At 55.8% G+C, this 182,569-nt stretch carries 189 protein-coding genes, 1 other RNA gene and 3 pseudogenes; 104 read left to right on the forward strand and 89 right to left on the reverse strand.

The features are described from left to right. Positions 1–881, forward strand: an 881-nt coding sequence (locus M3A44_14960; protein MEQ6342898.1) for an IS110 family transposase, incomplete at its 5' end; no start/stop codon positions are given. A 37-nt stretch (positions 882–918) separates the two neighbouring features. On the opposite strand, the gene M3A44_14965 is transcribed toward M3A44_14960, so the two are convergent. The 4 genes from M3A44_14965 to M3A44_14980 all read right to left on the reverse strand — a co-directional run bounded on the left by M3A44_14965 (position 919) and on the right by M3A44_14980 (position 3,306). Next, positions 919–1,146 carry a BrnA antitoxin family protein gene (locus M3A44_14965; GenBank protein ID MEQ6342899.1) on the reverse strand — a complete coding sequence of 76 codons (228 nt, stop codon included), beginning with the start codon at positions 1,144–1,146 and terminating at the stop codon, positions 919–921. Then, positions 1,143–1,430, reverse strand: a complete 288-nt coding sequence (locus M3A44_14970; protein ID MEQ6342900.1) for a BrnT family toxin — start codon at positions 1,428–1,430, stop codon at positions 1,143–1,145. The genes M3A44_14965 and M3A44_14970 overlap by 4 nt, the downstream gene beginning before the upstream one ends. 333 nt (positions 1,431–1,763) lie before the next feature. Next, positions 1,764–2,997 (reverse strand): IS3 family transposase gene (locus M3A44_14975; GenBank protein ID MEQ6342901.1). Its coding sequence is split into 2 segments (ribosomal slippage): positions 1,764–2,706 and positions 2,705–2,997, totalling 1,236 coding nucleotides; the frame shifts between segments, so codons are not numbered across the junction. 75 nt (positions 2,998–3,072) lie between these two features. Beyond that, positions 3,073–3,306 (reverse strand): hypothetical protein, encoded by a 234-nt coding sequence (locus tag M3A44_14980; GenBank protein MEQ6342902.1) that lies wholly within the window; start codon positions 3,304–3,306, stop codon positions 3,073–3,075. Positions 3,307–3,323: 17 nt separating this feature from the next. Between M3A44_14980 and M3A44_14985 the strand changes: the two genes are divergently transcribed. Beyond that, positions 3,324–4,061 (forward strand): transposase family protein, encoded by a 738-nt coding sequence (locus M3A44_14985; protein ID MEQ6342903.1) that lies wholly within the window; start codon positions 3,324–3,326, stop codon positions 4,059–4,061. Next, positions 4,042–4,611: a transposase gene (locus tag M3A44_14990; protein MEQ6342904.1), complete on the forward strand. Its 570-nt coding sequence runs from the start codon at positions 4,042–4,044 to the stop codon at positions 4,609–4,611. The genes M3A44_14985 and M3A44_14990 overlap by 20 nt, the downstream gene beginning before the upstream one ends. Positions 4,612–4,635: 24 nt before the next feature. Here the strand turns inward: M3A44_14990 and M3A44_14995 are convergent, their stop codons facing one another. Further along, positions 4,636–5,535 carry an ankyrin repeat domain-containing protein gene (locus M3A44_14995; GenBank protein ID MEQ6342905.1) on the reverse strand — a complete coding sequence of 300 codons (900 nt, stop codon included), beginning with the start codon at positions 5,533–5,535 and terminating at the stop codon, positions 4,636–4,638. Positions 5,536–5,779: 244 nt separating this feature from the next. On the opposite strand from M3A44_14995, the gene M3A44_15000 reads away from it, so the two are divergent. Beyond that, positions 5,780–7,231: an IS66 family transposase gene (locus tag M3A44_15000; GenBank protein ID MEQ6342906.1), complete on the forward strand. Its 1,452-nt coding sequence runs from the start codon at positions 5,780–5,782 to the stop codon at positions 7,229–7,231. On the opposite strand, the gene M3A44_15005 is transcribed toward M3A44_15000, so the two are convergent. Further along, complete coding sequence (locus tag M3A44_15005) at positions 7,209–7,853, reverse strand: hypothetical protein (protein ID MEQ6342907.1); 645 nt, start codon at positions 7,851–7,853, stop codon at positions 7,209–7,211. The two genes, M3A44_15000 and M3A44_15005, sit on opposite strands and share 23 nt — an antisense overlap. Before the next feature lie 70 nt (positions 7,854–7,923). Here M3A44_15005 and M3A44_15010 point away from each other — a divergent pair, with 70 nt between their 5' ends. Next, entirely contained in the window at positions 7,924–8,196 is a 273-nt protein-coding gene (locus M3A44_15010) for a hypothetical protein (protein MEQ6342908.1), read from the forward strand. Positions 8,197–8,568: 372 nt separating this feature from the next. Here M3A44_15010 and M3A44_15015 read toward each other — a convergent pair whose 3' ends face one another. The 6 genes from M3A44_15015 to M3A44_15040 form a co-directional block, all read right to left on the reverse strand. Then, entirely contained in the window at positions 8,569–8,871 is a 303-nt protein-coding gene (locus tag M3A44_15015; protein ID MEQ6342909.1) for a helix-turn-helix domain-containing protein, read from the reverse strand. Next, a complete protein-coding gene (locus tag M3A44_15020) occupies positions 8,864–9,178 on the reverse strand; it encodes a type II toxin-antitoxin system RelE/ParE family toxin (GenBank protein ID MEQ6342910.1) in 315 nt (104 codons plus the stop codon). Before M3A44_15020 ends, M3A44_15015 begins: the two co-directional genes overlap by 8 nt. Positions 9,179–9,351: 173 nt before the next feature. Continuing rightward, the gene (locus tag M3A44_15025; GenBank protein ID MEQ6342911.1) at positions 9,352–9,591 is read right to left on the reverse strand and encodes a putative addiction module antidote protein; all 240 of its coding nucleotides are present in this window, start codon (positions 9,589–9,591) and stop codon (positions 9,352–9,354) included. 65 nt (positions 9,592–9,656) lie between these two features. Beyond that, complete coding sequence (locus M3A44_15030; GenBank protein ID MEQ6342912.1) at positions 9,657–9,953, reverse strand: type II toxin-antitoxin system RelE/ParE family toxin; 297 nt, start codon at positions 9,951–9,953, stop codon at positions 9,657–9,659. A 135-nt stretch (positions 9,954–10,088) separates the two neighbouring features. After that, positions 10,089–10,709, reverse strand: a complete 621-nt coding sequence (locus M3A44_15035) for a hypothetical protein (protein ID MEQ6342913.1) — start codon at positions 10,707–10,709, stop codon at positions 10,089–10,091. A gap of 101 nt (positions 10,710–10,810) precedes the next feature. Continuing rightward, positions 10,811–11,140 (reverse strand): hypothetical protein, encoded by a 330-nt coding sequence (locus M3A44_15040; protein MEQ6342914.1) that lies wholly within the window; start codon positions 11,138–11,140, stop codon positions 10,811–10,813. Between the two features lie 408 nt (positions 11,141–11,548). On the opposite strand from M3A44_15040, the gene M3A44_15045 reads away from it, so the two are divergent. After that, positions 11,549–12,910 (forward strand): IS110 family transposase, encoded by a 1,362-nt coding sequence (locus tag M3A44_15045; protein ID MEQ6342915.1) that lies wholly within the window; start codon positions 11,549–11,551, stop codon positions 12,908–12,910. Between the two features lie 410 nt (positions 12,911–13,320). Here M3A44_15045 and M3A44_15050 read toward each other — a convergent pair whose 3' ends face one another. From M3A44_15050 to M3A44_15120, 15 genes and pseudogenes are all read right to left on the reverse strand, one after another. Then, positions 13,321–13,974, reverse strand: coding sequence for a hypothetical protein (locus M3A44_15050; GenBank protein MEQ6342916.1), 654 nt, complete (start codon positions 13,972–13,974; stop codon positions 13,321–13,323). A gap of 547 nt (positions 13,975–14,521) precedes the next feature. Continuing rightward, positions 14,522–15,556 carry a hypothetical protein gene (locus M3A44_15055; GenBank protein ID MEQ6342917.1) on the reverse strand — a complete coding sequence of 345 codons (1,035 nt, stop codon included), beginning with the start codon at positions 15,554–15,556 and terminating at the stop codon, positions 14,522–14,524. A 700-nt stretch (positions 15,557–16,256) separates the two neighbouring features. Then, positions 16,257–17,237, reverse strand: a pseudogene (locus tag M3A44_15060) (NAD(P)-dependent alcohol dehydrogenase). A 169-nt stretch (positions 17,238–17,406) separates the two neighbouring features. Then, positions 17,407–18,648, reverse strand: coding sequence for a hypothetical protein (locus M3A44_15065; protein MEQ6342918.1), 1,242 nt, complete (start codon positions 18,646–18,648; stop codon positions 17,407–17,409). 83 nt (positions 18,649–18,731) lie between these two features. Beyond that, positions 18,732–19,787, reverse strand: a complete 1,056-nt coding sequence (locus M3A44_15070; protein MEQ6342919.1) for a hypothetical protein — start codon at positions 19,785–19,787, stop codon at positions 18,732–18,734. 243 nt (positions 19,788–20,030) lie between these two features. Then, the gene (locus M3A44_15075; protein MEQ6342920.1) at positions 20,031–20,756 is read right to left on the reverse strand and encodes a hypothetical protein; all 726 of its coding nucleotides are present in this window, start codon (positions 20,754–20,756) and stop codon (positions 20,031–20,033) included. A 1,761-nt stretch (positions 20,757–22,517) separates the two neighbouring features. Further along, the gene (locus M3A44_15080; GenBank protein MEQ6342921.1) at positions 22,518–23,261 is read right to left on the reverse strand and encodes a hypothetical protein; all 744 of its coding nucleotides are present in this window, start codon (positions 23,259–23,261) and stop codon (positions 22,518–22,520) included. 149 nt (positions 23,262–23,410) lie between these two features. Beyond that, positions 23,411–24,319 (reverse strand): restriction endonuclease, encoded by a 909-nt coding sequence (locus M3A44_15085; GenBank protein ID MEQ6342922.1) that lies wholly within the window; start codon positions 24,317–24,319, stop codon positions 23,411–23,413. 277 nt (positions 24,320–24,596) lie between these two features. Then, a complete protein-coding gene (locus M3A44_15090) occupies positions 24,597–25,049 on the reverse strand; it encodes an AP2 domain-containing protein (protein ID MEQ6342923.1) in 453 nt (150 codons plus the stop codon). Positions 25,050–25,212: 163 nt separating this feature from the next. Then, entirely contained in the window at positions 25,213–25,872 is a 660-nt protein-coding gene (locus M3A44_15095; GenBank protein ID MEQ6342924.1) for a hypothetical protein, read from the reverse strand. A gap of 59 nt (positions 25,873–25,931) precedes the next feature. After that, entirely contained in the window at positions 25,932–26,510 is a 579-nt protein-coding gene (locus M3A44_15100; GenBank protein ID MEQ6342925.1) for a hypothetical protein, read from the reverse strand. A 121-nt stretch (positions 26,511–26,631) separates the two neighbouring features. Next, the gene (locus M3A44_15105; protein MEQ6342926.1) at positions 26,632–26,949 is read right to left on the reverse strand and encodes a HigA family addiction module antitoxin; all 318 of its coding nucleotides are present in this window, start codon (positions 26,947–26,949) and stop codon (positions 26,632–26,634) included. A gap of 11 nt (positions 26,950–26,960) precedes the next feature. After that, a complete protein-coding gene (locus M3A44_15110) occupies positions 26,961–27,254 on the reverse strand; it encodes a type II toxin-antitoxin system RelE/ParE family toxin (protein ID MEQ6342927.1) in 294 nt (97 codons plus the stop codon). A gap of 113 nt (positions 27,255–27,367) precedes the next feature. Further along, positions 27,368–27,775 carry a hypothetical protein gene (locus M3A44_15115; protein MEQ6342928.1) on the reverse strand — a complete coding sequence of 136 codons (408 nt, stop codon included), beginning with the start codon at positions 27,773–27,775 and terminating at the stop codon, positions 27,368–27,370. A gap of 84 nt (positions 27,776–27,859) precedes the next feature. After that, complete coding sequence (locus M3A44_15120) at positions 27,860–28,432, reverse strand: SEC-C metal-binding domain-containing protein (protein MEQ6342929.1); 573 nt, start codon at positions 28,430–28,432, stop codon at positions 27,860–27,862. A gap of 746 nt (positions 28,433–29,178) precedes the next feature. Here M3A44_15120 and M3A44_15125 point away from each other — a divergent pair. Beyond that, positions 29,179–29,451: a hypothetical protein gene (locus M3A44_15125; protein ID MEQ6342930.1), complete on the forward strand. Its 273-nt coding sequence runs from the start codon at positions 29,179–29,181 to the stop codon at positions 29,449–29,451. Positions 29,452–29,761: 310 nt separating this feature from the next. On the opposite strand, the gene M3A44_15130 is transcribed toward M3A44_15125, so the two are convergent. From M3A44_15130 to M3A44_15175, 10 genes are all read right to left on the reverse strand, one after another. Then, the gene (locus tag M3A44_15130; protein MEQ6342931.1) at positions 29,762–30,568 is read right to left on the reverse strand and encodes a serine protease; all 807 of its coding nucleotides are present in this window, start codon (positions 30,566–30,568) and stop codon (positions 29,762–29,764) included. A 973-nt stretch (positions 30,569–31,541) separates the two neighbouring features. Further along, on the reverse strand, positions 31,542–32,048 hold the full coding sequence (locus M3A44_15135) for a hypothetical protein (GenBank protein MEQ6342932.1): 507 nt from the start codon (positions 32,046–32,048) through the stop codon (positions 31,542–31,544). A gap of 91 nt (positions 32,049–32,139) precedes the next feature. Further along, positions 32,140–32,655, reverse strand: a complete 516-nt coding sequence (locus M3A44_15140) for a hypothetical protein (GenBank protein ID MEQ6342933.1) — start codon at positions 32,653–32,655, stop codon at positions 32,140–32,142. A gap of 1,346 nt (positions 32,656–34,001) precedes the next feature. Beyond that, positions 34,002–34,280 carry a hypothetical protein gene (locus tag M3A44_15145; protein ID MEQ6342934.1) on the reverse strand — a complete coding sequence of 93 codons (279 nt, stop codon included), beginning with the start codon at positions 34,278–34,280 and terminating at the stop codon, positions 34,002–34,004. Between the two features lie 133 nt (positions 34,281–34,413). Next, positions 34,414–34,722, reverse strand: coding sequence for a DUF1272 domain-containing protein (locus tag M3A44_15150; protein MEQ6342935.1), 309 nt, complete (start codon positions 34,720–34,722; stop codon positions 34,414–34,416). Between the two features lie 76 nt (positions 34,723–34,798). Continuing rightward, complete coding sequence (locus M3A44_15155) at positions 34,799–35,365, reverse strand: hypothetical protein (protein MEQ6342936.1); 567 nt, start codon at positions 35,363–35,365, stop codon at positions 34,799–34,801. A gap of 18 nt (positions 35,366–35,383) precedes the next feature. Further along, positions 35,384–35,830, reverse strand: coding sequence for a hypothetical protein (locus M3A44_15160; GenBank protein MEQ6342937.1), 447 nt, complete (start codon positions 35,828–35,830; stop codon positions 35,384–35,386). Positions 35,831–35,935: 105 nt separating this feature from the next. Beyond that, a complete protein-coding gene (locus M3A44_15165) occupies positions 35,936–36,478 on the reverse strand; it encodes a hypothetical protein (protein ID MEQ6342938.1) in 543 nt (180 codons plus the stop codon). An 84-nt stretch (positions 36,479–36,562) separates the two neighbouring features. Then, positions 36,563–36,973 (reverse strand): GFA family protein, encoded by a 411-nt coding sequence (locus M3A44_15170; protein ID MEQ6342939.1) that lies wholly within the window; start codon positions 36,971–36,973, stop codon positions 36,563–36,565. Positions 36,974–37,075: 102 nt separating this feature from the next. Beyond that, a complete protein-coding gene (locus M3A44_15175; GenBank protein ID MEQ6342940.1) occupies positions 37,076–37,945 on the reverse strand; it encodes a nucleotide-binding protein in 870 nt (289 codons plus the stop codon). A 209-nt stretch (positions 37,946–38,154) separates the two neighbouring features. Here M3A44_15175 and M3A44_15180 point away from each other — a divergent pair, with 209 nt between their 5' ends. The 7 genes from M3A44_15180 (at position 38,155) to M3A44_15210 (ending at position 44,358) form a co-directional block, all read left to right on the forward strand. Further along, a complete protein-coding gene (locus tag M3A44_15180) occupies positions 38,155–39,129 on the forward strand; it encodes an integron integrase (GenBank protein MEQ6342941.1) in 975 nt (324 codons plus the stop codon). 94 nt (positions 39,130–39,223) lie between these two features. After that, a complete protein-coding gene (gene recG, locus M3A44_15185; protein ID MEQ6342942.1) occupies positions 39,224–41,284 on the forward strand; it encodes an ATP-dependent DNA helicase RecG in 2,061 nt (686 codons plus the stop codon). Between the two features lie 185 nt (positions 41,285–41,469). Then, positions 41,470–41,673 carry a type II toxin-antitoxin system HicB family antitoxin gene (locus tag M3A44_15190; protein MEQ6342943.1) on the forward strand — a complete coding sequence of 68 codons (204 nt, stop codon included), beginning with the start codon at positions 41,470–41,472 and terminating at the stop codon, positions 41,671–41,673. Beyond that, positions 41,670–41,879 (forward strand): type II toxin-antitoxin system HicA family toxin, encoded by a 210-nt coding sequence (locus M3A44_15195; protein MEQ6342944.1) that lies wholly within the window; start codon positions 41,670–41,672, stop codon positions 41,877–41,879. The genes M3A44_15190 and M3A44_15195 overlap by 4 nt, the downstream gene beginning before the upstream one ends. A gap of 6 nt (positions 41,880–41,885) precedes the next feature. Then, complete coding sequence (locus M3A44_15200; GenBank protein ID MEQ6342945.1) at positions 41,886–42,476, forward strand: chorismate lyase; 591 nt, start codon at positions 41,886–41,888, stop codon at positions 42,474–42,476. After that, positions 42,466–43,332, forward strand: a complete 867-nt coding sequence (gene ubiA, locus M3A44_15205; protein MEQ6342946.1) for a 4-hydroxybenzoate octaprenyltransferase — start codon at positions 42,466–42,468, stop codon at positions 43,330–43,332. The genes M3A44_15200 and ubiA overlap by 11 nt, the downstream gene beginning before the upstream one ends. A gap of 33 nt (positions 43,333–43,365) precedes the next feature. Beyond that, on the forward strand, positions 43,366–44,358 hold the full coding sequence (locus M3A44_15210) for a KpsF/GutQ family sugar-phosphate isomerase (protein ID MEQ6342947.1): 993 nt from the start codon (positions 43,366–43,368) through the stop codon (positions 44,356–44,358). A gap of 160 nt (positions 44,359–44,518) precedes the next feature. Here M3A44_15210 and M3A44_15215 read toward each other — a convergent pair whose 3' ends face one another. Continuing rightward, a complete protein-coding gene (locus M3A44_15215) occupies positions 44,519–44,941 on the reverse strand; it encodes an HIT family protein (protein ID MEQ6342948.1) in 423 nt (140 codons plus the stop codon). Positions 44,942–45,094: 153 nt separating this feature from the next. Here M3A44_15215 and M3A44_15220 point away from each other — a divergent pair, with 153 nt between their 5' ends. The 3 genes from M3A44_15220 to M3A44_15230 all read left to right on the forward strand — a co-directional run bounded on the left by M3A44_15220 (position 45,095) and on the right by M3A44_15230 (position 48,202). Next, positions 45,095–47,077, forward strand: a complete 1,983-nt coding sequence (locus M3A44_15220) for a transglycosylase SLT domain-containing protein (GenBank protein MEQ6342949.1) — start codon at positions 45,095–45,097, stop codon at positions 47,075–47,077. Positions 47,078–47,141: 64 nt separating this feature from the next. After that, positions 47,142–47,624 (forward strand): peptidylprolyl isomerase, encoded by a 483-nt coding sequence (locus M3A44_15225; GenBank protein ID MEQ6342950.1) that lies wholly within the window; start codon positions 47,142–47,144, stop codon positions 47,622–47,624. Between the two features lie 200 nt (positions 47,625–47,824). Next, positions 47,825–48,202, forward strand: coding sequence for a DUF3135 domain-containing protein (locus M3A44_15230; GenBank protein MEQ6342951.1), 378 nt, complete (start codon positions 47,825–47,827; stop codon positions 48,200–48,202). A 180-nt stretch (positions 48,203–48,382) separates the two neighbouring features. Here M3A44_15230 and M3A44_15235 read toward each other — a convergent pair whose 3' ends face one another. Next, positions 48,383–48,691, reverse strand: coding sequence for a hypothetical protein (locus M3A44_15235; protein ID MEQ6342952.1), 309 nt, complete (start codon positions 48,689–48,691; stop codon positions 48,383–48,385). Between the two features lie 100 nt (positions 48,692–48,791). Beyond that, positions 48,792–49,277 carry a transposase gene (locus tag M3A44_15240; protein MEQ6342953.1) on the reverse strand — a complete coding sequence of 162 codons (486 nt, stop codon included), beginning with the start codon at positions 49,275–49,277 and terminating at the stop codon, positions 48,792–48,794. Between the two features lie 193 nt (positions 49,278–49,470). Between M3A44_15240 and M3A44_15245 the strand changes: the two genes are divergently transcribed. The 7 genes from M3A44_15245 (at position 49,471) to M3A44_15275 (ending at position 54,290) form a co-directional block, all read left to right on the forward strand. Further along, positions 49,471–49,569 (forward strand): DUF2147 domain-containing protein, encoded by a 99-nt coding sequence (locus M3A44_15245; GenBank protein ID MEQ6342954.1) that lies wholly within the window; start codon positions 49,471–49,473, stop codon positions 49,567–49,569. Positions 49,570–49,862: 293 nt separating this feature from the next. Beyond that, on the forward strand, positions 49,863–50,678 hold the full coding sequence (locus M3A44_15250; GenBank protein MEQ6342955.1) for an ABC transporter ATP-binding protein: 816 nt from the start codon (positions 49,863–49,865) through the stop codon (positions 50,676–50,678). Between the two features lie 38 nt (positions 50,679–50,716). Beyond that, complete coding sequence (gene mlaE, locus M3A44_15255) at positions 50,717–51,499, forward strand: lipid asymmetry maintenance ABC transporter permease subunit MlaE (protein ID MEQ6342956.1); 783 nt, start codon at positions 50,717–50,719, stop codon at positions 51,497–51,499. Between the two features lies 1 nt (position 51,500). Next, the gene (gene mlaD, locus M3A44_15260) at positions 51,501–51,995 is read left to right on the forward strand and encodes an outer membrane lipid asymmetry maintenance protein MlaD (protein MEQ6342957.1); all 495 of its coding nucleotides are present in this window, start codon (positions 51,501–51,503) and stop codon (positions 51,993–51,995) included. After that, positions 51,995–53,368 carry a TolC family protein gene (locus M3A44_15265; GenBank protein ID MEQ6342958.1) on the forward strand — a complete coding sequence of 458 codons (1,374 nt, stop codon included), beginning with the start codon at positions 51,995–51,997 and terminating at the stop codon, positions 53,366–53,368. The genes mlaD and M3A44_15265 overlap by 1 nt, the downstream gene beginning before the upstream one ends. Beyond that, on the forward strand, positions 53,365–53,994 hold the full coding sequence (locus M3A44_15270; protein ID MEQ6342959.1) for an ABC transporter substrate-binding protein: 630 nt from the start codon (positions 53,365–53,367) through the stop codon (positions 53,992–53,994). The genes M3A44_15265 and M3A44_15270 overlap by 4 nt, the downstream gene beginning before the upstream one ends. Continuing rightward, entirely contained in the window at positions 53,991–54,290 is a 300-nt protein-coding gene (locus M3A44_15275; GenBank protein ID MEQ6342960.1) for an STAS domain-containing protein, read from the forward strand. The genes M3A44_15270 and M3A44_15275 overlap by 4 nt, the downstream gene beginning before the upstream one ends. Before the next feature lie 73 nt (positions 54,291–54,363). On the opposite strand, the gene M3A44_15280 is transcribed toward M3A44_15275, so the two are convergent. Next, positions 54,364–55,530, reverse strand: coding sequence for an IS4 family transposase (locus M3A44_15280; GenBank protein ID MEQ6342961.1), 1,167 nt, complete (start codon positions 55,528–55,530; stop codon positions 54,364–54,366). 186 nt (positions 55,531–55,716) lie between these two features. On the opposite strand from M3A44_15280, the gene M3A44_15285 reads away from it, so the two are divergent. The 9 genes from M3A44_15285 (at position 55,717) to hisF (ending at position 63,608) form a co-directional block, all read left to right on the forward strand. Next, positions 55,717–55,962, forward strand: a complete 246-nt coding sequence (locus tag M3A44_15285; protein MEQ6342962.1) for a BolA/IbaG family iron-sulfur metabolism protein — start codon at positions 55,717–55,719, stop codon at positions 55,960–55,962. A gap of 78 nt (positions 55,963–56,040) precedes the next feature. After that, positions 56,041–57,300: a UDP-N-acetylglucosamine 1-carboxyvinyltransferase gene (murA, locus tag M3A44_15290; GenBank protein MEQ6342963.1), complete on the forward strand. Its 1,260-nt coding sequence runs from the start codon at positions 56,041–56,043 to the stop codon at positions 57,298–57,300. A 121-nt stretch (positions 57,301–57,421) separates the two neighbouring features. Then, positions 57,422–58,072 carry an ATP phosphoribosyltransferase gene (gene hisG, locus M3A44_15295; GenBank protein MEQ6342964.1) on the forward strand — a complete coding sequence of 217 codons (651 nt, stop codon included), beginning with the start codon at positions 57,422–57,424 and terminating at the stop codon, positions 58,070–58,072. A 3-nt stretch (positions 58,073–58,075) separates the two neighbouring features. Next, a complete protein-coding gene (hisD, locus tag M3A44_15300; GenBank protein MEQ6342965.1) occupies positions 58,076–59,380 on the forward strand; it encodes a histidinol dehydrogenase in 1,305 nt (434 codons plus the stop codon). Between the two features lie 44 nt (positions 59,381–59,424). Beyond that, a complete protein-coding gene (gene hisC, locus M3A44_15305) occupies positions 59,425–60,504 on the forward strand; it encodes a histidinol-phosphate transaminase (GenBank protein ID MEQ6342966.1) in 1,080 nt (359 codons plus the stop codon). An 83-nt stretch (positions 60,505–60,587) separates the two neighbouring features. Beyond that, positions 60,588–61,181: an imidazoleglycerol-phosphate dehydratase HisB gene (hisB, locus tag M3A44_15310; protein MEQ6342967.1), complete on the forward strand. Its 594-nt coding sequence runs from the start codon at positions 60,588–60,590 to the stop codon at positions 61,179–61,181. A gap of 175 nt (positions 61,182–61,356) precedes the next feature. Further along, a complete protein-coding gene (hisH, locus tag M3A44_15315; GenBank protein MEQ6342968.1) occupies positions 61,357–62,007 on the forward strand; it encodes an imidazole glycerol phosphate synthase subunit HisH in 651 nt (216 codons plus the stop codon). Positions 62,008–62,092: 85 nt separating this feature from the next. After that, positions 62,093–62,827: a 1-(5-phosphoribosyl)-5-[(5-phosphoribosylamino)methylideneamino]imidazole-4-carboxamide isomerase gene (hisA, locus tag M3A44_15320; GenBank protein MEQ6342969.1), complete on the forward strand. Its 735-nt coding sequence runs from the start codon at positions 62,093–62,095 to the stop codon at positions 62,825–62,827. A 1-nt stretch (position 62,828) separates the two neighbouring features. Beyond that, positions 62,829–63,608 (forward strand): imidazole glycerol phosphate synthase subunit HisF, encoded by a 780-nt coding sequence (gene hisF / locus M3A44_15325; protein ID MEQ6342970.1) that lies wholly within the window; start codon positions 62,829–62,831, stop codon positions 63,606–63,608. Positions 63,609–63,766: 158 nt separating this feature from the next. Here the strand turns inward: hisF and plsY are convergent, their stop codons facing one another. Continuing rightward, complete coding sequence (gene plsY / locus M3A44_15330; protein MEQ6342971.1) at positions 63,767–64,366, reverse strand: glycerol-3-phosphate 1-O-acyltransferase PlsY; 600 nt, start codon at positions 64,364–64,366, stop codon at positions 63,767–63,769. Positions 64,367–64,795: 429 nt separating this feature from the next. Here plsY and folB point away from each other — a divergent pair, with 429 nt between their 5' ends. From folB to M3A44_15345, 3 genes are read left to right on the forward strand one after another with little or no spacing between them, the layout of a single operon-like run. Next, the gene (folB, locus tag M3A44_15335; GenBank protein ID MEQ6342972.1) at positions 64,796–65,152 is read left to right on the forward strand and encodes a dihydroneopterin aldolase; all 357 of its coding nucleotides are present in this window, start codon (positions 64,796–64,798) and stop codon (positions 65,150–65,152) included. Between the two features lies 1 nt (position 65,153). Continuing rightward, positions 65,154–65,648, forward strand: coding sequence for a 2-amino-4-hydroxy-6-hydroxymethyldihydropteridine diphosphokinase (folK, locus tag M3A44_15340; GenBank protein ID MEQ6342973.1), 495 nt, complete (start codon positions 65,154–65,156; stop codon positions 65,646–65,648). Positions 65,649–65,689: 41 nt separating this feature from the next. Next, positions 65,690–66,280 carry a methyltransferase domain-containing protein gene (locus tag M3A44_15345; GenBank protein MEQ6342974.1) on the forward strand — a complete coding sequence of 197 codons (591 nt, stop codon included), beginning with the start codon at positions 65,690–65,692 and terminating at the stop codon, positions 66,278–66,280. 195 nt (positions 66,281–66,475) lie between these two features. Here the strand turns inward: M3A44_15345 and bioD are convergent, their stop codons facing one another. The 10 genes from bioD to bioB all read right to left on the reverse strand — a co-directional run bounded on the left by bioD (position 66,476) and on the right by bioB (position 73,510). Continuing rightward, a complete protein-coding gene (gene bioD, locus M3A44_15350) occupies positions 66,476–67,150 on the reverse strand; it encodes a dethiobiotin synthase (protein MEQ6342975.1) in 675 nt (224 codons plus the stop codon). Further along, the gene (bioC, locus tag M3A44_15355) at positions 67,150–68,055 is read right to left on the reverse strand and encodes a malonyl-ACP O-methyltransferase BioC (GenBank protein ID MEQ6342976.1); all 906 of its coding nucleotides are present in this window, start codon (positions 68,053–68,055) and stop codon (positions 67,150–67,152) included. Before bioC ends, bioD begins: the two co-directional genes overlap by 1 nt. Then, positions 68,039–68,815: a pimeloyl-ACP methyl ester esterase BioH gene (bioH, locus tag M3A44_15360; protein MEQ6342977.1), complete on the reverse strand. Its 777-nt coding sequence runs from the start codon at positions 68,813–68,815 to the stop codon at positions 68,039–68,041. The genes bioC and bioH overlap by 17 nt, the downstream gene beginning before the upstream one ends. Next, entirely contained in the window at positions 68,812–69,960 is a 1,149-nt protein-coding gene (gene bioF, locus M3A44_15365; protein MEQ6342978.1) for an 8-amino-7-oxononanoate synthase, read from the reverse strand. Before bioF ends, bioH begins: the two co-directional genes overlap by 4 nt. Positions 69,961–70,012: 52 nt before the next feature. Next, on the reverse strand, positions 70,013–70,822 hold the full coding sequence (locus M3A44_15370) for a PhzF family phenazine biosynthesis protein (protein MEQ6342979.1): 810 nt from the start codon (positions 70,820–70,822) through the stop codon (positions 70,013–70,015). Positions 70,823–70,848: 26 nt separating this feature from the next. Continuing rightward, positions 70,849–71,376 carry a GNAT family N-acetyltransferase gene (locus M3A44_15375; protein MEQ6342980.1) on the reverse strand — a complete coding sequence of 176 codons (528 nt, stop codon included), beginning with the start codon at positions 71,374–71,376 and terminating at the stop codon, positions 70,849–70,851. Between the two features lie 25 nt (positions 71,377–71,401). Beyond that, positions 71,402–71,719 carry a type II toxin-antitoxin system RelE/ParE family toxin gene (locus tag M3A44_15380; protein MEQ6342981.1) on the reverse strand — a complete coding sequence of 106 codons (318 nt, stop codon included), beginning with the start codon at positions 71,717–71,719 and terminating at the stop codon, positions 71,402–71,404. Then, entirely contained in the window at positions 71,704–71,892 is a 189-nt protein-coding gene (locus M3A44_15385) for a hypothetical protein (GenBank protein ID MEQ6342982.1), read from the reverse strand. Before M3A44_15385 ends, M3A44_15380 begins: the two co-directional genes overlap by 16 nt. 179 nt (positions 71,893–72,071) lie before the next feature. Beyond that, a complete protein-coding gene (locus M3A44_15390) occupies positions 72,072–72,419 on the reverse strand; it encodes a DNA-binding protein (protein MEQ6342983.1) in 348 nt (115 codons plus the stop codon). Between the two features lie 62 nt (positions 72,420–72,481). Continuing rightward, on the reverse strand, positions 72,482–73,510 hold the full coding sequence (gene bioB / locus M3A44_15395) for a biotin synthase BioB (GenBank protein MEQ6342984.1): 1,029 nt from the start codon (positions 73,508–73,510) through the stop codon (positions 72,482–72,484). 98 nt (positions 73,511–73,608) lie between these two features. Between bioB and M3A44_15400 the strand changes: the two genes are divergently transcribed. The 4 genes from M3A44_15400 to M3A44_15415 all read left to right on the forward strand — a co-directional run bounded on the left by M3A44_15400 (position 73,609) and on the right by M3A44_15415 (position 76,157). Further along, complete coding sequence (locus M3A44_15400; protein ID MEQ6342985.1) at positions 73,609–74,334, forward strand: ComF family protein; 726 nt, start codon at positions 73,609–73,611, stop codon at positions 74,332–74,334. Between the two features lie 69 nt (positions 74,335–74,403). Beyond that, complete coding sequence (locus tag M3A44_15405; protein ID MEQ6342986.1) at positions 74,404–74,967, forward strand: YfaZ family protein; 564 nt, start codon at positions 74,404–74,406, stop codon at positions 74,965–74,967. A 55-nt stretch (positions 74,968–75,022) separates the two neighbouring features. Continuing rightward, complete coding sequence (locus M3A44_15410) at positions 75,023–75,361, forward strand: hypothetical protein (GenBank protein ID MEQ6342987.1); 339 nt, start codon at positions 75,023–75,025, stop codon at positions 75,359–75,361. Positions 75,362–75,452: 91 nt separating this feature from the next. Beyond that, on the forward strand, positions 75,453–76,157 hold the full coding sequence (locus tag M3A44_15415) for a TIGR04219 family outer membrane beta-barrel protein (GenBank protein ID MEQ6342988.1): 705 nt from the start codon (positions 75,453–75,455) through the stop codon (positions 76,155–76,157). 59 nt (positions 76,158–76,216) lie between these two features. Here the strand turns inward: M3A44_15415 and M3A44_15420 are convergent, their stop codons facing one another. After that, positions 76,217–76,369, reverse strand: a complete 153-nt coding sequence (locus M3A44_15420; protein ID MEQ6342989.1) for a hypothetical protein — start codon at positions 76,367–76,369, stop codon at positions 76,217–76,219. A 183-nt stretch (positions 76,370–76,552) separates the two neighbouring features. Here M3A44_15420 and M3A44_15425 point away from each other — a divergent pair, with 183 nt between their 5' ends. Beyond that, positions 76,553–77,572: a Nudix family hydrolase gene (locus M3A44_15425; GenBank protein MEQ6342990.1), complete on the forward strand. Its 1,020-nt coding sequence runs from the start codon at positions 76,553–76,555 to the stop codon at positions 77,570–77,572. A 27-nt stretch (positions 77,573–77,599) separates the two neighbouring features. On the opposite strand, the gene M3A44_15430 is transcribed toward M3A44_15425, so the two are convergent. The 9 genes from M3A44_15430 to M3A44_15470 form a co-directional block, all read right to left on the reverse strand. Next, entirely contained in the window at positions 77,600–77,797 is a 198-nt protein-coding gene (locus tag M3A44_15430; GenBank protein ID MEQ6342991.1) for a DNA gyrase inhibitor YacG, read from the reverse strand. Further along, on the reverse strand, positions 77,794–78,561 hold the full coding sequence (zapD, locus tag M3A44_15435; GenBank protein MEQ6342992.1) for a cell division protein ZapD: 768 nt from the start codon (positions 78,559–78,561) through the stop codon (positions 77,794–77,796). Before zapD ends, M3A44_15430 begins: the two co-directional genes overlap by 4 nt. Positions 78,562–78,732: 171 nt before the next feature. Beyond that, positions 78,733–79,332, reverse strand: coding sequence for a dephospho-CoA kinase (coaE, locus tag M3A44_15440; GenBank protein ID MEQ6342993.1), 600 nt, complete (start codon positions 79,330–79,332; stop codon positions 78,733–78,735). A 35-nt stretch (positions 79,333–79,367) separates the two neighbouring features. Next, entirely contained in the window at positions 79,368–80,255 is an 888-nt protein-coding gene (locus M3A44_15445) for an A24 family peptidase (protein MEQ6342994.1), read from the reverse strand. A gap of 52 nt (positions 80,256–80,307) precedes the next feature. Further along, a complete protein-coding gene (locus tag M3A44_15450) occupies positions 80,308–81,540 on the reverse strand; it encodes a type II secretion system F family protein (protein ID MEQ6342995.1) in 1,233 nt (410 codons plus the stop codon). A gap of 5 nt (positions 81,541–81,545) precedes the next feature. Beyond that, complete coding sequence (pilB, locus tag M3A44_15455; GenBank protein MEQ6342996.1) at positions 81,546–83,270, reverse strand: type IV-A pilus assembly ATPase PilB; 1,725 nt, start codon at positions 83,268–83,270, stop codon at positions 81,546–81,548. A 211-nt stretch (positions 83,271–83,481) separates the two neighbouring features. Then, positions 83,482–83,910, reverse strand: a complete 429-nt coding sequence (locus tag M3A44_15460; GenBank protein ID MEQ6342997.1) for a prepilin-type N-terminal cleavage/methylation domain-containing protein — start codon at positions 83,908–83,910, stop codon at positions 83,482–83,484. A gap of 481 nt (positions 83,911–84,391) precedes the next feature. Further along, positions 84,392–86,995 (reverse strand): S8 family serine peptidase, encoded by a 2,604-nt coding sequence (locus tag M3A44_15465; protein MEQ6342998.1) that lies wholly within the window; start codon positions 86,993–86,995, stop codon positions 84,392–84,394. Further along, positions 86,967–87,992 (reverse strand): diguanylate cyclase, encoded by a 1,026-nt coding sequence (locus M3A44_15470; GenBank protein MEQ6342999.1) that lies wholly within the window; start codon positions 87,990–87,992, stop codon positions 86,967–86,969. Before M3A44_15470 ends, M3A44_15465 begins: the two co-directional genes overlap by 29 nt. Positions 87,993–88,180: 188 nt before the next feature. Here M3A44_15470 and rtcA point away from each other — a divergent pair, with 188 nt between their 5' ends. Further along, positions 88,181–89,218, forward strand: coding sequence for an RNA 3'-terminal phosphate cyclase (gene rtcA, locus M3A44_15475; GenBank protein MEQ6343000.1), 1,038 nt, complete (start codon positions 88,181–88,183; stop codon positions 89,216–89,218). 64 nt (positions 89,219–89,282) lie between these two features. On the opposite strand, the gene mazG is transcribed toward rtcA, so the two are convergent. Then, on the reverse strand, positions 89,283–90,080 hold the full coding sequence (gene mazG, locus M3A44_15480) for a nucleoside triphosphate pyrophosphohydrolase (protein MEQ6343001.1): 798 nt from the start codon (positions 90,078–90,080) through the stop codon (positions 89,283–89,285). Positions 90,081–90,160: 80 nt separating this feature from the next. On the opposite strand from mazG, the gene M3A44_15485 reads away from it, so the two are divergent. The 3 genes from M3A44_15485 (at position 90,161) to M3A44_15495 (ending at position 93,515) form a co-directional block, all read left to right on the forward strand. Further along, complete coding sequence (locus tag M3A44_15485) at positions 90,161–91,387, forward strand: efflux RND transporter periplasmic adaptor subunit (GenBank protein MEQ6343002.1); 1,227 nt, start codon at positions 90,161–90,163, stop codon at positions 91,385–91,387. A 206-nt stretch (positions 91,388–91,593) separates the two neighbouring features. Next, positions 91,594–92,307 (forward strand): ABC transporter ATP-binding protein, encoded by a 714-nt coding sequence (locus M3A44_15490; protein ID MEQ6343003.1) that lies wholly within the window; start codon positions 91,594–91,596, stop codon positions 92,305–92,307. A 5-nt stretch (positions 92,308–92,312) separates the two neighbouring features. Then, positions 92,313–93,515, forward strand: coding sequence for an ABC transporter permease (locus M3A44_15495; GenBank protein ID MEQ6343004.1), 1,203 nt, complete (start codon positions 92,313–92,315; stop codon positions 93,513–93,515). Positions 93,516–93,718: 203 nt separating this feature from the next. Here the strand turns inward: M3A44_15495 and M3A44_15500 are convergent, their stop codons facing one another. After that, positions 93,719–94,225 carry a GNAT family N-acetyltransferase gene (locus M3A44_15500; protein ID MEQ6343005.1) on the reverse strand — a complete coding sequence of 169 codons (507 nt, stop codon included), beginning with the start codon at positions 94,223–94,225 and terminating at the stop codon, positions 93,719–93,721. 162 nt (positions 94,226–94,387) lie between these two features. On the opposite strand from M3A44_15500, the gene M3A44_15505 reads away from it, so the two are divergent. Beyond that, positions 94,388–94,582: a (2Fe-2S)-binding protein gene (locus M3A44_15505; GenBank protein ID MEQ6343006.1), complete on the forward strand. Its 195-nt coding sequence runs from the start codon at positions 94,388–94,390 to the stop codon at positions 94,580–94,582. 344 nt (positions 94,583–94,926) lie between these two features. Here the strand turns inward: M3A44_15505 and M3A44_15510 are convergent, their stop codons facing one another. Continuing rightward, the gene (locus M3A44_15510; protein MEQ6343007.1) at positions 94,927–95,259 is read right to left on the reverse strand and encodes a hypothetical protein; all 333 of its coding nucleotides are present in this window, start codon (positions 95,257–95,259) and stop codon (positions 94,927–94,929) included. A 343-nt stretch (positions 95,260–95,602) separates the two neighbouring features. On the opposite strand from M3A44_15510, the gene M3A44_15515 reads away from it, so the two are divergent. Then, on the forward strand, positions 95,603–97,054 hold the full coding sequence (locus tag M3A44_15515) for an IS66 family transposase (protein ID MEQ6343008.1): 1,452 nt from the start codon (positions 95,603–95,605) through the stop codon (positions 97,052–97,054). Positions 97,055–97,243: 189 nt separating this feature from the next. On the opposite strand, the gene M3A44_15520 is transcribed toward M3A44_15515, so the two are convergent. Together M3A44_15520 and M3A44_15525 are read right to left on the reverse strand one after the other, a co-directional pair. Further along, positions 97,244–97,573, reverse strand: coding sequence for a hypothetical protein (locus M3A44_15520; protein MEQ6343009.1), 330 nt, complete (start codon positions 97,571–97,573; stop codon positions 97,244–97,246). Further along, on the reverse strand, positions 97,566–98,312 hold the full coding sequence (locus M3A44_15525; protein MEQ6343010.1) for a TIGR04255 family protein: 747 nt from the start codon (positions 98,310–98,312) through the stop codon (positions 97,566–97,568). The genes M3A44_15520 and M3A44_15525 overlap by 8 nt, the downstream gene beginning before the upstream one ends. Positions 98,313–98,835: 523 nt before the next feature. Here M3A44_15525 and M3A44_15530 point away from each other — a divergent pair. After that, positions 98,836–99,711 (forward strand): hypothetical protein, encoded by an 876-nt coding sequence (locus M3A44_15530; GenBank protein MEQ6343011.1) that lies wholly within the window; start codon positions 98,836–98,838, stop codon positions 99,709–99,711. Beyond that, positions 99,689–100,045, forward strand: coding sequence for a hypothetical protein (locus M3A44_15535; protein MEQ6343012.1), 357 nt, complete (start codon positions 99,689–99,691; stop codon positions 100,043–100,045). The genes M3A44_15530 and M3A44_15535 overlap by 23 nt, the downstream gene beginning before the upstream one ends. 503 nt (positions 100,046–100,548) lie before the next feature. Here M3A44_15535 and M3A44_15540 read toward each other — a convergent pair. The 5 genes from M3A44_15540 to lptE all read right to left on the reverse strand — a co-directional run bounded on the left by M3A44_15540 (position 100,549) and on the right by lptE (position 104,314). After that, positions 100,549–100,761: a hypothetical protein gene (locus M3A44_15540; protein MEQ6343013.1), complete on the reverse strand. Its 213-nt coding sequence runs from the start codon at positions 100,759–100,761 to the stop codon at positions 100,549–100,551. Beyond that, complete coding sequence (gene nadD / locus M3A44_15545) at positions 100,761–101,387, reverse strand: nicotinate-nucleotide adenylyltransferase (GenBank protein MEQ6343014.1); 627 nt, start codon at positions 101,385–101,387, stop codon at positions 100,761–100,763. Before nadD ends, M3A44_15540 begins: the two co-directional genes overlap by 1 nt. 78 nt (positions 101,388–101,465) lie before the next feature. Then, entirely contained in the window at positions 101,466–102,725 is a 1,260-nt protein-coding gene (locus M3A44_15550) for a glutamate-5-semialdehyde dehydrogenase (protein MEQ6343015.1), read from the reverse strand. A gap of 25 nt (positions 102,726–102,750) precedes the next feature. Next, positions 102,751–103,779 carry a DNA polymerase III subunit delta gene (gene holA / locus M3A44_15555; GenBank protein ID MEQ6343016.1) on the reverse strand — a complete coding sequence of 343 codons (1,029 nt, stop codon included), beginning with the start codon at positions 103,777–103,779 and terminating at the stop codon, positions 102,751–102,753. 25 nt (positions 103,780–103,804) lie between these two features. Then, a complete protein-coding gene (lptE, locus tag M3A44_15560) occupies positions 103,805–104,314 on the reverse strand; it encodes an LPS assembly lipoprotein LptE (GenBank protein ID MEQ6343017.1) in 510 nt (169 codons plus the stop codon). Between the two features lie 339 nt (positions 104,315–104,653). Between lptE and sufB the strand changes: the two genes are divergently transcribed. The 6 genes from sufB to M3A44_15590 are packed head-to-tail and all read left to right on the forward strand — an operon-like array spanning position 104,654 to position 110,593. Further along, positions 104,654–106,090 (forward strand): Fe-S cluster assembly protein SufB, encoded by a 1,437-nt coding sequence (gene sufB, locus M3A44_15565; GenBank protein ID MEQ6343018.1) that lies wholly within the window; start codon positions 104,654–104,656, stop codon positions 106,088–106,090. Then, positions 106,087–106,980: a Fe-S cluster assembly ATPase SufC gene (gene sufC, locus M3A44_15570; GenBank protein ID MEQ6343019.1), complete on the forward strand. Its 894-nt coding sequence runs from the start codon at positions 106,087–106,089 to the stop codon at positions 106,978–106,980. The genes sufB and sufC overlap by 4 nt, the downstream gene beginning before the upstream one ends. Before the next feature lie 8 nt (positions 106,981–106,988). After that, the gene (gene sufD / locus M3A44_15575) at positions 106,989–108,320 is read left to right on the forward strand and encodes a Fe-S cluster assembly protein SufD (protein MEQ6343020.1); all 1,332 of its coding nucleotides are present in this window, start codon (positions 106,989–106,991) and stop codon (positions 108,318–108,320) included. A gap of 41 nt (positions 108,321–108,361) precedes the next feature. Beyond that, positions 108,362–109,576 carry a cysteine desulfurase gene (locus M3A44_15580; protein ID MEQ6343021.1) on the forward strand — a complete coding sequence of 405 codons (1,215 nt, stop codon included), beginning with the start codon at positions 108,362–108,364 and terminating at the stop codon, positions 109,574–109,576. Next, on the forward strand, positions 109,576–110,031 hold the full coding sequence (locus M3A44_15585; protein ID MEQ6343022.1) for an SUF system NifU family Fe-S cluster assembly protein: 456 nt from the start codon (positions 109,576–109,578) through the stop codon (positions 110,029–110,031). The genes M3A44_15580 and M3A44_15585 overlap by 1 nt, the downstream gene beginning before the upstream one ends. A gap of 4 nt (positions 110,032–110,035) precedes the next feature. Then, entirely contained in the window at positions 110,036–110,593 is a 558-nt protein-coding gene (locus tag M3A44_15590; GenBank protein ID MEQ6343023.1) for a NifU family protein, read from the forward strand. Between the two features lie 84 nt (positions 110,594–110,677). Here the strand turns inward: M3A44_15590 and M3A44_15595 are convergent, their stop codons facing one another. Next, the gene (locus M3A44_15595; GenBank protein MEQ6343024.1) at positions 110,678–111,460 is read right to left on the reverse strand and encodes a GNAT family N-acetyltransferase; all 783 of its coding nucleotides are present in this window, start codon (positions 111,458–111,460) and stop codon (positions 110,678–110,680) included. A gap of 194 nt (positions 111,461–111,654) precedes the next feature. Next, a complete protein-coding gene (locus M3A44_15600) occupies positions 111,655–112,821 on the reverse strand; it encodes an IS4 family transposase (protein MEQ6343025.1) in 1,167 nt (388 codons plus the stop codon). Between the two features lie 295 nt (positions 112,822–113,116). Between M3A44_15600 and M3A44_15605 the strand changes: the two genes are divergently transcribed. From M3A44_15605 to M3A44_15655, 11 genes and pseudogenes are all read left to right on the forward strand, one after another. Then, positions 113,117–115,255 carry a type I secretion system permease/ATPase gene (locus tag M3A44_15605; GenBank protein ID MEQ6343026.1) on the forward strand — a complete coding sequence of 713 codons (2,139 nt, stop codon included), beginning with the start codon at positions 113,117–113,119 and terminating at the stop codon, positions 115,253–115,255. A gap of 52 nt (positions 115,256–115,307) precedes the next feature. Beyond that, positions 115,308–115,742 carry a GxxExxY protein gene (locus tag M3A44_15610; protein MEQ6343027.1) on the forward strand — a complete coding sequence of 145 codons (435 nt, stop codon included), beginning with the start codon at positions 115,308–115,310 and terminating at the stop codon, positions 115,740–115,742. A 521-nt stretch (positions 115,743–116,263) separates the two neighbouring features. After that, positions 116,264–117,598, forward strand: a complete 1,335-nt coding sequence (locus M3A44_15615; protein ID MEQ6343028.1) for an HlyD family type I secretion periplasmic adaptor subunit — start codon at positions 116,264–116,266, stop codon at positions 117,596–117,598. Positions 117,599–117,913: 315 nt separating this feature from the next. Continuing rightward, a complete protein-coding gene (locus tag M3A44_15620) occupies positions 117,914–118,480 on the forward strand; it encodes a hypothetical protein (protein ID MEQ6343029.1) in 567 nt (188 codons plus the stop codon). A 310-nt stretch (positions 118,481–118,790) separates the two neighbouring features. Further along, the gene (locus tag M3A44_15625; GenBank protein ID MEQ6343030.1) at positions 118,791–119,045 is read left to right on the forward strand and encodes a hypothetical protein; all 255 of its coding nucleotides are present in this window, start codon (positions 118,791–118,793) and stop codon (positions 119,043–119,045) included. After that, complete coding sequence (locus M3A44_15630) at positions 119,020–120,243, forward strand: IS66 family transposase (GenBank protein MEQ6343031.1); 1,224 nt, start codon at positions 119,020–119,022, stop codon at positions 120,241–120,243. Before M3A44_15625 ends, M3A44_15630 begins: the two co-directional genes overlap by 26 nt. Before the next feature lie 267 nt (positions 120,244–120,510). Next, entirely contained in the window at positions 120,511–121,041 is a 531-nt protein-coding gene (locus M3A44_15635) for a transposase (GenBank protein ID MEQ6343032.1), read from the forward strand. A gap of 74 nt (positions 121,042–121,115) precedes the next feature. Then, positions 121,116–121,805 carry a hypothetical protein gene (locus M3A44_15640; protein MEQ6343033.1) on the forward strand — a complete coding sequence of 230 codons (690 nt, stop codon included), beginning with the start codon at positions 121,116–121,118 and terminating at the stop codon, positions 121,803–121,805. 129 nt (positions 121,806–121,934) lie between these two features. After that, positions 121,935–123,005, forward strand: coding sequence for an IS30 family transposase (locus M3A44_15645; protein MEQ6343034.1), 1,071 nt, complete (start codon positions 121,935–121,937; stop codon positions 123,003–123,005). A 272-nt stretch (positions 123,006–123,277) separates the two neighbouring features. Beyond that, positions 123,278–123,570, forward strand: a pseudogene (locus M3A44_15650) (BrnT family toxin). After that, a complete protein-coding gene (locus tag M3A44_15655; protein MEQ6343035.1) occupies positions 123,542–123,820 on the forward strand; it encodes a hypothetical protein in 279 nt (92 codons plus the stop codon). The pseudogene M3A44_15650 and the gene M3A44_15655 overlap by 29 nt, the downstream one beginning before the upstream one ends. Positions 123,821–123,911: 91 nt before the next feature. Here the strand turns inward: M3A44_15655 and M3A44_15660 are convergent, their stop codons facing one another. Next, positions 123,912–125,273, reverse strand: coding sequence for an IS110 family transposase (locus M3A44_15660; protein ID MEQ6343036.1), 1,362 nt, complete (start codon positions 125,271–125,273; stop codon positions 123,912–123,914). Between the two features lie 222 nt (positions 125,274–125,495). Here M3A44_15660 and M3A44_15665 point away from each other — a divergent pair, with 222 nt between their 5' ends. From M3A44_15665 to lpxC, 19 genes are all read left to right on the forward strand, one after another. Continuing rightward, positions 125,496–125,951, forward strand: a complete 456-nt coding sequence (locus M3A44_15665) for a hypothetical protein (protein MEQ6343037.1) — start codon at positions 125,496–125,498, stop codon at positions 125,949–125,951. 134 nt (positions 125,952–126,085) lie between these two features. Continuing rightward, positions 126,086–126,435: RNase P RNA component class A (rnpB, locus tag M3A44_15670), an RNA gene on the forward strand. Between the two features lie 254 nt (positions 126,436–126,689). Beyond that, positions 126,690–127,136 carry a division/cell wall cluster transcriptional repressor MraZ gene (gene mraZ / locus M3A44_15675; GenBank protein MEQ6343038.1) on the forward strand — a complete coding sequence of 149 codons (447 nt, stop codon included), beginning with the start codon at positions 126,690–126,692 and terminating at the stop codon, positions 127,134–127,136. A 280-nt stretch (positions 127,137–127,416) separates the two neighbouring features. Continuing rightward, a complete protein-coding gene (gene rsmH / locus M3A44_15680) occupies positions 127,417–128,367 on the forward strand; it encodes a 16S rRNA (cytosine(1402)-N(4))-methyltransferase RsmH (GenBank protein MEQ6343039.1) in 951 nt (316 codons plus the stop codon). A gap of 7 nt (positions 128,368–128,374) precedes the next feature. Then, positions 128,375–128,680, forward strand: coding sequence for a cell division protein FtsL (gene ftsL, locus M3A44_15685; GenBank protein MEQ6343040.1), 306 nt, complete (start codon positions 128,375–128,377; stop codon positions 128,678–128,680). Further along, positions 128,677–130,488, forward strand: coding sequence for a penicillin-binding transpeptidase domain-containing protein (locus tag M3A44_15690; GenBank protein ID MEQ6343041.1), 1,812 nt, complete (start codon positions 128,677–128,679; stop codon positions 130,486–130,488). The genes ftsL and M3A44_15690 overlap by 4 nt, the downstream gene beginning before the upstream one ends. Continuing rightward, the gene (locus M3A44_15695; GenBank protein MEQ6343042.1) at positions 130,488–132,023 is read left to right on the forward strand and encodes a UDP-N-acetylmuramoyl-L-alanyl-D-glutamate--2,6-diaminopimelate ligase; all 1,536 of its coding nucleotides are present in this window, start codon (positions 130,488–130,490) and stop codon (positions 132,021–132,023) included. The genes M3A44_15690 and M3A44_15695 overlap by 1 nt, the downstream gene beginning before the upstream one ends. Continuing rightward, entirely contained in the window at positions 132,020–133,378 is a 1,359-nt protein-coding gene (locus tag M3A44_15700) for a UDP-N-acetylmuramoyl-tripeptide--D-alanyl-D-alanine ligase (GenBank protein ID MEQ6343043.1), read from the forward strand. The genes M3A44_15695 and M3A44_15700 overlap by 4 nt, the downstream gene beginning before the upstream one ends. A gap of 20 nt (positions 133,379–133,398) precedes the next feature. Further along, positions 133,399–134,481, forward strand: coding sequence for a phospho-N-acetylmuramoyl-pentapeptide-transferase (gene mraY, locus M3A44_15705; GenBank protein MEQ6343044.1), 1,083 nt, complete (start codon positions 133,399–133,401; stop codon positions 134,479–134,481). 13 nt (positions 134,482–134,494) lie between these two features. Continuing rightward, positions 134,495–135,829 carry a UDP-N-acetylmuramoyl-L-alanine--D-glutamate ligase gene (gene murD / locus M3A44_15710; protein ID MEQ6343045.1) on the forward strand — a complete coding sequence of 445 codons (1,335 nt, stop codon included), beginning with the start codon at positions 134,495–134,497 and terminating at the stop codon, positions 135,827–135,829. A gap of 74 nt (positions 135,830–135,903) precedes the next feature. After that, the gene (gene ftsW, locus M3A44_15715; protein ID MEQ6343046.1) at positions 135,904–137,112 is read left to right on the forward strand and encodes a putative lipid II flippase FtsW; all 1,209 of its coding nucleotides are present in this window, start codon (positions 135,904–135,906) and stop codon (positions 137,110–137,112) included. Then, positions 137,109–138,203, forward strand: a complete 1,095-nt coding sequence (gene murG / locus M3A44_15720) for an undecaprenyldiphospho-muramoylpentapeptide beta-N-acetylglucosaminyltransferase (GenBank protein ID MEQ6343047.1) — start codon at positions 137,109–137,111, stop codon at positions 138,201–138,203. Before ftsW ends, murG begins: the two co-directional genes overlap by 4 nt. Next, positions 138,200–139,603 (forward strand): UDP-N-acetylmuramate--L-alanine ligase, encoded by a 1,404-nt coding sequence (murC, locus tag M3A44_15725; GenBank protein ID MEQ6343048.1) that lies wholly within the window; start codon positions 138,200–138,202, stop codon positions 139,601–139,603. The genes murG and murC overlap by 4 nt, the downstream gene beginning before the upstream one ends. After that, on the forward strand, positions 139,603–140,511 hold the full coding sequence (murB, locus tag M3A44_15730) for a UDP-N-acetylmuramate dehydrogenase (GenBank protein MEQ6343049.1): 909 nt from the start codon (positions 139,603–139,605) through the stop codon (positions 140,509–140,511). The genes murC and murB overlap by 1 nt, the downstream gene beginning before the upstream one ends. A 3-nt stretch (positions 140,512–140,514) precedes the next feature. Continuing rightward, positions 140,515–141,441 carry a D-alanine--D-alanine ligase gene (locus tag M3A44_15735; protein ID MEQ6343050.1) on the forward strand — a complete coding sequence of 309 codons (927 nt, stop codon included), beginning with the start codon at positions 140,515–140,517 and terminating at the stop codon, positions 141,439–141,441. 21 nt (positions 141,442–141,462) lie between these two features. Beyond that, entirely contained in the window at positions 141,463–142,227 is a 765-nt protein-coding gene (locus M3A44_15740; protein ID MEQ6343051.1) for a cell division protein FtsQ/DivIB, read from the forward strand. 101 nt (positions 142,228–142,328) lie between these two features. Further along, a complete protein-coding gene (ftsA, locus tag M3A44_15745; GenBank protein MEQ6343052.1) occupies positions 142,329–143,564 on the forward strand; it encodes a cell division protein FtsA in 1,236 nt (411 codons plus the stop codon). Positions 143,565–143,645: 81 nt separating this feature from the next. Further along, positions 143,646–144,866: a cell division protein FtsZ gene (ftsZ, locus tag M3A44_15750; protein ID MEQ6343053.1), complete on the forward strand. Its 1,221-nt coding sequence runs from the start codon at positions 143,646–143,648 to the stop codon at positions 144,864–144,866. 161 nt (positions 144,867–145,027) lie between these two features. Beyond that, entirely contained in the window at positions 145,028–145,942 is a 915-nt protein-coding gene (lpxC, locus tag M3A44_15755; protein ID MEQ6343054.1) for a UDP-3-O-acyl-N-acetylglucosamine deacetylase, read from the forward strand. Positions 145,943–145,951: 9 nt separating this feature from the next. On the opposite strand, the gene M3A44_15760 is transcribed toward lpxC, so the two are convergent. Further along, positions 145,952–146,407 (reverse strand): DUF721 domain-containing protein, encoded by a 456-nt coding sequence (locus M3A44_15760; protein ID MEQ6343055.1) that lies wholly within the window; start codon positions 146,405–146,407, stop codon positions 145,952–145,954. Between the two features lie 128 nt (positions 146,408–146,535). On the opposite strand from M3A44_15760, the gene secA reads away from it, so the two are divergent. From secA to M3A44_15820, 12 genes are all read left to right on the forward strand, one after another. Continuing rightward, the gene (gene secA, locus M3A44_15765; GenBank protein MEQ6343056.1) at positions 146,536–149,244 is read left to right on the forward strand and encodes a preprotein translocase subunit SecA; all 2,709 of its coding nucleotides are present in this window, start codon (positions 146,536–146,538) and stop codon (positions 149,242–149,244) included. A 73-nt stretch (positions 149,245–149,317) separates the two neighbouring features. Next, on the forward strand, positions 149,318–150,532 hold the full coding sequence (gene argJ, locus M3A44_15770) for a bifunctional glutamate N-acetyltransferase/amino-acid acetyltransferase ArgJ (GenBank protein ID MEQ6343057.1): 1,215 nt from the start codon (positions 149,318–149,320) through the stop codon (positions 150,530–150,532). A gap of 223 nt (positions 150,533–150,755) precedes the next feature. Continuing rightward, the gene (gene lpxL, locus M3A44_15775) at positions 150,756–151,670 is read left to right on the forward strand and encodes an LpxL/LpxP family Kdo(2)-lipid IV(A) lauroyl/palmitoleoyl acyltransferase (protein ID MEQ6343058.1); all 915 of its coding nucleotides are present in this window, start codon (positions 150,756–150,758) and stop codon (positions 151,668–151,670) included. A gap of 82 nt (positions 151,671–151,752) precedes the next feature. Beyond that, positions 151,753–153,207, forward strand: a complete 1,455-nt coding sequence (gene hldE, locus M3A44_15780) for a bifunctional D-glycero-beta-D-manno-heptose-7-phosphate kinase/D-glycero-beta-D-manno-heptose 1-phosphate adenylyltransferase HldE (protein ID MEQ6343059.1) — start codon at positions 151,753–151,755, stop codon at positions 153,205–153,207. Then, on the forward strand, positions 153,204–154,145 hold the full coding sequence (rfaD, locus tag M3A44_15785; GenBank protein MEQ6343060.1) for an ADP-glyceromanno-heptose 6-epimerase: 942 nt from the start codon (positions 153,204–153,206) through the stop codon (positions 154,143–154,145). Before hldE ends, rfaD begins: the two co-directional genes overlap by 4 nt. Then, positions 154,142–154,729, forward strand: coding sequence for an SIS domain-containing protein (locus M3A44_15790; protein ID MEQ6343061.1), 588 nt, complete (start codon positions 154,142–154,144; stop codon positions 154,727–154,729). Before rfaD ends, M3A44_15790 begins: the two co-directional genes overlap by 4 nt. Before the next feature lie 33 nt (positions 154,730–154,762). Further along, a complete protein-coding gene (gene gmhB, locus M3A44_15795) occupies positions 154,763–155,329 on the forward strand; it encodes a D-glycero-beta-D-manno-heptose 1,7-bisphosphate 7-phosphatase (protein ID MEQ6343062.1) in 567 nt (188 codons plus the stop codon). Between the two features lie 23 nt (positions 155,330–155,352). Next, complete coding sequence (locus M3A44_15800; GenBank protein MEQ6343063.1) at positions 155,353–156,534, forward strand: glycosyltransferase family 4 protein; 1,182 nt, start codon at positions 155,353–155,355, stop codon at positions 156,532–156,534. Positions 156,535–156,654: 120 nt separating this feature from the next. Beyond that, positions 156,655–157,761 carry a glycosyltransferase family 9 protein gene (locus tag M3A44_15805; protein MEQ6343064.1) on the forward strand — a complete coding sequence of 369 codons (1,107 nt, stop codon included), beginning with the start codon at positions 156,655–156,657 and terminating at the stop codon, positions 157,759–157,761. Positions 157,762–157,840: 79 nt separating this feature from the next. After that, positions 157,841–159,679, forward strand: a complete 1,839-nt coding sequence (gene asnB, locus M3A44_15810) for an asparagine synthase (glutamine-hydrolyzing) (protein MEQ6343065.1) — start codon at positions 157,841–157,843, stop codon at positions 159,677–159,679. Between the two features lie 63 nt (positions 159,680–159,742). Next, on the forward strand, positions 159,743–160,990 hold the full coding sequence (locus M3A44_15815; GenBank protein MEQ6343066.1) for an O-antigen ligase family protein: 1,248 nt from the start codon (positions 159,743–159,745) through the stop codon (positions 160,988–160,990). Beyond that, a complete protein-coding gene (locus tag M3A44_15820; GenBank protein ID MEQ6343067.1) occupies positions 160,987–162,027 on the forward strand; it encodes a glycosyltransferase family 9 protein in 1,041 nt (346 codons plus the stop codon). The genes M3A44_15815 and M3A44_15820 overlap by 4 nt, the downstream gene beginning before the upstream one ends. Before the next feature lie 6 nt (positions 162,028–162,033). Here the strand turns inward: M3A44_15820 and M3A44_15825 are convergent, their stop codons facing one another. Genes M3A44_15825 through glnE form a run of 6 tightly spaced genes read right to left on the reverse strand, consistent with a single transcriptional unit; the run spans position 162,034 to position 169,023 of the window. After that, positions 162,034–162,822, reverse strand: a complete 789-nt coding sequence (locus tag M3A44_15825; GenBank protein ID MEQ6343068.1) for a glycosyltransferase family 2 protein — start codon at positions 162,820–162,822, stop codon at positions 162,034–162,036. Continuing rightward, positions 162,815–163,861: a lipopolysaccharide heptosyltransferase I gene (gene waaC / locus M3A44_15830; GenBank protein MEQ6343069.1), complete on the reverse strand. Its 1,047-nt coding sequence runs from the start codon at positions 163,859–163,861 to the stop codon at positions 162,815–162,817. The genes M3A44_15825 and waaC overlap by 8 nt, the downstream gene beginning before the upstream one ends. Continuing rightward, positions 163,858–164,922 (reverse strand): lipopolysaccharide heptosyltransferase II, encoded by a 1,065-nt coding sequence (waaF, locus tag M3A44_15835; protein ID MEQ6343070.1) that lies wholly within the window; start codon positions 164,920–164,922, stop codon positions 163,858–163,860. Before waaF ends, waaC begins: the two co-directional genes overlap by 4 nt. 27 nt (positions 164,923–164,949) lie before the next feature. Continuing rightward, positions 164,950–165,123, reverse strand: coding sequence for a zinc-finger domain-containing protein (locus M3A44_15840; protein MEQ6343071.1), 174 nt, complete (start codon positions 165,121–165,123; stop codon positions 164,950–164,952). A gap of 60 nt (positions 165,124–165,183) precedes the next feature. Continuing rightward, positions 165,184–166,107: a branched-chain amino acid transaminase gene (locus M3A44_15845; protein MEQ6343072.1), complete on the reverse strand. Its 924-nt coding sequence runs from the start codon at positions 166,105–166,107 to the stop codon at positions 165,184–165,186. A 30-nt stretch (positions 166,108–166,137) separates the two neighbouring features. Next, positions 166,138–169,023 carry a bifunctional [glutamate--ammonia ligase]-adenylyl-L-tyrosine phosphorylase/[glutamate--ammonia-ligase] adenylyltransferase gene (gene glnE, locus M3A44_15850; GenBank protein ID MEQ6343073.1) on the reverse strand — a complete coding sequence of 962 codons (2,886 nt, stop codon included), beginning with the start codon at positions 169,021–169,023 and terminating at the stop codon, positions 166,138–166,140. Between the two features lie 144 nt (positions 169,024–169,167). Here glnE and M3A44_15855 point away from each other — a divergent pair, with 144 nt between their 5' ends. Further along, on the forward strand, positions 169,168–170,337 hold the full coding sequence (locus M3A44_15855; GenBank protein MEQ6343074.1) for a PilT/PilU family type 4a pilus ATPase: 1,170 nt from the start codon (positions 169,168–169,170) through the stop codon (positions 170,335–170,337). 76 nt (positions 170,338–170,413) lie between these two features. Here the strand turns inward: M3A44_15855 and M3A44_15860 are convergent, their stop codons facing one another. The 4 genes from M3A44_15860 to M3A44_15875 form a co-directional block, all read right to left on the reverse strand. Then, positions 170,414–171,055 carry a c-type cytochrome gene (locus M3A44_15860; GenBank protein MEQ6343075.1) on the reverse strand — a complete coding sequence of 214 codons (642 nt, stop codon included), beginning with the start codon at positions 171,053–171,055 and terminating at the stop codon, positions 170,414–170,416. Beyond that, positions 171,055–171,378: a methylamine utilization protein gene (locus M3A44_15865; protein ID MEQ6343076.1), complete on the reverse strand. Its 324-nt coding sequence runs from the start codon at positions 171,376–171,378 to the stop codon at positions 171,055–171,057. The genes M3A44_15860 and M3A44_15865 overlap by 1 nt, the downstream gene beginning before the upstream one ends. A 29-nt stretch (positions 171,379–171,407) precedes the next feature. Then, complete coding sequence (locus M3A44_15870; GenBank protein MEQ6343077.1) at positions 171,408–172,325, reverse strand: c-type cytochrome; 918 nt, start codon at positions 172,323–172,325, stop codon at positions 171,408–171,410. Between the two features lie 222 nt (positions 172,326–172,547). Continuing rightward, positions 172,548–174,170 (reverse strand): methyl-accepting chemotaxis protein, encoded by a 1,623-nt coding sequence (locus M3A44_15875; protein MEQ6343078.1) that lies wholly within the window; start codon positions 174,168–174,170, stop codon positions 172,548–172,550. Positions 174,171–174,655: 485 nt separating this feature from the next. Between M3A44_15875 and M3A44_15880 the strand changes: the two genes are divergently transcribed. Further along, positions 174,656–175,060, forward strand: a complete 405-nt coding sequence (locus M3A44_15880) for a hypothetical protein (protein ID MEQ6343079.1) — start codon at positions 174,656–174,658, stop codon at positions 175,058–175,060. Positions 175,061–175,319: 259 nt separating this feature from the next. On the opposite strand, the gene M3A44_15885 is transcribed toward M3A44_15880, so the two are convergent. The 3 genes from M3A44_15885 to M3A44_15895 are packed head-to-tail and all read right to left on the reverse strand — an operon-like array spanning position 175,320 to position 178,337. Beyond that, positions 175,320–176,690, reverse strand: coding sequence for a molybdopterin-dependent oxidoreductase (locus tag M3A44_15885; GenBank protein ID MEQ6343080.1), 1,371 nt, complete (start codon positions 176,688–176,690; stop codon positions 175,320–175,322). A gap of 53 nt (positions 176,691–176,743) precedes the next feature. Next, on the reverse strand, positions 176,744–177,124 hold the full coding sequence (locus M3A44_15890) for a molybdopterin-dependent oxidoreductase (GenBank protein MEQ6343081.1): 381 nt from the start codon (positions 177,122–177,124) through the stop codon (positions 176,744–176,746). A gap of 46 nt (positions 177,125–177,170) precedes the next feature. Next, positions 177,171–178,337, reverse strand: a complete 1,167-nt coding sequence (locus M3A44_15895) for an IS4 family transposase (GenBank protein MEQ6343082.1) — start codon at positions 178,335–178,337, stop codon at positions 177,171–177,173. Positions 178,338–178,515: 178 nt separating this feature from the next. Here M3A44_15895 and M3A44_15900 point away from each other — a divergent pair. The 5 genes and pseudogenes from M3A44_15900 (at position 178,516) to M3A44_15920 (ending at position 182,532) form a co-directional block, all read left to right on the forward strand. Further along, a protein-coding gene (locus M3A44_15900; protein ID MEQ6343083.1) for an IS3 family transposase occupies positions 178,516–180,077 on the forward strand; the annotation gives its coding sequence in 2 pieces (ribosomal slippage) (positions 178,516–178,969 and positions 178,969–180,077; 1,563 coding nt in all). A gap of 29 nt (positions 180,078–180,106) precedes the next feature. Further along, a pseudogene (locus tag M3A44_15905) lies at positions 180,107–180,592 on the forward strand (transposase). A 379-nt stretch (positions 180,593–180,971) separates the two neighbouring features. After that, positions 180,972–181,196, forward strand: coding sequence for a transposase (locus M3A44_15910; protein MEQ6343084.1), 225 nt, complete (start codon positions 180,972–180,974; stop codon positions 181,194–181,196). Continuing rightward, entirely contained in the window at positions 181,183–181,458 is a 276-nt protein-coding gene (locus M3A44_15915) for a transposase (GenBank protein ID MEQ6343085.1), read from the forward strand. The genes M3A44_15910 and M3A44_15915 overlap by 14 nt, the downstream gene beginning before the upstream one ends. Positions 181,459–181,563: 105 nt before the next feature. Continuing rightward, on the forward strand, positions 181,564–182,532 hold the full coding sequence (locus M3A44_15920) for an IS3 family transposase (protein ID MEQ6343086.1): 969 nt from the start codon (positions 181,564–181,566) through the stop codon (positions 182,530–182,532). Positions 182,533–182,569 lie beyond the last annotated feature (37 nt).

The following is a 182,569-nucleotide window of genomic DNA, read 5'->3' on the forward strand; positions in this document are numbered from 1 at the left end:
TGCAGCACATGCAAAAGGCGCTCACGCAGATGAACATCCAACTGGCCAATGTCATCTCCGACGTGGTTGGCGAGACGGGGCAGAAAATTCTGCGCGCCATCGTGGCTGGAGAACGTGACGGGCGGGTGCTGGCCGCGATGAAGAATGTGCGCATCCATGCCAGTGCCGAGGACATCGCCAAGAGCCTGCAGGGCAACTGGCGAGCTGAGCATCTGTTTGCACTCAAGCAGGCGCTGGCCTTGTTCGACTTCTATGGCGCGCAACTGACCGAGTGCGACCGGGAGATTGAGCAGCAACTGCAAAGCCTGCAAGTTCACGACGGCGAGCCCGCCAAGGGCAAGAAGAGAGGCCGCGCGCGCAATGCCCCGAAGTTTGATCTGCGCACGCAGCTGTTCAAGATGTGCGGCGTAGACCTCACGCGCATCGACGGTATCGACGTCACCACAGCGCTGGTGGTGGCCTCAGAGGTGGGCACCGATATGTCACGGTTCCCCACGGACAAGCACTTCGCCTCGTGGATGGGGTTGTGCCCGGGCACCAGGATTACTGGCGGCAAGGTGCTCTCCGGCAAGACCAAGCGCTGCGCCAATCGCGCCGCCCAGGCTCTGCGATTGGCTGCTGCCGCGTTACGCAGCAGCCAATCGGCGCTGGGCGCATACTTCCGTCGGATGTGCTCACGCATGGACAAACCCAAAGCAGTGACAGCCACCGCTCACAAGCTGGCTCGGTTGATCTACGCAATGCTGACCAAGGGCGAGGAGTACACCGACCAGGGGCAGCACTACTACGAGGAGCGGTACCGCGAACGCGTGCTACATCAGTTGAACAAGCGCGCCGAAAAGCTCGGTATGAAACTCGTCGCCACTGAGCAGCCTGCCTAAAACACTCATGCTAAATCAATCACTTGGTAGGTGTTTCTTAAGAGGGTGTTGTGCGCCAAGAAATATCAATTTTCCGGTGATGCGCTATACAGTCACGGAGGTATAAATTTATGAGGCTTTGATAGGGAACCCCAGCTTCTTCAGCCATTTTCTTAAAGTAACCAATGACATCTTCGCTTAACCGCATAGTTACGGACTTTTTTAATTTTGTGGCATATGGATTCTTTCGAGATTTCATTTTTGAAAGGTCGTATTCAGTTTTCATAGCTTTGCTCCTGGGTAGTATTTGCCCTCTTTTTTCGTGGCCTTTCTTGCAGAGATGATGCGAATAACGTTTCCGTTTTCTCGCTCACAGTGGCACACAATTAGAAGGCGAGCCTCGTCACTGAAACCAAGCATAAGGAAACGATCTTCAGATCCAGAGCTTTCGTCATCGAAGAACTGCGCCGCGAACTCATCATAGAAGACGGAGCGAGCCTCTTCAAAAGAAACGCCATGCTTCTTCTGGTTTGAGGCGGCCTTGGCTTGATCCCACTCGAACGTTATCATAAATACATTGTATGCACGATTTCGGGTAAGTCAAGAACCCTAACGACCAAGTTGTGCGGCGCAAATGAAGCGCAGCGTAATTTGCGTCCGAACGAGCACCTTGTTAGGCGCCGTCTCTTACCACACGCGATTCAGTCATTAGCTGTTCGCCTTTTGGTGTTAACGACCAGAATAAAGCCATTCCACCCTTTGTGGTTTGCGTATATACCGTCTTCACCAACCCATACGCTTTGAGCTGGATCGTGATGGTTTTGAACTCTTGGTCATTGATGGATATTGAGCTGCCACTATCACTATAGTGGACCCCACAGTCAAGACAATAATGCATCGAGTTTAAGAGGGTAACCTTTCACATGCAGCAGAACGGCGCTGCCCCGTTATTGCTTCTATTTTTGAGTGAGTTTTTTCTGTCTCACTGAATTTGTCTACAATGCTTGCACCGCCTCCGCTCGCTGTACGGTAAACCTCATCAGGCGTAATGTAGTTCAATGATTGGTGTATTCTTTCTGTGTTATAAAACACAAAATATTCCGTCAATCCCAGCAGTAATTCAGGCATCGTGGTGTAGCCTTTCAGATACACATCTTCGTGTTTGACGCTACGCCAGAGCCGCTCCACAAAGATGTTATCCAGTGCCCGCCCACGTCCGTCCATGCTGATGGCAATACCGCGCGCCTTGAGGACGCCCGTAAAAGCTTCACTGGTAAACTGGCAGCCCTGATCGGTGTTGAATATCTCGGGGATGCCATAGGCCAGTAGCGCCTGCCCCAAACAATCCACACAGAACACGCTGTCGAGCGTGTTCGATAATCGCCATGCCAGCACTTTGCGTGAGTACCAGTCGATCACTGCCACCAAGTACACAAACCCCCGCGTCAGGCGGATATACGTAATGTCAGTACTCCACACCTGGTTGGGTCGTGTCACCACCACGCCTCTGAGCAGATACGGATAAACCTTGTGCTGCGGGTGCGGTCGGCCGGTGTTCGGCCCCGGCGCCATGCCTGCCAGTCCCAATAGTCCCATCAACCGTTGCACCCGCTTGCGATTGATATTGTGACCTAAACCTCGCAGGTAATGCCGCATCTTGCGGCTGCCGTAAAACGGATGCCGTGTGTATTCGGCATCAATCGCCGATAACAACGCTAATTCCTGTTCGCCCGGTTTCGCGGCCATTTGCGGCGCGTAGACGGTGGAACGGGCAATACCCGCCAGTTCACATTGCCGGGTCAACGTCAGTGGCTCGATGGCGCTGATCCATTGCTTACGCGCCGCTACTGGCTGATCCCGGACTTTTTTTGAGCCAGTCCAGCTCCATCTTCAACCGCCCGATCTCAGAGTAGAGTCGCTCAGGACTCGCCGAGGGGTCGGCAGGCTTCGGGCCGCGCTTGGCATCAAACAGGCTGGATGCCTGCTCCAGGAGATCTTTCTTCCATACCCCAACCTGGGTCGGATGAACCCCAAACTCCTGACCAATTTCGTTCGCTGTCTTGACCCCTCGGATCGCTTCAAGTGCAACCTTGGCCTTCAACTCACCACTAAAATTCTTCCGCTTCGTTTCACTCATGACCTGCTCCTTTTTACAGCAGGCTACCATCTTAATTTACTGTCCGAAAACTGGGGTCCACTATAGGCTGGACGCTTACTTTCCATCAAAATTCAAATCCGCAAGAAGGGCGTAGGGTTCACTTGGCCCTTGAAATTGACATTCAACTTTCACCCAACTCCCGGAAAGTTTAATGGCATGCGTTTTATCGCCTTCTGATGAATAGTAAACGCGAAGCTTGAGTGATTTCAGTATTTCGCTCATTGCCAACCCAGGCTGAAGGCTGCGAAATTTGGGTCTTCGTGAAATCGAGTGGGTGAAATTTAACATGAAAACCTCCGCAAGCCTTGTGGCATCAGGCAAAATGCATCCTGCACCTGTTGCAGAAAATGGGAGGTTTTTTCAATGGCTATTTCACGCAAACCCAAACGCATTCTCGACGCATATCGATTCCCCTGTTTTCGCCCGCTGGAAAAGATACGCGGCATCTTTGGCGACTCCAAAGCACGGATCATCACGCTCGTTCGGCGCTCAAAAAAACGGCCTGCAACAGTTGCGGCAGAACGCGCTCTGGTTGGTACGACAAGAGGCTTCGACGAGTTCGCGACCTCTCCTGTGGCGACACACGTATCTATCTGGAAATCGAAATTCGACGGGTGCTTTGTCGGCACTGCGGGAAAGTGAAACGCGAACGACTCGACTTTCTCGCCGACAACCCACTCTATACAAAGCGATTTTCTTGGTATGTAGGCAGACGGTGTCGCGCCAGCACGGTGTCGGACATTGCCCGCGAATTGCTTCTGGACTGGCACACCGTCAAGGAACTGGACAAGCAATACATGACCGCGCAACTGGAACGCGCCGGAACGCCAGCACCCAAGGCCATTGGCATCGACGAAATATCGATTCGCAAAGGACATACCTATCGCATTGTAGTCAGCGACTTGATCCGTGGTCGTCCCATCTGGTTTGGCGGTGCCGACCGTTCGGAGGACAGCATGCGACAGTTCTATGACTGGCTAGGGAGAGAAGAAATCCAAAGGCATTTGTCTTGCAGTGATGGATATGTGGAAGCCCTTTCGTAACGTAACCAACGAACGCGCCCCGCAGGCGGCCATCCTGTTCGACAAATTCCACATCATGAGCCATCTCGGCGATGCTCTGGATAAAGTCAGAAAGATGGAATATGCACGTCTTCAGGGCAAGGATAGGCGCTACATTAAGGGGCAGAAATACGTACTGCTTTCCAATCACGAAAATCTGACACTGGACGGCAGACGTTCTTTGAAGGCTTTGCTGGCAGCGAACAAACGGCTGAACACGGCGTACCTGCTGAAAGAGTCGTTTGGCCAGTTGTGGGATTACAGGAGCGAAGCATGGGCGCGGTGTTTCTTCGAGAATTGGAAAACCAGCCTGAAGTGGCAGCGCCTGAAACCTTACGAGAAATTTGCCGAGATGGTTGAGCGCCATTGGGATGGGATCGCAGCCTATTGCAAGCCAGAGAATAAAGTTTCACTCGGCTTTGTTGAGGGGCTCAACAATAAGATATGCGTCATCCAACGCCGTGCATATGGTCTGCGCGATGAAGAATATCTGCGACTAAAAATACTCACGTCTATGCTCCCGAGGCTCTAAAAAACATGAAATTTACCCACACGATCACGCGAAGAGCCAATAAAGGGTTGAGACGCCGTACTTGCTAACGGCATTTACGTCAGCCCCGTAATTGAGAAGTAATTTTACAATTTCAACATCGCCCCGTGCTATTGCCTTGTGAAAAGGGGTTTCTCCATCACGAGTAGTTTTCGCGTTGACGTTCGCTCCACCCTTTATAAGAATTTCAACTACTGTTTTTCTTGTGTCATTTTTTCCGTATGATACGGCACCATGTAGCGGAGTATAACCTTCGTTATTGCCAGCATTTACATCTGCCTTATTAGCAAGTAATAGCTCGATAATTTTTATTGCACCTTGAGAAGCGGCTTGATGGAGGGCTGTACCTCCGTGCATATTTTTGGCGTTGGGCTTGGCGCCATGACTCAATAGGGCTGCCGCAGTGGAGAGGCCGTAATCGCTTCCTGCCGCCGAATAGAGCGCTGTGAATCCTGCACGATCAGCAGCATTTGGGTCAGCTCCTCGCGCAAGAAAATAATTCATCACTTTGATATTGCCTCGCCCCGCAGCCGTCATTGGCGGATACCATCCCGTTGGCGATGGTGCGTTTACCTTCGCTCCATTTTCCACCAAAAGTTGTGCTATCTCTACGAAATCACCATTCACGCCGGCAGAACTTAAGGGCGAAGAGCTTCCCCCTTCAACATCTGCGCCACGAGCTATTAGCAGTTTAGCGACAGGGAGGTTGTTCGACTCGGCGGCATAATTCAGAGGCGTCTTGTACGACCTGCCTTCACCTGTTTTTTTGTTTACGTCGGCTCCATGCGAGATCAAGACATCTGCAAATTCCACTAAGTCAACTTGTTTGCCAAATCCATTTACACCACTTGCCGCCCAATGCAGCGGTGTTTCTCCATAATTAGTAGGTGCATCGTAACTACTCACTCCCTTCACACGAAAAATAACTTAAAAATCTCTTGACAGGTTTTTTCTATCGAAAAAACCACTTCCTTATCTCGGTGTAAAATCTATTCTCTATTGCCGCTGGCAGGGGCTTTGATCTCTTCAATGAGCCGCCTTGCCATTTCAAGTCGAAAAAACCATTTCAGCCTGATCTGACCGTTATCAGGGGGTCGAAAAATGCCATGTTATCCTTTGGCTATTCCAAACGTATAGCCCCCCATTATTAATGGCAAGCCTAGACAAAACCTCGGTCAGAAACGAAGTCAGCCGGTTGAAAGCGGATTTTGAGCAGCTCAGTTGCGACGGTAAAGTGCCTCGCGAAACTCAGGTGCTTATGAATAGCATGTTCATGATGATGGAGCTGATGCTCTCCATTTTTCTGGAAAGAATAACCAAGAAAGACAGCCGCAACTCCAGCAAGCCCTCCTCCCAAACGGAAAAGGACGACTCCTCGTTGAGTCATCCGGGGAGCCAGGGTAAGGGGAAAAACGAAAACGGCGCCCTGCTGAAAAACACGCGCGTCAAAGAGAGTGTGACTCTTTCTAGAGTCCGCCTCTGCGATGTATGTGGCGAAGATCTGGATAATACGCCCTGTAGTCACCATGAAAGACGGACGAAGATCGATATTGTTTTTGAGAAAGTCGTTGAGCATGTGGATGCCGAGGTCAAGCAGTGCCCGGTCTGCGATGCGACGGTCAAAGGGAAGTTCCCGGCGGATATGCACGGCCCGTTGCAATACGGCGATGGCTTAAAGGCCTTTGTCATCAATTTACTGGTGTCTCAGATGGTCGCGATCAATCGCGCGCAAACGCTGCTGACCTCCATGATCGGTGTTGTGATCTCTGAAGCCACTCTTCTGGCTTTTGTGCTGCGGCTTCATCGTGCCTTGGAGCGGTGGGAGCAGCACGCCACCGCACAGCTGCTGAAAGCACCCTCTATGCATGTGGATGAGACCTCCTTGCGGGTGGATAAGCAAAACCACTGGATACACGTGTACTCCGCAGGGGAGATCACCCTCAAGTTTTTACATCGAAAACGGGGCACGGCAGCGATCACGTCGATCGATATTATTCCGCGCTACGATGGCGTCATCATTCATGACTGCTGGTCATCCTACTTGTCCTATGATCACTGCTCTCACGGCCTGTGCGGCTCGCATCTGCTGCGCGAATTGACGTTCATTGTTGACGCCAATGACTATGCCTGGGCGCGCCACATGAAACGCCTTTTACAGGAGAGCTGCGCCACCGTCTCCAGAAGCACGGAAAAGAGATTGACCGATGAAGCGCTGGCGCGGTTGCAAAAGCGCTACCGCACGATTCTCACCCGTGGCGAAAAAGAGCTTCCACCTATTCCCCAAAAGCCCAGCGGGAAACGCGGCAAACTCGCCAAGTCAGATGCACACAATCTGCTGGACCGATTGCAAAAACATGAGGCATCCGTCCTGCTGTTCGCCAAAAACCCTCATGTCGCCTTCACCAATAACCGGGCCGAGCGTGATTTGAGAATGTCCAAGGTGAAGCAAAAGGTCTCTGGCTGTTTCCGCTCAGAGATTTATGCTCAGGCTTATTGCCGAATATCAAGCTATCTGCAAACTATGGCCAACAAGGGACATAATCCTCTTATTGCGATTCAAATGGCTCTCGCGGGTGAGGTCAACATAATCGGGGGTGAGTAGTTACTTTTCGACTTGAAATGGCAAGGCGGCTCATTGCCGAATCTGGCTTTGCCTTCAAAACGATTACACGGAACCCAAGCAAGGCAATCAACACCAGCATGGCAGTAAAGCCGAAACCAATAAACAAGTTGATCCTGATTGGAGCAGACGCCGGATGTTCAAACTGGATGTAGTAACCCAGATAACCAAGAAAGCTTGCACCAAGCCCAAACGCGGCGAGAAGGATGTCGGTAGCAAGCTTAGTGAGAACGGACGTTACGGCAAAACCAGCGGAAGACAAATTTCGGTTTTCAGGAAGTTTCAGCGAGATATTTTTCGAGAAGCAACCAACGATCCAGAAAATCAGGCCAAAGGAACCGAGGACATTCCAATATTCGCCTTTGTTACCTCCACGCACCGCATCGGAAACGTATTGCCCACCGTTTTCATTTGCGAGAGATGCCAAATAGTAAAATAGAAAAGCAATTCCAGCCCAAAGCACCAGACGATAAAGTAGGTCGCCGACCGGATGTTTCTCCAACAGCTTAGCAAAGTCGAATGTCATGATGGCTAACGTTAAATTAAGGGGCACGCCAACGATGAAGTCGGAACAACGCCCCTGCGTTGATGCAACCCATGACATAAAAATGCCTCGCCAAGGCGTGTCCCCTTGAATGCAATGTTAGAACGCGGCGGTGCAGCGAACGATAAACATGAAAAGAACTCTGCACCTGGCACCGCCACTGTTTTTCAAACCTTCGATAGGATTACTGTACTCGAACCGTTTACCGTTGAACAGCGCCCGTGAACGGGCTTTATCTGACGCGGCTAAAAAAGGCCTTGCTACCGGCGGCGCCGCCCGAAAAGAAATGACGCTGATGGATAGAACTTTTTGGCTGCAAAGCTCACAGGCACCGGAAAGAAATAACACCCCTGGCAAAAACGCTGCTCCTGGCGCCGCCACTGTTTTTAAAACCCTAAATTAGGATTACTGCACCTGCACCGTTTACCGTTGAACAGAACCCATGAACGGGCTTTATCTGACGCGGCCAAAAAAGACTCTGCTACACGCAGCACCGCCCAAAAAGAAATGACGCTGCTGGAAGGGGTGCTTGCTCTGGCAAAGCTCAAATGCACTGGAAAGAAATAACACCATTGGCAAGAACCTAAAACCAAAAGCCACCCGTGTGGCTGATGCCAGACTCTCGCCAACACGCTCGACAGAACTACAGCCTGATGAGCGCTCTAACGTGAGAATTAAGGGGCACGCCAACGATGAGGCCAGAACAACGCTCCAACACTGACAATACCCGACACCCAAAAATGCCTCGCCAAGGCGTGTCCCCTTGAATGACGTGTTAGCCAGCTTGCCTTAATGACTCTGCAATAACTTCTGGGTGTTTGAAGGCAATTTGTATAAGTGCTTGGGCTGCGCCAGAGGGTTGACGACGTCCTTGCTCCCACTCTTGCAATGTGCGTGCAGAAATATGCAGAGCTTGAGCAAACTGTGACTGAGAGAGGCCAGTTTTGAGGCGAGCAGCAGCTACCTCATTAGGGGCGACCTGGGTGGCGCGAGCAGCTTTGCCAGCCTTCATTTCACGAACCGACCGCAGAAGCTTTTCACCAAGCTCTTCTCCTGTCATTACTTTGCGCTTATTCATTTTCAATGGCTTCCCGAATAGATTTCAGTATGTGAGGCGGGATGTTTCCGCGAACACTCTTTGCATATATGACCAATAGCCATAATTCACCATTGGTAAGTCGAGTGAAGTAAATAACACGGACACCACCACTCTTGCCTTTTCCCGGCCTGCTCCAGCGCACTTTACGGCAACCGCCACTGCCTGGAATGACATCCCCTACTTCTGGATGGGCGGACAACCAGGCACAGAAGGCACCTCGTTCTTCCTCTGTCCAGAGGTCTTTGGCATCTGCCGCAAAGGTTGGGGTTTCTACAATCGTAAACATTCAGATAATATACGTCATTGACGTATTATTGTCAAGCCTTCTCAAAGGGCTAACGTAAGAATTAAGGGGCACGCCAACGATGAGGCCAGAACAACGCACCTGCGCTGATGACACCCGTGAACCTAAAAATGCCTCGCCAAGGCGTGTCCCCTTGAATGACGTGTTAGGCTCACTTAGCCGTGACTGGCTTCGGCATGCAACTTCAGTCCAAGTGCCCCGATGACTTTGAGGATGGTGTCAAAGCCAGGGCTACGGTCGCCAGAAAGCGCCTTGTAAAGACTTTCACGGGATAGCCCGGCATCTCGTGCGACCTGTGTCATGCCCTTGGCGCGAGCAATATCGCCGAGCGCTTTGGCAATGAATGCGGCATCTCCGTCGGCTTCCTCAAGGCAGGCTTCAAGATAAGCGGCCATTTCTTCAGGGGTTCTTAGGTGTTCAGTGACGTCATAGCGAGTGGTAACAATCTTGGCCATGCTGGTTACTCCGAAAGATTACGTGCGAGGCGCAAGGCGACCTTGATGTCCTTGGCCTGGGTGGTTTTGTCACCACCGACCAGCAGAATGATCAGACCTTGACCTCGCTTCTTGAAATACACCCGGTAACCGGGGCCATAGTTGATTCGCAACTCCGAGACACCTTCGCCAACCGGCTCGACGTCTCCGGGGTTTCCAGCGGCGAGCCGTTCGATTCTTACTTGGACGCGCGCTCTCGCCTGAATGTCGCGCAAGGCATCCAGCCATTGCGCGAAGAGGTCTGTTTTGCGAATTTCAATCATGGAGCAACTGTATCCCATAGGATACAAATTGTCAATGCCATGTACGCTGCCCTGAGGCGCCTAACGTTCAAATTGAGGGGCGCCGCGCTTTTGCGGCGTCCCTCTCGAATGCGTGGTTGGGCGTCATGCACGAGGTCACCTCTTGGTGTCGGATGAAGCAGCAGCGGACGCTACCCATTTGCCCTGTAAGTAGGAGAAGTTCTGGCCGTCAACCACCACTTGGGCACCAGTCGAAAACGTTACTAGGCCATCCAAACCCGTGATCTCGGCGTCACCGCTGATTATGACGATCTTCTTGCCATTGGCCAAGAATGTGCCAGCACATTCATACTTTCCAGACTTCACCCGCAGTCTTCCTGCGACAATCTCCACCCACACATTCGGATCCTTTGCGCGTTCCTTGTTTGCAGCGGGGTCTGTGTCATCGACGGCCAGCTCGATTTTCTTGGCGGTAATTGATGCCGTGCCAGACACAGTAGCCGACTTGTACGTATGTTCCAGCGTCACGTCCTTAGCATCTGACTCCGAGAATGCAATGCGAACAGGGTATTCCTTCGACGGTGTCAGTTCGCCAGGCGGGAAGCCACGTTTGTAGTAGCGTTTAATGGTGTCAAACGCAGCTCTACTGATTCCCGTGGTCGCATCTGCGACGAACGATGCTGGTACGGCTGGTTCAGCCGCGATCGACCGTGACAGCGCCCCGAACAGAAGTGCCAAAAGGAACAGCAGTCTCTTTGTGCTTTTTACCCGATTCATTTCTCTCTCCTTGTGCTTTGGTTGAAAGTTTCAGCTCCCTACGTTTAGCGCCCAACGTAAAGCTAAGGGGCGCGCCCCTCTCGAACGTCATGTTGGGCCTATTACTTTGACAGCTTGTCATTGACGTAATGGGAATCTGTTTTCTTCTGAGCGACTGGTCGCAACTTTGCCTTGTATAGCCAGAACGCTGCCAGGAGGCCAAGACCGATGCCAACAAGCCCAAGCGCAAACCCAACGAGCCAATCAGGGGTATCCCCAAGATCGGATTCAGCTAGGCGCGGGATGATGCTTCTGATAAACAGAAGCCACGGTAGGCTAGGCGCTAGGAAGGCAAGGACACCGGCGATTGCCCACGAGATGCCGTTCTTGCCAACAGCACGAGCTGAGCGAAAGAACCAAACGGCGACGATGATGGCGATGATTGATTGCATGTGATGCGTCTCCTTGGTATTGACGCCCAACGTTAAATTAAGGGGCACGCCAACGATGAAGCCGGAACAACGCCTCTGCGTTGATGATACCCGGCACCCAAAAATGCCTCGCCAAGGCGTGTCCCTCTTGAATGCAATGTTAGCGTAGTAATCGGCCCGTTGCCGCAAATCGCGCCGAAGAAACACGTGGTGGCCACGTTGTGGCAAACTGGAATGCGGCGCTGGGGAAGACCGGAATAGCAATGGTGCACATTGCCCGCATGTTAGCGTGGTCATGGGTGACGTCATCGACATTGGTGAATCGATTCGCAGGCCATTGGCCGACGGTTCGATATCCCGTTTAAGAGAGTGAGCAAGACGACGTACCCGATCCGGCGCCACATTCCACAACGAATAATGGAGCAAGTCATGGCGCAACGCAATCGATCGCTGAGTTTGAAGTCCCCGACGTCCCGACAGGCCTTGTGCCTGACCCACCCCAACGCTGCCGGTATCGACATAGGCAGCGCCGCGCATTTTGTGGCTGTACCGCCTGATCGAGACGACGAGCCGGTGCGCGAGTTCCCGAGTTTCACCGCCGATCTCAATCGTCTGGCCGACTGGCTGGCCGCGTGCGGCGTGGACACCGTGGCGATGGAGTCCACGGGTGTGTATTGGATCCCCTTGTATGAACTGCTGGAGGCGCGTGGCTTCACCGTGCTGCTGGTCAACGCACGGCATGTCAAGAATGTCTCGGGCCGCAAGTCCGACGTGCTGGACTGCCAATGGCTGCAACAGCTCATGAGCTACGGCCTGTTGCACGGCGCGTTTCGTCCGGCCGACAACGTATGCGCGCTGCGCTCGCTGTCGCGCCAGCGGGCGATGCTGCTACGCAGCCAGGCACGGCATGTGCAGCACATGCAAAAGGCGCTCACGCAGATGAACATCCAACTGGCCAATGTCATCTCCGACGTGGTTGGCGAGACGGGGCAGAAAATTCTGCGCGCCATCGTGGCTGGAGAACGTGACGGGCGGGTGCTGGCCGCGATGAAGAATGTGCGCATCCATGCCAGTGCCGAGGACATCGCCAAGAGCCTGCAGGGCAACTGGCGAGCTGAGCATCTGTTTGCACTCAAGCAGGCGCTGGCCTTGTTCGACTTCTATGGCGCGCAACTGACCGAGCGCGACCGGGAGATTGAGCAGCAACTGCAAAGCCTGCAAGTTCACGACGGCGAGCCCGCCAAGGGCAAGAAGAGAGGCCGCGCGCGCAATGCCCCGAAGTTTGATCTGCGCACGCAGCTGTTCAAGATGTGCGGCGTAGACCTCACGCGCATCGACGGTATCGACGTCACCACAGCGCTGGTGGTGGCCTCAGAGGTGGGCACCGATATGTCACGGTTCCCCACGGACAAGCACTTCGCCTCGTGGATGGGGTTGTGCCCGGGCACCAGGATTACTGGCGGCAAGGTGCTCTCCGGCAAGACCAAGCGCTGCGCCAATCGCGCCGCCCAGGCTCTGCGATTGGCTGCTGCCGCGTTACGCAGCAGCCAATCGGCGCTGGGCGCATACTTCCGTCGGATGTGCTCACGCATGGACAAACCCAAAGCAGTGACAGCCACCGCTCACAAGCTGGCTCGGTTGATCTACGCAATGCTGACCAAGGGCGAGGAGTACACCGACCAGGGGCAGCACTACTACGAGGAGCGGTACCGCGAACGCGTGCTACATCAGTTGAACAAGCGCGCCGAAAAGCTCGGTATGAAACTCGTCGCCACTGAGCAGCCTGCCTAAAACACTCATGCTAAATCAATCACTTGGTAGGTGTTTCTTAAGAGGCCTGGGAAGACACTGCACAAGACGTACCCACCCGCCAAAACTTTGAACAACATTAACAGGCTGATGTTACTCGCGCCAGTGCGAACCCTTTGCGCGTGACCCCGGCTTGCGTCACGCGGTGGAGACGACGATAACTGAGGGGTAACACCACAGATCGGAGAACCCCCATCATTACTCGCAACCTTAGCGTGTCGCAAACGGATAAAAGGCTGGGAAGAACCCTGTACCCGAAGCGACCCTCGCACAGATAACGCTGGGCAGGACGATGCCGCCGGAATCTTGCCAACACACTTGGCCGAACCAAAGTCTGATGACCGCCTAACGCAAAGCTAAGCGGCGGCGCAGCCGTCCGCTTGAGCGCCGGGTTATGCCTGCTTGTGTGTGATCTCATCGCTGATAAGCTCGCTGAGTCTTGAGCTTTGAACATAGTCGATGAGCTCGAGCCGCTTTGACTTGGGATTGAGATAGATCAGCTGTTGCCAATCCATCGGGGGCAGCTCGCGAGATTCCAGTAAACTCGAAAGCGGATCAGCGCCACCACTAGCATGATGTTGGAGCATTAATAATTCGAATTTCTCGATCGCCAACACAAAGTCTTCAGATGTCACGTCCCGCGGAAAGAGGAGAGTGATTTTGGTCCCGTGCACACTCTGTGCTGTGATCGAGAATGACCTTGAGAAGGGTGATTCCTTTACAACCCCTCCGCGTCCGTGGACGGCCCTCTCGATCTCGGGCTTCGGGCCAAAGAACTTCTTCCAAAGCTTTCCGGTTGCGGATTTCAAAATCGCATAGTGATCCTCCGCCATTTTCTTAAGGATGGTTTCAAAGTACGGCTTTGCGATGAACAGGATTATTCCTGTGGGGATTAGCCAGTCGAGTGCGGCAAACGGGCCTTCGGGTGGGCGGCGCACAACGGTGGTATCAATGTGATCTCTCGATAGGTCACCCAGAAACGCGGTGAACTGCTCCTCTGACGCGTCCTTGTCGATTAGTAGCGATACTGACGCAGTTGTGGTCATTGTCATCTCCTCGGTGTGACACAGGTATAACGTGAGAATTAAGGGGCGCGCCAACGACGAGGCCAGAACAACGCCCCAACGCTGATGAAACCCACGAACCTAAAAATGCCTCGCCAAGGCGTGTCCCCTTGAATGACGTGTTAGGCCCGACGCGCTCTGAGAGCTATGTTAGACCAACGCGCTCAAGAAAAAAGCCCGTTTTATTTCCTTGCGCTTGATGCCACCCGCACAAAAACTAGCCAAGTCGAGAAAGCCAAAAAAGTTACCCAATGCTTGCCAAGAAACGACTCACCACGGAGAGGAGTGAAGCTTGTCCGCGACCGCTGCACTTTCCAGCAAGCCGCACTCCTTGGCCAGAAATAGGCTGAACGTGTGATGCGACGTGTTACTCCTGCACTGAAAAGTAACTGCTCTTTTCAGATTGCCTAACGTAAGAATTAAGGGGCACGCCAACGATGAGGCCGGAACAACGCCCCTGCGCTGATGAAACCCGTGACCTAAAAATGCCTCGCCAAGGCGTGTCCCCTTGAATGACGTGTTAGGCGTCTCAGAATGAGGCGATAACGCCGTGACCCCATTCGTCCAAAACTGGCGCAGTTTCATCTGGCCTTTTCCTATCAGAGTAAGAAACGCTCTGCTCAAAGAGCATCATGCGTGAAAAAATGTACCGCTTCTTATCCTCGGGAAGGCCTTCATACCACGTCGGATTCAGCGCGAAGTTCTCAGTATTGTCGAGCACAGCATGAAGGACTGCAGAAGTGAGATTGGAGCCTGCAGCAACGGAGTCAAAGAAGCGTGAGGGAGCGGAATTGGCTGAATCCAACCACGAGAAGACCGCAGCAGCGCCAGTTTCAACCGGGATAACAGACATGCAGATCTGGCTCATTTCGGCTTCAAGATCTTCGAAATCTTGCAACTGAACACCGTTCATGTCAAAGAAGGGTTGGAATGCTGCGGTTGCCAGCACTGACGGCGACTTTGGAAAGAGTATTGCACGGGTAATTAACCGTCCCCATGCCTGGTTCATTAGGTGGCTATCAAGTGATGCCTTCAGCCCTTCCGCCTCTTCGGCTCCGCGAAGCGATGCTGCTTGAAATATAAGTGCTGCTTCGCTGAGCCTGAGCTTCTCTTCAATTCCGTGAATGTCTGCATAGTCGTCCGGCGATGGAAGGGTCTCGTACTGCTTCCGCTTCAGATAGCACTCGCGCGCCGCACCTCGGTACGCGAGCATGAAGATCTGTTGCCGACCAAATCGAAACGGTTCCGTTTCGAGGCATGCGAATAGCTCACGATCATGCTTTTGGCAGAATCCGTTGAATACTGACACGTCGCGCAGACCACGCCTCTGTATCTCGATAGGAAACGTGTCTCGCGCAATGCGCTTGGCCTGCCCTGCGGAATATACGTGCGAATCTACGGCAATTTTTCGAAGCATCGCTTCCACAGAAAGGGTATGAGCGGAGATGATTGACCCTTCGTGATCTGCGTGTGGTGCCATGCAGACCTTCGAGCTGAATCGCTTGCGGAAGCGATCGATCATTTCCGCTGCCGCTTTTGGATTGTGGAGATCAGAGAGAGACATGTTGGAGACGCCTAACGCCGAATTAAGGGGCACGCCAACGAGGAGGCCGGAACAACGCCCCTGCGCTGATGAAACCCATGACTAAAAAATGCCTCGCCAAGGCGTGTCCCCTTGAATGACGTGTTAGGCCTGGGAAGGCGCTGCACAAGACGCGCCCACACACCAAAACCCTTGAACGCAACATTAACAGGCCAATGTGACCCACCCCGGCTTGCGTCGCGCCGCATGGCGTGGCGCAAACGGAAAGGGCTACAGCGTAAAATCTGCCCGCAACCACCGCGCCGCTGCCCGCACTCCTTGGCCCGCAATGGAATGGGTGCGTGATGCGAAGAGCACCGTTCTTTTGCCTTGCGCTTGATGCCACCCGCACAAGAAACGTGCTAAAGCATAGAAGCTAAAAAGTTATCCGGCACTGGCACATCATAGGACGGAGTGAAGACTGTCCGCAACCGCTGAGATTGCCCTCTGGCCGTAACCCATAACCGGAGAGAGGACGAAACTCAGTGGGCAACGAAGTAAATACTTCTCGGGCATTCTTGAGCCAGCTTTCCGGAACTTACCCACACACCGAAAAACGAACACGCTTTTCAGATTGCCTAACGTAAAGTTGAGGGGCGCGCCGCTTTTGGCGCGTCCCTCTCGAACGCGTTGTTGGACAATGCACTCTCAGAGGGTCGCATAGTGATCGGTGCCCCTAGGTTCAATCCTCATGCTCCAGAGTTATGACGACATTTCCCTTCTTGCGCCCGGTGTCGACGTAGCGGTGAGCTTCGGCGATCTGCTCGAACGGATAGCGCCGATCGATGACGGGTTTGTATTCTCCCGCCTCCGCCAGCTTCGCAAGGAAACGCAAATCCTTGGCGTGCCCGGTTGCCGGTCCAGCGATGATTTTCTTACTGCTCGCCATCGACACCCATGGAGCCCGAAGCATTGCTGGCAGCCCTGCTAAAACCAGAAGCAGGCGTCAGCCCTTCTTTAACGAATCCTTGCTGCGGGAGAACGGGGCCGTGCCGGCGGTATCGACAATGACATCATAGGTTTCGCCATTGCACGTGAAGCCCTCTTTGGTGTAGTCGATGACCCGCGTCGCGCCCAGAGATTTCACCAGTTCCAAGTTCGCGGTGCTGCACACCCCGGTCACCTCTGCTCCGAAGTGCCTGGCAAGCTGCACCGCCGCGGTGCCTACCGCGCCGGAAGCGCCATTGATAAGCACCCGTTCCCCGCGCTGAAGTTTTGCCCTCTTAAAGAAACTCAACGCCGTGGTGCCACCAAAGGAAAGTGCGGCGGCTTCATCGTAGGTCAGGTTGTGCGGTTTTAATGCCACTGCTCCGTCTTCCGGCATGCATTTGTACTCCGCATGACAACCCATGCTGAAATCGCTAAATGCAAAGACCGGGTCGCCGACTTTGAATTTGCTGACCTGTTTGCCGACCGACTCAATTTCACCGGCGAGCTCGGTTCCTAGAATCGGCTGCCTGGGTTTTGAAATTCCAAAAATCAAAGGCGCAATGAGTCCGAAGCCGGAAGGCAGATTGAGACTTCGCACCCTCCAGTCCCCGGATGTCACCGTTGTCGCACGAATTTTTATCAGGACTTCATTGTCCTTGGGGACAGGCGTATCGACCTCCTTCACCTGAAGAACATCGGGTGGCCCATATTTTTCATACACAATTGCTTTCATACGTTATCGCCCTCGAAAGTTGCTTTGAACCGCAGTCTTTCGCATTGTCCAACGTAAGAATTAAGGGGCACGCCAACGAGGATGCCAGAACAACGCCCCTGCGCTGATGAAACCCATCACTTGAAAATGCCTCGCCAAGGCGTGTCCCTCTTGAATGACGTGTTGGACGTCAATGCGCCGCAGCCTGCGGTACGTCAAAAGCAAGGATCGCCAAGAACAACTCTCGATTCTTGTCGTCCTTGTGGGCGAAACAATAACGAAAGACTGTCTCAGTCGAGCCAGCTAACTCGCGCTTGAAATTGGCGTGATTCTTCGCCGTCTCGGGAATGGCCGCCAACACGCGCGAAAAATCTTTGTTCCTGTTAAAGACAACCACGGCGACCTTTGTGTCTCTCCACGATGTGTAGCCGAGGAGTTGGTCGATAGTGTCGGTGAGCATCTTCGGCCCCGACCAGAATTTGCACTCGGCGATAAAGATGTTTTTACCTTCAGATCGGACAAGAATATCCGTCTTTCCCTGGTAGTTGAACGTCTCGCCCGTTGCCTGACCTTCGTAGTGTCCGTTCAGTTGAACCAAGAAATGCGATCGGATTGACTCTTCGTCCATAGTGACGAATGCCGAAGGGCTCCGCTCCATGACTTCAACCATGTTTTGGAGCACTCCAAGGATGTGCTCATAGTCTGCATTTGAAAGAGTTGGTTCGGGTTTGTATGGCGCTGAACTGGCCGCTGGTAGCGTGGGAGCAATTTTCTTCCGTACTTCAGGGGCGGCAAACGTTTGTTGTGTCCCCGGACGTTCCTTCATCTTGAACCCGAGGCCGCCAACAAGGTTGCGATCAGCGAGCAACTTTTGGCGGCGCGATTCGATGGTCGATCGGACCTGATTTTGTAGCTGGGTCTTTAGCCCTGCCACATTCCCGCGAAGCGTGGAGAGGTGATTCTGGATTTCATTGACGGTACGATCAATTTCCGAACGTACTCCGTCGGCGTTGAGGTTGGTTCCGACAATCCGTAAGGCAAGTACATTTCCCCCTACCTCAGCACGAGGGGGACTCATTGTGTACGCTGTCGGTTGAATCTTGAATGCCTCAGCTTCGCCCGTGAACGGTATCTCCACCTCTATTTCGGTTCCTGTGATGTGGACAGGTTTGCTGCGGTCACGGATCATGCGGTTTTGATCTTGACTGATGTCAATCTTCGTTTCGCGTTGGTCAACGATGATTTCATCGGTAAGAAGTGTCGGAATCTCAATTTGAAACTTTTGTTCAAAGTGGCTGGTGAGATCGTCCACTGATGTATTGAGTAAGCGGTTTCCGTCCATAGCCTCAACGGCCTTGCGCATCTCTTGAAGCTGGTTTCTCTCTACATCGTGCCAGTTAGCGTCGGAGAATAGATATTGTCGATCTCTCATGTACGTAATCCTAGATTTTTGACGCCCAACGTGGAGTTGAGGCGCCTGCGCGGCTTTTCGCGCAGGTCGCCTCGAACGCAGGGTTAGGCGCCGACATTGGAATCGGCGGCATTGTGTCGCAGCCGCATCTCTACACACTTCTGGATATATTGGTCAGAAAACGCCTGAAGTCGACTCTTTCGAACCAAACGCTGCTGCGGAGAAGTACGTTCAAGTCTTCGCGGTAAATGCTGTTCGATAGTAGGACCGAGATGAGTGCTGACTACCCCAGTCGATTTCAGCGCCCATGAGCCGTTGGCTCGGCCATCTGGCAACTTCTCGATCAATCCGCACGACACCTCGGACAGAAACAGTTGAACAAGCTTGTCCCGCGTTGCAACGTACGGCCACACGAGTTGATTGGGCGTCGCCGTCGGGAAGATCGAAACTGCGGGCAAAGCTAAGTCATTCGACAAGTTCAGTACCTTCTTCTTCTGTTTCTCGAACGAAGCTTCAAGTTTCATTTCATCGCGGACCTTCTCCAGATCGCCTGCCCGAAAAAGGTCCGGGCGTTCTCTGGTTAGGAAGAGCAACGCTGCGAAATAGAACTGTAGTTGAAGGTACGGTATATCCGAACTCTGGATCATGCCGGACAGCCATTCAAGCTTTTGTGAAGCGGGAACGTCTTGGTGATACAGGAATATCATTGCACCGAGATAGCCGGATAGCAAATCGATGTTTGAAATGAGTTGTTCCTTTGCCGAGGCCAGCGCTGAATCGAACGCCGCAGCACCAACTTTTGCAGCCGACCAACCGAAGTTCTCTTCAAGATATTCGCTGTACGCATGGAGTACCGCTGTTGCACCGGCGTACTTCTGTCTCTGTTCAATCATCGCGAAGACTGGATTTAGTTCTACCGGTTTGGCACGAAGAAGATCAATCAGGAACTTGTTGTTGCTTGGCCGTCTATTCTCAACCAGATCGGAGAGCACATTGTTGTCAAGCACCAAAGAGTGGATCACGCGAATTCCAGCCGGTACCACTCCAGTGCTGTTTAGCAATGGTCGAATGTAAAGAGCATCGTCCTCGCTAGGTCGGACTGAATGAGTTTGTCCATCAACGATCCATTGCTCCTCAAGGAGCGGGGTGACAAGTTGCATCGTTTTGTGCCCTAGTGTGCATAGCGTAGTGATAGAAGGCGCCTAACGCTGAATTAAGGGGCACGCCAACGATGCGGCCGGAACAACACCCCTGCGCTGATGAAACCCGTGAACCTAAAAATGCCTCGCCAAGGCGTGTCCCCTTGAATGCAATGTTAGGCAACTTTATCCAGCTCTGCACTTCGCGGGAAAATGTCGAGGGCCCACAAAGCGATCCAAGTATGGTCAAGCTCAGTAGCGAAGTCATGCATGGTCCTCCCAGTAGCCCGATAAATCAAAGTACTTTCTTGCGAAAGAGCTGAGTTGATCCGGGGAGGGCTGCCACCTGCCATAGATTCTTGCCCGAATGTAGTCCGGGCGTTCGCACGATTCGTCGAGTTCGACGAGTTCGAGCGCTCCAGGTTGCCAACACTCCAGGATGTCAGCCACTAGAACCTCCCCCGAAACTTTAATATTCCACGACCCATCGAACTCGGGGCAGAACCTCAGGGACCGGTTCTCTGAGTCGCACCAGAAGATCACGTCATCCAGTTTCATAGTAAGAAGTGAATCAGTGCTCTTCAGGAAGTACCAGACGAAGTCAACGTATCTGCGGCATTCATCAACGCTCGGTGGAGCACGATCCATATGCTCGATTGAGTTTCGTATCTCGAACAATTCCTTCAGCAATGCAGGTCGAATTATTCCGTAGAACTGAAACTTCTCTAGCGTCTTCTTTTGATTTAAAAATGGCAGCGCGTCAAACGAGTAGGCATTCGAAAGCGCCTTCAACCGGTGATTGACTGCGCGCTTCAAACCAGTGATCGCGTCCGCAAGAGAGAACTCAGAGCTGCCTGGAGAGATCAACGAGCTCGCATGCCGCCATATATCGTGAGCTCTCCCGACGATGCGCTCTTCTTCATCGTCTGAAAGACCAGAGCCATTGTCGCTGTAGTAGTTCCAATCCAGGACTTCACCACAAATGAACATTGAAGAACCTACAGGTTGTGGTTGCCTAACGTTAAATTAAGGGGCACGCCAACGATGAAGCCGGAACAATACCCCAATGCTGACGAAACCCGTGAACCCAAAAATGCCTCGCTAAGGCGTGTCCCCTTGAATGCAATGTTAGAACGCGGCGGTGCAGTGAATTATGAACATGAAAAGAAGTGAACACGTTGCACCACCGCTGTTTTTCAAGACCTGGAAAGGATTACTGTAGCCGAATCGTTTACTGTTTAACAGCGCCCGTGAACCTGACTTTACCCTGGAGAGTCGAGAAACCCGCATCGGCGGGGACACGGCCCAAAAAGAACCGGCGCGGCGAGAAAGAACCCTTGCGCTTGCAAGGCTTGACGACACCGCAAAGAAACAACGCCGCTGGCAAAAACACCGCGCCTGAATGCCGCCAATGCGCCCAACAAAATAAACACCTTATGAGCGCTCTAACGTTAAATTAAGGGGCACGCCAATGATGAAGCCAGAGCAACGCCCCAACGATGACGAAACCCGTGAACCCAAAAATGCCTCGCTAAGGCGTGTCCCCTTGAATGCAATGTTAGAACGCGGCGGTGCAGTGAATGATGATCATGAAAAGAATTGAACACTTGGCACCGCCACTGTTTTTCAAGCCCCGAATAGAATTACTGTAGCCGAATCGTTTACTGTTTAACAGCGCCCGTGAACCTGATTTTACCCTGGAGAGTTGAGAAACCCATACCAGTGGGGACACGGCCAAAAAAGAACCGGCGCGGTGAGAAAGAACCCATGCGCTTGCAAGGCTTGATGACACCGCAAAGAAACAACGCCGCTGGCAAAAACACCGCGCCTGAATGCCGCCAATGCGCCCAACAAAATAAACACCTTATGAGCGCTCTAACGTTAAATTAAGGGGCACGCCAACGATGAAGCCGGAACAATACCCCAATGCTGACGAAACCCGTGAACCCAAAAATGCCTCGCTAAGGCGTGTCCCCTTGAATGCAATGTTAGAACGCGGCGGTGCGGCGAATTATGAACATGAAAAGAAGTGAACACGTTGCACCACCGCTGTTTTTCAAGCCCTGGAAAAGGATTACTTTAGCCGAACCCTTCACCGTTGAACAGCGCCCGTGAACCTGATTTTACCCTGGAGATTTGAGAAACCCATACCAGTGGGGACACGGCCAAAAAAGAACCGGCGCGGCGATAAAGAACCCCTGCGCTTGCAAGGCTTGGCGACACCGCAAAGAAACAACGCCGCTGGCAAAAACACCGCGCCTGAATGCCGCCAATTCGCCCAACAAAATAAACACCTTATGAGCGCTCTAACGTAAGAATTAAGGGGCACGCCAACGATAAGGCCGGAACAACGCCCCTGCGCTGATGAAACCCGTGAGCCTAAAAATGCCTCGCCAAGGCGTGTCCCCTTGAATGACGTGTTAGGCCTGGCGTTCCTGAGCACTATATTAGTACCAACGCGCCCGAGAAAAAAGCCTTGTAAGTGCCTTGCGCTTGATGCCACCCGCACAAAAACTTGCCAGGGCTAGAAAGCTGAAAAAGTTACCCAACGCTTGCCAAGAAACAACTCGCCACGGAGCAGCGTGATGTCTGTCCGAGACCGCTGGGCCTGCTCTCTGGCCGCACTTCTTGGCCGGAAATGGACTGAGTGCGTGATGCGACGTGTTACCCCTGCACTGAAAAGTAACTGCTCTTTTCAGATTGCCTAACGCAAAGCTAAACGGCGGCGCAGCCGTCCGCTTGAGCGCCGGGTTAGCCATTATCAATTCCAATTAGTTTAAGAAAATCTTTACCACCTAGTTCTTTGATGTTCTTTGCTGTTGATATAGTTTTATTTAAGCCCTCGATGAATTTGAAATACTTGCTCAAAAGCGCACTTTCTTTTCCAGAGATTGATTTTGAGCGTATTTCCTCTCTGTGCAAAATAATAGAGCCAAGATTTAATTCCACCTCTCGCTGAATACCTTCGATTCCCTTGATTTTGAAAGAAATGATAGCTTGCCTCAGGCCCTCTAAATTTCTAACCAATAGTTCCTTTAATGAATTATCCAATTCCGAATTAAGTATTTGATCAGTTAACTCAGATAACGACTGTTTTATAGAATCGATTTCTTCATTAGGTATTTTCGTATAATTCGTAACCCGATTTAATTTGTCAGAGCAAAACTGAAGCCCATAAATTGTTGGCTCATCTATTTGGTCTTTCCAGTGCTTCCAGCCAGCATCCAAGTTTATATGCGAAAGAACACGCTCTATTTGGGAGAAAGGACGAAGGTATAACTCGTGATTTATATCATTCAACTTTTCTAGTTTTTCTTTTGTTGCGTGAGTAAGCTGAATTAACTCAGCCAACATTTTGAGTATTGTACCCGTGTCTTCTTCGGGAACATCAAACACTTCAGCCCATACTTTTCTTGAAGAGTGAGCCTCGGGCTTCAGTTTTGCCTCATGAAATATGTCATACAAACGCCCGGCTGGTTCAGTTTTTACTTCCATTAATATGTCCCCAAATTTTATTTATGGCTAACGTGAGAATTAAGGGGCACGCCAACGATGAAGCCAGAACAACGCTCCTGCGCTGACGAAACCCGACACCTAAAAATGCCTCGCCAAGACGTGTCCCCTTGAATGCAATGTTGGCCGTCTTAACCTTCAATGAAGTAGTCACTGTCAATTTTCTTCGTTTCATACGATGTGATAGGAGTAACCCCAACATTATGGTCAATCATAAGCTGGGCTAAATGCTCGCCATCTATGAGCACGATCTTTGACTCGATTTTTGCCACGTATTCCCCGGCCTCGCGGGTGAAGTCGGAAGTGGTGATGAAGACTCCTTTCTTCGCGCGGTGACCTTGTAGGGCTCCTGCGAATTTCTGGATTTCAGGCCGTCCAATCGTAGCCTGCCACCGTTTGGCTTGAATATAAATGACATCAAGGCCAAGGCGATCTTCGTTAATGATGCCGTCAATACCTTCGTCGCCGCTGCGGCCAATGGCTTTGCCGGCTTCTTTTCGGGAACCGCCGTAACCCATTTTAACAAGAACGTCGATGACGAGTCTCTCGAAGAAAGACGGGGAACATTCCCTTACGAATTTTAGAAGCTCAGCCGTGAGATCTTCCCTCAGTTTCTGATATGCGGTTTCCAAAAGCTCGCCGGGTGTTTGGAGGGTTTCTGTTTCGGTAGTTTCTGTGGTTTCTTCCCGGTCTTGGTGTTTTTCTCTGAACTCTACGAACTCAGGAAATTGATTCAAGAATTTCACATTAATTTCGGGTGGATTCTTGGACAGAACTTCCTGACCGCGATGTGTTATGCGGAAGTGGCCGCGCCGTGTGGCCTCTAACAAGGCCGCTTTACTCATATAAGAACGTGCCCAGGCAACACGGTTGTCGAATCTCGGTTGCTGCCCGCTCGGCAGCAGTTCATTTTTTTCTGCGTCCGTAAGCCCGAATTGTTCGGACAGGCCATCAATTGCTTCCCGGGAGGAATGTTCATTTCCGTCCGCAGCGAAACGGAGCAGGGGAAGCATGATTGACTGGTAATCAGGTATCGGCATGTTTGGTTTTTCTGCTGTTGACGGCTAACGTTAAATTAAGGGGCACGCCAATGATGAAGCCAGAATAGCGCCCCAACGCTGACGAAACCCGACACCTAAAAATGCCTCGCCAAGGCGTGTCCCCTTGAATGCAATGTTAGGCCTGGCGTTCCTGAGCATTATAGTAGTACTGACTCGCTAAAGAAAAAAGCCCTGGAAATAACCTGCGTTTGATGTCACCCACACAAAAAACCGTAAAGGTGACCATGCCACCAAAGCACAATATTAGGCCTGGGGTTTAGGCGCACTTAGCGGCACACGCTTGTTTTAACTGCCGCTCGCGCTCAGCCACGGCGAGCTGCTTGGCATTACGCTCACCATAACGCAGAACTGAAAATTTGCGTTTGCGACTGGCGCCATGTTCATCAACCCACGAAGCAAGCCAGAACACCACGCGGCGGCCGGTCTTGGGATTGTCAATTTTTTCGTAGCGCCCAACCCCGGGAATGCCGGAAGTGTTATTACGGCGCAAAATCGAGCGTCGCCGAATTTGATACTCGTAAAATGATACTTCCTCCAGAAGTTTGGCACGATAGCTGATAGCAGCTTGTAATGCCTTGCGCTTGCCACCGTATACAGAATCAGAAAACATTTTTATGGTGATTTGACTGTCGCGCTGCACCTGCACCAACCAAGCGTAGGTGCGGTTAGTTTCATTATCAATGCGACGAATATTGCGGAGGCGCTTCATTGTTCCTTGCAGATATGGCCTAACGTAAGAATTAAGGGGCACGCCAACGATGAGGCCGGAACAACGCCCCTGCGTTGATGATACCCGGCACCCAAAAATGCCTCGCCAAGGCGTGTCCCCTTGAATGACGTGTTAGGCCAACGATATTCGAGAACTAGATTAATCAACATGTAATCAATTCCCAATTTATCTCTGTCGAGCTAACTCGATATTGAACACAGCTTTCGCACCCTATTAATTGATTGGGAACTGGATAACGTGCATGTGGGTTATGATAGAAAAAAGTCACCAATCTATTTTGGTAATGTTCGTACAACGTGAGGATACCGCTTAAGTAACTATTTTGTTCGGGGGTAACTGATTTCTTTGGGCCGAAAAAATCAGGTCCAAATGACACAGGAATAGCCGAGTCATGTGAAACTCTGACTGGTACCGTTTGCAGCCCAAACATCGCCGTAAGTACATTATAGTGATTCAGCCTTCCCAAGCCAGCCATTCCAGAATTATTGTAAAGAACCAGAATGGCACTGGTTTTATCGCGTTTCGAGAGTCGCTTGAGTTGCCCGTAAGACTCTTTTATTTTTGCTCTGACGGTTTTCCCTGGTTCCTCCCCATAAGCATCTCCGCAACCACATTCTTCTAACTGCTTAAGAACCTTGATCTCTTCATCGTTCGCTACTATTTCTTTTACTTCGGCATAAACGACTGTTCCATCAATTTTAAGGATGTAGTCAGGTGTCCGCTCAGCTTCCTCTGGTATTCTTGCGCATTTCCACCCCTTTTGGGAACACCAATTTTCCAGTAGTTCTTCGGATATGTTCATAGTTGGCCTAACGTTTGACTTAAGCGGCTGGCCGAAGGCCAGTCCGCTTGAAGGCTGGGTTAGGTTTCAGGGTAAAAGAACTGAGTGCCGTATGGATCGTTTTCAGTGAAGTTGCCCCAGAGAAGCCAGCGAGACTGATCAAGTTCTGCGCTTCCGAAAACCCATAGAGATCCAATATTGAGTTTTGGTATCTCAAGCAAGTTGGGCTCGAATCGACCAGCCTGGTTCAGATGAATTGCCACGGTGAGTCCGTTTGAGTCTGGGTATTTCCCTAAATTTTGCACAAGATCTTGAATTGACGCTTTTGGATTCGTCTCTATTGGCACCACCTCTTTAAGTTGCACGGCAGCGAAATGACGCTCTTCGTGAGTAACCCAAGAAGCAACAAAGTCGTAATCTTGATCTTCTTTGTGAGCAAACCAGACCTTCGCCCCAATTCGTTTCCCTATGCCGTGGCAAAACAGGGCCGCCTCCCTTTGCTCGCGGGAAACCTTTAAAGAATTGGTGCGCAAAGCTTTTACCTTCGGGTCTGCATCACTTAACGCTACTTCTATTTCAAGGTGCCGAAGTCGGACAAGGAAAGACGCCGGGTCAACGAAATTTAAATTTTCCACCGATCGAAGCCAGAGACGATCCATTTTCGAGCCTAACGTAAGAATTAAGGGGCACGCCAACGATGAGGCCGGAACAACGCCCCTGCGCTGATGAAACCCATGGCCTGAAAATGCCTCGCCAAGGCGTGCCCCCTTGAATGACGTGTTAGGCCAATTTTTGCATGTGGTGAAAATCTTGAATGGAATCAAGCTCTCGCTTCTCTATGGCTTGCGCCTTGAAAAGATCGCATCGAATTTGTAAATTGAGCCAAAAGTCTGCTGACACACCGAAGAACTTACCTAGGCGTAGCGCAGTACTTGGAGTTACGCCACGTTTTTGGTTTACAAGCTCGTTGATTCGCTGATAGGGAACATGAATCGCGTTTGCAAGATCACGTTGGCTTATATTCATGGGAACAAGAAACTCATCGCGAAGCATTTCGCCGGGGTGAGTAGGCTCCCTTTTGGTTGGAATTCGAACCATAATTTCACCTCTTAATGGTAGTCGGTTATTTCTACATTGCAGGGGCCTGACTTTCCCCACAAAAAGCAAATCCTATACTGTTCGTTGATACGAATGCTGTACTCAGTTTTTCTATCCCCAGAGAGGCGCTCAAGCCGATTACCTGGGGGAACTTTCAATTCCTCCAGCGATTGAACAGAATCCAATTGGTCCAATTTCCTGGCCGCAACCTGCCAAAGTGTTTGCGGACATGCCTTCCGGGCCGCTTTCGAATTGACGCCGTTGAATATGTCTTCACTTGCTTGATCTTTAAACGACTCTATCATGAAAGCATGATAGCACGGATACTATGCCATGCAAGTGGTTCCGATAGCCTAACGTGAAGCTAAGGGGCTGCGCGCTTTTGCGCAGTCCCGCTTGAGCGTAGGGTTAGACAAACTCATAATTTGCACCCAGAAAGACTTTGCATCAACTGCGCACCTAGCGTTGCCGAATGATAGCAACCCCTATTAACCCACGAATTGGTATTGAGCCAATTTGTGTGTTGACCAACTTTTTCGATAAGCGTGTCGTGCTCAACCAGATACCAGTGTCCGTTGAGTGGGAAGGCCACAAATAACTCTTTGCCTTTGTACTTTTCGTCGATAGTGAGCCTCGATTTCAACTGTACTTTCAACGTGTCGAGCCTGTCTTTGTGGTAGGCGAGAAAATCTGCTCCTTGCCAGTCATCAGCCAACTTGATGCAGTTGAACCCGTAGTCAGCAAGCACCCCTGAAATCTTTTGGAAGTTGAAGATTTCCTTTTGCCGAGGGTTAAGGCTCTCGTAATCAATTTTATTGAGCTGCATAGGCTGAGTTTGTCTAACGTGCGAATTCAGCGGATGGCAAAAAGCGCAGCTTTTTGACGGTCCGCTGGAATGATTGGTTGGGTGTCACTTGAGAGCGCCGCAGCATTTTTTGTACTTTTTTTCGCTGCCACATGGGCATGGCTCGTTACGGCCAATTTTCTTGGATTGCGATGGTTTTTGCTTCGGAGTCGATGCATTTGCAAGTGTTTGCTCGACAACCTGAGACACATTAATTGTTATGTTTTGAGAGGGTTGTGGAGACTGGGTAAGCAACGTGATAACGGCAAGTACCACGCCGAGAAAGCCATAAAGTTCCCCTCGATTCTTCGGCAGGATGTCAGCCAGCGAAGATAGCCCTGGAAGCTCTTGTTTGATTTGTGCCGCAAGTTGCTCGTTTGATTGTTGCTTTGCTTTGGCTTCGTGAATTATTTGAACTAAGCGAGTGAGTTCATTAACGGTCCGTTGGGGTGCAGACAATATCTCTATGGTGTTCCCAATAAAGTTGAAAACACCGTCTGGGACATGTCCCATGCCTCCGCAACTTGGACATGGGCCAGACCTGTTTCCAGATAGAGTTACGTTTGATGCGTTCTCAAAGAAAAAACCGGATGGAAACGCTGTGCCGCAAGTATCACAGAAGGCTGGAATTGATGGCATGAATGCTCCTTATGACACCCAACGCCGAATTAAGGGGCACGCCAACGAGGAGGCCGGAACAACGCCCCTGCGCTGATGAAACCCATGACTAAAAAATGCCTCGCCAAGGCGTGTCCCCTTGAATGACGTGTTAGGCCTGGGAAGGCGCTGCACAAGACGCGCCCACACACCAAAACCCTTGAACGCAACATTAACAGGCCAATGTGACCCACCCCGGCTTGCGTCGCGCCGCATGGCGTGGCGCAAACGGAAAGGGCTACAGCGTAAAATCTGCCCGCAACCACCGCGCCGCTGCCCGCACTCCTTGGCCCGCAATGGAATGGGTGCGTGATGCGAAGAGCACCGTTCTTTTGCCTTGCGCTTGATGCCACCCGCACAAGAAACGTGCTAAAGCATAGAAGCTAAAAAGTTATCCGGCACTGGCACATCATAGGACGGAGTGAAGACTGTCCGCAACCGCTGAGATTGCCCTCTGGCCGTAACCCATAACCGGAGAGAGGACGAAACTCAGTGGGCAACGAAGTAAATACTTCTCGGGCATTCTTGAGCCAGCTTTCCGGAACTTACCCACACACCGAAAAACGAACACGCTTTTCAGATTGCCTAACGTTAAATTAAGGGGCACGCCAACGATGAAGTCGGAACAACGCCCCTGCGTTGATGCAACCCATGACATAAAAATGCCTCGCCAAGGCGTGTCCCCTTGAATGCAATGTTAGAACGCGGCGGTGCAGCGAACGATAAACATGAAAAGAACTCTGCACCTGGCACCGCCACTGTTTTTCAAACCTTCGATAGGATTACTGTACTCGAACCGTTTACCGTTGAACAGCGCCCGTGAACGGGCTTTATCTGACGCGGCTAAAAAAGGCCTTGCTACCGGCGGCGCCGCCCGAAAAGAAATGACGCTGATGGATAGAACTTTTTGGCTGCAAAGCTCACAGGCACCGGAAAGAAATAACACCCCTGGCAAAAACGCTGCTCCTGGCGCCGCCACTGTTTTTAAAACCCTAAATTAGGATTACTGCACCTGCACCGTTTACCGTTGAACAGAACCCATGAACGGGCTTTATCTGACGCGGCCAAAAAAGACTCTGCTACACGCAGCACCGCCCAAAAAGAAATGACGCTGCTGGAAGGGGTGCTTGCTCTGGCAAAGCTCAAATGCACTGGAAAGAAATAACACCATTGGCAAGAACCTAAAACCAAAAGCCACCCGTGTGGCTGATGCCAGACTCTCGCCAACACGCTCGACAGAACTACAGCCTGATGAGCGCTCTAACGTTAAATTAAGGGGCGCGCTTTAGCGCGTCCCGCTTGAATGATAGGTTAGCCATTGGGTATAAGCATCTTTCTGAAGTCTGCAATTTTGTGAGCTTTAACAACAAAACCCAGATTGTTTGGAATCTTGGACAAACTGATAGGGATTTGGGCAAGCGGCACTTCGATGGTTTGGATTTCTCCCTCAGCAACATGTTGAGGGCCAGCAAACAAGACGCCAAGCAGAATGATGCGACCGCCACCAAGGTTTAGATTACCTTTTGCATCAAGGTAGCCGCCTTGGTCGAAGATTAGCACCGGGCTTCCGCTTGACCCTGGAAAACAAGCACAATCAATCACGAATATTGGAAGCCCGTTGTAGTCGTTCTTCGGGTTCGTGGCTGTAATTCCACGCCGTACGATTGGCATGTTGTTCTTTTCATCCCAAATGCCGTTCGGATATCCAATCATGGTTATGTTTTCAAGACCAGAAAGATCGGCAAGTTTCTCGGGTGTGATCAGTAGGTCTTCGCCAATCGGTGGGGCGAAGAATTTGATCCCTTTCGCTTCGGCTTCGTGATAAAGGGGGGCTATTGGGAAAATCGCTAGGTCGACGTTTTCCTCAGGATGCTTTATCCAGAGGCTTTCAAAATTGTCGAGGACAATTCGTTCAGTTGAGCCAAGAATTGGCTCACCCTGTTCGTTGCTCTTTGTCAAAACGAATGTGCCGACTTTTGAATCTTTGATTACGTGTTTATTAGTGACAATAACTGGCACGTGGGTTTTGTCATCGATCTTGAACGAGAAGAAGAACCCTGTTCCGGTGGACGCACGATTTCCAACCAGCGAGCACTCAAGCCGGACAGTGGTATGCATTAGAGTTTCAGCGGGAGTCATAGACTATAAAATGGCTAACGTAGAGCTAAGCCGCGCCGCCACGAACACCACCACGAAGTGCGCCGCTGACCGGCGTCGGCTTGAGTGACGTGTTAGAAGACGAAGCTAACCCAGCTGAAGATACCCAGGCTGTGAATGAAACTGTTTTTTGAAAAGCCACTGACAACCCCCTGTTGTTCACTGATTGGCGCCGCCCCCGAAAGAACCAGCGAAATGCCCCGTGCCAGAGTTGATAGTAACGCCACAGTACGTGGCTGGCCAGTGCAACAAACAACGCCCGATGTGCATGGGGCATTTTGCCCTGACGTAAACAAAAGAACCCGCACACGTTCAGAGCCACGCCACTGAACTGAACACGGCGCATAACGGAGCCACAACCCTTGAACTGTGGCAACGCCCTTAATGAGACGCCGCTGTAAAACCAAACTGACTTCTAACGTAAGATTAAGGGGCACGCCAATGACGATGCCGGAACAACGCCCCAACGCTGATGAAACCCATGACATAAAAATGCCTCGCCAAGGCGTGTCCCCTTGAATGACGTGTTAGGGGCGAATTAACTAACGACATCGCTGATGACCACGCACATAAGTTCCATTTTTTCTATAGTAACCATCGACCCAATGACAATTGCTACCCGAAGAATTTGAGGAAGAGCTGGCAACCGATTCTTTGCATCGATAATGACCAGAAACAAATGTGCCGTCATTTTTTGTATATGGATTAACCCATGAACAACTCCCAGGTTTCAATAGACTAGACTTTGCTGACTCTGGGCATCTGTAATACCCATCACTGTAACTACAGCCAAACTCCGTATACTCACTTGCAGTGTAACCGCCAATTGTCGAGCAGCCACAAAGAAAAAGCGCGACCACAATTATACTAGCAGAAAACCATTTCATACTTTGTACATGCCCTCCATGTGTTAGGGCGCTCTGTGCAACTGGGGCTATTGTGGATACGCATTGAGAATAACTTCTCTATTCTGGCTCTCTTTTACCTCGACTACTTGACCTACCAAGCCGCCTTGCGTTGGGTTGTAGCCTCCGATTTCCCATGTGACTTCCGTGCGGACATAGTACTTTCCGGCTGGAAGATCTTGGAATCGGAATTTCCCATCAGCGTCTGCGGTGGTAGTGCGGCGAGCTTTGAGAAAGCCAGGCGATGGTGGAGTTAGCGCGCGATGAACCCAGAATTTCCCGGCCTTACCCCACCATTCGTTGCCAATCGAAGTGGCGGGATCAAGAGTAACGGTACGTCCAGCAGCCTTGACGACGCCACCGTTTTGTTGAGTAAGAAATGCTTGGCCTGACAGGGTGGCTGAGCCACCCTGTAGATATTGTCCGTACTCTGTCTCAGAGGCTTCTGGTGACATACTCCATTGCGGGAGTGGGACAACCGTCGCGCAGCCGGAGATGCCAGCGAGCAATGCAAGTGCAAAAATAAAAGTCCTCATCGTTTCTCCGAAAATTGGCGTGTGCCCTAACGTGAAGCTAAGGGGCTGCGCGCTTTTGCGCAGTCCCGCTTGAGCATAGGGTTAGAAGGCATTACTGAATTGCGCTCGCTGTTTCGGCACTTAGCTCCAAGATTAGGCTGCGCATCTGCTCCGCTGTAGAGGGATTAACGACGACCGTTATGGTTTGCCATGTACCTGCTCGAATTGTATTTGTTGTGGAAATCTCCACCTGATTTGAGAACGCATCCCATATTTCCTTCCCATAAAAGAGATGTCCTTTCACATTGCTGAAATTGAAGGCATGTGGGTTGCCTATTTGTACAGTGATCCGGTGCCCTTCCAGGTATGGCTCTATCTTTGTGCACGATGCGAAGAAGACAAGTTTGCTTAATTGGAACATGAACTCGTCATATTTCCCTGTATCGCAGTTCAGCGATGCGTACTGAGATGAGACACGCGACTCAAGTGCTGAGATGCGCGATTCAAGTATCTTGACACTGCTCTCCAAGGAGGGAACAGTCTTTTTGCCCGGTTTTTGTTCCTCAGCAATCGCGTTACAGCAGTAGAAAGCGCAAAGCATTAGAAGGACTGACGACATTGCTTTCATTGTTCCCCCGATCTATTAGCCATCTCAAAGTGCTTTCTAACGTTAAATTAAGGGGCGCGCCAACGATGAAGCCAGAACAACGCCCCTGCGCTGACGATGCCCGTGAACCTAAAAATGCCTCGCCAAGGCGTGTCCCCTTGAATGCAATGTTAGGCCGGGGAAGACGCTGCTCAAGATGCACCCACACACCAAAACCCTTTAAAGCAACATTAACTGGCCGATGTGACCCGCACCGGCTTGCGTCGCGCCGTAGGCGTGGGGCAAACGGAAAGGGCTACAGCGTAAATTCTCTCCACAACCCCTGCGCCTCGGCCCGCGTTCCTTCCTCGTGGCAGATTGAACACATGACACGAGAAGCACCGTTCTTTCGCCCTGCACGTGACGCGACCCGTACAAGAAACTTGCTAAAGCAAAAAAAGTAACAGATTACCCAGCACTGGCACATCATATGGCGAAGTGAAACCTGCCCGCAACCCCTGTTGTGTCATCTGGCCGCAACCCATGATTGGGGAGAGTATCAAGCCCAGTGGGCGACGGAGTGAAAACTGCTCACAACCACTAAACTTGATTCCGGCCGGTACCCATAACCGTGAAAAAGATGAAACTCAGCGAGCCACGAAGAAAACACTTTCAGGCATTCTTGCGCCAGCTCTCTGGACGTTACCCACGCAACAAAAAACGAATGCGCTTTTCAGGTTGCCTAACGTTAAATTAAGGGGCACGCCAACGATGAAGCCAGAACAGCACCCCTGCACTGATGAAACTCATGCCCTAAAAATGCCTCGCCAAGGCGTGTCCCCTTGAATGCAATGTTAGGCCGGGGAAGGCTATGCTCAAGACGCACCCACACACCAAAACCCTTGATGCAACATGAACAGGCCGATGTGACCCGCCCCGGCTTGCGTCGCGCCGCATGGCGTGGGGCAAACGGAAAAGGCTACAGCGTAAGCTCTCTCCGTAACCACTGCACCACTGCCCGCGCTCATTGGCTAGCAATGGAATGGGCAAGAGCACCGTTTTTTCGCCCTGCGCGTGACGCGACCCACACAAGAAACTTGTTAAAGCAAAAAAGTAACAGACTGCCCAGCACTGGCACATCATATGGCGGAGTGAAGACTTCTCGCCACACTTGGGCTTGACTGCTGGCCGTAACCCATAACCGTGAAAAAGATGAAGCTCAGTGAGCTACGAAGAAAACACTTTCAGGCATTCTTGCGCCCGCATTCTGGATGTTACCCACGCACCGAAAAAAGAACGTTCTTTTCGGGTTGCCTAACGTAAAGGTAAGGGGCGCGGAGCCGTGCTTTTCGGCGGAGCGTCCCACTTGACCGCCGGGTTAGAGGTTTTCACTTCAATGCTTGCGCCACTGTTGCCAACGCTCCAACTACTGTGGCAATAGCAATAAGTACATTTAGCCAGAAAACCTTCCCAGAAAGTCGGTCATTTGACTCTGAGTTTTTTGCAAGCTGTGATGTAAGTGCTGAAAAAGCTGACTCAATGTCTTCTGTACAACGAACCGTTATTGCGGATTTCTGCTGCTCATGAATGATTGAACCAGGTTGTGCAGCCAATGCCAGCTCGGCAAGAATTTCATTTTTAGTTTTCCCTTCAACATAACCTGCCACAATCAGCCTCCTATTAATTTTTCACTGCGAATCAAATAACTCTCACCAATACCTCTAACGTAAAGTTGAGGGGCGCCGCGCTTTTGCGGCGTCCCGCTCGAACGCAAGGTTAGCCATCTTCAGTATCATTTGGCTACCTCTTTTCAGGTGATATTGTTTTTATCGCCGCTGAAAATTTCGCATGAGCGTCAGGGTCAACTGGCCTGTGCTTGACCTTGGTACTCGCAGGATCCTTTCCGAGAAAATTGTCTCCTTTCCAATTCTTCGACGGCCTGACTGGTCTAGAAACAAATCCGCCGCCACAATTTGGACAGACGTTGCCCAATACTGTGTCAACGCAGTGAGCGCAGAACGTACACTCGTAGGTGCAGATACGCGCATCAAGTGAGTCAGGGGGCAACGCCCGATTGCAATTCTCACAGGTTGGTCTCAGTTCAAGCATGGCATGTCCTTTCTGTGATGGCTAACGTAAAGTTGAGGGGCGCGCCGCTTTTGGCGCGTCCCTCTCGAACGCCATGTTAGGCCTTAATCTTCGATACATGTTCAATGGCCTTGAGCGCACCAGAGAGTAGTGCCTCTTCTCTGTGAAGAATATTTCCCCATTCGGCATCAGTATCCTTTGCAGCCTTGTGTAGGTGAACAAAGTTACGTACCTCATGCATGGCCTTTATGTCCGGCCAAACCTGCGCAACGTCGGGTCTCGGCGCGCCATTCTGTTCCCAAGCCTTGATGACATTGCCAAATGTCCGACGGCGCGGCTCTGCGTTGAGCGGATATTTTCTTGCTTCTGCAAGTGCACGGAGCGCGGCTTCAATGATAGATGCTGCTATCAGTACAGCGGCTTTAACTGCCCCCGCTCTGACTGAGAGACCAAGTTCGTATTCATACGGACGCTGTGTTAGTTGACCAGCCTTGGTATGGCGGAGATTTTCGAGCATGTAGAGATGAAAATTCAGGTACTGTTCCTCTGCGGCGATTGAGTACCTTATGTCTTCATCGGGAAGCTCATGCCACTTAAAAGCCGCCACTGTCGCCAGCGGCTGGATAGTGAACGTTGGATTTTTAAAGTAGAAGTCGGCTGCCATGATGTGTTGAACGCGTTGTTAGCGTCCATTTCCAATGATTTCGCAATTACCAGAGGTGAATTTGCGTGATGCAATGGCCTCCTGCAAGTCTTTATGCAGGACGGATTCAGTCGTGATCACATCTTTGAGCGCATTCTCCTGTGCAGACTCAAAGACGCGCCCAAGTATGAAGTCAGCAGTTGGGCCTTGAGCGACCATGAGCAGGCCCGAAGGCGCAATGGACTTCAAGTCCTCGGCTGTAATTCGCCCACCCTGTAAGGCGTGAAGAAACTCTTTTCCTTGCTCATAGCCGAACCGGAAGAGACGCTCTTGGTCCTTAGGCCTTTCCAAGACTGACGCAAGGGACGAGCACTCGAACGCGGCCCAAGTGGCACGCCCCTTCTTCGCGAAGTCTGTAGACTCTGCAGCAATTAATGCGGGTGAGGTAGTGAACAGCACGACCGCTACCAGAGTGTTTCTGATCACGTTGGATCTCCTTTGGGCTCTAACGTAGAGCTAACCGGCGCGGCGCGGCTTTATCGCGCAGCGTCCAGCGACTGAAAGGAGCGAGGTTGAGCGCCGGGTTGGGCGTCATTTTGATTCTCCGGGGACAGTGGCGAGTAGGCGTTCGAACAATGAACGTAAACGGACTTGCTCGTCGGCGGACGAATTTCGGATGATGTCCATAAGTGCTTCGTCGTAGAGAGGTGAGGCGTCCATCGGGGTAACGTACTTTCCTAGCCAGACCACGTGCTCTTGGAGTTTCTGAAGCAGTTGGTAATCCTTTGGGTCAATTTCGGAGAGCACTAACTCACAAAGGTCAACAAGACCATGCCCACCTTTGCCGCCAAGTTTCTTACGATCAATCCGTCCGTCGCTTTGGATGAGCATTGGGTCTCGATGGACCAAATAGGCTTTTGCTGCGTTTTCGATTGCGAGACCAGCGTGAAAGTAGGCAGCTGCAATACAGCCCGACCGCTCTTCAACGGACTCGCTACTGAAAGGTCCGTAAGTGGCCCGGCGGTCGAGAAGTATTTCCGCGACGGCCATTTGTCGGCGGGCGGCAAAGAGCCAAGTTCCCGGTCGTCGAGCGTACAAGAGGAAGTCAGCAATCTGGTGCGGCTTAACGCTCATGATGACGCCCAACGTAAAGTTGAGGGGCGCGCCGCTTTTGGCGCGTCCCTCTCGAACGCAATGTTAGGCATAGATTTCCATGTTTTAATGTGGTGCCTTGGGAAACTTCGGCAGATCGGGGTTCATGAAATCCCAATGCGCTGCACTTGAAGTATAAATATCGAGCGTGGGCTTAAACATCGACGGATCATCAAGGGTTCCTGCACGAAGTCCCAATATATTTGGCATCATCTCTAATTTGGCAAACAATTGGGAACCACAATTAGGACAAAATCCTCGCCCCACCTTATTTCCGCTGTCCGCTGTTGATTCGTAGTATTTTACCGTGCCGCTTATCTTCACCGTTTGCTCCGGGACAAACAACGCTGGTGTAAAAGCACCGCCGGATGTTCGCTGACAATCACGACAATGACAATTTCCCGAGAAGACTGCTTCTCCAGTGGATTCATAGCGAACCTCACCGCAGAAGCAACCGCCAACCAGTAATTCTTTCATAAAATCCCCTCATAAGTCAGTGGAAAACTTTTTGTCTATGCCTAACGCAAAGTTGAGCCGACGCGTAGCGGTCGGCTCGAACGCCGGGTTAGCCATCAACACTTAAGTGACTTTGTTCAAGTCAATATCGATTCCAGACGCCTTCATTTCCTTGGCAAGCAGAAACCGCCAGCCACCTGCATCGTCGAGCGAGTGGTAAAGGATGCCGGAATAGTCGGAGGGAATTTCGACGCCACCCTTGTAGAGGACGCAGACCCGATCGCGACCAAGAGCAGACATGAAAAAGCCCAACTCAAGAACCACGTTCTGGCGTGCGCGAGGTTTGGCTTCTTCGGGTTTTCCTACAGCGTGGCCCATGTCGTCTGGAGTGAGCAGTACCACGGCGAACGCTACCCCGGTGTGTGCTTCGAACTTTTCGATGACGGTGCGGCCTTGGTTCGGCTGCTCATGGAGAATGACTGGTTCAAGGTCGAGTTTGGAGAGGTACCTCGCGATGGATTCCTTGGCGCCGTGATCATGGCCATGCACAACGAAGACACGTCGATCTGACGGCAATGGTTGATCGCCCGGCAGCTGAGCCTCGGCGGCTGAACTTCCGGCGTCTTCGATTCGCTCTTCGAATAGCTCCCTCAGTGTTTTGAGCTTTAGAAGGCATCGATGAATGCCTTCCTTGTACCCCTCTTGGACGCGAGGTAGCGGCTCGCTACCTCGCCCCATGATGAGTGGGAGTGTGTCGAACGACCCCACAGAGTACCGGCGATATTCGTCTGTGTCATGTCCAAGAATATCCTGCAGCGTCCCGTTGACTTTTATGGCAAGTGTCGCAGCGACTGGGTCGAATCGCTGACTAACTGTCGCCACATCAAAGTCCTCAAGATCTGCAATACGACGATCTAGTTTGGGTATAGCGGCTCTCATCTGCTCGACGAACAGATTCGCAGCCTTAGATTCCTGTGAACGGGCGCGAGCCATATGTGGTGTCCTGAGGGCTAACTAAAAGTAGACACCAATAAAATACCTAAAATTGTATCGACTGTCGCCATATACGCCAATTAAATACCTAAAATTATGTCAGGCTGTCGTCTAAAACTAGATTTGACTATATTTTTCATTTAGAATCAACGTAAACCTCACTTTATTGGCGACATTTTCCATTTTTTATCACACCTTTGGTTTTATCCATGCCGCACACTCAAAATCCACCCAAATTATTAGAGCAAGTCCAGGCGAGAATTCGGGTAAAGCATTACAGTATTCGCACCGAGCGTGCATATCTCGACTGGGTTAGGCGCTACATTTTATTTCATCAGAAAAAGCATCCGGCGCAGATGGGGGCGCAGGAGGTGGAGGCTTTTTTGTCGCATTTGGCTGTGGAAGGCAATGTCGCGGCTTCGACTCAGAATCAGGCGAAAAGCGCGCTGCTGTTTTTGTACCGCGAGGTGCTGGAAATCGATCTGCCTTGGCTGGACAATGTGACGAAGGCCAGGGTGCCGCAACGCTTGCCGGTGGTGTTGACCCATGCTGAGGTGAGAATGCTTTTGGACCAGATGGAAGGGTCGCAGTGGTTGATGGCGAGCCTTTTGTATGGCGCGGGGTTGCGTCTGATGGAGTGTGTGCGACTGCGGGTAAAGGATGTCGAGTTCGAGCGGGGCGAGTTGATTGTTCGTGATGGCAAGGGACAAAAAGATCGTATGACCATGCTCCCCGCCAAGTTGGCCGAGCCGTTGCGCATGCATCTTGAGCGGGTGCAACGGCTACACGAGCAAGATCTGGCGGCGGGCTATGGCGACGCGTATCTGCCTAACGCGCTTAGTCGCAAATACCCCAATGGTGGGCGGATGTGGGGCTGGCAATATGTCTTTCCTTCAGGCCAGCGCTCCGTTGATCCGCGCTCGGGTGTTACGCGCCGTCATCACGCGGACGAGAAGGGCCTGCAAAGAGCAGTGAAACGGGCTGTGCATGCCGCCGAGATCGTTAAACCGGCCACGCCGCACACCCTGCGGCATTCATTTGCTACCCATTTGTTGCAGTCCGGCTATGACATCCGCACTGTTCAGGAGCTGCTCGGCCATAATGACGTGAGCACTACGATGATTTATACACATGTGCTGAACAAGGGTGGCAAGGGTGTAAACAGTCCGCTGGATTTGTTGTAATGCCCGCCGACAATATACGCCATTGAACAAGGCGCCCTCACACTCCCCCTTGGAGTCCCTGCCTGTTACCGCCCTTAAAGGCGCCGGTCCGCGCATGGCGGAGCGCTTGGCGCGGCTCGGCCTTCGCACGGTGCAAGATGTGCTGTTTCACCTTCCTCTGCGTTATCAGGACCGTACTCGCGTGGTGCCCATCGGGACATTGAGGGGGGGCGATGAGGCGGTGATTTTGGGCGAAGTGCAGCTAAGCGAGATCAAGCTCGGTAAGCGCCGCATGTTGCTGGTGCGGGTGGCTGATGGCAGCGGAGGCATTCTGTTGCGGTTTTTCCATTTCTCGGCACAGCAGCAGGCAGGGCTGGCGCGAGGTGCAATGGTGCGTTGTTTCGGTGAGGTGCGCGCCGGACCGGCAATGCTGGAAATGGTGCATCCCGAATACCGCGTCATTACTGACGTGGGGGCCGATGCTCAAGGATATGCGACCACGGCGGTGGATGAGTGTCTGACGCCGGTTTATCCGGCCACCGAGGGCCTGCAGCAATATACCTTGCGTGCTTTAAGCAGCGCGGCGCTGGATCTCGCCGCTGGCGAGCTAGGGCTGCAAGAGCTGCTGCCCGCCGAAATTCTAGCGCGTCTTAAGCTGCCGCCGCTGCTGGATGCGCTGGTATATGTTCACCGCCCGCCGCCGGATGCGCCGCTGGCCATGTTGCAGGAGGGTAGCCACCCGGCGCAGCAGCGCCTGGCCTTCGAGGAGCTGCTCGCCCATCATCTCAGTCTGCGCCTGTTGCGCAATAAAATACAGGCGAGCCGTGCGCCGCAGCTGAATGCGCCGGGCCGGTTGATGAAGATACTTCTGGACAGCCTGCCGTTTGCGCTGACCGGCGCGCAGCAGCGCGTGATTGGCGAAATCGTGCGGGATCTGCGCCGTGCCAGCCCGATGCAGCGGCTGGTGCAGGGCGATGTCGGGTCGGGTAAAACCATTATCGCGGCACTTGCTGTACTGCACGCGGTGGAGGCGGGATTCCAGGCGGCAGTGATGGCGCCGACCGAGTTGCTGGCCGAGCAGCATCTACAAAATTTCACGCGCTGGCTGGCGCCGCTGGATCTGGATATCGCCTGGCTGTCAGGGAAGCAGCCGGGCAAGGCGCGCCGCACGATGCTGGAGCGGCTTGCGTCGGGACAGGCCGCTGTGGCGGTGGGCACTCATGCGCTGTTTCAGGAGGGTGTCGAGTTCGCCAGCCTGGGGCTGATCGTTGTGGATGAACAGCACCGCTTCGGCGTCCACCAGCGCCTCGCCTTACGCGAAAAAGGCGTCCAATATGAACATGGGCAGAGCCGTCATCCCCATCAGTTGATCATGACCGCAACCCCGATCCCGCGCACGCTGGCGATGACCGCCTATGCCGATCTCGACAGCTCGATTATCGACGAGCTGCCGCCGGGCCGCACGCCGGTAGAAACGGTGGTGGTGCCAGACACGCGGCGCGCTGAGGTGGTGGAGCGCGTGCGCGGCGCCTGCCGCACCGGTCGGCAGGCCTATTGGGTGTGCACGCTGATTGAAGAGTCCGAGACGTTGCAGTGCCAAGCCGCCGCCGATACCGCTGTGCAGTTGACTGAGGCTCTGCCGGAGTTGCGCGTGGGGTTGGTGCATGGGCGCTTGAAGACCAGCGAAAAGGCGCAAGTGATGGCCGCATTCAAGGCGGGCGAGCTAGATCTTTTGGTGGCGACTACGGTGATCGAGGTGGGCGTGGATGTGCCCAACGCCAGCCTGATGATCATCGAAAACGCCGAGCGGCTGGGGCTGGCGCAGCTCCATCAATTACGCGGCCGGGTGGGACGCGGCGCGCAGAAAAGCAGCTGCATTTTGATGTATCATGGGCCACTTTCACGGGACGGCCGCGCGCGCCTTGCGGCACTGCGCGAAACGAACGACGGTTTTGAAATCGCGCGCCGCGATCTGGCGTTGCGCGGGCCGGGCGAGGTGCTCGGCACGCGCCAGAGCGGCATGCTGCAATTGCACATCGCCGACCTGGTGCGCGACCAGGCGCTGACCCCCAAAATCGAGCAGGCAGCGGAGCTGCTATTGCAACATTATCCCGAGCGCGTTCCGCTGTTGATCAGCCGTTGGCTGGGCGAGGCGGCGCGGTATGGGGAAGTTTGATTTTTTGCCACTGGACACACAGAGGGCATGGAGAATAAAAATTTAATCGGCCTTCTCCAGAATCTCCATGGCTCAAACAAGTAGGGGTGCGCCGTACCCGTGGAGGGCATAATGTGCGCGCCATTAGATCCGGTGCGTGGAACGCACCCTACGTTTGCTGAAAACTGAGCAAGAGGAACAACTCTATGAAGATCAAAGTAGTGGTTCACGAGGCCGAGGAAGGCGGTTATTGGGCCGAAGTGCCTGCCATCCCTGGTTGTATAACGCAGGGTGATACCTTTGAAGAACTGTTGGCTAATCTTTATGAAGCAGTGGAAGGCTGCCTGTCTGTTGATATAGTGCAACCAGAATCGACAAGCAGAGACCGGGTGCTGGAAATTGCCGTATGAAGTCCGTATCCGGCAAAACGTTCGCGAAGATTATCGAGCGCCATGGATGGACATTGTTACGCATCAACGGTAGTCATCACATTTATGGCAAAGGAGGCAGCATCGTGCGATTGTCGATTCCAATCCACGGCAATACACCTTTGAAAACTGGATTACTGAAACATCTGGTCAAACTGGCAGGGCTTCAAGAAAGCGACCTGGAATAAATGCACGTGTCTCAAGTTAAGCGCCAGCCCAACATGTTGGTGGTGAAGGCGGGCAAGCCGTTATGGCGCCCACGACGCCATCTGCCACGCGGCATTGTGCCATCGGTCCTGTCGTCCTGGCTATTTGACACAACCTCGCTGACACAACGTTTGCGGCAAGCGTGTCATGGGCACTTTCAGGTGCGGGTGATGAGCGAGGCACAAGCTCGCCCGTTGCGCGATGAGCGCGTCACACTAAGGATGCGTGGTTATGAAGGCGCCGTAGTGCGCATGGTGTATTTGTTGTGCGACGAGCGGCCCTGGGTGTTTGCACGCACGGTGATTCCACTACGTACCTTGAGCGGGCCACAGCGGCGGCTGGCGTATCTGGGAAACAAGCCACTGGGAGAAATGCTGTTCGCCGATAAATCCATGCGCCGCAGTGAAGTGGAAGTGGCGCGCCTTGCCGCAGGGAGCGCGGTGTTCAGGATGGCTACGCAGGCGCTGGAACATAAGCCGGATGAAATTTGGGGCAGGCGCTCAGTGTTTTATCTGCAAGACAAACCGCTGCTGGTGAGCGAGATATTTTTGCCGGATCTTCTTGAAAATGAATCCTGATACCAAGGCGCGCCTGCATCAATATGTGCTCCTGACGCGGCTCAACCGGCCCATCGGCATCCTTTTATTGTTGTGGCCTACGCTGTGGGCATTGTGGATCGCGGGCGCGGGCCGTCCCGACCCGCTGGTGTTGGTCGTGTTCGTGCTGGGCGTAGTGTTGATGCGTTCGGCGGGGTGCGTGATCAACGATTACGCGGACCGGAACATCGACCCGCACGTGGCCCGCACGAGTGACCGGCCCATCGCCGCCGGGCGCGTCTCACCCCGGGAGGCGCTGACGCTGTTTGCTGCGCTGTGTCTGATGGCCTTCGGGCTGGTGTTATTGATGAACCGGCTGACCATCCTGCTGTCCTTGATTGGCGTGCTACTCGCGGCGGTTTACCCGTTCATGAAACGCTACACCCATCTGCCACAGGTGGTGCTGGGCATGGCGTTCGGCTGGGCAGTGCCGATGGTGTTCGCGGCGCAGACGGGCGAGATACCCAAAGTCGCCTGGCTGCTGTTCACCGCCACCGTGCTGTGGGCCACCGCCTACGACACCATGTATGCCATGGTGGACCGTCCCGATGACCTGAAGATTGGCGTCAAATCCACTGCGATTCTGTTTGGCGACGCCGACCGCCCGATCATCGGCGCCATCCAGATTTTGTTCCTGCTGGCACTGCTGCTGATCGGTAGGCAACTGGAAATGGGGCTGGCGTATTATATTGGCCTGGCTGCCGCCGCTGGCTTGGGTGTTTACCAGCAATACCTGATCAGAAACCGCGATGCGGCAGGCTGTTTCAAGGCGTTTCTCAACAACAGCTGGTTCGGCGCGGCGATATTTTGTGGCATAGTACTGGATTACCTTTTCTAAAAATTGTCATTGATACGCAAGGATATTCTTGAAATGACTTTAAAATCCGCGCCGCAGGAAGCGCAAAAACTGCAACGACTCGGGCTGGCGGTGATCGAAACCGAAGCGCGAGCGGTGTCTGCGCTTGTCTCGCGCATTGATGGCAACTTCGTCCAGGCCTGTCAGTACATGCTGGCCTGCGAGGGGCGCATCGTGGTGCTCGGCATGGGCAAGTCCGGCCATATCGGCGGCAAGATCGCGGCGACACTCGCCTCCACCGGTAGCCCGGCATTTTTTGTGCATCCCGGCGAGGCGAGCCACGGCGACCTGGGCATGATCACCGCCAAGGACGTCGTGATGGCGCTGTCCAACTCCGGCGAGACTGACGAGATCCTCACCATTTTGCCGCTGATCAAGCGGCTTGGTGTGCCTTTGATCGCACTTACCGGCAACCCGCGCTCCACGCTGGCGCACGCGGCGACGGTGCATGTCGACGTCAGTGTGGAACAGGAAGCCTGTCCACTCGGGCTGGCCCCCACCTCCAGCACCACGGCGACATTGGTGATGGGCGATGCGCTGGCCGTCGCGCTGCTCGAAGCGCGCGGCTTCACTGCCGAGGACTTCGCGCGCTCCCACCCCGGCGGACGGCTGGGGCGGCGTCTGCTGCTGCTGATCAATGACATCATGCACACCGGCGAGGCCATCCCCAAAGTGCGCGAGGACGCGCTGCTCAAAGAAGCATTGGTGGAAATGTCGCGCAAGGGGCTGGGCATGACGGCAATAGTCGATGAGCAAGGGCGCGCCATCGGCGTCTTCACCGATGGCGACCTGCGCCGCGCGCTGGATCATGAATTAGATGTGCATAGCACCGGCATCGCCGAGGTGATGACCCGCAACGGCAAAACCGTGCGCCCCGACAAGCTCGCCGCCGAGGCGCTCGCCATCATGGAAACCTGCAAGATCAGCGCGCTGCTGGTGGTAGATGAGAACGGCGCTCTGGTCGGCGCCCTGAATATGCACGACCTGCTGCGTGCGGGTGTGGTTTGATGAGTTTAGGTTTCAGTCCGACTCCAATAACAGAACCGGGGCGCATCCTTTGATGAGTACAATTAGGCACAGCGTAAAAGAAGTCCAGGCGATGATAAAACGCTCAAAGTCCATATTCACCTCCGTAACCACCAGCCTCACAACCTAACGCCACCCTCTATCACTGGCTGCTCCAGCCCGCAGAGAGATACCTTGCCAGCGCCTGAGTGAGCTGTTCCACATCCACCTGCCGTGCCTGGCCCTCACGCCGCGCCACGGCCCAGATGGGGTCGGGAAAGTGGGCGTCATCCGCAAGGCGCGGGATGACGTGCCAGTGAAGATGCGGCACCTGATTGCCGAGCGACGCCAGGTTGATCTTGTCTGGCTGTAGGGTTTCACGCAGCGCCTGCTCCACGGCAAACACCACGGACATCAGGTCATGCCGTTGCGCCAGGGCAAGATCGGTCATTTCTTTCACATGGGCCTGCCAGATAACCCGACAAAACCCAGGATAAGCGGCATCCTCCACAAGGATGACGCGGCACTGGCCGTCGCTCCAGAGCACTGTCTCCCGCGCCGGGTGACATAAAAGGCATACAGACATGGAATAATTGTCCTTTTTCGTTGTCTTATTGTTTGAACGCACGCCTTAATTTGTATCGTGACGCGTTGCGGGTTATGCTAAAGCATAGCGCTTTTCAGGACGATAACAAGGATGTGCCGTGTCGGTTTAATCAGTGCTGGCGGAGGAAACGTGATGTTCCGCAGTACAAAATACATAATGGTTCTGCTGGGCGCGTTGTGGACTACCCTGGTCTGCGCCACGCCTGATATTGCCCAGCAACGCGCCAGCTTTGAGGCCGCCGAACGTGCCTTGAAGCAAGGCAACCAGCCCGAGTTTCAGCGTCAGCTCTCATCGCTGGGCGACTACCCCCTTTATCCCTACCTCCTTTACCAGGATTTGCAGCCGCGCCTCGACAAGGCCAACGCGCCGGAAGTGCTCGCCTTTCTGCGGGATTACCCTGATACCCCGCTCGCCCCCCGCCTGCGCGCCACGTGGCTGCAGCTGCTCGCTGGCCGCAACCGTTGGGATGAGATTGTTGCCACTTACCGTTCCACCAGCGATGTGGAGATGCAATGCCTTTACCGCAAGGCACTGCTGGAGACCGGCAATAGCACCGAAGCGCTCCGTCAAATCGACACTTTATGGCTGTCGGGGCGCTCCCAGCCCGCCGCCTGTGACAGCGTATTTGATGCGTGGCGCGCCACCGGGGGCATGACCAGAGATCTGGTGTGGCAGCGTTTGCGCCTGACGCTGGAGGCGGGCCAGATTGACTTGGCGCGAGCGCTGGGCCGGTTTGTGGTGCCGGATGAGCAGCCCTGGGCGGATCTGTGGCTGCAGGTTCACGAAAAACCGGAACTGACCCTCAATCTAGTAGGTTTTGAGGGTGATCAGCCCGTCATAGCTTCGATTCTTGCCCACGGCATCAAACGCATGGCGCGCAGCGATGCGGCGAGGGCTGTGGCAATCTGGGATGACATCAGTACGCGCCGCGCCTTTACCATGGAAGAGCGCAACACCGCGCAGCGTGTGCTGGCCCTAGCGCTCGTTTCCCAGAAACAGCCGGGGGCGCGGGCGAGACTGGACGCTCTCACTCCCGCCCAGGAAGACCCACAGGTGCGTGAAAAACGGATATTGCTGGCGCTCAATGATGGCGACTGGGGCGCCGCACGGCGCTGGATAGAACAGATGAATGAAGAGGAGCGGACCCTCCCCCGCTGGCGTTACTGGCGTGCGCGCGCGCTCGAACAGCTAGGGCTTGCCGGGGAAGCCGCACCACTCTACACCGAATTGGCGTCCGGCCGCGATTATTACGGCTTTCTTGCCGCTGACCGCATGAGCACGCCTTATGCGTTGACCCATCGTCCCCTGTCCTTTCCCGCGACCGAGCTTGCCGTGCTGGAACAGACGCCCGGTGTGATGCGCTCCCGCGAATTCCATCTGCTGGGACGCACGGCGGATTCGCGCCGCGAATGGAACCACGTCACCCGCGACATGAACGAGGCACAACTGCTGCGCGCCGCCAAACTGGCGCACGACTGGGGCTGGCATGACCGCGCCATCTTCACCGTGGCGCGCGCCCCGCGCCAGGACGATCTGGATCTGCTGTTCCCCCTTGAGCACCGCGAACGGGTCGAATCCCAGGCCAGGGATCGTGATATCGACCCCGCCTGGGTGTACGGCATCCTGCGCCAGGAAAGCGCCTTTGTGCCGGATGCACGCTCACCCGTCGGCGCCCTGGGTCTGATGCAGATCATGCCCGCTACTGGCGGGATGATCGCCAAATCACTGAAAACCAGACTCAGCAACCCCAATGACCTGTTGTTGCCGGACACCAGCATCCGCTTCGGCGCCGCCTATCTGCGCAGCCGCCTGGATACTTTCGACAACAACGCCATGCTGGCCACCGCCGCCTACAACGCGGGAGCGGGCCGGGTGAAGCAATGGCTGCCGCAAGACCGCGTGATCGCAGCGGATCTGTGGGTGGAAAACGTCCCCTTCAAGGAAACGCGCGACTATGTGCGTCGCGTGTTGACCTATACCGTGATTTACCAGCAACGTCTGGGCAGCAGCCCAACACTTTTGTCGCGCATCATGTTGCCGGTGGGCACGGCGGCGATTGCTTCCAGTAATCCACTGATAGCGGGAGACATTCCAGGCGGCAGGATGCGCCAATAAGGCGTTTTTTCGCAAATTGCGGTATAATTTTTGCGTTAAAATTTCAATCTTTGAGGAAATCCGCATGAAAATAGCCAATGGCATGGTGGTCTCCATGCACTATCTGCTGACTGACGAAAACAACGACACCCTCGACAGCACCGAGGAGGGCGAGCTGTTTAGCTACCTCCACGGACACGGCAACATCATTCCCGGATTGGAAAATGGCCTGGAAGGACTCGAGGCTGGTCAAAAGACCCACGTTATCGTTCACCCGAAGCAGGGCTATGGTGAGCGGAATCCCGAAGCGGAAATCGAAGTCCCCTTGTCACAATTCCCCCCGGATGCCGACCTTGCCCCAGGCGACCGTGTGTCCATGGATAGCCCGGAAGGCGATATGATCTTCACCGTGACGGATATTTCCGATTCCTCCGTGACCCTCGATGGAAATCACCCCCTGTCGGGCATGATCCTGCACTTTGATGTCGAAATTGTGGATATCCGTCCGGCAACCGCCGAAGAGATCAGTCACGGCCATGCACATACCGGTGAGCATCACCATCATTAAGTCGCTTCAAAGCCCTAAAAACACAGTGCCACTGTGTGTTTAGGGCTTATTTCCTGATGCATTGTGTCGGAATACTTTACACACATCTGGCAGGAAGAACGTCAAAATAAAATAAATTTTATTGAAATCAATTAAATAATGTTTATGGCGTTAAAATTGCCTATGTAGCGTTAAGCCAATTAATACTGCGGATACAAAATATGAGCGACCCTTCATCTTCATTTGACTTTGATGAATGGATGACGCTAGCGAAGACTGATCCAGAGGCCTTTGCCGTGCGGCGCAGGGATGCCATAGAAAGCGTTTTTTTAAACGCCCCCGAGGAGCGCCAGCAGCGCCTTCGCGGCTTGCAGTGGAGTATTGATATGGAACTGCAAACATGCAGCAACCCCATGCAGGGCTGCATGCGCCTGTTTAACAGGATGTGGGACTCCGTATACGGAGAAAAAGGATTGCTGAACGCCCTGCGCTTGCTCGGAGAGCTGGAATCCTATCCCTCTACTAAAAAACGGCCAGACAGCAAGCCGCCGGAATCCGCCACAATATTACCTTTCAAGGCCACCAAGCCCATTGCCTGACAAGCCTAAATGGCGAATGGGTTACAGCGTGAAAGCAACGCACCTGAGTGTGGCCACCTGATTCGATGAAGGAGCACAGGGAAGCCAAGAACCAATATCTGGAACCCCGATCCTGCCAGAAGAAGTGCCCCTTTGTTAGTCCTAATGTGTCATAAACCGAGATTTTCCATTAGAGATTCATCAAGGCGGATAAACCGGCGTAAACTGGGCAAGCAGATCGAAGGTTTTCGAAGCATCCCACAAGCCCTGCGTCCACGCTCGCTGTTGCATCGCCATGGCCAGATTCAAGATGGGTTTTCGACTTTCTGTGGTAATGTAGGCCGCCTTGGCAAACAGTTTGTAACGCAGCGTTTGCAATGTGTGTTGCACCGAGTTCGAAGAATGTTTTACTGCGCTGGTTTTGAGCAGAACCTGACACAATAAACTCATCAGGTTATAGGCCAGCATGACGGTGTTAAGTGCCGCTTCAGTTGCCCAAAAATCCCTCATAGGGTGTTGGCCAAAAATGCTTGTACGTTATTGGCAGAACTGCTGTTGCCAGGACGCAGCCAGCAATTGGCAATCATGCGCGTGTCAGCGACAAAGGCCATCAATGGATGATGGCAGCACGTCCGCGCTTGGTTGGGTTGTAGCCGCGTGCCGCGCCTTCTTGCGCGCCATAACGGGTCATCACGGTGGAATCTAAATCGAGGGTGATGCCATTGATGGACAATTGAGAAAACATCCAGTTGTACAGAGCGTCCATCACAGACTCATTGGCGCTTTGGCCAAATTTATTGAATAGCCGCATGACGGCTTTAAAGTTAGCCATACGTTTGAAGCCGAATAATCGTTTCAAAACGGGATCATGCCGGGTGACTTCACCATGCTCAAAACCATTGGCACCGCACCATACCGAGAGCATGAATTGGGTGATGAGTTGTTCTGGACGATATCCCCGATTGCTGCCGGGCTGCGGCAAACCAGAAGCAGTAAGGGCGAAATCAAATCCCAGGTGATCGAGCATACGCTTCATCAACTCCATCCCGCCCCAGGCAGTGATTTCTTTGTCGGTAAAACACAGGTCAAATTCCATAAATCCTCCGCACTGAAATCGCGACGGCTTATTTTAGATGAAGAATGCCATAATATTAATTAGAATCAATTAGTTAGCCAAATATCTTCCATTAGAAAAGTGGCTCTAATGGAAAATCTCGGATAAAGTGACGCAGCAGGACTGGCAGTCTTGTCGGGCTTAGGTCGAATCTGCTGCAAAAGGAATTGAATGAGTGGGCGGGCGGGCGGAGGGAGCGATTTACGATCCAAAGAAAGGAAAAACGTATAGCTGTAAAGCTACGCTTGCCGGTTCAGATCGCCTTGAGCTGTGAGACTGCACGGGATATCATTGTTTGGGCGTACAAGCACGTGGACGCGATAAATGATGGTGGCGATGCCCCCCTGACATAAACTTTGCGGTCGCCGCGCAGCGCAAGGCACCATATTTTTCCCCGAGGCGCCGTACGCCCCCCTAACCAGCCAAAGAGCGAATGATTGTAGTGATCTGCTACGCTGTTCGCATCTGATCATTTATGCCTGCTATAATATAAAGAGTTATTTTCTATCCATTTTGTGCATGGGCATGGCTGCGGTGACCTGCAGGCTGTGCGACAAGGTGCTCTAAGTGTCAAAAAACAACAATGATGAGCCTATCGTAAAAATCCGTGGCTTGCGTTTCGCGCACGGCGCTCGCGTGATTTTTGACGGTGTGGACATCGACATCCCGCGCGGCAAGATTACCGCCATCATGGGGCCCAGCGGCACCGGCAAGACCACGCTGCTGAAGTTGATCGGCGGTCAGTTGCAGCCCACCGCAGGCAGCGTCATGGTGGACGGCGAGGATGTCAACAAAGTGTCCCGTGATGCGCTGTTTCGCTTGCGCAAGCGCATGAGCCTGTTGTTCCAGACCGGCGCGCTGTTTACCGACCTCACCGTATTTGAAAACGTGGCTTTTCCGCTGCGCGAACACACCCGCTTGCCCGAATCGATACTGCGCGACCTGGTACTGATGAAGCTGCAGGCAGTAGGGCTGCGCGGCGCGCGGGATCTGCTGCCTGCCGAATTGTCGGGCGGCATGGCGCGGCGCGTGGCGCTGGCCAGGGCAATTGCGCTGGATCCGATGATGATCATGTACGATGAGCCTTTCACCGGCCAGGATCCGATCACCGTGGGCGTGATCATGCAGCTTATCCGTATGCTCAACGACACTTTGGGATTGACCAGCATCATTGTCTCTCACGATGTTCATGAGTTGACGATGATCTGTGACCATATGTATATGATTTCGGGCGGCAAGATCATGGGGCACGGGACGCCCGATGAAATGGCCCGTTCGGAATCAGGCTGGGTGCGGCAGTTTATGGCCGGATTGCCGGATGGCCCGGTGCCGTTCCATTATCCGGCGCCGGATTACGCCGACGATCTGCTGGCTGGGGCATAACCAATGAAAAGACATTTCACATCCGAGGTATGCGCTGCATGATGGACTGGTTGCAGCGGCTGGGAAGCACCAGCCTGAGCGTTTTTGAACGGTTGGGGCGCGGCAATCTGTTCCTGTTGCGCGTGCTGGCAGCCTTGCCAAGCCTGGTGGCGCGGCCAGGACTTGTGATTGCGCAACTCTATTCGGTGGGTGTGCTGTCGATGATGCTGATCGTGATCTCCGGGCTCAACGTAGGCATGGTGCTGGGCCTGCAAGGCTATAATACCCTGGTGGATTTTGGCTCCGAGGAATCCTTAGGCCAGTTGGTTGCCCTGTCACTGGTGCGTGAATTGGGGCCGGTTGTGGCGGCGTTGCTGTTCGCCGGGCGCGCCGGCTCAGCATTGACCGCTGAGATCGGACTGATGAAGGCCACTGAGCAGCTCTCGGGGATGGAGATGATGGCGGTCGATCCACTCAAGCGTGTGATCGCGCCCCGCTTTGTTGCCAGCATTATTTCCATGCCGCTGTTGGCCGCAATGTTCAGTGCGGTGGGTGTTCTGGGCGGTTACTTTGTCGGTGTCGGCCTACTCGGTGTGGACAGTGGAGCGTTTTGGTCGCAAATGCAGTCCAAGGTCGATCTGTATGACGACATCCTTAACGGCGTGATCAAGAGTGTTGTGTTCGGTTGTGTGGCGGCCTGGATCGCGGTTTTTGAAGGTTACGACGCAGTACCGAACACGGAAGGTGTGAGCCGCGCTACCACCCGCACCGTGGTGCATACGGCGTTTGCCGTGCTGGGGCTGGATTTCATATTAACCGCGCTGATGTTTGGGGACGAATAAGATGATGCAGAAAAGAACCATGGAAATCGGAGTGGGCGTGTTCGTTGCGGTGGGCATTGCCGCACTGGTGATGCTGGCCATGAAGGTCAGCAATCTGGCCGCTTTTGCCAACCAGCAGGGCTACGAAGTCACTGCCCGGTTCGACAATATCGGCGGGTTAAAGGAGCGCTCGGCGGTAACGGTGGCGGGTGTGCGCATTGGCCGGGTGAAGTCGATCGTGTTCGACGACAAGGACTATGAGGCCGTGGTCACGATGAACATCGAATCCCAGCATGACCGGTTGCCCGCCGATACCTCGGCAAGCATTTTAACCGCAGGGCTGCTGGGCGAGCAATATGTGGCGCTGGAGCCGGGTGGCGACGAAGCCTTCCTGAAGCCGGGTGGAGACATCAAACTTACCCAGTCGGCGATCATTCTGGAAAAGATGGTGGGTCAGTTCTTGTTTGACAAGGCTGCCGGTGGTGATGGGAAAAAAGAAGAAGGAGCCGTGCCGTGATGCGGGCCGGGTTGGCGGGACTGGCGGGATTGCTGGCGTGTGCCAATGTGAATGTGGCTGCGGCAGCGGAAACCGTGCCGCTGACACTGGAGCAGGCAACGGCACGTGCCTTGCAAACGGACCCGCGCGTCACCGAACGCCAGCGCCTTGTCGATGCCGCGCAAGCATTGCTTACAGAGGTGAACGGCAACGAGGGCTGGCGGTTTGACGCCAATACCTTTCTTGCGGTGTCACCGGGCGCTAACGGCAATATATTCAAGGGCGGCGACTGCGCCCCCGGTAGCTGCACCCTGCGCACCGATAGATATGAGTTGAGCAATGGCTTTTCGCCCTGGGTCAATTTGCAGATGACCATTCTCAAACCCCTGTACACCTTCGGCAAAGTCGAAAATTACGCTGCTGCCGCGCGCGCCAATATCGAAGTCAAGGACAACGATGTGCGCCTGCAACGCGCCACGACAGTGCTGGATGTAAAGCGTGCCTACTATGGTTATCTGGCGGCGCGTGACGCACGGCTGTTTCTGACAGATGTTAAGGAGCGCGTTGCCAAGACCATCGATCTCGCCAAGAGATTGCTGGATGAGGGGCAGGGCGATATCAGGCAGGCCGATATATTCGCGCTCCAGACTGCGCATTCGCTGGTGGGCAGATACATAGCCCAAGCCGCAGGCATGGAAAAAGTCGCCAACGATGGGTTGAAGGTGCTCACCGGCGTAGCTGCTCATGATGAGATTCAGCTTGCCGACGACGCCTTGGCCCCGGTGCTGTTGCCTGAAGCCAAATTGCCCGACCTTCAGGGTCAGGCTTTGGCCAATCGGCCTGAGATGAAGCAGGTGGATGCAGGCTTGCGCGCGCGCCGCTCCCTGGTGGAGGCGCGCCAGGCAGACAAGTTACCGAACGTGTATGCCGGTGTGGCGGGGGTACTTTCTTATTCTCCTAACCGTGACAATCTCAAAAACCCGTACATCTATGATCCTTTCAACACCGCTGGTTTGACGCCGATGATCGGTCTCCAGTGGGCTTGGCAGCCGCGAGCGCAGGACGCGAAAGTTGCACAAGAGCAGGCGGAGTTGAATGCGTTGCTCGCCAAGTCGGATTTTGCCCGGCGCGGTATTCCATTCCAGGTGGCGGAGCAGTATCACCAGATGCAGGCGGATTATACGGCCGTGCGGGAGTTGAGTGAAGGCAGTCGCAATGCGCGGCGCTGGATGATCGGGCGTTATGCGGACTTTGAGGCCGGCCTTGAAACGGCGGACCGGGTCATCGCCGCCTTCCAGGGGTATGTGTTGGCACAGACCGACTATATCAAGACAGTATATGATTACAACATGCATGTGGCACAATTGCGCAATGTAACCGGAGCGGATGAATGAGAAAATTAATTGTTGTTATGATGTTGCTAGGTATGGTGGGGTTTGTGCCAGCGGGCATAAGCGCCAACGTGCCTCAGTCGCCGCCGGACATGGTGAAACAAACCGCCGACAGCATGCTTGCCAAGCTTAAAGACGAGCGGACGGTGATACGTAAGGATCCAAGCCGGATTTACGACTTGGTCAGCAGTATCGTTCTGCCGCACTTCGACTTTGAGCGTATGTCTTCATGGGTACTGGGTAAGCATTGGCGCACCGCCACTCCGGCGCAGAAAAAGCGCTTCAGCGAGGAATTCCGCAATCTGCTGGTGCGTACCTATGCTGCCTCGTTGACTGAATATACAGATCGCAAGATTAACTACCTGCCATTTCGCTCCGACCCTAAGGATACCGAGGTGGTGGTGCGTACTGAGGTGGCACAGCCGGGCGCCGCGCCGATCCCTATCGATTACCGGCTTGCCCTCACTGGTGACGAGTGGAAGGTGTACGATGTCTCCATCGACAGCGTCAGTCTGGTGACAAACTACCGCACTACATTTTCCAATCAAATCCGGCAAGAAGGGCTGGACAAACTTATCGAAAAACTCGCTGCGCGCAACGAGAAATCCAGCGCCCCTTCCGCCAAATGAGCGACGTTGAGATCAAACCGTTAGGGGATGGCAATTTTTTTCTGTCCGGCGTGCTGACCTTCGACACCGTACCCGCCCTGTGGCGCCAGAGCGCCGCGCAGTTTAACAATGCTGATGCACTTACGCTGGACTTGCAGGGGATTACTCATACCGATAGCGCCGGTCTTGCCCTGCTCATAGAGTGGATGCGTGCCGCCCACAGCCGGAACAAAACCATTGCCTTCAGAAATATCCCTCCCCAAATGCTGGCTATCGCCAAAGTCAGTGGCGTGGAGCAGATCCTCCCGCTTTTGTAGCGGTGTGGGGGGTTATTAAGTTCCAGGTTCAACGCCATGCTCTTTATATGTTTGATCAGAAGTGTCCGGTAATTTAATTGAATAGATTCAATTGGTTATTGTCTTTCTGCATGCTCATTTGCGTCTCCGCATTTTTAAGTAATTGATCGAGTGGCGTTTTCTCGAAAAGAGTCAGGCTCAAAATCTGTAGGATTGTGTAAAGCGAAGCCTCGGTATTGAGCCGCTTTTTCACGATGGCGACCAAGACGTAAACCGCGATGGCGATCCATATTTGCGTCTTGACTGCATTCTCGGTGGTGCCATAGAACCGCTTGATTCGAAGATGCTGTTTGATCCACTTGAAGAATAGCTCGACCTGCCAGCGGCAACGATAAAGCTGAGCGATGGTCAGCGCAGGCAGGTCGAAGTTGTTGGTCAGAAAGACCAGAAACCTGTCGTGTTCGGCATCGTAGAACTTGATGCGTCGCAGGTGCTGCGGGTAATCCTTGCTGGCCTTGCGAGCAGTCAATGCAATGGTCTGGTCGCAGCGCAGTCCAGTGGACTTGTCCACGGTGCGAGAGTAGACGCGACGAAAGAGCAGATTGGATTTGCCACGGATGACAAAGAACGCCTGTGCTTGATGCAGGGTGAACCAGCGAGCGAAGTCGGTGAAGCCACGATCCATGATGTAAAAGCTGCCGGCTTCGGGTATCAGGATATCGAGCACATTGACCTCGTGCATCTTGCCATCGCTGATGTGGATGAAGGTTGGAATGTTGCCGCGCAGGTCGAGCAGCGTATGCATCTTGACGGCAGCTTTGGTGGAGCGGAAGCGTGCCCACGGAAAGACGCTCAAGCACAGGTCGATGGTCGTGGTATCGAGTGCGTAGACCGTCTGTTCCAGTTCGACCGCAAAGCTGTCGCTGGCGTAAAGCTTTCTGGCGGTCTGGATTAAGCTCATCGCGAAATCCGCGTAGATGCGACAGTCGCGTTGCTCGTTGGCATCGGCCAGCGTGCTCTTGGCGATGTTGCCTCGTATGCCCAAGTGATAGAGCTTGGCTTGGTGGGCGCGCAGACAGGTTTCGATGTCGCGCAGGCTTTCGCGGTAAGTCAGCTGCGCGAACGCCATGCAGAGAAATTGATCGAGATGCGAAAAAGTCTTGGTGGGATATTTGGAAGGGTAGCGCTGCACGCAGCGACGGAATGTGTGAAGGGGCAAATGCTCCATGAGTTGTGCGAACACCAACTGGCCTGAATACATGACGGAAACTCCTGGGGGGAAAGCCCCAGTTTCCCAAAAAATTCACGTTCAAGTCGGTGACACCCCTAAACACACACTTTCCTATTCAACATCATCATGTTATATAGCCGTCTTTGCGAAATTGCCGGACACTTCTGATGTTTGATACAATAATCAAAATTGGTATACGAAAGCAGAGGGCTTCAAATGCAGGCAGAGGATATCAAACGTCTTATTGAAGCGGGGTTGCCCGATTGCCAGGCACAGGTTAAGGGTGATGACGGCGTCCACTTTGAGGCGGTGATCGTTTCGGGCGCGTTCGAGGGCAAGGGTATGCTTGCTCAGCATAAGATGGTCTATGCCACGCTGGGTGACCTCATGCATTCGGCGATTCACGCCTTGTCCATGCGCACGTATACCCCACAGGAGTGGGAAAAGATACGAACGCAGTGATGAGGCGTGGCTCCGGCAACAGCCGGAGTGAATTTACTACCTACCTATCTTGTTATGACTCTTTAAATTGGCCGGCACATGGATAAATTATTAATTACCGGCGGCGCGCAGCTAAACGGCGAAGTCCGCATCTCCGGAGCCAAAAACGCGGCGCTGCCGATTCTGGCCTCCACATTACTTGCAGATGGGCCAGTAACCCTCAGCAACGTACCCCACCTGCGCGACATCACCACTACGATGGAATTGCTCGGGCGCATGGGCGTGCAGCTCACGGTGGATGAGCGCATGAATATCGAGGTGGATAGCCGCACTATCCACGATTTTTCAGCGCCCTACGATCTGGTCAAGACCATGCGCGCCTCCATTCTCGTGCTGGGGCCTTTGCTGGCACGCTACGGGCAGGCCGATGTCTCGCTGCCCGGTGGCTGCGCGATTGGCGCACGGCCGGTGAATCTGCATATCCACGGCCTGGAGGCGATGGGGGCGACTATCAAGGTCGAGAACGGCTACATACGCGCCACCGCCAAGCGCCTCAAGGGCGCGCACCTGTTCCTGGATATCGTGACAGTGACCGGCACAGAAAACCTCATGATGGCGGCTACGCTGGCGGAAGGCACCACGATCATCGAAAACGCCGCACGCGAGCCGGAAGTGGTGGATCTGGCGCAATGTCTTAACCAGATGGGCGCCAAAATCAGCGGCGCGGGCACTGACACCATGACTATCGAGGGTGTGGAGCGCCTTTCAGGTACCCATTACAGCGTGCTTCCTGACCGCATCGAGACCGGCACCTACCTGGTGGCAGCCGCGATCACCGGGGGGCGGGTCAGGGTCAAGGACACCAATCCGCATCTGCTGGAGGCGGTCTTGCTCAAGCTGCGTGAGGCGGGGGCTGAAATCGAGACCGGCGATAATTGGATCGAACTCGACATGCATGGTCGCCGTCCACGTGCCGTCGATTTGCGCACTGCACCGCACCCGGCGTTCCCCACTGACATGCAAGCGCAATTCACCGCGCTGAACGTGGTTGCAGAGGGTACCGGGATGATTACCGAAACGGTGTTCGAGAACCGCTTCATGCATGTGCAGGAGTTGCAGCGCATGGGCGCAGATATTCGCCTGGAGGGCAATACCGCCATCATACGCGGCGTGGAGAAGCTCACTGCCGCGCCGGTGATGGCGACAGATCTGCGCGCCTCGGCGGGCCTGGTGCTGGCGGGGCTGGTGGCGCAAGGCGATACCCTGGTAGACCGCATCTATCACATTGATCGTGGCTATGAATGTATTGAAGAAAAGCTGACCCAGCTAGGCGCGCGTATCCGCCGGGTTCCGGCGTAGCAAATTATTACCCTCACCCCAACCCTCCCGCAGACAGGAGAGGAGGAGCGCGTATCATCTGTTTCTGTTATTGTGCGAATTTTAAAGATCGAATCGACTGATCCCTAAGCCCCGGCACCTTATGAACACCACACTCACCATCGCTCTCTCCAAGGGGCGCATCTTCAAAGAGACGCTGCCGTTGCTCGCGCATGCCGGCATCGTGCCGGTCGATGATCCCGACACCAGCCGCAAACTCATTCTCGACACCAACCATCCCGAGATCAAACTCGTGATCATTCGTGCTTCCGACGTGCCGACCTATGTGGAATACGGCGCCGCCGATGTGGGCGTGGCGGGCAAGGACGTATTGATGGAGCATGGCGGTGATGGCTTGTACGAGCCGCTGGATCTGAAAATCGCGTGCTGCCGGTTGATGCTGGCGGGTCCCGCATCGGGGAAAAATAGCGAGGCGCGCATGCGTATCGCCACCAAATATGTCGCCTCCACGCGGCGTTATTTCGCCGCACAGGGCAAGCAGGTGGAGATCATCAAGCTCTATGGCTCGATGGAACTCGCGCCGCTGGTGGGGCTGGCGGATCGCATCGTCGATGTGGTGGACACCGGCAATACGCTGCGGGCCAATGGCCTGGAGCCGCTTGAGCATATCGCCGACATCAGCTCGCGCCTCATCGTCAACAAGGCATCCATGAAGATGAAGCATGCCGCAGTTAAAACCTTGATCGAGCGTATTGGAGAGGCGGTCGCCGCCAAAGAAAAAAAGAGGGTGTGAGCCATGGTTGATATCCAGAGATTGAATACAACACAAGCGGAATTCTGGACGCAGCTCGAGCAGCGCCTGGCCTGGGAGAGCGTCTCCGATGAGGCGGTAACACGCACCGTGCGTGACATTCTGTCCGATGTGCGTATGCGAGGCGATGCAGCGGTGATTGAATACACCAACCGCTTCGACCGGATGAGCGTGGCACACTTTGATGAGCTGGAGATACCGCAGTCAAGCTTGCGGCAGGCATTGGGGAGAATCCCCGGCGCACAGCGCGAGGCGCTGGAGTTTGCCGTCTCCCGGCTGCGCGCCTACCATGCGCATCAAAAGCAGGAATCGTGGTCGTATACCGAAGCCGATGGCACTGTGCTCGGCCAGCAGGTGACGGCATTGGAGCGCGTCGGACTGTATGTGCCCGGCGGCAAGGCGACTTATCCTTCCTCTGTGTTGATGAACGCCATTCCCGCCAAGGTGGCCGGCGTGTCGGAGCTGATCATGGTGGTGCCCACGCCGGATGGTCAGGTGAATGATCTGGTGCTGGCGGCGGCGGCGATTGTTGGTGTGGACCATGTGTTTGCCATTGGCGGTGCGCAGGCGGTGGCGGCGCTCGCCTATGGCACGCAAAGCGTACCGCAGGTGGACAAGATCGTTGGTCCGGGCAACATCTATGTCGCCACTGCCAAGGGCATGGTGTTCGGCACGGTGGGTATCGACATGATTGCCGGTCCCTCGGAGATCCTGGTGATCTGCGATGGCCTCACGGACCCGGACTGGATCGCCATGGATCTGTTTTCGCAGGCCGAGCATGACGAGGATGCGCAATCGATCCTGGTGTGTCCCGATGCCACCTATCTTGATCAGGTGCAGACCAGCATCAACCGCCTGCTGCCGACCATGGAGCGCGCCGCCGTGATTGAAAAGTCACTCGCCTCGCGCGGCGCGATGATTCTCGTGCGCGATTTGGACGAGGCTGTTGCCGTCGCCAACTTCATCGCCCCTGAACATCTGGAACTGTCAGTAGCGGACCCTCAGGCGATGGCTGCGCATATCCGCCATGCCGGGGCAATTTTCATGGGGCGCTATACCGCTGAGGCGGTGGGTGACTATTGCGCGGGCCCCAACCACGTGCTGCCCACCTCGCGCACGGCGCGGTTCTCCTCACCGCTTGGGGTATATGATTTCCAGAAGCGCTCCAGCCTGATCATGTGTTCGGCGCAGGGCGCGTCTGATCTGGGCAAAACAGCGTCGCTGCTGGCGCGCGGCGAAGGCCTCACAGCCCATGCGCGTTCGGCGGAATACCGGATCACCTCGAAATGAGCGCAAAACCTGCCGTGAGCGGTGACCAGGAGTTGGGGGGCGGTATGACATCAGATCGCGTAAGCCAATGGATACGCCCGCAGATCCGTGCCTTGTCGGCCTATCATGTGCCTGATCCGGGGAACCTGATCAAGCTCGATGCCATGGAGAATCCTTATACCTGGCCGCAGCCGCTGGTTGATGAATGGCTGGAGACGTTGCGTCATGCCAGCCTCAACCGCTATCCCGATCCCCAGGCGCAGATTCTCAAGGCGCGCCTGTGCGAGGTGTTGGATATACCGCAAGGGATGGATATCCTGCTTGGCAACGGCTCGGATGAGCTGATCCAGATGATTGCCATGGCGGTGGCTGCACCAGGGCGTACTGTGCTGTCGCCAGAACCCAGCTTTTCCATGTACCGCATGATTGCCGCCTTCACCGGATTTGAGTACATCAGCGTGCCGCTGAATGCGGGCGATTTCAGCCTGGATATGCCGGCAATGCGCGACGCGATAGCCCGCCATCAGCCCGCCGTGGTGTTTTTGTCTTATCCCAACAATCCCAGCGGTAATTTGTGGAATGCCGACGAGTTGTGCGAGCTAATCGCCGCCGCGCCTGGCTTGGTGGTCGTGGACGAGGCCTATAACGCCTTCGCTGATGGCACATTCATGCCGCGTCTGGCGGACTTTGACAATCTGCTGGTGCTGCGCACCCTGTCCAAAATGGGCCTGGCTGGCTTGCGCCTGGGCGTGCTGGCCGGAGCCAAAGCATGGCTGGACGAGTTTGACAAGATACGTCTGCCGTACAATATCGGCGTACTGACGCAGACGAGCGCGGAGTTTGCCTTGCGCCATTATGATGTGCTCGAAGCCCAGGCTGCGCAGATCCGCGCCGACCGCGAACAGCTTCTGGCGCGGATGCGCGCCCTGAACGGCATCACCGCCTATCCCAGCCGCGCCAATTTTATCCTGTTCCGCGTGCCCGCCGGTCGCGCACCAGAGATATTCGCGGCGATCAAGGCGGACGGCGTACTGATCAAAAGCATGCACGGCGCAAGTCCGCTGCTCAACGACTGCCTGCGGGTGACGGTGGGCACGCCGCAAGAGAATGAGGCATTTCTGGCAGCGTTGGCCAAGGCGCTTTGATGTTTGTCACAGAGGCGCAGAGATTACAGAGAAAACTTTTGAATTCATCTGTGGCATGAAGAAATAGATACCGGAGAAGATCAATGACCGACCGCAAGGCTACTGTCAAACGCGACACGTTGGAGACCCGCATCGAGGCGACGGTAAACCTGGATGGCACAGGCGCGTCGCATTTTCAGACCGGCGTGCCGTTCCTCGACCACATGATGGATCAGATCGCGCGGCATGGCATGATTGACATCGACATCCAGGCCGAGGGTGATCTGCATATTGATGCCCACCACACTGCTGAGGATATCGGCATTACACTGGGCCAAGCGGTAGCCAAAGCCGTAGGTGACAAGCGTGGCATTCGCCGTTACGGCCATGCCTACGTGCCGCTCGACGAGGCGTTGTCTCGCGTGGTCATCGATTTTTCCGGCCGCCCCGGCCTGGAATATCACATTGATTTTCCCCGCGCGCGCATCGGCGACTTCGACGTCGATTTGTTTCGTGAGTTTTTTCAGGGCTTCGTCAACCATGCCCAGGTGAGCTTGCACATCGACAATCTCCGCGGCCGCAACGCCCATCACATTGCCGAAACCGTGTTCAAGGCCTTCGGCCGTGCCGTGCGCATGGCGCTTGAGCTGGACCCGCGCATGCAGGGCATAATGCCGTCCACCAAGGGGAGTCTGTGACCACCCCGAGCCAAAATGTAGGGTGGGTTAGCGTTTTTTGCGTAACCCGCCAAGCGTTGCGCAGCAACACGACGCATTGTTCAATGAGCGCCCCTTGTGCCCTTCGGATAAACTCAACCTATGTTTGGTATAAGTAAGTGCAGTTCGAGTCTATGACCACTCCGAGTTATCCTGCATGACCACCGTTGCAGTCATTGATTACGGCATGGGTAATCTGCGTTCCGTTGCCAAAGCGCTGGAACACGTTGCCAGTGCGGGTACAACGGTAGAGGTTACTGCCTCGCCAGAGCGCATCCTGCAGGCCGACTGCGTGGTTTTCCCTGGGCAGGGTGCGGCACGCGATTGCATGGCAGAGCTCACGCAGCGCGGACTGGTGGATGTGGTAAAAGAGGCCGTGCGCAGCAAACCGTTTCTTGGAATTTGCATGGGCCTGCAAGTGCTGCTGGAATCCAGCGAGGAAAATGGCGGCACAGTGGGCCTGGGCATTCTGCCGGGCAGCGTGCGGCGCTTCCCGGATGGCATGGTTGATCCCCAGTCGGGCGACGCGCTGAAGATCCCTCACATGGGCTGGAACCAAGTGCATCAAACAATACCGCATCCCTTGTGGCAAGGTATACCCCAAGACAACCGTTTTTATTTCGTGCATAGTTACTATGTTGCGCCCACAGAGTCGGACCAGGTCGCGGGTGTTACGCATTACGGCACCGATTTCGTCTGCGCCATGGCGCGCGGCAATGTCTTTGCAGTGCAATTTCATCCCGAAAAAAGCGCGGGGGCGGGGCTTGCCCTGCTCGCCAATTTTCTGGATTGGGATGGATGTGTGTAAAGTGTGCGGGGCTCTAAGGCTCACCCTGCGAAATTTTGGATAATAAATTTTTTTAAATTTTTTCTGTCCCCGTGAGGAAGCTATCATGTTGTTGATCCCCGCCATTGACCTGAAAGATGGCAAATGCGTGCGTCTGCGCCAAGGGCGCATGGAAGATGACACCGTCTTTTCCGATGACCCGCTCGCCGTCGCCGGGCGCTGGGTGGACGCGGGCGCGCGACGTCTGCATCTAGTGGATCTGAATGGCGCCTTCGCCGGTAAGCCGGTTAATGCCGATATCATCCGGCTCATCGCGCAAACCTACCCCGACGTGCCGATCCAGGTGGGTGGCGGCATTCGCGACGACGACACCATCCAGGCCTATCTGGACGCGGGTGTCAGTTACGTGATTCTCGGTACCAAAGCGGTCAACACGCCGCACTTCGTGGGTGATGTGTGCCGCGAGTTCCCCGGCCATATCATCGTCGGCCTGGACGCCAAAAACGGCAAGGTGGCGATAGATGGCTGGTCCAAACTCTCCAATCACGATGTTATTGATATCGCCCAGCGCTTTGAAAAAGATGGCGTCGAGGCGATTATCTATACCGATATCGGCCGTGACGGCATGCTGGGTGGCGTGAATATCGAAGCCACTGTCGAACTGGCGCGGGCCATATCGATTCCGGTGATCGCCTCCGGCGGCATCACCAACCTGGAAGATATTCGCGCGCTGTGCGCGGTCGCGGAAGAAGGCATCATGGGGGCGATTACCGGCCGCGCCATCTATGAAGGCACGCTGGATTTTGTCGAAGGACAGAAACTGGCGGACGAGTTGAGCTGACATGGGTCTGGCGAAACGCATTATTCCCTGCCTGGACGTGGATGCGGGCCGCGTCGTTAAAGGCGTGCGCTTCGTCGGCATCCGCGATGCCGGTGATCCGGTCGAAATCGCCAAGCGCTACGATCAGCAGGGTGCCGACGAGCTGGTATTCCTTGATATCACCGCCAGCAGCGAAGAACGCGAGACCATGGTGCATGTGGTCGAACAGGTCGCCGCGCAGGTGTTTATCCCCCTCACCGTGGGCGGTGGCATCCGCAGCATCAACGACATCCGCCGCATGCTCAACGCGGGCGCCGACAAGGTGGCGATGAACACCGCTGCGATACACAACCCTGATCTTGTTAAAGAAGCCGCCGAGCGTTTTGGCTCGCAGTGCATCGTGGTCGCTATCGACGCCAAGCAGGTCAGCACCGGCGATGAACCCCCGCGTTGGGAAGTCTTTACCCACGGCGGGCGCAAGCGCACCGGCATCGACGCCGTGCTATGGGCCAAGCAAATGGCCGACGCGGGCGCTGGCGAAATTCTGCTCACCAGCATGGACCGCGACGGCACCCGCGACGGCTTTGACCTCTCCCTCACCCGCGCCGTGAGCGACGCCGTGTCCGTACCCGTTATAGCCTCTGGCGGCGTCGGTACCCTCGACCACCTTGCCGACGGCGTCAAACAGGGCAAGGCCGATGCCGTGCTTGCTGCGAGCATTTTTCACTTTGGGGAATACACCGTGGAAGAAGCCAAACGCACTATGGCGGCGCAGGGGATTGAAGTGAGATTGGAAAAATAATCCAAAAAAACCGCGTTCTGTCTGGGGCCGCTGGTGTTGCTCATGCGGGTTTCTCCAGAAAGGAACGATCGTGACGGCCCCTTTCTATTCTTCCCCTTGTTAATCTCTGGGTTATGAAGATTAACATCCGGCGCAATAAAGCGTGACGCGCTTTCTTATCACTCCCTCTGCTTCCCCCCGATCCTGTCTTCCTCCCCCCTGACCAAACGCTGGATATTGCCGCGGTGGCGCCATAACAGCAAGGCGCTCATTACCGTCGTCATGGCGATCAGCTCGGGCGCGGGACGTATCAGCCATACGTACACCGGGGCGAGGAGCGCCGCGCTCAGTGCCGCGAGCGAGGAATAACGGAATATCTTGGCCACCAACAGCCAGGTAGCGAGCGCTGCCAGCCCGACCATCCACGACATCCCCAACAATACACCGAGCGCCGTCGCTACCCCCTTGCCGCCACGGAAGCCAAAGAAGACGGGGTAGAGATGCCCGAGGAAGGCGGCGATGCCCGCCAGTGCAAGAGTTGCGTCGTCCATGCCCAGCGCACTCGCAGCAATCATGGGGACAACTCCCTTGAGCATGTCCCCAAGCAGCGTCAGCGCGGCAGCCTTCTTGCCGCCCAGCCGCAGCACATTGGTTGCGCCAGGGTTGCCCGAACCTTGGGTGCGTGGATCGGGTAACCCCATGATCTTGGAGGTGATGATGGCGGTGGATAAAGAGCCCAGCAAATAGGAAAAAACGATCAGGGGAATGGCGGCGGTCATGGGATATTAGAGCCTGTCTGTGAATAAATCATCCCTGCGACGGAGGCCGGTTTTGCGCAGGGCAAGGAAGGCTGAGCGTAGTGTGCTTGTTGCACATGAGTGAAGCGTGACGCCGCACTGCGCAAAACCGACCCCGTCCCTTCGGGTTGCGCCCCAAAACACGCCATGCGGCGTTGCTCGCCGCTTATTTGGAACAACCAAACTGCGCAGCTCGCGCCTTGCCTGGCGTGTTTTGGGGCAGCAACGCAGGGATGATTTATTCACAGATAGGCTCTTAGTGTAGTATGTGAACCCGAATGCTTCATAAATTCGGGTTAGGTCTCTTAAAAATCGCATTCATGCTTTTTTTAAGATCACCCTATATCGAGAGCCTCCGATTTACCCAGAGATCTCTGCCAAAGATTGTTTTTGTAATTGCGGACGTATTTCATGGACATTATATATCTTCGCGACCTGCGGATCGAGACCGTTATCGGCATCTATGACTGGGAACGGCGCATTAAACAAACCCTCATCCTCGACATCGAAATGGCGACGGATATCCGCAAGGCCGCGCAGACAGACAGCATCGAAGACACCCTTAATTACAAAGCTGTGGCGAAGCGCCTCATCGAGTTTGTCGGCAACAGCGAATTTCAGCTGGTCGAAACGCTGGCTGAGCGCGTTGCTGAAATTGTGCTGAACGAATTCAATGTGCCCTGGCTACGCCTGCAAGTCAACAAGCAGGGTGCGGTGCGCGGCGCGCGCGATGTCGGTGTGATTATCGAGCGCGGCGAGCGAGATTGACATGTCGCGCGTCTATATCAGCATCGGCAGCAACATCGAGCGCGACACCAACATCCGCTCCGGTGTCGCTGCGCTACGCGAGCATTTCGGCGACCTGACTCTGTCCACCGTGTATGAAAGCAGGGCGGTTGGCTTTGAGGGTGATGACTTCTATAACCTGGTGGCGGGGTTTGATACAGAGCAGGGCGCCATCGCCGTCAACGGCATCCTGCGCGATATCGAACACCGCCATGGCCGGGTGCGTGGCGGCTCGGGGTTCAGTTCCCGCACGTTGGATCTGGACCTGCTGCTGTATGACGACCTTGTAAGCCACGAAAACGGCCTCGCATTACCGCGCGGCGAGATCACCAAATACGCCTTCGTGCTGTGCCCGCTGGCGGAAATCGCCGGGCAAATGCGCCATCCTGTCAACGGCGCGAGTTATGCGGATCTGTGGCAGGCGTTTACCCTGAAGGGGACAAGCCAAACGTTATGGCCGGTCAACTTCCAGTGGTGAGCTGTGTTCTCTTCACGACATAGACATAGGTAAACAAGGAAATGGCTGACAAAAACATATCAACCCAGGAAAAATGGGACACTATCTATAGCAGCGCCGAAAAACAGCCGAAAATTGCGTCGGAGGTGTTGCGCGAAAACCAGCACCTGTTGCCCGCCTCCGGCAAGGCACTGGACTTTGCCTGCGGTTTGGGCGCAAACGCCCTGCTCCTCGCCGCACAGGGGCTGGAGACCCATGCCTGGGATATCTCTGAGGTCGCCGTTACGCGCCTGTCGGAAGAAGCCACAGCGCGGGGTTTACACATCCATGCCGAAGCCCGTGACTTGGTGGCGCAGCCACCGGAGCCCGAGAGCTTCGATGTGATTGTATCCTGCCATTTTCTTGAACGCCCGTTGAACCCGCATCTACTCGCGGCGCTGCGGCCTGGCGGGCTGCTGTTTTACCAGACCTTCACGCTTGAGAGGGTAGACGGCGCAGGCCCGCAAAACCCCGAATTCCGTCTGCATGAAAATGAGTTGCTGACGATATTTCCCGGCCTGCGGGTATTGGTCTACCGTGAAGAAGGGTTGGTGGGTGACACGCAACGCGGCTTCCGCAGCAGGGCGATGCTGGTGGCGCAGAAGCGTTCATGAAGCAGCGGTCAACGGCGATTTTAGGTTAAACCTAAAAAATTCAGCTGTCCACGAAAGTCACGAAAAAACACGAAAATATTCAAATACATATCGCGATTTTACTTGCCACCCATCTGGTGAATTACTGAAGCAATCCATGCTTTTGTTTTATTTCGTGAATTTTGTGTTTTTCGTGGACAAAAAGCGGTTTTAAGGTTAAATGCTCTTTAAATCCAGACACCTTGCAATTACTTGGGCATCAAACTCCCGTAGATGAGGGATCACGCCCAGCAGCGGCGCGCTGATGCGTTCGCGCAGGGCGTCGATATTTTCTTGCAGTTCCGGGAATTCAGGGCATGCACTGTTCGCCACCCAGCCCGCCAGCGGTACGCCCTGCCGGACAATGCTCTCGCAGCTCAATAAGGCGTGGTTCAGGCAACCCAGGCGCATTCCTACGACCAGGATCACCGGCAGGCCGAGCGCTTGGGCGAGATCGGCGATTGTTTCGCGCTCATTGAGTGGCACCCGCCAGCCGCCCGCGCCTTCAACCACTACATAATCAATGCGTTGTGCCATATCATCAAAGATTGCCTTGATGGGCGCAATGTCGATGCGCTGTCCCAGCCGCTTGGCAGCAATATGCGGTGCGATGGGCGCGGCATAGGCATAAGGGTTGATCTGTGCATAGGGCAGGTGAAGGGTGGCGTGACGTTGCAGGACCAGCGCGTCGCCGTTGCGCAAACCCTCGGCTGTCTCAAGACATCCGGCAGAAACGGGCTTCATCGCGGCCGTAGTGTAACCTTGCGCCGCCAGCGCCGCCAGCACGCCCGCTGTCACCCAGGTTTTACCCACGTCGGTGTCGGTGCCGGTGATGAAGAAGCCGCGTGTCATTAAGGATTGCGCCGTGGCGGGAAGGCGACTTTGAATACCCCTGGCTCCTCGGATTGCTGCGGCGTGGCGGCGTGTTCCGGTGCCCAGGCATGGCCGTAAACCACTTCATACGTGGCAGGCAGCAGGCCGTCGCGCCGGTAATATTCGTAAGCGGCGGCGAGCGAGCGTAGGTGCGTCTTGCCCGTCAGGCCGCGTGAGCGCCCGGCAGTGACGTTGTGCGCGCCGATGGTTTTGAGATCGCGCATCAGACGCTGAATATCCGGATAGGTCAGCGTGAAGTTTTCCACGTCCATCACTGGCGTAGTGAGCCGCGCGCGCATCATGGCATCACCGATGTCATGCATGTCGATAAAGGTGTTGACGTGATTGAAGCCATCCACGGCTTTCCAGCTGTGGCGCAATTCCTTGAGCGTGTCTGGCCCAAAAGTGGTGAACATCAACAGGCCGCCCGGTTTCAGCACGCGGCGGAACTCGCGCAAGGTGTTGTCCAGGTCATTGCACCACTGGATGGTGAGGTTGGAGAAGATCAGATCGGCACAGCCATCCCCAAACGGCAGGCGCTCGGCGTCGCCACACACCAGCGCCGGTGTTTTCTGCCAGGGTAGCCAGGATGAATTATGGCGGCGTGTTTGCAACAGCATGTTGAACGCCAGATCCATGGCGATGATGCGGGATTTTTTATAGCGGCGCGCCAGTGCGGCAACGCCATGGCCGGTGCCTGCACCGATATCGATGATGCACTCAGGGGCAAGCTTTACCAGATCGAGCCGTTCCAGCATGCGATTTCTCACTTCGGCCTGCAGCGCTGCTGCTTCGTCATAATGGGAGGCGGCGCGGTCAAATGAGGCGCGCACCAGGCTTTTATCGAGCAGGAAGTCGCTTGTATTATTATCTGATTTGTTCATATAAAAATTCATCCACTACTGCAAAAAAATCATCGGGGTGTGACAAAAACGGCGCGTGAGCCGCCCCCTTGATAACATGCCAATGCACGTTGGGCCAGATTTCCTTGATATCCAATGCTTCCGCAAGCGGCACAAGGGCATCGCGCTGACCGAATACCAACTGCACCGGACAGCCAATCTCGCGCAAGCGGGGACGCAGATTCGCATCACGCAAAATTGCAAGGCCGCTGCGCAATGTTGCCGGCGGGGGCGGGCTGTGGCGTGATGCCAACTCACGCAAGGAACGCAGCGTTTCGCTGCCGCGCCCGCTGCCCAGCGTTTGCAGCGCCAGAAACCGCTGCAAGGTATCGTGATAATCCTGCTCCAGCATTTGGGTAAAGGCTTCCAGCACCTGCAATTCCATGGCATGCGGCCAATCGCCGCTGCGCACGAATTGCGGACTGCTGGCGACCAGAATCAGACCCTCTACCCGCTCGGGATGTTCGATGGCGAGCCGCATGGAAACCATCCCTCCAAGCGACCACCCCAGCCACACGGAACGCGACGGTGCTACCGCCGCAACCGCTGCCGTCAGCGCATCCAGATCAAAATCACCGTCGATGGCCGCGCTGCGCCCATGCCCCGGCAGATCAATGAGCGTAACGCGGAAGGCCGATGCCAGACGTTGGGCGGTTTCTTTCCAGATGTCCGCATGCAGGCCCCAGCCGTGCAGCAACACGATGTCCGGCCCCGCACCTAGGGTCTTTACATACAAACTCACAATAACTCCGCCAGCGCGTCCAGCAGCCGATCCACCTGTGCTTCGCTGTGAGCCGCAGAGAGCGTGATGCGCAGCCGTGCGCTGCCTTGCGGGACTGTGGGAGGGCGAATGGCGCTGATGAGGATGCCACGCGCCATGAGCGCATCGCTTAACGCCACCGCGCGCCCTGCATCGCCGATTATTAGCGGCTGGATCGGTGTCGCTGATGCAGGCAGCGCCAGCCCCAACCGCTCCGCCCCGTCACGAAACCGCGCGATCAAGGTGTGCAAATGCGTGCGTCGCCAGTCTTCCTCTTGCACCAGCCGGAGACTGACTCGCGTCGCCTGCGCAATGGCGGGTGGCAGCGCGGTGGTGTAGATGTAAGTGCGGGCACGCTGAATCAGGGTTTCGATGAGTTCTTCGCTGCCTGCCACAAACGCACCGAAGGTACCGAAGGCCTTGCCAAGCGTACCCATCAGAATTGGCACTTCATCCACGCCCAATCCGAAGTGCTCCACTACCCCTCCACCGTGCGCACCCAGCACGCCCAAACCATGGGCGTCGTCGATCATCAACGCTGCATTGTGTCCGTGGGCGATGGTGGCAAGTGCGGGCAGTGGCGCGATGTCGCCGTCCATACTGAACACACCATCGCTTACTATGAGTCTTGTTTTGGAGCAGTCTCCCGCCACACACCGCTCCAGCGCCTCCATATCATTGTGAGGATAACGCCGCAGGCGCGCCTGCGACAGCAATCCGGCGTCGATCAGCGAGGCATGGTTGAGACGATCTTCAAACACGGCATCACCCCGGCCCACCAGTGCGCTAACCACGCCGAGGTTGGCCATATACCCCGTGGAAAACAGCAGGGCGCGCGGCCTGTGGGTGAACGCCGCCAGTTCTTCTTCAAGTGCATGATGAGCGGCACTGTGCCCACTCACCAGATGCGCCGCGCCGCTACCCACACCGTACTCGGCGGCACCCTGTTGCAATGCGCCGATGACGTCGGGATGATTGGCAAGCCCCAAGTAATCATTGCTGCAAAAGGACAGATAGCGCCGCCCCTCAACCACCACCTCCGCACCCTGTGGACTCTCCAGCACCCGGCGTGTGCGATAGAGATTAAGCGCCCGTTGTTGCTCCAGCCCAGTGGCCAGGGATTTCATGATTTAGCCACAGAGCACACAGAGGTCACGGAGAAAACGTTCTTGAGATTGATTAACAAACTCTGTGTCCTCTGTGGCTAATGTCTAAGGTAATTTCTGCTTCCATAAACGTGACAGCATACCCTGAGAGAAGCACGCGGTCAGCTTTCACCTCGCAGGCGATGTTACCGCCACGCCTGGAAACCTGCTTGGCGCTCAGGGTGTTCTTACCAAGTTTATTGGCCCAATACGGCGCAAGTTCACAATGAGCGGAGCCTGTGACGGGGTCTTCGGGGACACCGTATTTGGGCGCAAAGAAACGGCTGACAAAATCGACATCCATGCCGGGCGCGGTGACAATCACGCCACGTAAATCAAGCTGGCTCAGCAAGGTATGGTTTGGCGCTATTGCACGAACCGTCGCTTCGCTGTCGAACACGGCCAGGTAATCGTCGGCTGACAACACCTCGACGGGCCGCTGGCCGAGACCTTCAATTAATGCCTCTGGTATAGCGCATGGTCTTGGCGGGAGGGAGGGGAAGTTCATCTCCAACAGATCCCCCTTTCGCCTTACGACAAGATCGCCGCTACGTGTCTCAAAGGGGATGGACTGCTTGGAATAGCCAAGAATTTCAAAAATGACATGGGCCGTTGCCAGAGTTGCGTGGCCGCAAAGATCAATTTCCTTGACTGGCGTAAACCAGCGCAGGTTGAACCCCTTTGCAGAAGGCACAAAGAAGGCCGTCTCGGATAAATTGTTTTCCCCCGCAATGGCTTGAAGAAGACCGTCGTCCAACCAGCTTTCCAAAGGGCATACGGCAGCCGGATTTCCCTCGAATACACGGGATGCAAAGGCGTCTACTTGGTATTGTTTGATTTTCATATCCAGTGGCTTGTGGGGTGGAATCTCTACGGTAGAGACCGCTTTTCCAAAACCTCGACTTTGAGTCCGGCATGTTTTGGGATGCCGACTCCCGCCGACAGCGGATAGTCCATTACGGTATCTGTTTTTTGATACCCGCGCCTCAGATAAAAAGAAATGAGTTCACTTCTTGAGGACACAACAACCATGATGAACTTCTCGGAGCTGAAATTTGCGCTCGCATATCTTTCCGCATGAGCAAGCATTTGCTTTCCCGCGCCAACCCCTTGCAGTGCTGGGCTAACCGCGAGCATACCAATGTGGCTATTGCTGCCGTCTTTCTCGACATGAACACAAGCCACAATTTCTGATCCCTTAAGGCCGACAAGAATAATGGAATCTGGCTTTGATACCATTGCCTCGATTTGACCAACACTCGTTCTGCCACCTGACACCAAATGGGATTCATGAGTCCAGCCAGACACGCCTGATTCCGGGCGATATGCTTTGTTGACGAGCTGTGCTATTGCATCGGCATCTGACTTACTGGCTGTGCGGAATGTATCAATGCTCATATGTTGATTTGCGGTCTAGCTATTATTAGACGTTGGCATCCGTAAAACGACTGGCTATGGACTCCAGCAGACGCTTCCCATGAACAACAGCCACCACCAATATCCGCTTTTCTTCGATACAATACACAAGCCGATAACTGTACACGAACCGCTCCCTGATGTTTTCGTTACCAAGCTCAGGCACTACCCGGCCGATATGTGGGAAATCTGCAAGGGTTCTGGATACCGATAATATTTTTGACACCACCGCTCGCGCGTAAAATACAGAATCTCGACTGATAAACCCCGCAATTGCTTCGACATCCTCAGTTGCTTCAGGTGACCACTCTATTCTGTGGTCCATTTGCTCAGCCGCTTTTCAACTTCTTCTTGTGTTATGACGCCTTCGGACTCCGCCCTGGATATGCCCCGCTGAATTTTTTCCAAGACGTAAAGATGATACTGAACGTCTTCAACCGTGCAATCCTCGGGCAGGTTTTCAAGTAGCCCCCGTACCTTCTCCTTCGCTGCGTTCATTTTGACCTCCGATAGTTATGCTTCATTGAGTCACCAATAAATTCATCAGGCACTGGAGGGCCAAGAGCAAAAACGGGCACAGACGCCACTAAAAGAGCGGCCATGGTAACCGTATGAGTGGAGATATACACCAATCAAGCCCCCCTGACGACCTGTCCGGCTTGTTACAAATTGATTGATTAGGCTGCCTGCAGCATAAACTCAACCTTCACTGCCTTATATGGAAATTCAATACCACCATCAGCGGTTCGGGTGAGGATGCCTGCCTTCAGCAGTGCGGTCACGTCGCCTTGAACTGCCTTTACATCGCGGCTGACTCGCCTTGCCGCCTCTCGGATTGATACCGGGCCTGCACCGCATAGGGCTTTGAGTAGTTCCCAACGCTTGGCCGTGAGCACCTGCCAGAGTAGTTCAGGAATGGCAAAGGCGATATGTGCCGTGCGATCTGTGCGGCCTGTCTTCATGGCCCGCGAAGCGTCAGTGAGCGTTTCTGCCAGAGAGCGCACTTCAAGAACGACCGTTTTCATGATTCCACCTCGCAATGTCGGCGTTGAAGTTGGCCATCAATTGATCTGGGCCGGAGATTGCTCTAACTATTATTATTAACAGCCGCACGCCGCTGCTGTGTATCACCACGCGGCCTTAGGTTGAGGGCTTCCAGCATTTTCAGGTCGTCTTCTACCTGGCGTCCCTTGGTGGTGAGGTAATCGCCGATCATCACGCCCGATGCGCCGGCCATGAAGATCATGGCCTGCATGTCGCCGAGGAACTGGCGTCCGCCTGCGATGCGGATCTCCGCTTTCGGCAACAGGTAACGGAACACCGCTATCGCCTTGAGAATATCCATGGGCTGCATGGGTTCGCGCTCACCCATGGGAGTGCCGGCTTGAGGGTTAAGAAAATTCAGGGGCACGGATTCCACTCCCAACTCACGCAGTGTCAACGCAAGTTCAACACGCTGATCGAGGTTTTCACCCATTCCTAAAATGCCGCCAGCACAGACGCGCAGGCCAGCCTTGCGTGCATGGTTGATGGTGTCGATGTTTTCCTGGTAGGTGTGGGTGGTGCAGACCTGGTCGAAAAAGCTCGGTGCGCACTCCAGGTTATGGTGGTAATTTTCCATGCCCATCCCCTTGAGCATGACCGCGGTTTCTTCGTCCAGCGCGCCAAGGCTGGCGCACCGGCCTATATCCGAGTGTTCTTTTAGCGTTGTGAAATATTCTTGCAACTGGTTGCGTTCCTTGGCGGAGCGCACGCCCCAGCCTTTGGACACCACGCCAAAATCGCTGGCGCCCCAGGCACGCGCACGCTCGGCTTGCTCCACCAGTTTTTCGCTGGAAATGTAATTGTAGGCCGGAGCTGCCGTCTTGTGATGGGCGCTCTGGGCGCAGAACGAACAGTTTTCGGAACAATTGCCGGAGCGCACGTTGGAGATGGCGCACACCTCAACCTCGTTGCCGCGGAATGTCTTGCGGATGCGGTCGGCACCCGCCATAAGCCAGGGCAGGTAATCGTCTTCCAGGCGGATCATCCAGCGTCCTTCGTCGCCCGTTATATCCCCGCCCGCAAGAATGCGGGTGGTCAGGCTGTCGATGCGCTGATAGATTTCGTTGTTCATGGCGACTCTTTTCCTGTTTGGGTATGATGTGAAAGGATTTCTGTGAATATAGATATTAAAGGCAACGCGATTCCTGTCAACCTAATGGCGCCCCAAAAGTGAACGACTGGTTAAATATTGCGCAATCCCTGCTATTTCCGCCGATCTGCGTCGTCTGCGGCGCCAAGGGCAGCCATGGCTTGGATCTCTGCTTGGGCTGCCGGGCGGAGCTGCCCTATCAAAAGCAGGCGTGCCAGCGCTGCGCCTTGCCATTGCACGGCATACACAATGATGATGGGTGCAGCGTGGCATTATGCGGAAACTGCCTGAATGATTCCCCCGCCTATGACCGTGTTTTGAGCGTGTTCACGTACGCCAGCCCGGTGGATTACCTTATCCAGGATCTTAAATTCAATCGAAAACTCCACATCGCTCGCCTGCTGGGGGAGATCATGGCCGATCATCTGGAACAGAACGTGCAAATCCGGCCCGACCTGATTATCCCGGTGCCCCTGCATCGCGCGCGCTTGCACGAACGTGGCTATAACCAGGCCCTGGAGCTGGCGCGCCCAATCGCACGCAAACTCAACCTCCCGATTGACTACCTCGGTTGCGAGCGATCGCGTGCCACACCTGCACAATCAGATTTGCCAGCCAAAGAACGCCCATGCAATGTGAAGGGGGTGTTCAATATAACGGGCAGCTTCAAAGGACGCCATGTCGCCATTATTGACGATGTAATGACCACCGGTAGCACCGTCGAGGAACTTGCCACGGCGTTACGCGAGGCCGAGGCAAGTGCTATCGATGTGTGGGTATGCGCTCGCGCATCGTTAAACGATTGACGCGACAAGATTGGGCGTACGATTGGGTTGTGTTATTCTTGGAAATTGTTATTAATGATGGAGAAATTTATGACTTTGCGCCAAACCCTCGTTATTGCCCTGTTGGCCACCAGCACTAGTGCCTTGGCGGATGCCGTGGACATCAATCTGAGCGACAAAAGCGCCCAGTTGCGCTATTCGATGCCATTGGGGCGGGACAGCCTGGGGAAATCGGAATTAAATGCCGGCCTTCTCTATTCTGAGAATGGGAAGGGCATGATTGAGGCGGGCATGCAGGTAATGAATGAAGTAGGCGCCAATCTGCCTGGACTGACGGTCGGTGTGGGCCTCAAAGGCTTGGCCGCCTCCGTTTCAAAATATGATGCCGGTGCATTGGCGCTGGGTGGACAGGTGCGCTTTTCACCGCCGGTTGCCAAGCGCCTGGGACTTGTTGGCCAATTCTATTTTGCACCGAAAATTGTAACATTCGGCGATGCCGACCGATTTATCGAAACGGGCCTCCGGCTGGAATATGAAATATTGCCTCAGGCAACAGCTTATGTGGGTTATCGCAAAATCAGGTTTGGCATTGAAAACGGACCCGGTGCCACGCTCGATGAAGGCGCCCACGTGGGTGTGAAGTTCCTGTTTTAGAAAATTTCACGGCTTTGCCGCTGGTTTGAGAACCTGCTAATGGAATAGTCGGACGATGACAGTCACCACCTTGATATCTGGTTATGGCGCATCGGCGCGGCGTGCCGATGCCGGTGTGCGGCAGATTACCGCGCTGGCATCTGCACTGCCCCCCGCCCTTAACCGGCAAGTCCGGCAGCAAGTTCCTGCCGAGCAGGTGGTGGAAGGTGATGTCCTTGAGAAGCAGGGGCTATCCGGCGCTTATTCCGCAAGTTTTCACCAAACAGGCCGCTATACTAGGCCGACGAGCGGCGAAAGCATGATCGCACGGCGCGCCGTGGCGGAATACTGGTCACTTTCCCTGATGGAGAGTGGCCGGATTACACCGCTTCACAGGATTGATGACTATGCCTGAGAGGCGTCTCACCTTACCTTTTTATTTCACCTTTTTATTTCCAACGTGTGGGGGAATTATGAAAAAAAGCGGACGGATAGCAGTTGCTTTAATGATGTTGCCGGCAGGTTCGGCGTTTGCCTTGGGGCCGGTGGATCTTGACGTGCAAGTGGCGGGCTGGAAATCCAGCGTTTCAGGACAAACCCATACCAATTCCGCCCCGGACATCAACCTCAAGGATGACTTGGGGCTCAAGGATCAAACCATCGCCTTTGCCCGTGCCAGGCTGCATGTGATAGCACTGGGGAATCTCTACGTCGGGTATACGCCGATCAAATATGATGCGACCACCACACTCTCCAAAGGCGTCACATACGACAACACAACATTTGGTGCCGGCACTTCTTTGCAAACTGACGCGGAATTAAAAACCTACGATGTGGGCTGGACGCTTACAGCGCTGGATGCAGGAATCGTCTCAGCCGAAGTTGGTGCAAACCTGAAATACATAGATGGCTCGGTCGCTCTGAAAGGCTCTTCCCAATCTGCAAGCGCCAGCTTCTCCGTCCCCGTCCCCATGCTCAAGGCCGTAGTGCGCGCCAGCATGCCTTTTGTTAAAGCAGAGGTCGATGGCATGGGTATGGTCTATCAGGGCAATCATTTCTATGATGTCGCCGCCCAAGTCAAGCTAAGCCCTGTGCCGTTCTTTTATGTGGCGGGCGGATACCGCTATATAGATGTGGAGCTGAAAGACGGCTCCAACAAGGCGACCATCAAAAACGCAGGTCCATTCCTGGCGATCGGGGCGGATTTTTAGCCCTACTGCGAACTCCGGGATGGGCCGCAGGATTGCAGGCGCGTCCCTCCCGGTTTTGCTTATTCGAACTGACGAACCACCAGTGGATGAACAAGAAACGCGACGATCAGCGCCAGTATGTAATCTTTATAGGCAGTAAAGGCACTGACGCCATCACCGGGGCTGGTGATTACCACTAACCCTACTATGACTGCAAATATGATCTTTAACATTTTAGGCTCCAGGGATAAAGGATAAGTTGTTTCTGTTGAGTCTATAGTGCCAAGAGTTGAAGGCTATTGCTGTGCGGGGCGTATCACTATAGTTGTGAACCATGACGCAAAATGACAACAAGTGTCCTTTTTGGGCATAAAAATCCTCTTTTCAAAACACTTATGGCTACTGTTTAACCCGCCATGCCATCCCCTAAGGTTCAACACGTCGCCGCCGCCGTTGTAGTTAACAGTGCGGGCGAGGTACTGCTGGCGTTACGCCCACCCGAGGCGCATCAAGGCGGATTGTGGGAGTTTCCCGGTGGCAAGGTTGAGGCTGGTGAAGACATACGGTGCGCCCTTGCGCGGGAGCTGTATGAGGAACTGGGAATCACCGTCGAGACCGCCCGTCCGCTGATCCGGGTGCATCATGATTATGCTGACAAATCCGTGCTGCTCGATGTATGGCGCGTCGATGCCTTTGCCGGGCAACCTCATGGTCGTGAGGGCCAGCAGATCGAGTGGGTTGCACCGGAGCGTCTCTTGGAGCGCGCCTACCCGGCTGCGAACTGGCCTATCGTAACTGCCGCGCGCCTGCCCCCTCTTTACTTGATAACGCCCGAGCCGCGTGGCGAGACAGGCGACTTTCTCCGTGCGCTCGAACAATCGCTGCTAGGCGGCCGTTCCAGCGCGTCGTGCGCCCACGGCACTTGCGCATCCCTGCGCGGCGGGATCCGGCTGGTGCAATTGCGCGCAAAGACCCTGGCGGGTGACGATTACAAACGTCTGGCGGAACAGTCGCTGCACCTGTGCCGACGCTATCAGGCACAACTGGTGCTAAACGCCCCTTATAACCTTGCGCTGGAACTGGGTGCCGATGGAGTACATCTGGACAGCGCACGCCTGATGACGCTGGATGAACGTCCGCTGGCCCGGGATCTGTGGGTTGCCGCCTCCTGCCACAACGCTACAGAACTGGCCCACGCCTACCGCATCGGCGTTGATTTTGCGGTGGTCTCACCCGTGCTGGAAACCGCCAGCCATCCAGGTGCGCAGACCTTGGGGTGGGCCGGGTTGCGCGCGCTGACCGAGCAGACCACGGTGCCAGTATACGCACTGGGTGGGATGACACCGGGCCATCTGCCCCAGGCTTGGGCGCATGGAGCGCAAGGTATTGCGGCAATCGGGGCGTTGTGGGGGAGTGACTGTAACCAGATAATGTAGAGGGGGTGAACGTCTACACCGCGTCCCTCACTGCTTCTCCGTCTCTGGATCTTCAGGGGGCGTGTGTTCTTCGGTTGGGACGCGGTATGACTCGCTTGCCCATTCGCCCAAATCGATGAGTCGGCAGCGTTCGCTGCAAAACGGCCGCCAGCGCTGCTCCGGCGTCCATTCCACGGCTTTGCCGCACGTGGGACAGGTGACAACGGTTTTTTTCACCTGCGTCATATGGTGCAACAGGTCAACTCAAAGCTCACGTTGTCCATGGTCTGCACTGGACGCTCGTCTATCCGCTGCTCCATGAAGCGCACCGTGAAGCGGTGCTTGCCGCCGCTGATCTCGGCGAAATAGGGGCTGTCCGCCGGCACGGTAACACGCACGATGTGACATGGGGGCGTCGGCTCCAGGGTTTTTTGGAAAAAACCGGCCTCGGCGACTTCCTTCGCCGGTGGGGCGCTATCACGGATCAGCCGCAGGATCAGGCTAATGGATTGCGCGATGGCGCTGAAGGGTTTGAGCCACAGCTCAAGCTGTTGCCTGCGCACTTCAGGGGGTTGTTGCAGCCAGTAGTGGTAAGCGGGGAGATCGAAATCGCACGTGCCACCAGGGATGCTGCTGCGCTGCCGGATACTGTTAAGAAATTCGTTCTGCCGCAATTCCTGGCCGACTTGACCCTTGCTGGCGTGCAGATGGTCGATGAGCCCATCCATGTCACTGAGCAGCGAGCCTAGCCTTTGGCGGTCGACACTAGGATTTTGCTCCAGTCTTTCCAATACGGTAATTTGCCGCTCGAGCTCCTTCATGACCTCGGTCTTGAGATCGGCGCGACTGAAAATGCTCAGTATTTCCAGAATGCTGTTGAGTGTCGCGCGACTGTCCCATACGGAGTTATTCGCCAGATGGACATACGCCTGCTGAAACAGGAATTCGAGCCGCAAAAAGGTGCGGATCCGTTCGTTGAGTGGTTGTTCGTAAGTGATTTTTTTCTGCACGGAAGATTACCGATTCGCTAGTCATCGCCGGAGCTTAGGCACTATACCTGATAATTTGAATAAATAAACAGAGAGTGTAAAACATTAAGAATGATAGCGTAAAAAAATTATGAGGAAGTCGCTGCAAGGCGACATTCGGCAGCCGGAACCGGGCCTTTAACCGCGCGATTTTCAGGAATGTTTTAGATAGCACTGGTGTAGCTCCAGGACGTGCTGGTGCAGTTCTTCAAGCCCATCATCATTGACGATGATGTCGTCCGCAGCCGCCAGGCGCTGCTCTCTACTGACTTGGGCATGGATAATCGCGGCGATTTCTGCGTCCGGTAGGCCATTGCGCACTCTCACGCGCTGGTATTGCAGATCTTCGGGGGTGTCCACCACCAGAATGCGGTCCACCAGTTCGGTTTGCCCGGTTTCCAGCAGCAGGGGAATGGAGAGAATGCAGTAAGGAGTGGCGCTGGCTTCAATGTAGGCGATGCGCCGACGCATCTCGGCACGGATCAGGGGGTGCAGGATAGCCTCAAGCTGCTTGCGGCGCGCAGCGTCATTGAACACGATGGCGCGCAGCCGTGCCCGGTCGAGTTGTCCGTCGCCATGCAGGATATCCGACCCAAAGGCGCTGACGATGTCCTGCAGCGCCGGTTGCCCGGGGATTGTCAGCTCGTGGGCGATCTTGTCGGCATCAATGACCGGCACACCCAATGCGGCGAAGCTGTCCGCCACGGTGGTTTTGCCGCTACCGATACCGCCGGTTAAGCCGATTTTGAGCATAAGGGTCAGGAGTCATGTACAAATTTAACGATAGCTTATCCTAATCCTGCCATGCCCAGGTAGGCCTGCATTATTTGCTCACCCCACATCAATGTGACCCATCCCGCCGCCGCGAGGTAAGGGCCGAAGGGGATGGGGGAATTCTTGTCGCGGCCGCGCAGCAGCACCAGGGAGATGCCTACCACCGCCCCCACCAGGGAAGACAGCAGAATCACTACCGGCAGCGCCTGCCAGCCCAGCCACGCGCCGAACATGGCGAGGAGCTTGAAGTCGCCATACCCCATGCCTTCACGCCCAGTCAGCAGTTTAAAAGCCATATACACCGACCACAGGCTAAGGTAACCGGCCATCGCGCCGATGATGCTGGCATAGCTGCTGGCAAACACGTTGAACAGGCTGAGGGCGAGTCCGCCCCACAGGAAGGGTAAAGTAATCGAGTCAGGCAGCAGGTGATGATCAAAGTCAATAACGCTCAGTGCAACCAGCGCCCATGTCAGCAATAGTGCCGCGCCCGCCGCCCATCCGAAACCGAACCGCCATGCCACGGCGACGGAAAGCACGGCGGTGAAGGCCTCAATTATCGGGTAACGCGCGGAAATGCGCGCGCCGCATGACGAACACTTGCCCCGGAGCAGCAGATAGCTCACCACGGGTATGTTTTCCAGCGAGGTAATGGCGTGGCCGCAGTGCGGGCAGCGCGAGCGCGGTGCAGCCAGGTCGAAACGTTCCTGGGGTGGCGTACCCCTCGCTCCGCTCTCTCCAGCGCCGAGGAATTCCGCACACTCGGCACGCCACTGGCGCTCCATCATGATCGGTAGGCGGTGTATCACGACATTCAGAAAGCTGCCGATGAGCAGGCCTAAAATGCAGGCTATAACAATAAAGGCGGTGGGGCTGGCTTGCAGATAATCAATAATATTCATAACCATCCAGGGTAAACAGTGTGCCGTCAGCAGGCAAAAAATATCACGACTCTTATACAACCTGTCCCATCTTAAAGATCGGCAGATACATCGCCACCACCAAGCCGCCGACGAGCACCCCTAGCACCGCCATTATAATCGGCTCCAGCAGACTGCTCAGGCCATCTACTGCATTATCGACCTCTTCCTCGTAGAAGTCGGCGATCTTGGCGAGCATGGCATCCAGCGAGCCGGCCTCTTCGCCGATGGCGACCATCTGCACCACCATGTTCGAAAACAGCCCGCATTGGCGCATGGCCATTTGCAGCGACATGCCGGTGGCCACCTCGTCACGTATTTTGAGGGTAGCCTTTTCATAGACGATATTGCCGGAGGCGCCCGCCACCGTCGTCATCGCCTCCACCAGTGGCACACCGGCGGCAAACATGGTGGACAGGGTGCGGGCAAAGCGCGCTACCGTCGCCTTGGTGACGATATCACCGAGCACGGGCATCTTGAGCAATGCCCGATCCATCAGTTGATTGACCTTCGGCGAGCGCTTTTTGGCCTCTATCATGCCATATACCGCCCCACCAGCGGCGCCGAAAATGGCCCACCACCACTGCTGAAAGATCTTGGAAAGCTCGACAACGAATTTGGTAAAGGCAGGCAGCTCCGCGCCAAACCCCTTGAACAATTCCTCAAACTGGGGAATCACGAAGATCATAAGAATGGCGGTGATGATAAACGCCACCACCACGATAGCCGCAGGATAAAACAGCGCCTTTTTGATCTTGCCCTTGATCGCCTCGATCTTTTCCTTGTAGGTGGCAATCTTGTGCAGCAGAGTCTCCAGAATACCGGCCTGTTCACCGGCATGCACCAGGTTGCAGAACAGGGAATCAAAATAGTACGGGTGCTTGGCGAGGGCCTCGGTGAAGGAGTTTCCGCCTTCCACGTCGGCCTTGATCTTCAATATCAGATCCTGCATGGATGGATTATCATGGCCGCGCCCGATGATTTCAAAGGATTGCACCAGCGGTACGCCGGAACTCATCATGGTGGCGATCTGGCGGCTGAAGATAGCGATATCCTTGGGAGTGATCTTTTTTTTGCGTGCACCAAAGGCGGAGAGCCTCTTCTTGTTCACTTTGAGAGGGTTGATCCCCTGGCGGCGCAAATCGGCCTTGAGCAACCCGGCATTGCCACTGCGCGCCTCGCCGGTAACCTTCGCACCTTTCTTGTCGGTGCCTTCCCAGGTGAAGAGATCCATCTTCGCTTCTTTCTTTATCGCTGTCGTCGCCATGATCTTTATACCGTAATTACCCGATTGATTTCCGCAAGGCTGGTCATGCCCTGCTTGATTTTTTTCAGCCCCGATGCGCGCAAGTCCGGGATGCCCTCCTTCTTCGCCTGATCGGCAATCTGCATGGAGTTACCACCCGCCATGATGATTCGGCCCATAGCCTCGGAAATCGGCATGACCTGATAGATACCAACCCGCCCCTTATATCCCTCATTACACTGATCGCAGCCAACCGTGCCGTAGATCGTAAAACCCTCATCCAGATCCGCCTCCGTGAAACCCTCCATGAGCAAGGCCTCACGGGGGAGATCCACAGGTTTTTTGCAATGGCTGCACAAACGCCGCGCCAGACGCTGAGCGATGATCAGCGACACTGCGGAGGCGATGTTGAACGGCGCTACTCCCATGTTGAGCAAACGGCTCAGGGTCTGCGGCGCATCGTTGGTATGCAGGGTAGACAGCACCATGTGGCCGGTCTGCGCTGCCTTGATGGCAATCTCGGCCGTCTCCAGGTCGCGAATTTCACCCACCATGATGACATCGGGATCCTGACGCAAAAACGCCTTCAAGGCGGCGGCGAACGTCAGCCCCACCCTGGGGTTGACGTTCACCTGGTTGACGCCCGGCAGATTAATTTCCGCAGGGTCTTCGGCGGTGGAAATGTTTCGGTCCATCGTGTTAAGTATGTTTAGCCCGGTATACAGCGACACGGTTTTACCACTACCGGTCGGGCCGGTCACCAGGATCATCCCGTAGGGCATGTGCAGCGCGTTCATATACAGCGCCTTTTGCTCCGGCTCATAGCCCAGCGCGTCGATGCCCAGCTTGGCGCTGGAGGGGTCGAGAATACGCAGCACGATCTTCTCGCCGAACAGCGTGGGGCAGGTGTTGACGCGGAAGTCGATGGCGCGGGTCTTGGAGAGCACCATCCTCATGCGTCCGTCCTGCGGCACACGGCGTTCCGAGATATCCAGGCGCGACATCACCTTGAGGCGCGCGGACATTTTATTGGCCAGTGCAACCGGCGGGTTGGCGGCCTCGTGCAGCATGCCGTCCTGGCGGTAGCGGATGCGATAAACCTTTTCATAGGGTTCGAAGTGGATATCCGACGCCCCCTTATTGATCGCATCGAGCAGAATCTTGTTGATGAAGCGCACCACCGGCGCATCATCGACGTCCGGCCCGGTGCCCGCGTCCTTGCTCGCGTTATCGTCCTCGCTGGTAATGTCCAGATTATCGAGATCGGCATCACCGATATCCGTAATGGCAGAGTCCTTCGCCTCCAACACCTTTTCGATTGCCTTGGCGAGCTTGTCTTCCTCGACCAGTACCGTCTCGGTATTGACGCTGGCATGGAACTTGATTTCATCCAGCCCCGCCAGATTGGTGGGGTCGGACACCGCAACGAACAGGCGATTGCCGCGCTTGAACAGAGGCAGCGCGTTATGCGCGCGGATCAGCTTTTCGCTCACCAGGCTGCTCGCCGCCATCTCCATATCCATGACGTTGATATCGAACAGCGGCACGCCGAACTCCACGGAGCCCGCCTGGGCGATAGCGTAGCTGTCCGCCAATTTGCTTTGCACCAGATGGCTGACGAACGCTATTTTGTTTTTCGTCGCATACTCCTGGGCCTTGAATACCTGGTCTTCGTTCAACAGGCCGTCGAGCACCAGGCGGCGCGCTAGGCCGCTAAGGCCGATATTGATACTGGATGCAGCCACACTCATATGCTTTTAACGTCCTTCAATGGATTGCATATCCTGTATCGGCGGATGGGGGGATTTTTTTAGTGGCTGGCGAAAGGATTTGCTTTGGCGGGGGAGGTAATCAATGGATCGCCGGGGTGCTGGGAGATTGGGCTTGCTTGTGGGGTGCCCATAAAAAAGCAGGGTGGGCAATGCCCACCCTGCAGAGGTTACAGTTAAGCGAGGCCAGCTATTAGCAGATCGCAGGAGAGGTAGTGCAGCTGCCAGTCGCAGTCCATGTAACACCATTTACAGAACTAAAAGCTGGGGTTAGAATATAAGTTTCACCACTTAGGCCATTAGCGCTACGAGCTGTTGCTGTAATTACCCCAGCCGCTGAGGTAGCAACAGTAGCAACAAATTTAGTGGGATTCGTCGCCGCAAGATCCGCTGGAACGCCATTTGTATTGCCAGCGCAAGCCGCTATCGGGGAAACCCCCTGATCCTGGGCGCATAACTCAACAGCTGTTTTGACTGCTTGGGTCGCCTGAACCACTTCAGTGAATTTCGCTTTTTTCGTATATTGCTGATATGCCGGAATCGCAATCGCCGCCAGGATGCCGATAATCGCTACAACGATCATCAACTCGATCAGTGTAAAACCTTGTTGTGCCTTCTTCATGTTCATGGTGTTTATCCTCGTTTGTTTGGGGTAAAAGTCTGTGGCGCCTGTCCTGATTTAATCACTAGTCCTTTTGTGTGCTGCGCTTCCAGTGTCTGAGCGGTTCAAGCCAGACGCCTTGCCATGAATAAAGCAGGAGGCGTGCCAACTTTCGGCGGAAAGTGCGTACACAATCGAAATCAGTGTGCGGGCCATGCAAAAGTGTGATGTGCGTCACAAAAAAGCCGATGTTGGCGGGGTCAATCCGTAAAGCGGCGGACCCAGCAACATGCGGCTTGTGGGTCCTCTATGCTTGACCCAGCCTACATCATGCCGTTTTGGGTCAGAAAGTGACGAATAATGCCAATACAGTAAATATGGTTATTATAATGTTTTGGTGGTTTCGTGCAATGCCTATTTTGAGTCAAGGAAGTTTGCCGCCCCGTTACTCCAAAATCATGCAGGGTGCGCGTCCCATGCACCCTGCACATTGCACTTTATCCTAAAACCGGCGACCGGACTCCGGCTCCAAAGGAGGCTGGAGCCGCCCGGCTTGTCGTGCCTGCACAGCTGCGCCAGCGCGCAGGCTGGTGTCGAAGCCGGTGGTGAAGTCAATGCCGCCGAGGTCGCTGTCGGTGAGGGTGACCAGCTTGGGTTGCTCCAGGGTGAGATAGCCGCCACAGGCTTCGCCGGGGTCGCAGATGATCTGGTTGTTGTTGGAGTCCGACCCGGCGATGACCTGGTAGGTACCCGCCACAACGCCAGTGAGGTTGTAGCGGTACTGGCCGCTGGCATTGACACCAACGGCAGCCTGCCTCATGACTTTGCCAGTAGCGGGGTCGATCAGCAGCACATAGTGATAACCGGCATCCGGGCTGGCGATGGCGCCTGGCCCGCCTACCTGCAGTGTGACACGCAGCGCCACGGTATTCGCGGAGGAGGTGAAGGTGAGGGTGGCAGCATACGCGCCGATAGCGAGGCCGCTACGGTCTACCTTCACCGTATAAACACCCAGCTTGGTGCTGGGGTCAACGGATTTTTCCGTGACACTCAACCATGGGGCGTCATCCGTCGGTGCATTTACGCTGACTGCGCCACCGATGCTCCCGACAGCAAGGTCGATTTCTGTGGATACAAGGCCGAAGTTGAGAGTGGCGGGGCTGATAATCAGTGTTGGCTTGAGTGCACTACTTTGGGCTGCCGAGACCGCCTTGTACGCATCTATCAACCCATGACCGTATTTATCATCACGCCCCGAATCGCCGATATCCTGGGTGATATCGCCCTGTATCAGAAACATATCAACGATATCCGGCGTCAATCCGGGATTCACCGCCTTCATCAAGGCAATCACACCCGCCACATGTGGTGTGGCCATTGAGGTGCCTTGCAGAAAGCTGTAGGTGTATTGGACAGTACCCCCCGTATCATCGCCGCGCGTACTGAGAATACCGTCGGGAAATCCATCCCCGTTGATATCTTTACGGCTGTCGCCACCCGGTGCGGCCACGTCGATATTCGCGCCATAGTTGGAGTAGTAGGCCAGCCCCTTGGCGGTATCCACCGCGCTCACCGAGATTACACCGGTGTAGGAGGCGGGATAGAAGGCGGTGCTGCTCGCCTCGTTGCCGGCGGCAGCCACGACGATCACGCCCTGCGCACGGGCCTTGGTATAGACATCCTGCTCAGCCTGGGAATAACCGCTGCCGCCCAGGCTCAGGTTGATGATGTCCGCGCGCTGATCGGGAACCTTGCCGGAATCATTGATTAACCCCGCCGCGTAACGCACCGCCTGGAGGATGTCATAGCTGGTACCTCCCAGTTTGCCGAGCGCGCGCAGCGGCATGGCCTTGGCGCCCCACGCCACCCCCGCCACTCCCTTGCCATTATTGGTGGCTGCGGCGATGGTGCCCGTCACATGGGTGCCGTGAAAACTGCTGCCCGTCGGACCCTGGTCGCCGGGGTCAGCGGGATCGCTGTCGATGCCGTCACCGTCCAGGGCACTGGTTGGATTTTTGATGAAATCGTAGCCGGGGACGAGCTGGCCTTGCAGGTCTGGGTGGCCGAGCAACACGCCGGTATCGATCACCGCAACGATCACGTTGCTGTTGCCGGTGGTGATATCCCAGGCCTGCGGCAGATTGATCAGCGGATAGTGCCACTGGCGGGAATAAGATTCATCGTTGGGAATCGCAGTGGCGGTGCGGATGTAGTTGGGCTCGGCATAGGCGACATCGGCGCGGCGGCGCAGGGCCTTGATGGCCTGGATTGTCTCGCGTTTGAGTTGGACTTGCTCGCTGGCAGGTGCCTGATTGAGCGGCACATCAGAGGTGGATATCCCCAGTGCCCGGCGCATCTGGCTGCGCTGCTGCACATCGCCCAGACCCAACAGTATGGGTCGGCCCGCCGCACCCGCTTTGGCTGCCAAGCCCAGCGCTTGGGCGCTACCAGCCGCGCCTTTGGCAACAGACGCATCGTCCTTGAAACGCACGATGATCTCGCCCGGCACAAAATCGCTACCCAGCCGCAGCGAGGAGGCTTCCGCCTGGGACGAATTAAAGCCGATGGTGAGGGTATAGGTGGAGGCGGCACCGGTATAGGCAAAAACCTCGACATAATACGTGCCCGGCACAACCACTTTGATCGACTCGACCCTGGTTACATCTTCCGTGCTATCCACCAAGGTTCCGTTCTGGCTATAAAGATAGACATCCAGATCGTTTGCGGCAGGGTTCGACTCACCAATGCTGAGTGTAATGATCTGATTAGCCGCGAGTGTAACCTTGTAGAAGTCCGAGACATCTCCCCGCATTTGCGACCTACCCGGCATCCCTGCCCTCGGTTGATTGACATACCCCCCAATCGCCACTGGATTGCCGACTGGCTGGGCATGGTCGAAATCGTCATTCGGCGCATACGGTGCGGCGAGGTCATTGACATCGCTATCCATCGCCGTATACACCGCAGCGCTGATCGCACCGCTGATCGCATAGGTTTTCTCCGCTGGTGATGGAGGCGTGCCACCACCACCGCCCCCACCACACCCGCTCTGCGCGGCGGCAAGGACGACTATCACACTAAAGAAAAATCGCCGCCAAATTTTCATAATAGTTCCGATACCCCAGCAGGTGTGCAGCCTTCAACGCCAACTCAATACACCACCTGGTTCCGCCCCCCTCTTTGGCCTGATACAGCTTGGTATCGGCGCATTCAAGGATGGCTTCCACTGACTGCGGCCCTTGCTCCGCACCACTATAGAAACAGACACCGAGTGAGGCAGTGACGGAAAGGTTACCCGCAGCGGTTTTGACTGGCCGCTGATCGATAGCGCGCAGGATACGCTCAAAGAGCGCGGGGTTGGATTGGTTAGCATCCGCGCAATACATGATCACCGCAAACTCCTCTCCACCCATGCGCACCACAACATCGGTTGGGCGCACTGCGCGGCGCAGACGATTGGCGACGGCCACCAGTACCTCGTCGCCCACCGCATGTCCATAGCTGTCATTCACGGCCTTGAAGTGGTCGATGTCTGCGATAGCAAGGTAAATGGCGCCGCCACGCGTGGCGGTTTCCAGCATCAACGCTTCCAGATGGGTGCGCATATAACGCCGGTTGCCAAGACCGGTGAGCGGGTCCGTGGTCGCCAACTCTTCCAGACGCAGGTTGTGAGCGGCCAGGTTCTGGGCAGTTTCAAACAGCGTATTCTGCAACGCAGCAATGCGCCCGGCGGCATGGAGGCGCGCGGCGAGCTCCCGTTCATCGACGGGCTTTGTCAGATAGTCATCGACACCGCGCTCAAAGGCAAGCACGAGATTCTCCACGCCCTCCTTTGCGGTAAACAGGATGACGGAGGTATAGTGGTTGCCGGCCTCATCCTGCTGACGGATGTGATTGGTGAGTTCCAGGCCATCCATCTCAGGCATCACCCAGTCCGCCAGCACGACATCGGCGGGGCGATGCGCCAGCAGTGTCAGCGCCTCACCGGCGGAGCTGGCCGTACGGACATCGCGATAACCGCTATTGGCAAGCGCGACGCATACGGCCTCGCGGCCAAGATGCATATCGTCTACCACGACGATGGAGAGATCGTTGTTGATCATAACTGGCTGGCTCGCTTGAGAAACGTGCTAAGTATAGACCGATGAGGCTGGGTTCGCCTCCCGCGCGCGGCATCTGACGCATCACATGCACAGCCGGTCAGCGCATGGGAAGCAACCCATTTTCACTTTAAGATACAAAAATTACAACAGCGGGCCTTGCTATGGCAAAGAACGGTAGATAAGTTCATATGCGCGAAATAGACGGTTCACACGGTGAGGGCGGTGGGCAGTTGATCCGCACGGCGGTGGCCTTGGCTGCGATATCGGGGACAGAGGTCTTGATACGCAACGTCCGCGCAAGACGCGCCAATCCCGGCTTGGCCGCGCAGCATGTGGCCGCCGTGCGGGCGGTAGCCGCGCTGTGCGACGCCCAGGTGAACGGCCTGCAAGTGGGTTCCCAGGAGCTGACTTTCCGGCCCGGGCGGCTGCATGGCGGCAGCTTTCACTTCGACGTAGGCACGGCAGGAAGTCTTACCCTGGTGCTGCAGGCTGTGCTCCCAGCGGCAGTGGCCTGCGGTGAGACGGTTCACCTGCGGCTGACTGGCGGCACCGACGTGAAGGCCGCACCACCTCTGGATTATCTGTGCCATGTATTACTGGCCCTGCTGACACACATGGGGCTGCAAACCCGCGTGATGGTGCTCAGGCGCGGCTATTATCCGCGCGGCGGCGGGGAGATCGAGACGGAGATACTCCCAGTGACCGCCCTGCATCCACTGGTGCTGGACACACCCGGCCCTCTCGAAGCGATCCGGGGCATCGCACACATCGCCAATCTGCCGGGCCACATCGTCGAGCGCATGAAACAGGCGGCGCTGCAGGAAATCATGGGATTCCCTGACGCACACATAGAAGGCCGGGGGCTGGGGCGGGACGATGCCATTGGACAAGGCGGGGCCGTGGTGCTGTGGGCAAAGACGGCCCATACCCTATTGGGTGCCGCAACAGTAGCCGAACGCGGCGTGCCCGCCGAACGGCTAGGCGAGGAAGCAGGACGGGCACTGCGCGCCGAGATCCAGAGTGGCGCAACCCTGGACATTCACACTGCGGACCAGATGCTGATCTATCTGGCCATGGCGCACGGTCCCTCGCGCTTCCTTGTCCGCACCCTCTCCTCCCATGCGCAGACCACGATATGGCTGCTGGAACAGTTCCTGCCGGTGCGCTTCGTGGTAACGCCAGCGGGGGAGCTGACACGCGTTGATGTCTATCCCTCGGCCACATAAGGGTACCTCTATAAATTCGATCAGGGCGCGAGGGCAAGGCGAAAATGGAGGCGCCAATAATCTGTCACCTCTCCTCCCCTTTCGCCCTATCCCACAACGCATCCATCTCCTCCAGCGTAGCCTCCTGCGGCGTTCTGCCTTGCTCCCCAAGCAATGCTTCGATCCGCCGGAAACGCCGTTCGAATTTGGAGCAGGCCACACGTAGCGCGGCCTCGGCATCGATGTTGGCGTGACGGGCGAGGTTGACGGCGACGAACAGCAAGTCGCCGATCTCATCCTCCATGCGCTCGGGCGGAGCGCCTTGTGCAATCTCGGCATGGATTTCCGCCGTCTCTTCCTCGAGTTTTTCCATAACCTGGTTAATATGCGGCCAATCGAACCCGACCGTTGCTGCGCGGTTTTGCAGTTTTGCAGCGCGTGTCAGACCGGGCAGGGCACGTGCTACACCATCAAGAATGCTGGCAGGCCGATCTTCGGCCCGGGCGCGTTCGGCACGCTCGCCAGCCTTGTGCTCTTCCCAGGCCAGTGACTGATCGGCGGCGGATGCGATTTTCGCCTCGCCGAAGACATGTGGATGGCGGCGGACGATCTTGCCGATAATCGCGGCGACAACGTCATCAAAGTCAAACTGACCAGCCTCGCTCGCCACCTGGGCATAGAACACCACCTGAAACAGCAGATCACCCAGCTCCGCACACAACTCATCCGTATCACCCTGCGCAATCGCATCTGCCACCTCGTAGGCCTCTTCAATGGTGTGGGGCACCAGGCTGGCGAAGGTTTGCTCGCGATCCCAGGGGCAACCATCCTTGGGATCACGCAACCGTGCCATAATGTCCAGAAGTTGATCTATATTGTTCATGCGCTCCTCATTTTTTATCGCAATAGGCCCGCGACTATTGTTTACTATTATCAGCCAATGCCGTGAGGAAAACATTTTTCATGCCCCCATCCCGCAAGAAACTCCTGGCCGCCACCGTCGTCGTGCTAATCCTCGGGGCGATGGCCTACTATTATCGCCAAAGCCAGGAGATGACCGTGGAAACAACGCCCGTCAAGCGGGGCGATCTGGTGATCACGGTCACCCCTACGGAAACTGGGACGGTGGATACTGACGCAACAGCTCTTGTGAAAGCTGAAATTGCAGCCCAGGTGATCGAGGTCCGGGTGCAGGAAGGGAATGTGGTCAAGACCGGCGACACCCTGATGCGCCTTGATGCGGAGCAGGCACAGGCCAAGCTTAATCTGGCGCGTTCAGCGCTGGAAGCGACGCACTCCCGCCTCGCCTCGGCGCACATCGCGCTGCAAATGGATAAGGCGCGCACCGCCGCAGCGCTGGCGGAGGCCAAGGCACGGCTAGGCGACGCAACACAGAAATACGACAAGAAAAAACAGCTCTTCGACAAACGCCTGATCCCTCTCGGCGAGATGGAGACCAGTGCTGCCGAATTGGATGTGGCGCGAGCTGCGCTCAACACCGCTCAGGCGAACCTCCAGCAAGCAGGCGTACAGGAGCGGCAAGTCAAGACAGCGGAGGCCGATGTCAAGCAGCAGGAAGCCTCGTTGCGCGTGGCACAGTTAAACCTGGATTACACCACGATCCGCACACCCATGAACGGCACGGTCATGGAAATACCTGTCAAGGCAGGCGAGCTGGTCCAGCCCGGCACGCCAGTGGCTCGCGTCACACGCATGAGCGGGCTTTATGTAAAGGCGCTGGTGGACGAAGTAGACCTTAGCCGGTTACGGCTCGGGCAAGCCGCCGAGATCAAATTCGATACCCTGCCCGATAAAAAATTCAGCGCCACCCTATTTGAGATTTCGCCTGGCGTGTCCGTGGAAAAACTCAAGAGCCGCAACGTCACCGTGAAGCTGCGCCTGACCGATCCGCCCCCCTTCCTCCGCCCCGGCATGTCCGCCGATGTGGAAATCATTGTGAACACGCTCAAGAACATACTCTACGCCCCCGCCCAGACGATCATGTCCAAGGATAAGGAACACTACGTCTATGTGATCGAGGGCGGCAAGGTTGCCAAACGCGTCATCACCCTCGGCCAGTCAAACTGGGATTCCACTGAGGTGCGCAAAGGACTCAGCGAAAACGAGCGGATCATCACCTCGCTCGATCAGGAAGGGTTACAACCCGGCGTGCGCGTGCGGCAGAAATAACGCCCAATAAGCAGGTTTGTGATCCACGAAAAACACGAAAGGCACGAAAACATGGGCAAGGTTGTTGGCGCAACAATGCGCCTGGGTTTGCTAGTCAACTTCAGCTGCTATCCGAAAGCAACCGTCGAACGGATTGTGCTATGGAGCTTTTTCGTGCCTTTCGTGTTTTTCGTGGACGGCGCATAACATCAAAGAAGAGATTAAAAATGTCCGGCGCCCCCCTCATTCAGCTTAACGATGTCACCAAAGTGTATGTCACGGGAGCGATCCGCTATGAGGTGCTCAAGGGCATCAGCATCGAGGTGCGCCGAGGCGAATATATCGCCTTAATCGGCGCCTCCGGTTCCGGCAAATCCACCCTGCTGAACATCCTCGGCTGCCTGGATGTGCCCACCTCTGGCCATTACCGCCTCGAAGGAGAAGAAATATCGGCCAAGAGCGACACGGAGCTGGCGCACATCCGCAACCGCTTTTTCGGCTTCGTGTTCCAGTCATTCAACTTGTTGGGGCGCTACACCGTCGCCGAGAACGTGGCATTGCCCATGGTCTACCACGGACTGGGCCGCCGTGAACGCCTCGACAAGGCCAAGGCGCTGCTCGCCCGCGTCGGCCTCGGTGAGTTCACCGGCCATTATCCGTCGGAACTGTCAGGAGGGATGCAGCAGCGCGTGGCCATCGCCCGCGCCTTGGCCAATAATCCGGCAGTGCTGTTCGCCGACGAACCCACCGGCAACCTGGACAGCAAGACCGGCATGGAGATCATCTCGCTGTTCGAGCAACTCAATGCAGAGGGCACGACGCTGGTGGTCGTCACCCACGATACGCGGGTGGCACAACACGCGCGGCGCGTGCTCACACTGGCCGATGGGCGTATGCTCACCGACAAGCAGAATTCAATCACGGAACTGACGGGAGCATAAGCGCCATGAATCCGTTCGAGCACCTGCGCATCGCCTTCGACGCCTTGCTCGCCAACAAGATACGCGCCTTCCTGACCATGCTCGGTGTCATCATCGGCGTGGCCTCGGTGATCATGCTGGTCGCCATCGGCGAGGGCGCCCAGACATACATCCGCAAGGAATTGATGGGCATCGGCACCAACCTGCTGATCATCGTCCCCGGCAAAACCGAAACTACCGGCATGGGCCGCATGCCGTCAGGTATACAAAAAATCACTATCGCCGATCTACGCGCGCTGGAAAAACGCGCCACCCTGCTTAACGGCCTGAGCGCGGTAGTCGTCAGCAACGCCCCAGTCAAATATCAAAACCGCCTGCGCAATGTCGAGATCATCGGCACCGACCAGAATTTTGAACAGGTACGCAATCTGCATGCGGAAATCGGCTCGTTCATCTCCAAGGCCGATGTCGATGCGCAGCGCCGCGTGGCGGTGATCGGCCGCACTGTCAGGAAGGAGCTGTTCGGCGAGGCCAACCCTCTGGGACGCACCGTCAAGATCGGCGAGACCAAGTTCCGCGTCATCGGCATCATGGAAAGCAAAGGCGTCACGCTGGGCATGGACATCGACGATCACGTCTTCATTCCGGTGGAGACCGCCCAGGCAATCTTCGACCAGGATGGCCTGACCAACATCCTCACCCAGGCCATCAACGAAAACACCGTCGAGCGCGCCAAGGAGCAAATCAAGGCCATCATGATCCAGCGCCACGCAGGCGAAGAAGACTTCACCATCATCAGTCAACAGGCCATGCTCTCCACCATGCAGACCATCCTGACCACCTTCACCTATGTCCTGGGCGGCATCGCCAGCATCTCGCTGCTGGTCGGCGGCATCGGCATCATGAACATCATGCTGGTATCGGTGCGCGAACGCACCCGAGAGATCGGCCTGCGCAAGGCCATCGGCGCCTCGCAACGCGACATCCTGCTGCAGTTCGTCATCGAGTCCGTAACGCTCTCGGTAATCGGCGGCATCATCGGTATCCTGTTCGGCGCCGGCGTCGCCTACGGCGCCAAGGCTGCCTTCCCGGTACTGCCCGTCGATGTGAGTGCCTGGTCGGTGGCGCTGGCCTTCACCTTTGCCTTTTTTGTCGGCGCCTTCTTCGGCATTTACCCTGCCATGAAAGCGGCGCGGCTTAATCCCATTGAGGCGTTAAGATACGAATAACACGGGAGGAATACTCCAATGCGAGATTGGCTTGAGCCACACCTGTTCGGCGTACTGCTGGGCATTGAGATTATGTGGGTAGCGGGTTTTCTGGCGGTATTTGTGATCTATTTCGCGATCAGACTCAAGATCAAAAAAGATAAAAAAATGCGGGACAAAAGCCTACGCAAGGACAAAGCCCCAAGGAAGATTAGAGCAAATCCTCAGTCCTGCTTTTTTTCAGGGCGCGGCTCATAAGACGGTTTTGACCACCAGAAATACCGCGAAGCCGCATGCTCCCAGCGTGACAAGACTCCATACTCAAAGGCCTGCTCAGGGTCGGCATATCGCCCCATAGCAGTATTGTGCTTGTAAAACCCGAACTTTCTATAAAATCTCTGCTTGTCGGGCGGGGCCGTAAGGTAAACCTTGCCAAAGGGAAGCTTCGCCAGAAGCGCCTCCATCAACACGCTGCCAACCCCCATGCCCTGATACTCTATGGCTACCACAACATCAAATACGGTAGCGTAATACACCCCGTCCGAGGTCGCGCGGGCTGCGCCGATCAGCTGGATATCGTCATAGGCAAAGCACGAAACATAGCTGTTCTCAAACGCCCGTTGTATATCAGGCGGATCTCTCTTGGCAAACGGTGCTTTTTCAAATATTTCGGCCAGGCGCGCCCAGTCCACGCCATTCCTGTCGTGCACAACTAAAAATCTGCTGCCCATGTAACACCTCCGTGTGGTGAACACCGCTGCCCCAGTAATCCATACTATATCCGCAAGCACTTGTCAACTTACTTTCCGCTGACCCGCGAGCAAAAAATGATTGACAATCATTCTCATTTGCATTTATAAATAACATCAGGTTATTACACCGGGTGATTGATCATGTATATTTGTCTTTGCCATGCCGTGACCGAGAGCGATATCCAGAATGCCGCGGAGCAAGGCGTCTGCACTATGCGCGAGCTGCGCGACGAACTGAAGGTGGCCACCCAATGCGGACGCTGCGCAACCTGCGCACGAACCTGTCTCAACCACGCCCTTGCCGAAATCGCGGGCGACCAGGATATCGCCGCCTAATAAACGGCCAGACTTGGGAGTCGTAGCGAGCGCGAAGCCACCGTAATCACCGTGAAGGTGACAATGAGGTGGCAATGCCTGCGCTTGGGGCAAAAAGTGGACGCGATTAAAGGGCTCTGAACCTCATGTCACGGGCGGCTAGGCCGCCAGGGCAAAAGCAGTATTACCGCTGATCGCTTGATCCTGATGGGCGGCTGATGCCGCCATGGAATTGCTTGCTCGCTTGACAGGGGGCGACTAATGGGTGCCCCCTTTAATCGTCCGGTGGGATGGGGTAACAATTTGTAAGATGTGGTAAACGCAGTGAACCGCATCGTTGGCCCGCCTGCTTACCACATACTTGATTATCTTGCCAAGTTTTCGTGAAATCGGCAAAAATGGATAGAAAGCTTCATCAGGAACATATAAAAACCTACCTGGCTCAACGTAAAGAGCTTGGCACGGTGTTTGTCCTGCATAAAAACTGGGGAAGGGATTGTGTGCAAATCGTCCAGGAGGGCTATATGCTCATCATCTAGCGCCCCACCCTTCGGCAAGTAAAAAATTGAAGTACTACGTTGTGCACGAATACTGTTTAATAGATCTTCAATCTTTTGCGGCGCCATCCCTTTGCCTTGCAGGACGTTTGTGTAATCTTTGAGGCGAACTAGCGGAGCAAAAGTGATTTTGGGTGGCAAGACACGTGCATTGCCGGGATCTATATCACAACTATTGGATAGGAGAATACCCTTGATACTGTCACGCGCACCATCATTAAAACGTAAGGTAACTACTCACTCCCTTCACACGAAAAATAACTTAAAAATCTCTTGACAGGTTTTTTCTATCGAAAAAACCACTTCCTTATCTCGGTGTAAAATCTATTCTCTATTGCCGCTGGCAGGGGCTTTGATCTCTTCAATGAGCCGCCTTGCCATTTCAAGTCGAAAAAACCATTTCAGCCTGATCTGACCGTTATCAGGGGGTCGAAAAATGCCATGTTATCCTTTGGCTATTCCAAACGTATAGCCCCCCTTATTAATGGCAAGCCTAGACAAAACCTCGGTCAGAAACGAAGTCAGCCGGTTGAAAGCGGATTTTGAGCAGCTCAGTTGCGACGGTAAAGTGCCTCGCGAAACTCAGGTGCTTATGAATAGCATGTTCATGATGATGGAGCTGATGCTCTCCATTTTTCTGGAAAGAATAACCAAGAAAGACAGCCGCAACTCCAGCAAGCCCTCCTCCCAAACGGAAAAGGACGACTCCTCGTTGAGTCATCCGGGGAGCCAGGGTAAGGGGAAAAACGAAAACGGCGCCCTGCTGAAAAACACGCGCGTCAAAGAGAGTGTGACTCTTTCTAGAGTCCGCCTCTGCGATGTATGTGGCGAAGATCTGGATAATACGCCCTGTAGTCACCATGAAAGACGGACGAAGATCGATATTGTTTTTGAGAAAGTCGTTGAGCATGTGGATGCCGAGGTCAAGCAGTGCCCGGTCTGCGATGCGACGGTCAAAGGGAAGTTCCCGGCGGATATGCACGGCCCGTTGCAATACGGCGATGGCTTAAAGGCCTTTGTCATCAATTTACTGGTGTCTCAGATGGTCGCGATCAATCGCGCGCAAACGCTGCTGACCTCCATGATCGGTGTTGTGATCTCTGAAGCCACTCTTCTGGCTTTTGTGCTGCGGCTTCATCGTGCCTTGGAGCGGTGGGAGCAGCACGCCACCGCACAGCTGCTGAAAGCACCCTCTATGCATGTGGATGAGACCTCCTTGCGGGTGGATAAGCAAAACCATTGGATACACGTGTACTCCGCAGGGGAGATCACCCTCAAGTTTTTACATCGAAAACGGGGCACGGCAGCGATTTCGTCGATTGATATTATTCCGCGCTACGGTGGCGCCATTATCCATGACTGTTGGTCATCCTACTTGTCCTATGATCACTGCTCTCACGGCCTGTGCGGCTCGCATCTGCTGCGCGAATTGACGTTCATTGTTGACGCCAATGACTACGCCTGGGCGCGCCACATGAAACGCCTTTTACAGGAGAGCTGCGCCACCGTCTCCAGAAGCACGGAAAAGAGATTGACCGATGAAGCGCTGGCGCGGTTGCAAAAGCGCTACCGCACGATTCTCACCCGTGGCGAAAAAGAGCTTCCACCTATTCCCCAAAAGCCCAGCGGCAAACGCGGCAAACTCGCCAAGTCAGATGCGCACAATCTGCTGGAGCGATTGCAAAAACATGAGGCATCCGTCCTGCTGTTCGCCAAAAACCCGCATGTCTCCTTCACCAATAATCGGGCCGAGCGTGATTTGAGAATGTCCAAGGTGAAGCAAAAGGTCTCAGGCTGTTTCCGCTCAGAGATTTATGCTCAGGCTTATTGCCGAATATCAAGCTATCTGCAAACTATGGCCAACAAGGGACATAATCCTCTTATTGCGATTCAAATGGCTCTCGCGGGTGAGGTCAACTTAATCGGGGGTGAGTAGTTACAACGTAAGATCTGAATACTCGTCCATCCATCACCCTGCAACACATCGGCTGGATATAGCGTGCTGTAGTAATTGCAACTAGGGAACTCATTCAAAGCCTTGACCAAACCGTCTTTCTGATCTTGGGTCAGATAGTAAGGAATCTGTGTTTTAAACTCCTCAGCAGTAAAGCTCATGGTCTTTTAATCATCGCGCGTAAAGATCCCAAAGATTGTCGTATAAAGCCTCCTCAAACTCTTTACCTAAAGGCTCTTGGTGTGCAAGCAATTTTGCATAAAAAAGGGAGACAGATACTTCAAGCTGGCTCGACTCACGATCAAATTCCCCTGTGAATATGTTGGCATACTGACCGAATGTATGCGAATTGGCAGGCGTAACATAATTTGCATTGTTAGGCGCAAGGGATAATTTTTGAAATTCGTCTGATGGCAGAGCTAATAACTGTGTAGCGAGAATGCCAGCAATTGAGATACTGCCAAGCGTCATGGAAGAGTTCTTGATGTGATAGTTAGTCATATACAGGCTCCAGCGCAATGATTGTTTCTGGTTTTAGGCAATCAAAGAACATTGCTTTATTTGTAGCATGAATTGCATCGAGCTTATATGGCAAGTTCTCCAAAAATCCATCCAGACCTTCGTTGTCGATATTCTTGGCAGTGTCAATATCAACGATAATGCCCTCCTTTTTCACCCCATCAAGCATGGTAGCTTCTGCAGATGAAGCTACCTGGACCGCATGAGTGAAACCATCTTTTGGAATTTCAACACGCACTTGGAATATTTCTTTTTCCAATTTGTGATTCCCTAATGAAATCTCAATATTAAGTAAAGAAACTTGATCTTTAGCATCCAAGGCGGGGAGGAGATCCACGTATTTTAGCGCATACCGTTGAACTGACTTTATGATTCCGACATCTTTCAACAATCGAACAACTTCAATTATCGCGGGCTTGAATGCACTCCAACCAACATAGGGCAGCTTGCAAGCTACGGCAACACTACGATCACTAATGAAAATGAGAAAAGATCCCCAGTTAATCCGTATTATTGGGGCATATTGCAAATTAGGGTCGGCATCACGAACCTGTTTTGGCAAGTCCGCCGCCCCAAGGCGCTCAATAGATTTGTCTCCGTTCAGTTGGGAAAACAATATCCCCGGCAAAATACTTGATGCGGGAACTACACTCGTGAATCTCAGCTCGAAAACGGCGTCAATTAACGGTTCTTTCTTCAACTTTGTAGGTAATTTCATCATGATACCGTAGCAATTAGTATCTTCATAGATGTGGGGCAATCAACATAAAATGGCCTTGTCAATATCACAGCGATTCCTAACTTGTTGAGTTTTTGAAAATTATCCACAACCGCATCTGCTTGTATCTAGCTGCTTGTTGACCCCTAACAATCCAACTGACCGGTACAGATTAACATCGAGCAATACTACTCCCTCATTAGCCTTTGGTAAATGAGCTTGAACCACCGCTGTTGGGTTAAGCTATCGCTAACCCAATCCCTTCGACATAACCCTCGCACCCCACCCACGCAGCCGCGGCAAACCACCCTCCGTCAACGAATAAACCGCTGGCACAACCACCAACGCCCATAGTGTTAGATATAACGCTAATTGGGCATCCCCAGTATGTTGCACAAGCCGTCAACCTGCTCTATGTTATGGAGGACGCCCGAGTGTGAGTTTTCTAATCCCTGTTTTTGGGGGGGGTTGGAGCGGCGTGGAATAAGGACAGAGCGCAAATAAGCCACCAATAAGGAGATAGGATATGAAACTTCGAATAACAATCGACATTTTCAGCGGTCGCCCCAATCCGGTCATCGAGCTTGACGATGCAGATAGTCGCGCAGCGCTGCAACGATTACTTCCCTCTCGGGCGCTCAAAAGAGCCGAGCAACGAGCACCTGCCGATACGCTTGGTTATCGCGGTTTGTTGATAGAACAGGTGGGTGCCGGTTCAAAAAAACTTCCAAAACAGTTTCGCCTGCTGAATGGCAAATTGCTGGGCGAGAATATCGCACACCGCGTTGGCGATGAAGAATTCGAAGATTTCATCTTTGCCGATAAACAGCGCATCCAGGCGCTGAAGGTTGGCAAGGGTTTCGAAACATATCTTTCCAAGGAGCTTGAGCGCTACCGGAGTCTGGAGGCGGCATACGTGCCGTCGAAGGAGAAGTGGCCGATTTTGAAGAAATGTCCGTGTGCACCCATCTACGAGCCGGCGTGGTGGAATGATGGCGGAGTGCGGCAATGGAATAACAATTGCTACAATTATGCCACCAACTATCGCACAGACACGTTCGCGCAGCCCGGTCTCGCAGCCGGAGCCATGTATGCCGCCTTGACCTGTCCGGACGTCTGGGGGGCGGCCCAAAAGGATGAGCTTATCCCGCAGAAGATCAAGAAAATTGCCTGTCCCAAAGTGGGTCACCTCGTCGCGCTAGTAATCGCGCCCGGCTGGGATTTCCACTGGTATCGGCTAGGACCCAATATGCGATGGTCACACAAGCCGGGCGGGACGCCGGTCACCAATCTGGACAACAGCGGCCACATCATCCCTGATCCACGGACAGCGGATCGCGGTCCCTACACGCAGTTCTGCGGCTTCATGTTGGTTATGCATGGACACATCAAGATCAGGTGATGAGGGCAAAAGATGGATTGCGACCGCTCTGGTTTATACAGGACGTCGCAATCCATCGTGGCAGATTGAAGAAACGTGCGCTGTGCAGCTCCAGCAGATATGGGACGATCTTGAGCCATACCTTGGCGAGCTGAGCAGGCCCAAAGCGCTTGGATACGGCGGTTGTACGTTGCGTGCCCCAGGCGGTGATCAGTGGCTGGTCTATGGTGATGCTGTATCGCGAAGCCGCGGCGATAGCGTTGAGGTGCGCCGTGACCCAGGCCGGCGGTTCGAGAAAGTCTTACTCACGTCTGCCCCTGCGAAGAGCTTGCCGCCGTGGACGCCGGAGCAGTAGACATCAATCCGGGCGCTGAGCACTCAGAACCTGTTCACGATCTCGCTGAAGGGCGCATTGCGGCGTTTACCCCTCAAGGGGGTACCGAGGAAAATCGCACTCAAAATGCTCACATACTGCGCGTATGCTCCGCTTTTTCGTGCGATTTTGCCTCATTGTGCCCTTTAGGGGTATGCACTGCATCCCTTGATCGAGATCGTGAACAGGTTCTCAGAGCGGCATTTGATACAAGAGTTTCGCCACCTCAGTGCCGGGGTTGTTGCCGCTCAGGTTTCCATTTGAAATATGGCCGAAGCTGGCGCCGAGGCGACTGTTGTTTTTTAGCCGGAAGGATACTTCAAAGGTGGAGCGAAATTCGATGGAGCTACCGAGATCAACGCCGTCGTGTGACTTGAAATAGACGCCGGGGCCGAAGCTCGGTGTGACGAACCAGCGTGCACCGAGAGGGATGTCGAATAGGGCACCGATGCCCGCGAACTGCTGGCGCTCTGAACCCTCAAGGGCTATCCATGAGAGCCAATGCCATGGAACCGTGCGCCAGGGCGATACTCGATGGCGCCCCAGGCGGCGGGGTTCTTGTCCAGCACGTTTACTGCCCCGGCACCCAAGAGCAGCTTGGGTTCTGCGGCAGCTATCGGTGTGTTTTGAAAAATCAGCGCGACAAAGAAAATCCGGCGCAGCGAACGCGCCGATGTGACACGATTGAAAGTCGACACTACGAGTAGATCCTTTCTTTTTTTATCATGTCCCATACGCCGTCCGGCAGTAAATAGCGCGCGCTTTTGCCTTCTTTTGCCAGCGTGCGGATACGGGTGGCGGAGATGTCCAATTGCGTAACTTCCTTAAGCAGGATATGTCCTGCCGGGCATGAGTGCAATAGGGCGGTATTGTCAGTGCAGCGCTCGGCAAGCAGTGCGGCAACTTCACCCTGTGCGGGTGGCAGCGAGCCGGGGCGGCGCATGACGATCAGATGAGCAAGCTGGATGAGTTCGCGCCAGCGGTGCCAGGTGTTCAGGCCCGTGAAGGCATCCATGCCCAGCAGCAGGCACAGCGGCGCGCTGCCGAGTTCGGCGCGCAGTGAGGTGAGCGTATCCACGGTGTAGGACGGCCCGGTGCGGCGCAGTTCGCGGTCATCGACGCGCAGGCCGGACTCGCCCTGAATCGCTGCTTCCAGCATGGCCAGGCGCTGCATAGTACTGGCCACCGGTGCGGGGCGATGGGGCGGGACGTGGCAGGGGATGAGCCGCACTTCATCCAGCGCCAGATCCTGGAGGACTTCCAGTACCGGACGCAAATGGCCGATGTGGATGGGGTCGAAGGTGCCGCCGAAGATGCCGATCATGCAGGGATCGAGGACGAGAGGTCAGGGGTTAATAAATGAAAATGACTGCCCCGTCCTGTGCCCCCCGCCCCCCGCCTCCTACTTTCTGACATGCCCATCCCCCAGCACGACGAATTTCTGGCTGGTCAACCCTTCCAAGCCTACGGGGCCACGCACGTGCAGCTTGTCGTTGCTGATGCCGATCTCGGCGCCCAGTCCATACTCGAAGCCGTCGGCCAGTCGGGTGGAGGCGTTCACCATCACCGAACCGGAGTCAACTTCACGCAGGAAGCGTCGCGCGCGGGTGAAATCCTCGGTGACGATGGAATCGGTGTGGGCGGAGCTGTAGGTCTGGATGTGATCTATCGCTTCATCCAGGCCCGCCACCACGCGGATCGATAGAATCGGCGCAAGGTACTCGGTTTTCCAGTCTTCTTCCGTGGCGACCTTGCTATCCGGCAGAATGTCACGGGTGCGCGCGCAGCCGCGCAGCTCGACACCTGCCTCACGATACATCCGCCCCAGCTCTGGCAGGACATGCGCGGCGATGCCTTCTGCCACCAATAATGTCTCCATGGTGTTGCAGGTGCCATAGCGCTGGGTCTTGGCGTTGTAGGCGACCTTGACGGCCTTGTCGTAATCCGCCTTATCGTCGATGTAGACGTGGCAAATGCCATCCAGATGCTTGATCACCGGCACCTTAGCCTCGGCGGAGATACGTTCGATCAGGCCCTTACCACCGCGCGGCACGATCACGTCCACATATTCCTTCATACGGATCAGCTCGCCCACCGCGGCGCGGTCGATGGTGTCGATAACCTGCACGGCGTCGGCGGGCAACCCGGCACGGCTCAAACCAATCTGAATGCAGGTGGCGATAGCCTTGTTGGAATGGATGGCCTCGGAGCCACCGCGCAGGATGGCGGCGTTGCCGGATTTCAGGCACAGCCCGGCGGAGTCGGCGGTGACGTTGGGGCGCGATTCATAGATGATACCGATCACGCCCAGCGGCACGCGCATATGCCCCACCTGGATGCCGGAGGGCTGGTACTTGAGGCCGGTGATCTCGCCGACAGGGTCCGCCAGCGCGGCGATCTGGCGCAATCCTTCGGCCATCAAGGCGATGCGTGGTTCATTGAGTGTCAGCCGGTCGAGCATCGCTGCATCCAGGCCACTTTCCTTGCCGGTCTGCAAGTCTTTGGCGTTGGCTGCGATCAAGGTGGTGGCGCTTTCCTGCAACGCGTCGGCCATGGCCTGCAACGCCGCGTTCTTTGCGCCGGTCTCCGCCCGCCCCAGCGCGCGTGCCGCAGCCTTGGCGCGCAACCCTACGCCGTGCATGTATTCTTTGATGTCCGTCATGTAATCCACCTCGTGTTTGCTACGGTCATACCGCCTGCGCCTTGCAAAATCGCACACCGGCCATTGATAACGTCAATTCTAACAACTCATCCCACGCATTGCCCGCCGCCGCACCCTTGATGACGCGGTCGATGCGCGAAGCTGTGCGCAGCAGTGCTTGCCACCGCGCCACTTTGTGGCGTTGCAGGCCTTGTTTGATCAATGGCTTGCGCGCATCCCATACCCTGTGCGCCGCCATCGCCTGATCCATGGAAGCGCCTGTTTGCACCTCATACGCCATGCCCGCCAGCCCGCGAATCTCGCGCACCAGCGCCCACAGCACCAGCACTGGATCGACGCCCTCGCCTCGCAGGCCGGTGAGGATGCGCGTGGCGCGTGTTGCGTCTCCGGCCAGCGCCGTGTCCACCAGATCATAGACATCAAAACGCGCGCTATCGACCACGGCGTCGGTCACGGCAGCGTCGTCGATGCGTCCGGCGCCGTGCAATAGAAACAGCTTTTCGATTTCCTGCGCGGCGGCCAGTTGATTGCCCTCCACCCGCTCCGCCAACGCCGCCACGGCGTCAGCGCTGGGCTCCATGCCCTTGCCGCGCATGCGCTGGGCGATCCAGCCGGTCAGTTGCCGCCCCTCCACCGGCCACACCTGGATGACAACGCCACCCTTGTCCAGCCCACCGCACCATTTGCTGGCCAGCACCGCCTTGTCGAGCTTGCCGGTGGTGACCAGCAGCACAGCATCATCGGCGGGACGTTGCGCGTATTCGATCAGCGCCTTGCTGCCCGCATCTCCCGGTTTGCCGCCGGGCATGCGCAGCTCAATAATGCGCCGCTCACTGAACAGCGACAAGCTGTTGGCTGCGGCGCGCAGAATGCCCCAGTCAAAACCCGTTTCGACATACATCACCTCGCGCCCGCCATAACCCAGTTCACGGGCACGGGCACGAATCACGTCGCACGCCTCGCCCACTTGCAGTGGCTCATCGCCGCTGACTAAGTAGACAGGCATCAGGCCTTTGGCGAGATGGGATTTCAGTTGGTCGGGTTTAAGTTTCATTTTTTTGCTGCCAAACGTCCTGGACTTATTTCTCCACTGCCTTGCCCATCGCACTCAAGCGCCGCAATATCCCCTGTATCACGTCGCGGCGCATGTCGCGGTACAGCAGGTCTTCCTCCGCACCCTTGGCCAGCACATCGGCCTGGCTGAAGGAGACTGCGCGCTCCAGGCTCACGGTTTGCGTGGCTTGCAGTGGCTTACCCGCCTGATCATTAACGTCGAAGGTAACCGCGTAGTGCAACTCAAACTCACTCGCCGCACCGGCCGCCCCCACCGATAGGACGCGGCGGCTCTTGTCTTCGTTGAATACTGTCAGGATCGCTTGCGCCTGCTCCCGGTCCTCGGTGACTTTCACCCCGGCGCTGCCCAGCGCACGGCGCAGCTCAGACAACAATACCCCACTGGCATTGGCGCCCTGCACATACGTCACCGGCAAGGGCACGCTGACGCCCGCGCTGCCGCGCAACCTGAAGCCGCAGCCGTCCAGCGCCAACAGCGTGCAACCCAGCATCAGCACAACAAGCAAAAACCGCATTCTTATCACACACTCTTACTCATTAAACATGCTAAATGATATAATTTTAAGTTATTCAACATTATGCCCACCCCAATAATACTTGACTAAATTAGTCGGTTTTATTAGTATGGTAGCGGGCTTGATAGGGCATAGGCCACCGTTTTGCCTTTACCCCACAGTCAAACAGATCATGTTGTAATATAGAGCATTTCCAGCCGTTCTCAAAATCGGTGCGTTGCACCCATGCTGTTCGCGGCCAATTCATCCATCACCCGGGATTGACGGAAATTTGCGGCGGGCTGTAGTCCGACAGGCTGTATGTTTGACTGGCTACAGTCTGCGGATCAGGAGAGAAACATGAGCACAACGCTAGAGGCGTTAATCAACCGGCCTTACGAGTACGGTTTTGTCACCGACATCGAGTCCGACGCCATCCCCAAAGGGTTGAGCGAGGATGTGGTCCGGCTGATATCCAAAAAGAAAAACGAGCCGGACTGGTTGCTGGAATTCCGTCTCAGCGCTTATCGCCACTGGCTGACGATGACTGAACCCGTCTGGGCGAATGTCTCGCACGCCAAAATTGATTATCAAAACATCATCTACTACTCCGCACCCAAGCCCAAGAAGAAGCTGGCGAGCATGGATGAGGTCGACCCTGAGCTGCTGCGCACCTTCGAGAAGCTCGGTGTGCCGATGCACGAGCGAAAAATGCTGGCGAATGTCGCGGTGGACGTGATTTTCGATAGCGTGTCAGTGACGACCACGTACAAGGAAAAACTGGCGGAAGTGGGCATCATTTTCTGCTCGTTTTCCGAAGCGGTGCAGCATCATCCTGAGCTAGTCAAACAGTACCTTGGCAGCGTCGTGCCAAGCGCGGACAATTTCTTTGCGGCGCTAAATTCCGCCGTATTCACCGACGGATCATTCTGCTACATCCCGAAAAACACCAAGTGCCCGATGGACCTGAGCACCTATTTCCGCATCAACAACGCGGAATCCGGGCAATTTGAGCGCACCTTGATTATTGCCGAGGAGGGCAGCCACGTCAGCTATCTGGAAGGCTGCACCGCGCCGCGCTTCGACACCAATCAGTTGCATGCCGCGGTAGTAGAGCTTGTCGTGCTCGACAATGCGGAAATCAAGTATTCCACAGTGCAGAACTGGTACGCCGGCGACGAGAACGGGGTGGGCGGCATTTACAACTTTGTTACCAAGCGCGGCCTGTGCAAGGGCGTCAATTCCAAGATTTCGTGGACGCAAGTGGAAACCGGCTCGGCGATCACCTGGAAATACCCCAGTTGCGTGCTGCTGGGCGACAACTCCATCGGCGAGTTTTATTCCGTGGCGCTGACCAATCATCATCAGCAGGCTGACACCGGCACCAAGATGATCCACATCGGCAAGAACACGCGCAGCCGCATCGTCAGCAAGGGCATCTCCGCGGGCCAATCGAACAATAGCTACCGCGGGTTGGTAAAAGTCGGCGCCAAGGCCGATGGCGCACGCAATTATTCGCAGTGCGACTCAATGCTGATCGGATCAGCGTGCGGCGCTCATACGTTCCCCTATATCGAGGTGATGAACAGCACCGCCAAGGTTGAGCACGAGGCATCCACCTCGCGCATTGGCGAGGATCAGATGTTTTATTTCGCAAGCCGTGGCATTGGTGGAGAAGAAGCGGTTTCCATGATCATCAACGGCTTTTGCAAAGAGGTGTTCAACCACCTGCCGATGGAGTTCGCCGTGGAAGCCACCAAGCTGCTCGGTCTTAAACTGGAAGGAAGCGTCGGGTGATTAGCAGCAATAGCAAAGTGATTTTAGAAGTGCGCAATCTGTCGGCCTCCGTCGCAGGTATAGAGATCCTCAAGGGCATCAACCTCACGGTGCGTAGCGGCGAAGTACATGCCATCATGGGGCCGAATGGTTCGGGCAAGAGCACGTTTTCCAAGGTGCTGGCCGGCCACCCCGGTTATACCGTGACCGGCGGCGAGGTGCTGTTCGAGGGACAAAATCTGCTTGAGCTGCCACCGGAAGAGCGGGCACGTAACGGCGTGTTTCTGGCGTTCCAATATCCAATAGAGATACCCGGCGTGAGCAATAGCGCCTTCTTGAGGCTGACCTACAACACCCAGCAGGCGCATCGTGGCGGCGAAGAGCTCGATCCGCTCGAATTCAATGATTTCATACAAGAGAAGTGCAAGATCGTTGAGATGGACCCGAGCTTTCTCGACCGCAGCGTGAACGAAGGTTTTTCCGGCGGCGAGAAGAAGCGCAATGAGATTTTGCAAATGGCCGTGCTGGACCCCAGGCTTGCGATCCTCGACGAAACCGATTCCGGGCTGGATATTGATGCACTACGTATCGTCGCCAGTGGCGTGAACAAGCTGATGACGCCGGACAACGCCGTGATCATGGTGACGCACTACCAGCGCCTGCTCAATTACATTACCCCCGACTTTGTTCATGTCATGCGGCGCGGACGTATCATCAAGACCGGTGGCAAAGAGCTTGCGCTGGAGCTGGAGACGCGCGGTTATGACTGGGTGGATGATGAGCATCAGAGCGCGGCCGATGCACATGGACGTGCAAGCGCTGCGGGCCCAGAACACGCGGGAGCAGAGGCCGATGCACATGGAAGTGCAAGTGCCGCGGGCGCAGGACGCGCGGGAGCGGCCTCCGTATGAGCGCGGTGATGAAAGCGCCAGACGTGCGGGACGAGTACCTTGCCAGCCTGGCGCCGGACACTAACCCATTGGCCGGTCCCGGACCGGATTGGCTGAATGCGCTGCGCGCCGAAGCGGCGGCCTGCGTCAATTCACTGCCCTATCCCACGACACACGATGAAGAATGGCGCTTTACGGATTTTGGCCTGCTGCGCAAGACAGCCTTTGCGAGCGCTGCCGCTGACATCTCGCCTGAAGTGTCGTTGGCGGACATTGCGCCCTTCGTACTTCCCGAATCGGAAAAAAGCCGCCTGGTATTCGTCAATGGTATTTACGCACCCCATCTTTCGGTCTGCGCTGGTCTACCGCAAGGCGTAGTGATGAGCAATCTGGCAGCAGGCCTGTCTTCGCACGACGCCGTTATTCGCGCGCACCTTGCGCAACAGCTGGACTTTCACAACGAGGCGTTCGCCGCGCTTAACACCAGCCACATCCGCGATGGCGCGCTGGTACTGATCGCAAAAGACACGGCATGCCCTGCGCCCATCCATTTGCTGTTTATTGCCACGGGAGCGACTGCAAACACGCCGCAGGCTAGCTACCCACGCTGCCTGGTTATTGCCGAAGCCGGCAGCACATGTGCGCTGATTGAAGATTATGTGTGCCTGAGCCCGGGAGTTTATTTTACCGACGCCGTGAGCGAGATCACGATTGGCGAAAATGCTTCCGTCGAGCATACACGCTTGCAACGGGAGTCTCACTCCGCCTTCCACATGGCCTATGGCGTAGCGGCCTTGGCGCGCGGCAGCAACTATGTGGCTCATAACATCGCTTTTGGCGCACGCATATCCCGCCATGACCTGCGCATTACGCAAAACGGCGAGGCTGCACAATGCACGCTCAACGGTCTGGCGTTGATTTCCGGGCGGCAAATAGCAGATACACATACCGTCATGGATCATGCAAAACCCAACGGCCAGAGCACGCAGCTTCACAAATGCATCGCGGATGGCGGTGCGCACGCGGTGTTCAACGGCAAGATTTTTGTGCGTAAAGACGCGCAGCACACCAATGCCGCTCAGCAAAGCCGCAACCTGCTGCTGTCCAACAAGGCGCGCATAGATACCAAGCCCCAGCTTGAGATTTTCGCCGATGACGTAAAGTGTGCGCATGGCGCAACCGTCAGTCAGCTTGAGACAGAAGAAATGTTTTACTTAAACAGCCGCGGACTGACCACGCTCACTGCGCGCAACCTGTTGATCTACGCCTTTGCCGAAGAGATTGTGGATAGGATCCCTGTTCCCTCGCTCATAAAGCAACTTAGCAAAACACTCTCAGAACAGATTCTGGAGCACACATGAGTAACGCTCTTCACTCAAGTGAAAAAGCCTTGCAGGGCGGCTTGGACATTGGCCGTGTGCGCGCGGATTTCCCGATTTTGCAGCGCAGCATCCATGGCAAACCGCTGGTCTATCTTGATAACGCCGCGAGCAGTCAGATGCCGCAACAGGTGATTGACCGGCTGGTGCATTATCAGACCCACGAGCATGCCAATGTGCATCGTGGTGTGCATACCTTGAGCCAGCTTGCCACTACCGAATACGAAAACGCCCGCCATAAGGTGATGAACTTTCTCGGGGCTGCAGACGCGCGTGAGATCATCTTCGTGCGCGGCACAACCGAGGGCATCAATCTGGTAATGCACGGCTATGGCCGCGCGTTTCTCAAAGAGGGTGACGAGATCATCCTCTCTGCAATGGAACATCATGCCAACATCGTACCTTGGCAAATGTTGCGCGACGAGAAGAAGGTTGTGCTGCGCATTATCCCTATGGACGACACGGGCGAGCTGCTGCTCGACGCGTATGAAAAATTATTCAACGCGCGCACCAAACTTGTCGCCATCACGCATGTCTCGAATGCGCTGGGCACCATCAACCCGGTGCATGAGATGATCGCCACCGCGCGCCAGCACGGCGCGCTGGTATTGCTCGATGGGGCGCAGGCCGCACCGCACCTCCCCGTCAACGTGCAGGATCTGGATTGCGATTTTTATGTCTTCTCCAGCCACAAGCTGTGCGGCCCGACCGGCGTCGGCATCCTCTATGGCAAGGCCGCGTTACTGGAAAAAATGCAGCCCTACCAGGGCGGCGGCGACATGATCTTGAATGTCACCTTCGAGCGCACTACCTATAACGAGATACCGTACAAATTCGAGGCGGGGACGCCCGCGATTGCGGCGGGCATAGGGCTGGGCAGCGCTATCGACTATATCACTGGCATCGGTCTGGAGCGGATTGCCGCACACGAGCATGCGTTATTGAGCTATGCCACCGAAGCAGTGCGAGACATCAAAGGCCTGCGGATTATCGGTACGGCGGAGCATAAGGCTGCGGTGCTGTCATTCACGCTGGATGAGATCCACCCCCACGACATCGGCACGATACTCGATCACCAGGGCATCGCCGTCCGCGCCGGGCATCATTGCGCGCAACCTGTAATGCAGCGCTTTGGTGTAGCTGCCACAGCACGCGCGTCATTTGCTTTTTACAACACGCTCGAGGAAGTGGATGCGCTGGTAGCGGGAATACATACCGTACAAAAGGTGTTTGCCTGATGGATCCGCGCGAGCTCTACCAGGAAATGATTCTGGAACACAACAAAAAGCCACGCAATTTCGGTGTGATCGCGGAAGCCAACCGCCATGCGGAAGGCCATAACCCGGTGTGCGGTGATCACATCACACTGCATCTGCACCTTGAAGGTGACCAGATTCAGGGTGTCAGTTTCGAGGGGCACAGTTGCGCCATCTGCAAGGCCTCGGCCTCGATGATGACTACCCAGGTGAAAGGAAAAACCGTCGCTGAGGCAGAAACACTGATTCAGGAGTTTCGCGACATGGTGACGGGCAAGCTCGACACCAAAACTCAACCCCACCACCTGGGCCGCCTGACGGTATTGGCCGGCGTAAGCGAGCTACCATCCCGAGTAAAATGCGCCGTTTTGCCTTGGCATACCTTGCACTCTGCGTTTGTCGCGCAAGAGACCGCATCGACGGAAAAAGAGTTTTGATACCATGCCCAAAATAGCCGATATAGAAAAAACCCCGAACCCGAACGCCATGCGCTTCGTCCTCAAGGAGCCTGTCACCCTGGGTGTCGCGCGCTCGTTCGAAAATGCCGGGCAGGCCGCAAATGATCCGCTGGCTAGCGCGCTGTTTGCCATACCCCATGTCACCAATGTGTTTTACGTGGACCGCTGGCTAACCGTAACGCAGGATGGCGAGGCCTACTGGGACAAGTTACTGATGGAGCTGGCGCCGCCCATTCGATCCGCCGAAGCAGCCACACCGATCTCAATGGATACGGACGGTACAACAGCGCATAAAACGCTGGTCGCCCCGGAAGACGAAGACCGCCTCGCGCGTATTACTGAGCTGCTGGATGAACGCATCCGCCCCGCCTTGCTGAGCGATGGCGGCGGACTCGAAGTGATGGAGTTTTCCGGAGACAAGCTTGTCATCCGGTATCAGGGAGCGTGCGGCACCTGCCCCAGCTCGCTTTCCGGCACGCTCATGGCCATCGAAAGCGTGATACGCACCATCGAGCCGGATATCGAGGTTATTGCGGTATAAGCCTGCTTGTTCGTAGTGTGTTAAGTACCATCGTCCTATATCATTTCACCGGGCCGGCCCAGCGTAGCGTCGCTTTCGACCTCATCACGCCGCCCGGTTCACGAAATGCCTCACATAGCGTGCATCCAGCCGGTCCCTGTCGAGCAGAATCAGCATGTCCGCTACGTTAATGTGTGGATCCCAGGCGGGTTCACCGCAGATTACCGCGCCGAGGCGCATATAGGCCTTGAGTAGGGGCGGGGTGCTGGGCGTGGCCGTTATGTCATGCTGAAACAGATCCAGACCCGGCACAGCTAACCGGGGTGTGGCGCGCCAGGCATCGGGGCCGAGGTGGTTGTCGCGCAGGTAGTGATAAGTCGCCGCGACCTTTTTCACGCCCATGCTCATGGGGATGCTGGCGCAGCCCATCATGTAATCGAAGTTGTTGATGTCCATGTAACGTGTGAGTCCTGCCCATAACAGCCCGATAGTGCTGCCATTGCGGTAGTTGGGGTGGACGCAGGTGCGGCCCACTTCCATGATGCGCGCGGGCATGGTGAGGATGTTGCTCAGGTCAAACTCGGTTTGTGAATAAAAACCACCGGCTTCGATGGCCTGGGTGTCGGTGAGAATCCGATAGCAGCCTGCCACCTGATCGTTGTTGAGGTCGCGCACCAGCAAGTGCTGGCAGTAGGGATCAAAGCGGTCGCTTTCCATGCCGGGCTGTTTGCACGAAATACGCGCGCCCATCTCCTCGACAAACATCTGATAACGCAGGCGCTGGGCGGCTTCGATGTCTTTTTTCGAGATTGCCAGGCCAACATGCAGGTGATGTCCCTGGTGTGATTCGATTTCAAAAGATTGGTTTTGTAGCGCAGCCAAAGCCATGACATGAACTCCTCATTTTAGTTTAAGGCCGCGCACGCAGCATTCATGTATACCTGTGTATCCTGGCAAAGGATGGCGATTTTGTGTTACGGGGCCATAACGGAATGATGAATTTTTCTTTACAGCGCGGTGTGACGTTGGACTAAACACACTGGAGTAAATGTTAATATTCTGATTCAGAAGTGTCCGGTAATTTAATTGAATAGATTCAATTGGTTATTGTCTTTCTGCATGCTCATTTGCGTCTCCGCATTTTTAAGTAATTGATCGAGTGGCGTTTTCTCGAAAAGAGTCAGGCTCAAAATCTGTAGGATTGTGTAAAGCGAAGCCTCGGTATTGAGCCGCTTTTTCACGATGGCGACCACGACGTAAACCGCGATGGCGATCCATATTTGCGTCTTGACTGCATTCTCGGTGGTGCCATAGAACCGCTTGATTCGAAGATGCTGTTTGATCCACTTGAAGAATAGCTCGACCTGCCAGCGGCAACGATAAAGCTGAGCGATGGTCAGCGCAGGCAGGTCGAAGTTGTTGGTCAGAAAGACCAGAAACCTGTCGTGTTCGGCATCGTAGAACTTGATGCGTCGCAGGTGCTGCGGGTAATCCTTGCTGGCCTTGCGAGCAGTCAATGCAATGGTCTGGTCGCAGCGCAGTCCAGTGGACTTGTCCACGGTGCGAGAGTAGACGCGACGAAAGAGCAGATTGGATTTGCCACGGATGACAAAGAACGCCTGTGCTTGATGCAGGGTGAACCAGCGAGCGAAGTCGGTGAAGCCACGATCCATGATGTAAAAGCTGCCGGCTTCGGGTATCAGGATATCGAGCACATTGACCTCGTGCATCTTGCCATCGCTGATGTGGATGAAGGTTGGAATGTTGCCGCGCAGGTCGAGCAGCGTATGCATCTTGACGGCAGCTTTGGTGGAGCGGAAGCGTGCCCACGGAAAGACGCTCAAGCACAGGTCGATGGTCGTGGTATCGAGTGCGTAGACCGTCTGTTCCAGTTCGACCGCAAAGCTGTCGCTGGCGTAAAGCTTTCTGGCGGTCTGGATTAAGCTCATCGCGAAATCCGCGTAGATGCGACAGTCGCGTTGCTCGTTGGCATCGGCCAGCGTGCTCTTGGCGATGTTGCCTCGTATGCCCAAGTGATAGAGCTTGGCTTGGTGGGCGCGCAGACAGGTTTCGATGTCGCGCAGGCTTTCGCGGTAAGTCAGCTGCGCGAACGCCATGCAGAGAAATTGATCGAGATGCGAAAAAGTCTTGGTGGGATATTTGGAAGGGTAGCGCTGCACGCAGCGACGGAATGTGTGAAGGGGCAAATGCTCCATGAGTTGTGCGAACACCAACTGGCCTGAATACATGACGGAAACTCCTGGGGGGAAAGCCCCAGTTTCCCAAAAAATTCACGTTCAAGTCGGTGACACCCCTAAACACACACTTTCCTATTCAACATCATCATGTTATATAGCCGTCTTTGCGAAATTGCCGGACACTTCTGATTCTGATTTTTTTTGACAACGAACCATCCCGGCAATTATCGTACCGGCTGCTCATTGATGGATGATCCTGAAAACGGCAGGGAGCATCCCAATACACTATTTCTTCAGATAACCACCGGCGAGGGATCGTCTTTATGAAAAAGACAGAAAAAATCCCATGCCCCACGCCGTTTCCGCTTCTTCTGATGTAGACACCGGCCTTGCCTGTGTAGTACTGCTGGCCCGATTTTTCGGGCTACCCATCGATCCCAATCAACTTCAGCATCAATTCGGCCAAACCGGCCGGCTGTTCGACGCCACGGACATCCTGCTGGCGGCTAAGCATCTGGGCCTCAAGGCCAAGGCGATCGAAAGCAATTGGGCGCGCCTTGCGGACACCCCGCTGCCCGCCATCGTCCAGCACCACGACGGGCATTATTTCATCGTCGCCAAGATCGACGGCGACAAGGTGCTAATCCAGGACCCCCTCGAACAGCGCCCCCTCATCCTGCCGCGCGAAATCTTTGAAAAGGCCTGGTGCGGAAAACTGATTCTTTTCACGCGCCGCGCCAAGCTGGCCGAAGGCGGGGTCGGCAAATTCGATTTCACCTGGTTCATCCCGGCCATTATCAAGCACCGGCGGCTGTTTGGTGAGGTGCTGATAGCCTCGTTCTTTATCCAGTTGTTCGCGCTGGTGACCCCGCTGTTCTTCCAGGTGGTCATCGACAAGGTGCTGGTGCACAAGGGACTGACCACGCTGGATGTACTGCTATTCGGGCTGGTGGTGATTTCGCTGTTCGAGGTGGTGCTTGGCGGCTTGCGCACCTACCTCTATTCCCACACCGCGCATCGCATTGATGTCAGTCTGGGGGCCAAACTGTTCCGGCACATGCTGGCCCTGCCGCTGGCCTACTTCGAGGCGCGGCGGGTCGGTGACACCGTGGCCAGGGTGCGGGAACTCGAGAGCATCCGCCAGTTTCTCACCGGCTCGGCCCTCACCGTGGTGGTGGACGCCTTCTTCACGGTGGTCTTCATCGCCGTGATGTACTACTACAGCCCACTGTTGACATGGATTGTGCTGGGGTCGATTCCCCTGTACGCGCTGCTTTCAGTGCTCGTGACGCCGGTGCTGCGCGCCCGCCTGCACGAAAAGTTCAACCGCGGTGCGGAGAATCAGGCCTTTCTCGTCGAATCCATCAACGGCGTGCAGACCCTCAAGGCGATGGCCGTCGAACCGCAGATGCAGCGCCGCTTTGAGGAGCAACTGGCCGGTTATGTGCGCGCCGGATTCCGGGCCGACATGCTGGGCAATACGGCAAGCCAGATCGCCTCCCTGATCAATAAGCTCGTCATTGCGGCCACGCTGTGGTTCGGTGCCCATCTGGTAATCGAAGGCAGCCTGAGTGTGGGGCAGTTGGTCGCCTTCAACATGCTGGCGGCGCGGGTCAGCGGCCCGGTGTTGCGGCTGGTGCAGCTCTGGCAGGATTTCCAGCAGGCCGGCATTTCCGTGCAGCGGCTCGGCGATATCCTTAACGCCCACCCCGAGCCAGGCTACAACCCCAACCGCGCCACCCTGCCCGCCTTCGCGGGGCGCGTCATAATCGACAACATCACCTTCCGCTACCGGCCGGATACGCCCGAAGTGCTGCGCCGCGTCTCCCTCGACGTGCAGCCCGGCGAGGTCATCGGCATCGTCGGCCGCTCGGGTTCCGGCAAGAGCACGCTCACCAAACTCATCCAGCGCCTGTATGTCCCGGAAAGCGGGCGGATACTCATCGACGGGGTAGACCTCGCCATGGTCGAGCCCGCCTGGCTGCGCCGCCAGATCGGCGTGGTGTTGCAGGAAAACATGCTCTTCAACCGCACGGTGCGCGACAACATCGCCTTGGCGGACCCCGGCCTGCCGATGGAGGCGGTGATCGAGGCGGCCAAACTCGCCGGCGCCCACGACTTCATTCTGGAGCTGCCGCAAGCATACGACACTCTGATCGGCGAGCACGGCGGCAATCTCTCCGGTGGCCAGCGCCAGCGCATCGCCATCGCCCGGGCGCTCGTCACCCATCCCCGCATCCTGATTTTCGACGAGGCGACCAGCGCGCTCGACTACGAATCCGAACGCATCATCCATGACAACATGAAAGCCATCTGCCAGGGCCGCACCGTGTTCATCATCGCACACCGCCTGAACGCCGTGCGCCACGCCGACCGCATCATCGTGATCGACAAAGGCGAGATCGTCGAGCAGGGCAGCCACGGTGAATTGCTGAAACACGGCGGAGAATACGCGAAGTTGCATAGATTGCAGGCAGGGGATTGACGCAGGTGAGTTTTTACACCAGAGGTCGCCGAGTACGCAGAGAAAAGCGAAAATGAGTAGTGAAAGATTAAGCGAGATTACGAAGAAGATCATTGGCTCGGCGATTGCGGTACATCGTGCTCTTGGGCCAGGGCTGCTGGAATCGGCCTATGAAGCCTGTCTTTCTTATGAATTGATTGAATGCGGATTGATTATAGAGCGTCAAAAAACGCTACCGGTGATCTATCGTGGCGCAAAGATCGACTGTGGTTATCGCATTGATTTGTTGGTTGAAGAAGAAGTAATTGTTGAATTGAAGGCCGTCGACAGACTTATGCCAGTTCACAGTGCGCAACTTGTTTCCTACCTGAAATTGTCTGGCTGCAAAGTAGGGTTGTTGATCAACTTCAACGTCACCCTGTTGAAGACCGGGATCATAAGGCTGGTAAATGGAATAGATGATGGCTTTACACCAGAGCACGCAGAGAGAGACAAAAATGCAGGGTGAAAAGATGAGTGTGGTTATGGAGCTTACTGCGCAATGGGTGCATGAACCTGCTTGTCCTGCGAAAACCATAAAAGTTTTTCTCTGCGCTCTCTGCGGCCTCTGGTGTAATTCATCAATCTCACACCAGAGGCCGCAGAGAGCGCAGAGAGAAGCTGAAATGCAGGGTAAAAAGATGGGCGCGATTATGAAGAACATTGCGGGTGCTGAAGTTTCTGTGCAATACGCGCGGAGATCCACGTGTGTGGTGAAGTCTATTATTGAAAACCATACAAAAGTCTTTCTCCGCGTTCTCCGCGACCTCTGGTGTAAGTCAACCAAGATTAATTTTACACCAGGGTACGCGGAGCGCACGGAGAGAAACTGAAATGCAGCGTGAAAAGATGGGCGAGATTATGAATAACATTGTGGGTGTTGAAGTTTCTGTGCAATACACGTATGGACTCATGTGCGCTGTGAACCCCATCGCTAAAAACCAAAAAAGTCTTTCTCCGCGCGCTCTGCGACCTCTGGTGTAAGCCAACATGATCAAAAACCAAGAACTCGAATTCCTCCCCGCCGTCCTGGAAATCCAGGAAACCCCGCCCTCGCCGCTGGGCCGGGCCATCGCCTGGACGCTGATCGCGTTTTTTACCATAGCCGTCATCTGGGCCTGCATCGGCAAGGTGGATATCGTCGCCGTCGCCCAGGGCAAAATCATTCCTGGCGACCGCATCAAGGTCATTCAACCCCTGGAGATCGGCACGGTGCGGACGATCCATGTGCATGAGGGCCAGGCGGTAACAAAGGGAGACCTTCTGGTCGAACTTGACGCCACCGCCAGCGGCGCCGACCGCCAGCGTCTGAGCGAGCAGCTCATGACGGCAAAAATAGAAGCGGCGCGCTGGCGCGCTTTGTCAGCACTGGAATTCCGCGATGAACACAGGCCGTTTCCCGCCTTTGCTGCACCGCCGCAGGCCCATGCTGCCCAAATGGCAGTACAGCAACGCCTGCTGCAAAACCAGATCGCCGAATACACCGCCCGCCTGTCGGAAATCCACAACACGATAGAACAGCGCCGCGCCGAACAGGCAGGGGCCAAGGAAACCGTCGCAAAACTCGAGGCCACACTGCCGCTGGTAGCCAAACGCGCCGACGCGCTGAAAAACCTCGCCGACAAAAAGCTCGCTTCCGAGCACAGCTATCTGGAGCTGGAGCAACAGCGTATCGAACAACAGCAGGACCTGGCCATCCAGCGCAACCGCCTGCAAGAAACCGCCTCCGCCATCGCTGGGGCCGAACAGCAACGGCTGGCCCTGCAAGCGGAATTCAAGCGCACCGCTCTGACAGAATTGGCAAAGGCCGAGGAAGCCGCCACCTCTCTTACGCAAGAGCTCGTAAAGGCCGAACAGCGCACCACCCTGCAACACCTCATCGCCCCTGTCTCCGGCGTGGTGCAGCAGCTTGCCGTGCATACCGTCGGTGGTGTTGTAACCCCTGCGCAACAACTCATGGTGGTTGTTCCCAAGGAACACGCGCTGGAGATCGAGGCCCTGGTAAAAAATCAGGACATCGGCTTCGTCCGCGACGGCCAAATTGCGGAAGTAAAGGTAGAAACCTTTCCCTTCACCAGATACGGCACCATCGACGCGCAACTCCTGCATGTCTCCAACGACGCCATCGCCGACGAAAAGCTAGGCCTCGTCTATAGCGTACGCGTGCTCATGAAAAAATCGGTCATGAACGTAGAAGGAAAACGCGTCAACCTCACACCCGGCATGGCCGTCACCGTGGAGGTGAAAACAGGCAAGCGGCGCTTGATCGAATATTTTCTGAGTCCCTTGTTGCAGTATGCGAAAGAGAGTGTGCGGGAGAGGTGATAGCAATGCGGTCTGTGTCTCTTACCCCCGATTGCGGGGAGAGCGCAGCCGTTGGAGTGAGGGAGGGTCACGCGCTCCGTGGATTGGCCGCATTCAACATTACATGGATATATCGAGCGGGGAATGGTGACACCGGATTGGGATGGAAAAATAGGTGATGGGGAGAATGGTTATGGTGAACGGTCTGGTATTGGTTGATCGTGTGCACAGCGCACGCTACGAAAATTCATTTGACAGGGGAACGGCATGAGCAACGGACATTTTATGTCGCGGATCATCAGGACAATCGGATTGATATTGACCTTGGGGGTAAGTATGAGTGCATGTGCAAAAAGTACGTTTTCGTGGAAAGAAGAAGTGTTGCTGCATGATGGCGGAAAAATTATTGTGGAGCGTTCGCAAATTCGCGAGGGTAGGCATGAGATTGGTCAAGGGCCGCCAATCAATGAGCGCTCAATTACATTTACTTCTCCCGGAACGAACACGGCCATTACCTGGAAAGACGAATTCAGTGCGGATATCGGGCATGCCAATTTCACCTTGCTGGCACTGCATATTCTGAATAGTGTGCCCTATATCGTAACTACCCCTGATCTATGTCTTGCCTACAATAAATGGGGCAGACCCAACCCGCCTTACGTTATTTTTAAATACGATGGCAAGGCGTGGCAGCGCATTCAACTGCCAGAATTTCCGGCGGTGTTCAAGAACATCAACTTGGTCATCGACACCTACGAAGAAAATGAGATTAAAGAGCGCGGGAGGAAGTCTGGTTCCGTTTCGTCTGAAAGCGTTAAGGAAATCAACAGCAGCCTCACGCAGCCCGAATACAAAACTATCCTGAGGGAGCCGTTGAAGGGGGGGGGCGGGAGGGTGCAGTGAAATGATTCGCACTAATGACGGTTGGGAAGGATTAGGTTTTTTTAAACTCCAAGGGTAACTACTCACTCCCTTCACACGAAAAATAACTTAAAAATCTCTTGACAGGTTTTTTCTATCGAAAAAACCACTTCCTTATCTCGGTGTAAAATCTATTCTCTATTGCCGCTGGCAGGGGCTTTGATCTCTTCAATGAGCCGCCTTGCCATTTCAAGTCGAAAAAACCATTTCAGCCTGATCTGACCGTTATCAGGGGGTCGAAAAATGCCATGTTATCCTTTGGCTATTCCAAACGTATAGCCCCCCATTATTAATGGCAAGCCTAGACAAAACCTCGGTCAGAAACGAAGTCAGCCGGTTGAAAGCGGATTTTGAGCAGCTCAGTTGCGACGGTAAAGTGCCTCGCGAAACTCAGGTGCTTATGAATAGCATGTTCATGATGATGGAGCTGATGCTCTCCATTTTTCTGGAAAGAATAACCAAGAAAGACAGCCGCAACTCCAGCAAGCCCTCCTCCCAAACGGGAAAAGGACGACTCCTCGTTGAGTCATCCGGGGAGCCAGGGTAAGGGGAAAAACGAAAACGGCGCCCTGCTGAAAAACACGCGCGTCAAAGAGAGTGTGACTCTTTCTAGAGTCCGCCTCTGCGATGTATGTGGCGAAGATCTGGATAATACGCCCTGTAGTCACCATGAAAGACGGACGAAGATCGATATTGTTTTTGAGAAAGTCGTTGAGCATGTGGATGCCGAGGTCAAGCAGTGCCCGGTCTGCGATGCGACGGTCAAAGGGAAGTTCCCGGCGGATATGCACGGCCCGTTGCAATACGGCGATGGCTTAAAGGCCTTTGTCATCAATTTACTGGTGTCTCAGATGGTCGCGATCAATCGCGCGCAAACGCTGCTGACCTCCATGATCGGTGTTGTGATCTCTGAAGCCACTCTTCTGGCTTTTGTGCTGCGGCTTCATCGTGCCTTGGAGCGGTGGGAGCAGCACGCCACCGCACAGCTGCTGAAAGCACCCTCTATGCATGTGGATGAGACCTCCTTGCGGGTGGATAAGCAAAACCACTGGATACACGTGTACTCCGCAGGGGAGATCACCCTCAAGTTTTTACATCGAAAACGGGGCACGGCAGCGATCACGTCGATCGATATTATTCCGCGCTACGATGGCGTCATCATTCATGACTGCTGGTCATCCTACTTGTCCTATGATCACTGCTCTCACGGCCTGTGCGGCTCGCATCTGCTGCGCGAATTGACGTTCATTGTTGACGCCAATGACTATGCCTGGGCGCGCCACATGAAACGCCTTTTACAGGAGAGCTGCGCCACCGTCTCCAGAAGCACGGAAAAGAGATTGACCGATGAAGCGCTGGCGCGGTTGCAAAAGCGCTACCGCACGATTCTCACCCGTGGCGAAAAAGAGCTTCCACCTATTCCCCAAAAGCCCAGCGGGAAACGCGGCAAACTCGCCAAGTCAGATGCACACAATCTGCTGGACCGATTGCAAAAACATGAGGCATCCGTCCTGCTGTTCGCCAAAAACCCTCATGTCGCCTTCACCAATAACCGGGCCGAGCGTGATTTGAGAATGTCCAAGGTGAAGCAAAAGGTCTCTGGCTGTTTCCGCTCAGAGATTTATGCTCAGGCTTATTGCCGAATATCAAGCTATCTGCAAACTATGGCCAACAAGGGACATAATCCTCTTATTGCGATTCAAATGGCTCTCGCGGGTGAGGTCAACTTAATCGGGGGTGAGTAGTTACCTCCAAGGTTCCTACGAAGCTTGTCTGAAATACTGTGATCGAAAAGGTGTAAACCAACAAAATTGTCCATGTAACAAATTATTTAAGGGAGAAAAATAATGACAACACTCATTGACTACGCATTGATGGCTGGAGCTTCCTACATCTCTACTCGCCCTGACATAAACAAATTCCCTGTCCCACAAGGTTGGACTGAAATAACAGAGCACGGTAGGTTGGGCTGAATGAAATGAAGCCCAACATAAATGAAGGTGGTTGAACAGATGCGTTATCGACGTTCCGATGCGGCGGGAGGAACATATTTTTTCACCGTAAACCTGGCCGAACGCCGTTCTGATGTATTGGTGCGGCATATCGATGAATTGCGTGTGGCCATGAAAACGGTGAAAGACGCGCATCCGTTTGCCATTCTGGCAATGGTCGTATTACCCGAACATCTGCATGCAATATGGCGCTTGCCGCCGAATGATGCCGACTATCCGCTGCGCTGGTCGCTGATCAAAGCGGGGTTTTCGCGGCGGCTGGCAAAAGGAGAGCACATCCGCGCCAGCCGTCAGGTCAAGCGTGAACGCGGCATCTGGCAGCGGCGGTATTGGGAGCATCAAATCCGGGATGAAACCGACCTGGCGCGTCATGTGGATTACATCCATTTTAATCCCGTGAAGCATGGCTGGGTCACACGCCCCGTGGATTGGCCGCATTCAACATTGCATGGATATATCGAGCGGGGAATGGTGACACCGGATTGGGATCGACAAATGGATGATGAGGTGGATGGTTATGGTGAACGGTGAGATGTTGGGCTTCATTTCATTCAGCCCAACCTACGGGCTACGGGCTATGGAAATTCATTTGACAGGAGAGCGGCATGAGTAACGGACATTTTATGTTGCGGATCATCAGGACAGTCGGATTGATATTGGCCTTGGGGGCAAGTATGAGTGCATGTGCAAAAAGTACGTTTGCGTGGAAAGAAGAAGTGTTGTTGCATGATGGCAGAAAAATTATTGTGGAGCGTTCGCAAATTCGCGAAGGTAGGCATGAGATTGGTCAAGGGCCGCCGATCAAGGAACGCACTGTTACATTTACCCCGCCCGGAGCGAACACGGCCATTACCTGGAAGGACGAATTCAGTGCGGATATCGGGCATGCCAATTTTACCTTGCTGGCACTGCATATTCTGAATGGTGCGCCTTATGTCGTCACAACCCCTGATCTATGCCTTTCCTATAACAAATGGGGCAGACCGAACCCACCTTACGTCATCTTCAAATACGACGGTAAAGCTTGGCGGCGCATTCAACTGCCGGAATTTCCGGCGGTGTTCAAGAACATCAACTTGGTCATCGACACCTACGAAGAAAATGAGATTAAAGTACATGAGAGGAAGTCTGGTTTTGTTTCATCTGAAAGCGTTATAGAAATCAATAGCAGCCTCACGCAGCCCGAATACAAAACCATCATGAGGGAGCCGTTGCCTACAGGACAGCTTTGCCCGCAGTATTCAAGTGGACCAAAGGCCCCCATTCCAATTACTCCAAGTACATCGCCGAAATAGAGCAGGTGGCAAAAGAAAACCAAATTGAACAGAAAAAATAACTTTCAGGAGGATTACAATGACTACCGCAATTGAATACGCACGGCGCGCTCAAAAACCAAGTGCAACATTTTTAGGGGATAATGTTGCATGGGAAAAAACTACGATCAATTGAGTATTGAAGAGCGGGCAATGATACAAACGCAACTGGAGATGGGGGTCAAACCTGCCGCAATTGCCAAGTCCATAACCCGGTCAGCCTCTACCGTCTCACGTGAACTTCGGCGCAATGGCTGGAGCCGCCCGAAAACGCCTCGCGGCCCTGGACGACCGGCTGTGGCGGGAGGCTATCGTGCCGAGGCAGCCCACAAACGTGCGCATGGCTGCACGATCAAGCCGCGTGTTGAGGGTCGCCTGCGACTGGGAACCACGCTGTGGGATTCAGTCATGCGCCACCTGAAAGCAGGCTACTCACCGGAGCAGATTGCTGGCACACTGGCGCTTGTGCATCCAGATACCCCTACCTTGCAGGTTTCCCATGAGACCATCTACACCGCCATCTACGCCATGCCGCGTGGCGAACTGCGCACGGAAGTGATTGGCTGGTTGCGTTTCGGCCATGCCAAGCGCCGTCCCCGTGCGCGTGGCGAAGACCGGCGCGGACGGATTCCTGACATGGTCAGCATTCATGACCGTCCGCCTGAGATTGAAGAGCGGTTGATCCCGGGCCACTGGGAGGGTGACTTCATCAAGGGCGCGCATAATCGCTCATCTGTCGGTACGCTGGTGGAACGGACCACGCTGTTCACGGTACTGGCAAAAATGGAAAATGCGACGGCTGAGGCGACGTTGACCGGCTTCAGTCATGTGCTCAACCGCATTGATGCGCAAAAGCGCCTCTCGTTGACGTACGATCAAGGCAGGGAAATGGCGGCACACCAACGGCTGACAGAAACCACAGGGGTGAAAGTATATTTTGCCGATCCACACAGCCCCTGGCAGCGCGGCATCAACAAGAACACCAATGGTCTGTTGCGGCAGTACCTGCCCAAGGGGAGTGACTTGAGTGGTTTCACGCAGGAGGAGCTGGATGCGATTGCCTGGCAACTCAATACCCGACCACGCAAGTCACTGGGCTTCAAATGCCCAGCCGAGTTGTTTACACCAGACTCTTTCGATTTCAGGCAGCATCACGCTGCGCTTTTTGCACTTGGTCATTGAAACCGCCCTACTTTGGAATCTCACTTGTGATATTTATCGATATGCGCGCTATTGATCTTTTTGTTAAGAGTGTTCCGCAAACATAACATTGCATTCAAGGGGGCACGCCTTGGCGAGGCATTTTTAGGTGTCGGGTTTCATCAACGCAGGGGCGTTGTTCCTGCTTCATCATTGGCGTGCCCCTTAATTTAACGTTAGAGATTAGCCTGGGCGCACATAAATAGCCATATTTTTATATGGTGTTCCATCTGCCACTGTGCTAAGCTGATTTTATGAAGAAAACTCGGTTTGAGTGGGACGCAAATAAGGATGCTGAAAACCAGAAAAAACATGGAATGCCGTTTTCTCTGGCGCAGTATGCCTTCGCTGACCCCCCCGCCGTGTCATAGCCGAAGACCTCATTCACAGTGAAACTGAAAAACGCTATTTCTGTTTCGGCGAGGTCGAGGGCGGCATCCTCACCGTCCGTTTTACTTATCGCGGCAGTGTAATTCGTATATTTGGCGCCGGTTACTGGCGAAAAGGCAAGGCAATTTATGAGCACGAAAATCAAATACACCGATAAACCCATTGAGGCCAAGATTATTCAAGACTTTCTTCCTCCACCCGAAGAGCTTGCTTTCCGGGAGGAAGGAGTGAAGGTTACCATTGCTCTTAGCAAGAAGAGCGTCGAGTTCTTCAAATCTGAGGCAACAAAGCACCATACCCAGTATCAGCGCATGATACGTAGTCTCATCGATAGCTATGTGGAAGCCTACGACAAACCTCTGACATCACGCTCAACTCGGCCCATACGCAAACGGGCATCTGGTTAGATTCAACGTTAGAGGTTCACGCGCACAGTGAAGAAGAGAAAAAATCTCTCTTAAGAAACACCTACCAAGTGATTGATTTAGCATGAGTGTTTTAGGCAGGCTGCTCAGTGGCGACGAGTTTCATACCGAGCTTTTCGGCGCGCTTGTTCAACTGATGTAGCACGCGTTCGCGGTACCGCTCCTCGTAGTAGTGCTGCCCCTGGTCGGTGTACTCCTCGCCCTTGGTCAGCATTGCGTAGATCAACCGAGCCAGCTTGTGAGCGGTGGCTGTCACTGCTTTGGGTTTGTCCATGCGTGAGCACATCCGACGGAAGTATGCGCCCAGCGCCGATTGGCTGCTGCGTAACGCGGCAGCAGCCAATCGCAGAGCCTGGGCGGCGCGATTGGCGCAGCGCTTGGTCTTGCCGGAGAGCACCTTGCCGCCAGTAATCCTGGTGCCCGGGCACAACCCCATCCACGAGGCGAAGTGCTTGTCCGTGGGGAACCGTGACATATCGGTGCCCACCTCTGAGGCCACCACCAGCGCTGTGGTGACGTCGATACCGTCGATGCGCGTGAGGTCTACGCCGCACATCTTGAACAGCTGCGTGCGCAGATCAAACTTCGGGGCATTGCGCGCGCGGCCTCTCTTCTTGCCCTTGGCGGGCTCGCCGTCGTGAACTTGCAGGCTTTGCAGTTGCTGCTCAATCTCCCGGTCGCGCTCGGTCAGTTGCGCGCCATAGAAGTCGAACAAGGCCAGCGCCTGCTTGAGTGCAAACAGATGCTCAGCTCGCCAGTTGCCCTGCAGGCTCTTGGCGATGTCCTCGGCACTGGCATGGATGCGCACATTCTTCATCGCGGCCAGCACCCGCCCGTCACGTTCTCCAGCCACGATGGCGCGCAGAATTTTCTGCCCCGTCTCGCCAACCACGTCGGAGATGACATTGGCCAGTTGGATGTTCATCTGCGTGAGCGCCTTTTGCATGTGCTGCACATGCCGTGCCTGGCTGCGTAGCAGCATCGCCCGCTGGCGCGACAGCGAGCGCAGCGCGCATACGTTGTCGGCCGGACGAAACGCGCCGTGCAACAGGCCGTAGCTCATGAGCTGTTGCAGCCATTGGCAGTCCAGCACGTCGGACTTGCGGCCCGAGACATTCTTGACATGCCGTGCGTTGACCAGCAGCACGGTGAAGCCACGCGCCTCCAGCAGTTCATACAAGGGGATCCAATACACACCCGTGGACTCCATCGCCACGGTGTCCACGCCGCACGCGGCCAGCCAGTCGGCCAGACGATTGAGATCGGCGGTGAAACTCGGGAACTCGCGCACCGGCTCGTCGTCTCGATCAGGCGGTACAGCCACAAAATGCGCGGCGCTGCCTATGTCGATACCGGCAGCGTTGGGGTGGGTCAGGCACAAGGCCTGTCGGGACGTCGGGGACTTCAAACTCAGCGATCGATTGCGTTGCGCCATGACTTGCTCCATTATTCGTTGTGGAATGTGGCGCCGGATCGGGTACGTCGTCTTGCTCACTCTCTTAAACGGGATATCGAACCGTCGGCCAATGGCCTGCGAATCGATTCACCAATGTCGATGACGTCACCCATGACCACGCTAACATGCGGGCAATGTGCACCATTGCTATTCCGGTCTTCCCCAGCGCCGCATTCCAGTTTGCCACAACGTGGCCACCACGTGTTTCTTCGGCGCGATTTGCGGCAACGGGCCGATTACTACGCTAATATCCTGGACGGTGGTGCGGGCAACGATACTTATCTGTTCGGTCGTGGATTTGGGCAAGACCAGGTAAGCAATTACGATCCCCTGAGCACGGATGACAAAGTGATTTTCGGCGCAGCCATTGCCGCCGATCAACTCTGGTTCAGCAAAGACAACAATGATTTGCGTGTCGGTGTGCTTGGCACTTTCGATCAGGTTACGTTGCAAAATTGGTATTTGGGTAATGCCTATAGGGTTGACAAATTCCAGACTTCGGATGGCTCAATGCTGCTGGATAGCCAGGTTGAAAACCTGGTCAACGCCATGGCCGCTTTCGCACCGCCACCTCCTGGGCAATTAAATCTGTCACCAGAGATGCAATCCGCATTGGTGCCGGTGATAACAACGAGCTGGCAGTCGAGCGCGGCGTGATTGGGGAATGAAGAGGGACGGCAGCCGTGGTGCTGCCGTTTCGTGCTTGTTGCCTGCTATCGAGAGGTGTTGCGGTCAGATTTGCGATGCCAATAGAAAATGCTGGCCAGCGCATTCTCTGATATAATTGTTGTGGAGTTGGCCAGGCAGCCGCGGTACCCGCGAGGGTATGGAGGAAAGTCCGGGCTCCACAGGGCAGGGTGCCAGGTAACGCCTGGGAGGCGCGAGTCTACGGAAAGTGCCACAGAAAATATACCGCCGATGTCTCGCAAGAGGCAGGTAAGGTTGAAATGGTGCGGTAAGAGCGCACCGCGCGGCTGGCAACAGCCGTGGCAGGGAAAACCCCGCCCGGAGCAAGACCAAATAGGGGAACGATGGTGCGGCCCGCACTGTTCCCGGGTAGGTTGCTTGAGGTGTGCGGTGACGCACATCCCAGATGAATGGCTGTCCACGACAGAACCCGGCTTATAGGCCGACTCCTTTATTTTATTTCAACATGCTGATCCCTCCCCGCTCTTAATGTTTTGCTGTAAACATCCTCGCCAACTTTTTGATTTAATTGCCGCTTGCCCCCCTTCTTGTTCTCGCCTGTTTCCGTTTTCCGCGTTGTTGCGCTAAGTCACTGTCCGTAAAGCAGGAATTTATCTATTTCCGTGGTGTTTTTTCTTGACAGGGGGGGCTTGTGATACCTATAGTGTCGGCAAGTGGGGTAAAGTGGGAAAAAGTGGGGTATAGGTTTTGTTTCGCGGGGTCACTTCACTGAGTTTGGATACCAAGGGCCGCATGGCAATGCCGGCCAAGTATCGTGATCGCCTGCAGGATTTGTGCGGCGGTCAGCTGGTGATCACCGTGGATCGTGATGACCGCTGCCTGTTGGTGTATCCCCTGCCGGAATGGGAAGAGATCGAGCGCAAGCTGGCGAAGTTGCCTAGCCTCAACAAGCAGGCGCGCCGCCTGCAGCGCCTGTTGATCGGTCATGCCACCGAGTGTGAGCTGGACAGTGCGGGCCGTATCCTGCTGCCTCCCAAATTGCGGGAGTATGCCGGGCTCGACAAGCAGGTGATGCTGCTTGGTCAGGTCAACAAATTCGAGCTGTGGGATGAGCAAGTCTGGAATGCCATCTGGTCGAACGAAGAGGCAGGCGAGGAAGGCCTTTCCGCGGAGCTGGAGTCGTTGTCGCTTTAGTGGAGTTTAAGAGCCTATCCGTGAATAAATCATCCCTGCGTTGCTGCCCCAAAACACGCCAGGCAAGGCGCGAGGCGCGAAGTTTGGTTGTTCCAAATAAGCGGCGAGCAACGCCGCATGGCGTGTTTTGGGGCGCAACCCGAAGGGACGGGGCCGGTTTTGCGCAGTGCGGCGTCACGCTTCGCTCATGTGCAACAAGCACACTACGCTCAGCGTTCCTTGCCCTGCGCAAAACCGGTCTCCGTCGCAGGGATGATTTATTCACGGATAGGCTCTAAGTATGGAATCCGGCGCCACAGTGACTGACACCTATCTTCACCGTCCAGTGCTGCTGGCGGAGGCGATAGACGCCTTGAATATCACGCCCGCGGGCATCTATGTGGATGCCACCTTCGGGCGCGGTGGTCATGCGCAAGTGATATTGCAGCGGCTGGGTCCGCATGGTGCATTGCTGGGCATCGACAAGGATCCGCAGGCCGTGGCTGCAGCGCGGCAGATGTTCGAAGGTGAGCCAAGATTTTCGATTGAGCGGGGGACGTTCGCCATGCTTGGGCAGTATGTTCAGGAGCGCGGTTGGATGGGTAAGGTCAACGGTGTATTGCTTGATCTTGGAGTCTCATCGCCTCAGCTGGACGATCCCCAGCGTGGCTTCAGCTTCCGGCAGGATGGGCCGCTCGATATGCGCATGGATCCCGCAACGGGTATCAGCGCAGCGCAGTGGCTGGACGCCGCCTCGGAGCAGGAGATTACATCGGTGCTGTATACCTACGGTGAAGAACGTTACGCCCGGCGCATTGTTCGCGCTATCGTTGCTGCCCGGCAGGAGGCACCTATCACTACCACCGGTCGCTTGGCGGCTATCGTGGCCGCCGCCAATCCGGCCTGGGAGCGAGACAAACACCCCGCTACGCGCAGTTTTCAGGCGATACGCATTTTTATCAATCACGAACTTGAGGATGTGCAGACTTGCCTGCCGCAGGTGGTCGAGTCGCTGGCGTCCGGCGGACGGCTGGCGGTGATCAGTTTTCATTCCCTGGAAGACCGGATCGTAAAGCGTTTCATCCGTGAACAGGTGCGCGGCGATGACTTTCCGCCGGGGCTGCCGGTGACGCAGGCGCAGTTGCGTCCCCGTTTGCGTGCGGTGGGCAAAGCGATATATCCGGGTACTGAGGAGTTGCAGGGCAATCCCCGTGCGCGCAGCGCCGTGTTGCGCGTGGCGGAGAAGGTTTAAGAAAATGATGGCGAATAACTCAAAAACTTCACGGCTGGCCTTGTTCAATAGCCGTTATTTCAGGGGCGGTCTTCTGACGGGGGCGGTGCTGGTGTCTGCCCTCGCTGTGGTCTATACCAAATATGAGAGCCGCAAGTTGTTTGTCGAATTGCAATCCCTGCAGAAAGTTCGCGACGATATGGCTATCGAGTGGGGGCAGTTGCAGTTGGAGCAAAGCACTTGGGCGACGCATGGCAGGATTGAAGGCACGGCGCGTACTACCTTGGGGATGATTCTGCCCCCACCCGAAGCCGTGGTGATCGTCAAGCCATGATGCAGGATACGCCCCATACCCAGCCGGTCAGGCTCCTGGTGGTGCTGGGTGTACTGGGTGCGATCACCTTGTTGCTGGTATGGCGCGCACTGGATCTGCAAATACTGAGCAGGGATTTTTTGCAGGATCAGGGTGATGCGCGTCACCTGAGAGAGGTGGTGTCGCCCGCGCATCGCGGCATGATTGCTGATCGCAATGGCGAGCCGTTGGCGATTAGTACCCCGGTCGACTCGGTGTGGGCAAACCCGCAGGAGCTGCTTGCGGCACGTGCGCAATGGCCGCGTCTGGCGTACCTGTTAAATATTGATGCGAAAGGTTTGGAACGTCACCTGACCAGCCGTGTGGGGCGTGAATTCGTCTACCTTAAGCGTAATGTCAGCCCCGATCTGGCCGAGCAGGTGATTGCGCTGGGCGTGCCGGGCATATCCCTGCAACGCGGGTATCGCCGTTACTATCCGGCGGGCGAGGTGGCAGCACACGTGGTCGGTTTTACCAATGTGGATGATACCGGCCAGGAGGGCCTGGAACTGGCCTATGACGAATGGTTGCATGGTATAGCGGGCAGCAAACGGGTGATCAAGGATCGCTTGGGTCGGGTTGTGGAAAATGTCGAAAGGGTAAGCGAGCCGCTGCCGGGCAAGGATGTGGCTTTGAGCATTGATCGGCGCCTTCAGTATCTTGCCTACCGTGAATTGAAGGCGGCAATCCAGAGCAGTCATGCACGCTCGGGTTCGGTGGTGATGCTTGATGTGAATACCGGCGAGGTGTTGGCGCTGGTTAATCAACCCTCGTTCAATCCAAATAATCGCGCCAATTTGCGCGGGGATGATTTTCGCAACCGTGGCGTTACGGATGTCTTCGAGCCGGGTTCAACGATCAAGCCATTTACCGTTGCCGCGGCGTTGGAAACCGGCAAATTCCGCCCCACCACCATGATTGATACCGGCTCCGGTTTGTTCAAGGTGGGCAATCATACGGTACGTGATGTGCACAACTACGGCGTCATCGATGTATCTACCGTTATCCAGAAGTCGAGCAACGTCGGTGCCACCAAAATGGCCCTGGCGATGGAGCCGAAACAGTTATGGTCGATGTTTTCGCGGGTCGGATTTGGTGCCGCGAGCGGAGGCCGTTTCCCTGGTGAGATGGTCGGCGCACTGTCCGGCTATGAAGGCTGGGGTGAGGTCGAGCGCGCCACCCTTTCCTATGGTTACGGATTGTCAGTGACCCCGCTGCAACTTGCCCGCGCCTATATGGTGCTGGCAGATGGTGGGCAATCCAAGCCTGTCTCCTTCGTGCGTCTCACCGAGCCGCCGCAGGGTGAACAGGTAATGCGCCCTGAGATCGCCGGGCAGGTGTTGAAAATGATGGAGGCGGTGGTGAATACCGGTGGCACTGGCTTGTCGGCGGGAGTGCCGGGTTATCGGGTGGCGGGCAAGACCGGTACGGTGCATAAATCCCAGGCAGGAGGGTATGCGGCTAACCGCTACCTTGCTCTTTTCGCCGGTATGGCGCCCGTCAGTAAGCCGCGCCTGGTAATGGTGGTGATGATCAATGAGCCGAGCAGTGGCGAATACTACGGTGGGTTGGTAGCCGCACCGGTGTTTGGGCGGATCATGGCGGGCGCGCTACGCCTCCTCGATGTGGCGCCGGACGATGTGCAATCGCTGCGGACGCAGTTGGTGCAGGGGGATGGGGTTAACAAAAATGCTGCGGGTATTACGGTGCAGGCGATGCCGGTACAGTCCACGGTTCGTCAAGCCCATGTGTCGAGTCCGCAGCCCAAAAATATGGCGGGGGTATTGTGATGGTGTCGCGTAGCTGCGCATTGAGCATGTTGCTGGAAGGGTACGTACAAGTCGATGCCGCCAGCGATCGGGAGATTCAGGGCTTGTCGATGGACAGCCGCAAGACTCGGCCTGGCGATCTGTTTTTGGCGTGCGCGGGGCAATCTCAACGTGGTCACGATTATATCGCTGCTGCGATTCGGGCGGGGGCGGTTGCTGTTGCCTATGAAGTTGATGGTGAGGCTGCCGCACCGCCGTTACCTGAGCATATCCCTTTGTTCGGCGTTGCGGAGCTGCGTCAGCGCGCCGGATTCATCGCCGAACGGTTTTACGGCAACCCCACGCGCAAGTTGTTTGTGGCGGGCGTGACGGGCACCAATGGCAAGACCTCGTGTAGCCAGTTTCTTGCCCAGGCACTCAATGAGAACGCGCCCTGTGGTGTGATTGGTACGCTGGGTAATGGCCTGTCCGGGCGGTTGGAGGCCGGTACGCACACCACGCCTGATGCGATTTCCCTGCACGCCCTGCTGGCGGACATGCTGGAGAAGGATGCAGAGAGCGTGGTGATGGAAGTGTCCTCGCACGGTCTGGAGCAGGGGCGGGTCAACGGTGTCGCGTTCGACATGGCAATTTTTACCAACCTCAGCCGCGATCACCTCGATTATCACGGTGACATGGCCTCCTATGCACGGGCCAAGCGGCGCTTGTTTGAGATGCCGGGGCTGCGCTATGCGGTGATCAATGCGGATGATCTCTTTGGTAGCGAGCTGCTGCAATCCATGCCTTCGAGTGTGAAAACGATAAGCTATTCCCTTGCTGGATATGCAAAAGGTGATGAGGGCGGCATTCCGTCCCGTCAGACGGCAACCAAAATGAATAGGGTTCACGGCAGAGTGTTGCATCAGGATCTCCATGGTCTGGAAATACACGTTATCACCCCATGGGGAGAGGGGCGTTTCCCCAGCCGGCTGCTGGGCCGTTTCAATGCCAGCAATCTGCTTGCGGTGCTGGCGGCGCTGGTGCTGTCGGGCATAGATTTTCTCGATGCCCTGCACAAGGTCAGCCGGATACGTCCGGTGGCGGGGCGCATGGAATGCTTCGGCGGAAAGGACGGGAAGCCGCTGGTGGTGGTCGATTACGCCCATTCCCCGGATGCGCTGCGGCAGGTTTTGCAGGCCTTGCGCGAACACTGCCGGGGTGCGCTGTGGGTGGTGTTCGGTTGCGGCGGCGACCGTGACCGCGGCAAACGCCCGCTGATGGGCGAGGTAGCGCAGCGCTATGCCGACCATGTAGTGCTCACCGATGACAACCCCCGTCATGAGGATGCGGACGGGATTATCGCAGAGATTGCGGCAGGCCTGCATGAGCCCGGGCACGTGCATGTGCAGCGTGACCGCGCCCGGGCGATTGCCCATGTCTTGAAACAGGCGAAAGAACACGATGTGGTGCTGGTGGCCGGCAAGGGCCACGAGGATTATCAAATCATAGGTGATGACAAGCGGCCGTTCAGCGACAGTGCGCATGTGCGCGCCTTGCTGGGAGAAGGAGCCGAATGATGACGTTGTCCGAAGTGGCCAAGGCGTTGGGCGCCGAACTGCATGGCGAGGATGTGGCGTTCGCGGCGGTGAACACCGATACCCGTACCTTGCAACAAGGGGACCTGTTTGTTGCGCTGCGCGGCGAGAATTTTGATGGCAATACCTTTGTGGCGGAGGCCGCCGCCCGTGGAGCAGTAGCGGCGCTGGTCAGCGCATCTGTTGAGAGCACCTTGCCTACCCTGCGCGTGGCGGATACCCGTCTGGCGTTAGGCCAGTTGGGTGCGGTATGGCGCGGGCGCTTCGCCCTGCCGTTAGTTGCTGTCACCGGCAGCAACGGCAAGACCACCACCAAGGAGATGCTCGCCGCGATATTGGGGCGGCGTGGGCCGGTGCTGGCGACCCAAGGCAATTTGAACAATGACATTGGCGTGCCGTTGACACTGCTGCGCCTGAGCGACAAGCACCATTGCGCGGTGATCGAAATGGGCGCCAATCATCCTGGTGAGATTGCCTATCTGAGCAATCTGGCACGGCCCACCGTGGCGCTGATTACCAATGCTGCCATGGCCCATATCGGAGGCTTTGGCAGTCTGGATGAGATCGCGCATACCAAGGGTGGAATCTATGCGGGCCTGGATGAAAACGGCATAGGCATAGTGAATGCCGATGACGCCTACGCCGGGTATTGGCGCACGCTGCTGGGCGGGCGCCGCTGCATGACTTTCGGCATGAGTAATCCATCGGATGTTTACGCGGTAGCGCAGAGCGTGCAATGCGAAGTGGACGATTCCGCAATTACAACTTCTTTTCATATGCACACGCCCGCTGGTGACGCCTCTGTGGCATTGCCTTTAATGGGTGTGCACAACGTGATGAACGCCCTGGCGGCGAGTGCTGCTGCATTGGCGGCAGGCGCAACGCTTACCGACATTAAGTCGGGACTGGAGGCGATGCGCGCGGTGAAAGGGCGCTTGCAGGTTAAAAAAGGTATCCACGGCACACGCATCATAGACGACACCTACAATGCCAACCCGCCGTCGGTGCAGGCAGCGATCGCCGTGCTGGCCACGGTTGAGGGCGAAAAGGTGCTGGTACTGGGCGACATGGGTGAGCTGGGTGATGATGCGCCGCTGTTCCATGGGCAAGTCGGCAAGCAAGCGAGACAGGCCGGTATAGACCGTCTCTATACGACAGGCGAACTCAGTGCGGGTGCGGTGCGGGAGTTTGGCGCGAACGGGCGGCACTGTGCCGGCCACGATGAATTGATTGCTGCGCTATTGGCGGATCTGGTGGCAGGGACGACCGTGCTGGTAAAAGGGTCACGGTTCATGCGCATGGAGCGTGTAGTTGATGCCTTGGTGGAAAAGGCTTGATTTCTTTAAAGGCCAATTAAATGCTGCTTTATTTTTTTAAATATCTGTCCCAGTTCCACACCGGTTTCGGTGTGTTCCAGTACCTGACGCTGCGCGTCGTGCTCGGAGCGCTCACTGCACTGGCGATTTCGCTGCTGGTGGGGCCGGCGATGATCCGCAAGTTGACTATGTACAAGGTGGGGCAGAGCGTGCGCGACGACGGTCCGCAGACCCATCTGACCAAGGCCGGCACGCCGACCATGGGCGGTGCGCTGATCCTGGTGGCGATTGCGCTGAGCACTTTGCTGTGGGGCGATCTGGGCAACCGCCATGTTTGGCTGGTGCTGGTTGTCACCCTGCTGTTCGGTGTGATCGGCTGGGTGGATGACTATAAAAAACTGGTGCTGCGCAACTCAAAAGGCCTTTCGGCGCGCGCCAAGTATTTCTGGCAGTCGGTGGTAGGGTTTGGTGCTGCGGCGTTCATCTATCACTATGCTGCAACGCCGGCCGAAACCGACTTGCTGATACCGTTCCTCAAGCATGCCTCCATCGAGCTGGGGGTAGTGTTCATCCTGCTCACCTATTTTGTCATCGTCGGCACCAGCAACGCGGTCAACCTGACCGATGGCCTGGATGGTCTGGCGATCATGCCCACTGTTTTAGTGGCAGGGGCGCTGGCGGTATTTGCCTATGTTGCAGGGCATGCCAAATTTGCTCCTTACCTCAGTGTCCCCTATGTCGCGGGGGTGGGTGAGGTCGCCGTTTTTTGCGGTGCAATCGTCGGGGCGGGTCTGGGTTTTTTGTGGTTCAACACCTATCCGGCGCAGGTGTTCATGGGTGATGTCGGCGCCCTCGCCCTCGGTGCGGCGCTGGGTGTGGTAGCGGTGGTGGTGCGTCAGGAACTGGTTCTGCTCATCATGGGCGGGGTGTTCGTGATGGAGGCTGTGTCGGTGATGCTGCAAGTCGGTTCATACAAGCTCACCGGTCAACGCATCTTCCGCATGGCGCCGTTGCATCATCATTATGAATTGAAGGGCTGGCCGGAACCGCGCGTCATCGTGCGCTTCTGGATTATTACCGTGATCCTGGTGCTGATTGGTTTGAGTTCACTGAAGATACGATGAGCGCTGATTGAGCATGGGTGAGGCAAAACTCAATACTTTGATCGTGGGGCTGGGTAAGACCGGCCTGTCCTGCGCGCGCTTTCTCGCCGCGCGTGGGGTGCCGGTGGCCGTGACCGATAGCCGCGATTTCCCGCCGGGATTGGCCGCTCTGGAGCAGGAGTTTCCGGGTATGGCGGTCTTTATTGGCGGTTTTGATCCCGCCGCCTTTGCCGCCGCGCAGCAATTGGTGGTGAGTCCCGGCGTGTCGCTACGTGAACCGCTGATTGCTCAGGCCATAGGTCGCGGTGTGCCGGTGCTGGGTGACATTGAGTTGTTTGCGCGCCATGCTGTCGCGCCCGTGGTGGCGATCACTGGCTCGAACGGCAAGAGCACCGTGACCACACTGGTGGGCGAGATGGCCAATCATGCCGGACGCAGTGTGCGTGTCGGAGGTAACCTTGGCATGCCCGCGCTTGATCTGATCGGTACAGCGGAGCCGGATCTGTATGTGCTGGAGCTGTCCAGTTTTCAGCTTGAGACCACATCCTCGCTCAATGCCGCAGCGGCAACGGTGCTCAACATCAGCGTTGATCACATGGATCGTTATCAGGATATGAATGAATATGTTGCTGCCAAGCAGCGCATTTTTCACGGCGACGGTGTGATGGTGCTCAACATTGATGATCCTGTGGTGATGGGCATGGCGCAGACGGGCAGACGCACTGTGCGCTTTGGCCTGGGTGAACCGGAGTTTAAGGATTTCGGGGTTATGCAGCGGGTGCATGGGCCCTGGCTGGCGCGGAATAGCGAACCGCTGATGCCAGTGACCGAAGTGCGCATCAAGGGTTTGCACAATGTCGCCAATGCCCTGGCAGCACTGGCCTTGGGTGATGCCGTGGGCTTGCCGATGGAGTCAATGCTGCAAACCCTGCGCGAATTTCCCGGCCTGCCGCACCGCAGCCAATGGGTGGCCGAACGCGATGGGGTGGCCTGGTACAACGATTCCAAGGGCACCAACGTCGGCGCCACCCTCGCCGCTCTGCTAGGTATGCCGGACAAGGTAGTGCTGATTGCCGGTGGACTGGGTAAAGGGGCGGACTTTACACCGTTGCGCCAGGCCGCCGCGAACAAGACGCGCGCCGTGGTGTTGATCGGACGCGACGCGCCGCTCATCGAAGCCGCGCTGGGTGGCGTGACGCCAGTGGTGCATGCGGCAAGCATGGAAGATGCCGTGGCTCAGGCACGCCGTCTGGCGCAATCGGGCGATGTCGTGCTGTTGTCACCGGCCTGCGCCAGTTTCGACATGTTTAGCGGATATGAAGAACGTGGCAATGCGTTCACCAACGCAGTGTTGAAGGTGACCGCATGATTGCGCGTGCCATGAAAATCTGGGCGCCGCGCGGAAAGAGCTCCAGCAAGGTTGCCGGGCGGGGCGGGGTGGTAATGCCGCGTCCGCGTAGCGGGAGTCGCCCCCAGGCACCGGCACGATCCGCAGTCGCGCTGCCATTGGGTGATCCCTGGCTGCTCGGTGCGGCGCTCACGCTGCTGGTGCTGGGGGTGGTGATGGTGAGTTCCGCCTCGCTCAATATCGCCGAGCGCCAGTTTGGCCATCCCTTTTATTACATCATCCGCCAGGTGGCGTTTGTGATGGTGGGCGTGATTGCAGCGGTGCTGGTGGCGCGTACCCGCCTGGTGTATTGGGAGAAGGCGGGCAGCACGCTGCTGCTGGTTGGCATGGTGTTGCTGGCATTGGTGTTGCTGCCGGGAATAGGCAAGGTGATCAACGGTAGTCAGCGTTGGGTCTCCTTGGGATTGTTTAATTTGCAGGCGTCCGAGCCGGTGAAACTATTCGTGGTGGTCTATATCGCCGGTTATCTGGTGCGCCACGGGGCCGAGGTACGTAATTCAATTCTGGGCTTTATCAAGCCAATGCTGTTGCTGACGTTGATCGCGCTGCTGCTATTGCTGGAGCCGGATTTCGGCGCCACCGCGGTCATGTTTGCCACTGCGCTGGGTATGTTGTTCCTGGGCGGCGCGCGTCTTTTGCCATTCGCGGTGCTGATGGCGGGGTTGGCGGTGGCGGTGGTGGGGCTGATTTTTTCGTCGCCGTACCGCATGGCGCGGCTGACGGGTTTTATGAATCCGTGGGCCGATCCGTTCGACAGTGGCTTCCAGTTGACCCAGGCGCTGATCGCCTTCGGGCGCGGCGAGTGGTTTGGCGTGGGGCTGGGCGCGAGTGTGCAGAAATTGTTCTATCTGCCTGAAGCGCACACCGATTTTTTATTTGCAGTGCTGGCTGAAGAGTTGGGCTTGGTAGGTTCATTAATGGTGATCGGTCTGTTTACGCTGCTTGTGGTGCGCGCCTATATCATTGGCCGGATGGCGGAAAAAGCCGGGCACAGCTTCGCGGCCTATCTCGCCTATGGACTTGGGTTGTGGATCGGCTTGCAGGCGATTATCAATATCGGTGTCAACATGGGCGTGCTGCCGACCAAGGGGCTGACCCTGCCACTGATGAGTTACGGCGGCAGCAGTATTGTGGTGATGTGTGTGGCCGTGGCATTGCTGTTGCGTGTCGCGCATGAAACCCGCGCGCACGACCATGCGCGAACCGCTCCTGTGGTGCGTGTTGCGGGAGCCGTGGCGTCATGAGCGTACAGCGGGTTTTGATTATGGCGGGCGGCACCGGCGGACACGTTTTTCCGGCCCTGGCAGTGGCAGACGAGCTGCGCGCGCAAGGGGTTGAGGTGGTGTGGATGGGTACCCGTGCCGGCCTGGAAGCCGAGGTGGTGCCGCGCGCCGGTATCGACATCGAATGGGTGTCGATCAGCGGCCTGCGCGGCAAGGGGCCGCTCAGCCTGCTGCTGGCGCCCTTCAAGCTGATGGTTGCGATGGCGCAATCGCTGGCGATAGTGATGCGTCGCCGTCCGATGGCAGTGTTGGGGATGGGCGGCTTTGTCACCGGCCCCGGCGGGTTTATCACCTGGCTGCTGCGCAAGCCGCTGGTGATCCACGAACAGAATGCCCTCGCTGGGATGACCAACCGTTGGTTGGCGCGGCTGGCGAATAAGGTCCTGGAGGCCTTCCCGGGCACTTTTCCGGGGCGGCGCAAGGCCATCGCCACCGGCAATCCTATACGCGCCGAGATCACCGCGCTGCCGCCGCCGGAGCAACGCCTGGCCGGACGCAGTGGTGTGCTGCGCCTGCTGGTGGTGGGTGGCAGCCTGGGTGCGCAGGTATTCAATCAAACGGTGCCCGATGCCATCAAGGTGATGGAGCCGGGGATACGCCCCGAGGTATGGCATCAGGCGGGAAAAAAGCACATTGAAGCCGCCCGTGAATCTTACCGGCAAGCGGGCGTTGCGGCACGTGTCGACCCGTTCATCGGTGATATGGCAGAGGCCTATGCCTGGGCTGATCTGGTGCTGTGCCGTGCTGGAGCCTTGACGGTGTCGGAGCTGGCCTCGGCGGGCGTGGCATCGATTCTGGTGCCTTATCCGTTCGCGGTGGATGACCATCAGACGCACAACGCGGCGTACCTGGCGGATGCGGGTGCGGCCATATTGGCGCCGCAGCCGCAGCTTACCGCACAGTCTCTGGGTAAACTGCTCGCCGGTTTCTGCGAGGCGCCGGAGCAGGGCAGGCAAAAACTTTTGGATATGGCGCGCATCGCACGGCGTCTGGCGAAGCCGGAATCTACCCGCGTAGTGGCGGCACTGTGTTTGGAGGCGGCGCGAGCATGAGACGCATTAAACGTATTCATTTTGTAGGCATCGGCGGCGCGGGCATGAGCGGCATCGCTGAAGTGCTGCACAACCTTGGCTATCAGGTATCCGGTTCGGATGTCCATGAGAACGCGGCAACGCGTCGCCTGGCAGAACTGGGTGTGACCATCACGCTGGGTCACAGCGCGGAGTGTGTCAACGGGTGCGACGTGGTGGTGACATCCACCGCCGTGCGCGCGGACAATCCCGAGGTGATCGAGGCGCAGCGTCTGCGTATCCCAGTGGTGCCGCGCGCCGAGATGCTCGCCGAACTGATGCGTTTCCGCCAAGGCATTGCAGTGGCGGGTACACACGGGAAAACCACCACCACCAGCCTGGCTGCCAGCCTGCTCGCCGAGGGTGGCCTGGATCCCACTTTCGTGATCGGTGGGCGGCTCAACAGCGCCGGCGCCAACGCCCGTCTCGGCGCGGGTCAATATCTGGTGGCCGAGGCCGACGAGAGCGACGCATCTTTTTTGTATTTACAGCCAATGATCGCCGTGGTGACCAACATCGACGCCGACCATATGGAGACCTACGGTGGCGATTTTGGGCGGCTGCGCCAGACCTTTGTCGAGTTTCTGCACCACCTGCCCTTTTATGGGCTGGCGGTGCTGTGCCTGGATGATCCGGTGGTGCGCCAGATCCTGCCGCAGGTGACACGTCCGGTGATTACCTATGGTATCGGTGAGGACAGCGGCGCGGATATTTTCGCCAGCGATATTCGCCAGGAGCAGGATCGCACCTACTTCACCGTGTCGCGCCCCGGTCAACCCGGCTGGTTGACGGTCACCGCGAATCTGGCAGGCCGCCACAATGTGCTCAACGCCTTGGCGGCGATAGCTATCGCCCATGAGGTGGATGTTGCCGATGACGCGATTTTACGCGGCCTGGCAGGGTTCCAGGGCGTCGGACGGCGTCTCCAGAATTATGGCGAGATCGACACCCCTGCGGGGAGTGTACTAATGATCGACGATTACGGCCATCATCCGCGCGAGGTCGCAGCCGTGGTGCAGGCGATTCGCGCCGGCTGGCCTGAGCGCCGCCTTGTGGTAGCGTTCCAGCCGCATCGCTACACGCGCACCCGCGACCTGTTTGAAGACTTTTCCAAGGTGCTCTCCGAGGTGGACGTACTGGCGTTGGTGGAGGTGTATCCCGCCGGTGAAGCGCCGATTGCCGGGGCCGACGGACGAACACTATGCCGCGCCATCCGGGCGCGCGGCCATGCTGATCCCGTGTTCGTGGAACGCGTTGCTGAGCTGCCGGAAACGCTAGCCGGGCTGCTGCGCAAGGGTGACATTCTGCTCACGCTGGGCGCGGGCGACATCGGTGCAGCGGCGGCGAAATTGCCGCAGCAACTTAAAGACTTGATAGCGTGATGGCCATGCACCAGCCACCGGCCTTGCGTGGCACCCTGCTCCGTGATGAGCCTATGGCGCGCCACACCACTTGGCGCGTGGGTGGCCCGGCCCGGCAGTTTTATCTGCCTGCCGACATCGATGATCTGGCGCTGTTCCTGAGCCAGTTGCCGGAGAACGAACCGCTCTTCTGGGTTGGTCTGGGCAGCAATCTGCTGGTGCGTGACGGCGGTATCGTCGGCACCGTCATCATGATTTCCGGCGCGCTGGGCGGGTTACAGCATGACGGCGTCACTGTGCGCGCCGAGGCGGGCGTGCCTTGCGCCAAAGTGGCTCGTTACTGCGCGCGCCAGGGGCTGGTGGGTATCGAGTTTTTCGCCGGCATCCCCGGCACGGTAGGTGGAGCCTTGGCGATGAACGCAGGTGCCTTCGGTGGCGAGACCTGGCCGCTGGTGGAATCAGTGGAGACCATTGATCACAAGGGCTTGCGTCATATACGCAAGCCGGACGAATACCGCGTCGGCTATCGCAGCGTCACGGGGCCTGCGGGGGAATGGTTCATCGCTGCGAATTTCAGGTTGCAGAGCGGCGACACCGAGGCCAGCCAGGCACGCATCAAAGAATTGCTGGAGCAGCGCAACCGCACCCAGCCGACCAATCAGCCCAGTTGCGGATCTGTGTTCCGCAATCCGCCCGGCGACCATGCGGCGCGGTTGATCGAGGCCAGTGGACTGAAGGGCATGTGCATCGGTGGCGCCTGCGTGTCCGCCAAGCACGCTAATTTCATTGTGAATACCGGCAATGCAACGGCTGCGGACATTGAGGCATTAATCGCGCATGTAGCAGATGTGGTGGAGCGCGATCACAGCATTAGATTAATCCGGGAGGCGCACATCATCGGTGAGCGTCCCCCGTCAAAAGAGGTTTGAGCCATGACGCACAAGACCAATAATCCAGCGGATTTCGGCAAGGTTGCAGTATTGCTGGGCGGCCGCTCCGCCGAACGCGAAGTTTCGCTGATGAGCGGCAACGCCGTGCTTGATGGACTGCGCAGCCGTGGTGTAGATGCCCATCCCTTTGATCCCGCCGAACGTGATCTGGCTGAACTGCGCGGCTATGACCGTGCCTTCATCATATTGCACGGACGCTACGGCGAAGACGGCACCATCCAGGGCGCACTGGAACTCATGGACATTCCTTATACCGGCAGTGGCGTGTTGGCGAGCGCGCTGGCGATGGACAAGTGGCGCACCAAGTTGGTGTGGCAGGCCACAGGCGTTCCCACGCCACGCTATGTCCTGCTGGAGGAAGGGTTCGACCCCGAGGCCGTCGCGCACCAGCTCGGATTGCCGATTTTCGTCAAACCAGCTACCGAGGGATCCAGCATCGGTATCGCCAAAGTGACCCGTGCCGATCAGCTCGTGGAAGCCTGGCGCGTGGCGTCGCAACATGACAGTCTGGTGCTCGCGGAACAGTTTATCGAAGGGCAAGAAGTACAGTTCCCCATCCTGGGCGATCGCGTACTGCCTTCGATCCGTATAGAAACACCGTGCGAATTTTATGATTACCAGGCCAAGTATTTCCGCGACGATACACGCTACTACTGCCCGGGCCTTCCCGCCGAAGAAGAGAGCCGCCTGCACGACGTCGTGCTGCGCGCTTTCCGCGTGCTGGGGTGCCATGGCTGGGCGCGGGTAGACCTCATCATCGACCACCAGGGTAACCCCTATTTTCTGGAGATGAATACCTCGCCCGGCATGACCAGCCACAGCCTGGTGCCGATGGCGGCCCGTGTCGCCGGAATCGAGTTTGACGAACTGGTATGGCAGGTGTTGGAAACAACGCTGCAATCAAGCTAAGGAAAGAGATTTCGAACGATTATGTTCAGCAAACGTCCTAAAACCAATCGACGCATCGAGCCGGTTCAAGCCGACGGCGGTTGGCGAGCGCGCATCAATGCCCGCGTGATCGTCATGGCGGCGCTGGGCGTGATGTTGTGCGGGTTGGCGGCGTGGGGCTGGGTGAAGCTGGATGATCCACGCACCTTGCCAATTGCGGCGGTGAAGGTTGAAGGCCAATTTCACCACCTGAGTACACAACAGTTGCAGCAGGCGGCGTCCGCGTATACGGCGGGAGGGTTTTTCAATGTCGATGTCGACGCAGTCAGGGATGCCGTGCTGCGCTTGCCGTGGGTGAATTCCGTCAGCGTGCGCCGAGTCTGGCCGGATACGCTGCAGATTGCCGTCGTGGAACATCTGCCCGTGGCGCGTTGGGGCAGTGGCGGATTGGTCAACAGCCAGGGCGCGCTGTTCTTTCCGCCTGCGGCGGGTTATCCGGCAGGGTTGCCTGAGTTGCAGGGACCGCAAGGCAGCGAGACTAGGGTCGCCGCGCGTTATCGGGATATCGATAAGACCTTAAGGCCACTCGCGCTGCATGTCAGCCGCGTATCGCTGGATGATCGCCGCTCCTGGCGGATCGAGTTGGATAACAGTGCCCTGCTGGTGTTGGGCCACGTTGCGGACGATGCGCGCCTGACACGTTTCGCACGCATCTATCCGATAGCGCTGGCAGCACGCGCGGCGGATATCGGCGAGGTGGATCTGCGGTACACGAACGGATTTGCGGTGCGCTGGAAGAAAGTATGAAGCGGAATGGCGCAAATGCAGGGTGGGTTAGCGTTTTTTTGCGTAACCCGCCAAGCGTTGCGCAGCAACACAACGGGTTTAATCAGGGGTAAAAGATTTAAATGTCCAAGAAGTCTGACAAAGATTTGATCGTAGGTCTCGATATCGGCACCTCCAAGGTGGTGGCGATTGTGTGCGAGATTACGCCGGAGGGGAGGGTCGATATCATCGGCATCGGCTCGCATCCGTCACGCGGCCTGAAAAAGGGCGTGGTGGTGAATATTGAGTCCACCGTGCAATCCATCCAGCGCGCCGTGGAAGAGGCGGAGCTGATGGCGGGCTGCCAGATTCACTCCGTCTATGCGGGCATCGCGGGCAGTCACATCCGCAGCCTCAATTCGCATGGCATCGTGGCGATACGTGACCAGGAAGTGACGCAGGCCGATGTCGACCGCGTTATCGACGCCGCGCGCGCGGTGGCGATTCCTGCCGACCAGAAGATCCTGCATATCCTGCCGCAGGAATTCATTATCGATCACCAGGAGGGCATCCGCGAGCCCATTGGCATGTCGGGCGTGCGCCTTGAGGCCAAGGTACACATCGTTACCGGCGCGGTGAGCGCGGCGCAGAATATCGAGAAATGCGTGCGGCGCTGCGGTCTTGAGGTAGACGACGTCATCCTCGAGCAGCTCGCCTCCAGCTACGCCGTATTGACAGAAGATGAAAAAGAGCTGGGCGTGTGCCTGGTCGATATTGGCGGCGGTACCACGGACATTGCCATTTTTACCGACGGTGCGATTCGCCATACGGCAGTGATACCCATCGCCGGCGATCAGGTGACCAATGATATTGCCGTGGCGCTGCGCACGCCCACCCAGTTTGCCGAGGACATCAAGATCAAATACGGCTGCGCGCTGCGGCAACTGGCCAGCGTCAATGAAACCATCGAAGTGCCCGGCGTCGGAGAGCGCCCATCGCGCCGTCTGGCGCGCCAGACCTTGGCCGAAGTGATTGAGCCGCGCTATGAAGAATTGTTGAGCCTGGTTCAGGCCGAACTGCGGCGTAGCGGATTTGAAGGCCTGATTGCCGCCGGCATTGTGCTGACTGGCGGCACGTCCAAGATGGAAGGCGTGGTCGAGCTCGCCGAGGAAATTTTCCACATGCCGGTACGCCTGGGGGTTCCGCAAAATGTCGTGGGGTTGGTGGATGTGGTGCGCAATCCGATTCATGCCACGGGTGTCGGACTGCTGCTGTTCGGTTGCCAGCAGCGCCATGGGCGTGGCAGTGAAGCGAAGGTGAAAGAGGGCGTCAAGAACATGTGGGAAAGGATGAGGGGCTGGTTTCAGGGGAGTTTTTAGTTTCAAGGGTGTGGCCACGGAGTTTTCGGTGTCTCTGTGGTAATGACAGTTCATTTGGCGGGCTATTTAGGAGATAAGATCATGTTTGAATTAATGGATGCATACAGTCAAAACGCAGTAATCAAGGTTATCGGTGTGGGTGGCGGTGGCGGTAATGCTGTTGAGCATATGGTGGTGGCGAGCATCGATGGCGTCGATTTCATCTGCGCCAATACCGACGCGCAGGCGCTGAAAAAATCCTCGGCGCGCACCGTGCTGCAACTGGGCGGCAGCATGACCAAAGGGCTGGGCGCGGGCGCCAATCCCGATGTCGGCAGACAGGCGGCGCTGGAAGATCGTGACCGTATCATGGAGCTGATCGAAGGGACCGACATGCTGTTTATCACCGCGGGCATGGGCGGCGGCACCGGCACCGGCGCTGCGCCTATCGTGGCACAGATTGCAAGGGAAATGGGTATCCTGACTGTGGCAGTGGTGACCAAGCCGTTCCCCTTCGAAGGCGCCAAGCGCATGAAGGTAGCGCAAGCCGGTATCAAGGAGCTGGCGCAACATGTCGATTCGTTGATCACTATCCCCAACGAAAAACTGCTCTCCGTGCTGGGCAAGGGCGTATCCCTGCTCGATGCCTTCAAGTCGGCGAACAACGTCTTGTTGGGCGCTGTGCAGGGCATCGCGGAGCTGATAACACGCCCCGGCCTGATCAACGTCGACTTTGCCGACGTGCGCACCGTGATGTCCGAGATGGGCATGGGCATGATGGGCTCGGGTTCCGCCAGCGGCGCTGATCGCGCAAGACGCGCCGCCGAGGCCGCCGTTGCCAGCCCGCTACTGGAAGACATCAATCTGTCCGGCGCACGCGGCATCCTGGTGAACGTCACTGCCGGCCTGGACATGTCCATTGGTGAATTTGAAGAGGTCGGCAATATCATCAAAGAGTTTGCCTCGGAGAACGCCACCGTGGTGGTGGGCACGGTGATCGATCCTGATATGGTGGCTGGCGAGCTGCGTGTCACCGTAGTTGCAACCGGGCTGGGCGGACGCGAGGAAATTACCGAAAAGCCGGTCAAGCTGGTTTACCAGAGTGTCGCCGGACTAAGCGCCGGGCACAACAGTGCGCAGAGCGGCTATTCCAGCGACCAAAATGCTGGATTTGGCATGGGCGACATTGATTACGGCAAGCTGGACCGTCCGACAGTAATGCGCAACCAGGCCGTGTCCGGGCGTCATGCGCAGGCGATCAATCTGGACTCCAATCTGGATTACCTGGATATCCCTGCGTTTCTGCGCCGGCAGGCGGATTGACGGGCTGCACTGGCCGGAGTACCGGCCAGTAGCCAGGGTTGTTTTTACTAGGCAGGGCTTCTTGCGCTGTGATAACATGACGCCAAAGAAGGTTTGCGGTGTCCCTCCATGATGGTGGGGCAGGGTAGGCTATCGTGTATGGATATCGTGGTATTGTTAGCATGATCAAGCAGCGCACATTAAAGAACGTCATCAGGGCCACAGGTGTTGGTTTGCACACCGGCGAAAAGGTTTATCTGACACTTCGTCCTGCCGCTGCCGATGCGGGCATCGTGTTTCGCCGCGTGGATCTTGATCCGCCGGTGGAAATCCACGCCTCCCCGGACAACGTCGGCGATACCCGTTTATCCACAACGCTGGGTAGCGGTGCTGCGTCTGTTTCCACCGTGGAGCATCTGTTGTCGGCGCTGGCGGGTCTGGGGATCGACAATGCCTATATCGACATCAGCGCGCCTGAGGTGCCAATCATGGATGGCAGTGCCGGCCCCTTTGTGTTCCTCATCCAGTCGGCTGGCGTGGTAGAGCAGAATGCGCCCAAGCGCTTTATTCGCATCAAGGAGTCCGTGCTTGTTCAGGATGGCGACAAGTGGGCCCGCTTCGATCCTTTTGATGGCTTTAAGGTTTCGTTCAGCATTGACTTCGACCACCCCGCCTTCAAGGGGCGTCCTCAAGAGGTGGTTGTGGATTTCTCCACGACCTCGTTTGTCAAGGAAGTCAGCCGGGCCCGCACCTTCGGTTTTATGCGCGACATAGAGATGCTGCGCAAAAACAAGCTGGCATTGGGTGGCAGCCCCGATAACGCGATTGTCGTGGATGACTACCGCATCCTCAACGAAGATGGCCTGCGTTACGAGGACGAATTCGTCAAGCACAAGGTGCTGGACGCCGTGGGCGACCTCTACTTGCTGGGGCACAGCCTGATCGGCGCGTTCAGCGGCTACAAGTCGGGGCACCAATTGAACAATCGTCTGTTGCGCGCGCTGATGGCCAACGAAAAGGCCTGGGAACTGGTGACTTTTGAAGAAGGCAACAAGTCCGCACCCATATCATTCCTGCAGCCGGTGACGGCGGGTTGAGCAATTGATTTAGCGTTGTTTTCCATGCCGCGCCAGACGGTGCAGTGCGGCCTGGAGTCTGGGGTGGGCGATGGCATCGGCCATACTGTCAAGCAGGCTGGCGGTGTCCCCGGACATGTGCGCGCGCCTTGGTTTTTCTGCCGGGGCAGCGGCTATGCTGGCGGGCCTGACCTTGATGTCGATGCCGCGCAGGTGCTGTAGGGCCGGTTGCTTTTGCAGTTGTGCAAGCATGACGGGCACGCTATAACGCAGCTTCAGCGCCCAAGCGGATGAGTCGGCATGCAATACCAGCGTATCACCCCGGATGTTTGCCACCTGGCAGTGCTGATTTAGCGGCGGTGGAAGCTGGCTGCGCAAGGCGTGGTTCAACTGCTCTAGCCGCTTGGCGCGGGCGAGTAGCGGCTGGAGTATGTCATGGCTTCCCGCCAGCAGACCGGCTATGCGTTTAGGTGTCTTGATTGGCATGTTTTTTAATGATTGCGATGTAAACGAAAACATAATATAGACTGGGAGCCTTTATCCTAGGAGTCTACCTAAGTCAGACAGACTTCTAGCTCCTTTCCCCATCCTCCGATTTCTGAATTGATTATCCCATGGTCACCAAATTCCTGAGCAAAATTTTTGGCAGCCGCAATGAGCGGCTCATAAAAGCCATGCAAAGCACTGTGGCGCGCATCAACGCGCTTGAGCCTCAGTATACGGTCCTGTCCGATGACGCGTTGCGCGCCAAGACCGAAGAGTTTCGGCAGCGGCTTGCCAAGGGCGAGGCTCTTGACGCCTTGTTGCCGGAAGCCTTCGCCACGGTGCGCGAGGCGGGCAAGCGTGTCATGAACATGCGTCACTTCGACGTGCAATTAGTCGGCGGCATGACGCTGCACGATGGCAAGATTGCCGAGATGCGCACTGGCGAGGGTAAAACCCTGGTCGGGACACTTCCTGTCTACCTGAATGCCTTGGCTGGCAATGGCGTGCATGTGGTGACGGTCAATGATTACCTGGCGCGCCGCGACTCCGCCTGGATGGGCAGGCTCTATAGTTTCCTGGGGTTGACCACGGGCGTAATTCTCTCCGGGCAGGATTCCGCCACCAAGCGCGAGGCGTATGCGGCGGACATCACCTACGGTACCAATAACGAGTTCGGATTTGACTATCTGCGCGACAACATGGCGTTCAGCCCCGCCGACCGCGTGCAGCGTCCCCTGCATTATGCGGTGATTGACGAGGTCGATTCGATCCTGATCGACGAGGCACGCACGCCGTTGATCATCTCCGGCCCTGCCGAAGACAGCTCGGATATGTACAAAAAGATTAATGTGCTTATTCCCAAGCTGACCAAGCAGGACGTGGAGGAAGGGCCGGGCGACTATTCCGTGGACGAAAAGGCGCGGCAGGTCTATCTCACCGAGGAAGGTCACGCGCAGGCCGAGGAATTGTTACTGAAGGCCGGACTGCTGGAGGAAGGCGAGAGTCTGTACGACGCCGCCAACATCAGTCTGATGCACCACCTGAATGCGGCCTTGCGCGCGCATGTGCTCTACCACCGCGATGTCGAATACATCGTGCGGGACGGTGAGGTGATCATCGTCGACGAATTCACGGGCCGCATCATGCCGGGGCGCCGCTGGTCAGATGGGTTGCACCAGGCGGTAGAAGCGAAGGAAGGCGTGTCAATCCAGAATGAGAATCAGACGCTGGCATCGATTACCTTCCAGAACTATTTCCGGCTTTATAACAAACTGGCGGGCATGACCGGCACGGCGGATACCGAGGCCTATGAATTCCAGCAGATCTATGGTCTGGAGGTGGTGGTCATCCCCACCAATCGGCCCATGATCCGCAAGGATCATGGCGATCTGATTTATCTTACCGCCAAGGAAAAGTTTACCGCGATCATTGAAGATATCAAAGGATGCCGGGAGCGTGGCCAGCCGGTGCTGGTGGGTACGGCCTCAATTGAGTCATCCGAGCACCTGTCGCGCCTGCTCACCGAGCAAAAAATCAAGCATGAGGTGCTCAACGCCAAGCAGCATGACCGCGAGGCGGAGATCATAGCCCAGGCCGGGCGTCCGGGTGGAGTGACCATCGCTACCAATATGGCGGGCCGCGGTACCGACATCGTGCTGGGCGGTAGTCTTGAGGCGGAGATTGCCGCGCTGAAAGAGCCCGATGAACAAACTGTGCAGCGGCTGCGCGATGAATGGCAGAAGCGCCATGACCAGGTGCTGGCGCTGGGCGGGTTGCACATTATCGGCACCGAGCGTCACGAGTCGCGGCGCATCGACAACCAGTTGCGCGGCCGTTCGGGACGGCAGGGCGATGCCGGTTCGACGCGCTTTTACCTGTCGCTGGAAGATAACCTGATGCGCATTTTCGCCTCTGACCGCGTATCCGCGATCATGCAGAAACTGGGCATGGAGGAAGGCGAGGCGATTGAGCATCCCTGGGTCAGCAAGGCGATAGAAAACGCCCAGCGCAAGGTGGAAGGGCACAACTTCGATATCCGCAAGCAATTGCTGGAATACGACGATGTCGCCAACGATCAGCGCAAGGTGATTTATGAGCAGCGCAACCACCTGATGGAGTCCGATGATGTGTCCGAAACCATTGCCGCGATACGCGGCGATGTGATGGAGGCCTTGATCAGTCAGTACATTCCGCCGCACAGCCTTGACGAGCAGTGGGATATCCCCGGTTTGCAAGATGCGCTGGAGGCTGAGTTCAGCCTGAAGCTTGATATCGCGGGATGGCTGCATGCCGACGAAAACCTGCACGAAGAGACGCTGCGCGAGCGCATTCGCGATGAGGTGGAAAAGGCCTATGCCGCCAAGGAAGCCGAGGCGGGCAGCCCCGTGATGCGCCACTTTGAAAAGGCGGTGATGCTGCAAGTGCTGGATACGCACTGGAAGGATCACCTGGCGGCGATGGATCACCTTCGCCAGGGTATCCATCTGCGCGGCTATGCCCAGAAAAATCCCAAACAGGAGTACAAGCGCGAAGCCTTCGAGATGTTTGGCATGATGCTGGGCAACATCAAGCGCGAGGTGATTAGCATCCTCTCCAGGGTACAGATTCGCGCCGAGGAAGATGTGCAGGCCGTCGAAGAGCAGCGCCGCTCGCATGTCCCCATGCATTTTGAGCATGCGCAGGTGAGCGCCATGGCTGTGGATGGGGCAGACGAAGTAGCGATAGGTGAGGATCAGCACACCCCTGTCGTACGCGAAGGCCGTAAGGTCGGACGTAACGAACCTTGCCCGTGCGGCTCGGGTCAGAAGTATAAAAATTGTCATGGGAAGCTGGTGTAATCCATTTCATGTTTTGACTCCCCCTCTCCCGCTTTGCGGGAGAGGGCAGGGGAGAGGGCCGGAGGGCAAAATAGTGGCGGTAGGATTGACAGGTTTGCCAGAGATGCATCCGGTAGCAGGCATCCGCCTCGGCACGGCATGCGCAGGTATCAAAAAGCCAGGGCGGCGTGATCTGGTGGTGGTGGAGCTGGCAGAGGGCGCGCGTTGCGCCGCCGTGTTCACGCGCAACGCCTTCTGCGCCGCGCCGGTGATCGTGGCCCGCAATCATCTTGCTACCGCCCGCTACCTGCTGGTCAACACCGGCAACGCCAATGCCGGCACTGGCGAACAGGGCATGCGTGACGCTCTGGCCTGTTGCGCCGCGCTGGCGCAACAGGTCGGGTGTGTGCCCGAGTCCGTCCTGCCATTTTCCACCGGCGTGATCGGCGAGCCCTTACCGGTGCAGCGCATCGCTGCTGGGTTGCCCGAGGCCTGCGCAAATCTGAATGAGGCGGGCTGGGACGATGCCGCCCACGGCATCATGACCACCGACACTGTGCCCAAGGGCGCGTCGCGCCACCTGCTAATAGACGGGCAGGCAGTCACCGTCACCGGTATCGCCAAAGGCTCGGGCATGATCCGTCCCGACATGGCCACCATGCTCGCCTTTGTCGCCACCGATGCGGCCTGTGATCCCGTGCTTTTGCAGCAATGCCTAAACGAAGCGGTGGCAGTGTCATTTAACCGCATCACCGTGGACGGCGACACCTCCACCAACGACGCATGCGTGCTGATCGCCACAGGGAAAAGCACGCTCGCGCCCATTGCCAGCACATCCAGTGCTGCCTATAAGCTGCTGTGCGCGGCAGTTGCCGAGGTTTGCACTGAGCTTGCGCAGGCCATCATCCGTGATGGCGAAGGCGCTACCAAGCTGATCACTGTCGACGTGCAAGAGGGCGGGAGCATTGATGAGTGCGCGCTGGTGGCCTATGCCGTCGCCCATTCTCCTTTGGTCAAAACCGCATTCTTTGCCAGCGACCCCAACTGGGGCCGCATCCTCGCTGCCGTGGGCCGCGCCGGGCTCGCTGGCCTGGATGTTGGACGAATCTCTATCTATCTTGATGAAGTCTGTATCGTCCGCAACGGCGGCCGCGCGCCTGAATACCGTGAGGAACTGGGGCAGCAGGTGATGAAGCGTGACGAAATCACCGTGCGAATCCACCTTGGCCGTGGTACACATCACGACAGGGTGTGGACCTGTGATTTCTCCTATGACTACGTGCGGATTAACGCGGAATACCGGACCTGATAAAATCGTTTCAGTGGGTGGACTTTGCTATGTTGGAGAGAATTGGCATAAGGAATTCGTAATAAGTACTCAGGCAGTTGTAGCCCCGATGCCGATACCTTCGACGGCCGGGGAGATATATCGAAGGCAAGACCATTACCAATGAAAAACTGCCGTCCGCATGGTAGTCGCTTGATTGTCCTGATTTTACAAACGGCTCTGTGCTGGTTATCATCCTTGTCCCGTGACTGATACCTCATTTCCCGCCAGCCGTTTCCTTTCTCCCCGTTACTGGCCGCTCTGGATAGGCTTCGGTATTACGTGGTCCCTGGCCCGGCTGCCATATGCCTGGTTGATGCGCGCGGGTCGCATGCTGGGCAGGTTGCTGCTGGCGCTGCCCGGGCATCGGCGGCATGTCGCCTCCGTCAATCTGGCGCTGTGTTTCCCGGAGTTGACCGATGCTCAGCGCTACGACCTGCTTCGCAGGCACTTCGAGTCGCTGGGCATGGGTATGATGGAGATTGTGCTGTCCTGGTGGGCGTCGCCCGCGCGATTGCGTCCTCTGGCGCATGTGGAAGGGGTGGAACATCTCGATATGGCACTGAATGAGGGACGGGGGGTGATCCTGCTCATGGCGCACTTTACCACCGTGGAAATTGCCACAACATTATTGGCCATGCGCGTGCCGCTGTATGCCACCTACCGCCCGCATAACAATGCGTTGTTTGAAGAGGTGATGCGCCGTGCGCGCCAGCGGCACGGCTCGGTCATTGATCATGGCAACATCCGCGCCATGCTGCGCGCGCTCAAGAACAACAAGGCGGTGTGGTATTCACCCGACCAGGATTATTCGGGCAACCATAGTGTCTTTGTGCCCTTCTTCGGTGTGTCGGCAGCGACCATGACAGCAACGGCGGAGCTGGCGCGTCTTGGCAACGCATCGGTGATTCCGATCTTTCCCGAGCGCCTGCCGGGTGACCAGGGTTACCGGATTACCTTGCAGCCCGCATTAGAGAATTTCCCCAGCGGTGACGCTGAGAAGGATACCGCGCGCATCAACGCGCTTTTTGAGGCGCAGGTGCGCCTCATCCCTGAGCAGTATTTGTGGGTGCATCGCCGGTTCAAGTCACGGCCAACGGGCAGCAAGGGCGTCTATTGATGTCTTTGGAATAACATCTGCTTTGCCAAAGATATATAATGCTGTCTGGCAAGCCAATAACCCCATGAATCATCAAAAAAACATGCGTATCGAGATACCCTCCTTTGAGTCCGGCCGCATTCTGGTTGTCGGCGATATAATGCTGGACCGCTACTGGCACGGCCCCGTCTCGCGCATTTCTCCTGAAGCCCCGGTGCCGATAGTGCGCGTGGAGCAGGTGGAGGAGCGTCCCGGAGGGGCGGGTAACGTGGCGCTGAATATCGCCGCGTTGGGGGGGCGTGTGCTAGTGCTCAGTCTGACCGGCGCGGATGCGGCGGCAGAGGCGCTTGAGCAGCGCCTGGGCGCGGCCGGTGTGGAATGCCTGTTCCAGCGTCAGCCTGGTTTGGCCACCACCACCAAGCTGCGCGTAATGAGCCAGCATCAGCAACTTATCCGCCTGGATTTCGAGGATGCCGCCCAGGATGTTGACGCTACGTTGCTGCTGGAACACTTCCTCCGTCACTTGCCGGATGCCGATGTCGTGGTTTTGTCCGACTACGGCAAGGGCGCCCTGCGCCAGGCGCGGCAACTGATCAGCGCCGCCCGCGCAGCCGGAAAACCGGTGTTGGTGGACCCAAAAGGCAAGGATTTCAGCCTGTATCATGGCGCCACTCTTATTACGCCCAATCTGTCGGAATTTGAGACTGTCGTCGGACATTGCCGTGACGAGCGCGAACTGGTGGATAAGGGGCAGGCGCTGATGGCGGCGCACGACTTTGGCGCATTGCTGATCACGCGCGGTGAGCATGGCATGACCTTGCTGCGCCAGGATATGATCAAGGGGGGCGCCGAGGAGCTGCATCTGCCTGCACAGGCGCGCGAGGTTTACGATGTCACCGGTGCGGGCGATACCGTGATTTCGGTGCTGGCGGCTGCGCTTGCAGCAGGGCAGGATCTCGGTACGGCGACAGCGCTCGCCAATCTGGCGGCGGGGATCGTCGTCGGCAAGCTGGGCACTGCCACCGTCAGCGTACCGGAACTGCGGCGCGCCTTGCGCGATGGTCAGGCGCCGGGGCGGGGTGTGATGACGGAGGAGCAACTCCTGATCGCGGTACAGGATGCGCGCGCGCATGGCGAGACTGTAGTGATGACCAATGGTTGTTTCGATATCCTGCATGCGGGCCATGTGGCCTATCTGGAGCAGGCGCGACGCCTCGGCGACCACCTGATCGTGGCCGTCAACGATGACGCCTCGGTGCAGCGCCTGAAGGGTGCCGGGCGCCCGGTGAATTCCCTGGAACGGCGCATGGCGGTGCTGGCGGGCCTGGCTTCTGTGAGCTGGGTAGTGCCGTTTTCCGAAGATACCCCGGAGCGCCTGATTTGCGGGGTTGTGCCCGATTGTCTGGTAAAGGGTGGCGACTACCGTGCTGAAGAGGTGGCTGGCTACGGCTGCGTCACCGCCAATGGCGGACAGGTGCTGATACTTCATTATGAAGAAGGCTGTTCGACTACCAATATTATCGAAACCATCCGCAAGGAACGAGGAGATTCACAGTGATTATTGTGACTGGTGGCGCCGGCTTTATTGGAAGCAATCTGGTCAGGGCGCTCAATGCGCGTGGCCGGAGTGATGTGCTGGTGGTGGATAATCTCAGCAATGGCGTGAAATTCAAAAATCTCGCCGATTGCGAAATCATGGATTACCTGGACAAGGAAGACTTTCTGGCCAAAGTGGCGACGGGGCATGAACTTGCTGCGCCAGTGGAGGCCGTGTTTCACCTCGGCGCCTGCTCATCCACCACGGAGTGGGACGGACGCTATATGATGCGTAATAATTACGAGTACTCCAAGGCGTTGTTGCACTATTGCCTGGATCGACGCTTTCCTTTTGTGTATGCCTCGTCGGCATCTGTCTATGGTGGCGGGCTGGTGTTCCGCGAGGAGCGCCAGCATGAGGCGCCACTCAACGTCTACGGCTACTCAAAGTTTTTGTTCGATCAATATGTACGTCTCCTCCCGCGCCCTGCAAGCCAGGTGGTGGGGCTGCGTTACTTCAACGTCTATGGCCCGCGTGAGCAGCATAAGGGTTCGATGGCCAGCGTCGCCTACCACTTCAATAACCAGTTGCTGGCGGAAGGGCGGATCAAGTTGTTTGAGGGTTGTGATGGCTACGGCAATGGCGAGCAGCGCCGCGATTTCGTCTATGTCGAGGATGTTTGTGCCGCCAAGTTATGGTTTTTGGACCACCCGGACTATTCGGGTATCTTCAATCTCGGCACCGGCCGCAGTCAAACCTTTAACGATGTTGCGCGCGCCGTCGTTTCCTGGCATGGCCGGGGAGAGATCGAATACATTCCCTTCCCTGAAAAACTGCGCGGCTGTTATCAGAGCTTTACCGAAGCGGATATCGGCGCGTTGCGCGCGGCGGGTTACGATGGATCTTTTAAAACGGTTGACGAAGGCGTGCGCGAATACCTGCAGTGGCTGAACGCATGATGACGCACATCGAAAGACTCAAAAGAAACCTGATTGCCTCCATTGCGGCGAAGCAGGAATTTCTTGGCAACGCCGCGCAGCTTGAGATCTTTGGCCGGGCGGTAGAGGTGGTGGTCAATGCCTACCGGAACGGCGGACGCCTCTATATCGCCGGTAACGGCGGATCCGCTGCCGATGCCCAGCACCTGGCGGCCGAATTTGTCGTCAGGCTCAGCAAGGATCGTCCATCCATGCCCGCCGAGGCGCTCACTGTGGACAGCTCAATCCTGACCGCCATTGGCAACGACTATGGGTATGACGAGGTGTTTGCACGGCAGGTTGCCGGCAAGATGCGTGATCACGATGTTTTCCTGGCCCTCACCACCTCGGGACGCTCGTCCAATATCCTGCGAGCGCTTGAACAGTGCCGGGCGATGAACCTTCCGAGTATCGCGTTCTGCGGCAGGGATGGTGGCCAGGCCAAGACAATGGCTGATCACTGCGTTGTGGCAAACGGCACGAGCACCAGTACCATTCAGGAGTTGCACATCGTGCTGGCACATTCCCTCTGCGAGAGCGTCGAAGCCGCGCTCTTTGGTGAATGATTTTTGATTCAACCTGGGCAATAAAGAAACCTCATGCAGCGACGCGCCATTTTCATTGACCGTGACGGCACCATCAACGTCGAGAAGAACTACCTCTTCAAGTTCGAGGACTGGGAGTGGATTCCCGGCGCCGTTGACGCGATTCGCATGTTTAATGAAGCGGGATTCCTCGTGATCGTCATTTCCAATCAGGCCGGTGTTGCGCGGGGTTTTTACGGCGCTGACGATATCGAAAAACTGCACGCATCGGTGACACGCGTATTGGAAAGTAAAAACGTAAAGGTCGACGGTTATTATTATTGCCCCCATCATCCGGAATTTGGCGATAACCGGGAATGTGACTGTCGCAAACCCGCCCCTGGGATGATACTGGAGGCCCAGCGGGATTGGGACATAGACCTCGCTCATTCTTATATGATCGGCGATAAAGCCAGCGATATCGAAGCTGCCCTGGCCGCGGGTGTCCATCCTGTCATGGTCGCCACAGGGTATGGCTCCAATGAACGTAACTTGATTGATAGCCGGGTACCTTATGTTGCGGATTTGTTAGCTGCGGCAAGGTTTATATTAAGCAATGAATGCTCGATCCACTCTGCGTGACGCCATAGGCTTCACGATCCTTCATGAATCCGCTTAACATCACGCTGGTGCGCCAACGCTATACTCCTCACGGGGGCGCGGAGCGCTTCGTGGCGCGCGCGCTGGGTGCATTGAGGGCGCAAGGAGTAGAAGTAACACTGATTACGCGAAAATGGCAAGCACAAGAAGGTGTCAGTGTGCTGCCATGCAATCCTTTCTATATGGGGAGACTTTGGCGTGATTGGGGATTTGCCCGGCGCGTCTGTAAAACACTGCAAAGCGTGACAGGGAGCCTTGTACAGTCCCATGAGCGTATCGCGTGTTGCGATATTTACCGAGCAGGTGACGGCGTGCACAGTGAATGGCTCAAGCAATGGGTGCGCGTCATATCCCTGTCGCGTCGCCTACAGTTATGGTTGAGTCCTTATCACCGTTATGTGCTCTCCGCCGAGCGCCGTTTGTTTTCAAGCCCGCGTTTGCGGATGGTGATATGCAACTCCATGATGGTCAAGCGTGAGATCCAGGAAAATTTCGGACTGCCAGACCATAAGATCGAAGTGATCTATAGCGGAGTTGACACGCAAACTTTTCACCCGAATCTGAAGGTGCTTCATCGTAATACGCTACGCGAGTGCTACGCCATCCCCGAAGCGGCCACAGTGTTTCTTTTTGTAGGTTCTGGATTCGCACGTAAGGGTCTGGGAGCGCTGTTGCAGGCCATGTCGAGACTGCCTTTAGACAGCCACCTGGTGGTGGTTGGCAAGGACAAAAATACCAAACACTACCAACTGCAAAGTAAGCGTTTGGGAATAGAGCAGCGGGTACATTTCATGGGGCCGCAGGCCGATGTCACGCCGTTTTACGGTGCGGCGGATGCGTTGGTATTGCCGACACTTTATGATCCCTTCCCTAACGTCGCGCTTGAAGCCATGGCTTCTGGTCTGCCATTGATTACCAGTTTCAAATCCGGCGCCGCCGATTTGATTATTGACGGCCGCAACGGCTATGTCTGCGATGCCTTGGATATCGACAGCCTGGTAAGTTCAATGCGCAAAATGTTATCCCGTGAGACAGCAGCGGCGATGGGCGCTGCAGCACAGGTGTCAGTGGCTTCCCTGACCCTGGAAAACATGGGAAACCGCTTGATCGCACTGTATCAACGGTTATTGTCAAACGATGCCTCTCAGCCTGTGCTGGCAGAAACCATTCCAGTCTCTGTGGATTGAGAGCCTATCCGTGAATAAATCATCCCTTGCAACAAGCACACTACACTCAGCATTTCTTGCCCTACGCAAAACCGGCCTCCGTCGCAGGGATGATTTATTCACGGATAGGCTCTAAGCCTTATGTCCAGTCGCCTTGCTGTCCGACAGATCACTTTCGCCCTGGCTGGCTGGCATACCCTGTTGAATCCACGGCGCCGTCCCAGCACGACGCCCCGGCGCATTCTGGTCGCCCAGGATCTATTGTTGGGCGACACTTTGATGCTTACCCCGCTGCTGGCAAAGTTGCGCCTGCGCCATCCAGAGGCCGAGATCGTGATGACAACGTCTCGTGCCATGTTTCCCTTGTATGAAAAGCATCCCTATGGCGTGATCGCCGCCCACTATGATGAGCGTGATGTAAGTAGCTTGTGGCGCTTACATGAAACGTCAGGTTACGACATGGCGATTGTGCCCGCCCACAATCGCCATAGCTGGCTGGCGCGCGCCTTGGATGCGCGTTGGATTGTTGCGCATGCCGGTGACCGGCCTGCCTATAAAAATTGGCCTGTCGATGAATTGATTCCCTATCCCGATACACCTGCCTCATTGGGCGACATGTTCACTACCATGATTCCTGGCGCACCACCGCCTCCCTATGACAGCGCACAATGGCCGGCGCCTCACGCTGAACCTTTCACTCTACCGGGTCAACCTTACTGCGTGCTGCATGTGGGCGCCAGCAATGTTATCAAGTTGTGGGCGCCGGAGCGCTGGCTCGCGCTTGCGGACAGGCTTGCCGAGCGCGGATATCAGGTGGTTTGGAGCGGTGGACGAGGCGAGCAAATTCATGTTGATGCTATTGATCCACAGCACCGTTACATCTCTTATGCCGGGCGTCTGGATCTGGCGCAGCTCTGGCACTTGCTTGACGGTGCCAGTTTGCTGGTATGTCCAGATACCGGCGTAGCGCATCTGGGGCGTATTGTCGGCACACCAACCGTGACGCTCTTCGGGCCAGGTTCACCTCTGATTTGCGGCAAAGGTGAGTTCTGGAAAAATGCACGTTATGAAGCCGTGATCATCGATGATGTTGCATGCCGTGATGGGAGCCTGCTATTTAACCGGCAAGTTGCCTGGGCGCACTTTTGCAGCCGGAACCCGCAGCAATGCGCCAAACCTGTCTGCATGGAAGCAATTGATCTATCGGCCGTATGGAATGCGGTGATGAAGGTGACGGCAACCTCATGAGAAACTTGTTACCTTGTGGCTTGTCGTATTATGCAAGGCCGCGTGACTATCCCAAACGCGCAATATGAGACAGTAAGCCATGTGTGGTATTGCAGGATTTTTCGGGCGCCGGACTGTTTCAAACCAGGTAGTCGAACAGGTGTTGAGCGTTTTACGGCGCCGGGGGCCGGATGCGCAGCATACAGTCCATTGGGATGCTCAATGGCAGCGGAGTGATCAGCCGGTAACCAACGCGCTGCTTCACGCACGCTTGTCGATCATGGACCCGCGCCCCGAGGCCGATCAGCCCATGTCTAATGATGGCGGCGACATTTGGATTTGCTATAACGGTGAAGTTTATGACTGGCAAGAAGATGCCGATGCACTGCGCCGTCAGGGCGTAACATTCCGCACGCGGTCGGATACGGAGTTTATTTTAAGGGCGTACGAAGCATGGGGGATGGATTTCATCTCCCGGCTGCGCGGGATGTTTGCCATAGTCATTATGGATCTGCGCCAGAAAAAGGTGATGCTGATCCGGGATAGGATGGGCTTGAAGCCATTGGTGTACTACCATCAGGACGGAGAGCTGGCGTTTGGCTCTACGGTGCGTGCGGTGTTGCCTTATGTGCCAACCCACTTACGCCAATTCTCCCTGGAATCCATCGATGCCTATCTTGCTCATCGCTATATCCCCGCACCGCATACGATATTCAAACACATATCGCGCCTGGAAAACGGCCATTATCTGAACTTTGATTTAGATACCAGGGAGCTGACCAAGCATTGCTATTGGCAAGCAGCGCCGGAAGGGCGCGATCACCTCAAGGTGCTTGATGATGCCATCAAGATACGTACGGTTGCTGATCGTCCGCTGGGGTTGTTCTTGAGCGGCGGGATTGACTCCAGTGTGTTGGCCGCCCGCCTCTCCGCGCTCGGCTATCGTGACATTCATTCCTATACGGCGGCCTTTCCCGGCAGCGATATGGATGAGAGCGAGCAGGCGAAGGCTGTGGCCTGCATGACTGGAATCCCGTGCCACGCCATCAATATTCCCGAGAAGATAGCTGGCGATTTCGAACAAATCATTGCCGACCTGGATGAACCCTTTGCCGATCCCAGCAGCTTTCCCATGTGGTATCTTGCGCGCGAAACCGCACAGCATGTGAAAGTTGTGCTCAGTGGCGATGGTGGTGATGAGCTATTGGCGGGCTATAAGCGGTACGGCAAACATCTGCGTACTGCGTGGCGCTCTGGCATAAGCCTGCCATTTCTTCCGTTGCGCCCCATGCTCGACAGCAAAGGCATGGCCAAACTGGCAACGGAACTGCGGATGAGCTGGCTGGAAGCCTACAGTCTGCGCTTCTCTGGTTTTACTCCAAACCAGAGGCAGTATCTGCAGCCACAATACAAGCTGCCTCGCGCTGTCTACTGGCGCATGAATGGCGACCCGCAGCCGTCTCCCTTGCATGCGCTGATCGATATCGATTTAAAAAACTATTTGCCGGAGTACATACTTCGCAAATCAGACTTATGCACGATGGCGCACGGCCTTGAGCTGCGTGCACCCTTGCTGGACCATCGGTGGTATCAAACGCTGCTAACCGTTTCTGACGGGCAACGCTTCACATTTCCTCCCAAACTGCTGTTGAAACCGGCTTGTGCGCCTTGTGATGCGCTGGGATTGTTCGATCAAAAAAAACGTGGATTTAATCCGCCATTGGGGCGATGGCTAAAAAAAGATCTGGCACAGCGGTGTTCCGGTCTTGGTGAAAGATTGTCCTTGTTGACGGAGGGCCAGCTAGCCCAAGGTGCGATCAATAATGCGGTGGATTATTATCAACAGGGCGCAAATCACATGGCCGAGCAAGTGTTACAATTACTTATACTGGATGAATCCTTGCGGCAGTTGGATGTGCTGCGAAAAATACTGATATAACCACGGTGGTGCGCCCGGCAAGATGCGGAGCATGCCGAATCTGACGCGATATACAAATAGACCATGCAGTCACAGCCAAGCGCATTAACATCGTTTAAGAATTTCCTGATACTGTTCCCCGCTGGCTTGCTACTGTTCATTTTGCCGTTTGCCCGCGCCCACACGCCGCGTTTGATCGCGTTGCTCTGTGCGGGGATTGCGGTTGCCATAGTGTGGCGCAAGTGCGCGCCGCCGCCCATACCGCTCAAAATCCCTTTTTTACTCTGGATTGTAGTGGCGTTCATGTCACTGCTATGGGCAAACAACCCAGGCTATTCATTAGGCGAAATCAGAAACGAAATAGGCTATGGCTTAGTCACCTTCCTGACTTTTTACTGCCTGACCGGCACGCGCCGGGAGCGGGACCTCTGGACGGTTGTTCTGATGGCCGGGTTGGTCGTGATGTCTGCATTTGCGCTGTTTTATCATGGGCAGCATGGCGGCTGGTTCACCGAAGGGGCGCAAGGCGGGGTCGGTGGTTATAGCACCTATCTTATTACCATTCTGCCGGTCGTTGCCGTGATACTTGCCCAAACCCCGTTGGGAAAATTCCCTGGGAATTTCCTTTGGTTGCTTGTCCCGGCAGTGTTGATTACAGGGTATTTGACACTCAATCGCGCCTTCTGGCCGACGGTGGGTGTGGAAATTATCAGTTTTTCGCTGCTGCTGTGGGGCGCCAAGAGCCACTTCAAACCCAGCAGATGGATGCTTGTGGCAATGATTGCGCTGGTCGGACTGGCCAGTTTTCAGTTCATTAATGTAGCCAAGCAAAAATCGTCTCCGGATATGAGTGCGCCTGCGCTGATGGGCTTTTTGTCCAAGGATGTCCGGCTGGAGCTTTGGCAATATTCCGCCGATTTGATTGCCCAGCATCCTTTGACGGGGGTCGGCTTCGGTAAGAGGGCCGCCCAGGATATACTCGAGAAACAGTTTCGCCCTGGACTCGATCACAGCCACAATCTGTTCGTCAATTATGCGCTACAGATGGGTCTGCCTGGCCTGGCTGTGATCGTGCTGTTATTTTTGGCGGTGATGCGTGAGTTCTGGCGTCTGTATCGTTCATCGGAAAGCGATTTGGTTTTGATAGGCATCGGCGGTATCGTCCTGGTGCTTGGGGTCATCACCAAAAACATGACCGACGACTTCTTTTTTCGGGAAAGCGCCTTGTTGTTCTGGGCCATCGTCGGCATAGCGCTGGGTTATGGCAAGCGCCGGTTACGGCAAAGCTCCCAGTCGTCTGGAAGGCAGACCCATGAGTTGAGTTTTTCATGACCGACCAGTCTCCGCTCAAATTTCTGGTCGTCCGGCGCGACAATATCGGCGATCTGGTATGCACTACACCAATGTTTTCCGCACTTAGACAACACTTTCCGCGGGCGCGGATTTGTGCTCTCGTCAACAGCTACAATGTTCAAGTGTTGGATCATAATCCAGATGTGGACGAGGTCTTCGCCTATACCAAAGCCAAGCATGTAACGTCCACCATCAGTGTTGCCAGAAGCTATTGGGATAGGGCGCGGCTGCTTGCCAAGTTGCGGGGTTATCATTTCGACTACGCAATACTGCCGGGCTCGAATTTCACCAAGCATGCGCTGCGCCTGGCACGGTTTACCAAACCCAGGCACATTATTGGCTATGCCGAACCGTCACAGGCGCGGCATATCGACATGGCGCTTCCTCCTCCCGAGCCCGACGTGCACGAAATGGAATGCGTCTACCGCCTCCTCGCCCCGCTGGGGATTGTGGGCCCGCCGCTGCCCCAGCGTGTCATCCCCGACCCGGCGGGTGTAGCCAAGGTCCGCGCAGCGCTGCAACAACGCGGCTGGACATCCTCTTCTGTCATTGCTATTCATATCAGCACGCGTAGACCCAGCAACCGCTGGTCGGAGCAGCATTTCATCGCCTTGATTCGGGCGCTCTGGAATAGTTACGGCACGCCCTTCATGCTGTTCTGGTCACCGGGGGATGTCTCTAATCCGCAGCATCCCGGAGACGATGCCAAGGCAGATGCGATCATGCGCGCGTTGACGGATGTGCCGATTATGGCGTGGCCCACACATGAGTTGAGCGAGTTGATTTCGGGCCTGTCGGTATGCAGTGAGTTGATATGCAGCGATGGCGGTGCGATGCACCTGGCATCGGGCCTGGGCAAGCCCATTCTGTGTTTCTTCGGCGATACCCCATCCGTACGCTGGCATCCGTGGGGTGTGCCCTATGTGTTGCTACAGCCGGAAAGCCTGAATGCAAATGATATTTCCGTGGATGAAGCGGTTGCCGCGTTTCAACGATTGAAATCGTTGCGGGGATAGTGCTGTTTAGGAATTTTTCTGGTGCGTTTTCCGTTGCGCTTGCCGCAACTCCAGCGCTTTGGCGTATTTCATGAACGAGCCCATGGCTATTGTCACAGCGATTGCTGTACCCTCGGTGCCGTCGAGAAAGCCGCGCCGGAAGATATAGCTCTTGAGAAAGGCCGCTACAGCATGGATCAGCGGGGCGCTGGCCGAAATATGAGCACCCTGCGCCACCAGTTGTTGCGCGCTGAGGTCTGAATACTGATCCAGCTTGGCCAGCATGGATTTGTAATCGGGATAGGAGTAATGGTCGATGGGGGCATTCAAGGCCTGAACTGGCCCGTCTGTTACCCAGCGCTCGTGGACTTGGCTGGGGCTGAACCGGCCCTGTCGCCTATCTACCAGACGCATTACACGATCCCTGCCCCAGTCTCCATGGCGAATACGCTTGTCGTGCAGATAATTGTGTCGCGGCAGGATAAAGCCTGCGGGCAGCGTTGGGTTGACCAGGGCGCGCCTTATGGCGGGGATGGCTTCTGGAGCCAGCACTTCATCGGCGTCCAGGATCAGCACCCAGTCATGCTGCGCCTGCTCCACGGCGAATTGCTTCTGCAACCCGAAACCCGGCCATGGCCGGTGAAAAATGCGGGCGCCGAAACTTGCAGCGATATGCAGGGTTTCATCGGCACTCCCCGCATCCACGATTACCACGTCATCCGTTAGAGTGCGGATGCTTTCCAGGCTCTCCCGCAACAGCCGGTCGGCATTCAGGGTGATGTAGACCACGGACAGGTGGCCATCCCAATTACTCATGTTGGCCGCTCTCCATGTGTTGGGCTAAAGTCTCATGCAACGCCTTCCAGACCCGCTCCGGCGGCAAGGTTTGATAACAGGCTGGTTGCACCGGTGAGGCGCCGACATAGGTACACCGCCGGTTCAGGCAGGGCGCACAACTAAAATCCGCACAGAGGTGTATCTGCCCCTGCCCATAGGTGCCGGTGCGTTGTGGCGAAGTGGCGCCATACAGGGTCACTGATGGCACCGCAAGCGCCGCTGCTATGTGCGCCAGCCCGGTATCTACCCCCACCACGGCCCGCGCGCCTGCCAATACCCCGGCGAGCTGGTTCAGCCCCATCCGTGGCAAAACTTGTGTGCTGGGCGATGAATTGGCGATACGTTCAGCACGCAACCGTTCGGTGTCATTGCCCCAAGGCAAATAAACATCATAGCCTGCATCGCGGCACAGGCGCGCCAACGCCGTCCAATAACTCTCCGGCCAGTGTTTGGTAGGCCAGGTCGTGCCGTGCAGAAAGACCAGGTAGGGACGCTCCGCTGGTGCGGCGGTAAACTTGGACTTGTCAATGCCGTAGTCCCCGTCTTGCGTCGGAGGTGGATAACCGAGAGCCAGGGCAAAGAGACGGCGTATCCGTTCGACAGCGTGCAGATTCTTGGCAACTTCATAACGCCGTTGATATAACAGCGCCGCCACAGGTTCGCGTGCGGAGTCGCGGTCGAATCCACAACGAATACCGTGGCCCAGCCGCGTTATCAGGGCGCTCTTTATCAGGCCCTGTGCGTCGATGATGTAATCATAGGTGCGCTCACCCAGGGTCTTGCGGAATGCACGCCATTCATCGGAACCCAGGCTAAGCCACGGGTGCTTGCGCCAGCGCCGCAGCGCCACCGGGATTACTCTGTCCACAGCGGGGTGCCACGCGGGGATCTCGGCGAAGGCCTCTTCAACTACCCAGTCGAAACGTATCCCTGGCAAGGCACGCTGGGCATCTGTGAGCGCCGGCAGCGTATGCACCACGTCACCCAGGGAGGATGTTTTTACGATCAAGACATTCATGCCGTCATTGCGGTGATGGTTTGCAGCACTTGTGCGGGGCCGATTTCTCTCAGGCATTTTAAATGCCCTAACGGACACTCGCGTTGGAAGCAAGGGCTGCATTCCAGCCCTAAGCGCAAGATATGTGCTGTGCTGCTCAACGGTGGGGTAAAGCCGGGATCGGATGAGCCATAGATCGCGATCAGCTTGCGTCCCAGCGCCGCGGCCACGTGCATCAGGCCGGAGTCGTTGCTCACGACCAAGGTGGCCAGTGACAGCAAATCCACCGCTTCCGCCAATGTGGTGCGGCCTGCCAGGTCGATGCAGTCTGCACCTGTGCCATGTTTGATCGCGCCGGTGATAGAGGTGTCCTTTTCCGAGCCGAACAGCCAGACCTGCCAGCCGCGCGCTATCAGTGACTGCGCGACTTCGGCGTAATATTCCTGTGGCCAGCGCTTGGCTGCGCCAAACTCGGCGCCAGGGCAGAGGGCGAGAATCGGCCGTGTATCGATTTCGAGTTGCAAGCGCTGTACAGCTTGGGTTACCGATGATGGCGTCACGACTAGAGAAGGCAGAGGCAATGGTTCAGGCGATGTCCATGGATGGACAAGTGTCGCGGGAGGCAGGATGCCGGGCGCGACCAACGGTTGATCTGGTTCAATACCCAAGGCAACAAAACGCTGCACGGTCATCGGCAAGGCCGCTTTATCAAGGCGTCGGGCATCGTTGAGCAGTCCCCAGCGGGCTTCGCCCAGATAACCGGTGCGGCGAGGGATGCGGGCAAAAAACGGGATCAACGCGGACTTCCAGGAATTGGGCAGCACAATAGCCTGTTCATAGCCCACCGTTCGCAGGTCGCGTCCGAGCCGATACCTCTCACGCAGCTGCAACTGGCCATGCCCCAGCGGCATCACGATAGAGCGCCGCACCTCGGGCATGCGTGTTGTCAGGGCCTCGCTCCAGGCCGGCGCCAGGACATCGATGGGCGCTTCCGGGGAACGCTGCTTCAGTGTCTTGAATAAACTCTGCGCCATCACCATATCGCCCACCCAGGACGGGCCGACGACTAATATGGGTGACATTGTGCGTGCAGTGGGGGCATTGCCCCGTTAATCTTTGAGTGCATACTCCGCCCCGCAATACGGGCACTTTGCCTTGCCCGTAGCTTCAATAGGCAGGGATACACGTGGATGGGAGTTCCACAGGCTCATGCTGTCCATCGGGCAATGCAGGGGCAAGTCGGCGCGTGTTACCTCGTAGTGGTTCTGCGCGTTGGGTTCGATCTGCTTGGTCTGGCTGGAAGCGGCGGTATTGTGCTGTGACACTCGATTCTCCTTATTACATTACACCAATGTTAGCCATTCGGGATGGTCTTCCCGGCGCCCGTGCACCTGATCGAAATAGAGCGTCTGCAAACGCTCCGTGATGGGCCCGCGGCTGCCGCTGCCGATGGCGCGCCCGTCCACTTCGCGGATCGGTGTAACCTCGGCGGCGGTGCCGGTAAAGAACGCCTCGTCAGCAATATACACTTCATCACGGGTGATGCGTTTTTCATGCACCGGCAGGCCGATCTCGGCAGCCAGGGTAAATAGGGTGTCGCGGGTGATGCCGTCCAGCGCGGAGGTCAGTTCCGGCGTATAGAGGATACCGTCGCGTATGATGAAGACGTTTTCACTGCTGCCTTCAGATACATAACCTTCGGCGTCGAGTAGCAGGGCCTCGTCGCAACCGCATGACAGCGCCTCGCGCAGGGCCAGCATCGAGTTGATGTAGTTACCATTGGCCTTGGCCTTGCACATGGTGATGTTGACATGATGGCGTGTGAAAGACGATGTCTTCACGCGCAGGCCTTTCTCCATGTTTTCCGCGCCCAAGTAGGCGCCCCACGGCCAGGCCGCGATCATGACATGTACCTTCAGATTGTCGGCGCGCAGTCCCATGCCCTCGGCGCCATAAAAGCACATGGGGCGGATGTAGCACGAATCCAGGCCATTCTCATGCACTACGGCGCGGGTGGCCTCGTTCAGTGCGGTCTTGTCGTAGGGCATCGCCATGCCCATGATATGCGCGGAGCGGAACAGCCGGTTGGTATGGGCGTCAAGCCGGAAAATTGCCGCGCCCTGGCTGGTTTGATAGGCGCGTATGCCTTCGAACACCCCCATGCCATAGTGCAGGGTGTGCGTAAGCACATGCACCTTCGCCTCGCGCCAGGGGACCATTTTACCGTCCAGCCAGATCACGCCGTCACGGTCATCCATCGTCATTATGTAGGTGCTCCTCAATGCTACGTGATAACTTCAATCTTCCATCATCCTGCGCCAGATATCCTCAACACCGCTCCGGTACTCCCGAAACTCGCTATCGGCCACCACTGCGGGTTCGTCCTGCAAGGTGAGGCGGTGCATGGCGGTGCGGTAGGCGCGGTAGGCGTCGCTCAGCAGCCGCACATCCGCCTCCGGCATCAATCCGGCGTCAAGAAAGCCCTGTAACTGGCGGATATTATCGGTAAAACGCAGTAGCGCGGGGTAATCGCAGGCCCAAGCCAAAACCCCATATTGGACCATAAATTCGATGTCTGCGATACCACCTGGGTGCTGTTTGAGGTCGAAGCAACCGGGTTTGCGGCTGGCGAGTTCGCGGCGCATGCGTTCGCGCATCTCGCGTACCTCGCGGCGCAGCGTGGCGGCATCGCGGTGGCGCGACAGGATTTCGTGGCGCAAGGCAGTGAAACGCTCGTTAATCTCGCTATTCCCGGCCACTATCCGCGCTCGAACCATCGCCTGGTGTTCCCAGGTCCAGGCCTGGCTGCGTTGATAAGCAGTGTAAGCGTCCATATCGCTTACCAGAAGACCGGAGGCGCCGCTCGGGCGTAGCCGCGTATCCACCTCGTAGAGCACGCCCGCCGGTGTTTGGGTATTGAGGATGTGGATGATGCGCTGGCCGAGGCGGGCGAAGAACACCGCGTTGTCGATGACTTTGGGGCCGGTCGTGTATTGCTCTTCACCCGCGCTGTCGTGCAGGAACACCAGGTCCAGATCGGAACCGTAGCTCAGTTCGATGCCGCCCAGCTTGCCATAGCCGACGATGGCAAAGCCAGGCTCGCGGACTTGCCCATCATTTTTGCACTGAGGGCGGCCATGGCGCTCTGTGAGGTGGTGCCACGCGAGGGCCAACACCTGCTCCAGCATCACTTCGGCGATTTCGGTAAGATGGTCGCTCACCACCATCAGCGGCATCGCGCCAGCCACATCCGCTGCGGCCACGTGCAGCACGGCGGCCTGCTTGATTTGGCGCAACGCCTCCATCTGCTGCTCCAGATCACCGGGCGGGATGGCGTGCAGGCGCACACGCAGATCCTGCTCCAGCTCTGTCCGGCCCAGCGGTGTATAAAGGGTGCGTGGGTCAAGCAATTCATCAAGCAGTAGTGGATGGCGGGTTAGCAGGCTGGCAAGCCAGGGGCTCGCGGCGCATAGCTTGACCAATTGCGATAGCGCCAGCGGATTTTCCACCAGCAGTGCCAGATAGGCGGTGCGCCGGGCGACGGCCTCCAGCAGATTGGTCAGGCGCAGCAGCGTAACGGTGGGCTGAAGGGCCATGCTTACCGCGCCGAGCAGCAACGGCATCAGGCGATCCATACGCTCGCGGCCCTGGGCGCTCAGGGCGCGGTAGGTGTGGCCTTCGCGCAGGCGCGCGCATAGGCGCAGTGCCTCTTCAGTGTCGGTAAATCCCGTGGCCTGGAGCGCGGCGCGTGCCTGGGATTCATCCAAAGCACCGCGCCAGACGGCGGCAAGATCCGGCGCCCCGGTTTCGGTGCGTGTCTCGGCCGATTGAGGCGCGGCGAAGACTTGCTCGAAATGCTCATGAACCACGCGGGTATGCTTTTCAAGAGCACGCAAAAAAGCCGCCCAATCATCATGCCCCATCGAAGCCGCCAGGCGCAGGCGGTCAGCGTCGTCTGTTGGCAACGTGTGGGTCTGTTGATCGGCGAATTCCTGCAGTCGGTTTTCGGTGCGGCGCAAGAATACATAGGCTACAGTTAATGCATGCGTGACGTACTCTGGTAAATCACCGCGGCTGGCGAGCAGTTTCAGTACACGCAGAATCTGCCGCTCCTGCAGTTCCGGTTCGCGCCCACCGCGTATCAACTGGAAGGCCTGGCCAATGAATTCGATCTCGCGAATACCGCCCGAGCCGAGCTTGATGTTGCCGTGGAGTCCTTTGCGTTCGATCTCGCGGCGGATCATTTCCTTCATCTCCCGCAATGCCTCGAAGGTGCCGAAATCCAGGTAACGGCGATAGACAAACGGGCGCAGGCGCTGCATCAGGCGTTCCCCCGCCGCCACGTCACCGGCCACGGCGCGCGCCTTGATCATCGCATAACGTTCCCATTCACGCCCGTGGGTCTGGTAATACTCCTCCAGCGCGTCAAAACTCATGGCGAGCGGCCCACTCTCGCCATAAGGACGCAGGCGCATATCGACGCGGAATACGAACCCATCGGCGGTGAACTCGCCGATAGCGTTTATCAGACGTCGGCCAAGGCGAGTGAAATATTCCTGATTGCTCAGGGTGCGCGACCCATCGGTCTGGCCTTCTTCGGGATAGGCGAAAATGAGATCGATATCCGAAGAAAAATTCAGCTCCTGTCCGCCGAGCTTGCCCATACCCAAGACGACGAGTGCTTGCGGGCTGCCATCCTCTGCCAGCGGGTTGCCCCACTCTGTACGCTGCCAGTCATGCAGATGTTGCAAGGCAGCGTCCAGACAGGCTTCCGCCAGCCACGATTGTTCACGTAGCGTTTCCTCCAGCTCCGCCCAGCCCGCCAGATCACGGCAGGCAATACGCACCATCTCGCGCCGCCGCACGATGCGCAGCACAGCGCTGAGACGTTTTTCATCGTGAACGCCATCAAGGGCAGCCTGGAGCCTAAGCCGATATTCCTCTGGCGGGTAGGCCCTGAGCAGGTCGCCGCTGTCCAGAAGATCACCGAGCATTTGCGGATGGCGCACGCAGTTTTGCGCCACAAAGTCGCTGTAGGCCCAGGTCTCATGGATCTTCGGCAACAGTTCCGCATGGCTGGAGATACGAACGCCCACGCTTTTCGCAGCGTCCGCAAAAGCCTCCAGGTAGCCATCAATGCGTGCCTGCAATGCCGCAGGCAGGGTTTTAATGTTGTCCATCATCGTGTGTCTCGTTTTTTTCATGGGCCATGCAGGTCAGGGTGGCGTGAATTTTTTTGCCGTGCTTAAGCTGTCCCTCATCCACGCCGATAATACTTATTGAACTATAACCCAACAGGCCAGCAGAATGCTTTTGGAGAAGGACGTATGGAATTCAAAGATTACCTGAAAATCTTGGTCATGAAAGACGCTTCGGATCTTTATCTGACTACCGGCGCGCCGCCCAGTGCCAAAATCCAGGGCGTACTTACCCCTCTTGAACCTGAAACGATGCGCCCCAACGCGGTCAAGGAAATAGCGTACAGGGTGATGAATCAGGAACAGATCACGGCCTTCGAGCAAAAACCAGAAATGAATCTCGCCATCTCCGAACCGGGCGTGGGCCGTTTCCGCGTCAATATTTTCAAGCAGCGCAATCAAGTGGCGATGGTGATTCGCAATATCAAAGTCGATATTCCGGACATGGAAAAACTCAATTTGCCATTCATACTCACCAAAGTGATTATGCAAAAGCGCGGCTTGATTCTCTTTGTCGGCGGCACGGGCTCAGGTAAATCCACCTCGTTGGCATCATTGATTGATTATCGAAACGCCAACAGTGCAGGGCATATCGTCACCATCGAAGACCCCATCGAATTTGTTCATAAGCACAAGAAGTCCATCGTCAATCAGCGTGAAGTGGGTGTGGATACCGACAGCTTTGAAGATGCCCTGAAAAACACGCTACGTCAGGCTCCCGATGTTATTCTCATCGGCGAAATCCGCGAACGTGAAACGATGGAACACGCCATTGCCTTCGCCGAGACAGGCCACTTGGCTATTTCAACGCTGCATGCCAACAACGCCAATCAGGCGTTGGACCGTATCATCAACTTCTTCCCTGAGGAGCGGCGCCACCAATTGTTGATGGATTTGTCGCTCAACGTCCGCGCCATCATTTCACAACGCCTTATCCCCACGATAGATGGCAAGCGCACGGTCGCCATCGAAATCCTCCTCGGAACGCCGCTGATCTGCGATCTAATTCTCAAAGGCGAGATGCACAAGATCAAGGAGGTGATGACCAAATCCGAGAATGTCGGCATGCGAACCTTCGACGCCGCGCTATACCACCTTTACAAGGAAGGTCGCATCACACTCGAAGAAGCACTGCGCAATGCCGATTCGCAAAATAATCTGCGCCTGCGCATCAGTCTGGAAGAAAAAAATCCAGACAAGCACGACGAGAAAAGTGCATTGAGCCTGGAGAGCGAGGGAGAAGAGAAAGCTAAGAGCGGGGCTTCGACATCATCCGGTTTGGCGCTGAGTCTGGAGTAGATAGGTATGTAGATCAGGGTAGCGAAAGACACCCTGATCTACACTTCCGAAGGCGGTCGCCAGAGCTCCACGCCTCCTATTTCACAAGAATCGTCCTAAGATAAACCACTGCATCATTGATCTCCTGCGTGGATAATTGCTCTCCCCACACTGGCATCACCGGTGAACGGCCCATCGCTGCCCCGCCCATGGTGATGATCATCGTTTTGTATTCGTCGTTCTTGTCACTCCTGGTCAGATTGGCCGGAGGTGGATTGAATAAAACCGACGCCCGGCCCTTGCCGTCCCCTTTTACGCCGTGGCAAAGTACGCAATTGGTCTTGAAGACCACCTCGCCACGTCCGACGGCGTCCCTTGCTACACCCAGATAAGAGATCACGTCTCTTACTTGCTCATCCGACAGCTCTTCCTGCCAGGGCGGCATAAAGGGTGATTTACCAACGGCTGCCCCTCCTTTGCGGATAATGCTTTCATAGTATTCCGTAGGCATGGGTTTAATGGCAAGGGTGGCGACGTCATACAGTTTGGCGGCTTTTGCATCACCGTTCGCCGTTGCCCCATGACAAAGTACGCAATAAGATTTATAAACGATGCCGCCACGGATGACGGGTCTGGCATGCTCGCTTTTTACGTCTTCGGGAGCGTCAGTGGCCCACGCACCACTGACGCCCATGGCGAGCACCACCCCCGTCAACATCTGCCTGGTGACGCGCCTCATTATTCAACCTCGAGTTTCAATTGCATCTGCGGATGGATGGCGCACTCGATGTCTACTGTTCCCTTTTTGTCGAAGGTCACCGTGCGTGAATCACCCTTGGGGAAGGATCCAAGGTCGAATGTTTTAAGGTCTGATAGTGAAAATATATTATGGAAAAAAGGATCATAATTCTTGAAACGGATCGTATCTCCCGCCTTTACTTTCAGGTGATCGACCTTTTGACCATTGTTGACGAAGGATTTGTTCTGTTGCCCTAGCTCAATCTCTGCGGCCTGCGTTGCCGGCAACCAGGCAGCGAGCAGTAAAAAGCCAGTTTTTTTCATGTTGAATGTAAACATTTAATCAATCTCCTTTAATTCGGCAACTGAGGGACGGTCATGGCCATGTGTTTTCCAGTGAGACTCTTCAGGAAGGCCACCAGATCCGATTTTTCCTGATCCGTTAAATTAAGCGGCTTCAGGTTGGGGTCGGGGTTTTCCAGATTCTCTCCGCCGCGGTTGTAATGATCCACGACTTCTTCCAATGTTTTGTATACGCCACTGTGCATATAGGGCGCGGTGAGAGCAATGTCGCGCAGGGTGGGGGTCTTGAATGCGCCTTTCAGAACCTTAACTTTCTTGTGTGCGAACCTTCCTTCGTCTTCGGCATCACTGATCTTTTTCAGGCCAATATTATGAAAGCCGTTATCCACAAAATTAAATCCTTGATGACAAGCTGCGCAATTGGCCTTGCCTTCGAATAAAGTAAAGCCGCGTTTTACTGATTCGTTCACCGCCTTCTTGTCCCCTTTGCGCCATTTGTCAAAGGGAGATTCCGTCGATACCACGGTTCTTTCGAAGCTGGCGATGGCCTTGGAAATGGTTTGCTTGTTGATGCCTTCACCAGGATAGCTCCTTTCAAACAATTCCTTGTAACCGGGGATGGTGGACAACTCCTTGACCAAGTCATCCAAATTCTCGTTCATTTCATCTGGTGACACGATAGGGCCAGTCGCCTGTTCTTCCAGGCTTGGTGCTCGGCCGTCCCACATTTGGATCTTGTTGTAGACGGCGTTCAGGATCGTAGGGGTTGCTCTGTGGAGCGTTTTCATGCCAACACCAATCGCCGTAGGCAAACCATCCGACCAGCCGAGCGCCGGGTTATGGCATGTGGCGCAGCTTATCCAGTTGGACCCTGACAACCGGGGATCAAAAAACAGTATCTTGCCGAGTTCGGCACGGTCGGGGGTCAGCTGGTTGTCTGCCGGGGCGGGCGCGATGTCCGGACGCAGATAAGGATCCGCTTCCCCAGTCCCACCGAATGGAGAGTAAAAGATGGTTGATACGCCGAGAAGAGCCGCGACGACGGCCCCAATATGTTTCCTGCTTTTGGTATTGCTGTGTTTCACGGTGGCTTCCTCCTATGGAAGTTGTGTCTTACTAGATGACCTAAATTAACAATACTTCATAGCTATCTTGTGATGGAGCATGCCTCTGAATCACCCAGCCCCTGGTTACAGCTTGAACCTGTCAACCACGTTATTCAAGCCGTTCGCCGAGCCATTCAATGTATGTGCCAGGTTGTTCAATATATCGGTTTGATCGTTGGTTTCCCTGCTTAATTCCAGTAGGCCGTTGATAGAAGAATTGATGCCATTGAGTGCTTTTTCCTGTTCACTGATCAGATCCACCACTTCGATCATGGTATTGCTCATTAGGCTGGTGTGTGTGCTGCTAGTGGCTGTTTCATCTGCGACGTTTCGCAATCTCGTGATGTTTCTGCGGGCCTCTGCAACGGAAGTTTCCAATAATCCGACAGTGAGCTTTACGCTAGTGGAAATGGTGTCCACCGATGTGGAAATGTCTCCAGTGGCGTCCTCTGTTCTTCTGGCCAGCGCCCGCACCTCATCGGCCACCACTGCAAATCCGCGCCCTTGCTCCCCGGCGCGCGCCGCCTCGATGGCGGCATTCAGTGCCAGCAGGTTAGTTTGAGCCGAAATGTCGCGGATGGTTTTGGTGATGGCAGTAATGGTTTCTGCCGCTTTAGCAAGTTCGCGCGTGCCTGATGCGGTATTTTCCATGTTCCCCTGGAAACGCTCAAAGCTAATGACAGCATCCCTGATTTCGGCGGCGTTTTTCTGTGCGTTTCCTGAGGTTTGTTGTGCCTTATCGGCGGCCTGCTCCAGTTGGGTTACAGCCTGGCTGGTTTTGTCCAGTGCAATGGTGACATCATCCTTGATGTTTCTGACGTTGCCATGCAATGTTGTCGAGACCCCGCGGATTTTATCCGCCGTTTGACTGACATCCTGGGCCTTGATGGTTAATTGGCTTGCTCCCTGATGAATCCCTTCAATAATGTCATGTAAATTGATCACGGTTCGGGACATGGCATTGATAGTCCTGCCGATTTCATCCGAACCTGCGTTAGTGAGTTTTATGCTTAAGTCGCCTGTTGCAAGAGCTGCCATGGAGCTTTCCAGGGCTGACAGGGGTTTCGTGACCATATGGGCAGCAAAAAAGCTGACTATCATGCCAATGACAATGCCAAGCCCGACAAGAATCCCCAGCATGACAATAACGCGCTTCCCAGCTGTCATCTGCTCCGCCATGCGGTTAGTTAAGGCCGTGCGCTCTTCTGCTACGAGATTGCCCGATAGTTCCTCGACACGATTCATGGAGCCGAGCATTTCCTTGCTCTTTCCCATCGCCAGCACGTCGTCGTTTGCGCGTGCGGCCTTGATCACCTCCATAGATACAGGCTTCATTTCCATCAACAGTTTGATAAGTTCTTCAACCTCCGGTCGGCCTTTCAGGGTGGCTCCCAGGTTTTGAATGTTTTCGTCAAGCAGCGCCGCGCCCTTGATGGCTGAAATGGCTGCCTTGCGGATATCCACTGGCTCCTGCGCTGCGATGATCTGCGCCTGAGCCCTGGCCATCGACAGAATGGCTACCTGGGCATTCGTGGCAGCCTCTACGCGTTTCTGTGATTCGCTGAGCGCGGCCTGGATGGTATGGTTTTGATGGTAGATGGTGTAACCGCCGAACAGACCAACCCCGGCAATGCCCAGAACAAACAGGCCCGAAAGCCCCAAAATCTTTTTCCGCCAACTGATGTTGGCCAGCCATTCTTCAAGCATTATCCATCTCCTAAACATGCCGTGCCCGCATAAAAAGCAGAGCACGAAGTGATTAACGGCGATACTTGGGTAAGACTTTAGGCTGTTCGGCAAAAAACCCCGCCGTACACGGGGTTGATTTGCACGGACTGCAACCAGGGCTTACGTCACGCCCATGTCGCCCCTTCTCTTCCTGAAATACAAGTGAGCGTCGCTTTAATCAAGAATGTGGAGTAGGGGGGGCGAGTTCTTATGGTTAAGGTGATTATCCTGATATCCGCGCGTGTTTTTTAATCGACACTCTAGTCCGGGCTGGAAGGTGCCAGGAATGTGGACTTGGCTGGCGCGCATGCTCATAATCAACGGCATGTCATTGGAGATTGTATCTTTGGTGAGTGTGACGTGGGGGCACGCCGCCGCTGTATCTCCGATTTCACAGGCGATAATGAGGTCTGCCGCCATTCTTTCCTTGCAAAGCCATCACGTCGTGAACAGGTCAGAAAAGAATGGATGATAAGCAACAAAATGCACGGCAGTCGGCATCCTATGGGCTGGTGGCTCTGGCGTATGTGATTTACGGGCTGCACGCGTTTAGCGCGATCGGGGGGGTGTTGAGTCCGGCATTTGTGGTCACGGCATTTATTGCCGGATGGCCATCCATCATCGCTGTGATCATCAATTATGTGAAGCGCGATCAAACGCGCGGCACCTATCTCGAATCTCACTTTCGCTGGCAGATTCGGACCTTTTGGTTCGCCTTGCTGTGGGTAATTATCGCAATGCTGTTCGCGGTGACCTTCGTGGGCATTCCTATCGCCATCGTTGTTGTCTGGGTTGCCGGTATGTGGGTACTCTATCGCATCGCGCGCGGTTTGCTCAGGCTCCTCGACGATAAACCCATGCCGCTGTGAGTGCAGAACTCATCGCCATCGCTTGGGGCGCTACCCTTGCTATGCATGCACAGTGAGTCTATCCAGGAGGTGGCGCGAGGTAAAGGGCGTTGCTTGGCATGGTTGCCAGGCGAAATCTTTGCAGTCAGGCCCCCTTTTTTTGCCACTCAGTCGCTCCCGGCCAAAGGTTCATGCACATCTCCACCGGCTTTGGCGATACGTGCGTGAGATAGGGTCGCCGGAATTTCCTTGAAGGCCGGCGTGCGCGTATGCCTTGATCTCAAGCCGGCAGGCACCAGAGGCTGGGCTTCGGGGAGATAGGCGGCGACGCAGCCCGGCGGAATGTCGTAGGCGACGGCGCGAAAGCCATGCACCGAACGTTCGATGCCGTCATCGGCGCAGGTATGGATGTCGATCCAGTCGCCATCCTTGAAGCCCAGACGTGCCAGTCGGCGGTGTTGACGAAGATCACATGGCGCCCATCGAACACGCCGCGATAGCGGTCGTCGAGGCCATACACGGTGGTGTTGAACTGGTCATGCGAACGAATGGTCATCAGGGCCAGCACGCGGTCGGGTTTGGCCTCACGCGCCTGCGCGCGCTCGACTGGGCCGTCGAGGCGAATCGGATGCACCTTGAGCTCCGCCTTGCTGCTGGCCGTTTCCCAGACGCGGCTGGCGGCAGCGTTGGCCAGGTGGACACCGCCCGGCTGGTCGATCTTGCGGTTGTGCTGGTCGAAGCCTTCGAAGACATTCTTTTGACATGACTCGATCTTCTCGCGGATCAGGCTATAGTCGTCGGCCAGGGTCGGCCAGTCGATCGCCGCAGAGCCGCACAGGGCATGGCCGATGCCGGCGACGATCGCCGGTTCGCTCAGCATCAGCTGCGAGCGTGATGGCTGGATGCCGCGCGAGCTGTGTACCACACTCATCGAGTCCTCAGTCGAGATGAACTGCGCGTGGCCGCCGCGAGTGTCGATGTCGGTACGCGCGAGACAGGGCAACACCAGGCCGACCGCGCCGGGATAACAATGGCCGCGATTGAACTTGGTGACGATGTGCACGGTGAGCCGGGTCTCGGCGAGCGCCGCGCAGACACGCGGAGAATCGGGCACGGCGACGGCGAAATTGCCGCCGAGACTCAAGAAGGCTTCGATGGAGTGGTCGAGCAGGCCGTCCACCACGCCGGCCGCATCGTGGCCGACCGCCCGGCTGAGCTTGATCCCCGGGAAGGCAGCTTCCAGATTATCGAGCCAGGTGTCGGTGACCTTGAATGTGCAGCCCATGGTGCGCTCGCCCTGGACATTCGAATGGCCGCGCACGGGCACCGCGCCGGCGCCTGGCTTGCCGATGTTACCCCTGAGCAGCAGTAAATCGACGATAGTCTGGATCGTGGCGACGGAATCTTCGTGATGGGTAATGCCCATGCACCATGTCGCCATCGTGGCGTTTGAGCGGGCATAAAGCTCGGCGATTTCGTCGATCTGCTGCCGGGGCAGGCCGGACTTCGCGACGATACGTTCCCATGGTTCGTTCAGTAGATCGTCGCGCAACGCAGCGAAGCCCGTGCAATGCGCGTCGATGAAAGCCATATCGAGCACGTCTTGCCCGGCCGCCTGCATCTCGACAAGACGCTTCATCACGCCTTTCATGACGGCCAGATCGCCCCGATCTTCACTCGATAGACAGCCTTGGCGACGGCATGTCACTTGCCGAGCGCCATGCGCACGACGTCCTTTGGATCGGCGAAATTCGTGAAGCCACGCTCAGCAAGCGGATTGATGGCGATGATCGTCGCACCACGCCGCGCGGCGGCATCGAGCGCGCCCATCATGCGCGGATGGTTGCTGGCCGGATTCTGGCCGATGACCATGATCAGTTCGGCCTTCTCGAAGTCGTCGAGCGAGCAGGTGCCTTTACCGACGCCGATGGACTCCTTCATCGCGAAGCCGGATGGCTCGTGACACAGATTGGAAGAATCGGGCAGATTTGCCGATCCGTAGGCGCGCGCCACCAACTGCCAGAGAAAGGCCGCCTCGTTGCTGCTGCGCCCCGAGGCATAGAATGCCGCGCGCTCCGGGGCAATCTCCCCCTGTGTCAGGCTAGTTGTCGCCTCAGAAGTGTCCGGTAATTTAATTGAATAGATTCAATTGGTTATTGTCTTTCTGCATGCTCATTTGCGTCTCCGCATTTTTAAGTAATTGATCGAGTGGCGTTTTCTCGAAAAGAGTCAGGCTCAAAATCTGTAGGATTGTGTAAAGCGAAGCCTCGGTATTGAGCCGCTTTTTCACGATGGCGACCACGACGTAAACCGCGATGGCGATCCATATTTGCGTCTTGACTGCATTCTCGGTGGTGCCATAGAACCGCTTGATTCGAAGATGCTGTTTGATCCACTTGAAGAATAGCTCGACCTGCCAGCGGCAACGATAAAGCTGAGCGATGGTCAGCGCAGGCAGGTCGAAGTTGTTGGTCAGAAAGACCAGAAACCTGTCGTGTTCGGCATCGTAGAACTTGATGCGTCGCAGGTGCTGCGGGTAATCCTTGCTGGCCTTGCGAGCAGTCAATGCAATGGTCTGGTCGCAGCGCAGTCCAGTGGACTTGTCCACGGTGCGAGAGTAGACGCGACGAAAGAGCAGATTGGATTTGCCACGGATGACAAAGAACGCCTGTGCTTGATGCAGGGTGAACCAGCGAGCGAAGTCGGTGAAGCCACGATCCATGATGTAAAAGCTGCCGGCTTCGGGTATCAGGATATCGAGCACATTGACCTCGTGCATCTTGCCATCGCTGATGTGGATGAAGGTTGGAATGTTGCCGCGCAGGTCGAGCAGCGTATGCATCTTGACGGCAGCTTTGGTGGAGCGGAAGCGTGCCCACGGAAAGACGCTCAAGCACAGGTCGATGGTCGTGGTATCGAGTGCGTAGACCGTCTGTTCCAGTTCGACCGCAAAGCTGTCGCTGGCGTAAAGCTTTCTGGCGGTCTGGATTAAGCTCATCGCGAAATCCGCGTAGATGCGACAGTCGCGTTGCTCGTTGGCATCGGCCAGCGTGCTCTTGGCGATGTTGCCTCGTATGCCCAAGTGATAGAGCTTGGCTTGGTGGGCGCGCAGACAGGTTTCGATGTCGCGAAGGCTTTCGCGGTAAGTCAGCTGCGCGAACGCCATGCAGAGAAATTGATCGAGATGCGAAAAAGTCTTGGTGGGATATTTGGAAGGGTAGCGCTGCACGCAGCGACGGAATGTGTGAAGGGGCAAATGCTCCATGAGTTGTGCGAACACCAACTGGCCTGAATACATGACGGAAACTCCTGGGGGGAAAGCCCCAGTTTCCCAAAAAATTCACGTTCAAGTCGGTGACACCCCTAAACACACACTTTCCTATTCAACATCATCATGTTATATAGCCGTCTTTGCGAAATTGCCGGACACTTCTGTTGTCGCCTCTAAATTTTAATTTTCTAAAATAGAGGCAACGATGAAAATAACGTATTCTGGGGCATTTATAGAACAAGCGCTGGTCAAGGTATTTTCTCGTGGAGATCGGACAATCCGGTCGGTGGCGGAAGACCTGAACGTTAGTTTCCATACGTTAAAGAATTGGATGAAAAGGAAATCGATGGGCAAGCTCAGTATATCGGTGACAAAAGAGAAACGGCCCCAGGACTGGAGCGCGGAGGAGCAGCTGGTGGCATTGCATGAAACCCATGGCTTGTCAGGCGAGACCTTGCATGCGTGGTGTCGTGAAAAAGGTTTATTTGCCCATCATCTGGCAAGCTGGAAAACGGCTTTTTGTACCGAGGTGAAAGCGGTGCAAGGCATCCGTGAATTTCGGACATTGAAAGATGAAAATGAGAAACTCAAGCGTGAGTTAGTGCGCAAAGAGAAGGCATTGGCGGAGGCGGCAGCCTTGCTGATCCTGCAAAAAAAGTTCCGCGCGCTCTGGGAGGACGAGGTCAAATGACCTCCCTCGCAGAGCGCGGCCAAGTCATGACACTGGTGGCGGAAGCAATCGCTGCGGGTGCGCACCAGGATCGCGCCTGTGCGGCGATCTCTCTCAGCGAACGCACTTTGCAACGCTGGCAGCTCGACCCATTACGCGGCGATCAGCGACCCATGCGGTTGCAGGCACCCAAAAACAAGCTCAGTGTGCCGGAACGCGAGCGCCTGCTGGCAGTCGTGAATTCAGACGAATTTGGGGATCTTCCGCCAGGTCAAATCGTTCCTCGGCTGGCCGACCGTGGGCAATATATCGCTTCTGAGTCAACCATTTACCGCGCTCTGAGAGAAGCACATCAGCTCAGGCATCGTGGCGCAGAACGACCCGCGCAACAGCGCCACAAGCCGCGTGCGCTCTGTGCAACGGCGCCCAATGCGTTATTTAGCTGGGACATCACTTATCTGCCAACGCAGGTGAAGGGAATCTATTTTTACCTGTATTTGTTCATGGATATTTTTAGCCGAAAAATCGTTGGCTGGCAGATCTATGATGCAGAAAGTAGTGACCTGGCAAGCGAAGTTATGCGCGATATTTGCAAGCGGGAAAACATCGCACTGAATCAGGTGGTGTTGCATTCTGACAATGGCAGCCCGATGAAAGGCGCCACGATGCTGGCCACCCTGCAAGCGCTGGGCGTGATGCCATCGTTCAGTCGCCCGGCGGTCAGCAATGACAATCCTTTTTCGGAGTCGCTATTCAAGACGTTGAAATACCGGCCAGTCTATCCCTTCCGACCGTTTGAAAGTCTCATTGCCGCCAGGCAGTGGGTCAGCACATTTGTTCATTGGTACAACCATGAACATCGTCACAGTGCCATCAGATTCGTTACCCCCGCAGAGCGCCATGCGGGCCTGGACACCGCGTTGCTACAGAAGCGCGTCGACGTCTATGAAGCAGCGAAGAAAAGGCATCCAGAGCGTTGGAGTGGCGTTACTCGAAACTGGCGGCCAGTCCGCGTAGTTCACTTGAATCCCGATCAACAAGTCGCCGAAAAAACCGATCCAAAGGAGGAAAATTTAGAACTCAAAAAGGCAGCATAAATTCAAGCATTCAGGCGACAACTAGCTTGTTGAAGCGCATTGCCGGACTCTACGCCATCGAAGATCAGGGCAAGACCCTGGACATCGAGGATCGTCATGCATTACGCCAGCAACACGCCAAGCCGAAGCTGGATGAATTCCATGCCTGGCTCCAGCACACACGGCTCACCACCGCCACGGGTAGCGGCACCGCCAAGGCCATCGACTACAGCCTCAAACGCTGGGAGGCAATCAAGCGCTACCTCGAGGATGGTCGTTACCCCATTGACAACAACCCGGTGGAAAACACCATCCGTCCTATTGCCCTTGGTAAAAAAAATTGGCTGTTCACCGGAAGTGAGCGCGCTGGCCGCCGCGCCGCCGCCCTCCAGCCTGCTCGCCATGCTGGCGAAGAACCCCTGAACGGCATCGAGCCAGTTGCCTGGCTGAAGGATACGCTGGAGAAACTGCCAACCTGGCCTAACAGCCGCATTGATGAGCTGTTGCCATTGCGGTCTGTGCAGGCATCAGGCTGAACTGTACAGGTGGAGCGGCTGGACGCTTACCCTGCAGGTACGCCTTCACCGCGTGGAAATACTGGACGGCACGCTCGATGCCGCTGGTCACCACCATGGCCCTGGCCTGCCCGCCGATCTTGCCGGCCGCCGCGAGCACCTGCCCCCTGTGTCAGGCTAGTTGTCGCCTCTAAATTTTAATTTTCTAAAATAGAGGCGACGATGAAAATAACGTATTCTGAGGCATTTATAGAACAAGCACTGGTCAAGGTATTTTTCCTCGTGGGAGATCGGACAGTCCGGTCGGTGGCGGAAGACCTGAGCGTTAGTTTCCATACTTAAAGAATACGTTATTTTCATCGTCGCCTCTAAATTTTAATTTTCTAAAATAGAGGCGACGATGAAAATAACGTATTCTGAGGCATTTATAGAACAAGCATTGGTCAAGGTATTTTCTCGTGGAGATCGGACAGTCCGGTCGGTGGCTGAATACCTGAGCGTTAGTTTCCATACTTTAAAGAATTGGATGATAAGGAAATCGATGGGCAAGCTCAGTGTATCGGTGACAAAAGAGAAAACGGCCCCAGGACTGGAGCGCGGAGGAGCAGCTGGTGGCATTGCATGAAACCCATGGCTTGTCAGGCGAGACCTTGCATGCGTGGTGTCGTGAAAAAGGTTTATTTGCCCATCATCTGGCAAGCTGGAAAACGGCTTTTTGTAACGAGGTGAAAGCGGTGCAAGGCATCCGTGAATTTCGGACATTGAAAGATGAAAATGAGAAACTCAAGCGTGAGTTAGTGCGCAAAGAGAAGGCATTGGCGGAGGCGGCAGCCTTGCTGATCCTGCAAAAAAAGTTCCGCGCGCTCTGGGAGGACGAGGTCAAATGACCTCCCTCGCAGAGCGCGGCCAAGTCATGACACTGGTGGCGGAAGCACCGCTGCGGGTGCGCACCAGGATCGCGCCTGTGCGGCGATCTCTCGAGCGAACGCACTTTGCAACGCTGGCAGCTCGACCCATTACGCGGCGATCAGCGACCCATGCGGTTGCAGGCACCCAAAAACAAGCTCAGTGTGCCGGAACGCGAGCGCCTGCTGGCAGTCGTGAATTCAGACGAATTTGGGGATCTTCCGCCAGGTCAAATCGTTCCTCGGCTGGCCGACCGTGGGCAATATATCGCTTCTGAGTCAACCATTTACCGCGCTCTGAGAGAAGCACATCAGCTCAGGCATCGTGGCGCAGAACGACCCGCGCAACAGCGCCACAAGCCGCGTGCGCTCTGTGCAACGGCGCCCAATGCGTTATTTAGCTGGGACATCACTTATCTGCCAACGCAGGTGAAGGGAATCTATTTTTACCTGTATTTGTTCATGGATATTTTTAGCCGAAAAATCGTTGGCTGGCAGATCTATGATGCAGAAAGTAGTGACCTGGCAAGCGAAGTTATGCGCGATATTTGCAAGCGGGAAAACATCGCACTGAATCAGGTGGTGTTGCATTCTGACAATGGCAGCCCGATGAAAGGCGCCACGATGCTGGCCACCCTGCAAGCGCTGGGCGTGATGCCATCGTTCAGTCGCCCGGCGGTCAGCAATGACAATCCTTTTTCGGAGTCGCTATTCAAGACGTTGAAATACCGGCCAGTCTATCCCTTCCGACCGTTTGAAAGTCTCATTTCCGCCAGGCAGTGGGTCAGCACATTTGTTCATTGGTACAACCATGAACATCGTCACAGTGCCATCAGATTCGTGACCCCCGCAGAGCGCCATGCGGGCCTGGACACCGCGTTGCTACAGAAGCGCGTCGACGTCTATGAAGCAGCGAAGAAAAGGCATCCAGAGCGTTGGAGTGGCGTTACTCGAAACTGGCGGCCAGTCCGCGTAGTTCACTTGAATCCCGATCAACAAGTCGCCGAAAAAACCGATCCAAAGGAGGAAAATTTAGAACTCAAAAAGGCAGCATAAATTCAAGCATTCAGGCGACAACTAGCTTGACAACTAC

The organism is Gammaproteobacteria bacterium (assembly GCA_040183005.1).
Taxonomy (GTDB): Bacteria; Pseudomonadota; Gammaproteobacteria.

Excerpts from the sequence above, each read along its gene's own strand:
- M3A44_15190 (MEQ6342943.1), top strand. The coding sequence starts at position 41,470 with ATGAAGATCAAAGTAGTGGTTCACGAGGCCGAGGAAGGCGGTTATTGG.
- M3A44_15490 (MEQ6343003.1), top strand. The coding sequence starts at position 91,594 with ATGTCCGGCGCCCCCCTCATTCAGCTTAACGATGTCACCAAAGTGTAT.
- M3A44_15505 (MEQ6343006.1), top strand. The coding sequence starts at position 94,388 with ATGTATATTTGTCTTTGCCATGCCGTGACCGAGAGCGATATCCAGAAT.
- M3A44_15240 (MEQ6342953.1), bottom strand. The coding sequence starts at position 49,277 with ATGGAATTTGACCTGTGTTTTACCGACAAAGAAATCACTGCCTGGGGC.
- M3A44_15695 (MEQ6343042.1), top strand. The coding sequence starts at position 130,488 with ATGGTGTCGCGTAGCTGCGCATTGAGCATGTTGCTGGAAGGGTACGTA.
- bioD (MEQ6342975.1), bottom strand. The coding sequence starts at position 67,150 with ATGACACGCGGCTTCTTCATCACCGGCACCGACACCGACGTGGGTAAA.
- M3A44_15600 (MEQ6343025.1), bottom strand. The coding sequence starts at position 112,821 with ATGTATTCAGGCCAGTTGGTGTTCGCACAACTCATGGAGCATTTGCCC.
- waaF (MEQ6343070.1), bottom strand. The coding sequence starts at position 164,922 with ATGTCACCCATATTAGTCGTCGGCCCGTCCTGGGTGGGCGATATGGTG.
- M3A44_15065 (MEQ6342918.1), bottom strand. The coding sequence starts at position 18,648 with ATGAGAGATCGACAATATCTATTCTCCGACGCTAACTGGCACGATGTA.
- M3A44_15055 (MEQ6342917.1), bottom strand. The coding sequence starts at position 15,556 with ATGTCTCTCTCTGATCTCCACAATCCAAAAGCGGCAGCGGAAATGATC.
- hisD (MEQ6342965.1), top strand. The coding sequence starts at position 58,076 with ATGGTTGATATCCAGAGATTGAATACAACACAAGCGGAATTCTGGACG.
- M3A44_15000 (MEQ6342906.1), top strand. The coding sequence starts at position 5,780 with ATGGCAAGCCTAGACAAAACCTCGGTCAGAAACGAAGTCAGCCGGTTG.
- glnE (MEQ6343073.1), bottom strand. The coding sequence starts at position 169,023 with ATGATGGACAACATTAAAACCCTGCCTGCGGCATTGCAGGCACGCATT.
- M3A44_15815 (MEQ6343066.1), top strand. The coding sequence starts at position 159,743 with ATGCAGTCACAGCCAAGCGCATTAACATCGTTTAAGAATTTCCTGATA.
- M3A44_15590 (MEQ6343023.1), top strand. The coding sequence starts at position 110,036 with ATGCCCAAAATAGCCGATATAGAAAAAACCCCGAACCCGAACGCCATG.
- M3A44_15280 (MEQ6342961.1), bottom strand. The coding sequence starts at position 55,530 with ATGTATTCAGGCCAGTTGGTGTTCGCACAACTCATGGAGCATTTGCCC.
- M3A44_15210 (MEQ6342947.1), top strand. The coding sequence starts at position 43,366 with ATGACTTTAAAATCCGCGCCGCAGGAAGCGCAAAAACTGCAACGACTC.
- mazG (MEQ6343001.1), bottom strand. The coding sequence starts at position 90,080 with ATGAACAATATAGATCAACTTCTGGACATTATGGCACGGTTGCGTGAT.
- M3A44_15825 (MEQ6343068.1), bottom strand. The coding sequence starts at position 162,822 with ATGAGTAATTGGGATGGCCACCTGTCCGTGGTCTACATCACCCTGAAT.
- M3A44_15180 (MEQ6342941.1), top strand. The coding sequence starts at position 38,155 with ATGCCGCACACTCAAAATCCACCCAAATTATTAGAGCAAGTCCAGGCG.
- M3A44_15860 (MEQ6343075.1), bottom strand. The coding sequence starts at position 171,055 with ATGAGGCGCGTCACCAGGCAGATGTTGACGGGGGTGGTGCTCGCCATG.
- M3A44_15230 (MEQ6342951.1), top strand. The coding sequence starts at position 47,825 with ATGAGCGACCCTTCATCTTCATTTGACTTTGATGAATGGATGACGCTA.
- M3A44_15520 (MEQ6343009.1), bottom strand. The coding sequence starts at position 97,573 with ATGACTAACTATCACATCAAGAACTCTTCCATGACGCTTGGCAGTATC.
- M3A44_15530 (MEQ6343011.1), top strand. The coding sequence starts at position 98,836 with ATGAAACTTCGAATAACAATCGACATTTTCAGCGGTCGCCCCAATCCG.
- M3A44_14970 (MEQ6342900.1), bottom strand. The coding sequence starts at position 1,430 with ATGATAACGTTCGAGTGGGATCAAGCCAAGGCCGCCTCAAACCAGAAG.
- M3A44_15075 (MEQ6342920.1), bottom strand. The coding sequence starts at position 20,756 with ATGTTCATTTGTGGTGAAGTCCTGGATTGGAACTACTACAGCGACAAT.
- hisB (MEQ6342967.1), top strand. The coding sequence starts at position 60,588 with ATGACCGACCGCAAGGCTACTGTCAAACGCGACACGTTGGAGACCCGC.
- M3A44_15115 (MEQ6342928.1), bottom strand. The coding sequence starts at position 27,775 with ATGCAGCTCAATAAAATTGATTACGAGAGCCTTAACCCTCGGCAAAAG.
- M3A44_15025 (MEQ6342911.1), bottom strand. The coding sequence starts at position 9,591 with ATGGCCGCTTATCTTGAAGCCTGCCTTGAGGAAGCCGACGGAGATGCC.
- M3A44_15535 (MEQ6343012.1), top strand. The coding sequence starts at position 99,689 with ATGGACACATCAAGATCAGGTGATGAGGGCAAAAGATGGATTGCGACC.
- murD (MEQ6343045.1), top strand. The coding sequence starts at position 134,495 with ATGGGTGAGGCAAAACTCAATACTTTGATCGTGGGGCTGGGTAAGACC.
- M3A44_15380 (MEQ6342981.1), bottom strand. The coding sequence starts at position 71,719 with ATGGACCACAGAATAGAGTGGTCACCTGAAGCAACTGAGGATGTCGAA.
- M3A44_15425 (MEQ6342990.1), top strand. The coding sequence starts at position 76,553 with ATGCCATCCCCTAAGGTTCAACACGTCGCCGCCGCCGTTGTAGTTAAC.
- rtcA (MEQ6343000.1), top strand. The coding sequence starts at position 88,181 with ATGCGCGAAATAGACGGTTCACACGGTGAGGGCGGTGGGCAGTTGATC.
- M3A44_15610 (MEQ6343027.1), top strand. The coding sequence starts at position 115,308 with ATGAGTAGTGAAAGATTAAGCGAGATTACGAAGAAGATCATTGGCTCG.
- M3A44_15015 (MEQ6342909.1), bottom strand. The coding sequence starts at position 8,871 with ATGAATAAGCGCAAAGTAATGACAGGAGAAGAGCTTGGTGAAAAGCTT.
- M3A44_15645 (MEQ6343034.1), top strand. The coding sequence starts at position 121,935 with ATGGGAAAAAACTACGATCAATTGAGTATTGAAGAGCGGGCAATGATA.
- gmhB (MEQ6343062.1), top strand. The coding sequence starts at position 154,763 with ATGCAGCGACGCGCCATTTTCATTGACCGTGACGGCACCATCAACGTC.
- M3A44_15010 (MEQ6342908.1), top strand. The coding sequence starts at position 7,924 with ATGAAAAGAACTCTGCACCTGGCACCGCCACTGTTTTTCAAACCTTCG.
- plsY (MEQ6342971.1), bottom strand. The coding sequence starts at position 64,366 with ATGACCGCCGCCATTCCCCTGATCGTTTTTTCCTATTTGCTGGGCTCT.
- M3A44_15100 (MEQ6342925.1), bottom strand. The coding sequence starts at position 26,510 with ATGGATCGTCTCTGGCTTCGATCGGTGGAAAATTTAAATTTCGTTGAC.
- M3A44_15070 (MEQ6342919.1), bottom strand. The coding sequence starts at position 19,787 with ATGCAACTTGTCACCCCGCTCCTTGAGGAGCAATGGATCGTTGATGGA.
- M3A44_15030 (MEQ6342912.1), bottom strand. The coding sequence starts at position 9,953 with ATGATTGAAATTCGCAAAACAGACCTCTTCGCGCAATGGCTGGATGCC.
- M3A44_15605 (MEQ6343026.1), top strand. The coding sequence starts at position 113,117 with ATGCCCCACGCCGTTTCCGCTTCTTCTGATGTAGACACCGGCCTTGCC.
- M3A44_15740 (MEQ6343051.1), top strand. The coding sequence starts at position 141,463 with ATGTTCAGCAAACGTCCTAAAACCAATCGACGCATCGAGCCGGTTCAA.
- M3A44_15430 (MEQ6342991.1), bottom strand. The coding sequence starts at position 77,797 with ATGACGCAGGTGAAAAAAACCGTTGTCACCTGTCCCACGTGCGGCAAA.
- M3A44_15105 (MEQ6342926.1), bottom strand. The coding sequence starts at position 26,949 with ATGGTTCGAATTCCAACCAAAAGGGAGCCTACTCACCCCGGCGAAATG.
- hisG (MEQ6342964.1), top strand. The coding sequence starts at position 57,422 with ATGAACACCACACTCACCATCGCTCTCTCCAAGGGGCGCATCTTCAAA.
- M3A44_15405 (MEQ6342986.1), top strand. The coding sequence starts at position 74,404 with ATGACTTTGCGCCAAACCCTCGTTATTGCCCTGTTGGCCACCAGCACT.
- M3A44_15220 (MEQ6342949.1), top strand. The coding sequence starts at position 45,095 with ATGTTCCGCAGTACAAAATACATAATGGTTCTGCTGGGCGCGTTGTGG.
- M3A44_15155 (MEQ6342936.1), bottom strand. The coding sequence starts at position 35,365 with ATGGCAGCCGACTTCTACTTTAAAAATCCAACGTTCACTATCCAGCCG.
- M3A44_15760 (MEQ6343055.1), bottom strand. The coding sequence starts at position 146,407 with ATGCCAATCAAGACACCTAAACGCATAGCCGGTCTGCTGGCGGGAAGC.
- M3A44_15215 (MEQ6342948.1), bottom strand. The coding sequence starts at position 44,941 with ATGTCTGTATGCCTTTTATGTCACCCGGCGCGGGAGACAGTGCTCTGG.
- M3A44_15585 (MEQ6343022.1), top strand. The coding sequence starts at position 109,576 with ATGGATCCGCGCGAGCTCTACCAGGAAATGATTCTGGAACACAACAAA.
- M3A44_15500 (MEQ6343005.1), bottom strand. The coding sequence starts at position 94,225 with ATGGGCAGCAGATTTTTAGTTGTGCACGACAGGAATGGCGTGGACTGG.
- M3A44_15125 (MEQ6342930.1), top strand. The coding sequence starts at position 29,179 with ATGAAAAGAACTCTGCACCTGGCACCGCCACTGTTTTTCAAACCTTCG.
- M3A44_15420 (MEQ6342989.1), bottom strand. The coding sequence starts at position 76,369 with ATGTTAAAGATCATATTTGCAGTCATAGTAGGGTTAGTGGTAATCACC.
- M3A44_15265 (MEQ6342958.1), top strand. The coding sequence starts at position 51,995 with ATGCGGGCCGGGTTGGCGGGACTGGCGGGATTGCTGGCGTGTGCCAAT.
- M3A44_15595 (MEQ6343024.1), bottom strand. The coding sequence starts at position 111,460 with ATGGCTTTGGCTGCGCTACAAAACCAATCTTTTGAAATCGAATCACAC.
- M3A44_15885 (MEQ6343080.1), bottom strand. The coding sequence starts at position 176,690 with ATGAAAGGCGTGATGAAGCGTCTTGTCGAGATGCAGGCGGCCGGGCAA.
- M3A44_15690 (MEQ6343041.1), top strand. The coding sequence starts at position 128,677 with ATGATGCAGGATACGCCCCATACCCAGCCGGTCAGGCTCCTGGTGGTG.
- M3A44_15655 (MEQ6343035.1), top strand. The coding sequence starts at position 123,542 with ATGAGCACGAAAATCAAATACACCGATAAACCCATTGAGGCCAAGATT.
- M3A44_15140 (MEQ6342933.1), bottom strand. The coding sequence starts at position 32,655 with ATGAAAGCAATGTCGTCAGTCCTTCTAATGCTTTGCGCTTTCTACTGC.
- M3A44_15225 (MEQ6342950.1), top strand. The coding sequence starts at position 47,142 with ATGAAAATAGCCAATGGCATGGTGGTCTCCATGCACTATCTGCTGACT.
- asnB (MEQ6343065.1), top strand. The coding sequence starts at position 157,841 with ATGTGTGGTATTGCAGGATTTTTCGGGCGCCGGACTGTTTCAAACCAG.
- M3A44_15515 (MEQ6343008.1), top strand. The coding sequence starts at position 95,603 with ATGGCAAGCCTAGACAAAACCTCGGTCAGAAACGAAGTCAGCCGGTTG.
- hisC (MEQ6342966.1), top strand. The coding sequence starts at position 59,425 with ATGACATCAGATCGCGTAAGCCAATGGATACGCCCGCAGATCCGTGCC.
- M3A44_15525 (MEQ6343010.1), bottom strand. The coding sequence starts at position 98,312 with ATGATGAAATTACCTACAAAGTTGAAGAAAGAACCGTTAATTGACGCC.
- M3A44_15910 (MEQ6343084.1), top strand. The coding sequence starts at position 180,972 with ATGAAAATAACGTATTCTGAGGCATTTATAGAACAAGCATTGGTCAAG.
- waaC (MEQ6343069.1), bottom strand. The coding sequence starts at position 163,861 with ATGAATGTCTTGATCGTAAAAACATCCTCCCTGGGTGACGTGGTGCAT.
- hldE (MEQ6343059.1), top strand. The coding sequence starts at position 151,753 with ATGCGTATCGAGATACCCTCCTTTGAGTCCGGCCGCATTCTGGTTGTC.
- pilB (MEQ6342996.1), bottom strand. The coding sequence starts at position 83,270 with ATGAGTGTGGCTGCATCCAGTATCAATATCGGCCTTAGCGGCCTAGCG.
- M3A44_14990 (MEQ6342904.1), top strand. The coding sequence starts at position 4,042 with ATGTGGAAGCCCTTTCGTAACGTAACCAACGAACGCGCCCCGCAGGCG.
- M3A44_15110 (MEQ6342927.1), bottom strand. The coding sequence starts at position 27,254 with ATGATAGAGTCGTTTAAAGATCAAGCAAGTGAAGACATATTCAACGGC.
- mlaD (MEQ6342957.1), top strand. The coding sequence starts at position 51,501 with ATGATGCAGAAAAGAACCATGGAAATCGGAGTGGGCGTGTTCGTTGCG.
- M3A44_15800 (MEQ6343063.1), top strand. The coding sequence starts at position 155,353 with ATGAATCCGCTTAACATCACGCTGGTGCGCCAACGCTATACTCCTCAC.
- M3A44_15275 (MEQ6342960.1), top strand. The coding sequence starts at position 53,991 with ATGAGCGACGTTGAGATCAAACCGTTAGGGGATGGCAATTTTTTTCTG.
- M3A44_15130 (MEQ6342931.1), bottom strand. The coding sequence starts at position 30,568 with ATGCATACCACTGTCCGGCTTGAGTGCTCGCTGGTTGGAAATCGTGCG.
- lpxC (MEQ6343054.1), top strand. The coding sequence starts at position 145,028 with ATGATCAAGCAGCGCACATTAAAGAACGTCATCAGGGCCACAGGTGTT.
- M3A44_15415 (MEQ6342988.1), top strand. The coding sequence starts at position 75,453 with ATGATGTTGCCGGCAGGTTCGGCGTTTGCCTTGGGGCCGGTGGATCTT.
- mlaE (MEQ6342956.1), top strand. The coding sequence starts at position 50,717 with ATGATGGACTGGTTGCAGCGGCTGGGAAGCACCAGCCTGAGCGTTTTT.
- M3A44_15040 (MEQ6342914.1), bottom strand. The coding sequence starts at position 11,140 with ATGCAATCAATCATCGCCATCATCGTCGCCGTTTGGTTCTTTCGCTCA.
- M3A44_15120 (MEQ6342929.1), bottom strand. The coding sequence starts at position 28,432 with ATGCCATCAATTCCAGCCTTCTGTGATACTTGCGGCACAGCGTTTCCA.
- ftsL (MEQ6343040.1), top strand. The coding sequence starts at position 128,375 with ATGGCGAATAACTCAAAAACTTCACGGCTGGCCTTGTTCAATAGCCGT.
- murB (MEQ6343049.1), top strand. The coding sequence starts at position 139,603 with ATGGCCATGCACCAGCCACCGGCCTTGCGTGGCACCCTGCTCCGTGAT.
- nadD (MEQ6343014.1), bottom strand. The coding sequence starts at position 101,387 with ATGATCGGCATCTTCGGCGGCACCTTCGACCCCATCCACATCGGCCAT.
- rsmH (MEQ6343039.1), top strand. The coding sequence starts at position 127,417 with ATGGAATCCGGCGCCACAGTGACTGACACCTATCTTCACCGTCCAGTG.
- M3A44_15195 (MEQ6342944.1), top strand. The coding sequence starts at position 41,670 with ATGAAGTCCGTATCCGGCAAAACGTTCGCGAAGATTATCGAGCGCCAT.
- M3A44_15805 (MEQ6343064.1), top strand. The coding sequence starts at position 156,655 with ATGTCCAGTCGCCTTGCTGTCCGACAGATCACTTTCGCCCTGGCTGGC.
- M3A44_15410 (MEQ6342987.1), top strand. The coding sequence starts at position 75,023 with ATGACAGTCACCACCTTGATATCTGGTTATGGCGCATCGGCGCGGCGT.
- M3A44_15285 (MEQ6342962.1), top strand. The coding sequence starts at position 55,717 with ATGCAGGCAGAGGATATCAAACGTCTTATTGAAGCGGGGTTGCCCGAT.
- M3A44_15735 (MEQ6343050.1), top strand. The coding sequence starts at position 140,515 with ATGACGCACAAGACCAATAATCCAGCGGATTTCGGCAAGGTTGCAGTA.
- bioB (MEQ6342984.1), bottom strand. The coding sequence starts at position 73,510 with ATGAACAACGAAATCTATCAGCGCATCGACAGCCTGACCACCCGCATT.
- M3A44_14965 (MEQ6342899.1), bottom strand. The coding sequence starts at position 1,146 with ATGAAAACTGAATACGACCTTTCAAAAATGAAATCTCGAAAGAATCCA.
- hisH (MEQ6342968.1), top strand. The coding sequence starts at position 61,357 with ATGACCACCGTTGCAGTCATTGATTACGGCATGGGTAATCTGCGTTCC.
- M3A44_15855 (MEQ6343074.1), top strand. The coding sequence starts at position 169,168 with ATGGAATTCAAAGATTACCTGAAAATCTTGGTCATGAAAGACGCTTCG.
- M3A44_15345 (MEQ6342974.1), top strand. The coding sequence starts at position 65,690 with ATGGCTGACAAAAACATATCAACCCAGGAAAAATGGGACACTATCTAT.
- M3A44_15165 (MEQ6342938.1), bottom strand. The coding sequence starts at position 36,478 with ATGAGCGTTAAGCCGCACCAGATTGCTGACTTCCTCTTGTACGCTCGA.
- M3A44_15450 (MEQ6342995.1), bottom strand. The coding sequence starts at position 81,540 with ATGGCGACGACAGCGATAAAGAAAGAAGCGAAGATGGATCTCTTCACC.
- ftsA (MEQ6343052.1), top strand. The coding sequence starts at position 142,329 with ATGTCCAAGAAGTCTGACAAAGATTTGATCGTAGGTCTCGATATCGGC.
- folK (MEQ6342973.1), top strand. The coding sequence starts at position 65,154 with ATGTCGCGCGTCTATATCAGCATCGGCAGCAACATCGAGCGCGACACC.
- M3A44_15090 (MEQ6342923.1), bottom strand. The coding sequence starts at position 25,049 with ATGAAGCGCCTCCGCAATATTCGTCGCATTGATAATGAAACTAACCGC.
- M3A44_15045 (MEQ6342915.1), top strand. The coding sequence starts at position 11,549 with ATGGCGCAACGCAATCGATCGCTGAGTTTGAAGTCCCCGACGTCCCGA.
- M3A44_15235 (MEQ6342952.1), bottom strand. The coding sequence starts at position 48,691 with ATGAGGGATTTTTGGGCAACTGAAGCGGCACTTAACACCGTCATGCTG.
- M3A44_15080 (MEQ6342921.1), bottom strand. The coding sequence starts at position 23,261 with ATGGAAGTAAAAACTGAACCAGCCGGGCGTTTGTATGACATATTTCAT.
- M3A44_15550 (MEQ6343015.1), bottom strand. The coding sequence starts at position 102,725 with ATGACGGACATCAAAGAATACATGCACGGCGTAGGGTTGCGCGCCAAG.
- M3A44_15865 (MEQ6343076.1), bottom strand. The coding sequence starts at position 171,378 with ATGAAAAAAACTGGCTTTTTACTGCTCGCTGCCTGGTTGCCGGCAACG.
- murA (MEQ6342963.1), top strand. The coding sequence starts at position 56,041 with ATGGATAAATTATTAATTACCGGCGGCGCGCAGCTAAACGGCGAAGTC.
- mraY (MEQ6343044.1), top strand. The coding sequence starts at position 133,399 with ATGCTGCTTTATTTTTTTAAATATCTGTCCCAGTTCCACACCGGTTTC.
- M3A44_15385 (MEQ6342982.1), bottom strand. The coding sequence starts at position 71,892 with ATGAACGCAGCGAAGGAGAAGGTACGGGGGCTACTTGAAAACCTGCCC.
- M3A44_15640 (MEQ6343033.1), top strand. The coding sequence starts at position 121,116 with ATGAGTAACGGACATTTTATGTTGCGGATCATCAGGACAGTCGGATTG.
- M3A44_15175 (MEQ6342940.1), bottom strand. The coding sequence starts at position 37,945 with ATGGCTCGCGCCCGTTCACAGGAATCTAAGGCTGCGAATCTGTTCGTC.
- folB (MEQ6342972.1), top strand. The coding sequence starts at position 64,796 with ATGGACATTATATATCTTCGCGACCTGCGGATCGAGACCGTTATCGGC.
- bioC (MEQ6342976.1), bottom strand. The coding sequence starts at position 68,055 with ATGAACAAATCAGATAATAATACAAGCGACTTCCTGCTCGATAAAAGC.
- M3A44_15445 (MEQ6342994.1), bottom strand. The coding sequence starts at position 80,255 with ATGAATATTATTGATTATCTGCAAGCCAGCCCCACCGCCTTTATTGTT.
- M3A44_15460 (MEQ6342997.1), bottom strand. The coding sequence starts at position 83,910 with ATGAAGAAGGCACAACAAGGTTTTACACTGATCGAGTTGATGATCGTT.
- secA (MEQ6343056.1), top strand. The coding sequence starts at position 146,536 with ATGGTCACCAAATTCCTGAGCAAAATTTTTGGCAGCCGCAATGAGCGG.
- ubiA (MEQ6342946.1), top strand. The coding sequence starts at position 42,466 with ATGAATCCTGATACCAAGGCGCGCCTGCATCAATATGTGCTCCTGACG.
- M3A44_15895 (MEQ6343082.1), bottom strand. The coding sequence starts at position 178,337 with ATGTATTCAGGCCAGTTGGTGTTCGCACAACTCATGGAGCATTTGCCC.
- M3A44_15880 (MEQ6343079.1), top strand. The coding sequence starts at position 174,656 with ATGGATGATAAGCAACAAAATGCACGGCAGTCGGCATCCTATGGGCTG.
- ftsW (MEQ6343046.1), top strand. The coding sequence starts at position 135,904 with ATGCCGCGTCCGCGTAGCGGGAGTCGCCCCCAGGCACCGGCACGATCC.
- M3A44_15790 (MEQ6343061.1), top strand. The coding sequence starts at position 154,142 with ATGATGACGCACATCGAAAGACTCAAAAGAAACCTGATTGCCTCCATT.
- lptE (MEQ6343017.1), bottom strand. The coding sequence starts at position 104,314 with ATGCGGTTTTTGCTTGTTGTGCTGATGCTGGGTTGCACGCTGTTGGCG.
- hisF (MEQ6342970.1), top strand. The coding sequence starts at position 62,829 with ATGGGTCTGGCGAAACGCATTATTCCCTGCCTGGACGTGGATGCGGGC.
- M3A44_15635 (MEQ6343032.1), top strand. The coding sequence starts at position 120,511 with ATGCGTTATCGACGTTCCGATGCGGCGGGAGGAACATATTTTTTCACC.
- sufB (MEQ6343018.1), top strand. The coding sequence starts at position 104,654 with ATGAGCACAACGCTAGAGGCGTTAATCAACCGGCCTTACGAGTACGGT.
- murC (MEQ6343048.1), top strand. The coding sequence starts at position 138,200 with ATGAGACGCATTAAACGTATTCATTTTGTAGGCATCGGCGGCGCGGGC.
- coaE (MEQ6342993.1), bottom strand. The coding sequence starts at position 79,332 with ATGCTCAAAATCGGCTTAACCGGCGGTATCGGTAGCGGCAAAACCACC.
- M3A44_15085 (MEQ6342922.1), bottom strand. The coding sequence starts at position 24,319 with ATGCCGATACCTGATTACCAGTCAATCATGCTTCCCCTGCTCCGTTTC.
- ftsZ (MEQ6343053.1), top strand. The coding sequence starts at position 143,646 with ATGTTTGAATTAATGGATGCATACAGTCAAAACGCAGTAATCAAGGTT.
- M3A44_15050 (MEQ6342916.1), bottom strand. The coding sequence starts at position 13,974 with ATGACCACAACTGCGTCAGTATCGCTACTAATCGACAAGGACGCGTCA.
- M3A44_15170 (MEQ6342939.1), bottom strand. The coding sequence starts at position 36,973 with ATGAAAGAATTACTGGTTGGCGGTTGCTTCTGCGGTGAGGTTCGCTAT.
- M3A44_15660 (MEQ6343036.1), bottom strand. The coding sequence starts at position 125,273 with ATGGCGCAACGCAATCGATCGCTGAGTTTGAAGTCCCCGACGTCCCGA.
- M3A44_15875 (MEQ6343078.1), bottom strand. The coding sequence starts at position 174,170 with ATGCTTGAAGAATGGCTGGCCAACATCAGTTGGCGGAAAAAGATTTTG.
- M3A44_15820 (MEQ6343067.1), top strand. The coding sequence starts at position 160,987 with ATGACCGACCAGTCTCCGCTCAAATTTCTGGTCGTCCGGCGCGACAAT.
- M3A44_15150 (MEQ6342935.1), bottom strand. The coding sequence starts at position 34,722 with ATGCTTGAACTGAGACCAACCTGTGAGAATTGCAATCGGGCGTTGCCC.
- M3A44_15270 (MEQ6342959.1), top strand. The coding sequence starts at position 53,365 with ATGAGAAAATTAATTGTTGTTATGATGTTGCTAGGTATGGTGGGGTTT.
- M3A44_15370 (MEQ6342979.1), bottom strand. The coding sequence starts at position 70,822 with ATGAAAATCAAACAATACCAAGTAGACGCCTTTGCATCCCGTGTATTC.
- M3A44_15375 (MEQ6342980.1), bottom strand. The coding sequence starts at position 71,376 with ATGAGCATTGATACATTCCGCACAGCCAGTAAGTCAGATGCCGATGCA.
- M3A44_15625 (MEQ6343030.1), top strand. The coding sequence starts at position 118,791 with ATGGCAAGCCTAGACAAAACCTCGGTCAGAAACGAAGTCAGCCGGTTG.
- M3A44_15135 (MEQ6342932.1), bottom strand. The coding sequence starts at position 32,048 with ATGAGGACTTTTATTTTTGCACTTGCATTGCTCGCTGGCATCTCCGGC.
- M3A44_14980 (MEQ6342902.1), bottom strand. The coding sequence starts at position 3,306 with ATGTTAAATTTCACCCACTCGATTTCACGAAGACCCAAATTTCGCAGC.
- M3A44_15095 (MEQ6342924.1), bottom strand. The coding sequence starts at position 25,872 with ATGAACATATCCGAAGAACTACTGGAAAATTGGTGTTCCCAAAAGGGG.
- holA (MEQ6343016.1), bottom strand. The coding sequence starts at position 103,779 with ATGAAACTTAAACCCGACCAACTGAAATCCCATCTCGCCAAAGGCCTG.
- M3A44_15615 (MEQ6343028.1), top strand. The coding sequence starts at position 116,264 with ATGATCAAAAACCAAGAACTCGAATTCCTCCCCGCCGTCCTGGAAATC.
- M3A44_15485 (MEQ6343002.1), top strand. The coding sequence starts at position 90,161 with ATGCCCCCATCCCGCAAGAAACTCCTGGCCGCCACCGTCGTCGTGCTA.
- recG (MEQ6342942.1), top strand. The coding sequence starts at position 39,224 with ATGGCGGAGCGCTTGGCGCGGCTCGGCCTTCGCACGGTGCAAGATGTG.
- M3A44_15035 (MEQ6342913.1), bottom strand. The coding sequence starts at position 10,709 with ATGAATCGGGTAAAAAGCACAAAGAGACTGCTGTTCCTTTTGGCACTT.
- M3A44_15390 (MEQ6342983.1), bottom strand. The coding sequence starts at position 72,419 with ATGAAAACGGTCGTTCTTGAAGTGCGCTCTCTGGCAGAAACGCTCACT.
- M3A44_15470 (MEQ6342999.1), bottom strand. The coding sequence starts at position 87,992 with ATGATCAACAACGATCTCTCCATCGTCGTGGTAGACGATATGCATCTT.
- M3A44_15005 (MEQ6342907.1), bottom strand. The coding sequence starts at position 7,853 with ATGTCATGGGTTGCATCAACGCAGGGGCGTTGTTCCGACTTCATCGTT.
- M3A44_15700 (MEQ6343043.1), top strand. The coding sequence starts at position 132,020 with ATGATGACGTTGTCCGAAGTGGCCAAGGCGTTGGGCGCCGAACTGCAT.
- hisA (MEQ6342969.1), top strand. The coding sequence starts at position 62,093 with ATGTTGTTGATCCCCGCCATTGACCTGAAAGATGGCAAATGCGTGCGT.
- sufD (MEQ6343020.1), top strand. The coding sequence starts at position 106,989 with ATGAAAGCGCCAGACGTGCGGGACGAGTACCTTGCCAGCCTGGCGCCG.
- murG (MEQ6343047.1), top strand. The coding sequence starts at position 137,109 with ATGAGCGTACAGCGGGTTTTGATTATGGCGGGCGGCACCGGCGGACAC.
- bioF (MEQ6342978.1), bottom strand. The coding sequence starts at position 69,960 with ATGAAATCCCTGGCCACTGGGCTGGAGCAACAACGGGCGCTTAATCTC.
- M3A44_15465 (MEQ6342998.1), bottom strand. The coding sequence starts at position 86,995 with ATGAAAATTTGGCGGCGATTTTTCTTTAGTGTGATAGTCGTCCTTGCC.
- M3A44_15495 (MEQ6343004.1), top strand. The coding sequence starts at position 92,313 with ATGAATCCGTTCGAGCACCTGCGCATCGCCTTCGACGCCTTGCTCGCC.
- M3A44_15620 (MEQ6343029.1), top strand. The coding sequence starts at position 117,914 with ATGAGTGCATGTGCAAAAAGTACGTTTTCGTGGAAAGAAGAAGTGTTG.
- M3A44_15020 (MEQ6342910.1), bottom strand. The coding sequence starts at position 9,178 with ATGTTTACGATTGTAGAAACCCCAACCTTTGCGGCAGATGCCAAAGAC.